The sequence below is a fragment of the Ruminococcus intestinalis genome (assembly GCF_014288065.1).
GTDB classification, from domain to species: Bacteria; Bacillota; Clostridia; order Oscillospirales; family Acutalibacteraceae; genus Ruminococcoides; species Ruminococcoides intestinale_A.
Window position 1 is genome coordinate 57,672 of the sequence record NZ_JACOPS010000001.1, and the last position, 230,686, is coordinate 288,357.

Here is a 230,686-nt window from a genome sequence, read left to right on the forward strand (position 1 = left end):
CCATGCTCATAAATCAGCTTCACCGTATCGGCGGGCAGCTCCTTTTCCTTGACGCGCTCATAATGTTTAGAGTAGTCCAGTTCGTACAGATTGCCCTTGATTTTCCCGCGCTCCTTTCCCGTCAGCTCGATTGCATAGGCAAGAACGCGGTCGCTTGTCTGCTCCATGTAGAAACGCCATGTGTTGTGGGGCGCGGTGTCTTTGAGGAAAACGTCGCGCTCCCGGAAACAGTGCGTCCCGGACGGGCGGCAGAACCACAAAAGTGTTTTGTCCTCCCTGTGGGGGCTTGCCGCCGCCTTTGCGATAATCTCTTTGTCAATGTCTAAGTCGCTCTGGTAAAAGCCTGTGTTCTGCTTCATAATCGCTTCAAGGGAAGCAAACAAATCCATGTTTTCAAATTTGCTCTGTTCCGGCATGGGTCAGCTCCTTTCCAAGTCCTGTGACTTCTGCTTTGCGTTTTTCTTCTGTGCCTTTTCCTTGTCGGCTCTAAGCTGCGCCCGGATAGAGGGTTTCTTTTCCGGCTTCGCTCCCTTGCCGCGCTCCTTGTCGGCTTTGACAGCGTTAGCCAGGTCAACAAGGGAAATCTGCTCGCCCGCCTTTACCTTTGCTTCCAGTTCGTCAACGGTGGGGGTGTTGTTGATGATACCGTCAATCATGTTCCCGTTCTGCTCTGTGGTCTGCTCGGCGGTTTTCAAGGGATTGTCCCGCTGCGCCTGTTCTGCGGCAACGGCAAACGCCCGCGTCCCATTCCCCATAATCAGATACTTTCCGTCGTCCGACTGGTGGTGAAAGCCATATCCGGCGGCTTCTATCTGCTCCCGGCTCATGGCGGTCACATGGAAAGTCCCCCTCGGTGTCTTGACAGTTTCGCCCGTTTCCAAGTCGTCCGGGGTAAGCTGCTTTTGCTCCTGTAAAAACTCCGGCACTTCCCGAAAACCTACACTGTCAACGAAATGCGCCGCGTCCTGTCCGTCCTGATGAAGCACTACCACGTCGGAAACGGAAAGGCTGTGTCCCTTAAAATCTTTGGGGTGGTCGATATTGAAACAGGTGTAAATATCTTCAAGGGAAGTTTCCGGCGCAAGGGGCGCGGAATAGACAAGCTCATAGTTCGCCCTGTCAACCACATTTCCCGCCGCCTGCAGGCGGTCGTATGGCTCAAAGCGGAAATCCCTTGTTTCGTCCCCGCCCTTTATCTGGTAAATGGAAAAGGTGTCTTTGTCCTGTCCGGCGGTCTGCGCCGTTTCCTGTGCCTTTGCGTAAAGCTGCTTCACGTCGCCCTCGGTCAGCTCGCCGCTTTTGAGCTGCCCCATAAGCTCGCGGCATTTCTCCGGCGTTCCCGTATAAAGCACGTCGCCCATTTTCGCCCGCCCGTTCTCCTGTGTCACATAGGCTTGCAAGAGGTAGCTGTTTTCCCGGCTGTCGCTGTAAGGGTTCCGGCGCACTCTGTAAATCGTTTCCGGGGTAAAGGCTTCTTTCGGGGCTGCGCCCGCTTTTTCCTGTGCGCCGGATTTTCCCGGTGCGGCTGCTTCCGGATCCGGCTTCTCCGGCGCGGCTTCCTGTCCCTCTCTGGTGGGCTGCTCCTGTCCGGCGGTCTGCTCCTTGTCCTGTGCCTTTTGCAGCTCCGCTAAGTTCTCGTCTATGGAATTGATAATCTCGGCGGCTGCGCTGCGTATCGTTTCAAGGGAGCTTTTCAGCTCGGACAGCTCCCGCCCGCTGCTCCACCCGGCGACATAGCCGAAAGAGTAGTCCGACGTGTCAAGCCCGTAATGTTGGCAGACAGTATAGGCGACGCTTTCCGCTTCGACTTCGCGGGTGCGGCGGTCAACGTGGGGCTGCTGCTCGTCCTTTGGCGCGTTGAGGTCAATGTCGTGCAGCTTCGCATGGGCGATTTCGTGAATAGCGGTCTTTAAGGTCTGTAATTCGCTCATGCCCTCGTTGATAGCAATGCGCTTGTCCTCCAAGTGGTAGTAGCCATGAGAGCCGCCCTCGATATTCTCAAAGGCGATAGGAACGGGGGAAGTCTTTTCAAGGGCTGCGAAAAAATCCTTGTAGCGGTCAACGTCGCCTGTCAGCTCGTCAACCGCAATGTCCGGCAGCTCCTTTCCCTCGGTCTGGGAAACGTCAAAGACGGATACCACCTTGTAGGCGGGTATGGTGACTTCCTTTTCCTCGGTGACGGGCTTCCCGTCCTTGCCGATAACGGGCTTCTGCGTGTGCGGGTCGATTTTCTGCATTTCCTGTTTGATTTTATAGGGTGACGGAGCAATGATTTTAATTCCCTTTTGCCCTTTCATCACGTTTCGTTCAAAGTTGTTCTTCCAAGCGGAAAAGCCCGCCACAAGGGAAGCGTCCGGCTTCTGCATGGCGATAAGGACGGTGTTTCGGAAGCTGTAATTATGGAATTTTGACATGACTTTCAGATATTCCCGGTAACGCTCGCTGTCAAAGAGTTCCGCAATACCCTGTTCCAGACGGTCGGTAATCTCTTTGAGCTTTTCGGCGGGCTTCTCGCTCGTCAGCACGATAGGGATAACCGGGCGCGGCTCCTGTGGCTGCTCTGCGGTCTGCGCCGTTCTCTGCCCCGGCGCGGCTGCGTCCATTTCTACCTTTGACGGGTCGGGTCTTTCCGGCTGCGGGGGCTGCGGCGTTACCCGGTATTCCTCCGGCACGTCGCGCCCGTCGTACCATTCTGTAAAGGTGTTGCGGTTGTTGTAGATATAGCCCTTTTCGGTAAACATACCGTCGTCGTTAATGGAAGCGTCCCGCCCGTATTCCTCATACATGAAATACTTTTTCGCTTCTTCGGGAAGTTCCGGTTCTTCCAGTTCATCAACCAGATAACGCCCGTATTCTTCTTCATTGTGGACGGACGGATAAATCCAGTAGCAGTCAAGGTTCTGTGCAAGGTTGATAATGTCCTGTAAGCTGTCGGCATGGTCGCCGTATTCAATGGCTGCAATGAATTTCTCCCGGTCGTCGTCAAACTGCATTTCCAAGAGCTTCCCTAAATAGTTCAGCTCGTCGGGGTGGGAATACTCGCTTAAATGCTCCGTCAAGCCGGGGATAGTGGATTGAAATTCTGTGAAATGCCATTCCTCATAGTGCTTGAAGTCAATCCCGATACGGTCAAAGACTTCTTTCAGATGTTCGGCAGTCGTGGGGAATGTCACCCATTCGCCCGCGGGTCTGCCCTCGGTGTACTTCCCAAGATTGGAAAGATAGCCGCTTAAAATCGGTTCTGCCATTTGTTCGCTCCTTTCTTTTTCAATCATGCGGTGCATAAGCTCAAAATCCTCAATGCTCATGCTCCCGTCAAATACATAGGGGTTAAAATCCTCCCCGTCCCGGTAGGGCTTTTCGGAAAAGGGAAGCCCCGCTTCATGGGCGGCTGCCCTCGCTTCCTCGATAACCTCCGGGGGAAGCCTGTCGTCATGCGCTCCGATAAAACCGTCAATGTCGTTCATGCTGTTTTCGTAGTGGTAACGCACTCCGGCGGTCAGCTCGTCAAGGCTCATGTCCTCGCCTAAATGCCCGCAATAGTAGCCGTTTAAGATAACGGCGGCGGGGTCAATGCTTTTTATTTCCTCTAACCGGCTCCTGTCCTCCGGGTAGAGCGTATCGTCCATATCAAGATGAAAATATTCCGCGTTCCATGAACGCCCCTGTTTCCAGAACGCCACCCATGCGATACCGTCCCTAAGCTCGTCTTGATAGTCCTTTACGGTGTCCCGTAAACTTGCCATAGTGAAAAACCTCCTTTCTCTGCGGCAGCGTCATAAGCTGCATTTTTTGGCTGCATGGTCTACTACGGGTACGCCCGCATTTCTGCCAAATATTTTTGAAAATTTTTAGAGGGTGAAGCCCTCCGCAAAAGAGGGTTTGGGAAACTTCCCAACAAGCAAAATCCCCGTCCGGCGCGTCAGCGTCGCAACGGGGATTTACGGAAGTGGGTACCCGCTTCCTATGCTTGCTATTCAAGTTTTTAGTTCTTCTGCACTTCGATACGGTAGTTGACGTATTTCCCGCCAGTGTCAGCCAGAACGATAGTTCCGTCGTAGGTCTTGCCTGTTTTCGGGGAGTAGAGCTTCTTCACATTCGCCTTGCCGGATTTAAGGAGCGCGGCGGCAATCTTCGCGGAAAAAGCGGTCTTGCGTTCCTCGAAAAAGCGGTCATTCTTCCACATGACAAAGGCACATTCTTTGTTGCTGCAATAATAGTTTTTCTTCCCCTCATGGACGGGGGAACCGCAACGGGGGCATTTGCCGACAGAGGGCTTTTCCTCCCGGAACAAATCCTTTTTCCCGTCCAGTGCTGCGGCGTGTGTCTGCACAAGCTCCCGCGCCATAGCTTCAATGCCGGACAGAAATTCGCCGGGGTCTGCGGCTCCCTTTGCTATCTGCGTCAGATTGTTTTCCCATTCTGCGGTAAGCTGTGGGGAAGTGAGTATATCCGGCAGAATACAGATAAGGCTGTTCCCGTTTTTGGTAGGGATAAGCTGCTTCCCCTTGCGCTCCGCAAAGCCGCCCTTTACCAGTTTTTCAATGACGGCGGCGCGGGTGGCGGGAGTGCCAAGCCCCCGGCGTTCCGCGTCCGGGTCGGTGTCCCCGTTCCCGGCGCGTTCCATAGCCGACAAAAGGCTTGCTTCGCTGTGGGGCTTCGGCGGCGTTGTGGTATGCTCCGTTACTTTTGCGGCGGGGTTAGGAAAGCCCTGTCCCTCGGAAAGCTTCGGCAGCGTCACGTCTGCATTTTCCCCGTCCTCCGCTTCGGGCTTATCTTTCAGCGTCGCCCGGTATCTGCGTTGAAGCTCTTTCCAACCCTCCGCAAGTACGGTCTTTCCCCTTGCGGTGAAGTCTGTCCCGGCGCATGAGAAAACCGCCGTAACCGCTTCATAAATATGCGGCTCGGCGGTGGCAAAAAGCAGACGCGCCCCCGCAAGGGTAAGGATATTCTTCTCGCTTTCCGGCAGCGCGTCCGGGTCAGCCTTTGCAAGCTCCATAGTGGGAATGATTGCGTGGTGGTCTGATACTTTTTTACTGTCTAATACCTTTACAACCTCCGGCGTGAAGTCCGCGCCCGCCATAAAGGGGAGTTTTTCGCAAAGCAGCGCGATAATGCCCGCTGCGGTGCCGCCCATGTCGTCAGTAAGAAAGCTGCTGTCCGTCCTCGGATAAGTAAGGAGCCGCTTTTCATAAAGGGATTGTGCAAGGTCAAGGGTCTGCTTCGCGGTGTAGCCGAAAATGCGGTTCGCTTCCCGCTGCAAAGAGGTAAGGTCAAAGAGCTTCGGCGGGGCTGCGGTTTTCTTCTCTCTGGTGAGGGAAACGCATACCGCCGTTTCCGCTTCGCAAGCCCCTTTCAGCGCGTCGGCTTCTGCCTTGTCGGAAATCCTCCCGCTTGCCGCTTCCGCGCCGGATAAATCAAGGCGCACATGATAATATTTTTCTTTCTGGAAATGGGAGATAGCCGCGTCCCGGTCGGTGAGCATTTTTAAGGTCGGGGTCTGGACGCGCCCCACGTTCAAGGTCTTTCCATACAGGCAGGAGAAAAGCCGGGTGGCGTTAATGCCGATAAGCCAGTCAGCCTTTGCGCGGCAGAGGGCAGACGCAAAGAGCGCGTCGTATTCCTGCCCGTCTTTGAGGGAAGCAAAGCCCGCCTTGATTGCCCCGTCCTCCATTGAGGAAATCCACAAGCGGCGCATGGGCTTCTTGCAGCCCGCCGCTTCGTAGACAAAGCGGAAAATCAATTCTCCCTCGCGCCCCGCGTCACACGCATTTACCACTTCGGAAACGTCGGCGCGGTGCATAAGCTCTTTTAGGGTTTTGAATTGCTTCCCCTTGTCCGGGTCAACGGCGTACTGCCATTCCTCCGGCAGAATGGGTAAGCTCTCAAAACTCCATTTTTTATATTGCTCCCCGTAGGCGGCAGCTTCCGCAAGCTGTACCAAATGCCCGACGCACCATGAAATGAGGCAGCCGCCGCCCTCGATATATCCGTCTTTCTTTTCCTTAACGCCAAGCGCGGCGGCGATAGTCTGCGCCACGCTCGGCTTTTCTGCAATAATCAGTTTCATTTTCTGTTCTCCTTTCGGTTGTTTTAGGTTTGAAATTGGTTTATACTTTAAGCATTACTATAAGAAACAGGTGACAATATGAAATCAATACATACTTTCGATGTTTTTGCTCCTACTGATGAACAGGAAGAAGCAATGAATAAAAAACGTGGCGGGCATTACAGGCGCGGTAAAAACAAAGAAATGGATTACTTTATTGAGTGTGCTACTTCGCTATTTCCCAACAACCATTATTCAAGGTTCACACCTATATATGATACGACAAAAGAGTTTTATCAACTGATTACTTCTTCCGATACAACAGAAAGAGCTATACTAAATTGGATAGCTTCTAATCGTGCATGGAATTATTTGTTTGGCTTATTACGGCATTATTACAGAACAGGACACCATGACGATAATTATATCTTTCCAGAGTTCAAAATCGGGTCGGCTTATGTGGCTGATTATCTGCTCATAGGTAATAGTTCAGACGGTTATCAATTTGTCTTTGTGGAATTAGAAGCTCCCAACGGGCGGATAACAAAAGAAAAAGGTACTCGTTTCGGGGAAGTAATCAATAAAGGGATTGAACAGGTTAGGGATTGGCAAATGTATATTGCTGCAAATTGGAATGTAATTGTAGCAGAATTGGAAAAGCACTCATTCTCCAATACAAAGTTACCCAGACAATTATACAAATATTGCCCTTATCAAATCTACTATGCTGTGATAGCCGGACTCCGTAAAGATTTTGAGAATATTCGTGATAGAAAGCTCCAACTGCAAAATGAAAATAACATAACACTTTTGCATTACGAAAATCTCATAGATGTTGCAAACGAAAATTAAAAGTCCATTTTCAGCGTTCCGGCTCACTTGCCTTTTTCTCCTGTACCTGTTTCAGACAGTAGCCCACACAAGGGAGCTGCCCTTTGTACGGACAGGAAGCGCAAGCCGGGGAATGGGGAACGGGCGGCGCATTGTCACGCCGCCCGCCCGGTCTTTGTATCATCATCTTTTCAAAGGGATTGTCGGTAAACAGGGTCATGCTTCCTCGTCCTCCTGTTCTTCATCAGAAAGCCCGTCCCCCTCGTCCGGCTCGTCCTCGTCGTAGTCGTCAAAATCGAAATCTTCAAGGTCGGTGCCGCCCTTGACGTTTTGCTTCGGCTTCATAAACTTAAAATAATAGAACGCGCCCCCGCCGCCAAGAAGTGCCACGACAAGGAAAAGCACAAGCCCGCCCGCATTGCCTTTCTCTTTGGGCAGCTCCGGCGGTTCCTCGGTTTCCGGCTCTGCTTCCTTGCCGCTGCAAGCGGTCATGTTGTCCTTGCAGACGGGGCAGCTCACATTTACCTTTCCGGCTTCGCATTTTTCGGTGCAACTGCAAACGGCGGGCGGGGCTGCTTCGGTGCTTCCGTCCTCCATAAGTGCTAAGAGGTCGGCTTCGTCCACTTGATTAAGGAAATGTACGGTGTTCTCGCCCTCGTCGTCCCGGTCAATGAGGATATAAAAGTAATTGCCGTTTTTGGTCGTTACGGTGATAAGCTGCTTGTTGCCGCCGAAATCGTCTACAAGGGTCGCGTTCCCGTCCGGGGTAAGGGGTTCTTCCTTTTGGGGTTCCTCGTAGACAACGCCGCTGTCGTTGGTGTCGTCCTCTCCCTCCGGGGTCTGTGCAAAAGCGGTGACGGAAAAGCCGCCCGAAAGCATAAGGGCGGCGCAAAGTGCGGTCAGTGTTCTAAGGATTTTCTTATTCATTCTCGGTGTCCTCCATTTCTTCGGTGTCGTGGTCTGCGGGTTCTGCGGGGTAGCCCGGCGCGGCTTCCATGCCCGGAATACCGCCCCCGGAAAGCATAGCGGAAAGCTCATGCGGGGAAAGGCGCATGGAGCGCACAAGCTGTACGATTTGCAGGTTTTCCGCTTCGGTTTTCTGCGCTTCAAGCCCCCTTAATTTATTCTGGTACTCGGTGATTTTCTCGCGGGTCTTTGCAATCTCCTTGTCGATACGTTCAATTTTGTTCATAGCCATCAATAAATTTCTCCTTTCAGATTTTCATTTTTTTGTTGTCAGTTCCAATTCATTAAGCCGTAGCCCTTGATACAGGAGTAATTGACGGGGTAGCTCTTTATCTTGCAGGCGTCGCCGGAATTGCCCTCGACGGTATAGACGCGCTCCCCGTCCGTCCCGATAACAAGCCCTACATGGTCTGCGCTCCCGTCCCCGTCCCAGTCGAAAAAGATAGCGTCGCCGGGGGCGATATTCTCATAGCCCCTCGCGCCCCATTGCCCGCGTGACTGGAACCAGGGTACGCCCTGTGACTGGCACCCGGCAAAGCGCGGCTCGCTTTTCCCGGCTTGATTGTAGCACCATGAAACAAAACAGGCGCACCATTCCACGCGGCTGTTAAATCCGTACCAGCTCCAAAAGGGTCGCCCGCCTACGTTGCCGACTTGCCGCTTCGCAAGGTCTACAACGGCGGTGTTGCCGGGGCGTGTGCCGTTTACAAGCTGTACGCCGCTTAAATCCTCGGACGCGCCCATATCGGGGGAGCCGCCGCCGAAAATCAGCGGCTTGTTTCCGCTTGTTTCCAGATAGACGCGGTACATTTCAAGCTGCTGTGGCGTTAGAAGTTCCTCCGCAATCTCGGAAATGGGCTTGTTCGTCAGCTTCACGTTGAGGATATGGTACTCGTAGGGTACTTCCTCGCTGGTCGTTTCCCCTGTTTCCGGGTCTGTGCTTGTTTCTGTGCGGTAGCGGATTTCCGTTTCTTCCGTCAGCGTCAAAGTGTACTGCATGGCAAAGACGCGGTTTAGTTCTGCCTGTGCGCTCTGCGGGGTGTAGGTCTGTAAAAGGGCGGTGAGGTAGGACGCTAACTCATGGGGGTTATGCCCGATACTGTCAAGGTCATAGCGGTATTCGTCATAGCCGGGGTGGGTGCTTTCGATATTGTCAATCTGCTGCTGAAGCTCGTTTTCCTTTGCGGCGTAATTATTTTCCGTCGCCACAAGGTCGCTGTCCTCCGACGTGTAGGAAGTCCCAAGTATGCCGTTCATCAAGCCGGAGAACATGGAGCCGCAAGAGGAAAGCCCCGCCGATACCATGATGAATAAGAGCAGCGCGGCAACGGCGATACATACGCCCGCCGGGTGCCGCCCTACAAAAGCGATTGCCTTTTTTGTTTCCTCGGCGGTCTTTTTTGCCGCCTTGCGGGTGTTCTCTGCGGCTTTCTGCGCCGTTTTTGCGCCGCCTTTCCTTGCCGACTTTGCATACTGCCGCTTGATTTGCTGCTTCTGCATGAAGCGGGAAAGGGGATTGCCCGCAATCTGCGGATTGTCATGTAGGGATTTATGGTACTGGAAATCCACATTCGCCTTGAACGCCGCTTTCTCTGCCTTTGCCGCCGCCCGGTAGGGTTTGAGCTTGTGGCTGCGGTAGCCCTCCTTGACTTTCCGCGTCCCGTACTTTGCGCCGCGCTCTGCCAGTTCTTCGGATTTGTGCGCCCCCTCAACGCCGGAATTGTCCTTTTCAACGGAATGTATCTTGTTGTGGACGAAAATACCCGCTTCCTGTGCGGGGCGGGATAGCGGGTTATTGTGGGGCTTATTCCTTCCTATGGGCTTTTCCTGTTCCTCAAAATGTAGGCGGGTCTTGCCTTTCCCGGTGGCTTCATCAAAGGTGCGCTCCCGTACAAGTTTCTTTTCTTTGGGGATAGCCGCCTTTGCCGTGTCCAGACGGTCGGCTGCTTTGTCCGATTTTCGGATATACCTTTCAAGCTCCGGCGTTGCCCGTTCCTCGTCGGTAAACTGCAAGCGGGAAGATTTTTCTTTTGCTGTGGCTTCTGCCTGTGCTTTCCTCGCCGCCTTTTTGCTCGCCTTTCTGGTACGCGCCCCGTCGATACGCTCCAAGACGCGCTCGGCTGCGGCGGTGTCCTGTTCCCGTTCTGCCCCCGGCGCATGGGGAAGCGGCGGCGCGGCGGCTGTGGGCGCGGGAGCTGCGCCGCCCGGTATGGTCTGCGCTGCCTGTTCCGGCGGCTGCGGTGCTTCGGTCTTTGCAAAGTCCGCGTCCCTTATCCGCTTGCTGATACGTTTCTTTTTCCCGGTGGCGGCGTTTACCTCGACAGCCCCCTCGCGGGTCATTTTCTGCGTGACTTTCTCACGCGCTCGATACTGTTTTATTTTTCTGTCCCTCCAATCCGCGCCCTTGCAAGGGCGCAATACTCGGCGTTTATCTCAATGCCTATATAATGCCTGTCAAGCTGCCTTGCGGCTGCTCCCGTCGTGCCGCTGCCGAAAAAGGGGTCAAGCACAACGCCGCCTTTCGGACAGCCCGCCTTGATACAGGTTTCGGCAAGTTTTGGCGGGAACGCGGCGAAATGCCCGCCCTTGTAGGGTACGGTATTGATAAGCCACACGTCCCGCCTGTTCCGCATGGTCGGCATGAGGGCTTCGTCGTAGTAGCTGCCGCTTCTCGCCCGGTTAAGCCCCTGTACTTTCCCCTGTCCGGGTACTTCGTCCGCATATTTCTGTCCCGCGCTGCGCCCGGTGCGGTACCGCGCCGCCGTTGTGGGGGCTAACGGCTCGGCTATGGCGGCTGCGTCATAGAAATATTTCTTTGACTTCGTAAGCAGAAAGATATGTTCATAGCAGCGGGTAGGGCGGTCTTTCACGCTCTCCGGCATGGGGTTTTCTTTCTGCCAGATAATGTCGCTCCGTAAATACCACCCGTCAGCGCGTAGGGCAAAAGCTAAAAGCCAAGGGATACCGATTAAGTCCTTTTGTTTGCAGCCGGAAACGCGGTTGTTTTTTGCAATCTGCTGTCCGTTTCTGCCTTTCGGGTTCTTCGGGTCTGCATGGTAGCCCTTGTTCCCTGTGCCGCAGTAGGTGTCCGCGATATTCAGCCAGAGCGTACCGTCAGAACGCAGTACCCGGCGCAGCTCGCGGAAAACCTCGGTCAGCCTGTCAATGTACTGCTCCGGCGTGTCCTCCCGCCCAATCTGCATATCAAGCCCATAATCCCTAAGCGCATAGTAGGGCGGGCTTGTGACGCAACAGTGTACGCTTTCCTCTGGAAGCTCCCGCAAGGCATAGAGCGCGTCCCGGTTGATGATGGTGTCAGTTTTCAGCCCGTTCATGCTTCGCCCACTTCCTCCGGCTTCGTCGTCATTACCCGGTAAAGCTCGGTGTCTTTCGGGAAGCGGTCTACAAAGGGCAGCACCACGTTCCCGTAGAAGATAAGCCCCTCGCCCGCTTCGGTGTGGGTGACATATTTCATCTGCTGCGGGGAGATGTTGAGCTGCTTCGCAAGGATAGCCCGGTCGCCCGCCGCCTGATTGAGCATGAGGACAAAATCAGAGTTTTCAAAGATATTCTCCACTTCGCGGGAAGCAAGCAAATCCTTGACATTCTGCGTAATGGCTGTGGGTATGCCGCCCCATTTTCTGAAACGCTTCCAGATTTCAACGGAATAGGCGGCGGTCTGTTCCTCTTTCAAGAGAAGATGAAATTCGTCCATAAAATACCGGGTGGATTTCCTTTCTGCCCGGTTGACGGTGACGCGGTTCCATACCTGGTCCTGCACAATGAGCATACCTAACTTTTTGAGCTGCTTCCCAAGCTGCTTGATGTCAAAGCAGACAAGGCGGTTGTTCAGCTCCACGTTGGTACGGTGGTTGAATACGTTAAGGCTCCCGGAAACATACAGCTCCAACGCCGCCGCAATACGCGCCGCTTCCGGCTCCGGCTGCTTCAAAAGCTCGTTGTAGAGGTCGCCCAAGATAGGCATTTTCTCCGGGTCGGGGTCTGCAAGGAAAGGGCGGTACACGTTCCTAACGGCGCGGTCAATGACGGTCTTATCGACGGGCTGCAAGCCCTCCTTGCCGCCTATGACAAGCTCGCAGAGGGAGAGGATAAAGTCGGATTTCAGCGCAAGGGGGCTGTCGTCCTCGCTGTAATTGAGGTTAATATCCATAGGGTTCACATACTGGGGCTTCCCGTCAATGCCCTTGCCCGTAGGGGATAAGCGTATCACTTGCCCGTCAAGCCGCTGCACAAGGGAAAAATACTCTGCTTCCGGGTCGCAGATAATTATGTCGTCGTCGGTAATGAGGAAAGCGTTTGTCATTTCCCGTTTGGCGGCAAAGGATTTCCCGCTTCCCGGCGTACCCAAGATTAAGCCGTTGGGGTTCTTTAGCTGCTTGCGGTCGCAGAGTATCATGTTGTTACTAAGGGCGTTTAAGCCGTAGTACAAAGCCGCGCCCGTCTGGAAAAGCTCCTGTGTGATAAAGGGGATAAAGATAGCGGTGCTTGACGTGGTAAGCCCTCTTTGAATGGGGATAAGGTTCTCCCCAAGCGGTACAGAGGACATAAGCCCCGCTTCCTGTTGGTAGTCAAGGCGGGTTAAGGCGCAGTTGTTCTTCTGTGCAATGCCCGCCGCCGCGAATACGTCATTTTCCAGTTTCCGCTTCGTGTCCGCCATGTTCACCACAAGGAACGTCAAGAGGAACATTCTTTCATTCCGGCTCTGCAAGTCCTGTAAGAGATTCTTCGCTTCGCTGCCGAAAGTGGCAAGGTCGGACGGTATAATATCCATGTCATAGCCGCTGCGTACCGCTTTCTTCTGTTCCTCGATTTTCATTTTGTCAAGGTCGGTAATCTTGCGCTTGATTGTCTTTATGGCTTCGGTCTGGTCGATACTGTGGATATGCAGATTGACGATAACGCCCGTTTCCAAGTCCAGAATGTCAGATAAGATACGGTCGTTTAATTCCGGCGCAAGGATTTCAAGGAATGAAACCGCGCCGATTTTGCGCCCCATGCGGAAATAACGCCCCTCGCCAAAACGGAAAGAGGACGGGGCGATAAAGTCCTTTGTGGAAAGCCCGGACGGGGCAAGCCATGAAAAATCAAAGGCAAACTGCCCGCCCTCCGGGTGGAAAATGCCATGCAGCATTTTAAGGCGTTCATAGCCTGTCATGGGGCGGGCAGACACGCCCAAGAGCTTAAAGTTGTTGAGTACGTCCGTTTCGATACGGGCAAGGCGGGATTTCGCCGCGCCCAGACTGTCGGCTTCAATGGCAAAGGTGATATATTTTGCTTTGACAAGCCCGTTGTTGCCCTTTGCAAGCTGGTTTTTCAGCATATCCCGGTATTCTGTGCGGATAGAATTGAAAGCGTCCTCCTGTGCCGGGATATTGACCGCCTTTTCCGCTTCGCCGCGCTGCGTCCCTTGATTGATGAAAGAAAGCTGCACCGAAACGGAAGCGTCAAAGTAGTTGAGGAAGTCGCACCAGTTCTCAAAAATGGCGGTCTTGTCGTCTGCCTGTGCAAGCTGATAGTTAATATCTTCAAAGGCGACGGTCTTTGAGTATTTCCGTCCCGTAACCTTGCAGATACCGTCCGGGTACATCTGGATATAGGGGATTGTCTGCTGCGCGGTGTGGGCTTTCCCGTCGCCCTTTGCCTGTCTGATGATTTCCGCAATCTGCTTTTTCTCGGCGCGGGTGAGCTTGCGGGGCGGGTTAGGCTTTGTGCTTCCCGCCGCGCTGTTTCTTCGTGTTTCCTTTTGCAATCGCTGATACCTCCTTTTCAAGTTTTCTCTGCCGTTCTAAGACGGAATAAAAGTTGTCTGTCCTGTATGGTCGTTCTTTGGGGGCTATGAATTTTGTCCGTATGATGTTCTTCACCACCACTTCAAGGGGCTGTCCATGCTTCTCATACATGGCAAAGAGGAAACAGGGCAGCATGACGGCAATCATAGCCATAGACGCAAGGCTTGTGCCTGTGCTGTCTTTGAGCAGAAAGAAAAGCGGCAAGCCGAACAGGAGAGCCGCCGCAAAACATACAATCTGCCGTTTGGTAAGGTTGAAAGCTACTTTTGTCTTGACTTTGGATAAGTCTTTGGGTACGGGTACATACGCCAAGTGAAAACCTCCTTTCTCTGGGTTTGGTGTTGCTGTAATTTTCCATAAGGGTAATCAAGGCAAAGGTCAATCTATGCCCTTTGCCCGCCCGTATTATATGGGGGTTATCCGCGTCAAGGTCGGGTCGTATTTTCGCCGCTTCGCTCTGAAAATCTCCACCCTGCCCTTGACACGCCGCTAATGCGCGGAGAATATCGACTTCGCCAGTGCGCCGGATTTGAACAGGGAGAAACAGAGGATAACGGTATAGGCTGCAAGGGAGAATATCGCGCTGTGCAGATTGTCCGCTATTATCATGTTGTTTACCAGAACCGCGTAAATGCCGACGCATATCATAATGAGGAAGCCTTGAAAACCGATAGCGAACAGGGATTTTAGGTAGTTGTTTCCTATCTGCCCCCATTCCCGGTTCGTCATAGTTGCAAACGGGATAGGCGATACCGAACAGTAAAGGTAAATTTCTATCATGCGCCCGTAGAGGATAACGGTTATCAGTACGGACATGATTTTCATGCACAAGCTCACAAGGCTTGTTTCCATGACAAGTAAGAGCAGTTCGGGGATTTCCATAGCGTCAAGCCCGCTCTGCATGGAAGCAAGGGCGGCGGCAACATCAATCTCTGTGCTGCCGCCGATTACCCCCGCCGCGCCGGAAACAACGTGCTGCGCCATATCGAACACCGCCATAGTAATGTCAAAGGTGTGCGTCACAAGGTAGACTGCCACAAACGCCTTGAACACCCACTTGAAGAACATGGAAGTGTCAACGTCGTGCATATTGTTCTTTTCCGTTACCATGCTGATAAGCTCATAGCATAGGACGTAGGTAATGACAAGCCCCGCAATGGGTACGATTACATTTTCACTAAGGGTCTGTATCATGGAGAATATATTTGCGTTCCACCCTTGCGGGGTCTGCCCTACCTCTGCGGCGATAGTGCCGACTTTTTCGTTTACGTCCCCGAACATAGTTGACAGATTACCGTTTATGGCTCCTATGAGGATTTCCTTTATCCATTCGTTAATCGCGTCAAGTATGCTCTGCATAAGCCTTTACCCGCGCTTCTTAACCGAACAAGCCGGAAAGCAGCGGTACAAGGGTCATGCCGATAAGGGCAACGCCGCCGCCCGCCATAAGCTGCTTCATGCCCTGGCTCTTTGCGCCCGGATTGTCATTGCCGTAGCCCTCCATCAGATTGATTACGCCCCAGATACCAAGCCCGGCTCCAAGTGCTACAACAAGGGTCTGCAAAACGTCTACTGCGCTATTGAAAAATGCCATAAATATATCCTTTCTGCCGCGTCTGCGGCTGTCCGGCAAGCGGACAAAAGGCGGTCAGCGTATGGTCGCCGCCGCACAAAAAAACCGCCCTCTGGTAAAGGCGGCTGTCCCCGCGCTGCGTAAGTTCTGCGGCGCGGCGGTATTCAGTTGTAAGGGGTGCGGCTCCTGCCGCTGTGTACTGCGCCGGAAAGTGGGGGCGCGTATCATGTAGCCGGTATGGATAGATGTGATTGCTTCAATCGCTCCTTTCTGTGTTCCGCTGTGCTGCCGGACGTTTTTTTCAGACTTGCGGGAAGTGAATAGCTTGCGTAGCAAGGTGTTCGCTTCCCGCAAGTTCACAAAGGGGTAGCTGCCGCAAGGCAGCGTAGGGGAAGTGTAGCTTCCCCTGTCCCCCGGCGGTCTGCCATGCTGTCACTGTTGCGGGATAAGCCCCCGGCGCGTGACATACTCCGTTGCAAAACGGCGGTGTTCCGCTTCCTTTTCCCGCCAATACTCCCATAATGCAGCGTCGGCGGCTTCCGCAACATTCATTAAAAACCGTTCAAGCTGCTTTTGTTTTTCCTCTGCGCTACGTTTCCTCATGGTCTGCGTCCTCCTGTAAGTCTGCCGCGTCAAGCTCGTAATAGTCAAAAACCTCGTCGGGCTTGACAATGGCGGGGCGGCGTTTAAGGTGCTTTTCCATGTCAAAGGCGTTCTTCGGGTCTGCGTCGGACAGGTACTTGTATTTCGGGTGCTTCGTTATGTCGAATTTGTCCGAAAAGAACGGGCGCACCCCGCGTAGCTGCAAGATACATTTCCCTCCGTCCATGACTGCAATTTCATCTTCCGTCATAAGCTGCTTTCCCAATTTCTGATAGTTCAGCCCATGCGAAAGCTCCCGCCCCCTTGTTTCGGACGTGTTAAAGCTGTCTATCGTTTCTTTTCCTAAAATTTCCGATATTTCTTTAAGGGTGGTTTTCTCCTTGCCGCCCAAGAAAAGCGTGGTGTCGCAGTTGCCGACTATGGTATCGGCGTTGTCTTTGTAAATGGCTTTTAGCTGTGACTGGCTCTGCAAGATGATTGACGCGGATATTTCCCGGCTCCGTATCGTTGCAATGAGCTTTTCAAACTTTGGTATCTGCCCGATATTCGCAAATTCATCAAGTAAGCACCTAACATGGACGGGAAGCCGCCCGCCGTATTCATCATCTGCCTTGTCACAAAGCAAGTTGAATAGCTGTGTGTAAAGGATTGAAACGACAAAGTTAAAAGTGTCGTCGGTGTCGCTGATGATGACGAAAAGGGCGGTCTTTCTGTCGCCTATGGTGTCAAGCTCCATTTCGTCGGTTTCCATAAGCTCCCGCAGCTCCTTAATGTCGAATGGGGCTAACCTCGCGCCGCATGAGATAAGTATGCTTTTTGCGGTCTTGCCCGCCGCAAGTTTGTATTTTTTGTACTGCTTGACTGCAAAATGTTCCGGGTCTTTTTCTTCCAGACGTTCAAACATGAGGTCAACCGGGTTCTGGAAATCCTCGTCGTCCTCGCGGGCTTCCGACGCATTTATCATCTCAAGCAGCGTCGTGAAGTTCTTCTCGTCCTCCGGGGCTTCATACCAGATGTAGCCGATTAGCGCGGTGTAGTAGAGCTTTTCCGCTTTCACCCAGAAATCCTCGCCGGATTTTTCCCCGTCGCCTTTGGTGTTGGCGATAATGGTATTGACTAACTTCAAAATGTCCTTTTCGCTCCGCAGATAGGCAAAGGGATTGTATTTCATGGATTTTTTGAAGTTAATCGTATTTAGCACTTTGATACGGTATTTGTACCGCTGTAACATTTTCCCGGTTTCCAAAATCAGTGTTCCTTTCGGGTCAGTGACGATATACGACGTTGGAAAATCCTTTGACGTACATTGCATGAGCGACGGTTTCACAAAGAACCGGGTCTTGCCGCTGCCGGAACCGCCGATTACAAGGATATTTTTGTTTCTTGCGTATTTCGGCTGCTTCGGGCGGCTGTTCATGGTGAGCCGTTCCGTCTGCGTTAAGGGGATATTGTTCTCAAATACCGGGTCGGTGTACGGCTTTATGTCGTCAGCCCCGCCCCAACGCGCCGAACCGTATTCTGTCCCGCGGCGGTATTTCTTCGCGTTCTTGCCTTTGGTGTAGATAATCAGCCGGACAATGACCGCCCCCGCAATGCCTAAAGCTAAGTCTGCCGGGTGGAAGCTCGGCGCGATACTGGAAAAGGCGGCGGTAAAACCGTCCCCAAGATGTAGCAGCTTTGCGCTTGCGTCCGCGCCGGGGGAGAGCCGGACAGCCGCGCCCACTTTATCAAAGAGCCAGACAAAGAGCAGATACGGGAGATTTAGGATAAGCAGCTTCTTGATTTCCGGCTTCATAGCGATACCTCCCTGTCCTTGTTCTTGACCTTTGCCCGTTCCGCGTTTCTGCCCTGTGCAGCTTCTTTGAGGGTAGAGAGCAGCTTTCGGATTGAGGGCTTTTTCTCCTGTGTCAGCTTTTTTGCGGAAAATTCCTTAAAGGCTGCGGTCAGTACGTCCGCGTCCCGCCCCTTGAAGAAAACCAGATAGCGGGGCGGGCTTTCCGTCGCGTCCTTTTTCAGCGCAAAGTCGATACCGTACTTTTTCGCCGTACTCTCAAAGGCTTTGATATTGCCCTCGGTAATCTCAATGTTGGAAACGCCCGCGTTCTGCTTCATAAGCTGCTTTAAGCTCTGCTTGCCCTGTGGCGGTTTTGCAAGCTGCTTTTTGCCCTTTGACAGTATGGCTTTCATTGCCTTTTGGAGCGTCTGCGCGGTCAGCTTCCCGGTCTTGATGTAAAGGGCTATGGTCTTTTCGTTTACTTCGTCCTGCAATTTGTCGCGTCCTCCTTTCGCGTTTCTTTATGGGGCGGCGGTCAGATACGCACCCGCAGCCCGTTCAAGTCCTCGGCTCTGATACCCACAAGATACCAGTTGTCGCCGTACTCAATCCGGGTCGGCTTCCACTTGCCCCGCACGAATACGTCAAAGCACTCGCCGCAATGCAAGCCCCCGTAGTAGCTGTTTAAGTCAAAGCGGATGTCGTAACGGTCGGTGCGCTCGTCAAATACCAATGCTCCTGTCATTTTCTGTGCCATAATAAAATCCTCCTTTTGTGGTTGTGGGTGGTTACAGGCTTTCGCCCTCATTGCATGAATAATAGTCCGGGTCGCCGTACTGCGGCTTTTTCGGTGACAGTGCGCCGCTTGCCATGTCATGGGCGACAAGGGAAGTGTAGTAGTTGCCGATTGTGGACGGGGCGTTGAAAAGGGCGGCTTTCAGATATTGCTTGATGTTGCGGATTTTGGTTGTGTTCTCCCGCATACAGTCAAGCACAAAGCGGATATGCTCGCCGTCTAGTTTCATAAACTTTGACTTCACAAGCTCTGCCGGGTAGTCGTCCCCCGCAATCCGTACCCGCTTTCTGGCGGTGCATACGGTTTCAAGCATGAGGTCTACAATCTCGTCCAGCCTGTCACTGTCAAACTTCATGTCCTGTTTGAGAATGTGGTAGTCGATATTGTCCTTGATGATTTCCCGGTATATATCAACTGCGCTCTGTGCTGCCGCTTCCGTTCCTTTCCGTTCCGGCGGCGCAGCCGCTTCTCTGCAAGGAGAGGGGTTAGGGGAAAGGATAGGAATGGAATGGGTACTTGATAAATCTGTATTTGATTTTTCTTTTTTTGGTAAGTCAGTTCTTTGTATATCTTTATTTAATTGCGTTGGATTTTCCAACGTAGGTTTTTCCAATGTTGGTTTTTCCTGCATTGGATTATCCAATGTTGGATTTTCCAATGTAGGTAAATCCGGCGTAGGCGGCTGCGGCTGCTCGAATATCACATAGTCCGCGCCCCGCAAGCGTCCTTTCTCGTCGCGCTCCCTTGAACGGACGATATACCCGGCGCGTTCAAGTTCCTTAATGGCTTCGCGGATAGCGTCTATCTTCTCCCGGTTGATAAGGGATAAGCCTTTCAAGGTGTAGTCCCAATCTTCGGGGAGTGACAGCATTTGCGACAACAGCCCCTTTGCCTTTAGGGAAAGCTCCTTGTTGCGTAGGTGGTGGTTGCTCATTACGGTATAGCCCTTGTTTCGTTCCACTCTGAAAACTGCCATAGTTCATAGCTCCTTTGCTTTGGATTTGTTACGCAGTAGAAGCGCGGTTTCGGGGGATAAGGTATAAATCCCTTTCCGCGCCAGATACGCGCCCGGAAAACCGCTTGTAGCAAGGCTTTTTCTGCCCCTACTGCGTAACAAAGGGCATGAAAAAAGCGGCGTTCCTGTTCTCCCATGTAGAGAGTAAGAAACGCCGCTTCTGCGTCGTATTCAGTTTTTAGTACAATACCCTGCTTGTCCGTCGCTCGAAAAACCTTGATTTTCCAGTGTTTTCAAAAGTATCGTTATCTAACGTCAGCTTTCAATAGACCTGACTTCAACAGAATGATTGATGATATGAACAACGGCTTGATAGGTACAATAATAACAAAGGATTTGTCAAGACTTGGCAGAGATTATCTTAAAACAGGTACATATCTTGAAATCATATTTCCGCAGAATAATGTCAGATATATAGCGATTAATGACGGAGTCGATTCTGAAACAGACAGTAATGAGTTTATTGGAATAAGAAACTATTTCAATGATTACTATGCGCAAGACATCAGCAAGAAAATACGCTCGGTAAAAACTGCCGCAATGAACAGAGGTGAGCGAACCAACGGAAGCGTGCCTTACGGATATATGTTAAATCCCGACAATCCAAAGCAGTATCTGGTTAATCCGGAAACCGCACCGATAGTCAAAAGAATTTATGAGCTGTCAGCAGCAGGCTACGGAGTTGCAAAAATCCAAAAAATTCTTGAAGATGACAAGGCTATATCTCCTGCTATTTACCTGTTTCAGAAGTATGGAAGCTTAAGAGGTAAGCCTGATCCAAGCCGTCCGTATAACTGGCCGAAGCGTACAATCCGCAGAATGCTTAGCAATCCCGAATATCTGGGAGCAACCGTTTGCGGCAAGACTTATTCAAAATCAAATAAGCTGAAAAAACGAATATCTGTTCCAAGATCGGAATGGAAAATATTTGAGAATACACAGGAGCCTATAGTTGACAGAAAGCTCTGGGACATGGTTCAGAAAAAGTTTGACGGCAGAAAGAAAGCAAATAAAACAGGACTTACCGATAAGTATGCAGGATATCTGTACTGCGCTGAATGTGGTGCGAGGATGTATATCAACCGAGCAAAAAGCTTAAAGGAAACACAAGAATGTTATACTTGCGGAACTTATCAGACAAAGGGAAGTCATCATTGTTCATATCATTATATTCGTGCTGTAGTGCTTGATGAATTGGTACTCAACAGGCTGAGAGAAATTACTGCGTTCGCAAGAGAAAACCCTGCTGAGTTTTATGAAATAGCAAAATCAAAAGCAGAAAAAGAATCCAAAAAGCTTATAAAGATTTCAAAAGGCGAGATTACTGCCGTACAGAAACGCATAACAGAGCTTGACGGAATTATAAGATGTCTGTATGAGGACAGAGTTGCAGGACGAATCACGCCGGAACGATTCGAACTTCTTGTATCGGGTTATGAGCAAGAGCAGGCAGAGCAAAAACAAAAGCTTGAAAATCTGAACAATGAGATCTCAATACAAGGTACTCGTGATAAGAAAATATCAGAATTTATAGAAAGTGCAAAAAAATATATTGATATCACGGAAGTAACACCTGAAATTTTGCATGCATTCATCAAGCGAATAAACATACATGAAAGAGCAATTCCTCGGTCTCAGAAGTGCGGTAATCAGATTGATATTTACTATACCTTTGAAGCTGATGAGATGCTTTCAGTATAGTCAGAACCTCAATTAATAAGCGAACACCCGAGAGGAAAAATCTCGGGTGTTCAATAAGAATTTTTTATCCGATAAGCAACACTGCTTCATTGCTCCGTGTTTATCGAACTAAAGGCAAAAAGCAAACAGAAATTAAAAGAGTTGCAAACCGATATTGCAATGGAGCTGACACGCTCCAAGATTGAAGTGGATAGATTAACGCTAAGGCAGAAAGAAGGCTTCTTGTCGGTGAACCCCATAGGTTCAAATCAATTCGGACTTTTGTATGAAAGAGTGTTGCCTGCTTCATCTGTTGCAAATCTGTTTCCGTTTAATTTCAGTGGTAAGACAGACCCTAACGGCTTGTATATCGGTCGAGATAAGTACGGCACGAATATTCTCGTTGATTTTGACCGCAGAACTGAGGACAAGACAACGAGTAACATTCTTATTCTCGGAAACTCAGGTCAGGGTAAATCGTATTTATTGAAACTTATCCTTACAAATATTCGTGAAAGCGGAAAGAAAATCTTATGCCTTGATCCCGAAGCGGAGTATGAGGATTTGACAAATGCCCTCGGCGGTTGTTACATTGATTTTATGTCGGGCAAATACAAAATCAATCCGTTAGAACCAAAGGATTGGGGTGAAGCAAATGAAGAAGTTGACTCCAAAACACCCGAACCGTTCAAGCGTGTTACCCGATTATCACAGCACATTGCGTTCTTGAAAGATTTTTTCAGAACCTACAAGGATTTCACGGACGCACAGCTTGATACAATTGAAATTCTGCTTATGAAGCTGTATGCAAGGTTTGGAATTACCGATGCAACCGATTACAGCATAAAAAAGCCTACTGATTTTCCTGTGATGAGCGATTTCTATGACTTGTGCGAAGAAGAATATATGACCTACGACCACAAGCGGAAATATCTCTACACCGAAGAAATCCTGCAGGAGGTTTGTCTGGGTATTCATTCAATGTGTGTCGGTTCTGAAAGTAAATACTTCAACGGTCACACGAACATTACTGATGACAAATTCTTGTGCTTCGGGGTTAAGGGTTTGCTTGATACTAACAAAAGGCTCAAAGATGTTAAATATAATTATTGTTCGAAACCGAATAGGATGTAATTAAACGAGATGACCTTTATTGTTTATCTCGTTTTTATTTAGTGAAAAATATGTTTATATTTCAAAAACTATTTTAATTAACTAGTTTGCAAAAAAGTATTATTGATTTTCTTGACAACTTTGAATTTATACGCTAAAATTATATATAGAACATATGTTCTATATGATCGATCAAAAATATTAATTATTTATATTAGGAGGAAAAAATTATTGAGTAAGCAAGCAATTTCTCTTTCATATTTATACGGTGGAAAGTGGATAGGTTTTAGTGATCAGACAAAATCTACTATGGACTGCTTAAAGATTAAAACAAGTTCAAATGAATCTTTTTATTTACAATATAGAACTTGGAATAAGGGAATGAATGGATATTATCCATATGTAAAAAGTACTGAAAACGATTATGCAGGTTCTTCAGGTAAGCCAATTCAACAACTTCAGATTCAAGCATACAGGAATGATGGTACGAAGTTAGTATCAGGTGTTGTTGTTATGTATAGAGCCTTTGTAGAAAATAAATGGCTACCATGGGTAAGTAATGCTGACCCTGAATGGATGGATAGTGTACAGAGTAAATATAATCTGGGTGGCACTTTAGATACCAGCAGCTCGTATGCCGGTATCTCCGGAAAGAATATTAGCGGAATAGAAATTCGTGTTTATAAAGAATCATCGTTAGGAAACTACTCTGGTGGTGAATCAAATCCTTCGCTAAGCTATATGGTTGGAAATGAATCTAATTGGAAGTCTTTTTCAAAAAGCACTTTGTCATCCAGAATAGATGGAATAAAAATACAGACAGGCAGTAACAAGGATTATTATTTAACTTATCGAACATGGAATGAAGGACAGTCATCTTATTATCCTGCCGTAAATAGTACAGAAAATGATTATGCAGGCTCCCCTGGAAAAGCTATTCAGAGGTTAAGTATCAATGTATATAGAAATAATGGCACAGAACTTACTTCCGGAATTATTGTTATGTATAGAGTATATACTGATTCAAGGTGGCTGCCATGGGTAAGTAACGCTGATCCTGAATGGATGAGAAATGTAAAAACTAAATATAGTTTGAATGGTACTTTAGATACAGGTTCATCTTATGCCGGCATAGACGGTAAAAATATTGGTGGCGTTGAAATTCGTATTTTTGAAGAAGATTCGTTAAATGCGGGTTCAGGTAGTTTCGTTGGTTCTGAAGAATTAATAACAACCCAGTATATGGCAAATAGTACATCTAATTGGAAAAGTTTCAATCATAAAGTAATGGCTTCTCCTATTGACGGTATTAAAATTCAGACCAATTCAAATTCGGATTTTTATTTGCGTTACAAAACATGGAACGAAGGACAATCATACTATTATCCTGAAGTAACAAGTTTAGAAAATGATTACGCAGGTTATCCAAATAAACCAATTCAGGGACTGAGTATAAGTGCATATAGTAAGGATGGAACAAAGCTAACTGCCAGTGTTGTTGTAATGTATCGTGCTTATGTTGATGGAAGATGGTTGCCATGGGTTAGTAATGCTGATCCGGAGTGGATGCAGGATGTTCAAGAAAACTATAATTTAGGTGGAACATTGGATGTCAGTTCATCATATGCCGGAATTATCGGCAGAAATATAAGCGGCATCGAAATCTATGTATTTAAGGGCAAATCCATTTCATCATCAATTGGTAATTTATCCGGAGGCAAAGTAAATTCAACGCTTAGCTATATTGACGAAGATTCAAATTGGCATAGTTTTACTTCAATGGCAAGCTCTGTTCATATTAATGGTATAAAAATTAAAACCGACAAGTCTAAGCCATATTACCTTTTATACAGGACTTGGAATGAAGGAAAATCATACTATTATCCATTTGTTAAAAGTACTGAAAATGATTATGCAGGATATCCGGGTGGCATTGTGCAGTTATTGAATATTCAAGTATATAGTAAGGATGATGTAAAACTAACATCAGGTGTAGTTGTTATGTACAGAGTGCATGTAGACGGTAATTGGTTACCATGGGTAAGTAATGCTGATCCAAAGTGGATGCGCAGTGTACAGTCAAAGTATAATTTAGATGGTACTTTGGACACAGGTTGTTCCTATGCAGGTATTGACGGTAAAAATATTAACGGTGTGGAAATCCATATCTACGAGGAAAATGAAATTTATACTAAGCCGCAAACACCTATAGGTAATAGTAAAATAATTCAAGCTCCGTTTATTTCCCAGTTAGGCAAATATCCGACAGGATGCGAAAGTGTTACTACAGTTATGGCATTAAATCATGCAGGAATCAATATCTCAGTAGATACATTTATTGATAATTATCTTAACAGATCAGGCACACCTTTTGATCCCAATATTTCATTCGGAGGAAATCCCAGATCTACGAGTGGTTATGGATGTTATGCTCCGGTAATAAAAAAGGCTTTGGATAAAGTTTTATCCGGACAAAAATATACTGCAAAACAATTATATGGTGTTTCTCTGAAAAATTTATGCTCTAACTACATAGACAAAGGTATACCGGTAATTCTGTGGGCAACTATGTATATGAACACTCCATACATCAGCTCTACATGGACCTACAACGGAAAAACAATTAATTGGATTGCACCGGAACATTGTTTACTGTTGATTGGATATGATAGTACTCATTATATTTTTAATGACCCTCTAACTTCTCAATCACAAACGTACTATAGCAAATCTTCTGTTGAAACGGCGTATAAAGGATTAAATTTACAGGCAATTGTTCTTGAAAAAAAGGATACTGTTACGCCTACACCTACTCCAGCACCGGTTTATAAATATGGTGCAGTTAAAAATCCTGAAACTAAAGAAATATATCCAATTATGCTGTATGAAAATGGAAAAACCTATATTCAACCTGCTTATCAGTATGAAAATAAACCGGATGAGAAAAAACCAACAAGACTGCAAAAAAATACCTTTGATGTTGCAAAGTTTATTTCTGGATTAGAATTTGACGATAGTATGGTTGAAGCACAAAACCATCCAGCAATAGGCAATTTTTCAGCAATACTTATAGGTGGAATTACCTCTTTTGCAAATAGCTGGGAGACACTCTATATGGATGTTGAATATTATAAAGTTTCTTCTACGGGTCAAAAGCAAGCGGTAATTCGTTGTGGCGAATCTAAATATTGCAATTTCTTTAATAATTTAATATCACTTAAAAATCAATCTATGAGAGCTCTTTATGGCCGCTGGTCAGGAGCTAATATGTATTCTGCACAAGTATGGGAAAGTACTGTTAATGATTTTGCAAAAGGGCAGTATGCGAAATTTAAGGGAATAATACCAAATGATTCATATAAATATGATATTGAGTTTACATTTGATGAAAGACGAAAAGAGGATAAATATGTATCTCAAATTTTCTGTGGCAAAGATGGAAAAATGTATGAATATGCGACTATATATGATAGTGAAAAAATTGAAATTGTTGTTAAAGATTTTTGGGGTACAGAAATTGATCGTATAAATATTTTGCCTCAAATTAATCCTGTAAGTGAATTACCTCAAGATAAAGCAGCATTTTTTGAATTTGTAAAAGCATAAATATATTCACAACAGCCGAAGTAGAAAATACTTCGGCTGTAATTACAATATATAGATTTTAAAAACATAAAATTTAATAATCTACTCCCTCTTGCTTTATCATATTATCTTCAATTTTATAGTGTTTGGTAATTTCCATATTATCGGCAACCCATAGTGCTAAATCGCCCGAAGAAAGATCTGCATCGTCATCAAAAGCTCCGCATACGGAAAAGTCGTCATCACGGTAGCAATTAATAGCTTTGTAGGTTTTATCTATAATTACATAGGAATATTCTACCGCAATAATCTTTCCGTTCTTACCGTTATATTCACTGAAAGTAAAATCAGTTGCCCATTTTTTATCATTCCATGACTCTGGCATTGTAACATCCGGTGTACTTATACCGTCAACAAGTATATTAAAGTAATCCATAATGCTTTCAGGAGTTTCAAAAGTAACGTCCGGGAAACTGTCTATTACCTTCCCTATATTTATATATTCAATGTTATCGCAAATTAAATCTTTAATACCATCATATTTGCCACTAAATAAATCTTTATAAGCTTGTTTATATTTGTCATCTATTGGCATTAGTGATGGAATGATATAGTTATCTATACTTAATTTGTAGGGAGAAATATTTTCGCTGGCATTTGTTTTGTTTGCATCAGGACTAAAACAAGCAATAGATGTATAATTCTGAGCGTATAATTTCCAGTTTGAAGGAATATCAAGTGAAAAAGTTATATAATCACCTTCGCTGTTTTCCGTCACAGTTTTTGTTTCTATATCAGGCTTAATAATTGTATTGTTCTGCTGACAGCCTACAAGCAAAATCATAAGTACGATGGATATTATTGCTGATAAGATTTTGTATTTCATTTGTATGCTCCTATTCCTATTATATATTTTAACTGGAAATTATTTGAGATTTTTTGATTTTATGCATTTAATATTACTAAATTGTGATATTTATTATACTTCTTGTATTGCTTTTTGTAAAGTAATAATAAAAATAAATTTCAAACTTAATTAAAGTAATAAATGTAAGTATATCAGGACTTATGCAAAGTTATGTGGGATATGTTTGTTCTACGAAAGGTGGCATAAGATATGGATATACTTGAAGATTTATATTACGGAAACTTATTCCCTCACGAAAAATGTGCAAAGCTTGATGATGAGGTCAAAGAACTATTGAAACTGCTCAACAGGAATGAAGAAAAGTTTGTGGCAACCCTGACTGAGGTACAGAAAGAAACCTTCGAAAAATACAAGGACTGCAATCGTGAGATTTCTGAAATCAGTGAGCGAGAAATATTCCTGAACGGATTTCGACTGGGTGCAAGGATTATCATTGATGTAGTAAATAATTAAGAAAACGGATAGGCAGTTAATTTTTCCCATTGATTGCCTATCCGATTACTTTTTACAAATTTTACTCAATACAAATTATGTTCAATGCTTCCTCCTTGGGAATTTTATCCTCAAGATAATTGTCCCTTGCTGTTCTCGATTTTTCAAGCCAATCATAATATTCCTCAAAACTCAAAGGCTTTTCCACAGTATCAGGTGTGTTCAGTGTTCTTTCATAACGCTTATACATTTTGCCTCGCTGTGTGTCAAAAGTTTTCAGCACCTCATTTCTGTTTGCCAAGATTCGGTGCTTTAATTTCGGCGCAAATTCCTTGCAAGTTTTACCATTATTCAGAACTCTGTCGCAGTACAGGGTTTTCTTTTTTGTCTTTGGCACAAAGTATCTGCCACAAAGCTGACAGCGGCAGAGGCGGTATCCGTTCTCAACAAATAAATGTAACAGCAGAAAATAATACTCTGTCAGGTTACGGATATGGTACATCTGTCTGGATTTGTTATCCTCAAAATAAAATACGGTGGAAATCTGTACGCTGTTGTAATTGAAATCTTCGTTAACATCAATTTCTATTTGATTTGATAAATCGCTGAAAAAGTGCAAAACAAAAAACTGCACGGTTTTTATCTGGTCAAGATAGCTTGCATATTCACGCAGATAATGTTCAGTTCCGTCGTTCTCTCCTAAAAAATCCTCAATCATAAGTCTGTTCAAAAGACCGTAAAAAGTTCTATATTCCGCCAATGCCTTTTCTGCTTTTGCAGTTAACTTTTTAATCAGTGCAAATCTTTCTTCACTTTCATCAGGATATGTTCTGTAAACTTTTCTTATTTCATTTTGCAGTTCAGAATACTCTTCAAAATCTTCTTCTGAGAAACTAATCAACTCATTTTTGATAGTAGTATTTTCAATTGGAATCTTATTGTTATTTTCCTGCATATAGCCGGAAATATTTCCTTTGGAATCAATTTTTAATAATAAACCTTCGTGCTTTGCCATATACACCTCTGTCCTGAAGTGAAAATTATAAAAATCACTTCAATTCATTTTGTCATATATTTTTCTTGAAAAGTATGAGATTATTGTATCACACTGGTGAAAAAATTCCAACAGCTTTTGGATTACAACTGAATAACCATACCAAAGCTAAAATATTTTGAAATCATATGAGGTATGAGTAACAGGGAAAGGAGAAAAATGATTAAGAATTTAAATTTGGAGTTGAGCAGTAAGGCAAGATTTGATTCAATCGACGGTGCAAGTCTTGTTGAAAAAGATTTGCCGAGAAAGAAGTTTATAATCAATTCACTTCTTGCAAGCGGTCTTTCGATTATAGCCGGCTCACCAAAGGTAGGTAAGTCGTGGCTTGTTCTTGACTGGTGCGTTCGGATTGCAAAAGGCAAAGATGTATGGAATCTGCATACCGACAGCGGTACAACTCTGTATCTGTCACTTGAAGATGATGAAAGCAGATTGCAGGACAGGCTGACAGCGATAACCGATGAAGTGCCGAGTGATGTTCATTTTGTTACGGATTGTTCAAAACTTGATGAAAGGTTGGAAGAACAGATTCAAACTTTTGTTGATGAGCATATGGATACTGTCTTGATAATCATTGACACGTTTCAACTTATCCGTTCTGCAAAAAATGACTCGAGCTATTCAAATGATTATCTTGAGGTACAGAAACTCAAAAAACTTGCTGATGAGTTGAAAATTGCTATTCTTCTGGTTCATCATTTAAGAAAGCAAGGCGACTCTGACCCAATCAATGAGATTTCAGGTACAAATGGTATAGCTGGCTGTGCCGATGCTCTATTTGTTTTGAAAAAAAGCAATCGCACGCAGGGCAACGCAACTTTATTTTGCACGGGAAGAGATATTGAGGACAGAGAAATTGAGCTTGCATTTTCAAAAGAGGATTGCACTTGGAAAATGACTGCAGACAGCGCAGAGAATCCGAATATGCTTTTGCCTGATGAAATGAACTTGCTCATTGAGATGATGAAAGCAGAAAAATATTTCAACGGAAGCAATGCGGAATTTCTTGAACGATATAATGCTTATTCAGGCAAAAATCTTTCTGCTCGTATTCTGAAAAGGATGATGAACAAGTGGAAGTATGACTTGAATGATAATCACGTTTATTTCAAATCGTATAAGGAAAATAACATCAGAAAGGTTGAAATCAAATATGATTTTGAGATTGATAATTCAGATAGCGAGTACGTTAGGTACGATAAGTACGATGAAAATATAGCCGTTTGATTTATCGTTTTTATCGTCCTTATCGTCCTTAATGCAGATGTTGAGCAGAATTTGGCGGTTTGTCCGACTTTCAAGAGAAAACGGATAAAGTACCCGACTTCAAGCAAAAATCAAAATTTGGGCGGTTTGTGAGCGAAAGTAATTCTATATAACGGATTATGAATTCAGCGTAAAGTTGGGGTTCACATTTTCACAGCTTTTAAGCTGTGGCAAGCAACGCATTCGGCTGGTCGCTGACCTGCCGAATGCAATATACGGGCAGAAGCCCGAACCCACTTTATTGGCAAAGGAGGAAACCTAAATGAAAGACAGAAAAATGAGCATAAGAATATCGGAATCCGATTTACAGAAGATTCACAATAAAGCAGACAAGGCAAATTTAACTTTAACCGAATATATAACGAAGGCTTGCCTCGGAAAACAAATCTTTGTTGTTGACGGACTTGATGAAATTATCCGTCAGCAAAAGGCTATCGGCAGAAACTTAAATCAAATTGCAACACTTTGCAATATGGGTAAAGTCATTTGCTTTAATCTTGCTGAACTTACAAATCAGTATGCAGAGATGAATAAACTACTTACCGATTTGCTTGACAGAAAGAGGTGGTCATAATAGCAACAGTAAAATTTATCGCAAGCAAACAAATGCAGTCACGGCAAGGGTTAGCTTCAATCCTTGCCTACTGCAAACAGGATAAGAAAACCTTGTACAATGGTAGAAAACTTGTAAGCGGAGTTAATTGTGTTCCTAATTCAGCATTCAATGAAATGATGAATACTAAAATTCAATACAGAAAAACAGATGGCAGAATGTACTATCATCTGTTCCAGTCATTCCATCCTGATGAACCTATAACACCCGAAACTGCTCACGAGATTGCTTTGAAGTTTGCACAAGAGCAATTCAAAGGTTATGAAGTTTTAGTTGCTACTCATATTGACAGAGAGCATATACATTCACACTTCATTTTAAATTCTGTCAGTGCTGAAACAGGATTGAAATATCATCCCGACAAAAATGAAATACAACGGTTGAGAGATTACTCGGACAAGCTATGCAGAGCATACGGCTTATCAGTTGTAATGCCTAAGCCACAAAAAGTTAAACAGATGTCGGCAAGAGAATATCGTTCAGCAGACAAAGGTCAAAGCTGGAAACTTCAGCTTGCAATAGCTATTGATGAAACTATGAAATATGCAGCCTCAAAGGAACACTTCATAAGCCTGATGGAGAATGAAGGCTACGAAGTTAAGTGGACGGCAGAAAGAAAAAGCATTACCTACACTACACCAAATGGAATGAAGTGCAGGGATAATAAATTACACGAAGAAAAATATCTTAAGGAGAGTATGGAAAATGAATTCAGAATACGGGAAGAAATCACCGCAGGAATTAAAGGAACAAGCCAGGAAGCAAATGCAAATCGCATCAAAAGCAGAACCTTGCGTAGCGGTTACGGAGCAGAATTGGAAAGCGTTAATTTCAACTCAGACTGCACAGATAGATATGCTGAAATCAATACTGGACGGAGTTTCAGAACTAACTACGAAAGAGGAAATACGAATATACCTCAACCGCCAGATGAATTCCTTGCAGAAGTCTATCGACAATTCCAATGCGATGACACAGACCTTCAAGGCGGAGTTTCAGGATATGACGAACAATTATGTCAGTCAGATAAACGATGCAGCAAAGAATGCATCACAACAGGTTGGGAGTACGAGCGAGAAGTATTCATACAGTATCAGTCAGGCGGAGGAGAAACTGAATCATCATGTGAGGATACTGTTTTTCCTGGCTTTGATACCGACAGCTATTACAGCAATAACGGAAATGATATTGCATATCTGGTCGCAAATCTCACAAATATTTTAGACAGCAACCACCCTGTAGAGGACTGCACTACAATGAAAAAACCTCGTAAAGAGAGAAAGAACATACAAGAAAATCCACAAGGCGGATTTGGTATGAAGATGTAAAGAAAGGATTGCCATGAACAAAACTGAAAATAGAATAACACCAATCACAAGAAACGATATTGCGTTTAACCGCCGTCATCTGTACGAAAGCGATAAGGTTAAAATCGGCAAAAAGACATTTTTAGTCACATCGGTATTTCCTATCGGAACCGAGAACGGTGACAACCCAAGTGCCGATGAAAAAATTAAAAATTTACTTGAACGAAAAACGGGATAAATATTTTACTGGACATTCAAACCGAGTAGGAGTATTGTTGACTTGCAATCCTATTCGGTTTGATTCAACAGAGCCTGAACGGCTCGGAAAGGATGAAAAAATTATGAAATCAAACCAACAAAAGATTACCGCACTCTACTGCCGTCTTTCTCAGGAGGACGAGTTAGAGGGTGAATCAAACAGCATTAAAAATCAAAAAAGTATGCTCGAAAAATATGCCGCCGATAACGGCTTTGGCAACTGTCGGTTCTATATTGATGACGGTTACAGCGGAGTATCCTTTGAACGCCCTGACTTCAAGCGTATGATTGCCGATATGGAAAAAGGAGAAATTGGAACTGTTATCACAAAAGACCTTTCCCGACTCGGCAGAGATTACCTTAAAACCGGTACATATATTGAAATTATATTCCCTCAGAACGATGTGAGATATATTGCCGTAAATGACGGTGTTGATTCCGAAAAAGGCTGTAATGAATTTATCGGAATCCGTAATTACTTCAATGATTTCTTTGCTGCTGACACATCCAAAAAAATCAGGGCAGTCCAAAGAGCAAAGGCAGAGCGTGGTGAAAGGATAGGCTCTAAGCTTCCTTACGGATATATGAAATCCGAAGATAACAGGTTAGTACCCGATCCCGACACTGCTCCCGTGGTAAAACGAATCTTTGATATGTATGTCAACGGAGTGGGAACCCGTACGATTGCAATGACTCTTGAAAGAGATAAAATTATGTCGCCAAGCGCATATGCCTACTACAAATACGGCAGAAAAGAAAATGGCTTGAAGCTGAATAATCCCTATCTGTGGAGTGATGTTACACTCAGAGGAATGCTTGTAAACGAGGTATATATCGGCACAACGGCGAACTACAAAACCACCACCAAATCAAATAAGCTGAAAAAGCAAATTCACAACGACCGCAAGGATTGGCTGGTGTTTGAAAATACCCACGAGCCTATCGTTGATAAATCAACCTTTGAAATGGTGCAGAAGTGGTTTGCAGGAAGAAGAAAACCGAACAAATCAGGCAAGACAGATGTGTTTGCCGGGTTAGTTTATTGTGCTGATTGCAAAAGCAGAATGTATCTTCGCCGAGTGCTTAAGTACCCTAAAGAAAACAACTACCTTTGCAAAACCTATCAGCGATACGGCAATAATCACTGTACGGCACACAGAATCAGCGAACAGGATTTACACGCTGTGATACTTCAAAAACTGAGAGAGGTAACGGCATATGTACGTGAGAATCCCGAAGAATTTTATGAAATAGCAAGCCGTAATGCAAGAGCCGAAGCCGAGCGTGAAATGAAAACTTATCTGAGGGAAAAAGAAGCGGCAGAACAAAGAATAGCAGAGCTTGAAAGTATCATCCGTTGTCTGTACGAAGACCGAGTGCTCGGACGAATTTCTGTTGAACGCTACGAATCATTGTCATCAGGATATGAAACCGAGCAGTCAGAACTGAAAACTAAGCTTAATGAGATGAACGCCTTTCTTGATGAGAACGAAAAGCGAGAGCAGTTGATTCAGGACTTTATTGAAAATGCAAAGAAGTACATTGACATTCAGGAACTGACGCCTGAAATTTTAAGAGCATTTATCAGCAGGATTGAGGTACACGAAAAGGCAAAATGGCATTCAACAGAATGCGGAAATGATATTGTGATTTACTTCACCGTTGAGCGCAAGGAACAGCTTAATATCCAGCATAAAGACATTAAAACTGCATAAATCAAGATTCCGAGGGGCGAAATTTCCCCTCGGTTGTAAAAGAAATATTTTCTTATAATAATGATATTACGCAGACGCAATGCTTTTTAATATTCTTTCCTATATGTCAAACAAGCTTCTCGGCGAGGGGAACACCGTTGCATCAATAGACGAACTTTATTTATTTTTGTCTAACCTCACAGCTATTGAGTATATCCGCAACGCAATGAAGCGCGTCCGCAAAAAGGATTCAGCCGTGATTTTAGCCAGTCAGAACATAGACGATTTTTTGATTCCGAGCGTTAAGGAATACACAAAACCCTTATTCTCAATTCCAACTCATCACTTCTTATTCTTCCCCGGCAATATCAATCCGAAGGATTTTGAAGATGCACTAATGGTAGAACCAAACGAGTATGCTTTAATCAAATTCGGTGAGCGTGGCACTTGTCTGTATAGGTGCGGTAACGAAAGGTATCTTTTACTTGTTCAGGCTCCCGAATACAAAGCAGAGATTTTCGGCAGTGCAGGAGGAAGATAAAATTTTGAATAGACAGAATTTTAAAATTGTGGTATGATAATTACAAAATAACAGGTTAATAAATTGATATTTGACACATTCTCTGTTTGTGGGAAAGAATTCTCATAACCGTTGATGTACCATATTTTCGGAGGTGAACGTCATGGATCAAATAAAAATCGGTAAATTTATTGCTACGCTTCGTCGGCAGAGCGGACTAACTCAAGAGAAGCTCGGAGAGAAAATTGGTGTAACAAACAAAACAATATCTCGCTGGGAAAATGGTAACTATATGCCAGACATTGAAATGCTCCAACTACTTGCAAAGGAATTTAATGTTAGCATAAATGAATTGTTGGCTGGACAAAAGATGTCAGACGAAGAGTTTCGGAAAAATGCAGATGAAAACATAATTGCTGTTTCAAAAGAAAGTGCATTCTCGTTTGAGGAAAGAAAAGCATATTTCAAAAAGAAATGGCGTAAGGAGCATATATCACTTTTTGTTGTTTTATTGTTAATTATAATTGTCGCTTTTGTATTGCCATTTGTTGTCAGTAAACCATGGTTTGTTGGATTAGTGCCATTGATAGCATTTATTGAATATGGTTACCAGAATAACAGAATGATGATTTATGTAGAAAACTGTCTTTATAAGTGAGATAGTCAATATCCTGTTTAAGATTATTTTTACAATTAAAAAATATTATAATCCGATTGTTTTTCTTAAATGAAAGTCAATCGGATTTTTATTTGCGGAGGTGATTCAATGAGTGCAACCATAGGTGCGGCACTAAAGAAAATAGCAGTTGCACTGCTCACAGATAAAAAGGTAATAAAAATAATAGGCGGTATAATAATCGGCATAATCATAATTGTGGTTATGCCGATTGTTGCAGTTGTGTCAGTTTTCAACGGCAGTATGGATATTGACACTGACAAGCTCCAGTCCATACAGGAAAATATCTCAGCAGAGCAGATGGAAAATCTACAGCTTATCAACGATACGATGACTGAGGTTGAAAACCAACTGAAAAATAAAAAGTTGTCCGACTATAACACGCAGGCAGAGGTTATCTATCTGTTTTCTTTGTCCGATAAATCAGAAGATGAGAATTTTGTAAAAAACTTTGTATCCTGTTTCAAGAAGAATCAGTCCGATGAGGATTTGATAAAAGCCGTCAATCAGAAATTCGGAACGGAAATAAAGTATTACGAGTTTCAGAAGATGATGCAGTCAATCAAGGGTGCGGAAATCAGCACCGTAGGCTTCACCGATAAGACAACGAAAAATAATCTCGACCTTGTCAAGTGGTGCGAAAACGCACACAAAAACGGCTGGGGTTATGTGTACGGCGGTTACGGTCAGATTTGCACAAAGCAATACCTTGACCAACAGGCAAGTCTGTTTCCCGGCAACAACGAGGCAGGCGGTGAAATGCGACAGGTCGGAGAAAAGTGGCTCGGAAAGAGAGTATGCGACTGCATAGGCTTGATAAAATCCTACGCTTGGTACAACGCTGACAGCGGAGAAATTGTTGCAGGCTCAAACGGTTTTACCGACTGCGGTGCAAATTCCATTTGGAGCAATGTCACCGAAAGCGGCCCGATTTCTAATATGCCCGACACGCCCGGACTTGCTGTCTGGATGGACGGACACATCGGAGTGTATATCGGCAACGGCGAAGTTATTGAAGCACAAGGCACAGCCTACGGAGTTGTCAAAACAGAGCTTAACGGTCGAGGGTGGACAAAGTGGCTGAAGATACCGAATATCAAATATGTAAACCAAAGCAATAAGAAATGACGAGGTGATTTTTTATGAAGAAAACAAGCGTAAGCATAATGTACGATGATGAAAAGCTGAATGCAATCAGGCTGTATATGTCACAGCGTGATTTGGATTTCAAGGTAGAACTTGAAAAATCTGTGGACGCTCTGTACGCAAAATATGTCCCTGCAAATGTCAGGGAGTTCATTGATATGAAAGATTCACAGGTAAAAACACCCAAGCCTAAAAAGCCAAAGCCACAGGAAGAAAATACCAAGGTGGTGACTTGAAAAATCAAAACTTCGGAATAAAAATAGAAATGACCGGCATCACTCGCAGTACGGCGGCGAAAGTGGTTGCCGGTTATTTTCATACAGACTCCACTCATGTCGGCGGCTGTTATGACGCTTATTCTGTCCGTGATAATGACGGCAGGATGTGGAAGATTATGCGTGACGCAAGCGTTAGATGTGAAAACCGTTCGGGACAGAACGCAAGTTCTCTTTACTCGGTAGAGTTTGTCACTCCCATTTGTAACTATGATGATATAGAAACTATACAGGAGCTTGTCAGAAAGCTTCGTGGCGCAGGAGCGAGAGTCAACTCAAGCTGTGGTTTGCATTGCCATATTAATGCGGCTCCGCATACCCCGAAAACACTTCGCAATATCGTAAACATTATGGCGGCGAAAGAGGATTTGCTCTACAAGGCATTAAAAGTGAATGTATCAAGAGAACATTACTGTCAAAAGATGGACACACGCTTCCTTGATGAAATCAATAACCGTCCGCCGATGTCAATGGAGCAGATAAAATCAATGTGGTATGACGGAGAGGACTACAGCTACCGACACTATGATGACACACGCTACCATGCTTTGAATCTTCACAGCGTGTTCTACAAGGGTACGATTGAATTTCGTCTATTCAATTCCACTTTACACGCAGGAGAAGTAAAGTCAGCGATTCAGCTGTGTCTTGCAATCAGCCATCAGGCATTGATACAGAAGTCTGCAAGACACGCTAAAACTCAGTCGGATAATGAAAAGTACACTTTCAGAACTTGGCTTTTAAGATTGGGTTTGATAGGTGACGAATTCAAAACAGCTCGTCATCATCTGCTGAAAAATCTTGAGGGCAACATTGCGTGGAAGGATCCTGCACAGGCTGAAAAGCAAAAGGAAAAACTTGCTCAAAAACGAGCCGCACAGTTGAACGATACAGTTCAGAATACAAACGAAAATATAAATATCAACGAACCCGAATCTGAAACTGCAACTGAGCAGAATGAGGATTCGGGTTTTGTTATGAGTATGTAGAAAGGGTTTTAAAATGAAAAAGAAATTATACATTGCTTATGGCAGTAACCTCAATCTTAAACAGATGAAATACCGTTGCCCCACAGCAAAGCTTTTAGACATTGGAGTGGTCGAAAATTACGAATTGCAGTTCAAAGGTATGCCTCACTGTTCCTATGCGACAATCGCACCTTGCGTCGGTAAGTCCGTTCCCGTTGCACTGTGGGAGCTTCAGCCGAGAGATGAAAAACTGCTTGACCGCTACGAGGGCTATCCCTCTCACTACTTCAAGCAGGACTTGCCTGTGAAATTGAATAGCGGTTCGGAATTGACTGCAATGGTTTACATTATGAATCTTAAGCAGCAGTTCGGATTGCCCGGTGCAAGCTATTACGATACAGTATCGCAAGGCTATAAGGACTGCGGTTTTGACTTGAAAATTCTAAATGATGCGGTGACTGACAGTGCAAAGAAATACTACGAAAACCTTGAACAGAATAATCTGTTTGATTCACCCGATGAAGATGAAAATATGGGAATGGGCGGTATGGCTTTATGAATGAGAGAAAGAAATTGAAAAAGCAACTCGCCGAAAAATATATTTTCAAAATGTATCTGTCGGTAAACGAAGTTAAGAAATTACTTTCCGAAAATCCAAAGGACAAGCACGACACTCTGTTTGCTTCACTCACAGTCGGCTGTGTAAAAATCAACGCCGTAGTATTTCCTACTCCCGATAAAATGCTCCTCGGATTTGATATTCTTGTAAAGGACACACCCGAGAGCGAAGAATGGATTTGCTATGACACATTAAGTGATGAAATCAAGTTATCCCCTCGCAGTATAGAACAATCAATGTTTGATATTCTGAATCGTGAAGTCAAAGCGTACGGACTGTCATATACAGAGTGTAATTTTGAAGTAATAAACTGCAAATCAATGAAAGCAGAATAACGGCGGTATTCTCGCCACATTCGCCTCGTGTCGGCTTTTAAAGGAAAAGTCGGAAAAGTATCCGAAATCGAATAAAAGCCGAAATCGGGCGGTTTGTGGCAAGGTGTGAAAAATCGAAGTTACGGCAATTTGGGCAGTTTTTCAAGGGTGGAATTTTAAGCAGGAGAAAGACACGGGGTTGCAGTCGCTCCCTCGTGTCGGTTTACGGCAGACGGCAACGCCGACTGCCATGCAGTTTTTCGCACTTTTCAGCCTCAAAAATCCATAGGGGTTAATTTTCAGCCTTGGGGTTGTACTTGTGGGTTTAACTGCCCAATTTGCCGAATAAAATGCCAAAAATAAAGGAGTTGCAACTGTGGGTTGTGACAAAACAGGAGGTTTTGCACTTGAATGAAACGGATAACAGAAAAGAAGTTAAGCGGAAATTTGCACTGTGGATAAAGCAGTCAACAATTGATATGGTTGAGGGTATTTACAAGGAAGATAATTGCTCCAGTCGAAGTGAATTTATTGAAAAGGCAATAATTTTCTATGTGGGTTACCTGTCCTCAAACGACAACAGTCAGTATCTTCCTAATGTGGTTACCTCTACATTGAAGTCTATAGTCGCTGAGAGCGACAACCGAATGAGCAGACTGATTTTTAAATTAGCTGTAGAGCTGGCTATGACAATGAATATTATTGCCTCGTCACAGGATATTGACAAGATGACTCTTACAAAACTTCGTGGTGAGTGCGTCAAGGAAGTCAAACGGCTCAACGGTTCGTTCTCATTTGATGACGCATACGATTGGCAGAAAGGATAATTATTTGTGGCAAGATTAGTTACAAAATTCAAATATCTCAAGCCAAACAGAAAGGTCAGTGCAGGCGGTTATGCAAAATATATTTCCACTCGTGAGGGAGTGGAAAAGATAGACGACACTAAAAAGTTTGCTCCTGCAACAGCAAAGCAGAAAAATTTAATTGAGAAAATCCTGAAAGATTTTCCCGACAGCAAGGATATGTTTGAATATGTCGATTACCTTGAAAAGCAAAATCAAGGCTCGGCTTCTGATTTCATTTCAAGAGTTATGGAAGATTACGCTTATGAAATTTCAGGAAGAAAAACCTACGCAAACTACATCGCTACCCGACCTCGTGCCGAGAGATTCGGGTCACACGGATTGTTTACCGACGACGGTGTGCAGGTACAGTTGAGTAAGGTTACCGAAGAACTCGACCGTCATAAGGGAAATATCTGGACTGCGATAATTTCTATTCGCAGAGAGGATGCGGAACGGCTTGGCTTTAATACCGGAGCTCGGTGGAGAGATATGCTCCGAACGCAGACAGAAGCACTTGCGAAAAATCTGAAAATACCAATGGAAAATCTTCGTTGGTATGCAGCATTTCATAATGAATCGTACCACCCTCATGTACATTTGATTGCATATTCAACTGTGGAGAACGAAGGCTATCTCACGCAAAAGGGAGTTGAAAATCTGCGTTCATCATTTGCAAGAGATATTTTTCAGCAAGATTTATTGTGCATCTATGAAAAGCAAACCGAACACAGGGATAAGCTCCGTGCTGAGGCTCGTGACATTGTAGAGGATTTGGTTTCGAAAATAAACTCGGAAATATATATCAGCGCATCAATTCAGCATAAGCTGTTGGAACTTGCCGACAGACTTTCACAAACGAAAGGTAAAAAGGTTTACGGCTATCCGAAACCTGATGTAAAAGCACTTGTGGATTCTATTGTTGATGAGCTTGCCAATGACAGCAGAATCAAAAAGTTGTATGACCTGTGGTACGAGCAAAAAGAAAACACAATACGAACCTATACGGATGAGATGCCGCAAAGAATTCCGCTCGTGGACAACAAGGAATTTAAATCAATCAAGAATGCAATAATCAAGGAAGCGTTGAAATTAATTCCTAACGAAGATAAGATTGAGGAAAGTGAGAATGCAGACGAAGAACCTGTTTTAAATCCCTTTGAATATGAAGAAAACACCTCTGCCGAATCAGTCTTTGATTCAGACAGAGGTGTTCTGTATCCTCGTTATTCAATTAAAACCAACAGCAACAGCGTTGCAGTTTCCTCTCTTTATCTCCTGCGTTACCTCTGCAATATGCTTCAAAGTAGGCTTCGCTTTGAAGAAAAGCAGAAAGCACAAAGGACAGATAAAAAGTTACAGCAGAAGATAAATGATAAAAAGCAGGCTCAGGGGTTGAAAATGTAAGTTTGATAAATTGGAGTCTGTATTATTTATTTAAAAAGTCTGTCATCTCACTAATCATATTTTAAATTGATTTCACTCTATCACTAATCCCAGATTGCATCCTCGGATGCTTATCTTTAATAACTTCTTTTTCTTTAGCTTTTCTCATTTTTTTATCAGATTCTGAGATTAACAGTTTAAAAGCAAGCGTAATGTTATAGTTTTCAATCATTTCTTTCGTAAATCCAAGATATCCATTCCCTTTGATTATTTCATACAAGTGGGTAGCACATCTTACTAAAACAAATACTGATTCTCCCACATAAAGCAATTCTTCCTTGCTATTTATTTGAACATATATCTCATAAATGCCAGCTCCAATTGCTTCCACAAATTTGTCTTCAAAGAATTTTACTTTGATATTCATTTATTCCTCCGCTACAACTTCCGATTTATCAATCAGTAATTTTGATATTATCATACCACATATAAAGGTGTTTGTCTATCAAAAAGCAACCCACCGCCAAGGAACAACTGCGCCTAAATGCTGACAGGTGCCACCTGTCACAGTGATAAGAGAAAAACTACCCACTATAAGATATTACAGCAGAAAAGAAAAATATATTATACTCAAGGAAGTGATTAAAATATCAACCTACATTCATTTTACAAAAGAACAAAGAGAACAGGCAAGGCGAACAGACCTTGCAAATTTTTTAATCAGTCAGGGCGAGAAAGTTAAGAAATCAGGTTCTGAATACGAATGGCTTGACGGTTCGCAAAAGGTCACAATCAGAGGTCATCTCTGGTATCATCAGTACGAACAAAAAGGCGGTGATGCGGTTGATTTTGTTCGCAGATTTTATAACAAGGACTATGCCGAAGCGGTGGAAATGCTTTTGAATAACGGTGGCGGTCAAATAGTAAATTTGCAGACCACAGAACGAGAGCAAAAGCCATTTATACTACCACCAAGGAATGACAGGATGAGCAGAGTTTTTTCTTATCTGCTGTTGACTCGTGGCATTGATAAAGATGTGCTCTTTGAATTTGTCAGAAACCGAATGATATATGAATCTGCGGATTTTCACAACGCTGTCTTTGTAGGCTACGATTCAAGCGGCAAACCTTGCCACGCACACAAAAGGGGAACGGTGACGAGTAATTCGTATAAGGGAAATGTTACAGGCAGTCAGCCCGAGTACAGCTTTCACTTTAACGGCACAAGCGAGAAGATATTCTTGTTCGAAGCTCCGATTGATATGTTATCGTTCATAAGTATGCATAAAGAAAATTGGCAAGAAAATAGCTATGCGGCATCCTGCTCCGTTTCGGACAGGGTGCTTTTTCAATGTCTGAAAGATAATCCGAACATCAAAAATGTTTTTCTTTGCTTTGACAATGACGAAGCAGGACAGACCGCCAACAAACGCATAGCCGACAAACTGAACAAACTGAATATTCAAAATGAAATCCTCATTCCAACTCATAAAGACTGGAATGAGGATTTAACTTTATCAGAAAAAGGAGATGAACGAATATGCCATCAGGTATTGTAACTTTGATAATTGTAACAGGTTCAATGTTAGCTTTGTTTGTGATTATTACAACAGTTGGTAATAACTATTCTCTTAACCAAATAAAAAACAAAACTGTCGGACAAGGTCAGCACGGAACTGCTCGTTGGGCGACCAAAAAGGAAGTCAAAAAAACATACAAACGAATTGATTTTCAGCCTAACGAGTGGAGAAATAATCCTGAAAGCAGACCAACTGAACAAGGTATAGTTGTCGGTTGCAAGAACAGAAAAAAGGGAACAACAGCAATGGTTGACACAGGCGATGTCCACGCTCTGATGATTGGTGCGGCCGGTGTCGGCAAGACCGCCTATTGGTTATATCCCTGCATTGAATATGCCTGTGCATCGGGTATGTCATTTTTATCAACCGACACTAAGGGCGATATTGTTCGCAACTATGGAACAATCGCAGAAAAGTATTACGGCTACAAAATTTCTGTCATAGATTTGCGTAATCCCACACGCTCACACGGCAACAATCTCCTGCATCTTGTGAATAAGTATATGGACTTATACAAAGCCGAGCCCGAACAGCTTGTTTACAAAGCAAGAGCAGAAAAGTATGCAAAAATCATTTCAAAGACGATTATTCTTTCCGGTATGGACTCGGCATCATTCGGACAAAACGCATATTTTTATGATGCCGCAGAGGGACTGCTTACTGCCACGATATTACTTGTTGCAGAGTTTTGTGAACCCGAAGAACGGCATATTGTTTCGGTATTCAAAATCATTCAGGAATTACTTGCTCCGACCAACAAGAAAGGCAAAAATCAGTTTCAACTTTTAATGGACTATCTTCCCGATGACCACAAAGCAAAATGGTTTGCAGGGGCGGCACTGAACACAGCCGAGCAGAGTATGTCGAGCGTTATGAGTACGGCACTTTCAAGGCTAAATGCTTTTCTAGACAGTGAGCTTGAACAGCTTTTGTGTTTTGATACGGAGATTGACGCTGAAAAATTCTGTAATGAAAAGTGTGCGATATTCATTGTAATGCCTGAGGAAAACCCTAACACATTCTTTATGGTTTCGCTTATTATCCAACAGCTTTACCGTGAAATACTGTCAGTCGCAGATGAAAACGGCGGTGTACTGAAAAACCGCTGTGTGTTCTTCTGCGATGAATTTGGAACCTTGCCAAAGATTGATTCAGCCGAGATGATGTTCTCTGCCTCCCGTTCAAGGCGTTTGCAGATAGTACCGATAATTCAATCCTTTGCACAACTTGAGAAAAATTACGGCAAAGAGGGTGCTGATGTTATCATAGACAACACACAGCTGACAATCTTCGGCGGTTTTGCTCCGAACAGCACAAGTGCAGAGATGCTATCAAAAGCACTCGGTTCAAGAACTGTTATGTCAGGCTCCGTCAGCAAAAGTAAAAATGACCCCTCACAATCCTTGCAGATGATAGAAAGACCTTTGATGACTCCCGATGAGTTGAAGTCACTTCCAAAAGGCACATTTGTTGTTATGAAAACAGGCTTTTATCCTATGAAAGTAAAGCTAAAGCTTTTCTTTAAATGGGGCATCGAATTTGAAGAAAAGTATGAAGTAGCGGAAAACGGCAACCGTGAAGTTCACTATGCCAACCGTTCGGAGTTGTTCAATAACATAATTCAGAAATACTATCCTCACTATCTTGAAGAGACTGCAACTGATTCGGATTTTGATGAGGCAAGCAGTGAGAAAAAGAAGAAAAATGAAAATCTTAAAACCTCGCCAAATGCAGAACAGACTGAGTGTGAAGATATTGTTGATGCGGATGAACCAACATCAGCACAGCAAGATGAGCCAACAAAAGAACCCGAAAATTTAATCGGTGAACAGGATGCAAACAAGCAGGGAAAAGTAGTCGTCAGAACCGAACGACCACCACAGGGGGATAACAGCAATGAGTAGATTAACTTTTCTGTATCAAATGGACTTACCTCACAGAGCCGTAGCCGTATATACCTACCTCCACGACCGAGCAAACAAAAATGGCGAATGCTGGCCCTCAGTAAACAAAATAGCAGGCGACATAAAGCTGTCGCCTGCTACAGTTCGCAGAGCTGTTAAAGATTTGCGTAAAGCCGGTTTGCTCACCACTGCCCAACGCTACCGTGAAAAAGGTGGTAAGAGCAGTTTGCTATATAGAATAAAAAATAAAACATTATAAAAGTATGATGGTAAGAACATATAATACATATTATTTTTTAGCCAAATACACATTAAAGGTATTAAAATCACATTTGAATGAATCAACCAACTCTAAATCAAAATTACTTTGTATATATTCGGGTGTTTTAGTTAATTCATTCTTTACAAACCAAACGGTATCGTTGGGCGGAATTTTATTGGAAAGTTCGTTTTTATTTATGCATTCTATATTATCAAATGCCACAAACCAAGGCTCACTGTAGGTGCAGATATGCGTGTTTTCGGGATAATAATATGACAAAATTCCGAATGAGCTGTCGCAATATATAAAAGTATTTGACGGAGAAATAATTTTGTCAAATCGGTCAAAGAATTTGTTCATTGATGAATTGTATTCGAACATTCCTGTGGCGATAGCACAAATAATGTTTATCACACAAAGTAATATGCAAAGTGATTTTTTGAATTTTACTTTTATGTTCTTTGTTCCAAAAGCAATTAACAATGCAAAAATACCTGAAACTACAACGCTGTACCGTGCTATGTATAACGGACAAATAAAAGCTGTAACAATCAAACCGATTATTTGAATACTTAAAATACTGATTATTGCAAATATTATCGGCAATTTGCGATTTCCTTTTTTAGTGAGAATTACTGCTGAAATTACAACTCCCGATATAAACACAATAATCGAAAGTGGTTCAACGCTTTTAAGCCAAAAGCTGCCGGAAGCTGACTCGGTTTGATATAGAAGCGGAAAAATCCAAGGGAAATACCCTATTATAATAGAAATATCGGAGAGGATTATTGCTTTTATCAGCTTTCCGTCTTTTACAAAAGCATAGATATTCACGAAAATGAAAATCACGCCGACCGCAAGCAAAGCGTAAATGTGGTTATACGCGGCAAACAAAGCGGTGATAACAAATATAACGCAATGCCGCGTCCCGTGATTTTCAAGAAACAGCAAAGCTTCCGTAAAGCAAAGTGTAACAAAAAATATGGACCATTGATACGATCTCTGCTGAACGCTGAAATAAAGCGACATGGGAATCGCGCCGACGGTAAGCATATAGACTGTTGATGTTTTTCTGCCGAAATGTTTTTTGATTACCGTTAAGCCAAGTGAAAGCGTCGCAATATAGCCAAGTACCGAAAAAGCTTTGGTAATCGGTATTGAATAACCGAAAATCTCACAGAAGAATTTCAGAGATATAAAGTATAGAGGAGGATGCATATCCGATTTTAATATTTCAATTACTTCGGAATAATTGTGCTGAATTAGCGACAGTGTATAAGCTTCATCAAACCATACATTATTGTTAAAAATCAGACTTATTGAAAACAAAGATAGTATTGTGAAAATTATATATGATAAATTGTTATAGCGATTTTTAAAACATTTCATTAGATATTCCTTTTCCTGATACTATAATTTGATTTTTAACATCAAAATTACATAAATAATTGTTGAAACAGACAATAGTATCAATGCAGATAGATTATATAAGTCTAAGAAAATATAATTTATTTCTAAAGAGCGATACTTAAGCACTTACATGATTATTATAAAACTCGAAAAAGCCTAGATAAATCGTAACTGAACAGTGTTACCGTGAACAAGGGCGGTAACACTGTTTCAATAAGTAAATAACGAATAATAATATATGTAAATATAAGAGATTATGTTTGATTGCTATTTTGTATATTAGAGTTTATTCCAATAGTAGAAGTAAATGTATTTGTATTGCTATCAAATTTCATTTCTAAATTTCCATTGTATTTTTCAACTACTCGTTTAATACTTCTAGTGCCAATTCCGTGCATACCGGATGTGCTTTTAGAAGATACAAGAGTTCCATTGATGTATTTAGGTTTTTTATTGCAAGAATTTGAAATCTTAATTATTACAAAATTGGAATTTCTTGTACTAATAGAGAAATCAATAAATTTTTCATTTGTCATTAACGCTGACTCAACTGCATTTTCTAAAAGGTTGTCAAGTAAGGCAGTTATATCATGTTCTTTAATAAAATCAATATTTGCGTTTTTTATACTGATTGTAAAGTTGATATTATTTTTCTTGCATATCTCATAATACCTATGAGTAATTAAATTGACTGTAGGGTTATTACAGTAGTCAATTGGATTCATAATACTAAAATCATTAACAATTTCAGAAATATATTGAGCTATATTTGAATCTTTGTTTTCTGATAATTGCTGAATTGTCTTTAAATGTTTTGTTATATCATGAATTAATATCTTTGAGTTTTCGTTTTGTTCTCGTAACAAATCATAGTAATCTATTGTATTTTTTTCCTGCTGATAATCTAAAAGTATTTGAGTGTATTTCCTATTTATTTTTATCGTTGTTTCATGGAGGTAAAAAACTATTATGTTTGACAATAGTATGAGAATGTTACCTATAATTATAGCAATTTTAAAGTTGTTGTTTACGGAGTAGAATGTACAAAGATATACATTTGTACACATCAAGATTATTGAGGCAATGGGCAAAAAACAAAGTAATATTGAAAATTTAGAATCCGTACTTTTAGACTCTTTTTCAGAAAATTTTAGAACACCCCATATAAAAATAAAATAAAGCAATTTACTCATAATTGCCTGAATAATGAGGATAAATGCGTCAGACCGGCTTTCAAAAAGACTAAAACGAGATACAACAGAAAATGGTAAAATAACAATTAATTCTGTGATAATCATTAAAAACAACAAGACAAAATTAGCAAATATACCGGATTTTATGCTTGAATTATAGCAAATTCTCAAGATAATAAAATTGCAAACATAAAAACAAACAGCATTTATCAGCGGAATTTCGATAAGGTTTATAATATATAGGACTAAACCGGATAAAAGTATTGATATAGGAATAAATTTTTTTGATATTCTTCGTTTAAATTTAAAATCAAAATAATAAAAAGATATGAGTGACTCAATCAGAAAGACTATAGCGTAACAGATATTAGAAATCATGTTGTACCTCCCATATATTCATAAAAAGCTTTTTTGAATGATACATAGAAACTACGGGATATAGGTACTGTTGCTTTTTTAGAATTAAATGATAATGTGATTTCATTTTTATTAAAGTCTGTTACATTCTTTAAATTAACTATGTAACTATAGTGTGATTGGGCAAAATACTCGTATTTGGATAACTGCTTTTTCCAATAATCAAACTTTTTATTTGAAATGAACTCTTGCGTTTTTGTAAATAGTTTAGTTTTGCGATTTTCTATAGTTAAATACAAGATGTCAATTGTAAATATATTGTGACATTCATCAAAATAGTCTAAGACAATTTTTTCTGTGCTTTGTTTATACAGATTTAAAGCAATCTCCATGCTCCTAAAAAATCTATTTTCGTCAATGGGTTTAGATAAAAATCTAAAAACCTTTAAATCCATTGCATCATCAAGATATCCTTGAAAAGATGTAACTATAAAGACAATAATATTCGGATTTAGTGTTTGAAGATGTTTTGTAACAGAAAGTCCATTAACACCGGGCATTTCTATATCAATAAACGCAAAATCAGTTTTAATTTGTTTATCCAATATAGAATCCCCATTTGAAAAGCAGGTAATATCAAAATTATAGGTTGACTGTTTTGATAATTTAAGGAGAAATTTTTTGATTTGCTGAACGATTTTCAAATCATCATCACATATCAGTACATTCATAGAGCTATACCTCCTTAATTAGGATTATAACTCAAAAAAAAGAATTTGTCATCTGTTTTATTCCTGTTCAGTTAAAACTCTATATATTATTTTTGATATTAGATTCAATGATTTAATTTGTTAACAATATTTTGAGGAATGTTATTACTTTTTAAAGTACTTAATAAGAGATAGTCAGGTGTGATATTTAATGCATTGCAGATTTTAGCAAATGTTTCAATACCTAGTACAGAGTAACCGTTTTCAATATTTGATATGTGATAATTTGAAAAACATGTTTTTTTGGCTAAAGCATTTTTCTCCATTTTTATTTCTTTTCTATGTTGTGCTATACGAATTCCTATTTTTGTAGTCTACATACATTAATATCAACCAATAAAATGTTATCAATCATCGGCAATATTGTTAATAAATTTAAAAAAGATAATATTCTTATATGATTATAATATTTAAAAGTTTTTATATAGTTGTAAGATGAAGGGCTATAATAGATTAAAAGTGCATTTTTTGTCGAATTTATTACCATTTTTGTAAAATTCAACATTTACAAGCATTTTTTTGATAAATTTATAATAAGGAGGTTGATTACAATGAAAAACGAAAAATTATTATCAACTAAAATTAAAGACGGAGTCAAAAAAGGATTGTTTGCTACATTAAAAGCTAATGCAAATTCTTCCGGTTGTTTTATAATATATCAGCCTAAAACGCCTAAGGGTTTTGAAAAGTTTAAAAACATCAAATGATCAAATTAATTTCAAGCAAAGTCGCCCGTATCTTATGCGAAGATGAAAAGCATACAGATAATTATGAGTTATATGAATATGCCATATACATACTTTTGTCTTCAGCATTTCATATAGCGACAGTCATAGTCTTAGGATTGGTTTTCAATCTATTGACTGAAAGTTTAGTGTTCTATTTATCTTTTATAGCTATCCGTAAGTTTGCAGGCGGTTACCATGCTAAAACACCAACAAGATGCTATGTGTTTTCTGTTATTTCAAGTATAATAATGTTGTGCTTAATTAAATATGCAAATAGTGTTGGTAATATATTTACTTATTTACTCATAATATTTGAATTGCTTTGTGTGGTGTTGATAATATTAATGTCCCCTCTTGACACAGAAAACAATCCATTGAATAGTTACGAGAAAAAGTGGTACAAAACATTAGCTGTTTTAATTTCAGTCTGTATATTTATCATATCATTATTTTGTGTTTTAACAGAACTCAGAAACATAGGGTACTCTTTGATATGCGGAGTTATAATGAGCACCTTGGTGTTATTAATGAGAAAAGTCCAAATTACAAATTAAACTAGGATTAAACTAAGCATTTACGATTTCAGGTTACTGTAGACAAACTCAACAAATATAAATGAAGAACATAAATACAAAAGAAATTATTTATTGTATTCTCAGGAAGGAGGAGTTTCCGATGTTTTAATAATTTGCGAAAAATTATAAATATATTAAAAAGAAAGAGGTTTTACAATGAAAAAGAAAATGTTCTTATTAGGATTTTGTATCTTAATGGTTTCAACGATAATGTTAGGTTGTTTTAGTGCATCAGCTGCAACCGCAACCAGTTCGGGTTCGTACGTACTCAGTAAGACCGATCAAACTGAGAAAAAGCATACAAAATCGCTTTCGGTTTCTGGTGGAGGTAGTGCAACAGTCACCGCACAACATTGGAAAGGCAGTACTTTCCCTACATATTCTGATACAGCTTATTCCAAAATTAATAGCAGTAGCAGTTTAAAATCAACAAGTGTCGCCGTTTATATTTATAAAACAAACGGTGACTTGGCCGCAAGCGGTTCTTCTTCAAATTATGTAAACAAAGAGGCAGGCTACGGTACTACTGTTGGTAGCACTAAACACATTTTCACGTTGAGCAATAACAGAAATACATTAATATACAATGTTGTGGGAACTCAATCATAAGTAGATATTCAAGTTGAGGGTGTCCTTATACTATAAGGGCACCCTTTTGAGGATAAAGCTAATGTTAAATTTATCAATTAAAATCTTTTGGCATTTTTTAAAAAATAATAAGTTATTGGTTGGATTTCTTTGCTTAATACAGATAATATCTATATTTGCATCTCTTTTTGTGTTTTCGTATTTTGCAAGCTATACAAATGCAAATAAAAAATATGATAATTCTAAGACCTATACTGTATCGTTTAATGGTGCATTCATCGACGATAATATGATGCTAAAAGAGATAGAGCATTTTAATAATAAGTGTGATTTAGAATTAAATGCAGTCTCAATAAAAGCTAATATTGATGATACAAGAATAATGTTTGACTATCTTTACTATCCCAATCACATTAAGCATGGTAGATATTTCAACCAAGACGAATTTGTGACAAACAAACATGTAATAATATCAGGTGATGAAGGTGTGATAGAAGAGGATAAAATATCAATATGCAATGATAAATATACTGTAATTGGTACATATTCAGTTGGCGGTTATAATATATTGCCTATATCATCTATAAATGATGTGAAGCATAATAATGAATCTGTATCAATTGTTTTAGATAAATATCCTGATGACGATGAAAATAATAAAATTATTTCTCAATTGACGGAATGTTTTGAAAATGCAGAAATAATCTATCCGGAAAGAATAAAAAATATTGACAGCTTATGGAATGATTCTACTACTATTATATATATAGGAATATTTTTGTTATCAATGATAAATGTAGCATTTGTCTATTTATATATATTAGAAAAGAATAACAAAATTATTTATATTTATAGATTGAACGGTGCGACAAAAACAACTTGCATTTTTCTCTTAGCTAATGTAATTTTCATTATTGCTTTAATATCATTTGTATGTGGATGTATTTTTTCAAGATGTGTCTTGCCAAGCATAATTGAATATGTACAATATGAGGATTTTACATACAGCTTAGGAATATATGATTACATTAGTATGATTATAGTGTACTTTATAGTTATTATTATTACTAGTGCTCCTGTAATTTCAAAATATGTAAAAAATATATCTATTTCCGAAAAAAGATTGGGGTGACAAAATAATGAAGTTAATTAAATTTTCATACCATCTTTTCTGTAAGAATATATTAATGAGCATAATTATAATAATACAATTAGTTGCTTCCACTTTATTATTAAGCGATATTTTAGTTACTGCAAATAGTTACTTCGTTACAGTTGATGAGTACATTAGCAGTGGACTTTCAAATATAAACGGAATAATAGTTGATAATGGCGGTAATCCTGTACCAGACAGATTATTAAATAAATTGCCCGAAAATTCAATAGATTATTGTGAATTGGGTGGTGTAGCTTACTTAGGAGAATATAGTCTTTATGGATATAGTGATGAATTTGTAAATGATTATACTCCCGAATTATTAGAAGGAACATGGCTAAACGAGTGTACAGATGATTTAAAAAACATTCCTGTAGTAATACCTTATTCCTTAAATAAACATTTTAATATTGGTGACATAATTGATATTGATTCAGAAAATGGTTTTACGGGAAAGATTGTTGGTATATTAAAAACTTCTTACTACTGTACTTTTAATAATGGCGGTACAGAATTGAATACAAAAGATATGTTAGGCAAAGCAGATGAATCATTTGAAATTCCGTTATTAACATTATATAATTATTTGCCAAAAGAAATTATTAGTACCGGAATGACTGAAGCTATAGTTTTAAAAAATTCAAACGATTTAAATGAAGCTTATAAACTGTTTAGTAATTATTATTATGTCAGAACTTTTTTTGATGTGTTAGAAAACGGAAAAGAAGATGCTTATGCAAGAGTTAGAGCATTAGGTCCGATTCTTTTAACTTTATCTTTAGTTTCGTTGTTTGGAATGATAGGTTGCATTGCTATTTCTACTTATAAGAATCTTTATTTTTATTCCATTTTATATCTATGCGGTGCTTCAACCAAAAAATGTTTTTTGATAAGTTTATTATATACTGTTATCTATATTGTTCTGACATTGGTTGTATTCTTTGTAATATTTATTTTTGTTATGCAAAAAAGTATGTGTTGGCTTAATTATATTGCTATAATAGCTATAATTATGATACTGTTATCATTATCGTTAATTCCTTATAGAATATTAAAGAAAAACCCACCTATAGAAGTTTTTAAATATAAAAGATAATCGGAGGCAACTATGATTGAAATTAAAAATTTGAACAAGATATATTTAAAAGGGAAAAAAAATATGGTTCATGCGTTAAACAACATAAACCTAAAAATTGACGATAGAGAAACGGTTGCAATTATAGGAGAAAGCGGTGCGGGTAAATCCACATTATTACATATTATGTCATGCATTGATAATTTTGACGGAGAATATTATCTTGATAATATTGATATCAATAAACTTAGCGAAAGTAAAAAATCAAAGCTTAGAAGTTCTAAGATTGGAATAGTATTGCAGGATTTTGCATTGATTGATGATTTTACTGTTTTTGAAAATGTAATGACACCCTTATATTTTAATAAGAAAATAAAGGATAAAAAAGGTTCAGTAATGAGAGCTTTAAAAAAAACAGGAATTGCATCATTGAAATCTAAAAAAGTATCACAGCTTTCCGGTGGTCAAAAACAGAGGGTAGCTATATCGCGTGCTTTGGTTACAAGCCCAGAATACATATTTGCCGACGAACCTACGGGTTCTTTAGATAGTAAAACATCGGATGAAATAATTAAAATGCTCTTTGAATTAAACAGTAATGGAATTACAATAGTTATAGTAACACACAATTTAGAAATAGCCAATCAATGCCACCATATTATAGAAATAAAGGACGGTAATATTATTAAGGACATTTGTTCGTAAAAAAATATTAAAATGCCGACAAGTTATAGCTTTTAATGCTATTACCTGTCGGCATTATTTTTTGCCTTTTTTGCATTGAAAGCAGAAAGGGCAAGATGATCTATAGGAATAGAAGTCCTCCGATCGACCTGAATAAAAAAATTCAGATTGATTGGAGGATAATTGAATGGACAAACGTCCAAAGAGAAGAAAATTACTGAAAGAAGGTGTTAAAGTGTTAGGCTTTATTATTGGTCTTTTTGTCGGTGCTTTTATCGGCGTTTGCGTTATGTGCCTGTGCAATGCAGCGGCAAAAGCTGATGAGCAGATGAAAGATAATATAGATGACAAAAAATAAGGAACAGGTGATAATTTGAACGAAAACTATATAAATGAAAATAACATTGATTCTGAACACAAAATAGAATCTGTTATTAATGACTGCAAGGTCACAATTTACTTTTCCAAAAGCAGAAATTTACAGGTTGAGAGAAATGTTCTTGAAAACCTTTTGGATACATTTGAGAACAGAATGAAATCACAGATAGGATGCTAATTTTCTTTATTTATTTTTAAGATTTCGCTGGATATTATATGAATTATGTAGTATTGTTGGTTTGCAAAAATCGTATGAATGGGTGATAAAATGAAAAGAGTATATTGCTTGTACAGAGTATCAACCAAAGGTCAGGTTGATAAAGATGATATTCCAATGCAGAAAACCTCGTGCAGAGAATTTGCTGAACGTAACGGTTGGACCATTCTGAAAGAGTTTCAGGAGAAAGGCGTGTCGGGATTCAAGGTTTCGGCAAGCGACCGAGATGCTATTCAGGATTTGAAAACCGCCGCAGAAAAGAAAGAATTCGATGTACTTCTTGTCTTTATGTTTGACAGAATAGGCAGAATTGATGACGAAACTCCGTTCGTCGTCGAATGGTTTATAAAGCACGGCATAGAGGTATGGAGCGTCAATGAGGGCGAACAGCGTATGGATAATCATGTGGATAAGCTTATGAATTACATACGATTTTGGCAAGCCAACGGTGAGAGTCAGAAAACGTCAGCACGTGTTAAAACTCGCCTTAACCAAATGACGTTAGACGGCAAATTTACCGGAGGTGTTGCACCATTCGGTTACAAACTTATAAAAAGCGGTGAAATCAACAAAAAGGGAAAAGAGCTTATGGACATAGTCGTTGACGATGATGAAGCTCCGATAGTCAAGAAGATATTTGAGATGACAGTTAAAGAGGGTTACGGCTCATATCGAATGGCTGACTATCTGAACAGTCACGGAATCAGAACCCATAATAACAGCAAGTTTCAATGTAATACGGTTAATCGTATTCTAAAGAACAGGCTGTACTGCGGTTATCTTGTATCAGGCGGTGTTGAATCCCCATACATAGAAAGACTTCACATCATTGATGAAAATGTATATGAACAAGCACAATTTATATTAAGTCAGCGTTCTAACAAAAATGAAGAGAAGAAACAAATTGCAAGAACTACGAAAGGCAGTACATTACTTTCCGGAAATATCTATTGCGCTCATTGCGGTCAGAAGATGGTATCAACAAGCTATATCGACCGATACGACAGGGCAGACGGCAGTCAGTACAGAGTTCGCAGACAGAGGTATATATGTACCAATAAAGCGATGAAAAGAGGTGCATGTGACGGGCAGTCGGCTTATGTAGCACACAGAATTGACGGTGCTGTACTTGCAACATTGAGAGATTATCTCGCCAAAATCAAATCAACGCCAAAAGATATAGCACTGGAAAAACGCTACAAATCCGAAATATCGGAGTATAGGAGAAAGCAGACAAAGCTTGAAAAAGAGATTGAAAAGCTGAAAAGACAGGTGGTTGAATTGTCTGCCGAAATAGGACGCTCTTTACTCGGCAAAAGCCGCTTTACTCCAGACATACTGTCAGCTTCTATTGACAATACAAACGATTTACTCCATAAAAAAGAATTTGAATTAAGTGATATAAAGTTCAAGCTTGCCAATCAGCAAAATGCGATGGGCAAGCTTGATTTTTATTATTCACAGTTCAGAACATGGGCAGACGAATTTGACAACTCAACAATGGAGCAGAAGAAAATGATAGCCTGTCAGCTCATAAGAGAAGTGAAAGTAGCCAGAGGTTATGAATTAGAGATTATATTCGACCTTAATTATGAACAATTCTTATCTCTATAAAGACTTATAGATTGAATTTACAAATTTATTCTGCTATAATATTTTCAGCTTAGAAGTGGGTGAATATATATGAGCGAAGAAAATAAGATACAAATTTTTGAAGATAAAAAGATTCGTACTGCGTGGAATGAGTCGGAAGAAGAATGGTATTTTTCTATAGTTGATGTAATTTCAGTTCTGACTGACAGTAACGAACCTCGTCGTTACTGGAGCGATCTTAAGCGAAAGCTTAAAGCTGAAGGAGCAAACCAGTTGTACGAAAATATCGTACAACTGAAAATGCAATCTCCTAAGGATGGTAAAAATTACAAAACAGATGTTGCAAATACAGAACAGCTTTTAAGATTAATACAGTCAATCCCGTCGCCAAAAGCAGAACCTTTCAAAATGTGGCTTGCAGAAGTAGGTAGAGAGAGAATTGATGAAACCATAGACCCTGAACTTACCATAGAGAGAGCCCTTGAAACTTATCTGAAAAAAGGGTATAGCAGGGAGTGGATAAATCAAAGACTTCAAGCTATACAGGTAAGAAAAGAGCTTACTGATGAATGGGATTCTCGTGGTGTAAAGCAGGGTGTAGAATATGCAATTCTGACTGATGAAATCACAAAAGCGTGGTCAGGAATGACAACCCGCCAGTATAAAAATCTCAAAGGATTGAAAAAGGAAAACCTGAGAGATAATATGAGTACGCTTGAGTTGGTACTAAATATGTTGGCAGAAGCTACTACAACTGAGATTTCCAAAGAGAAAAATCCTCAGTCTTTTTCTGAAAACAGAAGTGTTGCAAAAGAGGGCGGAGAAGTCGCCGGAAATGCTCGAAAGGATATTGAGGAAAGAACAGGAAAACCTGTAATTTCTCTCCAAAATGCAGTTGATTACTCAAATCTCATTTCTGATGTTATAGAAAATGATTTCGATAAAAATGAATAAAGTATTCTGATTGCCTTGTGAGTTAAAAAACTCGCAGGGCTTTTATTATATCCCAATTTCAAGTTTGTTTCTTGGGTGTTTGGCTGAAAGAATATTTTTCTGTTTGTTGATGCTCGTGTGTGTGTAAATCTGTGTTGTTGTAATAGAACTGTGACCGAGCATTTGCTGAATATATCTGATGTCAACGTCCTCTTCCAGCAGGAGAGTTGCAAAAGAATGACGAAACATATGCGGAGTAATGTGCAGCGGCACTTCTGCACCGATTGCATAGTTGGTAATCATATTACGAACAGATTGTTCAGATAGACGGTTGCCGAGTCTATTTATAAAGAAAAATTTGTTGTTTGCTATTTCAAATTTAAATGATTGATTATACTTTTTGAGCAACTCCTGAACATTTTGATTGCAGATTTGAATCAGGCGTTCTTTTGAGCCCTTTCCGTAAATTTTGATTATGTAATCATTAAAATCAATTTGTTCAGTCGTGAGTGTGCATAATTCTGAAATCCTCATTCCGGTGGCAAACAGTAACTCAAGTATGAGTGCATTCCGCAGAGCAACTTTCTTAGTATAGTCAGTTTTAGCTTTGGTAAGTTGTAGATAAGCAAACCTAATAATTTGCTCAATATTATTTATGGGAATAGTTTTTGGGAGAATAAAGGGTTCTTTATACTTGATTTGTATCTTATGAAAAGGATTAATATCAATAAGTTCCTCAATTTCAAGATAGTGAAAAAATGCTTTTAGCGAAGCGATTTTTCGTTTAACACTCTTAGGTTTGTACTTGCAATGCAGTAAATCAATGTATTGCTCAATGGATTTTTTGTTTGTCCATTCAATAGCAGATTCCATAGTGAATTCAAAATACTGCCTTAAATCAATAGTGTATGATTTTATCGTTTTCTGATCAAGATTTTTTCTTGAAAGGCAAAAGTTTAGATAATCAGTTGTTAGATTATTTGCTTGTACATTTTTTATTTCCATCGCATATAGCTCCTTATCTTTAATAAAATTATTATGCAACGGAAAATAAAGAAAGTCTATTCAAATATCTATATTTATTTTGCCTAAAAATTTTATTTATTGAGCAATAAACAAAATTGTATTATACAAAATGCATAAAAACACTATGTGAAATTTTATAACTGATTTACGCAAAAGTTATTTTAATGTTTGTCGAATTATGTTATAATTGACACCATAAAGTGTAATTATAAATGCTTTTATATTACATACCCGAAATATAGATTTAGTTAAGGCTTAATACTACATTTTCTCATGATGTGATTTACTTGCATAAGTGTTACTCAGATATGCATTCGTTGAATGTAAGATGTGTAGTTCTTTCTCATTGGCAAAAATGTATTTTGACTTTGGCTAAAGATAATGAATAGAGGATAACTATTAATTATGGCTGAAAGGGGAAAAGATAATTGTGAAGTATAAAGTATTGATTATCTCAAATAATGCTAAAATTGAAATGGATAATACCGTAGATATTGAATATATAGTTTTGAATTCACCAAGTAAAAGAATATTAGAGGAAACAATTCTAAAAACAGATTTTGACTGTATTATCCCATTACAAGCAATTAATAAAGGCAATAATACTTATAATATATTAAAAGTATTAGATTCCTATGGTCTGAAGTATTTTGGTAATAATTATCTTAAGTATTTGCTTGTAAATGAAAAACCTGCTTTCATTATGCAAACGGAACTTCGTTTGCCGAGTGAGATTTGGACAAAATATAATTACTATAAAAACATCCAATCCCTTTCTAAAACAGATTTTCCGATTTTTATAGAAAGTGATTCTGAAGTGAATTATTTATTAAACTCAATCAATGAATTAAATAAAATTATTGATACTCTTTTCTCTGACAAAATTGATGAATTAATAGTATATAAAAATTATTCATTTGTTAAATTATTTGATACTGTATTAATCGGAAATATTCCTAATTTTATTTTTGCATCATCTGATTCAACTGCTGATGAATTAGCATATCTTAAAGAAATATCCATAAAATTATTTAGTAAATATAAATTTAAAGATTTTGCAGGCTTTAAGTTTGCAAAAAGAGGGGATCAATATTTTCTGTTAAGTATCAATTCTGATAAATTAACAAACAAAGAAATAACAAATGTAATGCATTTAAACTATAGATTAGACACTAAAGACATTATTAATTTATATATTCTAGTTTCTTCTTTCAAAAATTGTATTGACTCAAATATCATATGTGAATTGTCTAAAAAACTGTCACACAACATAGTTTTGTTAATTTTACCACTAAAAATCAAACAAAAGTGTGGGATTGATTTTGATTATAATGATATTTGTAATGACTTAAAATATAGCTTTTTAAATTCAGATGACAGCAATAAGTATGAATTCATAAAAATGATTGAAGAGCATATTGAAAACACACCAAAATGTAAAATTAATTCATATTGTTTAGGCGATATTGATTTTGATTATGATATGTATCTGTCTTCTTATGAGGAAATCCCTCAGGCACCAAGAAACCCAAACGATGTATTAAGGGAATCATTGCAAATACTTAACGGGCAAATAAGATGGAATTCACCGCTTTCTTTTTATAATATATGCCCACCAACAATGATGAATACAGTAGCTGCATCAACAATAACAAATATTTATAATCCTAACGGCATGATAGACAGGACATCAGCTGGATATCTTAAAATGGAAAAACAAATTATTAGGCAGTTATCCAACTTACTTGATATTGATTCGTCAAAATCAGCAGGTGTTTTTACATCAGGTGGAAAAATATGTATTACATATGCTGTGAAATGTGGATTAAACCGATGCCAAAGAGAATTTAAGTCTAAAAAATCTCCTATAGTTATAACCTCATGTGCCAATCATTTTTCCATTGAAGATGTTTGCTATCAATTAGGTATAGAAGATTGTATTCGCATTCCATTGACAGCTTCTCAGGAAATGGATTATGGCGAATTTGAGAAATGTATATCAACATGCATTGAAAATAATATCCCAATCGCATGTGTTATTGTTTCGGGAGGAAACACAATGCACTCAGCAGTTGAAAACATTAATACTGTGAATAGTATAATCACTTCTTATGTTAAAAAATATAACTTATCAGATTCCCCATATATCTATTATGATATGGTTGTATGCTGGCCTTGGCTTTTCTTTAAGTCATATAATTTTCATATAAATCCGTTAAAGTTAGAGAGTTCTTTAAAAAATAGAATAAAACACATTTCAGATATCTTAATAAATGCAAAACTTGCTGACGGTTTTGGATTTGATTTTCATAAAGGAGGGTTTTCACCTTATGCCACGAGCTTGTTTATAGCCAAAAACGGAAATGAATTGTTTAGTATAAATAGTAAGAATGGCGAAATCAGAAAAGATTCATGTTATCATACATTTACAAATTCTCGTTGTACAACCGGCATAATCTCTGCTTGGAATGTTTTGCAAAGTGTTGGTATATCAGGTTTTCAAGCCTACATTGCTAATATGTTGAAGGTAGCAGAAACGTTGTCTGACACTTTCGAAAAAGAAAAAATAATTGTTTTGAGAAAATATGATACATACGGTTTTGCAACTTTGATATGGTTACAATCGCCTGAATTAAGATGCTATAAATTCTCCGATATAATAAATTCAGAAGATTTGCTAAACGAAAATAATGAATATATATATCAATTTACTGAATATTTAAAAAGAAATGGCGCTGTTAATATTTGCGTTCGTTATTTACCTAAATATAACTTTGAAGGTAATATAATTACTATTATTTCGCTTTTACCTATGACAATGAATATTAACGGAAAAGTTGCCGGGAAAATAGCAAAAGAGATTTTAAAGATAAAAGAGGAATTTGATAAAGAATATATTAAGGGAAGCAATTTTAATTTTAAATCTGCCCCGGATAATGTTCCAAGATAAGTCAAATCAAATCATTAAATAGTGCTGTCAAATTATTGCAAAGCCTTATATTATAATTATCGTTATTAATGGTGTAATGCATATAATACCTTAAAGCTTTATCAATACACTCTAATCCCAATGACTTCCACTTTGCCATTTCATTTTTATCTTGCTGCAATTTTAATATTCTCCTATACGCAAATTGTGCATAAAACAGATTGCTTTTTGCCTCTTTGTTCTGATTTTTTAGATCTAGCGAGTTTTCAAGAGCACACTCCATACATTCTATGGCTTTATCAATATTTCCCAAATACTCATAATAATAAGCTTTGGCTAAATTAAAATCTGTTTTGTATGGTGTTGTAATGTCTTCAAAAAGTTTATCAACTTTTTTTATCAGAGTTTTACACTCATCCATACCTGTTTCGTTAACAGACATAGAGTAACTTACATAAGTATTAATCTTTTCGGGTACAACTCCACTATAACAAAACACCTCATTTTCCTTAATAAGTAAATTCATTGCGTCTTCATAAAGATTTATTGCCTCACTGAATAACTTTTTCACGTCAATCAAGCAGTCTTTCTCAATATTGCTGATTGAAACAAACCCATAATGCAATTTTTCAAACATTATTTTATTGAGGCTGTTTCCTTTTTGTTCACAAATTCTTGCAAGTATATATGGTTCGGTTATTTGTTCTTTATACGTTAGAAGTTCATCATAAAGTTCTAACGGTTCCTTAATCTTTCCATTGTGATTAAGCACCCTTCCCAATTCAATTCCAATTCTTATTTTATTTCTTATATCATAGTCATTATTATATTTATCAAATTCGGATTGCAAAATAGTTATGCTATCACTACTATGTCCTATTTCCATTAGAATAACAGCTTTATTCATATTAAGATTTGTGGAAAACGAAAGATTATTAGGATTAATTGTTCTTATTGATTTATCTGTATATTCAAGTGCCCCATCATAATCATTATTAAAATAAAGTAATCTTGACTTAAAATAATACATATATGATTTAACATCGTTATCAATTACTTTGCTTCGAATGCATAATATTATATCGATAATGTTTATCAAATCATATGTATATAAAGAATATGATATTAAGATTTCTTCCATGCCGGAAATAATTATATTGATTAAAGCTTTGCTATCATTATAATCTCTATCATGTAAAAGGTATTTTAAATCAGATTCCAAGCTGTTAAAGTGCGAAACCGCTTCGATAGTCAGCTTGGGCAAAATGTCCATATTACCGGAATAATTATCAGTTAAAATTTTTTTGAACACTCCAAGATTCTCGTTTGCTTCGTTTATCAGGAATTGTACGAATCCTTCTTTGTAAATAAGATTTATTTTACATAAATGTAATACTTTTTCAAGTGTTTCGTTATTAATAACAATGTATTCTTCAAGGTATTTTTCAAAAAAGAATTCTTCAATCTTATCATGACTAAATTTAATATTATTATGTTTGGAAAAATCTGTTGCAAGTATATTTACATCAACAAGAGCATTAAACACATCAATATAATAAGCGGATTCATTCATATTACCGTCTGATAATAATGCGTTTTCTATCATATATTTTGTTACATACAATAAATTGCAATTAATAATCAAATCAAAATATGTAAAAATAATTTTTTTGGCAAATAATTGATTTGTTTTTGTTAATCTTCCAAACATTGTTTTTGAAAGAACCTCAAAAAGCAAATTGTTGTTATTGAAATCTAAACTTTCGATACTATAAGTTTGTAAATACTCGTCAATTATTGCAAAATAAAAAGGAGTCATATTTTGTATTTTGATATTCTTAATAGCATCTATTATTTTGTCATCTGAAAAATAACATTTTAGTAATGCGCTAAATTCATTATCATTAAACGGTTTTACTTTATAGTTTGCATCTTGATTCTGAACTATTCCGAATTCCGATTTATCATTCCTATAGAAATATAAGTAATTTAAATTTACTCCTGTTGTATCTTTATACTGTAAATATGCATGTTCTCTACAGGTAACAATTATTTTTATATTATTACATTTGAGGTTATATATTTTTCTGGCAAGATCATTGATTTTTAAATAATACTGTTTTTGGGATTCAAAATTCAGTTCATTTATTCCATCAATTATTAAAATGATTCTTGAGTTATTTATTTTTAATGCTTTATTTAAGGTATTAATTACTGATTCTTCCTCACTTGCGTCAATTTCAATTCCCAAAAAAGCAGATAAATCCAAATAATCGGTTTGGTTGACTTTTGAAGAAACTATTGAAAAATGTAATTCTTTATTTTTAAGCATAAAGTTTCTGACAGCTGATGTTTTTCCTGAGCCGCTTGACCCGGTAATAAATATAGCCGTTTTATCAGAGAATATAAAATCATTAATATCGTTGTCTAGTCTCAGCTCTATATACTTTTGGTTACATATATTATTTAGATTTAAAAACTCTTTTGTCGTTTTATCACATTGCTTCAAACAGAAAATATATATTGAATCTTTGCTAATAAAATCATCATCCTTCACGCTGAATTTTATATCAAGCCATTTTGAAATTATATTTACTTGATTATCAACTATACAAGTTTGGTAAAATGGCAGTCCCTTGACTAAAGAATCATTAATGAAGCTTTTTTCATCTGTTTCGATTTCGCCAAGGTCTATATGTATTTTATTATTAAAGCATCTCAATGATTCTTCTTTTCCATAAAATACTTTATATTTCACATTTTTTGTGTAAGGAAAAGTAACAGCAGATAAGATTTTAATTATCCGCATTACATTACTTAAATCAGTAAATGGTATATTTATTGATTCAATTTTTAAATGTTCATTTTTAAAATTTAACTTTATTTGATTTATCACACTCGATTCTTTTAACGAAATTATGTCTTTTATTATATCCCAAAAGGTTGAATCAAATAGTATGTTGCTATCTATTTCTTTAATAAAGGTATCATTTAACTTATTTGCATAATCCGAAGTTGTTATGTTTAAGCAAAAAGCTCTTATAACTATTTCAAACGCAACTCCAAGTATCAGTGCGTCAACTTCATTATTAGGTATATTAACCAACTTTGAAGGCAATAACTTCTTCTTGAAAACATATAAATATGCTTGTAAACAAGAAGAATATAACTGAACATCACATTGATGTGAATCACTAATTATTTTTGAGCAATATAAAATACCTAAAAATAAATCATAAAACCTTGAATTAATTGATAACACATCTAATATTGATGTATCTTGCCACCCGCTGATTAAGTGTTTCTTTTGTGCATTAATAATGCTTTTATGATTTTCTAAAACCAAGATAGAATTTAATTCCGGTAATATGTTGTTAAAATCTCCAAACTTTTTACCGCTGAGAACATTTTCTAAAGATTCTCGTGCTGATAATAAATTAATAATTTTTTGTGCTTCATAAGAATTCTGATTATATGGTCCTGAAATATCAATCCAAAACATTGATGATGAGGAATTACAATTTATCGAATTCATTAAGCCTACATCTTGTCCTCTATATCCTATAAATATAGTTAATCCCTGAGTTTTTTTATTTATATCATTTGACAAATCCGGAGATAACTTCATTAATTCGGCAGGAGAAAACCTTAATATTCCTGAATCTAAATCTCCATGTACTTTTAATAAATTAAATTTTGGTTCAGCGTTACCATGTTTAGAATAACCCATATCTCCAGTACGCTTTAAATAAGACATATCTTCACAGACTGTTTCAATTAACAAATCAAAGTTTGTGGTTATAATGTTATTTATATACCCTGCTTCAATAAGATTCTTAAGGCATTTATGAGCATTAGTTGGTGTCATACCTTCAAATCTTTTGTTTAATAATTCTCTTTGTTCCCTTTCAGTTTTACCACTCCACACAACATTAATAAAATTACTATATATATCTTCCCAATTCTTTTCATCATCAATTGCAATATTATGTTCGTACAATGATTCTTTCATTATACCTATTGTTGAAACATCCTTTATTGTAGAGGAAAGAGAACAACCTGCTCCTAAAATTAATGTTGTTTCTCCTTTCCTTTTGTATTCTGTAAGTGCATAATATAATCTATGAAATACCCCATTCATTTTGTTTATTTCCAAATAATATCCCCCCTACAAATCAATGACATATAATTAATAGTTATCCTTCATTTGTCGGAGATGTGTAGGGAGAGAGGAAAAATTATTGTATTAAATTAAAAAAACACAATCATAGCGATTATGGTGAAGATTAACAAAAATCTCATAATCATGTAAAGTGTGATATGAGATTCGTTATAAATATGTTTTTATTTTTTAAAGGAGATTGTTTTATGGCGTTTTTCTTTTCTAACAATTTTGCAGAAAACCAAATTATTAAAAAAGCATTTGAAACTGTATGTATTAATAAGCTGAAAAAGGATTACTATTGTGATATGTCTGAATACATATTTGCAAGAATCAATAAAAGTGAGATGTATGCTTCTTTGTCTGCAATGGAATCACCTTTTGCTTATCTTTATAAGAATTCCTATCCGAAATTAGATGTAGCCAATGAATATTGGAGAAACTTTTTAGAAAACAATTCTGTTTATTACAATGAAAAAACAGAATTGAGTGTTATTGAATCTAAAGCAATAGTTTATTGGATTTATAGAATTTATAGTAATTCTGAGGAACGTAAAAATGCTACCAGAAAAATGTTGAGTGAACTTAGCAATTATTTTGAATTAGGCACATTATCATTTGCTCAGGCTATTATATACATAATATCTAAAGTAGAGATTAATCTAATAACTTCATTTGATAAAGCAAATAAAATAATACAAACAATTGGAAAATCTGGAAACAGTATATATTATAGAGGTCACTCTGATGCAAATTATGTTTTATTGCCTTCTGTAATGCGTTTGAATAGTTGGTATAAGCATGAATGTGACCTATACAATGAAACCGTAATAGAGTGTCCAAATTCATTTAAAAATTGCTTTACCCATCTTGATTATTTAGTGGAAATGCAGCACTATGGACTGCCCACAAGACTTTTAGATGTTACAAAAAATCCTTTGGTAGCACTTTATTTTGCATGTTGTGATAATTTTAATAGTCAAGGTGAATTGATTGTTTTTGATGTAAAAACGGATGAAATTAAATACCCCAAAAGCGATACGGTTTCGATATTAGCTAGTTTACCACTATTTAAATCTGATATGAAGAAGGAATTGCTCATGTGGGCACAGGATAAAACTCTTGATATAAATGATTTTAATCGTAAAGCAATTAGACTTCTTCATGAAGTAAAACTGGAAAAGCCTGCATTTAGAGATGAGATAGCAAAAAATGATATTTTAAGCTGTTTTTTTGTTCTTGCCGAGAAAAAGAACGATAGAATTGTTAAGCAAGACGGTGCTTTTATAATCTGTGGATTGTTTGATTTAACAGATAATATAATCAATAAGTACAGATACAAAAAACATACGAAAATTCAGATTTATATAATAGATCAAAAAGCTAAAATGGGAATTTTAAAACAGCTGGACAAGTTTTCAATTAATAGAGCTCAACTGTTTCCTGAAATTTCAGATGTGACAGAACATATAAAAGAAAAATATAAATAGATTATCTAATATCTATTGCTTATTTTGCTTCAGATGTTAATTATGAATAATATAGTTTTTCTTACTGATTTTTAGAAAGTTTTATAGAAAGAGGGAGTGCTAAATGTATTTACATTCACTGAGAATTCAAGGCTTTAGAAAGCATTATGATACTACAATTGTTTTTTCTGATTCTACATTTTTAATTGGTGAAAACAATGTGGGAAAAAGTAGTATTTTGTATGCTCTTGATTATTTGTTAAATAATAAACCAAAAGTAAATCCAAATGAGTATTTTTCATGCACCACCGCCGAGGGATAGAATAAACGAATTGCTGACGAGATTATCTTGACAGCAGAATTCTGTGATTTACCTACTGAAGCAAAGTTATGGAGGGGATTTAAGGGTAGAGTAATACCATCTACTGATAATGTTGTTGGTCAAACTGGGCTGAGTTTTATATACAGAAAAACTTTTAAATTTGGATCATCTGCAGCGAAAATTGAAACCAAAGAATTTAAAAAGGAGATTAAAACTAATTTTAAAGAATGTAAAACTGTACAAGATTATTTAGATAATGGTTTAAATTAAGATAGTTTAACAGATGAAATAAAACAATTAGATAAGAATAAAAAGTTGGCAACTAAAGAAAAAAGGTTATTTGATTCAGTAGATGAAATATATGAATTTGATGAATCGGAAGAAGTATGGGTAGAAAATCCTGGTGGTATTCCTCAGAATGTACTGAGTAAATTGCCAAAATATTTGCTTATACCGGCACAAGATAAGGAGGATGAGATAACAGGATCATCAGGAACACTTCAAAAGACCTTAAATGAATTATTTTCTGAAATAAGAGAATCTTCGGAGAATTATAAAGAGGCTCAAAAATATCTGGATAAACTTAGCCGAGAATTGGATCCTGAAGATGCTAGTACCGAAATTTCTAAAATGATTGTGGAACTTAATGATATTGTGTCGGAAATTTTTCCTGGTACAGGAATTACAACATCAGCCAATTTGAGCGATGCAGATAGCGTAATAAAGCCAACTTTCCGTATAGAAATGAATAGTAATATTGCGACACCTGCCAATTTACAGGGAACAGGACTTATCAGATCTACAGTATTTGCATTATTAAGATATAAAAGTTTAAGAGATAATCGAAAAAATAAATCTGAAACAAGACCTTTAATTATTGGCTTTGAGGAACCTGAAATTTATTTGCACCCAAATGCTATTAATAAAATGAGAGACACTATATATAATTTGGCTGAAAATGCTAATAATCAAATTGTTTGTACAACACATTCGCCGTATATGATTGACATTAGCAAAAAGCCATCTCAAGTACTCAACAGTTTATGGACTACTATAAAGGATGATATGTCGGAAGATGGAAAAGCTGAAGTAGTTGAATCTATGCCATTTAATGTTACGGATGAATTTATAAAACTCCAAGAAGATTCAAAAGAGAATATAAAAATTATTTTAAAAATTGATGAGTCAATTGCCAGATGTTTTTTTGTCAAAAAGGTTTTGGTCGTAGAGGGTGACACTGAACAAGTGGTCTTGACTGAAACAATAAGCAGAATGCCAGATGAACTAAAGAATCAAATATTGTCGGATTGGCATATAGTAAGGGCTCGTGGTAAAGCTGCAATTATTTCTTTAGTTAAATATTTAAAAGCTATGACAATAGATATTTATGTTATACATGATGGTGACTTTGAAACCGATGGTGCAGAGCGTTTTAATGAACCTATAAGAAATGCCTTAAATGATGATGATAAATTAGTTGTGTTACAAAATTGTATTGAGGATGTTTTAGGATATAGTGCTCCAAAATCTGATAAACCATTTGCAGCATATAAACATATACAAGAAAATTGGACAGACTGGAGTAGTATACCTGAATTATGGAGAAAATCTGTTGAAAAAATATTTATTTGTGGCAAAACAATAAAATGTCAAACACACACAGACGATACTTGAGACCTATACAATCGTTTTTATGTGGTTATTCCTCTACACTTGCCAGAGCGCATGACTGTTAATCATGATGTCACTGGTTCGAGCCCAGTTGGGGGAGCCAAAAGAGGCTCATAGTTTTTCTATGAGCCTCGATTACTTATATACAAAATTTATTTCCGGTAGAAGTGATAATTGTTTTATCGGAAAGGAAAAGATATGGAGTTCGAAAATATGACAGACAAACAATTTGATGTTCTTATGAACTCAATTATCCAAATAGTAAAGGATTCTGAAACTAAAGATGAAGCTGTTGAAAAGCTACAAAATTTAGTTAAAGGTAAAGAAAACTGATTACTTTCGCTAATCTGCTTAATTTAATAGGTTCTTTGTCAATAGTTGGGGTAATCCGAAAAATGAAAGGTTCTATGTCAATAGTTGGGGTAAATCCGAAAAAAAAGAATTGAAATGAACAAGCGATAGTAAATCAAGCTATCGCTTGTTCTTGCATTTGGTGAGAAAACATATGTAAAATACAATTACGAAACCGCTTGCCACAGGAGCAACGATATCGACGCTTATAAAGATGAATAAAGATGTGCTTGCCAAAGGCAGGAATATCCTTTATAGGCTGTTCACGATAATCGTGAACCTTATCAGTGAATTTACCGCAACAGGGGCATTTGTGAGGTTTTCTTTTTAATCGGCAGTTAATATGGATTGAATTATCAATTTCTTCAACTTTTTCTATATCAACATCTTGCAATCCTAAGAGCTTTTCGGTAAAATATTTGTAAAGCATATTTGTTCCTCCGTTTCTGGTTTCTAGTCAATTCTATTTTAACGGATTTTAGACAAATATGCTCTACTTTTTTTAAAATTATTTTTGTAGGATCTATTTGTTACCCCAACATTTATTATAGAGCCTATTTTAGTTCATCACGATTTTTTGTGGGATGGTGAACGGACAGAAGGAATAGAAAGATAGCAAATCAGGGTAAAGAAGAAGTCATCATCACGGTAACCGTAGCCGAGTCGTTTAGCAATCTTGATCTTGTTGTTGAAGCCTGCGAGCTTCATCCAGACGAACAACACCGAGAACATCTCTGCCAAATTGTGACTGCATATGAAACCGATCATATACAATCCGTGCTTTGGACAAATGCTTTGTTACAAGCTTGTTGTAAGATGCGTTCATGTCCATCGCTACCACGATGACTGCCGATAAGGAGTCGGAGGGCACATCTTCAAAGAACTTTTCAAAATCCTTTATCGCTCTGCCCTTTCTGCCCCATAAGATATCTCCCTGCTCCAGATCCATCACGCAGGTTGCGTAACTATATCCTTTATGGATTGCAAATTCATCAACAGCAAGTATCCTCGGCTTGTAGCCTTCCTCTCTTAACATTTTTCCGTGATGAGGGAATTATTTAAAATTTATTCTAAAATTTCAAAAACTCGAAATTCGATCAATCTGAATTTCGAGTTTTTCTACAGGCTGAACTGCATTCCTACCTTTAGGTTAGAATGCAGTCGTTTTTTATTTGGGCTGTTTTTTTACAGCTCACTTTTGATTATTTTTATTCTTCACCGTTCCAGCAATAAGTACAGAGTTTACATTTATCTATACCGCAGGAATCAAGCATATCGTCAAGGCGGTTAAAGCGAAGTGAAGTAAACTTGAGTTCCTTACAAATCTCGTCAACCATCTTTTCATATTTTTCGGAATCCGGATTTGTGTATTCCTTTAAAACTTCATCGGTAACATTGCCGTTTTCAAGTCTTTCGATAACTCGTCTTGTAATAAGATCCATCTCAGAAGATGAGCGTGAGAAATTGAGATACTTACATCCGTAAACAAGAGGAGGACAAGCAGGTCTGATATGAACTTCCTTTGCACCGCTTTCAAAGAGATACTCTGTGGTTTCTCTAAGCTGAGTACCACGCACGATTGAATCGTCAATTAAAAGCAAGCTCTTATCTCTGATTAAATCTTCAACTGCAAGCAATTTCATCTTGGCAATAAGATTACGCTGGCTCTGAATTGTCGGCATAAATGATCGTGGCCATGTAGGAGTGTATTTAATAAACGGTCTTGAGAACGGAATACCGGAAGCATTTGCATAACCTACTGCGTGTGCAATACCCGAATCCGGCACACCTGCAACAACATCAGGCTTAACATTATCTCGCTTTGCCATTTTTGCACCGCAGAGGTAACGCATCTGCTCAACGCTCATTCCCTCGTATGAGCTTGCAGGGTAGCCGTAGTAAACCCAAAGGAATGTGCATATCTTCATTTCATTACCCGGTTGTTTAAGTGTAACGCAGTTCTGATCTGTAATAACTGCGATTTCACCGGGTCCGAGTTCTTTATAGTTGCTGTAACCGAGATTTTTATAAGAAAAACTTTCAAACGCAGCGCAAAATGCATCTTCTTTTTTACCTATTGCAATCGGAGTTCTGCCGTACTTATCTCTTGCACAATAAATTCCGTTTGGATTCATAAGTAAAAGTGAAAGTGAACCGTCTACCTTTTCGAGTGCGTAATTAATACCGTCAATAAGATTTTCTTTCTGATTTATAAGTGTTGCAACAAGTTCTGTAGGGTTGATTTCACCGCCGCTCATTTCAAGAAAATGAGAATTGCCGTTTGAGAAAATCTCCTGAACGAGCTCGTCTGTATTGTTAATTTTACTTACGGTTGTGATAGCGTATGTACCGTGATGTGAACGCACCATAAGCGGCTGCGGCTCATAATCGGAAATACAACCGATGCCAAGTCTGCCTTTCATACTCTGCATATCTTTATCAAACTTAGTTCTGAAAGGTGCATTTTCAATATTATGAATAGATCTGTCAAACCCCTTTTCGTCATCGTAAACTACCATACCGCCTCTTCTTGTGCCGAGGTGTGAGTGATAGTCAATACCAAAATACAAATCAAAAACGCAGTCCTCTTTGGCTGCTACTCCCATATATCCGCCCATATCTTTTCTCCTTTTTAATTCTGTCTGCCATATGCAAACTAATATAACAGTAATATTAATTATATTATTATTTCTTGCTGTTGTCTATACAAAAATAAAATTAAATGTCATAATTAAGGTAATGTTATCATAACTGATTTTTAACATATATACTTTTTTGCTTATTTGTTTATTATATATAATATTTCACGCAAAGAATCACAATTATTTTTGAATAAGAGATTTACACAATTTATATTTTATGTTATAATATAGTAAATTCTTATCAAAACAGTAAACATTAATTTTAAATAAAGGAATATTAATATGACTCTGCAACAACTGAGATATGTTATCACGGTTGCTCAAAAAGGTACAATAAGCGAGGCGGCAAAGGAACTTTTTATTTCACAGCCGAGCCTGACCAATGCAATCCGTGAACTTGAAAAAGAAATGAACATTACAATATTTAACAGAACCAACAAAGGCGTTGCTGTTTCTACCGAGGGTGAACAATTTTTAGGCTATGCAAGACAGGTGCTTGAACAGGCTAACCTGCTTGAAAGTGCATATAAAACATCGGTAAGGGATAAGCAGCGCTTTTCTGTTTCTACTCAACATTATGCATTCGTTGTAAATGCGTTTGTAGATTTAATTAAAGAGTTGCCTCAAAACGAGTATGACTTCTCAATCAGAGAAACTCAAACTTACGAGATAATTGACGATGTAGCTACAATGAAAAGCGAAATCGGAATTATTTATTTAAACGCTTTTAACGAAGCGGCTCTTACGAAAATCATTAAATCAAAAGGTTTGTGCTTTAATGAGCTTTTTATAGCAAAGCCTCATATTTTTGTAACGGCGGATCATCCTCTTGCAAATAAAGAATCCGTTACTATGGAAGAGCTTGCAGAATACCCTTATCTTTCTTTTGAACAGGGCAATCATAACTCTTTTTATTATTCGGAAGAAATTTTCAGCACTGTAGAACGCAAAAAAAATATTCGTGTAACAGACCGAGCCACACTTTTCAATTTATTGATAGGTCTTAACGGTTATACGGTTTGCAGCGGAGTAATTGACAGCGGTCTTAACGGTTCGAATATTATTTCAATCCCATTAATCAAGGAAGGAGATATGCGTATAGGATATATCAGTCATAAAAAATTAGTTTTAAGTCCGCTTTGCAAAAAATTCTTAAATCACTTGAACAAATACATTAAGTGATATTTAATACAAGGAGGCATAAATGAAAAATTTTATCAGTACATTTAAAGAATTAAAAATAGTAAATTTCCTGTTCTTAACGCTTGCAGGCATTATAAATGCTTTTGGCGTAGTTGTGTTTCTTGCTCCGGTAAAACTTTACGACAGCGGAATTTCAGGTACATCAATGCTTATTTCGCAAGAAACTCCTGAATGGTGCAGTTTATCACTTATACTTATTTTACTTAACATTCCTCTGTTTCTGCTCGGTCTTAAACGGGAGGGACTAAAGTTTACCGTATATGCAATTTACACGGTATTCATTTACTCTTTGGTTGCATGGATAATAACTGATATTTTACCGATAGATGTCAGCTTTATATCTCCCCTTGCGGGCAATGACCTGTTCTTATGCGCAATATTCGGCGGTGTAATTTCAGGTTGCGGCAGCGGTCTTGCAATGCGCTTTGGCGGCGCTATGGACGGAATAGATATTCTCGCCGTAATGTTTGCAAAAAGACTTCACTTAAGCATAGGCACATTCATTATGATTTACAATGTAATTCTCTATATCATTTGCGGCATAGTAATAGGCAGTTGGATATTGCCGCTCTATTCCATAGTAACTTATGCCGTGGCTGTTAAAATGATAGATTTCTTTGTAGAGGGTTTTGACCGTGCAAAAGGCGCTTTTATTATTACAACCAAGTCAGATGCTGTTTGTGAGAAACTTTCGCAAACATTTGAAAACGGTATTACTATGATAGACGCCAAGGGTTACTATTCAGGTTCAAAAAAGACAATGATTTACTTTGTAATAAACCGTTTTCAAGTTGATAAAATGAAAAGACTTGTACACGATATTGACCCGAAAGCCTATATCTCCATAAATGAAATAGCCGATGTTTATTCGGCAAATTCCGACGATAAAGACTAATATTTTTATTAACGACAGGTGCAGTCGGTTATAGCTAAAAGCTATAGCTAACTGCACTTTTTATGTATTTTACAAATATTGATTTTTACCTTATACTTTTACCAAATGAACAAGGAGGCAATATTTATGAGTAAAAATAATGTACCATTCAGATTTGACTATGTAGGAAGTTTTTTAAGACCGGACTATCTAAAAAAAGCCAGAGCAGATTTTGAAAAAAGAAATATAACAAAAGAAGAACTTACAGAAATTGAAAACAAAGCCATTACAGACCTTGTAAAAAAGCAGAAAGAATTAGGATACAAGGTTATAACAGACGGTGAATTTCGCAGAGCAACATGGCATCTCGACTTTATGTGGGGATTTAACGGTGTTGCACACAAAAAGACAGAAAAGGGCGTAGCATTCCACGGCGAACCTGCGTTGATTGACGATACATGGCTTACAGGTAAAATCTCGGCTGACAACCACCCGTTTGTTGAGCACTACAAATTTATAAAAACTTTTGAAGACGAAAACACTGTTGCCAAGCAGACAATTCCTGCACCTGCTCAGTTTTTCCAGCAGATGATTATTCCTGCAAATATTGAAACAACAAGAAAATTCTATGCAACCGATGACGAGCTTATTACTGACATTGCAAACGGTTATAAAAAGGTTATTAACGATTTATATAACGCAGGTTGCAGAAACATTCAGTTTGACGATTGCACCTGGGGTGTACTCGTTGCCGAGGGCAGTGTAATTCGTTACGGCAAAGAAAACAACCTTGAAGATATTAAAGAAAAGCTCTTAAAAGTAAATAATCTTGCAATTGAGGGCAAGCCTGAAGATTTGGTTATTACAACACACATTTGCAGAGGTAACTATCATTCCGCATATTTCTCAAGCGGTGCATATGACTCAGTTGCAGAGCCACTGTTCGGCAGAGAAAATGTTGACGCTTATTACCTTGAATTTGACGATGAGCGTTCAGGCGGCTTTGAGCCTTTAAAATATGTAAGCGGCAACAAAAAAGTTGTTCTCGGTCTTATCACTACAAAATCACCGAAACTTGAGGACAAGCAGACAGTAATCGAAAGAATTAAAGAAGCAAGCAAATACATTCCGCTTGACAGACTTTACCTAAGTCCGCAGTGTGGCTTTGCATCATGCGAAATCGGCAACAAACTCACCGAAGAACAGCAGTGGGCTAAACTCGCACTTGTAAAGGAAATTGCAGAAGAAGTTTGGAAGTAAATTCTTTATCAAAAGTTGAGATAAATTATGGCTTAGCGGAGTGTCGGTCGGGCATTGAAATTTAGCTAACGCTAAATTATCCTCCCAAAAAGCAAAAAAGTTTACTCAATTTTTTCAAAAATTGCAGGTTTGGGCAGCGCCCATAAAATCTTCCGATACAACAATTTATCGGGCGCAAACAGCCACGCTGTTTGCGTGCTAAAACTAAGTTTGTTAAAACAGGCGACAGCCTTTTATAAAAGAAATGATTAACTTTTTATTATATATCGAAAGGCTTTCTTGTTGCTATCGCATTTAAGGGGCTTCAAGCCGCCAAACAGCGTAGCTGTTTGGCTATCGTTAGATTGCGTAAGCGGAAAGTATTTGTGGGCTTTGCCCACACCCACGACCTTTGAAAAGGTCGACCAAACTTTTATAATTGATTGGCAAATCAATTTGCTAAACCATAATTTAAAATACTTCTTCGGCATTAAACATAACAAAACATTCTTGCCATATAATCCTCACAAACAGAGAGAGCAGACAGCTGCATGCTACCTGCTCTCTCTTAATTACTATTAATGCAAGATAAAAATTTTACTTTTTAACATTAAAAGCTTTCATCTGTGGATAAACTGCGCTGTCGCCAAGCTCTTCCTCAATTCTTAAAAGCTGATTGTACTTTGCAACACGCTCTGAACGGCTTGGAGCACCTGTTTTAATCTGGCAAGTGTTAAGTGCTACCGCAAGGTCAGCGATTGTTGTATCTGCTGTTTCACCGCTGCGGTGTGAAGAAATTGCAGTATAGCCTGCCTTGTGAGCCATCTTGATTGCCTCAAGTGTTTCTGAAACCGAACCGATCTGGTTAAGTTTAATAAGAATTGAGTTACCGCAACCAAGCTCAATGCCCTTTGCAAGTCTTTCTGTATTTGTAACAAAGAGGTCGTCACCAACGAGCTGAACTTTGTCGCCGAGCTCCTTAGTAAGCTGTTGCCAGCCTTCCCAGTCCTCTTCGTCAAGAGCATCTTCAATAGAGATAATCGGATACTTTTCAACAAGCTTTTTCCAATGCTCAATAAGCTCTGCAGAAGTAAACTTTGTGCCTGCCTTTGGAAGAACATACTCGCCCTTCTTGCTGCCCTTCCACTCGGAAGATGCTGCGTCCATAGCAATCATAAAGTCCTTACCCGGCTCATAGCCTGCATTCTTAACAGCCTCAAGAATATACTGAATTGCCTCTTCGTCGCTTGCAAGGTCAGGTGCAAAACCGCCCTCGTCACCTACAGAGGTAGCAAGACCCTTAGACTTAAGTAAAGCTGCAAGTGCATGGAATACTTCCGCACACCAACGCAAACATTCCTTAAAGCTTGGAGCGCCTACAGGCATAATCATAAACTCCTGAACATCTACAGTGTTTGCAGCGTGTGCGCCACCGTTAAGAATATTCATCATAGGAACAGGAAGTCTGTTGCCTGAAATACCGCCGAGGAATCTGTAAAGCGGAATGTCAAGAGCAGTAGCTGCTGCTCTTGCAGTTGCAATAGAAACGGCAAGAATAGCATTTGCACCAAGATTTGACTTGTCTTTTGTACCGTCAGCTTCAATCATCGCTTTGTCAACAGCATAAATGTCAGAAGCGTCCATACCTGTAATAGTATCGTTAATTACTGTATTAATATTTTCAACTGCCTTAGAAACACCCTTACCGAGATATCTGCTCTTGTCACCGTCACGAAGCTCAAGAGCCTCGAACTCACCTGTTGACGCACCGCTTGGAGCAGTACCTCTTGAAACAGTACCGTCAATAAGAGTAACCTCTGCTTCTACAGTAGGGTTTCCGCGAGAATCAAGAATTTCTCTGCCAACAACTTTTTCAATTTCTAAATAAGCCATTTTTACAATCTCCTTATCTTCTTATTCGCAGACTTCCTTCCGGAAGGTCAGCAGTGCCCTCCGGCGAATAGAAGTAGAGGATTCATAGGAAGTCCACATGATTTATTCAATAGGTTAGTTTTAACTAACCGAATACATTATATACTACACTCAAAATAAAATCAAGTATTTTTTTACAATTTTATAAAATTTTAATAAATGACAGTTTAATTTAATTCTTGTATATGTTATAATAATCAGTGCTGTTTATTATAACAAAAGTAAAAAACAGTCTTTTATGTGACAGATTGTTTTTGTATTAAAAGTTACGGAGTAAAAAAATGGGTAGGAAAAATATAATAAAATCTAACCGAAAGGTTATAGCTGAGGGATTGCGTGACGGTGTTCCTATTGGACTCGGTTATCTTGCGGTGTCGTTTTCGTTAGGTATTGCGGCAAAAAATGCAGGACTTAACTTTTTTCAAAGTTTTCTTGCAAGTTTGTTATGTAATGCGTCTGCGGGTGAATATTCGGGTTTTACGGTTATTGCTGCGGATGCAACATATTTTGAAATGGCGGTAGTAACGCTTATTGCAAATGCACGATATTTGCTGATGAGTTGTGCGCTAAGTCAGAGAATAAAAAGCGGCACTTCACTGATTCACAGATTGTTGCTCGGCTTTTTTATAACCGATGAATTTTTCGGAATTACAATATCAAGAAAAGGCAGTGTAAATCCGTATTACACATACGGAGCAATAATCTTTGCAGGACCTTGTTGGGCGTTAGGTACGGCGCTCGGTACAATAGCGGGTAATGTTTTGCCGCTTAGAGTTGTAAGTGCGTTAAGCGTAGCGCTGTTCGGAATGTTTCTTGCGATTATCGTGCCGCCGACAAAGGGCAATAAACCTCTTATGGGAATAGTTATTTTCAGCTTTATTGCAAGCCTTGCATTTGCTTATCTGCCTGTGATAAGCGAGATTTCAGAGGGTACAAGAACAATAATTTTAACTGTTATTATATCCGCAGCAGCAGCTTTGCTGTTCCCTGTAAAAGATGAGGAGGGCAGTGAAAATGTCGCATAATCCTTATATCTACATATTTATAATGGCAGGTGTTACATTTTTAATCAGAGTGTTGCCTCTGACCGTTGTAAAAAAACAATTCACAAATAAATTTGTAAAATCATTTCTCTACTATGTGCCGTATGTAACGCTTTCGGTTATGACTTTTCCCGCAATTATCAATGCTACGCAAAGTCCGATAGCGGGAGCAATAGCCTTTGCGGCAGGTCTTGTGGCGGCTTGGTTTGATGCAGGACTGTTTAAGGTATCGGTAATCTGTTGCTTACTTGTATTTGTTTGTGAATTTATAATTTGCTGAATTTAAAATGAAGGTTTGAAGTTTGTAAATTGCATTTTGGTAAAAAATGTAAATAGATTTCAAACCTTTTCGTTTTGCATAAATTAATGAAAACGGAAGTTGTTTTATAAAATTTTACTGCTTTAATTCGATAAAGGAATTGTAATTTTATGATTTTAAAAAATTGGTACAAAATATACTTTTATACGCTAATAATCCGACTTTAATTGTTGACAAATTACGATAATAAGTATAATATATACTTATAACAGAATTTGCCTACTATGAAAGGAAGTAATATATCATGGAAAAGCAGAATATTGATTGGGCAAATATCGGTTTTGGTTATATGCCTACCGGTGAAAGATTTGTAGCTAATTATAAAGACGGCAAGTGGGACGAAGGTGCAATGACAACCGATGCAACAGTCACAATGAGTGAATGTGCCGGTGTTTTGCAGTATGCTCAAACTTGCTTTGAAGGCTTAAAAGCCTATACAACACAGGACGGAAAAATCGTAGTTTTCAGACCTGACCTTAATGCAGCAAGAATGCAGGATTCATGCAAAAGACTTGAAATGCCTGTTCTCCCGGAGAATATGTTTGTAGACGCAGTTTGCAAGGTAGTAAAGGCTAATGCAGACTATGTACCTCCTTACGGTTCGGGTGCAACACTTTATCTCCGTCCGTATATGTTCGGTATCGGACCTGTTATCGGTGTTAAGCCTTCAACAGAATATCAGTTCAGACTTTTCGCAACCCCTGTAGGTCCATACTTTAAGGGCGGCGCAAAGCCTATCACAATTAAGGTTTCTGACTTTGACAGAGCCGCACCGCACGGTACAGGTCACATCAAAGCAGGTCTTAACTATGCAATGAGCTTGCACGCAATTGTTACAGCTCATGAAGAAGGTTTTGCCGAGAATATGTATCTTGATGCTGCTACCCGTACAAAGGTAGAGGAAACAGGCGGTGCAAACTTTATCTTCGTTACAAAGGACGGCAAAGTTGTTACTCCTAAGTCAAACAGTATTCTTCCTTCTATTACCCGTCGTTCCCTTATGTATGTTGCAAAAGAGTATCTCGGTCTTGAGGTAGAGGAGAGAGAAGTTTACTTTGACGAGGTTAAAGATTTTGCAGAGTGTGGTCTTTGCGGTACAGCGGCTGTTATCTCACCTGTTGGCAAAATCAACGACCACGGCAAAGAAATTTGTTTTCCAAGCGGTATGGAAGAAATGGGCCCTGTTACAAAGAAGCTCTATGAAACACTCACAGGTATTCAGATGGGCAGAATTGAAGCTCCTAAGGGTTGGATAAAGGTAATCGAATAATTACATATTATCGAAAATATAATTATAAAAATTTGTGCCCGAGCATTCTGCTTGGGCACTTTTTGCGTATGTGAGGTTTTATCAAAGGTTGAGATAATTATGGCTTGGCTGTTTGCGCCCGAAAAATTGTTATATCGGAAGATATTATGGGCGCTGCCCAAACCCGCAATTTTTGAAAAAATTGAGTAAACTTTTTTGCTTTTGGGAGGATAATTTAGCGTTAGCTAATTTTCAATGCCCGACCGACACTCCGCTAAACCATAATTTAAAATAATAGACTTATAATAAAAGCAGTTGTAATCTTATTTGGATTGCAACTGCTTTTCTGTTATTTAAATTATAAAAAATGAAAAATAGCCGTAAAGAAGTGAGATTGCCATACCTGCTATGACATCGCTTATAAAATGCACCCCGGCAAGGACTCTTGAAATCATAATCAAAGTGCTGATTATAAGATAAGCAATTCCGAGCGGAATACTTACATACATAAATGCCATTGCAATTATAAAGGCACAGGCGGTGTGACGGCTCGGCATACTTTCGCCTTTCTTGTTTTTACCGAATACAGATGTAGTAGCAAATTTTTCGTACGGCCGAGGTCTGTTAAATATTTTTCTGAAAAAAGTAACTATTGCAAATACTGTAAGCGGTGACAGCGTAATTCTTGCAAAAATTTTAATATCGGAAAAAAACATAAAAACAATAAGAATGCCATACGATACAAACATTATAAGCGGGAGAAAGTTATAGCATAATTTTAATACGGTATTGCAAGGCTTATTTCTTTTAAATAAACCGACAATGCTTTTATATGTTTCCGTACTTATAACAATCACCCCGTTTGAACATTCTTACGCTATTTTAACACAAGATTTAAACTATTTCAACATTATATTTTTCAAACCAATAATCAAGTTCAATAATATACGCAAGTATTTGCGGTGCTTGCATAAGCTGACCGTACCAAGGTGTTGTTATACTGTCGGGATTTTCGATTATATTCATTATACCTTCTTTGCTTAGCATTTCGGTAAGTGGATTTTTCTTTTTCAGAATATTTATAACTCGCTCTTTACAGATGTCAAAATATATCGGGTTGTGGGTTTTAGGGTAAGGACTTTTCTTTCGCCAACAAATTTCTTCGGGCAAAATATCCTCAAAGGCTTTTCGCACAATTCCTTTTTCACGGTTATTATATGCTTTGATTTTCCAAGGCATATTGTATGCATATTCCGCAAGTCTGTAGTCGCAGAACGGTACACGCACCTCAAGTCCGTTATACATTGAACAGCGGTCTTTTCGTTCAAGTAAACATTGCATAAACCAGTAAAAATTAAGATAAAACATCTCTCTCATTCGTGCGTCTGTTTTTGAATCTGTTTTCAGTTTTGGGGCAAGGTTAATTGTATCAAGATATTTTTGCCGCACATATTCTGCACCCTTTGGCAAAACTCCGTCTTTTAATATTGAGGAGCGGACATCCTGACTTTTTGACCATGGAAAATTATCTTCAAATAAAATTTCTTTATTGTGGTACCACGGATAACCGCCGAAAAGTTCATCCGCACATTCACCCGACAACGCAACGGTATAATCTTTTTTGATTTCGCCGCAGAACAAAAGTAACGAGGAGTCAACATCTACATAACCGGGCAAATCTCTTGCTATTACACTGTCATAAAGTGCGTCGGCAACCGCCTTGTTATCAAGTATAATTTCCCTGTGCCGACTGTCAGCATTGCGTGACATAAGTGAAATATATTCAAAATCGGCATTTGGCTGAAACAGACTTTTCTTAAAATATTTTTCATTGTCACGATATTCAACCGAATAAGTGTTAATTTTGCCGAGCTTATTTTCCTTATAATATTGAGAGGCGGTTTTTACAATTATACTGCTGTCAAGTCCGCCCGACAGGAAAAAGCAGAGCGGCATATCGCTGACAAGCTGCCGGTTTATAGCGTCGGTAAGCAAAAAGCGTGTTTTTTCAACAGTTTCTTCAACGCTGTCCGTGTGTTCTTTCGCCTGAATTGTAAAGTAACTTTTTTTAGTCAGTTTTTGATTTTTATAAAGTGCCGATTCACCCGGTTTTAATTCTTTAATTCCCTTAAAAACGCCGCATGACGGAGTACGGGCAGGACCTAAGAAGAAAATTTCATATAGACCTGTTTCGTCAATCTGCGGTTTTACAATCTTACTTGCAAGCAGAGCCTTTATTTCTGACGCAAACAAAATTCCACCGTCGTATTCATAATAAAACAACGGTTTTACTCCGATTTTATCTCGGCAAAGGAAAATACTGTTTTCGCTTACATCATATATCGCAAAAGCAAAAATGCCGTTGAGCATATCGGCGCATTTCTCTTTGTATTTCATATATGATTTAAGCACAACTTCGGTATCGCTGTGCCCTCTGAAATGATAGCCGCTTGCTTTTAAATCTTCTCTTAATTCATCGGTGTTGTAAAGCTCTCCGTTATAGACGATTATATATGTTTTTCCTCTGTGTCGTGCCGCCATAGGCTGTTTGCCGTTTTCTTTGTCAATAACAATAAGCCGTCTGTGCAGCAGAGCACAACCTTTATTAATGTAAAGCCCGTTTTCGTCAGGACCTCTCTTGCTAAGGGTTTGTGACATTTTATATAGAACAGGAATCTGTTTACTCATATCAATTTCGTTGTCAAACCAACCTGCAATACCACACATAAGTAACCTCCGTTAATTGTTTCTGTAATTTTTAAGTAAAAATAAAAAGCAAATCATCAGCGCCGTAAGTGCAATTCCCGAAAATGCCGTGCCTCCGTAAACGGAACTGCCTGGAACCGTACCTACGGAAAATACGCTTTTGGTATCGTAAAATATCAGCATACCGATATAGGTGAAAAGTGCGGTTAATATTCCTTGAATAATTCTGTAACAGAAAAATATTAATTTATTAATCTTAAGATTGCCAAGTACTGAAAAAATTTGAAAGTGTACGCATATTCCGCCAAATCCCGCCACAAACGCAACTGCCCATACAGGTAATTCGGAAGAAGCCGTTTTTACACCCGTGCACACTTCAAATATTGACAGCACGGCGGTTTTTACAAAGCCGTCATCAAGCACTGTCGAAAGAATACCTGCGACGGCGGAAAAAGCTATAACAAACGAGCATATTGAAAACATACCTTTTGATGCATCGTACACCGCTTCCACAAGAGATTTTGTAAGACTTAGCCTGCTATTATTGCCTACTTTGGCTGTTACGGAATTTTTCCCTCTGTTTATTATTCTATTCGCAATGCCTGTAATGAGTACCGACAAAATTTGTGAGCAGAGCATTATTATGCCGATTTTTTTATCGTTGTAAATTGACATTCCTATAAAACTTACTAAAAAACCCGGACCCGCACACACCATAAACATACTTGCTCTTTTACATTCTTCTGTTCCCGCATTTCCGTTTTTGTAAAGTTCGTTACAGCTTTTTGCACCGATAGGATAACCTCCCGTAACCGAAAGCAGTAATATGGGTGCAAAGCATGGACTTAGTCCGAATACCGATTTCATAATTTTGCCGAAAGGTTTGCCTAAAAAATCGGAAATACCGCTTTTTACCGTAAACGATGACACTGCCATAAACGGAAACAGAGAGGGGATAAGTACATTTATGCACATTTCAATTCCCGAAAACGCTCCGTCTGCACATTCTTTTGAAAAAATTAAAAGCATTATGCATACAATAACTATTGCAAGCGAAAGCAGTGCGGCTGTGAATTTGTGAAAATTTGCCTTAATAAACATAGCAATCACCATTAATATATATGTAACACTCTGCATAAAAATAATAATAAAGCTATGAAACGGGAGAGATATATTTTGCAGAGAAAAAACGATAAGCCGAAAAACGAATCGGCAAGTTCGCTTACGCTTGATTTAAATTCAGGTTTGCCGACACTTGATATGCTTGGCAACAGGCGAATAACAATTGAGGGTTCGACAGGCGTGTTGAGGTATGAAAGCGAAAATATAAAGATTAACACAAACAAAATGGTTGTTTCCGTATGTGGCAGAGGACTTACGGTAAAGTGCATTTCTGCAGTTGATGTTGTAATTGAGGGATTTATAACGGGAATTGATTTTATTACATAAAGCGGGGCGTTAATATGCTGTTAAAGCTTATAAGATGGAGCAAGGGCTATGTCGATTTTTCTGCAAGCGGAAAATTTCCCGAACGATTTATTAATCTTACCACCCGTAACGGAATTAATGTATGGAATTTAAAGCCCACAGAAAAAGGCTTGACCGCTACAATGCAGGTGTATGATTACAAAAATATACGCAGTATAGCTTATAAATCAAAACTGAAAATGCGTGTTACGGGCAGACACGGACTTCCTTTTTATGTACAACGCTATAGGCAGAGAGTGGGACTTTTGATTGGAGCAATAATCGGAATTGTTTTGATTGCGGTCTTGTCAAAATTTATATGGTATATTGACGCACCGCCTACAAAGAGTTTGAGTACCTCACAAATTCTTTCCGCTCTTGAGGAGGATAATGTAAAAGTAGGTTCGTATATAAATTCTATAGATACCGAAAATACCGAGCGCAGACTGATTTTGAAAAACGAGCAGATTGGCTGGATAAGTCTTAATATTACGGGCAGTACGATGAGTGTTAATATTGAAGAAAAAGCTCCGAAACCCGATACTCCGGACTTTAAAACTCCTTGTAACATAAAAGCAAATAATGACGGAGTAATAACAAGTATAAAGACATCAAGAGGGGAAACAAAGGTAATGAAAGGCAGCGGAGTTGTAAAAGGAGATCTGCTTGTAAGCGGTATAGTGGAAACAAAGCAGGAAACAATAGAATATGTGCACGCAAGTGCCGAGATAATGGCAGATGTAATATATAAAAAAGAATATACATTGCCCAAAAGCTATGATTATTATTCGATAACCGATAACCGAACCGACAGATATATGTGCGGCTTTTTAAATTTTAAATTTCCCTGTTCAGTAAGTTTTTTGTCTTATGATGACAGTGTGTTCGTAAAAAATAAAGAGAAATTGTGTTTTAACAATACAAATATACCGATAGAGCTTACGACGCAGAGTGAAATTGAAGTTAGTAAAAGCAGTGTAAATATGGATAAAGCTGTTCTTGATAAAAAATTACTTGCACAGTCAATGCTTTATGAAGTGTTTGAAAAGCAAGATAGTACGCTTGTAAGCAGGAAAATTAATATAAAAAAGAGCAATAATAATTTTAATGCTGAAATCAGCTATATTTTTAACGAAAATATAGCACAAACATCAGAATTAAGTGTGACAGATTAAAATATATGTGGTATAATTAAACTTATCAGATTATTATAGGGTGATATTATGCGGATTTTATGTATAGGTGATGTCGTAGGCAGTATAGGCTGTCGCTTTTTGCGTGATAAGTTGCCGACTTTGAAGAAAGTAAAAGGAATAGACTTTGTGCTTTGCAACGGAGAAAACTCGGCAGACGGCAACGGAATTACACCGTCATCTGCAAATTATCTTCTCGACAGCGGTGTAAATGTTATTACTCTCGGCAACCATTCTTTCAGGCGTAAAGAGGCTTATGACTTTATTGACGAAAATCCGTTTATAGTTCGTCCCGCAAATTTTCCTGACGGAACTACTCCGGGTATGGGAATTGTAAATGTTGATACAGGCAGAAAGATAATTACCGTAATCAATATTATGGGCAATACCTTTATGGACAACAACCTTGATTGTGCGTTTGATTGTGCCGAAAATATGCTTAAGAAAGCGGAGAGCAATATTATTATAGTTGACTTTCATGCTGAGGCTACGGGCGAAAAAAGAGCTATGGGATATTTCCTTGACGGTAAGGTATCTGCAATGTTTGGTACACATACTCATGTGCAGACTTCTGACGCACAGGTTTTGCCTAACGGCAGCGGATATATAACCGATGTAGGTATGACAGGAACAATTCATTCGGTTTTGGGTGTAAAAAGCGAAATAATTATCAATAAATTCAAAACCAAGCTGCCTGCAAGATTTGACCTTGCGGACGGTGAATGTAAAATGGAATGTGTGCTTTTCGATATTGATGACAAAACAGGCAAAACATTGACCGCAGAGTCATTCAGAATTGAATAAGGTAACCAAAATTTTAAATTTGCTATATTTTTGCGAATTTTACTTGCAAAATTTCGTTCTAAAATATATAATAACTATGTCTATGAATTTAATTGTATGATAAAGGATGTGTTCGCAATGTTTAACGGCGAAATCTTAAAGAATGCGATAATTTCTGGTGCAAACAATATAAGCTCACAGAAAAATCAGATTAATGATCTTAATATTTTCCCTGTTCCCGACGGTGATACAGGTACAAATATGTCTATGACTATAATGGCTGCCGCAAAAGCTCTTGCCGATTATGACGGTGACGATGCGGGCGAGGTAGCACAGATTACAGCTTCCGCTATGTTAAGAGGAGCAAGAGGTAACTCGGGTGTTATTACATCTCTTATTTTCCGTGGCTTTGCACAGGGACTTAAGGGTATGAAAGAAGTAAACGGCAAAAGCCTTGCCGCAGCTCTCGGTATCGGTGTTGACGCAGCGTATAAGGCTGTAATGAAACCTACAGAGGGCACAATCCTTACAGTAGCCCGTATGGCTTATGAAGAGGGTGTTGAGGCTTCAAGAATAAACTCCGACAGCCTTTATGTATGGCAGTGCATTTGCAATAAGGCAAACGAGGCACTTGCAATTACTCCGGAACTCTTACCTGTTCTTAAAAAGGCAGGAGTTGTTGACGCAGGCGGTAAGGGTCTTTGTGTAATCTTTGAGGGTATGCTTTCCTACCTTAAGGACGGTGTAATGATTGAGTACACCGAGGCAAAAAAAGAGGCTACTGTTGATAATTTTGAAAGTGCGGCTGCTGAATTTGACGATGATATTCAGTTCACTTACTGCACAGAGTTTATTATAGGCAGAAATATAGAGGACGCTCCCGACCCGGACGAGCTTAGATCTTATCTTCAGACTATCGGCGACTGCGTTGTAGTAGTTAATGACGAAGAGATTATTAAAGTTCATGTTCATACCGAACAGCCGGGTAAGGCTCTTACAAAAGCTCTTTTGTTCGGCCAGCTTTTGACAGTAAAAGTTGAAAATATGAAAGAACAGCATAAAAATGTCAAGGCTGTCGCTAAACCTAAGAAAGAAACTTTTGAGCCGGCAGAACCTGTTGAAGACTTTGGCTTTGTTGCGGTTGCGGCAGGCGAGGGACTTAAAAACCTCTTCAAGGATTTAGGTTGTGCCAATGTTGTTTCGGGCGGTCAGAGTATGAACCCGAGCACAGACGATATTTACGCAGCGGTAATGGCTACACCGGCTAAAAATGTATTGGTGTTCCCGAATAATAAAAATATCATTCTTGCTGCCGAGCAGACTATACCTATGGTTAAGGACAGAAATGTTGTTATTGTTCCTACAAGAACAATTCCGCAGGGTATGACAGCACTTCTTAATTTCGATTCGGAGATTTCCCCTGAAAGCAACGCTCAGCTTATGATGGACGCCGCAACAGGTGTAGGCACAGGTCTTGTTACATTTGCAGCAAGAAACAGTGAGTTTGGCGGTAAGAAGATTAAAGAGGGCGACATAATTGCTCTTGAAAACGGTAAGCTTACCATTACAGAGAAAAATCCTGTAAAGGCAGTTGTAAAGCTTGCCAAGAATATGGTAACCCGTGATACTTCGTTTATCACACTTATTTACGGTAATGACATCAGCGAAGAAGATGCAAAGACAGCATTCAACGAGCTTTCGGATAAGTTTGGTTCACGCACAGATGTTACTCTCGTAAAGGGTGATCAGCCGGTTTATTACTTTATCCTCAGTGTAGAATAATTTTGTAAGCATTGCCTTGCTTGCCCTGTGGCTGAGTATAAAAGTAGAAAGTTATTTGATTGAAAGGGGCGTGCATTCACGCCCTTTTGTTTTTCGGTGGAATTATGGCTTCTCTGTATAAAATTTCAATTGATAAATTAAACGGAATAGGCAAAAAAAGAGCCGAGCTTTTTAATAAGCTGGGCATTTACAGCATAGGAGATTTGCTTAGTTTTTATCCGAAAGGATACGAGGATTGGAGTTCAACCGTTAAAATCGAAAGCCTGCAAGACGGTATGAATGTATGTATTAAAGCGGTGCTCGGAGCACAGATAAAAGACGGAGTCTTGCCCGGAGGACGAATTATATCCAAAGGTATGGTGTATGATGACACGGGTACACTGCAGCTTGTCTTTTTTAATAACCGATACATAAGCGCTATGATTCACGCAGGTGAAGAATATTATTTTTACGGCAGAGTTACAGGCGGAATAGGCGGTTGGCAAATGATTTCTCCGACTTTTTCACCTGTCGGCGAGGGCTCAAAAATTCACCCGATATATAAGCAGACAGCAGGTCTTAATTCAAAGATAATTGCAAATGCGGTAAAGCAGGCTCTGTCGTATTTGCCTGAAAAGGTAAACGACCCGTTGCCCGAAAGCGTACGAAGCACATTTGCTCTGTGTGATTTGAAATATGCAATACATAATATACATTTCCCCAATAATTCAGAGTCGCTTGCGTCGGCAAGAAAAAGGCTTGTCACAGAGGAACTCCTTGTGCTTAATCTCGGTATGCGTTCACTCAAAGAACACAGTCGAGGTGAAAGCGGAGTTGATATTACTAAAAGTTATTTTGATGAATTTAAAGAACTTTTACCTTTTACAATGACGAATGCACAAAGTCGGGTTGTAGGCGAATGTATATCTGACCTGACAAAAGGTACAAAACCGATGAACAGACTTGTTCAGGGTGATGTAGGTTCCGGAAAAACGGCTGTTGCAGCCGCCGTTTGTCATACTGTAATACGCAACGGATTTCAGGCGGCTTTTATGGCTCCCACCGATATTCTTGCAAGACAGCATTATAAAACCTTTACCGAACTTTTTAAAGGTACCGATATAAAAACAGCTTTGCTTACGGGTTCAATGAAAGAGTCCGAGAAAAAAGCTGTAAGAGCGGAACTTGAAAACGGCGACATCTCTTTTGTAGTCGGCACTCATGCACTGATAACCGAAAAAACCAATTTTTACAATCTCGGAATAGCTGTAACTGATGAACAGCACCGTTTCGGAGTATCGCAGAGGGCAAAACTTTTATCAAAAGGCAGTAATCCGCATTTGCTTGTTATGAGCGCAACCCCTATTCCGAGAACTCTCGGACTTGTTATTTTCGGCGATCTTGACATTTCGATAATAGACGAACTTCCGCCGTCAAGAAAACCTGTTAAAACCTATGCAATAAGCACGCTTAAGCGTAAAAACTGCTATGGATTTATAAAAAATGAAATAGCACAGGGCAGGCAGGCGTACATAGTTTGCCCGCTTGTCGAAGAGGGTGAACTTGAAAATGTAGCCTCGGCGGAGGAATATGCGGCGGAGCTTATGCTGAATGATTTTTCTGATATTTCAGTCGGAATTGTTCACGGACATATGAAACCTGCCGAAAAGGACGAGGTTATGAAAAAATTTGCGGATAACGAAATTTCTTTGCTTGTTGCAACGACTGTAATTGAGGTAGGCGTAGATGTTCCGAACGCTACCGTTATGACAATAGAAAATGCGGAGAGATTCGGCCTTTCTCAACTTCACCAGCTAAGGGGAAGAGTAGGTCGAGGTAAGTATGATTCTTATTGCTTTTTAATAAGCAATAACAGAAATCCCGAAACTATGCAAAGACTGAAAGTTATGTGCAGTACAAATGACGGCTTTAAAATTGCCGACGAAGATTTAAAATTGAGAGGTCCAGGCGACTTTTTCGGAGAGCGACAGCACGGTCTGCCGCAAATGGCGATTGCCGATTTTGCAGATACCAAAAGTTTGGAGCTTTCGCAAAAAATGGCTGATTTTATTATATTTAATTATAAAAATCTTTATCATGATGATTTAAGATTGTTGAGGGCAGAGGTTGACCGACTTTTCTCTTCAAACGGTCATAATTGTCTGAATTAATATATTATTAGGAGTAATCAAGTTTATGAAAAGGAAATTTATCAGGGTATTGTCGGTGCTTTGCACGCTTGTTGTGCTTGCCTGTGTATTTGCACCAACAGCAGGAGCTGCTTCGTTTACAAACAGCGTTGCAACAAAATCGGAGTCAATCTTACTTGTAAATACGGATACAGGTCAGACTGTTTATGAAAAAGAGGCTGATACCAAGCGCTATCCGGCATCTACCACAAAGATTATGACTTACATAGTTGTTATTGAAAATGTGGACGATATTGAAAATACAAGGGTAACTATCAAAAAAGATGTTCTTGACAAGCTAAAGGGTACGGGAAGTTCTGTTGCCAACCTTGAGGCTCACATCGGAAAAACAATGTCTGTTAAAGATTTACTTTACAGTATGATGGTTCCGTCCGGCAACGACGCCGCAATGACTCTTGCCGATTATGTAGGCGGCGGAAGTATTGACAAATTTGTTGATATGATGAACGATAAGGCAAAAGAGCTTGGCTTAAAGAATACACACTTTAAAAACCCCGACGGCTTGCACGATGAAGACCACTACACAACAGCAAGAGATATGTATACTATGGCTTCATATGCATTAAAACTCCCTTATTTTGAAGAAATTACAAATACAACCGAGTATTATTGTGAGGGCGATGACGAACCGCTTACCACAACAAACTACCTTATCGACCAGTGGCGTGGCGGAGATTATTACTATATGTACGCAAAGGGTATAAAGACAGGTACTACAGACCAGGCGGGCAGATGTCTTGTTACATCCGCATCGGCAGACGGATATTCGTACTTGCTTGTACTTTTAAAAGCTCCTTATAAAGAGGGTGTTGAGGAAGAGTATTATACCTTTACAGATGCCGCCGACCTTTTTCGCTGGGCGCTTACAAGTCTTGAACTTAATACGGTAGCATCAACAAAAACTCCTATTTGTGAGCAAAAAGTTAAACTTTCGTGGGGTAAAGATTCTGTTCTCCTCGTTCCCGAAAAGAACTTCAGTGCTATTGTTCCATCGGACTATGAGGAAAAATGGATTACCATAGAAACCAATGTTCCGGACGAAGTTGACGCACCGCTTGATACAAATACGGTTGTAGGCACAGCTACTATTTATTACCAGGACGATAAAATGACTGAAAAACAGGAACTTGCTACAGTTAATCTTGTGCCGAGTGAAAAGGTAGAACTCAGCGGATTCCTTTATGTAATGAATGTAATCGGCACAATTATGAAATCTTATTGGTTCTTGGTAGCAGTCGGAGTTATTGTAATAATTCTTGTAATTTACTATATTACCTCTAAAATCAACCGCAAAAAAGCCAAAGCAGCCAAAAAGGTAAAGCATTACCGCAATCTTTAATTTTTAAACTAAGCCACCGCAAAGCTAAGCGGTGGCTTTTGTAATGCCTATAAATAAGATTTAAGCTCTCCTATGTTTTCTTCTTCGGTATCCAGCATCTTTTTGGCGAGCATCGTTATATGCGGGTCACTGCCGTCGTATTCACGCATATGTCTTGCCATTTTGTTTACGCCCATTGTGTTGCCTTTAATCATCATTTCCGCAATGTGCGAGGCTGATGAATCACGCTTTAAATCACGGTTTGCGGCATAGTTTGTCATCGCCTTTGTCATCGGACTGACATGGTGTACATCCGCACCTCGCCTTTTAAGCATTGTATTTGCACAATGGTATAACTTGCTGTATTTTATAAGCTGTTCGCAAAGTACACCGTCAACTTTGTTGTCCTTTAATTGCTTGCGAACAGCAGAAATACCGTTGCAGCCCATCTCGGCATTTTGCAGGACATAATTGAGCATTTCGTTATCGTTAATCACAAAAATCACCTCTGAAAATATTATTATTCAACATTTGGAAAATATACATCTTGCAAGAGGCTTTGATTTGTGGTTTAATATAAATGGTGATATTAATGGTTAATTCAGAATTAAAAACTTTTACACTTCCATTTCCGAACGAAAGAGGAGAGCGTAAAATTTGGGTATATATTCCAAGTCATAGCGAAGATGAAAAATTACCTGTAATTTATATGACTGACGGACAAAATCTGTTTGACGAAGAAAGTACGGAATACGGAAGTTGGAATGTTATTTCTGCTGTTGAAAATGAGCAGAATAACACAGGACTTTCAGCCGTTATAGTCGGAATTGACAACGGCAATATATATCGTGACAGTGAGCTTACTCCGAAATGCATAGGTGAAATTCAGCACAGAGATTATTTTAATGATATTTTCTCTCCCGAGGGCGAGGTGTTTGACAGCTTTCTTACGGATACTGTTATCCCTTATATCGAAAATAATTTTCCTGTAAAGAAAAATAAAGAAAGCGTTTCGGTATGCGGAAGTTCATCGGGTGGTTTGCAGGCTTTCTTTGAGGGAATGGAGCACAGCGACAAGTTTGGATTTGTAGGAGCATTGTCGCCTGCATTTGCAGTTTATACGGAAGACGATTGGAGAGCATATTTGCTTTCAAAAGTGAACGGTAATATGCCGTATATTTATATGTATTGCGGAAATGCAGATCCACTTGAAGAAATCTTGATGCAGAGCACGGAGATGATGTACGACCTTTTACCGGAGGTCGGTTATCCGTACGATATGTTCAACGAAGTTTTGCTTTTTGAAAATGCACATAACGAAAAAGCATGGAGAGAAATTTTCCCTGATTTTCTGCACACATTTCTTGATAAAGCAAGGTAAAAAAGCTGTGAAAATATTGAAAATTTATATCGGTAAGTTTAAATAAGCGATAAAAGCAACAAAAAACGCTCTGCCTTTAAGACAGAGCGTAAATGCCGATATGTAACTATTAAAGAATAACCTCGCCGTCAACAGTACCGCTAAGACCTGCTGCGTTTGATTCATCGGTATCAATGTGCATTGCAGGAGCATAGCTTGGGCTTACTCTTACAACAACATCACCGAATGTTGTTGCTCTGCCTGTGTTTTCGCCAACCTTAACAGAAACAATCTGCTTATCGGTTACGCCAAATTCAGCGGCAGCTTCCGGAGTAAGGTGAATATGTCTTTTAGCAGCGATTACACCGCACTCAATTTCACACTCACCGACAGGACCTACAAGTTTGCAGCCCGGTGTACCTGCAATATCGCCTGATTCACGAACAGGAGCAACAATACCGAGCTTTCTTGCGTCTGTAAGTGCAACCTCAACCTGAGTAGCACTTCTCTCAGGGCCGAGAATTGACATCATCATTTCACCCTTAGGGCCAACAACCTTAACCTTTTCCGCACAGGCAAACTGACCGGGCTGAGAAAGATCTTTCTTTTTAGTGAGAGTTGCGTCTGCACCGAAAAGTGTTGCGAAAACTTCCTTTGTCACATGGATGTGACGAGCAGAGGTTTCTACCATAATTTTCATATTTTTTACCACCAATCATAAATAAATACAGCCAATGGCTTTGAATATATTTTACTACTAAATTATTTAAATTTCAACACATTTACGCTAATGTATTTAATTTTCGGACATATTTTAGTTTGGATATTTTAATTTCTAAAAATAAGGAATGATAAGAAAATGTATAGAACATGGGAAGAATTATACAGCGAGTGCAAAGCGTGCCAAAAGTGTGAACTTTGCAAAACACGCACAAATGTAGTTGTGGGCGTGGGAAATCCGAATGCCGATATTATGTTTATAGGCGAGGGCCCGGGAGAGAACGAGGACTTACAAGGTGAACCTTTTGTGGGCAGAGCAGGCAAACTGCTTGACAAGATGCTTGCTGCGGTTGACCTCGACAGAAACGAGAATATTTACATTGCAAATATTGTAAAATGCAGACCGCCGCAAAATCGTGATCCTAAACCCGAGGAACAGGAAATGTGCATTGGTTGGCTACGCTCACAGGTAAAACTGATTAACCCTAAAATAATAGTTTGTCTTGGAAGAATTGCAGCGGCAAAACTTATTAAGCCTGACATAAAGATTACCAAAGAACACGGAATGTGGTTTAAAAAAGGTAATTTTGAAATGATGGCTATGCTGCATCCTGCCGCTGTTTTAAGAGATCCACGCAAAAAGCCCGAGGCTTTTGACGATTTTTTAAAATTGCGTGACAGACTTGAAGAATTAAATAAAGGAGAAGTTTAAAATGAATGAAACAGTAAACCTGATGATTACAAGAAGAAGCGTAAGAAAATTTAAATCGGATATGATTCCAAAAGAAATTATAGATGAAATCATTACAGCCGGTACATATGCGGCATCAGGCAGAAACAGTCAGTCACCTATCATTATTGCCGTTACAAATAAAGAATTAAGAGATAAAATTTCAAAAATTAATGCGGAGATTATGGGTAAACCCGACGGTTTTGACCCGTTCTACAATGCGCCCGTAATGCTCATAGTTCTTGCGGATAAAAGTGTACCTACTTATCTTTATGACGGTTCGCTTGTAATGGGCAATCTTATGCTTGCCGCTCACGGACTCGGTATAGGCAGTTGTTGGATTCACCGTGCCAAAGAATTTTTTGAAAGGGAAGAGGGCAAAGATTTGCTCAAATCGCTTGGCATAGAGGGCGATTATGAGGGTATCGGCAACTGTGCGCTCGGTTATGTTGACGGTAATTATCCCACAGAGCATCCACGCAAAGAAAACAGAGTTTTTTATGTAGATTAAGAGGTAAGTTCTATGATTATTCTTGCATCGGCATCTCCACGCAGACAGGAGCTTTTAAAGCTGATTGCCGAAAATTTTATTGTGATACCGTCCGATATAGACGAAGGTGTGCCAAATAATATTGAAACCGAAAAAAGTCCCGAATACCTTGCTGTGAAAAAGGCAAAGCATATATATGAAAACGGACATAGAAATGATGTTGTAATCGGTTGTGATACAGGAGTTTTTATTGACGGTAAAATGCTTGGCAAGCCTAAAAACAAAGAGGATGCAAAGCAAATGCTGACTGAACTTTCGGGCAGAAAGCACAAGGTAATTACAGGCTGTTGTATTTGCGGCAACAGTAAAGTAAACAGCTTTTCACAAGTTACGGAGGTTGAGTTTTACGAACTTACCGAAGAAGAAATCGAAAGCTATATTGCCACAGGAGAGCCGATGGACAAGGCAGGCTCATACGGAATACAGGGCAAAGGCTCATTGCTTGTGAAAGGCATTGTCGGCGATTATTTTAATGTGGTAGGTTTGCCTGTTGCAAGGCTCAATAAAGAATTAAACGGATAGGATAAAATGAATATTGAATTTAAAAGAGTAACAAAAAAACTTCCTGAATATAAGCAAATCAAACAGTTGTATTTTTCGGCTTTTCCGTCTGAAGAAAGAGCACCGTTTTATTTGATGATAAAACGAACCAAAAGAGAAGATGTCGATTTTCTTGCAATTTATTGTGAGAAAAAATGGGTCGGAATGATTTATATAATTAATTATCTTGACCTTTCGTATGTTTTCTACTTTGCTCTTGATGACAGTCAAAGAGGGCAAGGAATAGGCTCTGCCGTGCTCCGAGAGATTCATAAACTTTACAGTGGCAGAAGATTTTTTCTTGCACTTGAACAGCTTGACAAAAATGCGGAAAATTACGCTCAACGCCTTAGCAGAAGCAGATTTTATCTGAAAAACGGACTTAAAAAGCTAAGTATTTCTATCAAAGAGGGAAATGTGCTTTATGACGCTATGGGATTCGGCGGAGAAGTAAAGCCTGAAGAATACAGAGAAATGATGAAAAATTATACAGGCTTTTTCTTCTCAAAGCTGTATAAGATAGAAATGTATGAAAACTGATATAAATTACGGTTTAGCGGAGTGTCGGTAGGGGATTGAAATTTAGCTAACGCTGAATTATCCTCCCAAAAACAAAAAAGTTTACTCAATTTTTTCAAAAATTGCGGGTTTGGGCAGCGCCCATAAAAATCTTCCGATATAACAATTTATCAGGCGCAAACAGCGTAGCTGTTTGCGTGCTTGCACATAGTTTGAAAAACAGGCGACAGCCTTTTATAAAAGAAATAATTAACTTTTCATTATATAACGAATGGCTTTTCTTGTTGCTGTCGCATTTATAGGTTAAGCCGTTGAACTCAAGCCGCCAAACAGCAAGCTGTTTGGCTATCGTTAGTTTGTATAAACGGAAAATATTTGTGGGCTTTGCCCACACCCACGACCTTTGAAAAGGTCGGCCAAACTTTTATAATTGCTTGATAAAGCAATCAGCTAAACCATAAATTACTCCAACTTTTGATAAAGATTTCTTACAAAAAGCAAAAAAGCTATCACAAATTAATGTGATAGCTTTTTCAGCGTTAATATTCAGTTGTTGGCAAGTGCTCTTTCGAGCCAGATGTCAGCAATATCCATTGCAACAAAAAGTCCGTGCTTTTCGCTTGATTTTACAAGCTTCTTTCTTGGTGAAAGGTCAGGGTCAGTGGCAAGTAACTGAACAGTAACTTTATCCGCAACCTGAAGTCCTTTTACCTCGTTTTTGCTTTTTACCTGAAGTCTGATAACATATGGTTCAGACATATTGCCGTAATAAATCTCATCGCCACACCTTACGAGCGGTCTGCCCTTATAGGTGGAAAATTCCTGAGCTGTTTTTTTAGCTTCTGCCACGAAGCATCAGTCCTTTCTAAACATTAAGGTAAGATTTTACGAGTGCTTCAAGTAAGTCGTCACGGTCAATTTTACTGATAATGTTGCGTGCGTTGTTGTAAGTTGTTATATATGTGGGATCCTCACTAAGAATATAGCCTACTATTTGGTTTATTGGGTTATAGCCCTTTTGTCTGAGAGCATCATAAACGATGGTAAGACTTCTTTTAATAGCATCGTCCCGTTCCTCACCAAGTGAGAAAATCATAGTCTTATCCAACATACCGAAACACCTCCTGTAAATTATTCTTTTTATATTATATACTAAATCAGTTAATTTTTCAAGCCCATTTTCGTGAATTTTATGTGAATTGTTTAAATTTGCTATTTTATTGGTTTTTATAAATCAAAAAGCCTCCCAATTCAGGAAGGCTGTAGATTGTGCCACAAATATGTAGCACCTAATCAGACATTAAGTCCGAAAGAAATAGAAATTGCGTCATTTATTTCGCTCATATAGTTTTGGTCAACCGAGCCCATTTTTTCTTTGAGTCGTTTTTTATCTATGGTGCGGACTTGTTCAAGCAAAACAACGCTGTCTTTGGCAAGTCCCGAAGAATCTGCATTGAGCGGAATGTGTGTGGGCAGATTTGCCTTTGACTGCTGACTTGTGATGGCCGCCGCTATAACGGTAGGACTGAATCGGTTTCCCACATCGTTTTGAACTATAAGTACGGGTCTTATTCCGCCTTGTTCAGAGCCTATCACCGGACTTAAATCTGCATAAAAAATATCCCCTCGTTTGATATTCAAGACTTTCACGCTCCAAATAATTAGATTACTGATATTTTTCCCTTTCCAAAAGTTTTTATACAGCTACTATATAATATTTTTGGGCGTAAAAATTGTGAAGGCTTTTAGTTTTCATTTTATTAACCAAGCTCGTATTGATTGCTGAAATCAATACGAAAATTTTTAGAATTTATTTGCGCAGATAATATATATCCGTTTTTATCTACGGAATATGTGCATTTGCCCTTTGAAGTTTCCAGTATATATGTATCGGATTCATTATTTTTTTGATAAAGAATTTCTCTCCCGTCACAAATCTCTGTTGCAACACAATGTATAAGTTGCAAAAGATTGTCATTTGGCAAATATGCCTCGTCTGCAGTACTTGTTAAGTCATCTATTTCAATGGATATTTCACCTCCGTCGTTGCCGATTTTTAACCCGTCAACAGTTTGCGGTTTGTTAAAAACAAGTTCGGTTTGACCGTCATTTGCCGTTATACTTCCTCCTGCCGAAAAATCTCCTTTGCTTGCCGTAAAATCGGCATTAAAATTTGTAATTATACTTTTTTTAACTTCATTACTTTGGCAAGCAGAAAAAATTATTGCCATTAAGAAGAATAATACAAAAAGCCTTAGTTTTTTCATATTACGCCACACTCCTGTCTTTGCTTAATTATATGTAAAAAGCAAGGCAAAAATTATTTATACAAAAAATAAATGGCAACATAAATAACTTTAATTATCTATGCTGCCAATCTTCAATTTGTTTTTGAATTGTCAATTAAAACAATCCATTTACCGTTTCTTTTTCCGCTTTCACGCTTTATAAAGCCTTTTTCCTGTAAAAGTACGGTTTTCCTTTTTATAGAGCGTTCTGATTTTCCTACCTTAACGGCTAAATCCTTTTGAGTGATTTGCGGATTTTCTTTTAACGCTTTTATGATTACTAAATCTTCAAGAGATAATTCCAAAGTGCCATTTTCTTTTTCAAAAGTGTCATTTTGGCACTTTGAAATTTCATATGTGGCACTTTGAATTTACATTAGTTTCAAATAAGCTGTTGGAATCATATCTATCATATCGGTTGGCAGCATTGATATTTTACCGAGTTTTTCTGCGGCAAGGTCGCCGATTGTGCCGTGAAGAAATACTCCTGCCGCTGCTGCATTGATAGGGGATGCACCTTGAGCAAGCAGTGAGCCGATTATTCCTGACAAGACATCACCGCTGCCTCCGGTTGCCATTCCCGAATTGCCTGTGTGATTAATATAAACTTCACCGTCAGGTGATGCTATTATTGTTCCCGCACCTTTTAAAACAGTTACTACACCGAATTTTTTTGCAAAATCAATCGCAGTATTTTCTCTGTTTGAATTAACCGTCTTTGGAGTTGAATGTAAAAGTCTTGCCATTTCGCCGGGATGAGGTGTAATAATGGCAGGCGCTTTTAAATTTTTAAGAATTTCCGGTTTATTGCAAATGCAGTTCAATGCGTCGGCATCAATCACAAGCGGCTTTTCGCAATTTGTAATTACAGATTGTACTAAATTTTTTGTGTCATCACAAACCGAAAGTCCGCAGCCGATTAATACGGCAGAAGATTTTTCGCACATTTCAAGCAAAAAATCGGTGTTTTTACTTGAAATTACACCGTTTGAAGTTTCTTCAAGCGGATAATATACGCTTTCAAGAATATTTGTTGCACAGACAGGATAAATGCTTTTCGGTACGGCAATTTTTAATAAACCGATTCCGCATCTTAAGGCTGCCTTACCTGCCATAATTGCAGCGCCTGCCATTCCGTAACTGCCGCAAATGCACAGTAAACTGCCGAGAGTACCTTTATTGGAGTCATCGGGACGGTTAAAAACAGCCTTATTAAAAAGCAATCTATCTGTTTCTTTCATAATTTAGCCTCTTTTGTAAAAAATCTTGAGTACAATGTCTTTCTTAAGATGACCTTTCATTGCATTGAGAATTTTCTCGTTAGGCGCAAATACAAGCAAAGTTTTGCCGTATGCCGCAGAATTAAAAACAGCATAATAGTTGTTTTCGTCATTAATATCGGCACAAGCCTCAATGCGCTTAGCAAATCGCATTGTATCAATTACTTTTTCATCTTTGTCAAGAATTTCAATGTCGCTTATCTGCAGTTTGCACATTGTTTTTCTTTTTCTTAGAGCAATAATCTTTGAAACCTCAATAATTCCGCCTGAAACCGAATATTCATATTCTACACGCTGAATACTGAAAACATACCAAACTATGTATATTCCTATAAGGAAAATAAAAAACGCCACATAGATAAGGTAAGCAAGTTGGAGCGGATATGCAAGCGCAATGCAAAGGGCGGGAATTGTTATAAGCAATGCTACCGATAAAATTTTAATGATAAGCTGTTTTGGCTTTTTAACTCTTTTTACAAGCTGTTCGTTAAATATTTCCAATTTTTTTACTCCTTTTTTAAGTAGATTAATAGTATAATAACATAATAAGCGTTTTTTTTCAATAAAACTATTGCAAAATCAAAAAGAAAATGATATTATACTAATGATAACACGCTGACGAAGAGAGTAGCGTTTTTTATGCCGAAAAGAGAGCAATGTCAAGGCTGAAAGCATTGTGCGGCGGAAATTGCGTGAAGTTCACTTCCGAGTGGTGAGGCTGAAATAACAGTAGGTTTCAACGGCTGACTCCGTTACAGGTCGGGAAGTGTTTGCTTCTTTAAGCAAAAATCAGGGTGGTACCACGGATATTATTCGTCCCTGCGTAAGTGATTACGCAGGGATTTTTATTTTTACGGAGGTATGTATGAACGAGAAAATCATAAGCCTTATGGGCGAAATCAACGCCAAGGTTTCAGAAATTTCCGATCTTGTCGAGCTTGACAAGATCAGAGTTGCTTATCTTGGTAAAAAGGGCAGTATTACTGCACTTTTAAAGGGTATGAAAGATCTTTCTCCGGATGAGAAAAAGGCTTTTGGCTCTGAAGTAAACCAGCTTAAGGCTATGGCGAGCGAAAAGATTGAGCAGAAAATCGAAGAACTTAAGAAGAAAGAGGTAGAAAGAGAAATTGCCTCTATGCGTCCTTTTGATATTACCGCTCCGTCAAATATTGTAAAAGGCTCATATCATCCAATCACACTTGTACAAAGACAGTGTGAGGCTATTTTTAAATCAATGGGCTTTACTGTAGAAGATTATTCTGAAATTGTAACCGATTACGAATGTTTTGAGTCACTTAACATTCCTAAGCATCACCCTGCAAGAGATATGCAGGATACTTATTATCTTGATAACGGTCAGCTTTTGAAGTCACAGACTTCTGCCGCACAGAACGCCATTCTTAAAAAATACGGTAAAAACCTTATTGAAAACGGTGTGCCGATTAAGGCAATTTTCCCGGGCAGATGTTTCAGAAATGAGGCAACCGACGCTTGTCACGAAAACACATTCTTCCAGATGGAGGGTGTAATGGTTGACAAAAATATTTCAATTTCAAACCTTATCTTCTTTATGAAAACTATGCTTTCGGAAGTTTTCCAAAAAGATATTAATGTACGATTAAGACCCGGATTTTTCCCATTCGTTGAACCGGGATTTGAGCTTGATATCAGTTGTCTTATCTGCGGCGGCGAGGGTTGTCCTTCATGTAAGCACAGCGGTTGGCTTGAGCTTTGCCCATGCGGTATGATTCATCCGAATGTACTTCGTGAGGGCGGTATTGACCCGGACGAATACACAGGCTTTGCATTTGGTCTTGGTCTTACAAGACTTGCAATGATGAAGTACGGCATTAAAGACATCAGAGATTTGAACAGTGGCAGCTTAAAGGCATTGTCACAGTTTACAGATGATAAGTAAGGGGGAGAATAGTAATGTTTTTATCAATGAACTGGATTTCAGACTTTGTTGATTTATCGGGACTTGACAAGGTTGAGCTTATACATCAGTTTTCTCTCTCTACAGCCGAGGTGGAAAACGAAATTTTCTTCAAGGGTTCAGAATTAAGCGGTGTTGTTGTAGCTGAAATTAAATCAATTGAAAATCACCCTGATTCTAAGAAACTGCACTTACTCAAGGTTGACGCAGGTGAAAGCGAACTTGTTGATGTAGTTTGCGGTGCACCGAATGTAAGAGTAGGTATGAAAACCGCTTTTGCAAAGGTTGGCGCTAAACTCGGTGAAATTACCATCGCACCTCGTCCGCTCGCAGGTTATACTTCATACGGTATGTGCTGCAGTGAAGCGGAAATCGGAATCAGTGACGATAATTCGGGTATTATGGACATCACAGATGATGTTGCAAACGGTACAGATATTAAAGAAGTTTACCAGATTGACGATATAGTTTTTGAAGTTGACAATAAGTCACTTACAAACCGTCCTGACCTTTGGGGACATTACGGTATTGCAAGAGAGTTTGCCGCACTTTCGGGCAGAGCATTAAAGCCGCTTGAGGTTGAAGATCTTACTCCGTACAATGAGCTTGCAAAGGTTGATATGAAGATTGAAGATCCGCTTTGTCAGCGTTACAGCTGTTTGCAGGTTGAGAACATCAAGAGAAATGTAAGCCCTGTAAATATGAGAATCAGACTTTATTACTGCGGCCTTCGTGGTATTAATTTCCTCGCTGACCTTACAAACTATCTTATGCTCGAAATGGGTCAGCCAATGCACGCTTTTGACTCAAGAAAAGTAGAGAAAATTCGTATTAAGCGTTTTGACAAGCCTTTTGTATTCCGTACACTTGACGGTGTGGACAGAAACATTGACGAAAATACACTTATGATTTGTAACGATAATACTCCTGTTGCAATCGCAGGTATTATGGGAGGTCTTGATTCGGAAATTGTTGACGATACAACAACTCTTACTCTTGAGTCTGCTACATTTAATGCAGTATCGGTTCGTAAGTCAACAGTAAGACTTGCTCACAGAACAGACGCATCTATTCGCTACGAAAAGTGTCTTGACCCTGAAATGACAACTGTTGCAATCGCAAGATTTGTTAAACTTTTAAAGACATATGACAGCGATATTAAGGTGGTTTCAAGCCTTACAGACGAGTATGCTTTCCACTATGAAAAGATTACTCTTGAATTTGACAAGGCATTTGTTGACCGCTATACAGGTATTGAAATCAGCAACGAAAGAATCGTAAAAACTCTTGAAAGCCTCGGATTCGGTGTGCAGCTTGCAGGTGATGATTTCACAGTAACCGTTCCGTCATGGAGAGCTACAAAGGATGTTACAATCAAGGCTGACATCATTGAGGAAATCACAAGAATTTACGGTTATGATAACTTTGCCGTCCATACAACCCGTTCACCTCTTTATCCTGTAAGAACAGGCGAGTTAAAGAGTAATGAAGATAAAATCAAGGATATTCTTGTTCAGAGATATAATCTTCATGAAGTCCATTCATATGTATGGGCATATAACGACGAGCTTAAAGCACTTGGCATTGAAGTTGAAAACAATGTTAAGCTTGCAAACGCTACTAACCCTAACATTGAAACAATCAGAAATTCAATTATTCCTACACAGCTTTGTCAGGTTAAGTCAAATACTTCGTATTCAAATGATTTCGGTATTTTTGAAATTGGCAGAGTTGTAAAAGGCCTTGACGAAAACAACCTTTGCATTGAGCAGAAAAAACTTGCAATCACACTTTTCAGCAAAGTTAAGGATATTAAAACACTTTACTTTGAGCTTAGAGATATGCTTGTTGTACTTTCAGAGGACATTAAGCACAAATCGCTTGGCTTTAAGAAAGCAGAGCCGACACACAGCTATGAACACCCTGTGAACCTCTACACAATTATGATTGACAATGAGGAAATCGGTACAATCGGTATTGTTCACCCGACTGTGGGCAAAAAGCTTGACAAGAAAGCAAGCGTGGTATTTGCTGAGGTTGATATGAATGCATTTACCGATGCACAGACCGCTCCGATAGTTTACGATGAGCCGTCAAAATTCCCGCCGATTGATTACGATATTAGTGTGGTTGTTCCTGAAAAACTTTTCTTTGAGGATCTAAGCAAGTGCTGGATCGGAAAGGGCGAGGGTATCTTAAAGGGTACAAAAATTGTTGATACCTACGATACAGACACAGTACACAGTATCACAATCAGATTTGAATTTTCATCAGCCGAGAGAACTCTCTCATCAGCAGAGGTTCAGACTGTAATGGACGAAATCATTGCAGAACTTGCAAAAATCGGTGCAAATTTAAGATAATAAATTAAAACAACCGACCGTAATTAAATTTTACGGTCGGTTTTGCTGTGTTGTTATATTGACAGTAAAAGAAATAATTTTAAAATAAAATATATGAAAAATTTACATATTATAAAAAGAAAACTACCGCAAACAATACTATTGCGGAAGGAAATCAAGAGGTTGAACCTGACGCTTAAAATATAAAATTAACTAAAAAATAATTAACAAAGGAGAAAACCAATATGTCAAGCAATAACAATCAGCTTAATGTACCACAGGCAAAGGAAGCAATGGAACGCTTTAAGATGGAATGTGCTAACGAAGTAGGCGTAAACCTCAAGCAGGGTTATAACGGCGATTTAACCTCAAGAGAAGCCGGTTCGGTAGGCGGACAGATGGTTAAAAAGATGATTGAATCATACGAAAACAGTATGAAATAATTTGATTTAATAAATAAATCATAAAAATATATCGGGGCATATGGCAACAGCTGTATGCTCCGATGTTTATTATGCAATATTATTCTTAAAATATCAGTTGATTTTCAAATTATGCTCTTTTATGTACTCCAAAAGTGCTCTGCAACCATTGTCAATGTCGGTGTAAGTAACATCAAAATTGCCTGTGTACCATGGATCTGCCACATCTCGTGAATAATTGGTAAACTCAAGCAGGCGGTGAATTTTCTTTTCATTGTCAAAACCGACTATCCGCTGTAAATTGCGCAAATTCATAGAATCCATAGCAATTATGTAATCATAATTTTTGTAATCGTCTTTGGTAATCTGCACAGCATGGTGTGAGGTGAACGGAATGTTCATTTCTGTTAATTTTGCCTTTGTTCCACGATGAATACCGTTGCCGATTTCCTCCGTACTTGTCGCAGATGAATTAATTAAAAATTTATCGGCAAGCTTGTTATCCGCAACAATTTTTTTCATTACAAATTCCGCCATAGGTGATCGGCAAATATTCCCATGGCACACAAACATTATCCTTATCATAACAAAATTCCTCCCGATTTGCCTTAATATGCCGTGATTTGCAAGGGTGAATTGAGTATAACAGGAATGAGTATCACTTTTAAAATTTTCTCAAAACACGCAAATCAAGGCAAAATGTGGCATATTGAATTTTTCAAAAGTAGTCAAACAGTAGTCAGTTAAGGGGGTGCAGACTACTTTCAAAATCAACCGTATAACGATAGCTTTTAAGCAAGGGGGTGCAAAATGGATTTTTGCTTGTTATAATTCACCAATTCAAGCTATCGTTAATGGGTTTAAAAGATGATTTTATTATAGCATAAAAACCTTTTAGTCACAACTTTGGAACTTGAATTTTAGACTTTTTTTATTGAATAATATTGTTTTTTATTTTCTCCATTGCAATATCTCCTCTAATGAACGCGGTTCATACTTCATCCACGGTTTCATGCATCCAACATTAATAGCCTTAACCTCTGTTTTATAAACATGTCTGCAATCATTATAAATCATTTCATACAGACACTTCTGATAATATTTATCCTCAGCACTATTGTGCGTATGTCCGTATAGAAGAATAGATCCTTTCCCCATCTTTTTCCAACTGAAAATAGGGTAATGGCATAATACAAGATTGTAGTTTTTATCTTTCACAGAATCATGGATTTCCTTATAATCACACATGTCTGCAAATAGCTGATGATATCTATAATCTGATACATCATCATGGTTTCCTTTAATAAGTATTTTCTGCCCTTTTAATGTGGATATGTACGAAATAAGATTTTCATTTTTCCCTCGACAACTTATATCTCCAAGAATGAATACTTTGTCTCCATTATTTACCTTGCAATTCCATTTTTTTTTGATTATTTCATGCATCTCTTCCAGATTTTTAAACGGTCGTTCATCAAATCTAATTGAAGTTTCTTGAAATAAGTGTAAATCGCTAATATAATAATTCATTTTCGTTTCTAAGTTCCTTTATTTTTCTAGGGTGTCATTTAAAATCACTATGTTTTTATTTAAAAGCTATACGGTTATGAATTTGCTGAAACACATATACCATTATTATTTTCGCCTTCAACATAGAATTCTTCTTCGGTGTCCAAACAAACAGCTGCTAATCGACCGTTTTTTAAGTTGCATCCACAATCAATCGCAATATGATTATTTTTTCTGTAAACATATCCAGGTCTTGGATTCCCTTTAATTTTCTGCGTTGGAGTGTGTCCTGTTACAAGATTCACATCGTCATAATACTGAACATCATATTTTGCTCTGCTCCAAACAAGTTCCTCTATTTCATAATCTTCTAAAGTTTTTTCCAGACTAAAATTGCCAAGACCACCGTGAACCAACAGATAATTTTTACCGTTTACGGTCAATTTTTTATATAATTGCAAATCGTTTAAGAAATCTATAACCTCATATTTCATATCAAGATCCAGAGCACGAAATTCATCGAGTGTTGTCTTGCTTCCGTTGCATTGCCATATCACCAAATTGTTTAGCATTTTTTCATTTAACTGATCTATTGACATCTCAGTAATTTCTTTCATAAGAAAAGGCAAGCACTGTAAAGCCATATATTCATGGTTACCTGCCAGGCATATAGTATTTGGCATTTCCATGATTTTCATAAGTGCCTTAATGGGATGAGGTCCTCTGTCAAGTATATCCCCTAAAATATAAAGCGTATCAGTATCCTTTAATTTGATCTTATCAAGCAAGTCCAAGAACATATTATATTGCCCGTGAATGTCTGAAATAACATATGTAGCCATAAAATTACCTCCAAAATATTAATTTCACTCGCATAGTTTAAAATTCATACTCATACATCTCAATTTCTTTCAACTGTAGTTGCTCAGTTTGTTTTTAGCAATCTATTTACACATTCTATTATAAAATTTCTAATCTTCTTTGCATATAAATCAACATAGTGATATTTTTGTTTCAAAAATTATAAACATATGCCTATGGACTAATATTGTCAGCATTTTAAATTATATTGCCTTGTTTTTCTGTAATTCTTTTTTTAGAAAATCAACAATCTTATTCGAGCGATATTTAATCACATTTGTGGCTTTTAGCAGATAATCCCTCAGAATGTTTAAATATTCCTGATCTTGATAATAGCTTTCGCCTTTACGATCTTGACTCTCTGCTGTTATTAACAATCTCCTTTTTAAAGGCGTACAAAAAAGCAATTTGGGCTGTCCATTTTCAAAATAATCCTCCAAGAAAAATCGTTTTTCCCATTTATTGATCTCTAAAAAAGCTGGGTCATATTCTTGATTACGGTTTAATTGCATCTCAAATTTTGTAAAATGATTATCATCAGCTTTTATTTTATCTTGATATTTCTTGATGGCTAACAAGAACCAATCAAAGTAATCTCTCATTCCCTCGCAATCGTTGCTGTTATAGTAACATGCTCTTGCACCGTTTATTCCGTATTTTATTGTACTTCGGTTAGGGATTATAATGAAATTTCCTACCCAATGGTAAGTTTTCTCAAATTCCTTTATTTTTGACCACAGTTCAAGATCTTTGTCTGCGCCAAACAGTTTTGCTCGGTATGCGAAATCATTTTCTATGCTTTTTTTACCTATCAAGGAGCCGAACGAATTCATTGTATCCCCGCGAAAAGCATAAGTTCCTTCCATGTTCCAAGGTCCCATATTTTCAAAGCTCAAGTCATAAATATCACCCCACAAAATGATATAGATTGCCTTCATTATTAGTGTCATATCAGGATCAATATCTCCAATAAACTTTGAGAGTTCATCAAGACAATACGTCCTCAGACCTTCGACATCTCCAGCTAAAATTTCCTCCACAAAATTGCTTAAAAGCTCCAATGCGTTTGTGTAATCTTTCGTTTGTTCATACTGTTCTCTTTTCATTATTTCTTATCCTTTCTTTCCCATTAGTTCTTGATCTATGGCAACCTTAGTTGCTCGATGGTAATCCCAGGCTCTGTGGACATAATAAAAAATGGGTTTATATACATCAAGAATTTGCTGCACACTATAATTAAGAATGTGGTTCATAGATTCCTGAAAATGCTGAGAGAAAATCTCATAACGCATCATACAGCCATTAAAAACATCACCATCTGTTTCATCCATGATGAATGTATGCTCATAAAGGGAATTGCAATCGTACGATAGATGCATATTAAGGTAATTAATAATCCTCGCTGCTCGTATTGCTTCCTCTTTATTATGTACAACTGGCTGGCCATAGTAAGACTGGCAGTACAAATATTCATCTTTAAAGCGAACACAAGTTTCAACACATCCACTAAATATTTCTGGAATTTCTGTGAATAGATACAATGTGTCTAACGATTCTATTTTTATAGGTCTGTTTTCTTCATTCAGATATCTGAATGGAATATTCTTTTCTTTTAAATATTGCAGGATTACTTTTTTAATTTCTTTTTTTAACATTGGTACCACCTCTACCTTTTTATACTTAATTATAATAATTTTAAATCATTTTTTGATTTAAATTATAGAAGCGATACTCGTTAACTAAAAAAGTTACAAATACTTCTTTTTCCTTTAAAGTCCAAGTTGTTTTTCTAAACAGACCACTGCAATAAAAAAGCTGTTGTGCAAAATAGATTCCTTTTATCTATACCACAACAGCCTTATATCATTATTCTGATTTATCTTTTTTGAGTTTTTTCAATGCTGTTTCTATTCTTTCTATTACTATCTTTTTTAACTGAGCCCCTTCTAAAATTTCTATACATTCGATGTATTGCATTACCCAAAATGAAAATGCATTCACATTTATATTGGGAAATTTTATTTTCAGCATTTTTACATTTTCTGACTTGTATTCGCCTTGAATTTCATATAAACCGTTTTGATTTAAATCATCATCTTTTGTCGCTCCGAACCAGTCAAAAATCTGTGTAAGTTGATCTGCTTTAAATCCTAACACGATAGTTTCTTTTTTACCAGAATAAAAATACGGATTTGAATAAATAAATTTTAGGGGGTTATTACTTTCCTCTACAACAGGTTTTACACTGCCTTCGTTATCCATAACTGTAATTTCTGACATTAAATCAATTCGGAAATAATAAAATTTCTTTACATTTTTTCCTATAAATGCCATCAAATAATATCTACCATTATTCATCATAATCCGAAATGGAGATACACATCTTTCTTGATTACCAATATTAAGTTTTACTTTCTTATTAATATAATCATAGAATGCTAATTTGAATTTAATTTTCTTATGCTTATTAATAGCTTGTTGTATTTTCGATACATTTTCCATAACATCAATTTCGTCAATTTTTCCATCAATATCTGAATTATTTAGTTCGAAAAGTTCTTCTTCAAAATCTCTTGCCTCATTCACAGCACCTTGTCCAAAAGTTTTGCTCAGTGCAACATAATATTCCCGTTTGATTGCCGGACCCAATATTTTTGAATATGTAACAGAATCTGCTAAATACTTTGCAAAAGTTGGAATATCTACAGTTTCAGCTATTTCTCCCAACTCTTTTTCATACCAGTATCCAATGATTTTCTTTCCTCGCTTTGTTCTCTTGAATCCTATCTTACTATCGCTTATAATTTTGTAACCATATTCATAATTCTTGTCCTCTTTTACTATATCCTTATCTATGTACTTATCTATTTCTTCTGTATTCTCGCCAATCAGTCTGCGTAGATTTCTTACTAATGTACCTTTAGTAGGTAGTGGGCTTCCTTCTGAAATGAATTTTTTTTCCATTATGGCATAGATTTCATTTATTTCGGAGGGCTCAAATTTAGTTCCATTTGTGGATTTTATAAAATCTATGCATTCTTGTTCTGTCAACTTCATTTCTTTGTATCCTTTCTGCCTGTTGAACTGTTCTATTAGATAATTTTCGCTTTATTTATATTATAATATACCTATTTACTAAAATTTTCAAATTGATTTTAGACGCAAATTGCAATAGCAAGTTGAAACAATTTTTTAAGAATATCATGTTCATTAAAGTAGATATTTGTAAGTCACCGCAGTAAGGAATGTTGTATCAAATATTTAAGTAGCGTATATTCTATCTAACTGAATTTCAAACAGCTCCTCAGGCGTGTGATAGTTAAGAATTTTTCTTGGCAGTCCATTGATTACATCTGAAAAGAATAGTATGTCTTCCGTCTTATAATCACTCATGCTCTTTCCTTTGTTTCGGGGCGTTCTTCAATACTTTTGCCCAGTATTTTTCTGCTTTTTCGAGTGCTGAGGATTTGGTGTTTCGCTTAAGCTTTTCAGGCAACTCTATGTTTTTGATTGGCAGTATACCTAAATCCACATAGTTGTAAAGAGTTTTAGTGCATACCATTTCATCAGAAGAAAACAGATTGTTTTCTTTGACATATCCGACACTGGCATCTAACGACCAACCTTTTTTGGTAAACATTTCGACTACATAATTGAGAAATTCAACACATTAAAGGCAACGGTAATTCTTTTTACTGTTTATTCTCTTGTCTTTGTATTTCTGTTCAGCAATATCAGGTTTATACCTTTTGACTTTGCCGTTATACAAATACACCGTTACGCTCTTTAATTCTTTATTGATTGTATTGTATGGGCGATGAAGTTCTTTGGCTATTTTGTAAACCGACCAGTGGTCTATATTAAGCCTGATTGATATATAGTAGCGTTCTTCTCTTGTTAAGTGTTGACCTTTCTTGTGCTTTGGTGTAAAATTAAGCATATCCATAGTGACGATTTTCTTTCGGATTTTTGTGTGGTAACTTAATTCTACTACGAAATCGTTTCTATGGATATTCTTTTTTATTGTTTCATCTTCATTTTACAATCTGCGATAAAATATTAGGGAAAAGTGATTATTTTTTAAAAAGTTTAGGTAATGAAAATTTTGAATTTGATGCGGAGGGTAAAGAAATCTATCCTAAGCGTATTTTAATATAAAAGCAAAAACAGCGCTAAGAAATATACGGCAATGAAAAATGTAGTTTGTAAAAACAGCCGTACAAGGGGAATATCCCGGCTTTACGGTGCAAACAGAACAGATTGATTTTCAGGCAGAATTGTACAGTTACAAAATTTACCGCAAAACCACATGAGTGATTTGGCGGTGCACGAAGTCTTGTAAAATGCGGAAATTATGACGCACTCAGTATTCTTTATGATAATATTTCTGACACACTTTCACAGCTTATCCGCACTGCTTTTATTCCACAGCTCGGCACATAACCGCTAAAACAGAATATGTTTAAGACAGTGTAATACTGTAAAACTTGAAACATCCTCATAGATTAAAAATTAAGGACCACCCAAGAAAAATAGGTGGTCCTTGATTTTAGAGAGATTTTATTTTTAAAGGAGTTAGAAATCAGCTCATTTTATTTGTTTATACCAAAAATATATTTTGTAGTTTGTGTATAGTTTTCGTTTGCTTTTAATATTGTCGTAGGAAAATTCTTGTGATTTACAGCATCGGGAAAGCCCTGGGTTTCAAGACAAAACGCTGGATTTTCTCCGTATGTTGCTGAATCCTTTCCCATATTGGACAAAACATCGACATAATTTGCTGTATATACATGAACACCTTTTTGAGAAGTATAGCATTTTAATGTGATTCCGCTATCAATACCCTCAGCTTCGGCTGCAAGCACAAATTCTTCATCAGAATGATTCAGCACAAACATATGATCAATACCGTTTGCAAAACCAATCTGCTTGTTTTTTCTGTCAATACCATTTCCAATTAACTTGGGTTCGGTAAAATCAAACGATGTATTCTTAACGGGAGTTATCTCTCCTGTGGGATTGAGGTTTGAATTTATCGGTATGAAGGAATTTGCATTTATTTTCAGCTTGTGATTTTCTGTAACTTTACCGCTTTTATGTCCGTTAAGATTAAAATATGAATGATTGGTTAGATTACATATTGTGTCTTTGTCAGAAACTGCCGACCATTTTATCGTAAGTGCATTTTCATCATCAAAGGTGTAGCGTACAAAGACCTTCATATTTCCGGGATAGCCCTCATCACCGTCGGGACTATCAAGCATAAATAGAACTGTATTTGGAACTTTATCATCAACTACCGCAAGCCACACTTTGCGGCTAAAGTTGTTAAATCCGCCGTGTAGATGGTTACTCCCATTGTTTACAGAGAGCTGATAATCTTCTCCGTTAAGAGTAAACTTGCCGTAAGCAATTCTTCCGCAACATCTTCCGACAGTAGCACCGAAGTATGTTCCGTCAAATTCATAACCGTCAATGTGCTCATAGCCGAGAACTACATCTCTAATACTACCGTTTTTGTCGGGAACTTTTATCGAAACGACACTTGCGCCTAAATCACATAATGTCACGCTTGCTCCGCTGTTATTTTCTATTGTATAAAGATGAGTGTTTTCACCTTTGGATGTAGGTTCAAAATTCACTACCCTTACCTTTGACATTTTAGCACTTCCTTTACTACAGAGTCTTTATAAATTTATCAAACGCCTTTTGTCCTTCAGGAGTTCTTTTGAATACACCTGCATCCAAAAGAACATTAAGGAACACCTTTCCTATCTCATTTTGAATTATTGAATCAACATTATTTTCATTGATTTCATCATACTGCGAAACAAATTCATTTACCCACTCGGAATGTTTGCTGATTTTCGGAATTTCACTTACATCCTTGTGATTAAGAATAGCATCCTTTAAAATAGCCATTTCATCTTTAAGCCTTGAGGGCAATACTGCAAGTCCCATAACTTCAATAAGGCCGATATTTTCTTTTTTAATATGATGCAAATTCGCATGAGGATGAAATACTCCCAGAGGATGCTCTTCACTTGTAATATTATTTCTGAGAACGAGGTCAATAACAAATTTTCCATCCTTTGTAAAAGCAATCGGAGTGATAGTGTTGTGAATTTCACCATCTGTTTCGGCAAAAATGCCAACATCTGCGTCCGTGTACGCTCTCCAACTCTTTAGAATATAAGAAGATAATGAAATAATGCTGTCCTTGTTTTTACCTGTCAATCTTACAACTGACATAGGCCACTTTACAATTCCGCACTCCACATCATCAAAGCCGTTAACAATAAACTTTCTTTCAACCTCTGCCCTATTAAGTGCAAAGCTGTATCTGCCACCCTGAAAATGTTCATGTGTAAGTATTGAACCGCCTACAATCGGTAAATCAGCATTCGAACCGATTATATAATGCGGAAACTGTGAAATAAAATCAAACAGTTTTCTGAATGTAGAATCATTGATTACCATTGGTGTATGCTCACCGTTAAACACAATACAATGTTCATTGTAATAAACATACGGAGAATATTGCATAAACCAGTTATCTCCGTCAATGGTGAGCGGAATAATTCTGTGATTATCTCTTGCAGGATGATTTACTCTTCCGGCATATCCTTCATTTTCCTTACAAAGCAAACATTTCGGATAGCCCGACTGTTTTTGAAGTTTTGCCGCTGCAATAGCTTTCGGATCTTTTTCAGGCTTTGAAAGATTTACAGTGATATCAATATCACCGTATTCGGTTGATGTTTTCCACTTTAAGTCTTTCTTAATACGATATCTTCTTATATAATCGGTATCGCAGCTGAATTTATAGTAGCTATCGGTTGCAAGTTTAGGAGAAACGCTATAATTCTGCCAAAATTCTCTTATTACTTCTGACGGTCGCTTAACAAGTGAAGCCATAAGTTTCACATCAAATAAGTCGCGATATGTTACTGTATTTTCGGGAATGATTCCTTTTTCGTATGCATAATCAAGAAGTCCCGACAAAATTTCTTCAAGAGTATCCTCGTTATCTGCTGTAAGGCAAGTACAATTGTCATCGGGTTCATCCATATGGAACAACGACAAAAGCCTATTTTGCGTGTAGATTATATCCTCTTTTTCAATAAGCCCTGTATTGATTCCGTATGAAACAAGTCTTAATATTAAGCCGTAAACGCTGTTCTTCATAAATACCGCCTCACTTACTATAGCCGTTTGGATGTGTTGAATGCCATTCCCACGCTGTTTTAATAATTGTTCCCAGATCATCATACTCAGGTTTCCAGCCAAGTACAGTTTTCGCCTTATCGCTTGACGCAATCAATACAGCAGGATCGCCGCTTCTTCTGCTTTCTTCAACAACCTTAATATCTTTCTGTGTAACTTCCTTTGCTTTTTCAATTACCTCACGGACAGAAAAACCTACACCGTTGCCAAGATTGAATATATCACTTTTACCGCCCTTCATAAGATATTCAACTGCAAGAATATGAGCCTGTGCAAGGTCAGTGACATGGATATAATCACGAATACAAGTTCCGTCAGATGTGGGATAATCAGTACCAAAAATACTTATGTGGTCACGGGTACCTTGTGCCGCTTGAAGAATAATCGGAATAAGGTGGGTTTCAGGATTATGTGCCTCACCGATTTTTCCGCTGATATGTGCTCCGCATGCATTGAAATATCTGAGAGAAACATATCTTAAACCATGTGCTTTTTCAACCCAATAGAACATTCTCTCCATGGATTTTTTTGTTTCTCCGTAGCAGTTTGTCGGATTTGTCGGATCGGTTTCAAGAATAGGAGTTCTCTCAGGCTCACCGTATGTTGCCGCTGTTGATGAAAATACAATCTTATCAATTCCGTGAGCAACCATTGACTGAAGCAAAACCTTTGTGCCGTTGAGGTTATTATCATAATATTTGAGAGGGTTGGTCATACTTTCACCGACAAGTGAATTGGCTGCAAAATGAATTACAGCATCAATACCTTTTTCTTTATCAAAAACGCTGTCAATTTCACTTCTGTTTCTGAGATCACCTTTATAAAATTTTGCTTTGGGATGAACCGCCTCGATATGACCTGTTTCAAGGTTATCGAATACAACAACCTCATTACCGCTTTCAATAAGTCTGTAAACTGTATGCGAACCGATATATCCGGCACCGCCTAAAACAAGAATTTTCATTTTGTCCTCCTTAATAAAAACAAAACCTACAAAATTACATTACTTTTATTCCGCCGTATTTTCTCACTTTGAGAACATGGCATGAGTTTTCTCCGAAAATTTTATTTATAAATTCTTTGTAATTACTTACAAATTCATTTTTGACAAACGCCTGAATTGTACCTGCAAATCCACCGCCGTGAACACGGCACACGCCGTAATTGCGAAGAAGGCTTTCGCTGAGTGCAAGGGCTACCGAGATGTTCTGATGTTGAATATCTCTTGTTGTATATACATTCTGAAGATACTTAAACGATGAATTACCGGATTTTCTGATTGCGTCAAGGAATTCAACAAACTTACCGTTTTCAAGTGACGAAACGGCATTTTTAACGTTATGCTCCTCATTAAAGAAATGAATTGCACGAAGTACCGGTCTGTCGCCAACAGCCTCACGAATTTCGTCAAGGTGAATATAAAATTCGTTTGAATCACAATCTCTCAGATAATCTTCTCCAAGAAAATTTGCAACCTTTTTCATTTCCGATGGAATCATAGCATAATCATCTGTAAGATCAACATGATCACCCTTTGTGTCAACAATACAAAGACTGTAATCATATTTTTCAAATTCGGTAGGTACTTTCTTAACAATTGGCTTTGTCGGATCTTTAAAGTCAATGTTAACCATTCCTCCGACTGAACAAGCCATTTGATCCATAAGTCCGCACGGCTTTTTGAAAAATACATTTTCAGCATACTGAGAAATCTGAGCAATCTCAACTGAATTTATTTTCATATCATTATATAAACCGGAAATAATAGTTCCGACAACTACCTCAAAAGCTGCTGACGATGAAAGTCCTGCACCAACAAGTACATCACTTGTTGCATAAGCATTGAATCCACCAATTTTGTATCCATGATCCTTAAGTCCACGAAGAACACCTCTGATGAGGCTGACCGTTGTGCCTGCCTCATCATTATTAACTTCGAGGTCATTTATATCGAGAGTAATCATATCATAACCGTCAGAAACAAATCTTACAACATCATTGTTATTCTTGGCCGACACAGCAATAGTATCAAGATTAATGGATGTTGCAAGCACCATTCCATGCTGGTGATCTGTATGATTACCGCAAACCTCACTTCTGCCGGGAGCACTGAATATTGCTACTTTATCAGGGCAATAAATTGTTTCATACTGCTCAATTGCATGAACATATCTTTTTTTCTGATAATCAATCATTGATGAATCTATATATATATCAGTGAAAAGATTATCAAATTCGCCGTTTGTAATTTTTTCAATTGCTGTTTTAGTATCAATCATTTTATTTACCTGCCTTTTCCGCAACTGTAGGAAGGAACATAGAAGGCTCTGTGTTACCGCTTTCATCAAGCTGTTGTGTCATATCAATCTTGCCTTCTCTTCTTGCACTGATTGTGTTTATAACCTTCTTCATCATACCGTCATTGAGTTTATATTTCTTTCTGTAAACAACATAAGCAATAAGCATACAAACCGCAGGAACAATGCACATAAGTGTACTGATTGATGCTACTGTTGCAAATGACTGTTCCTGTCCCGGAATATACTGTGTGCTTCCAAGTGCCGCGCCAATACCGAGTGCTGTAAGAGCTGCTGTGAATTTTACGATAAGCGTCTGGAGTGAGAATACAACGCCTTCATTTCTTGTTCCAAGCTTAAATTCACCGTAATCAACAACATCTGCAAGGAATACTGTTGCACAACCAAGTTCAAGACCTGTACCAAGTTTTACAATAACACCTGAGATTGATGTGAGCACAACATTGTGCGGAGCAAAAATACCTACGAGCAAAAGCATTACAAGACCAAATGCAGGTAAAAGACATGCAAGAAGGAACGAAGTTTTTCTTGAAAGAAATTTTGCAACCTTAGGGAATACGATAAGACCTACAACCTCTGCGATTGATGCGCTGATCATAAATGATGACATCATTCCTGCGTTGCCGCAAACATATTTGAAATAATATGTAGCAACACCCATAATGCACTGAATGCCGATGTTGTAAAGGAAGATAAGAGTTACTGCCCAACGAAGTTGATCATTCTTGCCGATGATTGAGAAAATATCTTTAAACTTAACTTTCTTTTCCGGAACAGAATCATCTCTCTTTTTCGGAAGATTGATTACTGTAATACCGATTGTAAGAATAAATACAATTGCAATTATGATTGCAAATCTGTGATAACCTGCCTGATTTGTTGTGCCGCCGCCGAGAGCCTCAATAATTTGAACACCAAAGCCTGCAATAACAAGTGACTGACCGATACTTGCAAAGATTCTCGGAAGTACCGAAACTTTTTCTCTCTCCTCAGGATTTGAAGTGAGGTTAGGAATAATTGACCAATAAGGAATATCCATAATTGTGTAAGTCATACCCCAGAGTATGTAAGCTGCTGTTGCAAATACGCAAAGTCCAACGCCATTGAGGTGGAAGTCTGTGAATAAAACAACAAATATAATTGAATTAACCAGCGTACCTATTACAAGCCATGGAATAAATTTACCCCATCTGCTGCGTGTGTTATCAACAATCATACCCATAAACAAATCATTAAAGGCATCCCATAACTTTGCAACAAAGAACATTACGCCGATAAATACCGGGTTGACCTTGATGATGTCTGTGAAATAAATCATTGAAAATGTGGCAATCATACCATAAATCATATCTTTGCCGAGGGCACCAAAAGCAAAGGTGTATTTGATTCTACCTGGGATTTTGCCATCAAGTCTTGGTTGTGATGATGTCTGTTTCATAATTTTTCCTCCTTTTAATTTTAAATGAAACGCCGTGACAACCTGCACAAAAGATTTCGCTATTATTTAATAATAATGTTTCTTTTGTTTTTATGTTAACTAAATTATACTTTTTGTTTCGTAAACTGTCAATAGTTTTTGGTAAACATTTTTGCTTCTCCGTTTTTTACTAAACACGACTTGATTTTTTGGTAATATTTCACTATAATGGTAGTGAGGTGATTCAATTGGCTACAATCAGAGATGTTGCCAAAAAGGCAAATGTATCAGTTGCTACTGTTTCAAGAGTGCTTAATAACGACGCTACCCTCAGCACCTCGCTTGAAACAAAGCAAAAAATATTTGCAGCAGCTAAAGAACTTAATTATGTAAAGAAAAAAAGGGTTACATCAGCACCTTCATGTCGCATTGGAATTCTACAATGGTTCTCTTTCAAACAGGAAATTGAAGATAATTATTACTTTTTGATGAGACAGGGTATCGAGGACTACTGTTCAAAAAATAATATAAGTATTGTACGAACATTTAAAACAGACAATGACTATCAGAATGTACTCTGCGATGTTGATGGCATAATCTGCCTCGGGAAGTTTAGTAAACAAGAAATAAAATTACTGCATTCATTGAATAATAAAATTGTTTTTCTTGATATGACCGTTGAGAATATTGAAATCACATCCGTATCGCTCGACTTTCGTCAGGCAGTGTCCGATGCAATTAAATATCTATATGATTTAGGACATAGAACAGTTGGCTTTATCGGAGGCATTGAACAGCTTGAGGACGGAACGATATTTCCTGATAAACGACTCAACACTTTCACAGACATTTGCGATGCACTAAACATTAAATATGATGGGTTTATTATGCAGGACAAATTTTCAACATCATCCGGTTATAAAATGATGTCAGAAATGATCAGCAAAGGAAATCTCCCCACAGCTATTTTTGCGGCAAGCGATCCTATTGCAATCGGTGCAATGAGAGCTCTGCAAGAAAACGGTTACAAAATTCCTGAGGATATTTCTGTTATGGGATTTGATAACACGGAGCTTTCGGGATATACAAACCCTCCGCTCACTACGGTAAACGCACCTGTATATGCAATGGGTATTTACGGCATTAGGCATTAGATTTATTTTGAATATGATGAAATCTAAAAGCACCGATTATCTTTCTCCTATGCGTGTCTATCTGCCTTGTCCAATAAAAGTTCGCAACTCATGTGCAAAACCTAAAAAATTATAATTATCGTCGTTATTAAACGATTATATGCTATAATAAATTATAATCGCAAATTGCAATAGCAAGTTGAAACAATAAAAATATCATATTCACTGAAGCAGAAATTTTGGAGTTATCGCAATAAGAAATGTTATCACAAACATTTAAGTAGCATATATTCTGTCCAATCGATTATCAAACAGTTCCTCGGTGTGTGATAGTTAAGAATTTTTCTTGGCAGTTCATTGATTACATCAGAAAAGAAGAGTATATCTTCTGCACTATAGTCATCTATGCTTTTCCCTTTAGGAATGAACCGTCTTAACATTTTGTTGTGACATTCATTAGTTCCTTTTTCACAAGATGTGTATGGATGAGTAAAATACACGGATATTCCGTTATTTTCTATGTTCGATAGATTGGCAAACTCAGAACCGTTGTCACCTGTGATACTTTTAAACACTTCGGATTTCTTAGTTCCAAAGCGATTAATCAGACTTTGTAGGGCTTCATCAATAGCCATTGATGAATGATCTTTTATTTTTATCCACAAAGACATTCGTGTTTTTCTTTCGACTATTGTCATTATGGCCGGCTCTGTATCTTTCTTTTTACCAAGCACACTGTCTATTTCCCAGTGACCGAATTCTTCCCTTAAATTCACTGTTTCGGGGCGTTCTTCAATACTTTTGCCCAGTTTTTTTCTGCTTTTTCGAGTGCTTGAGGATTAGATATTTCTTTTCAGCTTTTCCGGTAAATCTATGTTTTCGATTGGCAGTAATCCTAAATCCGCATAGTTGTAAAGTGTTTTGGTACATACCATTTCATCAGAAGAATAGAAACAGATATTGTATTCAATTAAAGACAAAACTGACTCCGCTTAAAAAAACGAAATCAGTTTGTTGCTTAAAATTTAATTATCTATTTTAGATAGTCTTTTTTTGTACTGTCCATACAAATTTAGAAAGTGTATTTTTTCTTACATATTTTTCCTAAGCAAAACCTTTATCACATAAAATACATCAGACAGAAACAGCACTCACACCGTAATGATGTGAGTGCTGTTTTTATTGTACTCGAGCTTCTTCCTGTAATTTGATGAGAAACAGCTTTGCATTGGAAGTTTTGAATTCACCGATTTTGCGACTGCTTTCAACTAACTACTCGAATTAATATTTTTTCTTTGTATTTGCTATAGGTTGGTGAGATTTGAAATCTGTTCATATCCGTAATCATTATTGTGATAGATTTCGATTTGCTTTCTTGTATTTATAATCCAGCACCACTTGAAATTACAATCTGAATTTGAGTCATATCGTTTACATTAATCTGACCGTCGCAATTTATATCCGCCGCTTGTTTCTGAGTTTCTGAAAGTACCACATCACCGGTAAGGTATCTTTGACCTAATGTAACATCAAGAATAGAAAGCGTTCCGTTACCGTCAATGTCACCAAGGAGAACATCGCTTGGTTTATCAAATGTATAGCTAATATAATATTTCTTATTTTTTCCGCCGCCTTCTTTTATGAATTTAGCATTATTGCCGTTTACCTTTGCCGTAACTGTTTCAATATCGCCCCATCCATAAATAGGAGTAACCTCAATTTTTACTGTATAGGATTTATTGCTTATAAATTTACTGTCAGTCGGTGACCATTCAATTTTGTTGATATTTACATTGCCGGCAACGCAACTTGCCGTTTTGGCAGGTGCAGCACCAACTGTTGGAGCTTTAATATTAACCTCAATGTTCTGGGTTTTGTATTTGTCCGGCACGCTAACATTGATGTCAAATATCATATACCTTTTTCCGTTTGCTCTTTTTAATGTGCCTACGCTGTCTATGCCATTTACTCTTCCGTAAATGTTGTTGTTCAGTTCATAACCGCTTTTTGGAATAATCTCAAGTGCAAGACTCAGTTTTTCGCCTATAGAAATTTTGTAGCTGTCATCAAGACGCTTTCCGTACTTTGCCCACTCTACTTCGCCAATCGTGTATAGTGCATTTTCGGAGGTTTTAGGCTTTTTGTAATCACCGATTGTTTTGTTATTACACATATCATCAAAATTGTCAAAGTAAATATCGTTCATATATTTGAGCTTTTTGTCGATTTTGATATTTACTATATTTGAATGTACGGTATTATTGCCACTTATAGCATCGCAGTATATCTGTTTGCCGTTAAGCCAGTCGCTGACTTTGGTAATAAATAATTTTTTGCCTCCGGATGATGTGAAAAGCTCACCGTATCCGTTGGTTAATATATAGAGCCAGTCAATTTCTCTGCCATTTTCATCAATAATATGCCATTTATATGTGTCTGCATTTGTTGCATTAATATAAAAGGTAACAGTGTCACCAAGGTTTGGAGAATACCCGTCTGTGGGCTGAGTTGTAATAACCGGATTTGGAGCTATTATTTGAAGATATTTTTTACCTAATGAGTTTGATACAATATTTATGTCAACTTTTTTTTCGTCATCATATACTTTGCACTTTGAAGATATTACATTTGAAAAATCAACCCTTCTTGCTAACCATTGGTCAGTTATTTTGGGCTTTTGCAAGAAAGTAATTCCGTAAGAGCCTACATATGTGCCACCTGAGATAACGGGGAGATAATCATAATCTAATGTTGTTTTTATGCACACAGCACCTTCAAAATTATAATTATTTTCATCAAATAGTTTGAAATATCCGCCGTTAATGTTAAATGATTGCATATCTGTTGCTTCAACAGCAGCTTTTTTGGCATAGTAGTTTCCGCCGTTGATTGTGAGTTTACCGCCGTTTGCTACAACGCCAAATGCCTGTTTACGTTCATAATAGTCATCATATTCAAAGTTACCTTGGTTAATTGTAGCGGTTGTATATTCATCAAATACAAACGCATTATACAGTCCGCCAAAATGACCGTTATTAATAGTTATATTTTTATAGTCATTCTCGTAAGCGCTTTTAACTAAAGTACCGATTACAGGGCCTTTTGATGTTGCTTCAAATTTACCGCCGTTAATGGTGACATTGCCTCCCGTAATGTTTATAGCCGGCTTTTCAGTATATGTTGTATATATGCCACCGTCTATTTGCAGATTTCCTTTTGAAATAACGCAAGGAAAATCATAGTAAAACTCTGTGCTTCTTGCTACACCCGATATATTGCTCAATCTTAGGCTTGCACCCTTTGCAACATTAAATATACATCTGTTATTGTTTCCTGAGAAAAAACTGAATGTAGTGTTGTTATCGTTTAAACTTGAAGTATCAAACTGAAGTATTCTAAGACTACCACGTTTTATGTTAAAAAGACAATCATCATAAAGGGTTTCCCTTGAAATTTTAAATTTATTCATATTAATAGTAATTTCAGCTTTTGGATCATCTAAGCATAACTCATTATTTTGTTTTGAGTCTTCTATAACTTCATAGCCATTGTAACTATTGGTAAAATTTATAGTAATCCATTGCTTTCCACCTTTTGCAAGTGCGGCTTTAAGCTCGTCATAGCTTTTAACAATAATCTGATTGCTTCTTTTTGGAATTGTAAGTGAATCAAATTCATAATTGCAGTTGCTGCATTTTTTATACCATCTGCCATCTGTTGTATTGGTAGGCTGCTTGTCAACATACCAATGCTCTCTTCCTTTATAAGATGATTCGCTATGAGTATAAACCGTATCAAGCATTTTTTTACCGCAGGTTTTGCATAACTCATAATGCTCAAAAATGTCATATGCCTTTGCTCCGCTTGTGTGGATATGGTCTTTAGGAGAACAAATAATTCTTTTTGTCGCACATAATAAAACAGTATCGTTATCGGAAAGATAATTGGGATCAATATAAGTATCATCCGGAAGCTGACTTTTCAATGTGGATACAGGCATAAACATTCTTTCTTCCGATCCTTCAAGCAAATTGTTATCTGTATCATAAAATTCAACATCTGCTTGCATTCCATATGGTATTGTTTGATTTCTTACAACAAACATAGAATAAAAATAATAACTTTCTGTATCAACAAACTTTGGAAGGTCATTCGTTTCTTCACTCAGTTGATCACTCATTGAACCGAAAAGAGTTTTATAGAAATTTTCAAATTCTTTTGGTTCAATTGAAGCACTAATACTGTCGTTGTCTGAACTCCAAACTGTACCAAGTAATTCGTACTTTAAATTACCGCTGTATTTAATATTATGATCAGGTTTTGCGTCAGGTCGTGGGTAGGTAATATTGCTGATTTTTATGTTACAGGTTACTGCATTTGTTGATATAAGCGACAATGGCAATACAGAAACAGCCATAAGTACCGAAAGCCCAATGCTGAGCAGTTTTTTTGAGAGTTTTGCTTTCATATTTTTTCCTCCTTTATTTTGAATTGCAATATTTTTTTGCTAATAAATATAAATAGTTTTGAATATCAGTATCAAAGCTATAATCCGATACTGTAAGTTCTTGCTGATTTTCCCACTTTGTCGTGATTGAGTATGTAGTTATGTCGCAAGCATCGTATGGTATATTTTTATGATTGCTATATAAATTATAAAGATTATTTTTTTTTGCGAAATTTTGAATTTTTAAAAACTCATTATAAGCTATTTTTTTATTTTCAAATTCTATATGCTTACCGCTTAATTCAAAATTCTCAATGGTACAATCTGCTGAAAAGTAAGCCTTACTGTCTTTTGTGTATGCTGTAAAGCTATAACAATAATTATAGTTTGAATGGTTACAACTTATGCTTATATATTCAAGCTGAGGTGAAAAAGTTGATTTGTTTTTATCTTTGCAACTGTTAAATAAAAATATATTGAGTATACACAATAAAATCACAACCGATTTTTTCATTTTCAAAATAATAATATTCTATAAAACAAATAAAGGCAGATGAGTAAAAACACATCTGCCTTGTGATTTTCTATCAGTTAGACTTCTTATTCATTACCGCACCAACAATAAAGAGTACAGGTAATACAAGGCCTATTATGAGTGACACGAAATTAAAGCCACTACCGCCAACCGCACCAATAATAATGCCGAGTAAATTAAATATTGCAACAATAATACCGAACACTAAGCACGAGGTTGCTTTTTCGGGCTTTGCACAATTTTTTACACCAATGATACCTGCAATAAGCTCAGCAACCGAACCCAGAATCATAACAACACATGAAGTATAAATTATTGTCGGATTAAGTTGAACAGAGGAAAGGTCGCCGTCTGCTAAGTAAGTTAAAGTACCTACACTTGCAATGGCAATAATGCTCATGATAATAGAAAGTGCACCGCCGATAATCATTAAAATACCAACGACTTTAAGTAATCCTTTTCCTTTCATTAAAAAAACCACCTTTTCAATATATTTGTACAGGAGATATATCCTTGATACAATTATATTGTACAGTAACTTATAATATTTTGCCCTACCCATTTGGGTAGTTTTGGCAAAATTACTGTAAATAAAAGGTGGCAAAGTTATATTTTGTTATATTTTAATATAGAGGGTTGATGTAACCGCTTGAAATCATAATAATTGCAAGCTGAGCAACACTTGAGCATCCGGTTTTTGAAAGCAGATTACCAATGTGATATTTTACTGTGTTTTCCGAGATATAAAGCTCCGAGGCAATCTCTCCTCTTGATTTATGCTTGCAAATTAATCTGAGAATTTGCATTTCTCTTTCAGTAAAAGGAGTTTCACCCTTTGGCAAAGGAATTGTTTTGGGTTCAGGAAAATATTTTTCTCCATTGAGCACTTTTCGTATTGTATCAATAAAAAATGTCATACTTTTGCTTTTATATACAAATGCGTCTGCACCTGCCTCTTTAGCACGAGGAGAATAAGATATTTCATCAAAGCCGCTCATAACCACTACCTTAATATCTTTAAAATTCTGTTTGATATTTTCCGTAGCAACAAGTCCGGAGGAGTAGCCCTCTGTGCATACATCTAACAGTACAATATCCGGATTTAGTCTTTCACATAAAAGCACACAATCGTTCGCATTTGCACTTTCACCAACAACGCAAAAATCATCTTTTTTCTCAAACATTGCTTTAAAAGCTTCTCTGACAGAAGTGTGGTCGTCAACAATCAATACTTTAATCATAGTTTTCACCCTCCTTTACGGTTAACTCAATTGAGAAATGCGGATATGGTGTAACACTGAGGGTTCCACCGAGCATTTCTGCTTTATTTTTAAGTCCGGAAAGTCCTGTGCCAAGTTGGATTGTAGTACAGGTATTTGTTCCGTTATCTGTGATTTTAAGAGAATTAATGCCATCCTTGCTCTTAATTTCTGCACGCACTTTTGTGGCAAGTGAATGTCTGACCGCATTTGTACTGCATTCTCGTATTGTTTCTACAAAAAGTGCGGCTATATCATTATCATACGGCATTTCTCCGATTATTGCAAGCTCAACACCTATTGATGACATTACTTCTTGCAGGAGAATCAGACTTTTATCAGATACATTTTTTTCATCCGATAATATATCTTTCATTATACTGTTACAGAATTTTTCAATAGCGTCAGCGTCTATATTATCATCTTTATTCTGTAATTTTCGCAAAAGTACAGAAAGCTTTTGTCCCAGTAAATCGTGTACTCTTGTGCGTATCTGTAACAGAGCACCCTCTTTGCATGAGGTTTCAAGATTATTTAGCTGAAAATTCAGTTCATTACCTTTTTGAACAAGTCTTGCTTTCAGGCTCAATAGCTCCTGCATTGCATTCATCTGTTCTGTAACATTTGTGGAGGTAATCAGAAAGTATGGTTTTTTCTTTATATACATTTCGGTTTGTTTAATCATATAATAAGAATTTTTAACTTTGCAAACTGTTTGCTGATTTTGTATGTTGGAAATATTACGGATTTCGTTTATAAACTTTATTCCGCTTGTAAATTCTTTATTAAAAATGTCCATCATCAAATTACTTATGCAATGATTTGCAAGCAGAATCTGCCCGTCATTTCTGCAAAATAAAATTCCTGTATTGAGTGCGTCTATTGATTCCTTTACAGAAAGCGGAGTTATAGTGTTTCGTTTTAATTTACTTACTTTTAATATTAAATGTACACTTCTTATAATAAACATTATCAGTGCAGTAAAAAGAACAACTGTAAATGTACCGTATGTAAGATGATTTGCAAATGGCAGCAATGGCAGAGCAAAGCATATTGATAATGTTATGTGTGCTTGCTTTAAATAAACAGCAGTTGCAATAAACATAATTAAAAACAAAATGGATGCTATGTACCCAACAGCTAAATATTGTTCGGGATAATAAATTGATATATTAGTTTGGTAATAAATGCAGGAATATATATAACCATAAATAAATTGCAGCAGTATTACGGAAAATTCAAATGATAGTTCGCAAACATATTTAAAACCTTTTGTTCCACTGTTAAATTTGTATATAAATGCAAAGCATTGCATACAAATGCCTGCAATTATCAAGATACAAACTAAAATTCGCACAAATTCAGGATAAAAATAAATGTAATTCATTGCTTTTCACCACCCTTAAGCAAAAGCCAAATGCCAAGGTTATCGTCATCATTTTGCTCGATGATTTTACCACCCGATTTTTCAAGTGAAATCATAAATTTTTTGTCAAAAATATTACTGTTGATTTTCGTTGAGCTAATCACCTTTATAGAAATTTCCTTATCGGATATTTCTGTGTGAGCAAATATGTATTCGCATTTTGTTTGTGTTGCTTCGTCAAGAATGTTGTACATAAACTCATACATAAGATTTGCGTGTTCAATGTCAAGCTTTTTATTGCCGTTATTGGTGCAGAGCAGCTTTACTTTGGAATATTCTGCAAAGTTTCCGAGTTCGTCTATATACATACTTAGTTCATCAGAGGAAAAATATTTTTCCTCAAGAGCAATAAAAAACATATTACACCTGCGTTTTATGTAGCACAAAAGTAATGCGGCTTTGACAGTAAGCAGGGAATTATTGTTTTGATTTTTCATCTTTTCAGGTAAAAGGGAAAGCAACTTGAGTTTATCGGAAATTTCACTCTCAAGACTGTTGCAAATGTCTATTTTTTCCTCGTTTTGTAAGTATTTTCGCCTTGCTTTTTCTTCTTTTCTGATTAAGGCATTGGTTGCCCTTAGCTTTTCTACAGTAGTTTTAGTATTTGAATACATTTTGTTCAGCTGAGAAATATCGTCCTGCCAAACAACATATCCGCCGGAAATTTTCTTGCTGAAAAGCAGTGTGTTCTCATCAAGTTTTATTGGATTTTTACCGTTAATAATGCTGTCTTTTTGTTTATCGGTAAGGCAGTAGTCGAAATTTGCGGTAATTTCTTTTTCAAAATAATTGTTGAGAATTTCCATTTTAAGCGGTGAATTTTTAAAAAGATTTTTGTATTTTGTGTTGGTGGGAATAAGACTGCTGCGCAAGCATACTTCCATAAATGCGAGGATAATAAATGTGATAACTACCGTCATATCACTCTCAAAGGCAAACGGCAGACGCATTACATAGGCAACAGTATATAAAAAAATCAAAAGGAAAAAAGTAACTGGGTAAAAAATATTTAGCTTATTCGGACTTTTTATACTGCGTACTATAAGCCACAACAATACAATGAAAGTTTGTAATCCAATGCACAGCATAGATAAATAATATACAATGCCGTAGGTGTATTCAGAGGAACCGTTTTCAATTCCGTTATAAAACGAAAAAGCAAGCTGATGGTAGTCATTTGTGTATATCAGACATAGCAGAAATAGTTCAACCACTATAAAAGGCAGAATCCGCAGCGGTATGATTTTGTTGCTGCTTGGTTTGTCTGTTACGCTTGTTAAATATAACAGACCTGTTGCTATACCGAATTGAAAAAGATAGTAGCTGTACCAAAGCTGTCTTTCAATCATCGGAGAATTAATTTGCCACTTAATGCACCTCGCTGTAAGCCATAGAATAAGCATTGAACCGATAATAATAAAAGATAATTTAACCCTTTTGTTAATTACTCTCAAGCCAAGCACAGCTATCCACAGCACTGTTAATGTAATGAAAAATACTGCTGACAAAATATGCTCTTGTCCGTCTGCTGTTGAATATCTGCGTTGCTCAAAAACTGTTCTCCTCATCTTTTTAATAACATTTGTTGATTGCTCGTTAAAGTGCCGGTAATCGGTATAAATAACAGCGTTAGAATATTTTTCTTGGGTAGAATACAGGGGAGATGCGTTGTTATATGTTCGCAAGTCATTTTGATTTATATTATTGCAGAGATTGTTTTCAAAACATAGTGGGTATGGTGAAATTATTCCTTGCACAAAAGAAAGCGTACCATCATTTGGAATAATAATGTCTATATTTTTGTTACCTCGTTTTAGTTTAACAGCCTGTGTATCGGTGCAGATCCATATTGGAAGTTCAGTATTGCTGTTGCTGAGTCTGCCGTTTCTTTCCATTTCTTTCAGGTAATTAATGGCATCGTCAAGACGGTAATTTTCTTTTTTAAGCGAATAGCCGATTGATGCGGTAATGTAATTATAATAATCTGAATCTATATAGATTTTTTCTTCAACACCTGCAAGAGAATTAAAGCTGTTTATGTTTTCTTTTACTTTGCCTGTGTCAACTGCTATTACTATCGTTGTGATATAATGTGGATACCAATAATAATGCCTGCCACTATCCATAAGGCTTTTTGCAAGCAGTTCATCAGCTTGAGCAGCATAACCGTTATTGAGATTATCTACTGCCGACCTTTCGGATATAACTAAATTATATTCATCATTATCGCATTTTAATGCATTAAAGTAATCCTTGTTATTGACTGAAATAGTCTTTATATGGTTCATACAACCGTTAAAAAGAGTACAAAGCAAAATTAAGAGCATAACCAAAATTGAAATTTTAATCTTTTTGTGCATTACTTCACCGCCTTTTAGCTTTAAATTAATTTTATTGTATGCAAAATTTGAAAGTTACATTATTATGAATATTCTAAAATTGTAACATAAAATTTCGTATAAGACAAATCTTAAAAAATAAAAACCTTAGCAAGCGGTGGCAAAAAACCACCGCTTGTTTATTGTCTATATAAAAATAATTTATATTTTGCTTTGCAAGTGCATAATATTGATATGTAAAAGATTTGCTGTAAACAGATGCGAAAAAAGTATTAAAAAGAATATATCAATTTACCCAATTAAGTAATATAAAATTTGTCAATTTAACGAAATTAGTGTTGAATTATTTTAAATTTATTAAACTTATTGACTTTTTAATATAAAAGTAGTAAACTAATAATCAGTTAGCGAGCGCTAACTTTTTTGTACTGTCAAAGTTAGTTAGCACTAATGTCGTATAGCGAGGATGGTGAGCTTATGCCTTTAACATTTGCCGATCCGGGCGTTGAAAACATTATTAAAAAAATCGGAGGTAACTCTGAGGTTCGTGCACATCTTGAAAACTTGGGTTTTGTTGTTGGCGGCACAGTTACAGTTGTTTCTTCAATGGCGGGTAACCTTATTGTTAATGTAAAAGGAGCACGAGTTGCAATCAGCCGTGAAATGGCAAGCAAAATTATGATTTAATGGAGGTACAATATGAGAACTCTGAGAGAAGCAAAAATCGGAGAAACCGTAAAAGTTGCAAAACTTAACGGTGCGGGCGCTATTAAGCGCAGAATTATGGATATGGGTATTACAAAGGGCGTTGAAATTTATATCCGTAAAGTTGCGCCGCTCGGTGATCCTATTGAAGTTACAGTAAGAGGTTATGAACTTTCTTTGCGTAAAGCCGATGCTGAAATGATTGAACTTGTTTAAGTTAAATACGGGGTTTATCCCCGATATTTTTAAATTCTAAGTTAGTCTAAAATAACTAAATCTATGAGAGGAAGACACTAATGGGTATTAAAATTGCACTTGCAGGTAATCCTAACTGCGGTAAAACAACCCTTTTTAACGCTCTTACAGGTTCAAACCAGTTTGTTGGTAACTGGCCGGGCGTTACCGTTGAGAAGAAAGAGGGTAAGCTCAAAAAGCACAACGATGTTGTAATTATGGACTTGCCGGGTATTTACTCACTTTCTCCTTACACACTTGAAGAAGTAGTTGCTCGTAACTACCTTATCGAGCAAAGACCTGACGCAATCCTTAACATTGTTGACGGTACTAACCTTGAGCGTAACCTTTACCTTACAACACAACTTACAGAGCTCGGTATCCCAGTTGTTGTTGCCATTAATATGATGGATGTTGTAAAGAAGAGCGGAGATAAGATTGACACTTCGGCACTTGCTAAAGAGCTTGGCTGTAAGGTTGTTGAAATTTCTGCTTTGAAGGGCACAGGTATTATGGAAGCGGCAGAGGCTGCAATTGATGCTGCCGAGAACACAAAAACTGTTCCAATGCACACATTTAACGGTGTTGTTGAGCACGCTATTGCTCATATTGAAGAGGCAGTAGTTCACGAAATGCCCGAAGAACAGCAGAGATGGTACGCTATCAAGGTATTTGAGCGTGATGATAAGGTTATGGAAAAGCTTAACCTTAGCGATGAAATTAAAAAGCATGTTGAAACTGACATTGAAAATGCCGAAAAAGAGCTTGACGATGACAGCGAAAGCATTATTACAAACGAAAGATATATTTACATAGCTACTATTATTAAGACTTGCTATAAAAAGAAGAGCAAGGGCAACCTTTCAACATCAGATAAGATTGATAAGGTTGTTACAAACCGTTGGCTTGGCCTTCCGATTTTTGCCGTAATTATGTTCCTTGTTTACTTCATTTCAATGCAGACTGTAGGTTCAATGGCAACAGACTGGGCAAATGACGGATTGTTCGGTGACGGTTGGCATTTGTTCGGTATAGGTACTTCACAGGCAGAAGAGGCAGAAGAAACTTACGGCGATTCAGATGCAATCATTGAAGCTTTCAATGAAGAATACGGTAATGACGATATTGCAGCTGCAATTGATCTTGAAGATGAAAATTATTCTGAAGATGCTGCTAAAGCTGCTCTTTCAAAGCTCGTTACTTTAACTCCTGCAGACGCAAGCGTTACTTATTCTGTAGAAGACGAAGAAACACTTGAAGTAACAGAAACTCCTGATACAACTAAGGCTCAGTTACAGGAAGCTGTTGATAATTATCTTGATACAAATTATAAGGAAGGCTATGGCGCTCCTGATGCAAGCACATACGGTGTATGGGTTCCGGGTATTCCTGTTCTTATCGGTGACGGTCTTGACGCTATCAACTGTGCAGATTGGCTTAACGGACTTATTCTTGACGGTATCGTAGCCGGTGTTGGTGCGGTTCTTGGCTTCGTTCCACAGATGCTTGTACTTTTCTTACTCCTTGCTTTCCTTGAAAGCTGCGGTTATATGGCTCGTATCGCATTCGTACTTGACCGTGTATTCCGTAAGTTCGGTCTTTCAGGTAAATCATTTATTCCAATGCTTGTCGGTACAGGCTGCGGCGTTCCGGGTATCATGGCTTCTCGTACAATCGAAAACGAGCGTGACCGTCGTATGACAATTATGACAACAACATTTATTCCTTGCGGTGCTAAGATGCCATTTATCGCTATGATCGCAGGTGCTATTTTCAGTGGTTCACCGTGGATTGCTACATCAGCTTACTTCATCGGTATGGCTGCAATCGTAGTTTCGGGTATTATGCTTAAGAAGACAAAGATCTTCTCAGGCGATCCTGCTCCGTTCGTTATGGAACTTCCCGCTTACCATCTCCCGACAGTAAGCAACCTTCTCCGTTCAATGTGGGAGCGTGGCTGGTCATTTATCAAAAAGGCCGGTACAATCATTCTTCTTTCAACAATCATTGTTTGGTTTACAACATACTTCGGATTTGTTGACGGTCAGTTCCAGATGCTTTCAGAGGATCAGATCAGCAATTCAATTCTTGCCGCTATCGGTAACTGCATTGCTTGGATCTTTACTCCGCTTGGTTGGGGCAATTGGCAGGCAGCCGTTGCATCGGTTACAGGCCTTGTTGCTAAAGAGAATATCGTTGGTACAATGGGTATTCTTTATCCGGGCGGATGGTCAGAAATCGGCAGTGCTTTCACAGCAATCAGCGGTTTCTCATTCCTCGTATTCAACCTCCTTTGTGCTCCTTGCTTCGCAGCTATCGGTGCTATGAAGAGAGAAATGAATAATGCTAAGTGGACTTGTTTTGCAGTAGCTTACCAGTGTGTATTTGCTTATGCAATCGCTCTTATGATTAATCAGTTTGGCGGACTCTTTACAGGTAATGTAAATGTTATCGGTCTTATTTTCGCTGTATTGGTACTTGCATTTATGATTTATATGCTCGTAAGACCATACAAAGAGGCTAATACATTAAAAACTTCTGTAAAGGTAAAATAATTTAGATTTTGATAGAGGAGGATGTATATGCTTACTTTTTTACTTGATAATATTGGTACAATAGTTGTTTTGCTTATAGTTGTTGCTGTAGTTGCTGCAATTATTATCAGCCATTTCAGAGCAAAGAAAAAGGGCAAATCTTCTTGTGGCGGCTGTGGCTGCGGATGTGCATCCTGTGCAATGGCAGGTAAATGCCACTCTAACAACCATAAATGATTATTGCTGACAAAAGCGACCGAGCATTTTAAGTGTTCGGTCGCTTGTTTTGTTTTTTGATTATTTTTCAATAGTTGGGGGTAATTTATGGTTTAGCAAATTGCATTATCAAGCAATTTGCTGAATCATAATTAAATATTACAACAAATATTTGGATAACTCCTTATAAATAAAACAAGGCTATCGCATTTTAACCTTGCGATAGCCTTTCTTGTATCATTTGATTTTTAGTTGTTGTTTGAAATATAAATCTGCAATGCGGTTACATCGGAAACCGAAAGTTTACCGTCTTTGTTCATATCAACGCAGTCAAACAGTTGCTTGTTTGTTTCGTCAATAAGAGCCGAACCGTCGGTGTTTTTTTTGCCTGCAATGTGCATTTGCAAGTATGTAACATCATTTACATCTATAATACCGTCTTGGTTTGCATCGCCTGTGAGAATTGTTTTATCCTGTACCAATGCGTAAACGCTTAAGTGGTCTGTGGTAAATACATAACAGCCGTCTGTATATTTGGCGTTCATATCTTCGGCTGTACCGTCATCTTTAAGCCACATTACTTTACAATTTTCTGCATTGCTCGGAATTTTAACTGTAATTGTACCGTCAGGCTGAATAACAGCACCGTCCTTTTGCAAGGTTATGTCATATGTTGCAACTGAATTTTCAAAGGTGTTTTCAAGTTTTGCTACATTTAAAACAGTATCCTCTTGCATAACACCGCTGACGGTTATGTTAGTGTTTGTATCTGCGAGAGAATTTATGACGGCAAATTTAATATTATTTGTCTTTGCGTATTCTTCTGCATATGAGTTTTTATATCCGTAAATTGTTAAATTATTACAATCGGTAAAAGTGTAATCGCCAATACTTGTAACACTTTTTGGAATTGTTATGCTTGTTAAGTTTGTGCAGCCATAAAAAGCCTTATTGCCAATACTTGTAACACTATTAGGGATTGTTATGCTTGTTAAATTATTACAACTTTCAAAAGCCAAAATTCCAATGCTTGTAACACTTTTTGGGATTGTTATGCTTGTTAAGTTATCGCAATCATAAAAAGCCGCATTGCCAATACTTGTAACACTATCCGGAATTATTATACTAGTTAATGAAGAACAAGAAAAAAAGTTTCCCCACGTATGCTTGTAACACTATTTGAGATTGTTATATTTGCTAGCCTTTTGCAAGAACGAAAAGCACTAAAACCAATACTTGTAACACTATTAGGGATTGTTATGTTAGTTAAGTTAACACAAGCGTAAAAAGCCATATTCCCAATGCTTGTAACACTGTTTGGAATTATTATATCTGTTAATTTATAACATTTACTAAAAGTTTCGTCACTTATGCTTGTAACACTGTCTGGAATTGTTATGCTTGTTAATATAAAACAAGCACTAAAAGCACTTTCGCCAATACTTGTAACACTGTCTGGAATTGTTATGCTTGTAAAGTTAGCACATCCACTAAAAGCATAATTTTCAATGCTTGTAACACTATCTGGGATTATTATGTTTGTTAAGTTATAACAACCGTAAAAAGCACCATTTCCAATGCTTGTAACACTATCTGGGATTATTATGTTTGTTAAGTTATCACAACCGTAAAAAGCCATATCTCCAATGCTTGTAACACTATCCGGAATTTCATAACTATCAAATCTATTATCTGGAAAAAATATTATTTTATCTTGTTCTTTGTTAAATAAAACACCGTCAATACTTGAATAAATATTATTATTTACATCAACATTTATGCTTTCTAAATTTGTGCAAATGTGAAAGGCCATATTTTCAATATTTGTAATATTTTCGGGAATTGTTATACTTTCCAAACCTATGCAATGTTCAAAGACATAATTACCTATACTTGTAACTTTTTTCCCGTCAATCGTATCAGGAATAGTAATTTCCTTATCGCTACCTATGTACTTGGATATTTCAACTGTACCGTCATCAAGAAATGTATACTCATAGTCACCACTTGTCAAATAATCTGATGATAAAACCGAGTTATTACTTTCAATCACTGCCGCACTTACAGGCAGTGCTGAAAATGCACTTACTGCCATAAGTGCAGACAGTATTACGGCTGTTAATCTTTTAACTTTTTTCATTTTTTATCGCTCCTTGTGTTATTTAATTTATTATTCGCAATTGACACTCACTGAATGTCAATTACAGGTGTATTATAGCATAAAATATTCTTATTGACAAGCACTAAATGTCAAAGGAGTATAAAAAATGTTTAAAAATAAAAATGAAAATATGAATAATGTATGCGGAAAGAGGATTGCGGAATTAAGACTTGCATTAAATCCTAAATGCAGTCAAAGACAGCTTGCTGAAAAATTGCAGCTTTTTGGATTGGATTTAGACAAAAATGCAATTCAAAGAATAGAATGCGGAAAAAGATTTATAACCGATATAGAAATAGTGGCTTTTTGCAAGGTATTTGAAATTCAGCCTAATGATATTTTTGCTATGGTATAAAATTAAAAGTCTGATATAAATATTATGATACTTGTATTGGAGTGTTGATATGTTAAGCAAAAGAATTCGTGAATTAAGGTTTTAGCTCGGACTGAATCAGGTGCAATTCGGACAGGCTCTTAATGTAACAAAGCAGACTATCAGTAATTGGGAAAACGACAATATTCAGCCGTCTGTGGAAATGCTTATTAAAATAGTAAATACCTATTCAGTAAGTGCCGATTATTTGCTTGGTATTAACGAGAGGGAAACCGTTGATGTTTCGGGGTTATCTCAAGAGCAGATTGCTCATATACAAATGATAATTGACGATATTAGAAATAAATAATTATTCAAGCAAAAAATCAGCCTGATTTCGTATGAAGTCAGGCTGATTTTTGTCTGTATCTGTTAAATTTTAATTCCTTTAAATGAAATATGAAATTACTTATTCTCCTCATTATACTTGAGCTGATTGTAAATCATATTGGCACACATATAAACATTGCCGCCGCCCATTGTGAGAATGAGGTCGCCCTCTTTTGCGTTTTTGCATACATAGTCTGTAATTTCTTCAAAAGTGTCAAGGCAAACCGAGTTCGGTACTTTTGCACCGAGGTCGGTTGAGTAAATATTATATGTGTTTGTTTCTCTTACAGGGAGAATTTCCGAAATGATTGCAACATCCGGAATCTTAAGAGCCTCTGCAAAATCATCAAGAAGAAGTGCTGTTCTTGAGAAAGTATGCGGCTGGAAAATCGCCCATACTTTTTTAAAGCCCATATTCATTGCGGCATTGAGTGTTGCGGTAAGCTCTGTCGGGTGGTGAGCAAAATCGTCTGCCACTGTAATTCCCTCGGGTGTACCGAGAATTTCAAAACGGCGGTGAACACCTCCGAATTTGTGGAGATTTTCGGCGATTTCCTTAGGTGTTGCACCAAGGTAATGTGCGGTAGCCGCTGCGGCAAGTGCATTATAAATGTTATGCTTGCCCGGAACAATCAACTTAATATTTGTAAGGAGTTCGCCTTTGTAATAGATGTCAAATTGCTCGTGAACACCCTTGTCTGCAGAAATATTTTCTGCTCTGTAGTCGCAGTTTTCGCCAAAGCCGTAGGTGATTTTTTCAATGTCAACATCATTTACTGCATCAAGTGTGTTTTGGTCGTCGCCGTTGATTACAAGCAAACCTGTAGTCTGTTTTGCAAATTTATTAAATGACTTTTTAATGTTGTCAAGATTTTTAAAGTAGTCGAGGTGGTCGGCATCAATGTTAAGTATAATAGAAATAAACGGATTAAGCTGTAAGAATGTATCAACATACTCGCAAGCCTCGCAAACGATAATGTCGCTCTGACCTACATAGCTGTTGCCGCCGATAAACGGAAGTTTGCCGCCGATAATTGCCGATGGGTCAAAACCGCTGCCGATAAGTACCTGTGAAAGCATGGCTGTGGTTGTGGTCTTGCCGTGAGTACCGGAAACCGCAATACTTCTCTTGTATCTTCTTGTTACAACGCCGAGCATAACGCTTCTTTCAATGCAAGGAATACCCTGTTCAACAGCTGCTTTTCTTTCCGGGTTATCTTCTTTGATAGCGGCAGAATATACCACAAGCTCTGCACCGTCAATATTTTCTGCACGATGTCCCATATATACGGGAATGCCGTAGCCTTTGATTCTGTCGAGTGTCTCGCCCTCGTTCATATCCGAGCCCGAAAGCTGATAGCCCTCGCTGTTTAAAATCTCTGCAAGCGGACACATACCGCTGCCGCCGATGCCGATAAAATGTATCCTTTTTATATTATCAAGTAAAATGTCGTAATTCAAAACACTCATTCTCCATTCACAAAAATTCTATCTTATATTATAAAGCTATAGTCAAAAAAAATAAATACCTTTTTTCAATTTGTAATATATTTTTTCGTATTTTAGTTTTTATATTGCCAATTTATATTAAAAATGTTACAATATAATCGGTGATAATCAGTGAATTTAGTTAAGAATGATATTATAAAATTAAACATAACTTCGGCTACCGCAGAGGGCAGCGGCGTAGGAAAAACAGAGGACGGTATCGCCGTATTTGTTCCGCTTTCCGCAGTAGGCGATGAACTTGAAGTAAGAATATTAAAAACAAAGAAAACTTATGCTTTCGGTAAAATTGAAAATATAATTACTCCGTCTTCCGCAAGAATCGAGGCGGATTGCCCGCAGTTCTCAAAATGCGGGGGCTGTACTTGGAGGCATATTTCTTATGAAGAAGAATTAAAAATAAAATCAATGCGTGTTTACGATGCGGTAACACGAATAGGCGGAATTAAAGACTTTGAATTTAAAGATATTATCAGCTGCGAAAGACCTGACAGATACAGAAATAAGGCGCAATTTCCTATAGGTAGGGCAAAAGACGGAAGTGCGGTGTTCGGATTTTATTCATTTCATACGCACAGAATTATTCCGTGTGATGACTGTTTATTGCAGCCTGAAGCTTTTAATTCTGTAATAGAAATTACAAAAAGATTTATAGATAAAACAAATGCTGATATTTATGACGAAACAACAGGCAAAGGCAGATTAAGACATTTATATATGCGTCTTGGTGAAATTACTGACGAACTTATGGTTTGTTATGTTGTCAACGGCAACGGCTTAAAACAGGAAGACGAACTTGTCAGAATGTTAAAAGACGGCTTGCCTAACCTAAAAAGCGTAATTATTAATTCTAACAGAGAAAAAACAAATGTGGTTTTAGGCAAGAAAAATCGTGTTGCATACGGCAGTGATCACATTACCGATGTTTTATGCGGACTTAAATTTAAAATATCACCGTTTTCATTCTGGCAGGTAAACCGTGCTCAAGCAGAAAAACTGTACAGTAAAGCAAAAGAATACGCAAACCTGCAAAACGAAGAAATTCTGCTTGATTTATACTGCGGAACAGGAACAATAGGACTTACAATGGCTGAAAACTGCAAAACACTTGTCGGTGCGGAAATTGTCGAGGATGCTATAAAGAATGCAAACGAAAACGCAAAAGCAAACGGCATAGAGAATGCAAGATTTATTTGTGCCGACGCATCAAAGGCAGCGGCTCAACTTAAAGCAGAGGGACTTCAACCTGATGTCGTAGTGCTTGACCCGCCAAGAAAAGGCTGCGGCGAAGATGTAATTTTGACCGTAGCACAAATGTCACCGAAACGAGTTGTGTATGTGTCTTGTGATCCCGCAACCCTTGCAAGAGATTTAGAAATTTTCGAGTCAAACGGCTATAAAACCAAAGAAGTAACACCTTGCGATATGTTCCCAAGAACAGCGCATGTGGAGACGGTCTGCTTGCTGTCAAGAAAAGATAAATAAGAGCTGAAAAGTGGCGTATTTTCGGGCTTTTTGCGAGGTGAGCATCATCAGAGGAGCCTTGCGAAAAGCTCGGTTTTCTTGTATGGAAACATATCTGCTTTTTAGTCTGACCGAAGAAAAAGTGGATGAGCGAAAAAATGCGGTAGGGTTTAGGCTGTGGATTAGATGTCGTGGGTTGTGGCACGGGGATTGTTGTCAGCGCCGACCGCAGTTTAAGCCACTTGATACTAAGAGGCAGACTTGACAGTGGAATAGATATTGGGAAAGGAGAAATAGAATGTGGTAGATTCAAGGTGGATATGGCCATCAACAGATATGAATTTTTGGAAAATTGAAAATGCTGAAACTACTGTAAAAATACAATGGAGTCATAATTGTTTTGAGGACTATAAAAAATTAGCATTTCAGTTTTATGAGTGCGGTTATAAGACTTTCGAAGATGTGATTAGTAGTGGGCATAATAATGTGAAGTCTGACATGTGGTTCTTAACGGGAATCTTTTTAATTCGACAAAGTTTGGAATTAAGCCTTAAAGCCTTATTATGTAGAGTTTATTCAAGAAAGCGAGATGTACAGGATGCATTTGAGGAATGCTGTCACGACCTATCTATGCTGTTTCAAAAATATAATGATACAGATATTGAGAAATATTTGAACAACAACGAGGAAGAATGGTTAACAAAGTATTTTGCTTCACTGGAAGAGGTTGATAAGAAGTCAGATATGTTTAGGTTTCCTTTTGAAGATGACTTCCTATTAAAATATAGAGATAAATTTTTGGATAATGTTGATGTTGCAAATAATATGCTTCAAGCGTTCTCTTTAATTAAAAAGTGTATAGAAAAAGGAAATATAGAAAAAGATGTGGAATTTAACGGCGACCTTCAACCTGAATTTTTTGTATTTGCATCACATGGAATTGGAAATTGTTATTTGTGGCAAAGAGTATCAGACGAAGGCTTTCATGTTAAAGTTACGGGATATAGCGAAGTAATAGATTTTATTTATAACAATCAGCAAATATCTAATGAGGTAAAGCTATATCCGCTTATGTTTATGTTTAGAAATACTATTGAATTATGCCTAAAACGAATCTTCTATAGTAAGGTTGATAATGGGGTTCCATATAGAGTATTTAATTCTAAACGTAAAAGCCATTATATTAAAAAGGATTTATGGAAGAATGTAAAACCTGTAATACAAACTTATGCTAATGATTCAGGTGAAAATTTAGCAGTGATTGATGTTGTAGAAAAGTTATTGGATGAAATCAATACTTTGGATAAGAATGGAGATAATTTTCGATATCCAACATCATATAGTTTGGAATATCGTATAGATGATAAATATTTAGACTTGAGCAATGTTTATAGATATCTCCGAGCTATTATTAATTTTCTTGAAGGATGCGATTCTATGCTCGATGTAATTGCTGATTATGAAAGTGAAATAAAAGCTGAATATGAAGCTGAAATGAGGGCCAATATGGATTGGTGTTAACATTCGCAAAATTTACAAGGCCTATTAAGAATAATTAGGAAGGAGCGGTTGTACATGGATGATGTAATACATATTTTACCGGATGACATCGAAATCGTAGATGTCTCTGAATACAGTGAAGATTTAACAGAATACTTTAGTGATATGCCAGAAGTGGCACGTCTACTTTTGAAAGGCGCAAAAGAAGCTTTTTCTAAGATTGAGCAGATGCTTTATTCATCACCAGCATTCATTAATTTAGAGCGTATCTGAAAACAAAAAGTTGCACAAAAGGAAGATATATTTTATAATAGAAAAAAGCGACGGAGGCAGAAAAATGTCAGCAAGAAGATACGAAATCAGCGATGAGCAGTGGGAACAGATAAAAGATATGTTTCCAAAAGCAAAAACAGGCAGACCACCTTCCGTATGAAGAAATAGAAAAAGAACGGCTTTGTCGTTCTAAGGAGGAACATTGATGGGACAAGAAGTGTATAGATTAGGCGAACTCTTTTGCGGTCCAGGCGGTCTTGCGTGTGGTGCTTTACGGTCAACAAGCAACGATGGAAAACTTTCACTTTCGCACGCATGGGCAAATGATTATGATTCGGATACCTGTGAAACTTACAGAAAAAACATCTGCCCTGACCAACCAGAAACTGTTTACTGTGGTGATGTTCGTGAACTTGAGATTGATAAGCTTGGAGATATTGACGCATTTTGTTATGGCTTTCCGTGCAACAGCTTTTCTAATGTAGGGGAACATAAAGGATTGGCAAACGAGAAGTTTGGTCAATTATATTGGTATGGCATTGAAGTTTTAAAAATATATCAGCCGAAGTGGTTTGTCGCTGAAAATGTTTCAGGGATTCGTTCAGCGGGTTCAGGAGACTTCCAGATTATTCTTGATGATATGAGAGCGGCAGGATACAAGCTCAATGTGAATTTGTATAAAGCAGAACAGTATGGAGTACCACAAACTCGTCATAGAGTTATTATCGTTGGCATTCGTAATGATTTACCTGTTGAGTTTCATGTCCCAGACCCTAAAATGTATGCTTCTTGCGATATTACGGCAAGAAAAGCACTGGCAGAAATTCCTGATAATGCACCAAACAATGAAGTTAGAAAGCTGACTCAAAAGGTTATTAGAAGATTATCTCTTATAAATGCGGGCGAAAATGTTTGGCAAGCAGAAGAACGACTTGGAGAGTTATTCCCTGAGGAGCTTAAAATTAAAACAAAAACAAAAATAAGCCAAATATATAGAAAACTTGACCCAGATAAGCCAGCTTATACTGTTACAGCAGCTGGTGGTGGTGGCACATTTATGTATCACTGGACAGATAGAGAACTTACAAACAGAGAACGTGCGAGGATTCAAACCTTTCCAGATAATTATGAATTTGTGGGAAATTATAGTAGTGTCCGCAAACAAATAGGAATGGCTGTTCCGTGTCAATTATCTGAAGTTGTAATCACTGCAGTGCTTAATAGTTTTGCGGGAATTGATTATCCGTGGATACCAGCTAATATGGAGGAGTGATTATGATTCCAAGAATTGATGAAATAACCAAAGAAGAAACCTTTATATCAGAAAAATTCGATGAGCCAGTACTTTATGCACCAGCAAGAATTGAAAATCTCTCCCCGTGTAATTCATTGAAAATTGTAACTGCTTTTACGGATTGTGAAAGAATCTCAACACATATGATTGCATTGCAAGAGGGAATAAAAAACAAGAGATTTGTAAAAGGTTTAGATGTTGAGGTCATTTTGGGAATGACTAAATCAAGTCTTTCTCAGAAAAAGCATGAAGATATTTGTCGTTTGATTCACTTCCTTAATGAATCAAGGGGAATGCCCCAAATTAGCTGTAGATATATTTGTAATGGACCGGAGGTGCATTCTAAAATTTACATTTGGTCGCAATCAGATGAAAAGATTCAGATACTACCAACGATAGCATATTGTGGTTCGTTAAATTACACAATGAATGCTTTTTACAAACGTAGAGAAACTGTTAGCAGATGTAATCCGCTTAGTGCGTATTGGTACTATAAGAATTTGTTGCCTGATACGATAGACTGCTTTGACCCAATAGCTAAGGACAAACTTCGCAAGGTTGTTAATAATAGTCCTGATGCAGTTGAAGAACCAGATAATTCTGAAAAAGATTATCTTATGTATGATGCAATGCAACCTGTTGCTACACTTAATGTCTCATTGCTTCGTGCGGATGGCAGTGATACTGGCTATGGTTCAGGTATTAACTGGGGAATTAGAAAGAACGGAACAAAGCGAAATCGTAATCAAGCTTATATTCCATACAATCATCAAGATAAAGTTGAAGGTTTTTTCCCTGACAGAGTTAATCCAGATGATAAAAACTGTCCTATGTTCAAAGTTATAACAAAGGATTTTGGTTCTTTTCATATGCGAATGGCTCAGCAAAATAATAAAGCTATTCATAGTGTTGAAAGTAATTCGATTTTAGGCGAGTGGATTCGCAAGAAAATTGGAACGCCATCTGGTGGATATGTTACAAAACAAATGCTTGAACTTTATGGAAAAACTTATGTTACATTTAGGAAGTATTCAGATGGCACATATCTATTAGACTTCTAAATAGAGCAACCAAAATCACCGTACTTGATGTAACTTCAAAAAGTTAGACTTTATATAGCGTATCTTGACAAAGCCAAAAGTTGTAGCCGATATCTCGGATGGCACCGGCAAGCTCGAAGGCTTCAACAACAAGATCAAGGTCGCTAAACGAATCGGCTACGGTTACCATGACGACGACTTTTTCGTCACCTTGATTCGCTATCTTTCTATTCCTTCTGTCCGTTCACCATCCCACAAAAAATAGTGATGAACCATCTTATCTATTCACACTTTTTTCGGTAACCATAAATTATAAGTAAGTTGTACTGCAAAGACTGATTTATTTTAAGGAGATTATTGAATGAGTAAAAAAATATTGATAGGAGATATGGGACTGCTTTTGTATAATGCTGTTTTGCTCTTTATTTCAAGGATTTTATACGATAATAAAATTTTATATCCGTATAATTATCCGTTACATATACTCTTTGCCGTACTTTTGATTTGCGGTGCGGTTGGATTCCAGATTTTTTCTTATAATGCAGAATGTAAAAATGTTTCCCGTACAAATATAGCAATTTCTTTAGTAATGTGTTGTTTAATATTTCTTGCTGTTATAAATAAAAATATCAGTTATATCGGAAATAATGCTGTAAATACCATGACGGCTTTTGGAATGTTCGGATTTCAAGTTGCCCGATATTTAAAATCCATAGTCTGTTATTACGATGTTTATGGTGAATTTCCGCCATTGCTCGACAAAATAAAATATATTCGTAATATAGAACTAAGTTTTGCTCCTGCATTAGCAACAATTTTCTCTGTTTTAAGTATTGTTTTTTTGATATTTACTGCTTAGGAGTATTTTTTTGCATTTGTTTATATATTTTTTGCTTTTTGTAAAAGTAGCTAATTTGCTGCCTGACTCTATTGAAATATATGTCTAATTATGGTATAATCATATACGAATTATTATTTGATTTGTTATTATTTTAATTAAGGGGAGAATAAAAATGAATATAAATATTTCTGACGCTATTAAATATATCGGCGTTGATGATAAAGATATTGACCTTTTTGAAAGTCAGTACATTGTGCCAAACGGCATTTCTTATAACTCATATGTAATTCTTGATGAAAAAATCTGCGTACTTGACACGGTGGATAAGAGAAAAACTGATGAATGGGTTGCAAATCTTGAAAATGTACTTGACGGAAAAACTCCCGATTATCTTATTATTAATCATCTTGAGCCTGACCATGCGTCAAACATACAGCTGCTTGCAGATAAATATCCCGATATGAAGCTTGTCGGAAATGCAAAGACATTTAATATGCTGCCTCAATTTTTTGACATTGACCTTACCGACAGAACGGTTACTGTAAAAGAGGGCGACTCATTAAACCTCGGAGAACATACACTTTCTTTCTATATGGCGCCTATGGTACATTGGCCCGAGGTTATGGTTACATATGAAAGCAAGGAAAAAGTGCTTTTTTCTGCCGATGGATTCGGTAAATTCGGTGCACTTGATACAGACGAAGATTGGGCTTGCGAGGCAAGAAGATATTACTTTAATATTTGCGGAAAATACGGTGTGCAGGTTCAGGCTTTGCTTAAAAAAGCAGCTAAGCTTGATATTGAGAAAATCTGTCCGTTACACGGTCCTGTTCTTACTGAAAATCTCGGTTATTATATTAACCTTTATGACATCTGGAGCAAGTATGAGCCGGAGGTTGACGGTATATTTATCGCTTATTGTTCAATTCATGGCAATACCGAAAAAGCCGCTTTAAAACTTTATGATATTTTGAAAGAGAAAACAGATAAAAAGATTGCTATTTCTGACCTTTCAAGAAGTGATATGGCAGAAAATGTTGAGGACGCATTTAAGTATTCTACACTTGTTGTGGCCGCTCCTTCATATGACGGCGGAGTTTTCCCTGTTATGAATGACTTTTTACATCATTTGAAAATTAAGGGATACAAAAACCGTAAAGTCGCTATGATTGAAAACGGTTCATGGGCACCTTGTGCAATCAAGTCTATGCAGCCTTATTTTGACGAAATGAAGGGTATTGAGATTTCAGATGCCAAGGTTACAATCCGTTCAACTATGACAGCTGAAAATGAAGTTCAGCTTGCCGCTCTTGCAGATTCAATAATTTAATAAAATAGTTTTTGCTAAAAGTACGCAAACTATTTTGAATTTACGGATAAAATATCCGTATATTTTGGTGCGGATATTTTTAGTATTGCATATTTAATTTGTCGGAGGAAATATGGAACAACATTTTGAATTCCTAAGAAAGCACCCGATTTTTGAAAGTTTTACAGATGAAGAAATAGAACAGGCGCTTGTGGAATTTGATTATAAAATTCAGAGCTATAAAAATGATGATATTATTGTAAGTTCAGGCAAAATTCATAAATATTCCGCTTTTGTGCTTGAGGGTGCGGCTCAAATACAAAAATATAATTCAGACGGAGTTCGTGAAATTTTGGGAAGAGTTTACAGTGACAGCATAGGTTGGCTTATCACCGCCGCACCACGAACCACACATTGCGATATTGAAATAGTGTCGCATGGGGAGTCGACAATTCTTTTTCTTGATTTTGCGAAAATTAAAGAAAATGATTATAAAAAGATTATTATTCAGCAAAAATTACTTAAAAATCTTTTTGTATTGTTTGAGGAGATGGATTTGCGCTCTCTCGAATATAAAATTGTGCTTTCAGAGCGTTCCATACGCAAAAAAATAATGCGTTATTTTGAATTCAGAGAAAAGCGTGACGGAAGTTCTTCTTTTTGCATTGAAGGCTCAAGACAGGATTTTGCGGATTATCTAAGCGTTGATAAATCGGCGCTTTCCCGTGAGCTTAATAAAATGAAAAAAGACGGATTAATAGATTTTAACGGTGATAATTTCACCATATTGCAAAAATTATGAATTGTAGGGATATTATAAAACAGTAATGAATATTGCTTGTGTTAGTCTTGATATTAATTAAATCTTGGCATATTAGTGCGTATTCAATAAAATTTATTACTGTATTTTTATACAGTTTCTTGAAAATCGTTGCAAATGCAATTTCCAAAATAGTATTATTCTGTTATAATTTTAAAAGAAACAGCGAATGAGCTGTTAAAAATATGCTATCAACTACATAACATAAATTTCTTCTATAACCCTATTACCCCTAAAAAAGCAACAGACGAGTTTATTCTCAACTGTTGCTTTTTTCATTTGTAAAAATCAGCATAGAGCAAAAATGTAATAAATTTGTAAATAAATATTTATTGCCTTGAATTTTTCGGTATGTTATAATATTTTTAGAATATTTGTGATTTAGGGGAGCTTTTTATGAAATGCCCATATTGTTCATTTGAAGAAAGTAAGGTTGTGGATTCCCGTTCGGCAGATGACGGGGAAAGAATACGCAGAAGAAGAGAATGTCTTAAGTGCGGAAAGCGTTTTACAACTTATGAAATTATTGAGAATATTCCTCTCTATGTTGTCAAGCGTGACAAATCAAGAGAAGTTTTTGACCGCAATAAGCTGACTGCAGGTATTCTTCGTGCTTGTGAAAAGCGCCCTGTTTCTGTTGAACAGGTAGAAGAAATGGTCACTGACATTGAGCTTACTGCACAGAACGGCTTTGAACGAGAAATTACTGCCGAGCAGATCGGTGAACTTGTAATGGAGCGCCTTAAAAAGGTTGATGAAGTTTCATATGTTCGTTTTGCCTCGGTTTATCGCCAATTCAAGGATATTAATACATTTATGGAGGAGTTAAACAAACTCCTTACCGAAAAAAAGTAATATTTTAAGAGCCTGATTATCCAAAAAATCAGGCTCTTTTTGTTTATTAGGTAGGAATTTTTAAAATAATTGTAAAAAATCTCAAAATACTATTTATTTTGCTAAGAAATAATGTTATAATAATTTTATCCTTGTGGCTTATCGCACTCGGATTAATTGTGAAATGAAAGATGGTGATTATTTGTTCAAAAGAATATTATCAGGTCTGTTGGTTTCTGCTATGCTCACAGGTTCTGTCGTTTATTTGACAGGCTGTTCAAATTCGCAGAACGGTTCAGATGATAATACTTCTACCAATACTTCTACCGAGTATGCTCACGCAGATAAGATTGATAACGGTACAATTTTGCAGTGTTTTTCGTGGGATTTCAATACTATAAAGGAATCTATGGCTGACATTGCGGCTTCAGGATATACGGCGCTGCAGACTTCGCCTATTAATGCTTGCCTTGAGGGCGAGAACGGCGGAATGCAGCTTTACGGTGATGGCAAATGGTACTATCATTATCAGCCCACCGATTTTAAAATCGGTAACTATCAGCTCGGAACTCGTGACGAGTTTAAAGCTATGTGTGACGAGGCGGAAAAGTACGGTATTAAGGTTATTGTTGATGTTATTGCTAACCACACAACACCGACCACAAGCGCAGTAAGTCAGGATCTTATTGATGCAGGCGGCGGAAGTTTGGACACGCTTTATCATAAAAACAATGCGTATGACCTCAATGACTTTTCAAACAGACTTGCTTGCACTACTTACAAAATGGGTGGTTTGCCTGATATTAATACAGAGCGCACATCTTTTCAGGATTATTTTATTGAGTATCTCAATGACTGTGTCGCTTGCGGTGCTGACGGTTTCCGTTATGATACTGCAAAGCACATCGGCTTACCTGACGATCCTAAGGAAGATGACGGCTTTACAAATAACTTCTGGCAGAGAGTAATCACCGAAGTAAACAATGCTGACAATCTGTTTATATACGGAGAGGTGCTTCAGGGCAACAATGAAAGAATTGCCGACTATATTGAGGCAATAGGTCATACTACAGCAAGTACATACGGCAGTAAAATCAGAGGCGCAATTACAAACAATACTTTGTCAAAAGGTACTGTAAGTGATTATTGGCTCGGTGACGCACCGCTTAATATGGTTACATGGGTTGAATCTCACGATAACTATATCAATGACGGCAACTGGTACAATATGACTAAGGAACAGGTTATCCTCGGTTGGGCAGTAATTACTGCAAGAAAAGACGGCACACCGCTGTTCTTCGATCGTCCTTACTATTCAAGTGTTGAAAACGAATGGGGAATGAACCGTATCGGCACAGAGGGTGACGATATGTACAAGGATAAGAGTGTAAAAGCCGTAAATTTCTTCCGTACAGCTATGATTGGCGAAGACGAAAATATTGTAAATCCGAACTCCGATTCAACCGCTGTTATGATTGAAAGGGGCACAAAAGGAGCGGTAATTGTAAATACAAAAGACGCTCTTAAGACAGGATTTGAAACAAATCTTGCCGACGGTACATATGTAAACAGAGTTGACGGCAAGACAGAATACACCGTTAAAAACGGTAAACTTACTTCTGATGCCGATATTCCGGCAAACAGTGTGGTAGTTCTTTATAACGACGGTTATAAGAAATATGAAGCTGCCGCCGAAGTAGGCGTTGCCGAGGACACCGTATTTAATATTCAAAGCGGTAAAACCGCAACAGTCACACTTACTTGTGCAAATACGGATAATGCGGAATATGCTCTTAACGGAGCAGCGGCTGTTTCATATAAGAACGGAGAAACCGTAACCGTTTCTGTACCGAGCGGAAGTGATATAGCAACACTTGAACTTACAGCTAAAAATTCCAAGGGTGTAAAAACCTACGAAAGAGTTGTATTTGCTACAGAAGTAAAATATTCAATTTCAAGCGGCACAAAGGTATATTTTGAAAAGCCCGACAGCTGGGGCGATCAGATTTTTGCATATGTTTACAACGATGAACTGTATGAAAACGAAACCTGGCCGGGAATTGAAATGACAAAGGAAAGCGACGGAAAGTACAGCTATACCTTTACAGAAGATTGGGAAACACCGTATATTATTTTTAATGACGGTGACTTTGCCGACAGTCAGCAGTACCCGGCCGATAATGGACTTACTGTTGAGGACGGCAAAACATATACTATAGAATAACAGTTGGAGGATATATTATTATGAGCGAAATGAAAATGGAAAACAGCAGAGTACCTGCTGAAAAGATTTTTAACCCTGATTTAAAAGAAGCAATTGTAACTATGCAGGAAGACAACTCAAAAGAGAACGTCGATAAGATGATTACAGAAGTTGTAAAGGCTAAGTTTATTTTACCTGCAAAGGTTGTTCCTACAACACAGGCTGTTACGGAAAACGGTCAGACTGTTATGAAGCAGGCAACACAGGTTCAGTTCAGACTTCTTGAAAATCAGAAAAAAGAAAAATTCTTTGGACTTTTTACAGATACAGAAGAATTATTTAAGTGGCAGGATACCCAGAATGCTCAAAAAGTAGTTACTGATTTTGACAGCATTTCACAAATGGTTATGGATCCACATTCGGGTGTTGTCGGTTTTGTTATCAATCCGTTTGGCAAGAGCGTTACTTTCCCTAAGCCAATGATTATTTCAATCAAGCAGCAGAAAGACTTTAACGCACTTAATAAAGATTTGTTCAAACCGGGTGAGCAGATTAAAATCGGCGAACCAAAGGATTATCCTATTGACCTTATGGCTACACTTATCAATCATTTCAGCGCAGAGCCAAATGTAAATGTTGCTTTCTTAAGAATGATGGAGCACAGCGACAAAAAGAGCTTCCTTGTTGTAGTTGACTTTATCGGCGATATGAAAAAGATTTTTGACGCTATAAAAGAAACCGCACAGCCATACCTTACTGAAGATGTAGACATTGTTGTAATGCCTGTTACTATGGACCTTGCAAGAAATGCAATAAACGGTGTAGAACCATTCTACAGAAAAGAACAATAATAATTTTTATTTTAAATAAAGCTTCCGATAAACTCGGAAGCTTTATTCTTTTAAAAACAGAAATAATTAGCATTTTTTACAACATATTTTATAACATTGTTAGCTATATTGCCTATGTCATAATTTATCAAAATATGGTATAATATTAGATATTAGAAATATAATAAGCATAAACTGTTTTCCGCTTTGTCAGACATTGTTTTAAACAATTACTAACGAATGAGAATTAAGAATAGGAGAGAAGTATGTTTTATCGAAATAACGCTTACAAATCTGCGCATGGAGGTGCCGAAAATGTTTGAGGTATCTGATATAGTCGCATATGGTGTTAACGGTGTTTGCACTGTTACCGAGATTACAACAAAAAGAATAGACAAGGTAAATGTAGAGTATTATGTTCTTAGTCCTAATGCGACAAAAACTGCAAAGGTTTTCGTTCCCGTACAAAATGAAAAACTTGTCGGAAAAATGAGAGCCGTACTTACTAAAGATGAGATTATCGACCTCTTGGATAATATGCCGAAAGAAGAAGAGTGGATTTCCAATAAGAATATAAGATTTGAAACATTTAAAAACATCATTTCAGAGGGCAAGTCATCTGAATTGCTTAGATTAATCAGAACTTTAAAACTTCACGAAAAGCAGCAGTTAAAAAGAGGCAAAAGATTACATATGGCTGATGAACGCTTTTTGAAAGAGGCAGAGAAAATGGTACTCGGCGAGTTTGCTTATGTGCTTAACGAGTCTACAGATGATATACTTAACAGAATAGTAAATTGTGCATAAATATTACACCTTTCACTTTAATTGTGAAAGGTGTTTTTTCGGTTCTTTTTAAATAGTTGGGGTAAATTATGGTTTAGCGGAGTGTTGGTCGGGGATTGAAATTTAGCTAACGCTAAATTATCCTCCCAAAAACAAAAAAGTTTACTCAATTTTTTCAAAAATTGCGGGTTTGGGCAGCGCCCATAAAATCTTCCGATACAACAATTTATCAGGCGCAAACAGCCACGCTGTTTGCGTGCTAAAACTAAGTTTGTTAAAACAGGCGACAGCTTTTTATAAAAGAAATGATTAACTTTTCATTATATATCGAATGGCTTTTCTTTTTGCTTTCGCATTTAAAGGCATTCGCCGTTGTGTTCAAGCCGCCAAACAGCAAGCTGTTTGGCTATCGTTAGATTGCGTAAACGGAAAGTATTTGTGGGCTTTGCCCACACCCACGACCTTTGAAAAGGTCGACCAAACTTTTATAATTGCTTTGCTGATTTGTTACGCTAAACCATAATTTATCACAATTCTTAACAAATAACTTAGCAAAGCCAACAAAAACTCCCCTGCCGAAAAACAGGGGAGTTTTTATATCAAATTTTCTTTTTTCTTATAACTGAACCGTCAGGAATTTTTACATCACTCTTCATTGTAAGCTTTTGCATTGGATGCGGTGCGGCATCAACGGAATTTCCGTATTCGTCAGTAAGTGAAACACACTTTACATTGAACGGAATACCGCTTGGCGGCAGTACATCGAGTGTATCGCCCACAAGAAATTTGTTTCTCTGTGTAATTTCTGTTGTGGTGTCGTCAATCGACTTTTCGCAAACAGCAACCACATCATAATGTCTGATGTAACCGCCGTTTCCCGTAACCTGTCCCGGTTCTTTGCCAAAGTAAAAGCCTGTATTGTATTCACGGTGGCTTATCTTGTCAAGTTCCTCTTTAATCCAAGGTTCAAGCACATAATTTTCACCGTTAGTCATAAATCCGTCAACAGCATGGCGATAGGCATTTGTTGTAACAGCGGTGTAATAAGCTGATTTTGCTCTGCCCTCAATTTTAAGACTGGAAACCCCTGCTTTTACAAGCTCGGGAATATGCTCAATCATACAAAGATCTCTGGAATTGTAAAGGTATGTGCCGTCCGAATGTTCCTCGACAGGGAAGTACTGACCCTCTCTGTTTTCTTCAAAAAGGTGATATTTCCAACGGCAAGGCTGTGCGCAGTCGCCGTGGTTTGCATCTCTGCCTGTCATATAACTTGAAATAAGACATCTGCCTGAGAACGACACACACATTGCGCCGTGTACAAAGCACTCGATTTCAAGGTCTTTCGGAATTTTTGCTCGCATCTGTGCGATTTCATCAAGCGGAATCTCTCTTGCAAGCACAACTCTTGATGCACCCATATTATAAAGTACATTTGCGGTTGCATAGTTTGTTACGCCTGCCTGTGTTGAAATATGTCTTGCAACCTTTGGAGCGTATTTTTTAGCGGCTTCAAAAACACCTAAATCCGCAATAATAAAAGCGTCAACACCACATTCTTGAGCATAGCTTAAATAGTCGGGTAAAAAGTCAAGTTCATTATTTCGTGGTAAAGTGTTGCAGGTTACATATAATTTTGCACCCTTTGCGTGGGCAAGTTCGCAAGCCTGTTTTAACTGTGTATTGTCAAAATTCTTTGATGCAGAGCGCATACCAAACATTTTGCCTGCGAGGAATACTGCGTCTGCGCCAAATGAAAGCGCAGAATTAAGACATTCCATATCGCCTGCAGGTGCAAGCACTTCCGGTCTTGTAATCATATTATAATCTCCTAATTATTCAATATTTGCAAGATTTTCGTTATGCTCATAAATTGTTGAAGCATAATAAGCGTTACCGTCTTTATCGTGACAGAAGAAGTAGTAATTTGTATCCTTAGGATTGAGCGCAGCGATAATTGCATTCATACCCGGGTTACAGATTTCACCTGCCGGTAAGCCTTCTTTAGAATATGTGTCATATGAACTTTCAAAAGTATCTCTTGCGTCTTCAGGAATATCAGCTTGTGTTCTGTACGGGTAGAATTTAGTAGAGTCAAGACCGAGATACTTAACACCCATATCTTCATCGGCATTAAGACGGTTGTAGATAATAGAAGAAATGTAATACATATCGTCTGTATCGGCAGCCTCTGACTGAATGATTGACGCAACTATCATAACCTGGTCAAGAGTATAGTCGCTTCTGTTCTTCTTAAGCATATCTTCAATGGTTGTTACCTTATCATAACCCGGAACATCTTGTTTTTCGGTAAGTTTTGATTCGTAGTTATTAAGGAAACGATAAATAACATTCTCTGCATCTTCGTTTTCATAGAATGTATAAGTATCAGGATACAGGTAACCCTCAAGTTTGTAGTAACGGTCATCTGCATTTGTAATATCCTTTAAGAATGAATATTCATCGTCAAAATGGTTTGAATTACAAAGCTCAAGGAACTTGTCTTCATCGGCGAGAGCACCTTTTTCTTTAAGTAACTTAGCAATCTCAAGGACATTTCTGCCTTCCGGAATTGTTACTTCAACTGTATCTGTACGGTTTACACTGCTAAGCAAGAAGTTGATAATTGCCTCGTAGTCCAAATTTGTTTTGATGTCATATGTACCCTGTGTAAAATCGTCATCCGCTTTTGTAAATTTTGCAAACAGTTTGAAATAGTTTTTATCATCAATGATATTATTCTTTTCAAGAACGGTTGCAACTGTGTCAAGATTCGGATTTGCAGGGATTTCTATTCTTACATTTTTTTCTTCGGTACGGTTGATAGCGAGCATATCGTCAATGCCTGCCACAAAGAACATACCTGCCATAGCACCGACAATTATAACGGAAACCAACCAGATAACTCTGAAAACTCTGCGGTTACGCTTATTTTTGGCTTTTGAAAGTTTTTTGTCTATTTTCTTTTTCTTTTTTAAAGCCTGCTTAGAATTTTTTTCCATCTGTTCCTTAACATCTTCGCCGCTGTAAGAGTTAAGTTCTTCGGGTTCGTTGTTTTCTGTTTTTGCGGATTCGTCATAGATGTCGTCCTGAATATTTAAAGTAAAGCTTTTTGCTTTTTGGCGACGCTTTTCTTCAAGGTTCTGAATATTATTTTCTTCGTTCACTTACACCATTCCTTTTTCAAACACATTTCGTGTATCGTTTGTGAATTTTTCAGTTATTATTATGTCAACAGCCTTGTCATATATTCCGTGCGGTAGTTTTTGCTCAATGCATCTTGAGTAGCAAAGACCTGCCGTTGTACCGCCAAACTGTTCTAAAAATCTGTCATAATAGCCTTTTCCGAAACCGAGCCGATAGCCGTATAAGTCAAAACTTAATCCGGGTACAAGACAAAGACCGTTTGAATAATCGGTAATTTTGCCGCAGACTTCTGTATCAGGCTCCATAATGGAATATTTGCCCTCTATAAGCTGACTTAGTGATGTTACTTTATAAAAGTCCATAACAGGCTCGCTTTGTCTGCATTTTGGCAGAGCAAGTATTTTTTCGTCTGCAATCGCCTTTTCAAGAATAGGGTAGGTGTTAATTTCTATCGGCATAGATACAAACGCAAACAGAATACTGCACTCTTTATATTCTTTCAAATCAACAAATTTTTCAAACAATGTTTTGTCAAGAGCGGCTCTGATTTCTTTTGGACAGGCTGTTCTGATTTTCTTATGCTTTGCTCTTAGTGAATTTTTTTGCTCTTTTATATTTATTATGGGCATTGCATATCACCGCAGACTTTGTTTGCAGCTTCGGCAGACACTGCTTTTTCTACAATAGCTTTGCCGAAGAGAATTGCACAGCCTGCGCCTTTGCCTGTAATTACATTGCCGTCAATTTCAACAGGAGCAGCGGTGTATGTTGCTCCCTCAAGTTCTTTTTCAAATCCCGGGAAACAGGTTGCTTTTTTACCTTTAAGTATTCCGAGGTTACCCAAAACAGACGGAGCGGCGCAGATGGCAGCGGTAATTTTGCCGTTTTCTGCACAGTAAACAGCCGCTTTAGTCACAGTTTCCGATTTACCGAGATTAACGGTTCCCGGCATACCGCCCGGAAGAACCACGCCGTCAATGTTATTAAATGATATTTCTTCGGGTTTTAAATCGGCTTTAACGGTAACACCGTGTGAGCCTGTTACAAATTCGCCTGTAACTCCTACTGTTTTAACTTCAATTTTTGCTCTGCGCATCATATCAAGCGGTGCAAGAGCCTCGGTTTCTTCAAATCCGTCTGCTAAAAATAAATAAAACATAGCAATACCCTTTCTATACTTAATTTAATGTTATTCCTATATAAATATCCTTTGGCACGGTGATTTTGCTGTCAAGCGATTTTACCATTCCGTATCGGATTTTTTGTGCGTTTTCAAATATTTTGTTATGTGTAAATCTGAAATATTCGGCATCGGTATTTTGCAGAATATCATTTATCATATTTTTTAAATTGTTTTTTTCAAATTCAAAGTAAAATACTTCTGCCGTATTTTCATTTTCTTCAAACAAAGCAAAATAATTTTTGCTTTTAACATTTTTCATATTATATGTTGAATAATATTCGACAGCAAAATTCTTAAAGTCATTACCCTGCTTGAGAATATTATTTTCGCTGAAATTTAATTCCTGCAAAGAAAGTAAATCATTTCTTGAAAAATCGGAAATATAAGCAATGCAGTTTTCACGATAACCGAAATTTTGATAATAGTTATAAAGATTATCGTTTGCAGGGAAAAGAAAGGAATACTTATCTCCGCTTTTTGCCGAATCTTCAAGAGCGTATTTAATTAATTTGCTCATAATGCCTTGCTTGCGAAAATCTTTATGGGTTGACGCACCGCAAAGATAATGAGCTTTTTGACCGTTAAAACTTGCACTTATAAGATAAAGTGCGGAAATGATTTTTTCGCCGTACTTTGCAATATAAGTTTGTTTTGCGTTAAAACATTTGTCAAAAAATAAATCAACAGCTTTCGGTTCTTCATCAAAAGAGGAAAGCCAAAGCTTTTTAAGTGATTTAATATCGGAATTGTCGGGTTTACAAAAATTAATTTCCATCATTTTTTAATGTTGCGTTATACCTCGCAATCAGAATTATGGGATTATATGAGAGTTTGGACTTTTTAAGTCCCTCTATACCCATATCTTCTTCACGGTTTATATATTTATAAGAAGACAGCGTTTTGGCAAATTCATTGTTAATTACTGCATAAATGCCGTCGTATTCACGCAAAGCTTTTTCAAAACATATATCAAATGCAATAGGTGAGATTTCGCATCCGAGAGTCATGGCAACAGCTTTGTCTTTTACATAAACAATTCCGCCATGCATTTTAAATTCTTCTATATTGTCAAGAGCCTCTCTGATTGCATTTTTTTCTTCGTAGTGCTCAATATCAATTTCATTCTCGGCACACCAATCAAGCATTACTTTATAAGCGTCCTCTTTATTTGAATTTGTTATTTCTTCAAATCTGTAATCGGGATAACAGTTCTTAAACTTTGAAATATGGTTGCGCTTTGCGTGGAATTTTCTGCCCGAAAGATTTATTAAATCTTCTGACAAATAGACATATTCCTGATTTTCGGGTGAAAATTCATAGTTGAATTCTGACGGGAAGAGGGTTTCGAGTTTAACCCTCTGTGCGTCTGTCAGCATTACGATAAAAGGTTTTTGTCCACGCTCGTGAGCGTCCTTTATGATTTCTTCGACAGCGGGTTTTATATCTTCGCCGTGCGGCAGGCAATATCCCCACACGCTGTCATCGTCATTAAAATATGCTTTTATTAAACAGTTGTTATACAAAGCAAATTTTATATTATATTCATTTCTCCAGAGGTATGCGCTCAAAATATTGGTAGTAAGTGAAATTCCCTCCGGATTGTCGTAGTATTTCTGAAATTTATTTATATCGGATTTTTCTATCAGCTTAAAGTTTAGCATAAAGTATTAATTTCAGCCGCCTTTTCTATTTCCTCTGCTATTGATTCTATCGGCTCGATTTCACCGTTTTCACAACAGTCAATAATTGTCCAACCGCATTTTTCAGCGGCATATAAAGCAGATTTTCTGCATTCAAGCAAAAACGCGAAATTCTTTTCGTGTAAATCTTTTTTGCCTTCGTCACCCTCGTAACGCTTGCTCATAAGTTTTTGCGATACTTCGGGTTTAACATCAAGATAAATAACTTTATCGGGCTTAGGAACAGAAAGTTTATTGTATTCAAAATCCTCCTGCCATTCAATAAAGTTGTCCCACTCCGATTTGTCAAGTTTAGACATCTGATAAATTATATTGGATGTAGCGTATCTGTCGCTTAAAATCACATCACTGTTTTCGTAATCTTTTTTCCAAAATTTAAGAAAACTTGCTACTCTGTCTACTGCATAAAAGGACGAAGCGGCATAAGCATTTACATCATTCGGATTACTGCCGAATTCTCCGCCGAGATACATTTTTACAAGTGCCGAGCTTTCGCTTGCGTAATCGGGAAATTCAAGTTTTTTAATGCTTTTTCCCATTGCTGAAATTTTATCAAAGAGGATTTTTGTTTGGGTAGCCTTTCCGCTTCCGTCAAGACCCTCTATTACAATGAATTTTGCACTCATTTTTGTTCCTATCCATTTCTATTATTCTAAAATATAATTAAAATATTACTCTCTGCCGTATTTTTTGCGTACTTCTTTCATTTTGCCGCAGCTCATTTTGCCCTCGGGACAAGCACCGAACAAACACGCAGGGCCGCAGTTTTTGAATAAATGCGGAGCAACTTCAAGACATTGTTTAAGCATTTGCTCGGCAACATCTCTGATTTCCCACTGTGCACGGTTACAGCAGCGGTGTGCAAAGAAATTCTCAAGACTTCTTGCATTAAAAGTGCAGACAATTTTTGTGGTTGATGCGTTAGGAAGAATAAATCTTGCGTCTTCATTTGCTTTTTTTACAAAAGCATTGAATTTTGCTTTGTTTTCGTTTCTGTAGTTTTCTATGACTTCTTCATCGGTATCGTCACAGTTTCCTGTTGCCTCTCTGATATATCCTGCAACAAGTGCGTCACGAACCTCGCTGTAAGCCTTTGACTGCATTTCTATTACTTTGTTATAAGCGGCAAGCGCCTTTTCGTTTTTTGCAATTTCAGGCGGTGTTACAAAATCAAACTTTGTGCCGTCAACATAACGCTGCGACTGCTGACTGTAAGATGCGATTCTGTGTCTTACGAGCTGATGTGAGCAGGCTCTTGAAATGCCCTCAATGCCAAAGGTAAAAGAAGCGTGTTCAAACGGACTGCCGTGCCCGATGTTTGCAAGCATATCTATAAAATCAGCGGCCTTTTCCTCAGTAAGACCATCTCTTATATTTGATATTTCGGACGGTGAGTAGCAGAGCTTTGCAGCCATTGCAACCGTCATTTCGGGATTTGGCGTATAAGTAAGTAAAGTGACTTTTGCACTCAAAATAATCTCCTCCAAAGTGATATAAAAACATATATAAATGTATTATATCATTTTGTGTCGCAATATGCAACAAAATTAATGCGATTGTTGCGGTACGAAAAAAGAAAAATATCAGAAAATTTCCGATATTCACTTGACATTGTGAATAATTAGTTTTATAATGCTACTGAATAAAAAGTATATGTAATTGGCGTTGACGGGATTAGCTGTATCTCGTTCTTTCAGAGAGAAGTCGGTCGGTGCAAGACTTTATGAATGTTTACAGCACGCTGCCCCTGAGCTCTGTGTGACTAAGCACAGCGTATATCTGCGTTAAGGATTGTAATCGTAAGATTACTCAAAGAGGGTGTTTAAGCACCAATTTGGGTGGTACCGCAGGAATTATTCTCCTGTCCCATTTTTATGGGGCAGGATTTTATTTTGCAAATTTTTTAAGGAGAGATTTTTAATGGAATGGACAGGACTTAACGAACTTCGTGAAAAGTTTCTTTCATTTTTTGAGAGTAAGGGTCATTTAAGACTTCCGAGCTTTTCACTTGTTCCGAAGGACGACAACAGCCTTCTGCTTATTAACAGCGGTATGGCTCCTATGAAAAAGTATTTTACAGGTGAGGTTACACCGCCGAGAAAGCGTGTAACAACCTGTCAGAAGTGTATCCGTACTCCAGATATTGAGAGAGTAGGCATTACTGCTCGCCACGGCACATATTTTGAAATGCTCGGTAACTTCTCTTTCGGTGATTATTTCAAGCATGAGGCTACTGCATGGGCATGGGAGTTCTTTACAAAAGTTCTCGAAATGCCTGTTGATAAGCTCTATGTGTCTATTTATGAAAACGATGACGAGGCTTACAAGATTTGGACCGAAGAAATCGGTGTTGAGCCATCTCATATGGTAAGACTCGGCAAAGAAGACAACTTCTGGGAGCACGGTTCAGGTCCTTGCGGTCCTTGTTCGGAGATTTACTTTGACCGTGGTGATGAAAAGGGCTGCGGTAAGCCTGACTGTCATGTCGGCTGCGAGTGTGACCGTTTCGTTGAGGTATGGAACATTGTATTCTCACAGTTTGAAAACGATGGCAACGGCAACTACACTCCGCTTGCTCATCCTAACATTGATACAGGTATGGGTCTTGAAAGACTTGCTTGCGTAATGCAGGGTGTTGATAACCTTTTCTTGGTTGATACTGTTCAGAATATTATGAAGAAGATTTCTGAAATTACAGGTGTAAATTACGGTGAAGACGATAAAAAGGATATTTCACTCCGAGTTATCACCGACCATATCCGCAGCACAACATTTATGATTGGCGACGGTGTTCTTCCGTCAAATGAGGGTAAGGGTTATGTTCTCCGCCGTTTGCTCAGAAGAGCAGCCCGTCATGGCAGACTTTTAGGATACAAAGACGCATTCTTGTATAAGGTATGCGAAACTGTAATAAAAGAAAATGAATCGGCATATCCTGAATTAAGAGAAAAGCAGGACTTTATTACAAAGATTATCAGAGTCGAGGAAGAAAGCTTCCAAAAGACAATTGACCAGGGCTTTAAACTCTTGCAGGGTATTGTTGACGACCAGGATATTAAGGTTCTCAGCGGTGAGGACGCATTTAAGCTCAACGATACTTACGGTTTCCCAATCGACCTTACAAGAGAAATTCTCTCCGAGCAGGGTATTGATGTTGATGTTGACCGTTTCCACGAGCTTTTGAAAGAGCAGAAACAGCGTTCAAGAGATGCAAGAAAGAAAGAAGACACAGACGCTTGGATTTCGGATTCAACAGACCTTTCAGATATTGCTAAAACAGAATTTTGCGGTTATACAGATCTTAATACAGGCAGCAAGGTTCTTGCCATCATTAAAGACGGTATCAGAGTTGACAGCGTCGGCGAAAACGAAACAGCTCTTGTTGTTCTCGACAAAACTCCGTTCTATGCAGAGAGTGGCGGACAGGTAGGCGACACAGGTGTAATGGAGGCAGGCACACTTGAGGTTGATGTTGACGATACAACTAAGGATGCTTCGGGTGTTTATCTCCATTCTTGTACAATTAAGAGCGGTACACTTGAGGTCGGCACAGAACTTCGTGCAATCGTTGACTTTGACAGAAGAGCAAATATTATGCGTAACCACACAGCAGCTCACCTTTTACAGGCCGCACTTCGTGAAGTTCTCGGCAATCATGTTCATCAGGCAGGTCAGCTTGTAACAGACCATTCGGTTCGTTTTGACTTTACTCACTTTGAGGCTCTCACAGATGAAGAACTTAAGAAAGTCGAAGACCTTGTAAACAAGAAGATTCTTGCATCTATCCCTGTTGTTACAAAGGAAATGCCAATCGAAGAGGCAAAGAAACTCGGCGCTATGGCATTGTTTGGCGAGAAGTACGGCGATGTTGTACGAGTTGTAAGCATCGGTAAGTTCTCAGTTGAGTTCTGCGGCGGTACACATGCTACAAATACATCAAGCCTCGGCTTGTTCAGAATCCGTCAGGAGGGTTCTGTTGCATCAGGTGTAAGAAGAATTGAGGCTATTACAGGTATCGGAGTTCTTAAGTATATGAACGATGTCCGTGAAACTGTACTCAACGTTTGCGAAACACTTAAGATTTCAAATACAAAAGCACTCACAGAGGGCGCACAGAAGATTGCAACCTTACTTCATGATCAGCAGAAAGAAATTGCAGAGCTTAACACAAAGCTTGCTGCTATGCAGGTTGACAACCTCTTTATTAATTCTGAAATTGAAAACGGCGTAAGAATTATTGCTAAAAAAATTGACAATGCAAACGCTGACGCACTTCGTGCAATGTGCGAGAGAACAAAAGATGTTGCTCCGCTTTCTGTAGTTGTACTTGCTTGTGAAAATGACGGCAAGGTTACATTTGCCGCATCTTGCGGTAAAGATGCTAAGGCACTCGGCGTAAATGCAGGCAAACTCGTTAAGGCTGTTGCACAGGCAGCGGGCGGCAACGGCGGCGGTAAGCCGGATATGGCTATGGCAGGTGCAAAAAATCCTGAAAAGATTGATGAAGCACTTGCTATCGTTAAAGAAACTGTATATGGTATGATTAAGGCATAAATGTTGCGAAATCCACATAATTTGATTTTTGTTGTCTAAAAGTTTGCAATTTATTGCTATTATTGTTTAGAACTACTAAAAACAGTCTAGCAAGATTGTATATTAAAACAACGATAAAAAGAAATTAAAGTATTGAAGTTTTGTAATGTTTGATGTATAATAATTCCAATGGAATAGTGTATTCCTAAAAGTTAATGAACAATGGAGGAGATTTAAAATGTTCAAAAAAGTAATGAGTCTTGCTCTTGCTTCAACATTAGTGCTTTCAGCAGGCGCATTTGCAGCAAGTGCAGCTGAAGCAGAGGACGCAGTAGCAGCAAATGACGAGTCTGCAGTAGCAGCTGACGATTCTTCAGCAGTAGCAGCAGGTGACGAGTCACAGGTAGGTGCCGGCACAAAGATTTACTTTGATGTAAAGAGTGCAGGTTGGAAAAACTTTAGCAAGATCTATTGCCACATCTGGAGAGCTGACGGTACAGGTAAATGGCCAAGCTGGCAGACAAAGAAAGAAGTGTGCAAAAAGGAAAGCGACGATCTTTATTCTTATGATATAACAAAGGCAGGCAAAGAAAACGCTGAAGAAATTCAGAATGCCGGCAGCAAGAACTTATATTGCGTAATCTTCAGTGCTGATACAGGTTCTCAGATTTACAACACAATCATGAACGGTAACTGCATTGGCGATACTGTGTATGTAACAGGTAACCAGATCGAGAACCCTAAGGACAGCCAAAAGACAGATACTGAGGCTGCATGGAAGAACCATCCGGAATGTGGTCCGCAGAAGGTTATTACTTCAACATCAAAAGTAGTCGGTACAGCTCTTGCAGACGGTACAACAGATGTAACACTTTTAGCTGACTACCTTCTCGATTATGTTTCTGACGACGGTACTGCTGATACAAGTAAGACAGATAAGACACAGGATCTTATCAACCAACTCAAGGTCAGCCCACTCGCTGTAATGTCTAATGTAAATTTCAAACTTGAGGGTTTTGTTAAGGAAGAAACAATGACTCAGGATGTTGCTAACAAGAAGAAGGCAACAATTGAGGGTATCCTTGGTAACTGCACAGACCCAACAAAGGGTGGCGAAAAAGTTAACAAAGATGAGATTAAGAATGCAGAGGCTAAGAATGATGCTGCTGATACAAGCGGTTCATCAAACGGCGGTTCATCATCAAACGGCTCTTCATCAAATGGTTCATCAAATGGTTCATCATCAGGCTCTAACTCAGTACAGTCAGGTCAGGAGACAACAATCTTCTTCGTATTTGCCGGCGTAATGGTTGCAGCTGCAGGTGTATTCTTCCTCGTTAGAAGAAGAGAGAACTAATTTATCTTAACAGATAATTAATACTTAATCACTTAGCTCCGCAGAGTTTTCTGCGGAGCTTTTTGTATGCTCGAAACTCCCTCATTACTTGCTTTTTTATGCTTTATGTATTACAATATTATTATCAAAACAATTAAAAAAATATTATATTCATATATGAGGAGAAATGAGTATGAAAATTAAAGATGATTTTGTTTTAAGAAAAGTAGCCGATTCATATGTAGTGGTACCGGTAAACAGTCTTACACTTGATTTTAACGGTGTTATAAATCTTAATGAAACGGGTGCTTTCTTATTTGAACAGTTGCAAAAAGGAATTGAGAAAGACGAACTTATTGCTAAAATGATTAGTGAGTATGATGTAACAAAAGAAAAAGCAAGTGCGGATATAGATATATTTATTAATAAGTTAAAGGATGCAAATGTCTTTGAATAATAAAGAAATTCAGCTTGAAGATGTAATACAAATTATTAAAGAAAAACTTAACAGCGGAGGCACGGTTACATTTACTCCGCACGGAACAAGTATGTATCCTATGCTAAGAAACGGCGAAGATGTGGTTGTCCTGAAAAAGCCGGAGGGCAGGCTAAAATATCTTGATGTTGCTTTATACCGAAGAAGTAACGGCGATTTTGTTTTGCACAGAGTTATCGGTTTTGATAAGGACAGCAAATATATTTTTTGCGGTGATAATCAGTTTCATAAAGAACGGGGAATTACTGACGAAAATATTATAGGTGTGGTTACCGCATTTTATCGAAAAGGTAAACACTATACCGATAATTCGCTTTCATACAGATTTTATAAGTCAGCGTGGGAGTATATCAAAGCGCCAATGCGTATGCTTTATTCAGCGCACAGAATGAATAAGTCGATAAATATAAAAAAGAAAAGGTAGTTTTTGTATAATGAAAAAACATCTTAATGCCGCTCAAAAAAAAGAATATGCATATTATTTGACGCTTGTATCAAGTGTTTTAAACGGAACAGAACCGCAGCTGCCGTATGAAAATTGTAATCTTGACCACATACGGCAGATTTCTAATGATACCAGAATGGATGCAATTTTTGATGAGGCTGTTTTAATGCTGTCAAAAAAATATTCGGTTTCAGATAAATTGTTATCTTATGTAAAAAATAATCTTAATCATTGGATTTATATTGATACGATGATGAAATATGAAATTGAAAGTTTGCTTAAATGTTTCGATGAAGGGAAAATATATAATCTCCCTATGAAAGGCTATTTTCTTAAGGAAGACTATCCCAACTCATTTGAACGCTCAATTTCAGATTATGATATTTTGTTTGATATAAACGATATTGACAGAATAAAAAATATATTTAAACAAAACGGGTACAAATTTTTACAAAATGACGATCAACAATATCATTTTGTAAAAGCGCCGTTTATGTATATTGAAATGCACCGTTCGCTTTTAAAAAAGAATGATAAAAATTATTCTTTATTGGAAAATCAACTTGAAAAAGCTAAGGTGCGTGACGGGTATTCTTATTCAAAAGAAATGACGCTTGAGGATTATTATATTTATATGTTGCTTCACAGTGCAAAACATTTTTCCGAAGGCGGAATCGGCATAAGAATGATTGCCGACGAATATGTATTTTATAAAAAATATTCGGATCTACTTAATCAAAAATATTTGAGTGAACAGTTTGAAAAATTAGGAATAACCTTGTTTGAGAAAAAACTGCGTGATATTTCACTGAAATGGTTTTCAAAAGGCAGTGAAGTTAAAGATTTTGACGATGTTGAAGAATATATTTTATTAAGTATGACTCTCGGCAGAGTAGATGTTGCGGTTATGTCCGAAATGGAAAGACAAAGAGTTAATACTAAAACAGGCAGAAAAAAATCAAGATTTGCTAATTTTATTTCATCGCTTTTTCCGAATAAAACAAATATGGCAAATAAATATCCGTTTGTGGAGAAAATGCCGATTTTATTGCCGTATTCATGGGCATGTATGTGGTGCAGAAGAATTTTTATTGACAGAAATATTGATATAAAAAAAGGTTTTAACAACAGAACTTCTTATACCGATGATGATGTAAGTTATTTTAATTATATTCAAACAGAAGTGGGTTTTGATGTTAAATAAAATTTTATTTATGTTTTAATTGACAAATAATGTATTTATTGATATAATATCAAATAAGTTAGCGAGCACTAACGGCACTTGGTGTTCGCTGATTTAAAGAGGAATAGTTAGTCCGTCCTAACTATTTCTCTCTTTTTTTGTTTTTTAAATTTTAGGTAAATTTTAAGTAAAATTTAAATTTCATTTAAAGTTACAACGGTACAATATACTCATCAAAACAAAAGGGGAGTTAAATGTGAGTTACCAAAGCGTATTTAAACGCTATGAAATAAAGTACCTTGTGACTGACGAACAAAAGAAAATGATTATGCGGGAAATGCAAAAATATATGTATGCCGACAAATACGGCAAAAGCACAATTTGCAACATATATTTTGACACACCTGATTTTTTACTGATAAGACGCTCGCTTGAACATCCCGTTTATAAGGAAAAGTTAAGATTGAGAAGTTACGGAGTTGCAAAACACGACAGCACAACTTTTATAGAAATCAAAAAGAAATATAAGCGTGTTGTCTATAAACGCAGAACCGAAATGAGTGAGAACGAGAGTATGCGTTATCTTTGCAACGGTGAACATATTGCCGACAGTCAGATTTTAAGAGAAGTCAATTATTTTCTTGAACATTACAAAGGCATTGCACCGCAGGTTGTAATTTCATACAACCGAGAGGCCTTTTATTCAAAAAATGATTATGATTTCAGAGTAACATTTGATGATAATATTCTTTGGCGTAACTATGATTTATCACTTTGTAAAGGTATTTACGGAACACCGATATTAAGAAATAATTATTCTCTTATGGAAATAAAGACAGGTACGGCAATTCCGCTGTGGATGACAAACATTTTAAGCGAAAACAAAATTTATAAAACATCTTTTTCAAAATACGGCAATGCTTATGTTGCAATTATGAGCGAAAGAGCAAACGGAGGTAAAAAATATGCTTAATACATTATTTTCAGAAATTTTCAGTTCAACAACCGAAACAATCGCAGTGCCGCAATTTCTGCTTGGCATAGCAGTTGCTCTTGTAATCGGCATTTTTCTTGCGGCGGTCTATTCATACAAAACCAAATACACAAAGAGCTTTGTTGTTACTCTTGCACTTTTACCTGCCGTAGTTTGTGTGGTAATTATGATGGTAAACGGTAATGTCGGTGCAGGCGTTGCTGTGGCAGGTGCTTTCAGTCTTGTAAGATTTCGTTCCGTGCCAGGCACCGCTAAAGAAATCGGCACAATCTTCCTTGCAATGGGTGCAGGTTTGATTTGCGGAATGGGTTATCTCGGATACGCAGTGCTGTTCTCATTAATTTTAGGAATTGCAATGTTTATCCTCAATAAAGTAAATATCGGTGCAGACAAAAGACTTGAGCAGGACAGAATATTAAAAATCACAATCCCCGAGGATTTAAATTATACAGGTGCTTTTGACGACCTTTTTGAAAAATATACCGTAAAATATGAAACGGTATCGGTAAGAACTGCTAATATGGGCAGTTTGTTCAAACTTACATATAATGTAACTCTCAAAAACCCGAACGATGAAAAAGATTTTATTGATGATTTGAGATGCAGAAACGGCAATCTTGAAATCAGTATGGCAAGACAGGAGATAACTAATAATGAGCTTTAATTTAAAAAGCAAAGGGAAATTTGCAGCATTGCTTGCGGCACTTATTATATCCGTAAGTGTAACAGGCTGCGCAAATACAGATGAAAAAACATCCTCGACAAATTCTTCAACTGTTACAAAAGACAGTGTTTCTACTGCTTCAATCGCTTCGGATAAATCTCTTGACAGCGATATGTTCACCGACCGTGACAAAGAGGTAGGCTATGATGAAAGTTCGGCGGTAATGGTTGCTTTTTCATCATCAGGTGCAACCGCAAGCTCTGACAGCGTTTCTGTCAGCGGAAGTAAGGTTACTATTAAAAGTGAGGGCACATATATAGTTACGGGTACAACATCCGACGGTCAGATTATTGTAGATGCCGACAATAAAACAAAAGTGCAGATTGTACTTAAAAACGCCTCTGTAACCTGTAAATCAAGTGCCGCTTTATATGTAAAACAGGCAGATAAGGTATTTGTAACAACTGCAAAAGACACAGAAAATACACTTGCGTCAACAGGTGACTATGTTCAGACAGATGACAACAATGTAGATGCGGCGGTATTTGCAAAAGATGATATTACCTTTAACGGAGAGGGAAAATTGACTGTAACTTCCGAAAAAGGTCACGGCATTGTTTCTAAAGATGATTTAAAACTTACAAGCGGAGAATACAATATTACAGCCGCAAGCCATGCATTAAGCGGTAAAAACAGTATCAGAATAGCGGTACTTATACTTTAACTTCGGGTAAAGACGGTTTGCACGCAGAAAATACAGACGATACTTCAAAAGGATTTGTGTATATAGCAGACGGTAAATTTACCGTTAATTGCAAAGGTGACGGCATTGATGCCGGTACAACGGCTCAAATTGAAAACGGCACATTTAATATTACTTCAAACAGAGGTTCATCATCTTCAAGTTCAACAGATTCTGCAAGTGTAAAAGGAATAAAAGCAGGAGGAGATATTACACTCAGCGGAGGTACTTTTAATCTTACTTGCGAAGATGACGGTTTACATTCAAATTCAAATGTAACCGTATCAGGAGGTACTTTTACAATTTCAACAGGTGATGACGGTATCCACGCCGACAGCAAAACAAGCATCAGCGGAGGAACAATTAATATTACCGAAAGCTATGAGGGAATAGAGGGAACGGAAGTTGAAATTTCAGGCGGTACAATTAATCTGAAATCGAGCAATGACGGATTTAATGCCGCAGGCGGAAAAGACGAAAGCGGATTCGGTGGCGGATTTGACCGTGACAATTTCGGTTCATCAGATGCTTCCATTACAATATCGGGCGGCAAAATAACAATTGACGCTGACGGTGACGGAGTTGATTCAAACGGTTCGCTTACCGTTACAGGCGGGGAAACCTATGTCTTTGGCCCGACAAGCGGAGATAACGGAGCGGTTGATTATGACGGCGAGGCAACAATTACAGGCGGTATATTCGTTGCGGCAGGTTCAACTCAAATGGCACAGAACTTTGGAGAAAATTCAACTCAAGGTTCAATGCTTGTAAATACAAATTCGAGCGGTGAAATCACAGTCAAAAACAGTGACGGCGATGTTCTTGTATCGTTCACACCTACCAAGACATACGCTTGTGTGGTTATCAGTTGCCCGGGTATTACAACAGGTCAGACATATACTGTAACGACAGGCGACAGTACAACAGAAGTTGAAATGACTTCTATCATATACGGTTCAGGCGGTATGGGTGGCCCCGGAAGTATGGGCGGCAGAAATATGGGCAACGGCGATATGAACGGAAACGAAATGGGCGGCCCGGGCGGAGATATGCGGGGCGGTCCTCAAATGAGATAAAATGAAAAACACAACTGTTCCGATGAGCAGTTGTGTTTTCCTTTTAGTCTAAAGTTGAATGTTTGTGATTTGTCGATTTGCAGGTAAAGAGGCAGTTGTCCAAAAATTCTGTTTGCATCTGTATTCAGTTATTATTTGCAATCATAAATTGTAACTGTGTAACATCGTTTACATTAATTTCGCCGTTTTCGTCAGTATCGGCATTTAAATTTTGAACAGCCGAAAGTTTTGAATCGCCTGAAATAGCTATCTGCAAATCGGTTGCATCTTTAATGTCAATTTTGTTGTTTAAGTCAATGTCGCCGAGCAGTGTGACTGCAAGCTCGGTTTTATTTGTAACAGCTTTTATAACGAATGTGCCGCCAAGATTATCGTCACGCTCCGTTTTGTACCAATCGAGAAGGTCTGTCATAGTTCCGTTTTGATAAATAAAACTTTCGCCTTTTTGGCTTTCGTTTATAAATGCAAACTGGCCGTTTGATTTGTTAAGCCATTCACCGACGCCTATAGTATTTTTTCCGCTTTCATTATTTTTTTTAATTTTAACGGCGATTGCACCGTAAGTTACAGGTAAGTCAAAATCGTTTGTATCAATATTTAAATATCCGCTGTACGGAACTTTTCCGCTGTTTAATTTAGTCCATTTGGTTTCATCTGACACAGGAATTTTATTTTCGGCAGGTACATAGTAGATTTCATAGTCGGAATTTTTTGCGGCGGTTTCAAACATTACCGAATCAAGTTTGTTGTAACCCTCGGAAAAATTAAAAAGATTAAGATATGTGACGCTGTCATCATTTATGTAGTTAAATTCATATGTTGCACCGTAAATTTCATTTTGCATAAGTTTAACATCATCGGTGATTTCTGTGACATCTTCAACAGCAAAATTGTATTTAAAGGTACTGCTAAACAAATAAGAATCTTCGTATGAAAGCCAAAAGTAACCGTTTAAAGTGTTGTAATCGCCCCAACTGTTTTTTACAAGCCATGCTCCGTCATTTTCGGGTAAAACACCGTTTATTGCTTTGAAATTTTCTTTTGAATAATTATCATCCCATCCGACAATAGCTATTGCATGACCTGTGGATTTTGGAGAACCTTGCGGACAGAAATACGCTGTTCTGTCATTATTTTCGTAATAAGGACTGTGAGAATATGCCGCATAGATTGAACCGTTATCCATAATCTCTTGCTTAATTTCTTCTTGTGTACAATCGTCGAGGTATTTTATAGAGGTCACCCCGTAATTTACAAAAGCGGAAAGGTCTTTGTCGGGAGTATATTTTTCTGCAAGAGTGTCGTAGTCGCTTTGTTCGATTCCGCCTTGCCAGGAACTTAAATATCCGAGTGCGGTAAATGCATAGCCGTCGGAAGTGACATTGCGCTGCCAGCCTTTACCGTTGCTTTTTGTTGTTGCCCAAAGGTTCATATGCTCGGCAGAAAAATTATTAGCCGTAAAATCTTTTTTTAAAAGTTTTGTTTCAAGCACCGAGAGCGAGGAATATATCCAGCAATCGTTGTATTTTTGGCTTTTCGGAGAATTTACAATGCCAAGCTCCACTGAACTGTATGCAGACGGAATATCATTTTTTGTATTGTCTGAAGTTTTAATTTGAAATTTACTTAAAATTTTTGAATTGTTATCAATGCTTGCGGCATTAGCCGATACGCTTACAGCAGAAAATATCATAAGTGCAGATACTGTTGCCGTTATCGCCTTAATAACAGGTGATTTTATCATTTTACATTCACACCTTTTTGTTTATATATATCAAATTTTATTATATCAAAAATTTTCTTTCTTGTAAAGAATATAAACGCTGTTTATACACAAGATAATAGCAATATTTACAGATAAAAGGGGCGACTTTATGGAACTTAGAACTGACCTAGCGGTAGAAGCTCGTGAAATAGCAGGAGAAGATGTCGGAGGTGTGGATTTTGTTCAGTACAGTGAAAACGGACTTGATATTTCAAGACTTGAAGTAAAAACAAGAAAAGCCAGGCAGCAGCTCGGAAAAGAAGAGGGTACTTATATAACAGTAGAACTTCCGTCACTTACCGATAATTTTACCGAAACCGACGAAAGACTTATTACTATAGGAAAGGAAATTCGCAGGCTTTTGCCGGTCAACGGCCTTGTACTTGTAGTAGGACTCGGAAATCCTGAAATCACTCCCGATTCTCTCGGCCCGAAAACGAGCTCCAGAGTGCTTGCGACAAGGCATATTTCGGGTGAGATTGCAAGAAGTACCGGTCTTGACCGCTTAAGACCGGTTGCGGTTATGGCAACGGGAGTAACAGGGCAGACGGGTATTGAAACAGGCGAATATATATTGAGTATTGTAAAAAGAATAAAACCGAATGCAGTTGTTGTAATAGACGCACTTGCATCACGCAGACTTGAAAGACTCGGCTGTACTTTGCAAATAAGCGATACAGGAATTTCACCCGGGGCGGGCGTTGGAAATCACCGTACAAAGATTAACAAAGAAACTATAGGAGTACCCGTAATAGCAATAGGAGTGCCCACGGTTGTAGATGCAGCCACATTTGCATCTGACCTTTTAAGCGTCAATGACCCGCACAGGGCAAGGCAGAAAATCACACCGCAGGGCAGGCAGATGGTAGTAATACCGAGGGAAATAGATTTGCTTACCGAGAGAGCCTCAAGACTGATTTCATTTGCGCTTAACGGCGCACTTCAAAATGAATTTAATATTTCCGAGCTTGTTTCGCTTATGTAGAAATTCGGTCATACATTAAAATCATCGGCATATATTTTTATGAGGCGGTGATTTTGTGAAAAAGTTAGGAGCATTAAAAATAACGGCGTCGATTATCCTTGTATCGACTGCCGTTTTCTGCGTTTGTCGGAGAATGCCGGAGTGCTTTGCAAGCGACAAACCTGCGGCGCTTGCGGTTGCGGCGCTTACTCTGTCCGACGGTACATATAAATTATCCAATACTGAAACTACAACCCTTGCCAATACCGATACCACACAAAAGAAACAGGAGGAAACACAGCCGATTACTAAACCTGTTACGATTACAAGAAATCTAAACGGAGAAAAAGACAAAAGCGGATATTATGATTCTTTCGGAAACCATGACGGAGAGGCGGTTTACGATATTCTTGCCGAACAGATTGGTGCGAACGGTGTAAAATGCGGTACGGCTTATGTGAAAAACAATACGGGACTTGATTACGATTTTGATTCCGCTTTAAACAGTGAATTGCCTTTTGGTGTCGATTCAAACGGAACGGCACAGGTGCTTATTTATCATACGCACACAAGTGAAAGCTATATGGACGAAGATGTTGATTATTTTTACGAAAGCTATTATTCACGCACGCAGAATAATGATTATAATGTAACGGCTGTGGGAGATGCTATTACCGATGTGCTTAATAAGCGGGGAATAAAAACTATGCACGATACCACGGTGCACGACTCAACATACAGCGGTTCTTATGACAGAAGTGCGCAGACCGTTGAAAGTATTATGGAAACCAACACGGATATTAAGGTAATAATTGATATTCACCGTGACGCAATCGGTACTGAAACTCAAAAGGTAAAACCTGTTTTTACATATGACGGTAAGCAGGGAGCACAGATAATGATTCTTTCGGGTTGCGATACCGACGGCGAGATGAATTTTTTAAGCTGGGAGAATAATCTTAATTTTGCGCTTAAAATTCAAAATAAAGCGGAAGAAATGTATCCGGGTATGACAAGACCGCTGAATTTCGGATATTTTGCGTACAACGAGTATATTTGCGACGGTTCTTTGCTTATAGAAATAGGAACAGACGCAAATACAATAGAAGAGGCGGAATACAGCGGAGAATTGCTCGGAAATGTGCTTTATGAGGTGCTTAAACACGGGTTATAATTAAATGTAAAAATAGCTTGCAATATATTGCGACTTTTGGTATAATTTTAATATATGTATCCGCAAGGAGTAATGTAATGAAAAAATACAGAATTTCAAAATCTGCTGTCTGTGTGCTGTTTGCGGTATTGTTTATGTTTGTTGTTGCAATCAGTGCCTATGCTGTAGACATTGACGGTGACGGAATTGATGACGGAGATATAGTTGAAACAGAGGTATATACAGACCCTGAATATACAGAGCCGTATACCGAACCTGAAACTTATCCCGAAACCGAACCTGAATATACAGAGCAACCGACTGAATATTATACCGAAGAAGTTACAGAAGAATATACGGAACCTGTATATACAGAAGAACCTACAGAGCCGTATTACGAAGAAACAACAGAATATGATTTTAATAATAATGTAGTCAATGAAACGGTGTCGCCTACACAGCTTTCAACTTCAAAAGTAAGTACAAAGCGTTACGAAACCAATGATGCCGCAGGTGTTGTATATTGGGTTTGCGTAATTGTAGGTATAATTGTTTTGATTTTCGTATTGCTCAGTACAAAAATATCTTATGCGCTTGAACGCAGAAGAGAGCAGAGAGATATTTATTCTTCATAAGGAGAGCAGTATGGAAAAAATTAAAATTGGAAATGTAGAATTTAAGTCCCGAGCCGTACTCGCTCCTATGGCAGGCATTACAGACAGGGCGTACCGTGAGCTTTGCGTGGAATTTGGCGCCGCCTATTGCGTAAGTGAAATGGTCAGTTCAAAGGCGCTTTCTTTCAACAGTAAGAAAAGTGAGGAGCTTATGGAAATTTCCGACTATGAACGCCCCTGCGGTATTCAGATTTTCGGAGATGACCCTAAATGTATGGCTGATGCGGCTGTTCATTCTATGGAAAACAAGCCCGATATTATTGATATAAATATGGGTTGTCCCGCACCTAAAATCAGTTCAAACGGCAGCGGCAGTGCTTTGATGAAAAATCCACTGCTTTGCGGTGAAATTGTAAAGGCAGTTACAAGTGCCGTTGATGTACCTGTTACGGTCAAAATTCGTAAAGGCTGGAACAATTCTGCCGTAAATGCGGTTGAAGTTGCAAAAATCTGTGAACAGGCAGGCGCAGCGGCAATTACAATTCATGGAAGAACAAGAGAACAGTATTATAAACCTCCTGTCGATTATGATATTATAAAAGAGGTTAATAATGCGGTGTCAATCCCCGTAATTGCAAACGGCGACATAACCTCTGCAAAAATAGCAAAGGAAGTTATGGATTACACAGGCTGTCAGCTTGTTATGGTTGGACGGGCCTCTTTGGGAAATCCGTGGATTTTTTCGGAAATAAATGCTTATCTTGAGAATCCCGACTGTATTATAAAAGCACCGACTCTTGAAGAAAAACTCAATGTAATGTGCCGACATATTGAAAAAATGGTTGAATACAAAGGCGAGCATATGGCTATGCTGCAGGCAAGAAAACTTATAGCAGGTTATTTTAAGGGAATGCGCGGTGCGGCAGAACTCAGAAATCAATCAGGAAAAGTGTGTACTCTTAATGATTTGTACGCACTGAAAAATAAGGCTTTATCATCTGTTTATGATGCTTAAACTTATATATTTTTAGATTAAGGAGAATAATTATGAGTGAAAAAACAAATATTGCAGCTCTTGATTATCTCAACAGCTATGACACTGCTGTTGGCGAGGCAATGACTGCGGAACTTAAAAGACAGAGAAGAAATCTTGAGCTTATTGCAAGCGAAAATATCGTTTCTCCTGCTGTAATGGCAGCAATGGGCAGCTTACTTACAAACAAGTATGCAGAAGGTTATCCGGGAAAGCGTTACTACGGCGGTTGCCAGTGCGTTGATGTTGTTGAGGAAATCGCACGCAAGAGAGCTTGCGAGCTTTTCGGCGCAGAACACGCAAATGTTCAGCCACATTCGGGTGCACAGGCTAACACAGCAGTTTACTTTGCTATGCTCAACCCGGGCGATACAGTTATGGGTATGAACCTTAACGAGGGCGGTCATCTTACACACGGTTCACCTGTAAACATTTCAGGTAAGTATTTTAACTTTGTTCCTTACGGTGTTGACAGCGTAACACACAGAATTGACTATGATAAGGTTCTTGAGATTGCCAAGGAATGTAAGCCAAAACTTATTGTAGCCGGTGCGTCTGCATATCCAAGAATTATTGATTTTGCAAAACTCCGTGAAATTGCCGATGAAGTAGGCGCATATCTTATGGTAGATATGGCTCACATCGCAGGCCTTGTTGCGGCAGGCGTTCATCCAAACCCTGTTCCGTACTGTGAATTTGTTACATCCACAACTCATAAAACACTCCGTGGTCCGAGAGGCGGTCTTATCCTTTGCCGTGAAGAGTTTGCTAAGCAGATTGACAAGGCAATTTTCCCTGGTACACAGGGCGGTCCTCTTATGCACACAATTGCGGCTAAGGCAGTTTGCTTTGGTGAGGCATTAAAGCCTGAATTTAAAGAGTACGGTGCAAAGATTGTTTCTAACTGTAAGGCTCTTGCGGAGGGACTCCTTAAGAGAGGCAATAAGCTTGTTTCGGGCGGTACAGACAACCATGTACTTCTTATGGATCTTCGTGATACAGGTGTTACAGGTAAAGAGCTTGAGGCTCGTCTTGATGAGTGCTATATTACAGTAAATAAAAACACTATTCCGGGTGAACCACTTTCTCCGTTCGTAACAAGCGGTGTTCGTATAGGTACTGCCGCTGTTACAACAAGAGGTCTTAACGAGGAAGATATGGACAAGATTGCCGAGTATATTACACTTGTTCTCAATGATTTTGAAAACAGTGCCGACAAGGTAAGAGCAGGCGTTGAAGAAATCTGCAAAAAGTATCCGCTTTACGAATAATAAAATTCGGTTTATTTTCCGTTCCGTCAAATTTAAGGCGGAACGGATTTTTTTGCTAAAAATCTTGACAAATTCTACGAACAAATGTACTATGAAATATATACTAAATTTGAAATGAGGCTGATTATATGAATACTCCTCTTGCAGACAGAATAAGACCGCAATCTCTTGATGATATTGTGGGGCAAAAGCATTTGCTCGGAGCGAATAAGCCACTGCGAAAAATAATTGAAAGCGGAGAAATTCCGAATCTGATTTTTTACGGTCCGTCAGGAGTGGGAAAAACAACTCTTGCTACATATATAGCTAAAAGAACGAACAGAACTCTGAAAAAACTCAACGGCACGACCGCATCAACATCCGACATAAAAGAGGTAGTTTCGGAGTTGAACACTTTTTCGGGAATGAACGGCATTTTACTGTATCTTGACGAAATTCAGTATTTTAATAAAAAGCAGCAACAGGTTTTGCTTGAATATATAGAAAACGGTTCGATTACGCTTATTGCATCAACTACCGAAAATCCGTATTTTTATGTATATAATGCTATTTTAAGCCGTTCGACTGTTTTTGAATTTAAACCGGTACCACCCGAAGAAATAGAAAGAGCTGTGCAGAGAGCGGCGGAAATTATTTCCGAGGAACAGGAGGTAGAGGTGGATTTCCCCGCAAGTTGTCGTAAAAAAATTGCTCATGGCTGCGGCGGTGATGTAAGAAAAGCTATGAATGCGGTTGAACTTGCTATTCTTGTGGCTGACGAAGTTGACGGAGTAAAAAAAGTCAGCGAAGAAAGTGTTGCGGAACTTGTACAAAAAAGCGCCGTGCGTTATGACAAGGAAGGTGACGAGCATTACGATATAATTTCCGCATATCAAAAAAGTATGCGTGGCAGTGACAGTAATGCGGCTTTGCATTATCTTGCAAGGCTGCTTGAGGCAGGGGATTTGCCGAGTGCGTGCAGAAGACTTATGGTGTGTGCCTGCGAAGATGTAGGACTTGCGTATCCACAGCTTATTCCTATTGTAAAATCATGTGTGGATATTGCACAGGCTGTCGGCTTGCCGGAGGCGAGAATACCGCTTGCAGACGCAGTTATAATGGTATGCAATGCGCCGAAATCCAATTCCGCATATATGGGGATTAATCGTGCAGCACAGGATTTAAAAGCAGGCAATTACGGTCCTGTACCAAGACAGCTTCAAAATATGCACTATGATGGGGAAGATAATAATAACAAAGGACAGTTTTATAACTATCCGCACGATTATCCGAACCATTATGTAAATCAGCAATATTTGCCGGACATTATCCGTGACAGAGTTTATTACGAATACGGTGACAACAAAAACGAACAGGCATATAAGAACTATTGGGATAAAATTAAGAACAGATAGTATTATAGATAGTCACAAAAACAACATCTTGTATTTGTGCATATTGATATTAATAAATGCTTTTTCTCACCTTTTTGTTGAATATATACAAATATAGACTAATAAATTTGGCTGTAAGAAAATCAAAATAATTCTCAAAAAGAAAAAAGTATTAGCAAACATTGTTGTATAATATAATTGTCAGAACGTGGGATTATATTATCCACAAAAACCATAACAAAAAATTTGGAGGAAATTCTTATGGTAACAACAAAGCACAAGGTACTCAGCTTAATACTTTGTATTATGCTCGCAGTATCAGCAGTTTGTGCAGGCAGTATGGCAGTATCAGCAGCAACAGGCGATACTGTATACGTTCGTGCAAACAACGGCTGGGCCAATCTGTACTGCTATATGTGGACAGATGGTGCAGGCAACAACGCAGCATGGCCTGGTGAGGCTATGACTAAGGTTGAAGATGACGTTTATGCTTACACACTTTCGGGTGATTTTAAGAATGTTATTTTCAACAACGGCAGCGGCAATCAGACAACAGACCTTACTTATGCAGGCAACGGTCAGATTTATGACCTCAGCACAGGCAAGTGGTCAGCTTACTCTGATGTAACTAACCCAACACAGGCAACATCATCAACTAAGCCGACACAGGCTACACAGCCGGCAACTTCTTCGGGCAATGCAAAACCAATTTACTGCCAGAATGATGCAGGTTGGTCAAATGTATATTGCTATATGTGGAACAGCACCACAGAGAGCAACGCTGCATGGCCGGGCAAACCAATGACTGAAATCGGCGATAATGTATGGTCTTATACTCCTAATAAGGCTTATAAGAATGTTATCTTCAGTTCAGGCAGCAATAAGTCAAATGACCTTACAGTAGGTTCAGGCGACCTTTACAACAACAAGACAAATACTTGGTCTGTATATGATACAAGTGATATTCAGGTAACTTCTTATAAAGCAGACCCATCGAGCACAATTTATACAGGTACAGCTGTTACACTTTCAACAACAGCAAATAGCCTTGTAAATGCTACTATCAGCTATCAGATTTCTGTAAACGGCAAGGTAGTATCTCCTATGAGCTCGGCAAACTCGTATGTATGGACACCATCAGCAGTTGGTGAATATACAATCAAGTTTGAGTATTCTGACACAAAGGGCAATACAAACGAGCGTTCACTCACACTTACTGTTGCAGATGACTCAACACTCGTTAAGCCTGTTATTAAAAATGTAACACCACTTAATCTTAACTTTATCAAGCTCAACACAAAAGCTACAGTTAAAGTTCTTGCAGGCGGCGGTAATACAGGTACAAACCTTCTTTTCTATAAGTATGTAGTTACAGATCCAAACGGTAATAAGAATATTCCTTATTACACACTTAACGATTCATACTCATTTGTACCAACAGTAAAGGGAACATACACAGTTGAAGTATATGTTGAAGGTTCTGACAACTCAAAGGTTTCAAAGACTTATACTTATACAGCTGATTCGAATGTACCGACTACAACACAGCCGACTACATCTGTTATTCCTACAACAACATCACCAAAACCAACCACACCAAAACCAACAACACCAAAACCAACAACACAGCCTACAACTTCAGTACAGCCTACAACAACTCCGTTTATGCTTGGCGACTGTGACGGTGACGGCAAAGTTGATGTAAACGATGCTACATATCTCCAGATGATCATTGCTGAATACAGCGGTATGAAATATGATTTCAAGACATGTGATGTTGACGGTAACGGTGTTCTTGATGTTATAGACGCTACAATGCTTCAGAAGATGGTTGCAGAAAAGTAATTTTTAAAACATACGACGATTAACTAAAATAAATTGAGGTACTATTATGACAAAGATTAAAAAATGGTGTGCATTAGTACTTTCTGTAATGCTTGTTATTACAGCAGGCATAGTATCTGTAAACGCTGCTGACGCTGACGCTACAACTGAAGAGGTTGGTGCTGCGTCAGCTGAAACAGGCATTACTATACATTATCAGAACAGTGAACTTGCACAGCCATATGTTTACCTTTGGAATTCACTTCCAACAAACAGCGCAATGTCAGATTCATATCCGGGTGAAAAAATGACTGCCTCTTCAAACGGTTGGTTTACTTATGTAATCAACGATGTTACAGCTGTAAATATGATTTTTACAGATAAAGACGGCAAACAGTATTCACCTGAATTAAGAAGAACTACCGGTGAGTGGTGGTACAAAAACAAGAGATGGACAAAGTACAATCCTGATGAAATTGACCCTGTTGATTCAGTGGATATGCGTGAAGAGTCTATCTACTTTGTTATGACAACCCGTTTCTATGACGGAGATACAGGCAATAATGTTCATTGCTGGGATGACACACAGGCAAATAACCCTGATTCAGACCCTGCATGGCGTGGTGACTTCAGAGGTCTTGCAGACAAGCTTGACTATATAAAGGCACTTGGCTTTACAGCTATCTGGATTACTCCTGTAGTTACAAACGGTTCGGGCTATGATTATCACGGTTATCATGCTATGGACTTCTCAACCGTTGATGTACGTTATGAGAGTGATGATTTTACATACCAGGATCTTATTGATGAGGTTCACGCAAAAGGTATGAAGATTATTCAGGATGTAGTTTTCCAGCATACCGGTAACTTCGGTGAGGCTTATTTCTGCAATCTTTTTGAAAAAGATACAACAAAAGACCTTTCAAATCTTGAAGAGTCAATGATTCCTACAGACTTACTTCTTAACACATACGGACTTAGTTCACCAGAGGAATACTGGGCACAGAAGCCTGGAATTCAGTATTCTCAAAGACTTAACCTTATGAAGAATACAACATACTCTTCGGATGTAGGTAACTCAACAGGCAGCTTGCCGGACGCAAAAGATTATGATTCTGCAAAGATTTCAAATTCTGACACATTTAATGCAAACAACTATTATCATACAGGTTATTTCCAGAGCCTTAACTGGGACGACTGGACCTGTAAATTTGCTCAAATCGCAGGTGACTGTGTTGACCTCAACACAGAAAATCCGGCAGTAGCAGAACACATCGTAGATGTATACTCAGACTATATCAATATGGGTGTTGACGGTTTCCGTGTTGATACAGTAAGACATATTCCAAGACTTGCACTTAACCTTATGTACAATGACCAGCTTTACGCTGCTGCAAAGGCATCGGGTAACAACAACTTCCTTATGTTTGGCGAAATCTGTACTCGTTACACACAGATTTGGTATCGTGGCCACGCAGAGGAATCTACACCTTACTACACTTGGAAAGAGTCAAACAATAAGTGGGCTGATTTATGGAGTTACGGCACTTCTGCTGAAGATATCAACAACAATATGAATGTTGTATTTGATCATTATCTCGCAGAAGATGATCCTACAGATCAACCTACTTCAGAAAATGCTTTCTTAAACGGTATTACATACCACACACCTGACAGATCTATGGCATCGGGTATGGAGGGTATTGACTTCCAGATGCACAGAATGTTTGGTAACGCAAGCAGTGCTTATAACTTTGCTAAGAGCACAGACCAGTATTATAATGATGCAACATACAATGTAATGTATGTTGATTCTCATGACTATGCTCCTGAACAGCCTGATGAAAAGAGCCGTTTTGCTGGCGGTACACAGACTTGGGCTGAGAACCTTGACCTTATGTTTACATTCCGTGGTATTCCATGTGTTTACTATGGTTCAGAGGTTGAGTTCCAGAAGGGCGCAGTTATTGATGTTGGTCCTAACGCTCCTCTTTCAACAACAGGTCGTGCTTACTACGGCGATTATCTTGAGGGTAATGTAACAGCTACAGACTTTAGCGAGTACACAGCTTCTGGTACAGTTGCTGAAACACTTGCAAGCCCGCTTAGCGTTCATCTTTCAAAGCTTAATTCTATCAGAAGAGCTATCCCTGCTCTTCAGAAAGGTCAGTACACAGCTTCTGAATCTTATGTAACAGGTGGCGATATGTCTTATATCCGCCGTTATACAAGTGCAGAAGACGGTATTGATAGCCTTGCACTTGTAACAGTTTCAAGTGGTGCTACATTTAAGAATATTCCTAACGGCAGATATGTTGACGCTGTTACAGGTGATGTTCAGAATGTAACAAACGGAACACTTACTGTTTCAGATATCGGTAAGGCAAATATGAGAGTTTATGTATGTTGTGCAAACGGCTTTACAGGCATTGACGGTCAGATCGGTGGCACATCATCTTTCCTTAAATAATAAATAATTTTTATTGCATTGCGGCACTCGTTTGAGTGCCGCTTTTGCGTTGTAATTCGTGTATATTTATTAATTTTTGGGTAAATTATGGTTTTGTGGAATAAATTGGAAAAGCAATTATAAAAATTTGGTCAACCTTTTCAAAGGTTGTGGGTGTGGGCAAAGCCCACAAATACTTTCCGTTTATGCAATCTAATGATAGCCAAACAGCTCGCTGTTCGGCGGCTTGAACACAACGGCGTTAGCCTTTAAAAATGCGATAGCAACTAAAAAGCCATTCATTAAACAATAAATAAGCAAATTCTTTTCTAAAAGGCTCCGCCTGTTTTTTCAAACTCGGTTTTAGCACGCAAACAGCGTGGCTGTTTGCGCCTGATAAATTGTAATATAGGAAAATATTATGGGCGCTGCCCAAACCCGCAATTTTTGAAAAAATTGAGTAAACTTTTTTATTTTTGGGAGGATGATTTAGCGTTAGCTAAATTTCAATGCCCGACCGACACTCCGCTAAACCATAATTTAACTGAAATTATCTGTTAATCAAAACATTTTGAACAGCTAATATTCAAAATATTTGAAACATTATAAGATAACCATATAACAAGAAATTCATATTATATAGCAGGGAGATATTAAAAAATAAGATTTATAAAGTGGTGAATAATATGAAAAAAGCAGTATTTGTTTTTGGTACTTTAACTTATACTCAAAGGGGAAGAGAGGCATTGCGACGGCGTGGAATTCTTACAAAAATTATTCGTACTCCCGTGCAATATCGCAATGGTTCATGCGGTTACAGTTTGTTGGTTATAAACAGAGTCGATGAAAGCGTAGAAATACTAAGGGCAATGAATATACCTGTGCAGGGAGTTTATCCTGCTGATTTAGAATGATTTATTTCGATAACGGTGCAACAACTTTTCCAAAACCAAAATCCGTGGTAAATGCAGTTAATTATGCGATTACAAAAATCGGAGCTAACCCGGGACGAGGCGGCCATAATATGGCTATAAAAGCCTCAGATGTGCTTTTTGAATGCAGAAACAATGCGGCAAAACTCTTTGATATTGAAAATCCCGAAAATGTTATTATCACAAACAATTGCACAACAGCACTTAATACTGTTATAAAAGGAATTTTAAAACCCGGCGATCATGCGGTAATATCATCATACGAGCATAATGCTGTTGTGCGACCTTTGGAGTATTTAAAAAGTAACGGAGTAGAATACTCTGTTGCCGATGTTGATTATAATGACACAGAAAAGACAATTGGTAATTTCAGAAAAGCTTTTAAAGAGAACACTAAACTTGTAGTGTGCACCCATGCATCAAATGTATTTGGTATAAGATTACCTATTCAACGAATAGCGGCGCTGTGCAAATTAAACGGAATACTTTTTTGCACAGACGCAGCTCAAACTGCAGGTATAATTCCGATTTCGCTAAAAAATTCCGATATAGATTATTTATGTACAGCAGGGCACAAAGGTTTGTACGGCCCTATGGGTACAGGTTTGCTTGTTATTAACAGCGATACTATTCCCGAAAGTCTTATTCAAGGCGGAACAGGCAGCCTTTCTGCACAAGTAAATCAACCCGAAATTTTACCTGACAAATTTGAAAGCGGAACTCATAATTTACTTGGAATAGCTGGACTTAACGAAGGCATAAAATATGTTATGAATAAATCACCGCAAAAAATATTTGACTATGAAATTAGTCTTGCAAAAAATCTTTATGACGGTTTGTCTAAAATTAAAGATATTGAATTATATACACCAAAACCCGATGATGAAGGATTTGTACCGGTAGTTTCGTTTAATATAAAAAATACGGACAGCGAAAAAACGGCGCAAATTCTTAATGATAAATTTAATATTGCAGTGCGTGCCGGACTACATTGCGCACCGCTCGCTCATAAATGCTTTGGTACGCTTGAAAAAGGTACTGTTCGTGCAGTTATTTCCTCGTTTTCGACACGGTTTGAAGTTAACTATCTTATTAAATCAGTCAGTCAAATTAATTATTACAAAAGAATGTAAAAAAGGTTGCAATTCAATGCTGTTGTGTGTTAAAATAAAGTAATGAAAAACAGAGGAGGTTAAAATGATGGAATGGATACAAAACGTATTTGCTGTATTAAAAACCATTGAAATTCGAGATATTATTGATATTCTTGCTATTGCATTCATTATTTTCAGCCTTTTCAAGCTTGTAAAAGAAACCCGTGCGGCTCAGCTTTTAAAAGGTGTTGTTGCACTTCTTATTATATATTTAATATCATCACTTTGCGGATTGATGATGCTTACGACACTTCTCAGAACATTTTTTGAGGCATCAGTTATACTTGTTGCTATTATTTTTCAGCCTGAAATCCGAAAATATTTGGAACAAATGGGTAGAAATAATACTTATAAAAAGTATATAAAACTTATTACTCATCGAGAAAAAAGTGATGAGTGGAAAATGGCTGTTAAAAAATCAATAATAGATGCCGCCGATACAGCTTTGCTGTTTTCACATTCAAAAACAGGTGCATTGCTTGTTTTTGAAAGAGAAACAAAACTTTCCGATATAGCCGCAACAGGCACAATAGTTAATGCAGATACTTCAGTTGCACTTTTCGGAAACATATTTTTTAACAAAGCTCCGCTACACGACGGCGCAAGTATTGTGCGTGATGGTAAACTTTTTGCGGCAGGATGTATATTACCGCTTACAGATAACAAAAATGTTGATATAAATCTTGGAACAAGACACAGAGCAGGACTTGGCATCAGTGAGCAAAGCGATGCTGTGGTTTTGATTGTCAGTGAAGAAACAGGTGTTATTTTGCTTGCGATTAACGGCGTACTTTACCGCAATTTTACACGCGACAGACTTATCGATAAGCTTGAGGCATTGTTACTTGAAAATACTGACGACGATTCGGCAGCTGCCGGTTTACTCCAAAAGATAAGGAGGAAGTCGGATGAAGGAAAATAAAAGCAAAAGATCAAGATTCAGGGCTTTTGTACAGAGTACAAACTTTTTATTTATCGTATCAATTGTAATTTCGCTTGTGATTTGGATTTATATGAGTATAAGTACAGGCAACGATACAAGTTTGACTATTTCGGATATACCTGTTCAGGTTGAATTGTCCGAAGATGCTGTTAATAACGGTCTGCAAGTTTTTTCGGGCAGTGATTATAAAGCCTCACTTACGGTTACAGGTAACAGAGCTGTTGTGGGCTCGTTGCAGGCGTCTGATATTACCGTCAAAGCAGCTGCCAACTATGTTGATTCTGCGGGCAATTATACATTGTATCTTAATGCCTCAAAGAATGACCCTTACAGCGATTTTCAGATTTCATCTGCGATAAAACCGTCTACGATTGATGTTTTTATTGATTATCTGCGAGAAGCTACATTTGATATTCAAGAAAATGTTGTTTATAAAGTTGACGACGGTTATTATGCGTCAACCACACTGTCGTCAAAAACCATATATATTACAGGTCCGCAGTCTGAAGTATCTAAGATTTCTAAGGTTGTGGCTGCTGCGAATATAGACGGTACGCTTAATTCGTCACGCAAAGTTAATGCAGATATTATTTTGTACGATGCTGACGGTAAAGAAATTAATACGGATTTACTTTCTCTTGATTTTAAAACTGTGGAGGCTGCGATTTCTGTACTTCCCGAAAAAGAAGTTTCTTTAAAGCCGACATTTACAAACTTACCGTCAGGTTTACAAATTACCGACGATATGATTTCTGTTGAGCCTTCGTCAATACTGCTTGCAGGTACTGACGATGTATTGAATAAGACCGATTCGGTAAATCTTGCACCGATTGATTTTACATCACTTACAAATACAAAATCAATATTTGACCTTGCTGTTGAAATTCCAACCGATTGCAAGAATATCAGTAATACTTCAACTGCTAAGGTAACTCTTGATTTGTCGTCATTGTCAAGCAAAAAGCTGACAGTTGAAAAATTTATGGTACAGGGCCTTGCATCGGGATATTCTGCGGAGGTAACGCAAAAGAATCTTGAGGTTACAGTTTATGGCACAAGCAGTCAGATTGACTCCCTTAGTGCTTCGGATATAACCGCTGTTATTGATGTATCGTCTTCCGACGGTATGAAAGGCTCGGTTTCAATGCCGGTAACATTTAACATTGAGAACGGTTCTTCGTGTTGGGTTTCTGGTTCTTATAAAGCAAATCTTACAATTTCAGAATCATAAAAATACCCGTGGCTGTTGCCACGGGTTTATTTTTGCTCCTTGTCAAAGGTTTCGGTGAATATGGTTTAGCAAAATGATTTACCAACAATTATAAATGTTTGGTCGACCTTTTCAAAGGTCGTGGGTGTGGGCAAAGCCCGTAAATACTTTCAATTTACGCAATCTAATGATAGCCAAACAGCTTGCTGTTTGGCGGCTTGAACAAATAGGCGCAAGCCTTTGCGAAAGCAATAAAAGAAAATACAATTTATTTTCATAGTCAACGCATTGCGTTGACTATGGTTTTAGCGTTTCTGATTACAATGACTGTCGCCTGCTTTAACAAACTTAGTCTTAGCACGCAAACAGCGTAGCTGTTTGCGGCCGACAAATTGTATCATTGGAAGATATTATGGGCTCTGCCCAAACCCGCAAGCCTTTAAAAAGGCTTGACCTAAATTTTTAAATTATTCAGTTTAAGCTGTGAGCTAAACCAGAATTTACTACGACTTTTAATAAACAACAAAAAATAAAACCTCCGACAAAAGCCGAAGGTTTTAAAGTTTTAGTTATCAGTCGATTTCAACCATAATCTTTTCTTCGTAACGGATAGCTGCGCTGCGAGCAATTGTGCGGATAGCTTTGGCAATTCTGCCCTGCTTACCGATAATTCTGCCCATATCAGCCTCTGCTACAGAGATGTGATATACGATTGTGCCGTCCTCATTTGGTTCATCGGCAGTAACCTTTACAGCAGACGGATCATCAACAAGACCCTGTGCTATTACAGTAAGTAATTCCTGCATTTTGGTTTCCCTTTCGTGACTGATTATTCAATAATGCCGTTCTTCTTAAGAAGAGCCTTAACTGTATCAGTTGGCTGAGCACCGTTAGCAATCCACTTCTTAACAGCTTCTGCGTCAACATTGAACTCTGATGGCTTCTTAAGAATATCGTATGTGCCGATTTCTTCAATGAAACGACCGTTTCTTGGATATCTTGAATCTGCTACTACTACTCTGTAAAAAGGTGCTTTCTTTGAACCCATTCTTCTAAGTCTGATTTTAACTGCCATTTTCTTTACCTCCGTAAATGTTATAAATCTATATTCACCAAATTTTATTTGGTTGAATGTGTGTTAGTTTTTTGGAAGATTGCTCATAGGCATTCCGCCAAGACCCGGGAGCTTTTTCATTTTTCTTTTTTTGCCGCCCTTAGTGCCTTTTGTTTTGTTTTTAAGTTGTTTCATCATCTTTTGCATTTGCTCAAGCTGTTTGATAAGTCTGTTGACTTCTTCAACACTTCTGCCTGAACCGGCTGCAATTCTTCTTTTTCTTGAAGGATTGAGCAGGGAAGGATTTGATCTTTCTTCAGGTGTCATCGAAAGTATGATAGCCTGTGTCCAGTCAATCTGTCTGTCATCAATATTTATGTTGTCAAGCTGATTTGCAATGCCGGGGATTTTTGCCAAAATACCTTTTAAAGGGCCCATCTTTTTGATTTGAGCAAACTGATCGTTAAGATCATTAAAGTCGAACTTATTGCTCATCATCTTTTTAGCCATTTCTTCGGCTTTGTCCTGATCAATCTTGTTTTGAGCGTCTTCAATAAGGGTAAGAACATCACCCATACCGAGAATACGGCTTGCCATACGATCAGGATGGAATACTTCAATATCTTCAAGTTTTTCGCCCGTACCTGCAAATTTAATAGGCTTGCCTGTTACGGCCTTTACAGAAAGTGCTGCACCGCCACGGGTATCACCGTCGAGTTTTGTAAGAATTACACCTGAAATCTCAAGCTTTTCGTTAAATGATTTTGCAACATTAACCGCATCCTGACCTGTCATTGAGTCGATAACGAGTAAAATCTCGTTAGGCTCAACTTCAGCCTTTACATTCTTAAGCTCATCCATAAGCTCTTCGTCAATGTGCAAACGACCTGCGGTATCAAGAATAACAACATCATTGCCGTAGTCTTTGGCGTTTCTGATTGCCTCTTTGGCTGTTTTTACAGGATTTTGAGTACCTTTTTCAAATACAGGCACACCTGCTTTTGCACCTACTACCTTTAACTGGTCAATAGCTGCAGGTCTGTATATATCGCAGGCAACGAGCAAAGGTCTGTGATTTTGATTTTTAAGCATAAGAGCAAGTTTGGCTGCGTGGGTAGTTTTACCTGAACCCTGCAAACCGCAGAGCATAATAACTGTAGGTGGTTTTGACGCAAATTCAATTCTTGCATTGTCGCCTCCCATAAGTTCGGTAAGTTCTTCATTTACGATTTTTACAACCATCTGTCCAGGAGTAAGGCTTTCCATTACATCCTGACCAACGGCTCTTTCTGTGATTTTTGCGGTAAGTTCTTTAGCTACTTTGTAGTTTACATCAGCCTCGAGCAAAGCAAGTCTGACTTCTCGCATAGCTTCCTTAACATCGTTCTCTGAAAGCTTACCTTTATTCTTTAATTTTTTGAAAGCATTACTTAGCTTTTCTGAAAGTCCTTCAAAAGCCATAAATACACTCCTTTATTCTTTGAGTGTGCCTGCCGTTCGATTGATTTCGAGTGCAAGCTTTTTTGTTATGTCATCAGCAGAGCTTTTATAAATCTGTTCCGAAAGAGATGCAATTTTGTCAAGTCCGTTCTCAAGCTGAACAAATCTTTTAAAAAGCCCGAGCTTTTCTTCGAGTTCAAAAAGCTTTTCTTCACTGCGTTTTATACTGTCACGCACACCCTGACGGGTAATGCCTGTCTGCGCAGCAATCTCTGCAAGCGACAAATCTTCGTTGTAATACAGGTCAATTGCCTGTCTGCATGACGGTTTAAGCAATTCACCGTAGAAATCAAAAAGTAAGGATACTTCTACATTTTTTTCCATAATAAATGCTCCCGCCGATTCAAACTGTGTTCAGGTGTAAAGCTGTTTTCTTTACACTTGTGTTATTATATACTATAAAATACTTTTTGTCAAGTAATTATCAAATATAACTAATTGTAAAAAGTGAAAAAATACAAATAATGCATAAATACCGACTTGTATATTCGTCAAATCTAACAAAATTTAATTTTTTAGTAAAAAAAGCTATATTTAATAAGTTTTTTTATAAATATTGTGTTATAATTTAAATATAAATTTTGTTTATCGAGGGTTTGATTTTACGGAACAAATAATAAGCATTGACAGAATGGAAAATGCCGTTGCACTTTTTGGCAGTTTTGACGAAAATATTAAACTGATTGAAAAAGAATTTACGGTAAAGGTTGTCAGTCGTGACAGCGAGCTTAAAATAGACGGAGAAGCTGAAAATGTATCTAAAGCCGGTAAGGTAATAGACAGCCTTTTACAGCTTATCAACAGAGGAGAAGCGCTTTCCGAGCAGAATGTACGCTATTGTATTTCGCTCGTCAACGAAGGCAGCGAAGATAAGATTGAACAGCTTGCGGGCGACTGTATTTGTATTACTTCAAAAGGTAAACCGATTAAACCTAAAACCATAGGTCAGAAAAAATATTGTACAACTATTGCGAATAACACAATAACTATAGGTGTAGGACCTGCCGGTACAGGTAAGACTTACCTTGCAGTTGCTATGGCAGTAACGGCTTTTCGCAGTAAGATTGTAAACAGAATTATTCTTACAAGACCTGCGGTTGAGGCGGGTGAGAAGTTGGGATTTTTGCCCGGCGATTTGCAAAGCAAAGTTGACCCGTACTTAAGACCTTTATATGACGCTTTGTTTGATATGCTCGGTGCCGAAACCTATCAAAAGTATGTCGAGCGTGGCAATATTGAGGTTGCGCCTCTTGCTTATATGCGAGGCAGAACTCTTGATGACAGCTTTATAATTCTTGATGAGGCGCAGAACACCACTTGCGAGCAGATGAAGATGTTTTTAACAAGACTCGGCTTTAACTCAAAAATGGTAATCACAGGTGATATTACCCAGATCGACTTACCGAGGGGTGCTAAAAGCGGTCTTAAGGATTGTATAAAAATCCTTAAAAATATTGACGGCATAGGTTGCTGCCGCTTTGACGAAAAAGATGTTGTGCGTCATAAACTTGTTCAGGATATTATTAAAGCCTATGCAAAGTATGAGAACACGAGAGATCGTGACTGATAAACAAATTTAATTTATTTTAATAAATTGAAAAATAATACGGAAGGATTTGAGCAAAATGCCAGATAACAAAATCAGAGTAGTAATCACAAACAAACAAAAAGCTGTTAAAATTCCAACAGGTATCCGAATGCTTGTAAGACGCTGCTGTAACGCCGTATTAAAACTTGAAAAATTTGAAGGACCGGCTGAAATCAGCGTAACATTTGTTGATAATGCACAGATTAAGGAGCTTAACAAGCAGTACAGAGATAAGGATATTGAAACAGATGTGCTTTCTTTCCCAATGGGTGAAAACGGTGTGTATGACAAAGATATTGAAACAGGCGCACAGATTCTCGGCGATGTTGTAATTTCTATGGAAAAAGCAAGAGATCAGGCAGAGCTTTACGGCCACAGTTTCCAGCGTGAGGTTGGTTATCTTACAGCACACAGCGTACTTCATCTTCTCGGTTATGACCATATTGATAATATGGAGAGAGTTCGTATGCGCGAGAAAGAGGAGCTTATTATGGAACAGCTCGGACTTCCCGCATCTTCAAGCTACATAGTTGATGACGATATGGCTTGATTAAACTATGAAGAAACAGATTTTCGGTTTTAAATGTGCGTTTAAAGGAATTATAAGAACAATAAACAGCGAGTCGCATATGAGATTTCATATTGTGGCAGGAATTTATGTTATGCTGTTTTCAATGTTTTATTCCTTTTCGCCTACGCAATACGCTGTACTTGTTTTGCTGATAACTTCGGTTATGGCGCTTGAAACGGTCAATACCTGCGTAGAGGATTTGTGCGGTCTTGTTGCCGACAGATACGAACCTCTTGTTAAGTTTGCCAAGGATGCGGCTGCCGGAGCAGTGCTTACAGTTGCGTTGGGTGCGGCAGTGATTGCGTGTATATTTTTTCTTGATTTTAATGTAATTAACACTATATTTACCTTTTTTGCCGAAAATTTGCTTTACCTTATATTTCTTTTGATTTCTGCGGTGATTTCAGCGTTTTTTGTTGTGCTTGGTCCTGTGGGAATTAAAGAAAAATTTATAAAATTAAAAAACAGACATTTAACAAAGGGGTAATGCATTTTGCTTGCCCCTGATTTTTTAAAACGGAGAAATTTATGAATACAAATGATAAATCAGCTTTTATTGCCATAGTCGGCAGACCGAATGTCGGTAAAAGTTCAATACTAAACAGACTTCTCGGCACGAAAATTGCAATTGTGTCAAGCAAACCACAGACTACAAGAAACAGAATTACAGGTGTTCTTACAGAGGGCGAGTATCAGCTTGTTTTCTTTGATACACCGGGTATGCACAAGCCGAAAAATTCACTTGGCAAGTATATGGTTCGTTCCGTAAACGAGTCTGTCGGAGGCGTTGACTGCTGTATGCTCGTTGTTGAGGCGGATAAAAGCCCCGTACAGACCGAACTTGACTTTATTGATAAATTTAAGGCTCTCGGTATGCCCGCAATCCTTGTTATCAATAAAATTGATATGATTAAGGATAAAGAAATATTGATGAAACAAATTCTTGAGTACAGCAAACTCTATGATTTTGAGGCTATTGTACCTGTCAGCGCAAGTGACGGCAACGGTATGAACGAATTGCTTGAAGAGCTTAAAAAGCAGGCAAGCGAGGGAGGCCATTTCTTTGAAGACGATACCCTTACAGACCAACCTGAAAGAGTTATTGCCTCTGAAATTATCAGAGAGAAAATCTTAAGACTTTGCAATGCCGAAATTCCGCACGGTACAGCCGTTGTTATTGAAAAGATGAAAACAAGGGAGAACGGCATACTCGACATTGACGCTACAATTTTCTGCGAAAAAGAGTCGCATAAGCGTATTCTTATCGGTAAAAACGGTGCAATGCTCAAAAAAATCAGCACCTTTGCAAGACAGGATATGGAAAGATTTTTTGATTGCAAAGTATTTTTGCAGGTGTGGATAAAAGTAAAAGAAGATTGGCGTAACCGTGCCCAGCTTTTGCAGAACTTTGGCTTTGACGAAAGTAATTTTGACTGATGAGCATATATATAAAATTAGCGGATTTTGCAGATTGCCAAAAAATTTGTGATATGCAAAGAATAGCTTTTTATGATATTTTAACAAGGTATCGTGATTATGATACAAATCCTGCTTGTGAAACGGTGGAAGTAATACAGAACAAATTTCGGCAACCTTTTACAAAATATTATTTTATTATGAAAGATGAAGAAATAATAGGTGCTGTAAGGATTGTTGAAATTGATAAAAGCACAAGGCGAATTTCACCTTTGTTTATACTTCCGCAATTTCAAAATTACGGTTATGCACAGCTTGCTATGAAGTGCATTGAGAAAGCTTATAAAAATATCAGTTGCTTTACACTTGATACCATAAAGCAAGAGAAAAAATTGTGCTATTTATATGAAAAGCTCGGATATTTGAGAACAGGCAAAGAAGAACAGCTGCATGATAATATGACTATTGTTTTTTATGAGAAAAAATTCCAAAAAACACAGTTGTAATAATTTTCATAATATAAATTCGTTCATTTGTGAAACACTACAATCGGAGGTGTTTTTTATGGATGAATGGTATATGTGGAATGCATTTTTTACAACGGGCAATGTGCTCGATTATTTAAGGTATAAAAGTATTCAGGATACCAAAGATTTGGGCGCAGATACAATTCTCAGGGAGGAAACCGATGAAATTCCAGACGATGGGGCTGATAGTGAAAGAGCAAAATATAGGTGAACAGGATAAACTCGTTCACGCTCTGACCGCAACCAACGGCATTATCAAGGCTTTTGTCCGTGGCGCTAAAAATATTAAAAATCAAAAGTGTGCGGCGACCTCCTTACTCACATACTCCCGACTTACCGTGTATAAAGGTCGGGAGAGCTACATAATCGGTGATGCGATTCCCGAAAGGATTTTTTCAAAACTTAGGGGAGATGTTGTAAAAACTTGCCTTGCGCAGTATTTTTGCGAGCTTGCAATTACAATTTGTCCCCGTGAGCAAAATTCGGAGGAATTTTTGAAATTAATTTTAAATTCCTTATATCTTTTGTCGGAAAATAAGCGTTCGCCACAGCTTATTAAGCCGTGCCTTGAAATGCGCCTTGCAAGTCTTGCGGGATATATGCCTGACCTTAGAATGTGCAGAGTTTGCGGCGAATATTTGTGTGACAATATGCTTTTTCTTCCCAAAAGCGGTACTATTGAATGTGCGGATTGTCACCGTGAAAACGGAGATATGAAGATTTTGCTAAACCGTTCATCTCTTACGGCTTTAAGGCATACTGTTTATGCCGATGACAATAAACTTTTTTCTTTTGCATTACCTGAAAGCGACCTTGATGTACTTAACGAGGCGAGCGAAAATTATTTAAAATATATGTTTGAAAAGGATTTTTCAACGCTTAATTTTTATAAAACTATAAGTTAATTTAGGTATGATTATATGAACAGACATTATAAAACTCTTGAACTTGACAAGATTTTAAAATTACTTGCGGATCAGACAAGTATTGATGACGCTAAAGAAATGGCGTTGTCGCTTGAACCGCAGTTTGAACTTGAAAAAGTTAAAAAATTGTTAAAACAAACCGATGATGCGGTTGTTTTAAGCGGAAAATACGGAACACCGTCATTCGGCGGTGCAAAAAATTGTGCAAATGCATTACGCAGAGCAGAGGCGGGCGGCTGTCTTTCTACAGGCGAGCTTTTACAGATTGCCGAAACGCTTAGAATTATCCGTTCCGTAAAGGAATGGCATTCAAAATTTGCATCTACGGAAACTACACTGGACGGATATTTCAGCGGTCTTGTGTCGAATAAATTTCTTGAAGAGAAAATTACAAACGCTATTATAAGCGAGGACGAAATTTCCGATAAAGCAAGTTCAACGCTTGCGGATATACGCAGAAAAATTCGTACAGCATCCTCAAAGGCAAGAGAAGTGCTTGATAAAATTATTCACAGCACACAATATCTTAAGTATTTGCAGGACGCTATCGTAACTCAGCGTGACGGCAGATATGTTGTGCCTGTAAGAAGTGAATGCAGGGGCAATGTTCCGGGACTTGTGCACGATACTTCAGCAAGCGGTGCTACGGTATTTATTGAACCGATGGGCGTTGTGCAGGCAAATAATGATATTAAACTTTTGCGTTCAAAAGAAGAGGACGAAATCGAGAGAATTTTGTTTGAACTTTCGGCGAATGCAGGAGATTTTGCAGATGCAATTATAGCAAGTTATAAAAATCTCGCTATTCTTAATTTTGTATTTGCAAAGGCAAACCTCGCATATAATATGAGAGCTTCAATGCCGATTATGAATGACAGGGGCATTGTGGATTTAAAACAGGCAAGACACCCGATTATAGACAAAGACAAGGTTGTACCTGTTGATATTGTTCTCGGAAAGAATTTTGATACGCTTGTAATCACAGGCCCTAATACAGGCGGTAAGACCGTTACATTAAAAACTCTCGGTTTGCTCACACTTATGGCTATGTGCGGACTTCTTGTGCCGTGCGCAGACAACAGCGAGCTTTCGGTATTCCGCAGGGTGCTTGTAGATATAGGCGATGAGCAGAGTATTGAGCAGTCGCTGTCAACATTCTCGGCGCATATGACTAATATTATTCAGATTATCAAACTTGCAAATTCAGGCTCGCTTGTGCTGATAGATGAACTCGGTGCAGGTACCGACCCTGTCGAGGGTGCGGCGCTTGCAATTTCAATTCTTGAAAAATTAAGGGATAAGCATGCAAAAATTGCAAGTACAACCCATTATGCGGAATTAAAGGAATTTGCTTTGCGTACCGAGGGCGTAGAAAATGCTTGCTGTGAATTTGATGTTACAACTTTAAGACCAACATACAGACTTTTGATTGGCGTGCCCGGTAAGAGTAACGCTTTTGCAATCACCAAAAGGCTCGGTATGGATGATGAAATTGTTGAGAGAGCAAAAGAGCTTGTTTCAAGCGAAAGCCGACAGTTTGAAGATGTTGTCGGTACTCTTGAAAAACGCAGACAAAGCCTTGAAAAGCAGATTGAAAACGCAAACCGCCTTACCGCAAAAGCAAACACAGAAAAGCAAAAGGCGGAAAATGAAATTCGCAGAGCAAAAGAGAATGCCGAGCGAGAAATTGAGAGAGCAAAGCAGGAGGCTCAGCGTATTATTTCAAGAACGAGGGCGCAGGCTGACGCTTTGGTGGAAGAACTTGATAAGGCGAGAAAAGCAAAGGATATGTCTGCCGAGGCTCGAGCAAAGCTCAAGAAAAACCTCAATACAATGGAAACAAATGCCGACCCAGTTGTTAAGAAACAGGCGGAGGGCGAAAAATACAAATTGCCAAGACCGCTCAAGGTGGGCGACAGTGTGCTTATTTTTGACATTGACAAAAACGCGACCGTACTTGCGCCGCCGACAAAGGACGGAATGGTACTTGTGCAGGCAGGCATTATAAAAACAAGAGTTAAGATTGATAATCTCAGACTTATAAAAGAGAAAAAGCAACAGCCGCCGCAGTATTCGGCAAAGAGAAATGTGCATAGTACGCTTGATGTTCGCCCGACTACGGAAGTGGATGTTCGTGGCGAAACCGCCTTTGACGCAATTATGATTGTTGATAAGGCAATCGACAATGCGGTGCTTATGAATATTAACCAACTTACTATTATTCACGGCAAGGGTACAGGCGTATTAAGAAGAGAAATTCAATCATTCCTTAGAACTCATAAAGCCGTCAAAAGTTTTAGACTCGGCGTTTTCGGCGAGGGCGAAAGCGGCGTAACTATTGTTGAGTTGAAATAAATTTTTAATTTGATTTGGAGTCAACTATACAATGAGTGATGTCAATATAAAGAAAAACGCTGGCAGAATATTATATGAATTTGGATTATTAAAAAAGCTCGAAGAACTTGGTACTGTACACATTATAGGAAGCTATCGTATGGATATGATGGCTTGGAATGATTTGGATGTAGATATTGAAAATGATTCTATGTCCCTTGAAAAATTATATAACCTTTCTGCTTTTGTTATGAATACTTTTACACCTTCGTGGTATGAGGCTAAAGAGGAGATAACAGATGAGGGCAAAAAGGTTTGGTTTCAAGGTTTTGAAACAAGTGTAACAGGCGAACTTTGGAATGTTGATTTATGGTTTTTTGACAAAGAAACCATAAATTCAGCTGAATTATATTGTGACAGCGTTGTTAAAAAAACAACTCAAATTCAAAGAAAAATTATTATTGATATAAAAAAGAAATTAATCAACAGAGGGTTATATTCTTTTGAAAAATATAACAGTATGGATGTATATAAAGCTGTAATTGAAAACAATGTGAAAAATATAACCGAATTTTTGAATTTGAAATAGCTATAAAGATTAGCTTTTATTAAAATTAAATCGGCAGATAAGCATATTTATTAGCTTATCTGCCGTTTGTTTCTTTATAATATTAATCAATCGGAGTGAATCTCTGAATTTTCTTGCCGTCTTTTTCAATGATTTCTTTGAACATATCGTAAGGCCTTACCCAAAGTCCGCCGTCATTGTAAAGCGCTTTGTAAACTACGAGTTTTTCTCCTGTTTCGCTGTGCAGAGCAGTACCGATAACTTCATATTCATTTCCCTTGAAATGTCTGTATTTACCCGGTTTTACTTCTGTGTAAAAATGCTGTTCCTCAACCTGTGCATCTGTTGATTCTGTATTTTCGACAGGTTTTGTAATTTCTTCTGTAGAATTATCAGAAAAATCAACTTTAAAGCTGCCGTCGTTTACAACCAAAATTCTTGCAGAATACGGTTTCATATAAAGATTGTAGTAACCGTTTACATCAATAACCTCGTTATCGTTTAAAACATCTGTAAGTTTTGCGTTGCAGCCTGTGTCAAAATCTATCCATTCATCATGGTCTGTAAGGTTGAATGCAACAAATACAGTCTGATTATTTGTCCATCTTTTATAAACGAGCTTTTCGTTCATAATTTTTACATTTGCAAAGTCGCCGTACTTCAAAGCCTCAAGTGCAAGTCTGATTTTGCCGAGTTTTACAATATGGTCAAACAGCTGATAGTTTGGATTCGGAATACTGTCAAGGTCAAGACAAGGACGAAGTTCGTAATCGCTGTGGTTTGTTCTCATACCCTCAATGCCGTATTCACTGCCATAGTAAATTGACGGTACACCCGGCATTGTGTACATAAGGGTATAAACATTATTAAGGTGATTTTTATCCTTTAATGAGCTTGCAATTCTGTTTACATCGTGGTTATCTACAAAGTTGTAGGTGTAAATGTTTCTGTAAATACCGCCGTTTGCAAACTGACGGTTAAGCGAATGTGCAATTTCAAAATAATTATGGTCGTTGTGGCTTGAATAAATACCCTTGTAACACTCGTAGTTTGTTGCGGAATCAAGGGTTTCACTGTTTGCCCAACGATTGTAGTCGCCGTGTGTAAGTTCGCCGTAAAGCCAAAAATCAGGCTTTTTAGATTTGCAGGTATTTCTTAATTTTTTGAAAAATTCTATGTCAATTACATCGGCAGCGTCAAGACGAAGTCCGTCAATGTCAAATTCGTCAATCCAAAATTCAGCCGCACCGAGAAGGTAGTTTACTACATCCTGATTCTGTAAATTGAGTTTAACAAGGTCATAGTGACCTGCCCAACCTTCATATGTGAACGGATCTCCTTTTGGACTTGAACCCCAAAATCCGAGATTTTGGAACCAACCGCAATACTGTGAATTTTGTAAATTCTGCTGTACATCTTTAAAAGCAAAGAAATCTCTGCCAACATGGTTAAATACACCGTCAAGAATGATTTTGATGCCGTTTTCGTGCAATGTTTTACAAATCTTTTTAAAGGATTCATTATCACCCAAACGACAGTCAACCTTTTTGTAGTCGATTGTATCGTATCCGTGAAAACTGCTTTCAAAAAGCGGATTAAAAACAATGCAGTTAATGCTCATTTTTTTAAAATGAGGAATCCAATCATAAATCTTGTCAAGTCGGTAAACAAGCTGACCGTCATTTTGTTTTGGTGCTCCGCACCAGCCGAGTGGATATATATTGTAAATTACTGATTCGTTAATATAGCTCATAAATAGGCTCCTTTCAGTTCTGTTTTGCAGGACTTTGTACAAAACTGTATTAAGTATATCACAAAATTGTCTATTGTGCAACTGAAAATTATGTGTTATAATTAATTTTACAACAATAAATTGAGGTATTCGGCACTGTGTGTTTGAATACTCGTATTTCGGAGGATATAAATGCTTAAAATTCCTGAAAATAAAACAAGAAAAAGATTCAGAATTGCACAATGTATTTTTTATGCATTATTAGTTATGTTATGTTCTATGCCGTATATTCAGGGTGCAACTACAGACGGCAAATTTTTCTCTTACTCGGTGCTTGACCTTATGTCATTTATCGGCGGTACTGCAGACGGTACTCTCGGAGATGCATTTTTGAATTATGTAATGTACACTCCTATTTTAATTATTATACCGATAATCGGATTTTTCTTTTGCCTTTTTGACAGAGAGAGAAACATAAAAAATATAGTATCTTTATTTTGTTGTGCGGCAGGCATTGTGGCCATACTTGCTATTGCAGGTGTTGCAATGAGCCTTGGTGCCATACTTTCAATTCTCATTTATCTTCTTATCTCATTTTTGACAACCATTGCTATAGTTGCACGATTTACAAAAGATTCTTCTGATGACAACAAAAAGCAGAACATAAGAAAATAATTTAAAAAAAATTACAGCCTTGATTGTATGTGAAAATACGGTCAAGGCTGTTTTTGTTATTAAAATTCATTAAATACCATATGTGCGGGAATATTGTCAAGTACAAGCGGTGCGTCATAATCGTAACGCTTAAGTTTTCCGAACAATACGCCGAATGTGACGGAAGTGTTGTCCATTTGTGCAACCATAGCTTTATCGCCGATTTTGTTAGGTTTAAATGTTATGTCGACTGCTTCAATTCCGCCTTTAAAGTACCACGGACGGTCAATTCTGCCGTCATTATTTTTTACTTCGATTTTATATAACTTGTGCAATTCTCCGTTAAGGAAAAAACTGTTCTCACTGCCGTTGCGGTTGTCGCCGACTCTGCTTGCGAGATTAAGCGAAAAACGGTTTTCGCCTCTCATATAATCTGCTGTAAGTCGCTGGTAGCTGTGAAGTCTTGGCTTTGAATAATATGTGCTGTCAATATAAACAGAGGTGTTTTCTTCTTTTAGCGTATATTGTGATTTGCCGACTTTTATTGTGCCGCTTGCGCTGAATACAGGCATAAAGCGTTTGAAATAAAAGTACTTTCTGTCACGCTCAAACGGTGCAACCTGGTCTAAAATATCACCGCTTTTGTCATCTATATTAAATTCAAAACTTAAATCTGCCTTTCCGCCGAAGTCGTAGAAGTTACATTTTACGGTGCGTTCGTTTTTAACCTTTACTACGGCAAATTCAATGCGCTTGTCTGAAAAAACAAGCTGTCCGCTCTCTTTGCTTTCGGGAAGTTCTGTTCTGCCGAGAAGTTGTTTTTTGTAGGCAAAATCGGAAATTACATTGCCGTTTTTTAAATTTGCAAGTGCTATTTTTATGTAAAAATCAAGACCTGAGTTTTCTGTGGAAATATAAAGCGAAACTTCTCCCGTACTTAAAAAATAACTTACGCTCTCTTTTATGTGTTTATTCTGTTTACTTAGTTCTTTGTTAAAATTAAAATAAGGTTTTTTGGCCCAACCGGCACACATTACCTCTCCGTTTTCTTCAAAAATATTTTGTGGCATGGTATATTCATACTGCAAAATTATCCCTCCAAGTTTTTATGTGCATACAAATATACTATATCATAAACAGATAATGCTTTTCAAGAAAAATAACAAATTTGTAAGACGGTTATATAAAATATTTTTTGTAATATATTTTGTAAGAGAAGGGAGAGGTGTTTGTGAAAAAGTTTTTTGCTGTTTTTGTCTGTATAATTTGTTTTATTTTTTGCTCGTGTACTGCCGATACCTCCGGAGAAAGCTACGAGCTTACAAGTGAAAATTGGCACGGCGTGCTTAAAGGCGGTGCGGAGGTGAGTTTGAGCTTTTCTGATAATACCGCCAAACTTACTCTGAAATCGGGTGAGGACAAAATCACAATTGACGGTTTATATGTAATTGATGAAAACAGATTTATTATATTTAATCAGGAGTTTAAGCAGAGCTACAATTTTGATTATACGGTAAGCGGAGATAAACTTACTCTCAGTTATTGCGGAAATCAAATTGAAATTGAAAAACAGGTCGAAAATTAATTTATATTTTTCAAATTAAAGAGCATTTTTATTGATAATTAGATTGTTTTGTGATATAATGCTAATTATTATGCGGTAGTATAGGCTAAAATGACGATACTGCGATTTTGGGAGGTAGTGCCTTGGTAATTTTCGGGATTGACCCCGGCTATGCAATAGTCGGTTGGGGTGCAATCGGTTTTAAATCAAATACCTATAAGGCACTCGGCTTTGGTGCGGTTGAAACGCAGGCAGGTATGGATTTTAATTACAGACTTGAGTATATTTATGATGAAATCTTTAATGTGCTTAATCGTTGCCGCCCCGATGCGCTTGCAATAGAAAAACTGTATTTTCAAAACAATCAGAAAACGGCAATTATGGTTGCGGAGGCAAGAGGAGTTATTCTGCTTGCCGCACAAAAACTGAAAATACCGATTTACGAATACACGCCGTTGCAGGTAAAAACTGCCGTTACAGGTTACGGCAAGGCAAAAAAGCCGCAGGTTATGGAAATGACACGCAAACTTTTGCATTTGTCGGAAGTGCCGAAACCCGATGATACGGCGGATGCACTTGCGATAGCTATTTGCCACGCTCAGGCGGCAGGTTCGGCACTTAGAAGAACGATGTTTGAAAGGAGAATAGGGGAATGATTTATTCGGTAAGAGGAAAACTTATACATACGGAAAATTCTGCGGCAGTAGTTGAGTGCGGCGGAGTAGGTTACCTTTGTCAGACTACAATGAATACCCTAAAAACGCTCAAACTTAATTCCGAGGTAACTCTTTATACCTACCTTAATGTGCGTGAAGATGCAGTCGATTTGTTCGGATTTGCAACTCAAAACGAACTTGCAACCTTTAAAACACTTATAAGCGTAAGCGGAGTCGGTCCTAAAGCGGGACTTTCTGTTTTGTCCGAACTTACCGCAGAACAGGTAGCTATGGCTATAGCGACCGATGATATAAAAACAATTACAAGAGCGCAGGGCATAGGCAAAAAAATTGCCCAGCGCATTATACTTGAACTTAAGGACAAGCTTGCAAAATCAGAACAGACTCAATCGGGCAATGTACAAATGCCGCAGACTGCCGGCGGAAATGTTCCGAAGGCAATCGAGGCACTCGGTGTGCTTGGCTATACACCTGCTGATGTTTCGCCTGTTCTTGCAAATTTTGACGCAGGTTTGCCTGTTGAACAGCTTATAGCAATGACATTAAAACAGATGGGAAGAAATTGATAAATGAGTAAACCGGAGTTTTCGGATGAATTTGACTTTGAAAACAGAATACTTGATACATCAGAAATCCCTGAAGACAATATAGAGGGAGATAATCCTTTGCGTCCGAAAACCCTTTCGGAGTATATCGGACAGGAAACCGCAAAGGAAAATCTTAAGGTTTTTATTGAGGCTGCAAAAATCAGAGGAGAGTCGCTTGACCATGTACTTTTATACGGCCCTCCCGGACTCGGTAAAACAACACTTGCGGGAATTATTGCAAACGAACTCGGAGTTTCTTTAAGAATCACCTCCGGTCCTGCAATAGAAAAACCGGGTGACCTTGCCGCCTTACTTACAAACCTCAATCAGGGCGATGTGCTTTTTATAGATGAAATTCATCGTTTGAGCCGTTCGGTAGAGGAAATACTCTATCCGTCAATGGAAGATTTTTCAATAGATATTATTACGGGTAAGGGTCAGATGGCAGCTTCGTATCACTTGCCTTTGCCTAAATTTACGCTTGTAGGCGCTACAACAAGAGCAGGACAGCTTACAGCGCCCTTGCGTGACCGTTTTGGCGTAATTTTAAGACTTGAATTATACACGCCGCAGGAACTTGCGGAGATTGTAACACGAAGCGCAGGTATTCTTGATATAGAAATCAAACCTGACGGTGCGCTTGAAATTGCGTCACGCTCAAGAGGTACACCACGAATTGCAAACAGACTTTTAAAGCGTGTGCGTGACTTTGCACAGGTTATGTCTGACGGAATTATTACCTGCGATACGGCCCGTCTTGCTCTTGAAAGACTTGAAATTGACGAACTTGGTCTTGACAGAAACGACAGACGCCTGCTTGAGGCTATACTCAATTTCTACAACGGCGGCCCTGTCGGAGTTGAAACCCTCGCAGCGGCAATCGGTGAAGAGGCGGTAACCATTGAAGATGTTTACGAGCCGTATTTACTTCAAATCGGTTTTTTAAGCAGAACACCGAGAGGCAGATGTATTACGGCGGCGGCTTGCCGTCATTTGGGGTACGATTTTCCAAAGGGTGCGGTAAACGCAATGCCGACACAACCTAATCTTTTTGATAAAAACTCACAAAATTAATAAATACAACTTTAAATACAAAACTTGGAGGAAAAACTATTATGGGAAGACTTTTTGGTACAGACGGCGCAAGAGGCGTGGCTAATACAGAGCTTACAGCCGAGCTTGCAATGAATATAGGCAGAGCAGCCGCAATGGTGCTTGTAAACGATGAAGTTAAGCATCCGACAATTCTTATCGGTAAAGACACAAGACTTTCGGGCGATATGCTTGAGGGTGCGCTTATTGCAGGTCTTTGCTCGGTAGGTGCAAATGTTAAACTTTTAGGTGTAGTTCCTACTCCGGCAGTTGCTTATCTTGTAAAGAAATACAATGCAGATGCAGGTGTAATGATTTCTGCATCTCACAACCCGTTTGAATTTAACGGAATCAAAATTTTCAGTTCAGAGGGATACAAACTCCCGGATGACCTCGAAAACAGAATCGAAGAAATCGTACTTGACCACGCAGTTCCGTATGCGACAGCAAATGACGGCGAAATCGGCAGAGTAGATACTCTTGAGTCTGCAGTTGATGATTATATTAATCATGTTGCAGAGGCTGTCGGCGAAGATTTAAGCGGTATGGAAGTTGCTCTTGACTGCTCAAACGGTTCATCTTCAAGAACCGCCGAAAAGCTTTTTACAAAACTCGGCGTTAAGGTTCATATGCTTTTTGACGAGCCTGACGGTATTAATATCAACAAAGACTGCGGTTCAACCCATACAAAGAAATTACAGGAATATGTACGCAAAAATAAGCTTAGTGCAGGTCTTGCTTTTGACGGTGATGCAGACAGATGTCTTGCGGTTGACGAAAACGGTAATCTTGTTGACGGTGACTTCCTCATTGCTATTTGTGCAAACGATATGATGAAGAACGGCAAACTTAAAAAGAATACAGCCGTAGGTACTGTTATGACCAATATGGGCTTTTCAAAATTCTGCGAGGCTAACGGCATTGATTTTGTTTCCACAAAGGTCGGCGACCGTTATGTACTTGAGTCAATGCTCCAGAACGGCTATAATATCGGCGGCGAGCAGAGCGGACATATTATTTTCCTCGACCACTCAACAACAGGTGACGGTGAACTTTCGGGTGCTATGCTGCTTTCAATTATGAAACGCACAGGCGAAAAACTAAGCGACCTTGCAAAGATTATGGAGCGTTATCCGCAGGTACTTATCAATGTTAAGGTAAGCAACGAAGGCAAACTTTCTTTCTATACGGATAAGGAAGTTAAAGCGGAAATTGATCGTGTAACGGAAATTCTTGGCGACACGGGCAGAATTTTAGTTCGTGTATCAGGTACGGAACCACTCGTAAGAGTTATGCTTGAGGGCGAAAATCTTGAGCAGATTCAGACTCTTGCAGAAGAGGCAGCACAGGTAGTAAGGGAAAGATTGGCATAATGCGTTTATCTGAAAATTGGAAGGATTATGAGCTTATTGACGCTTCTGACGGAGAGCGACTTGAGCGTTGGGGCAATATTATTTTAATTCGTCCCGATCCGCAGATTATCTGGTCAACAGAAAAGGAAAATCCGCTTTGGTATTCGGCTCACGCACGCTATCACCGCAGCAACAAAGGTGGAGGCAGCTGGGAGCAATACAAAAAAATCCCCGCACAATGGAGTATAAATTACGGTAGTCTTACATTTAACATAAAGCCTATGGGATTTAAACACACGGGTGTTTTTCCCGAGCAGGCTGTGAATTGGGACTTTGCCGCAGAAAAAATAAAAAAAGAGGGCAGACCTCTTAAAATATTAAACCTTTTCGGCTACACCGGCTGTGCAACGCTTGCGTGTATGAAAGCAGGTGCAAGCGTATGTCATGTAGACGCTTCAAAAGGTATGGTACAGTGGGCAAAAGAAAACGCTGTATCAAGTAATATTGCCGACAAACCCGTAAGATGGCTTGTTGACGATTGTGCAAAATTCGTTCAGCGTGAAATCAGAAGAGGCAACCGATATGACGGTATCATTATGGATCCGCCGTCATACGGAAGAGGTCCGGGCGGTGAAGTTTGGAAACTTGAGGAACAGCTCTATCCGTTGGTTGAACTTTGCAGACAGGTTATGTCAGATGACCCTGCTTTCTTTATTCTTAATTCCTACACAACAGGTCTTTCGCCTGCGGTTATGGAGTATTTGCTCGGCGTTTTGCTGAAAACAAAATTTGGCGGTAAGGTTTCAAGCAGCGAAATCGGATTGCCTGTAACTGACACAGGACTTGTTCTGCCGTGCGGCTCAACAGCTATCTGGGAGAAGTAATTAATGAAGTTTATCTCTATTCAAAATATATTTTTTTCTTATATGTCCGAAGACGAGGGCCAGCCTATAGTAAATGCAGTTGACGGTGTGTCTTTGGAAATAGAAAAGGGCGAGTTTGTAGCCTTGCTTGGCCATAACGGATGCGGAAAATCAACTGTCGCCAAACATCTGAATGCAATGCTTGTTCCCGACAAAGGAAAAGTATTTGTTGACGGCGACGATACGGCAGATGAAGAAAAAACTCTTGATATTCGTAAAAAGGTAGGTCTTGTACTGCAAAATCCCGACAATCAGCTTGTAGCAAGCGTTGTTGAAGAAGATGTTGCTTTCGGCCCGGAAAACCTCGGAGTTGAACCGTCTGAAATAAGGCGTAGGGTTGATGACGCACTGAAAGCCGTTGATATGTACGATTTCAGAAAAGACGCACCTTACAAACTTTCGGGCGGTCAGAAACAAAGAGTTGCTATTGCGGGCATACTTGCAATGCAGCCTGACTGCATCGTACTTGACGAACCTACCGCAATGCTTGACCCGAACGGCAGAGAAGAGGTTATGTCAACCCTTTTAAAATTGAATAAAGAAAAAGGTATTACCGTTGTGCTTATTACACATTATATGGATGAGGCGGTACTTGCCGACAGAGTAATTGTAATGGACAGCGGTAAGGTGCTCACAGAGGGAACACCCGACAATGTTTTTTCACAGGTTGAACTTTTGAAAAAGCACAGACTTGATGTTCCGCAGGCAACAGAACTTGTCTACCGACTTATCGGCTGCGGTGCGAAGATTGACAAAATGCCGCTTGACAGTGACGAATGCGTCGATTTGCTTATGGAGGTGTTGAAATGAGTATCCTTGAACTAAAGAATATTTGCTACACCTACGGAGTAGGAACACCTTTTGAAAAAAAGGCGGTTAATGATGTCAGTTTTTCCGTAAATAAGGGAGAACTTATCGGAATTATCGGTCATACCGGTTCGGGTAAGTCAACGCTTGTGCAAATGCTTAACGGACTTATGAAACCGACAAGCGGTCAGGTTTTGCTTGACGGAGTTGATATATGGGACAAGCCAAAGGAAATTCGTAAAATACGCTTTAAAGTGGGTATGGTTTTTCAGTATCCCGAATATCAGCTTTTTGAAGAAACCGTATACAAAGATATTTCTTTCGGCCCTTTCAACAAAGGACTTTCACAAGAAGAAATTGATAAAGAAGTTCGCAGAGCCGCAAAATTTACGGGCATAAAGGACGAACTTTTGTATAAATCACCTTTTGACTTGTCGGGCGGAGAAAAGCGCAGAGCGGCTATTGCCGGTGTAATAGCAATGGACCCTGATGTACTCGTGCTTGACGAACCGACGGCAGGACTTGACCCGATGGGCAGAGATGTACTTTTAAGTCAGATAGTACGCTATCACAAAGAAAGACAGAACACGGTTCTGCTTGTTTCTCACAGTATGGAGGACATTGCCCGTGTGGCAGACAGAATTGTGGTTATGAATAAATCAAAGCTCGTTATGTTTGACGAAACTCAAAAGGTTTTTGCGAGAGGTGACGAGCTTGAAAAAATAGGTCTGCGTATTCCGCAGATAACAAAAATAATGTCACAGCTCAGAAAAAGGGGAGTAGATGTGCCTGAGGGCATACTGACTGTTGATTCAGCGGTTGATTACCTTCTTCCTTTTATAAAAAAGGAGGCAAGGTAATGGTAAGAGATGTAGCTTTCGGCCAGTATTTCCCCGCAAAGAGCCTTATACACAAACTTGACCCACGAGCAAAAATTATTATGCTTATTGCTTTTCTGGCGCTTGTGTTCTGCACATTTAACTATGCGGCTCTTGCCGTTGTGGCAGTATGCACAGCCGCTATAGTTCTTATGAGCGGAGTGCCTGTAAAGTTTTATTTTAAAAGTTTAAAAATTATTATTTTCATAGTAATAGTAACTTCAATATTAAATCTGTTTTACGGTACGGGAGATCCGATATGGCAGTGGGGAATAATTAAAATTACGGTCAACGGAATTAACCGTTCCGTGTTTGTAACGGTTAGAATTATTTGTCTTATTCTTGCAAGCTCTGCTCTTACTTTTACAACATCTCCGACAGAGCTTACGGACGCAATCGAAAGATTGATGAAGCCTTTAAATAAAGTACATTTTCCTGTACACGAAATTGCTATGATGATGTCGCTTGCACTGCGATTTGTGCCTACTTTGCTTGAAGAAACCGATAAAATTATGCAGGCACAGAAAGCAAGAGGAGCAGACCTTGAGGGCGGTAATGTTATTGCACGAATAAAAGCATTGATTCCTATTCTTGTTCCGTTGTTTGTTTCATCGTTCAGAAGAGCGTATGACCTTGCAACAGCTATGGAATGTCGTTGCTATCACGGCGGCGAGGGCAGAACAAGAATGAAGAGTATTCATATGGCAAAACGAGATGTTATCGGTTTGATAACAGTTGGACTTGTAATTTGCGGAGTGGTTTTATGCAACATATTGATTCCGGCAGCACTTTAAGGAATTTTAAACTTACAATTTCATATGACGGCAGGCAGTTCCACGGTTGGCAGATTCAGAACAACGCAATGACTGTGCAGGAGGCTTTTCAGACTGCATTGTCTAAAATTATCGGTGATGATTTTGATTTAAAAGGGTGCAGCCGTACGGACAGCGGAGTTCACGCAAATATGTACTGTATAAGCCTTAAAACTTCACATCCGATTGCCGATGTAAGGTTAAAAGCGGCATTAAACCGATGGTTGCCGCTTAGTATTGCGGTGCTTGACTGTGAAGAGGCAGACATTGATTTTCACGCAAGATACAGTTGCACAAGCAAGGAATATATTTATAAAATATGGAACACTGAAGTGCGAAATCCGTTTCTTGACGGTTATGCTCTTCATTACAGATATAAGCTTGACGAAGATATGCTTAACGGTGCGGCGCAGGCTTATGTGGGTACTCACGATTTTACTTCTTTTTGCACTCTCGACAGCAGAGAAAAAGGAGATATGACACGAACAGTAAAAGCTTTTTCGGTTACAAGAGAGGGTAATCTTGTAACTATGAAAGTAGAGGCTGACGGATTCCTTTATAATATGGTAAGAATTATGGTCGGTACTCTTTTAAGGATTCAGCAGGGAAAGATACCTGTTGACGGAATTGCGGGTATAATCGAAAAAAAAGACAGAAAATTTGCAGGCCCTACAGCACAGCCCTGTGGTCTGTATCTTAACAGGGTTAATTACGATTAAGGGGTTATTTACCTGAAGGAGTGAACAGAAATGTTTTCCGGTAAATTTGAGAAATCTAAAGATAATTCAAAAACAAAATCAAAACCAAAGTCAAAAGGTCATCGCTTTGCCGAAACAAAAGCAAAAAAGACTGACCGTGATGTTATAAGTTACGAAGATGTACCGCTTGAGGACTATGAACTTGAAAAAACAGAAATGTCGCCTGCGGCAGTTAAGAAAATAATTATTTCCGTATGTGTGGTACTTGCGGCAGGACTTGTAGTATTTGCTTTTGCCAACAGAGACAGACTTTCGCCCGAAAGTATTGCAAACTGGTGGACATACGATGTACTCGGCAATGCGGGTAACGGGTATCCCGTATCTATTACGGGAACAGAGGTTAATACAAATAACTTTGTGCTTTCTGACGGACACATAGCTTATGCATCTGATACTTCCTTTGTCACTTTAAATTCATCGGGAAGTGATATATTCAGTACACAGCTTAAGTATTCAAAGCCGATTCTCGTAAGCAACAAAAATATGTTCCTTACATATGACCTCGGCGGTAAAGGATACGAAGTAAACTCGCTTGATAAGCAGCTTTTTGCATCAAATACGGATGATGATATTTACACTGCAGATATTGCATCTAACGGTGTATATGCAATTGTTACCGAGGGCAACGGTTATCTTTCTACACTTTTGGCTTTTAATAAAGATAATAACAGAATTTTTAAATATTCTTTTTCGGAATATTATATTACTTCGGTTACATTAAACAGTAACGGTACAGGTTGTGCCGCAACGGGTATAACTACTGAAAACGGTAAAGTCATTTCCGCAGTATATATGCTCGATTTTTCAAAGCAAGAGCCTGAACAGGTTATAAAAATTGACGGTGATGTAATTATCGCATCAAAATATTTGACCGACAACAGAGTTGCACTTGTGGGCAATACAGCGTCTTATGTTGTAAAAAAAGGCGATGAGAATTTTGTAACAAATTCTTATGAGTCAATGACACTTTCAAATTATTATTTTAATATGGATACATTGACATATGCGGTTGCACTCTCAAGAAGCGGCGACGGCAGAAGTTGCTCGGTTTATACATATGATTCAAACGGCTCTCAAAAATCTAAAATCGATACAGACAGCAAAGCTGACGCCATTTCGGTTTACAAGGACAAAATCGCTTTGCTTGACGGAAATACCGCAAATGTTTACAATACAAGGGGCGATAAAGTATTCGCAACCGAAACGGGCGCAGGTTCTAAAAATATAATTCTTTCTTCCGATACTACAGCTTATGTGCTGAGTGTAAATCAGATAAGATTTATTGAACTTAACAATAATCAGAAAGCAACCGAGAAAGTTGCGACTGATGATAAAGCCTAAAGAGGGGAATTTATGATACTTGACATAATTTTTCTTGCTGTTATAATTATCTTTATTATCAGCGGAGCAATCAGAGGCTTTGCAAGAGCAATTATGAATATAGCTGCGGTTGTAGCTTCGGCTATACTCTCAAATTTGCTTTCGGGTGTAATATCGGACTGGATTTTTAATTCTTTTGTCAGAAATGATTTAATAGCAAACCTCAACAATGCGGTAACAAATACAGAAATTTCCGTAAACAGTGCACTCGGCGATTTGCCGGGATGGGTGTCTTCTATAGTTTCTTTTTTCTGCAACCTGTTTAATTTTGATGAACAAAGACTTGTAGATTGCTTTGTGGGAACGGCATCAACAGCTAAACTTACAGCCGTTCAGGTTACCGATAATTTTGTAAAACCTATTGTAACGGGTATATTCTCATTTTTTATTGCAATAATATTATTTATACTTTTGATAATTATTTTTAAATTGATTATTAAACTTGTAAATAAATTATTTGAATTACCTGTAATAAGTCCGATTAACAGAGTGCTCGGCGGTGTTTTCGGTGCTGCCGAGGGTATAGTTGTTGCTTTAATATGCCTTGCAGTGCTTGCGGTAATAATGGACTTTACAAATTCAACCGCTGTGCTCAATGAGGGAATAAGCGGAGTTGCTTTTTCAATTTTCAAACGCTGAATATAATAAAGGGGAATGAAAATGGACAACGAAAATAAAAAGATAATTAAGCAAAAATCAGATTTATGGACAGTACCGAACATACTTACATATTTGAGATTTGCACTTGTCGTACCGTTTGTTATTTTGTTTTTAAATGAAAAATATTTGGAGTCAGCAATATGTATTGGTTTGTCGGGTATTTCGGATTGTCTTGACGGATTTTTTGCAAGAAAATTAAATCAGGTAACTCAACTCGGAAAGTTGCTTGATCCTATTGCGGATAAAATTACTTTAATTTCAGTTATGTTTTGTATGGCTTTTTATGCGCCTAATGTAATACCGATTCTTGTAGTCTTAATAGCAAAAGATGTGGCAATGCTGATTGGCGGTGTTTCTCTTTTAAAAAGGAAAATAACTCCTCCTGCCGCCGAATGGTTTGGTAAACTTGCAACAATAGTTTTTTATTTTGCTGTATGTATAATAGTCTTTTTAAAGGCGGTTATTAATTACGAAAATTTGTTAATAGACGATATTTTACTTTCGATTACAGCTGTTGTTATGCTTTACGCTCTTTACAGATATGCTAAGATTTATATGGCACTTATAAAAGAGGACAAGGCAAAAAAGAAAGAAAAAAGCAAACAATAATCTCATTTTACTAAAAAATTTAGAAAAAACGACAAAAAAGAATTGCAAAATTTTCTGTTATGATATATTATATATGGTAATAGATTTAAATAGTGTTTAATTTTAACGATGTTTAAACTTGCGGTATTGTTTATCGCTTAAATAATTTATGTATAAAGGAGCAGACTATGCTTTGTAGCAGATGCGGAAAACGACCTGCTGTCGTTTTTGTTTCAACAAACAATCCACAGGATGAAGCCACAAAGGGTTATTGCCTTACTTGTGCAAAAGAGCTTGGCATAAAGCCTGTTGAGGACTTAATAAATAAGATGGGAATTTCAGATGATGATCTTGAAAATGTGCAGGATCAGATGGATTCCCTTATGGAGAATATGGGTGAAAACGGCGACCTTTCTCAACTTATGCAGCAGCTTGGTGCAGACAACCTTGCTGAAAGTATGGGCGAGTTAGGCGAAGACGGAGGCAGTGAGGACGATGATTTCTCACACGGCGCACCGACATTCCCGGCTTTCTTCAATAATATTTTCGGTGCTAAAAACGGTGAAAACAATACCGACGGTTCCGCTAAGAGCGGCGGCAAAAAGAAAGAGAAAAAAGATAAAAACAGAAAACACCTCAACCTTTATTGTGAGGATCTTACCAGAAAGGCAAGAGAGGGCAAAATTGACAATATTGTCGGCAGAGATAAAGAAATTGAGCGTGTTATTCAGATTCTTTCACGCCGTACAAAGAATAACCCTTGTCTTATCGGTGAGCCGGGTGTAGGTAAAACAGCGATTGCAGAGGGGCTTGCTTTAAGAATTGCAGACGGCAATGTTCCGCAGCGCCTTAAGAATAAAGAAATTCATCTTCTTGACCTTGCTTCACTCGTTGCGGGAACACAGTTCAGAGGACAGTTTGAAAGCCGTATTAAAGGACTTGTTGCCGAAGTTAAGGAAAACGGAAATATTATTCTTTTCATTGATGAAGTACATACACTTGTCGGTACAGGTGATAATGAGGGAACAATGAATGCTGCCAATATTCTTAAACCCGCACTTTCAAGAGGCGAGGTTCAGGTTATCGGCGCAACCACATTTAACGAATACAGAAAATATATTGAAAAAGACTCTGCGCTTGAGAGGCGTTTCCAGCCTGTAAAGGTAGGCGAACCTACTATTGCGCAGACTGTTGACATTATTGCAGGCGTAAAAGGATATTATGAACAGCATCACCATGTTACTGTTGATAATGAAATTGTACGCAAGACTGTTGTGCTTTCAGAGAGATACATTACAGACAGATTCTTACCTGATAAAGCAATCGACCTTCTTGACGAAAGCTGTGCGTGTGCCGCTCTCCGTAATAAAAATATGGAAAAACACGACAAACTTATTGACGAACAGCAAAAACTTAATTTGCAGAAAGAGGCAATCTCCACTGCTGATGAAATCGACTACGAAAAACTTGCAAATGTAAATACCGCTCTTGCAAGAGTTGATTCTGAACTTTCAAAAATTGACCCTGAAACCCTTGTTTCTAAGGTTACAGAAGAAGATATTGCTACAGTAATCGAATTATGGACAGGTATCCCTGCATCAAGAATCAGAGAAAACGAACTTGCTAAACTTGCAGGTATTGAAGATGCTCTTAAAAAGAAAATTATCGGTCAGGACGAGGCGGTGGAAGTTCTCGCATCTGCAATTAAACGCAGCAGAGTGCAGATTTCTCCAAGACGCAGACCTGCATCGTTTATTTTCGTAGGTCCTACAGGCGTCGGTAAAACCGAACTTGTAAAGGTACTCAGTCAGGAACTTTTCGATACTCCTGAAACTCTCATACGACTTGATATGTCGGAATTTATGGAGAAACACTCCGTGTCTAAGATTATCGGTTCACCTCCGGGATATGTAGGTTATGACGAGGCAGGACAGGTTACGGAAAAAGTAAGACGCAGACCGTACTCCGTACTTCTTTTCGATGAAATCGAAAAAGCACATCCTGATGTACTCAACATTCTTCTTCAGATTCTCGATGAAGGTAAAGTTACAGACGCGCACGGCAGAGCAGTAAACTTTGAGAATACTGTAATTGTAATGACTTCTAATGCAGGTTCGGCAAATAAAGAGAATGCTCTCGGCTTCGGTAAGTCATCGGAAGAGGCATCTAAAGAAAAGGTAATGAAGGCTCTTTCAGAGTTTCTTCGCCCAGAGTTTATTGCCCGTGTTGATGAAATCATTGTATTTAACAGCCTTAAGGAAGATGATTTTGTAAAGATAGCCAACCTTATGCTTTCAGAGTATGTTCCTACAATGGAAGAAAAGCACATCAAGTTTAGCTTTGATGAAAAGGCTTGCGAGTACCTTGCAAAAAAATCTTGCAACGGCAGCAGTGGTGCAAGAGATCTTAGAAATACTATCAGAAGAGAAGTAGAAGAAAAGATTGCCAACGCAATGATTGAGGCAGGCTCGGCATCGCTTTCAGCAATTAATATTACATCTGACGGCGAAAGCATTAAACTTGAGTCGGTTTAATAAATTTATTTATAGTTAATAATTAAAGGAGCTGTAAAAAACAGCCTAAATAAAAAAAGACTGCATTTCTACCTTTCGGTTATAATGCAGTCGTTTTTTTATTTGATCTTATTTGCTAAGAAAATCAGAATTTGATTTTTTCTGCAATGTACTCGTTAAGTTTGTCGATAGCAACTCTTTCTTGAGCCATTGTGTCACGATCACGGACTGTCACGCAGCCGTCATCAACTGATTCAAAGTCATATGTGATGCAGAACGGTGTACCGATTTCGTCCTGTCTTCTGTAACGCTTACCGATTGAACCTGCATCATCGTAATCAACCATAAAGTCTTTGGCAAGCATATCATAAACTTCCTGTGCTTTATCGTTGAGCTTTTTAGAAAGAGGAAGAACAGTTGCCTTGAACGGTGCAAGTGCAGGGTGGAGGTGGAGAACAACTCTTGTGTCTTTCTCGTCGATAACTTCTTCATCGTAAGCCTCAACCACAATTGCAAGGAACAGACGCTCAACACCGAGTGACGGTTCAATTACATATGGAATGTACTTTTCATTTGTCTGTGGGTCAAAGTATTCAAGTGACTTGCCACTTGTCTTCATATGCTGTGTAAGGTCATAGTCGGTTCTGTCAGCAACGCCCCAAAGTTCGCCCCAACCGAATGGGAAGAGGTATTCAAAGTCTGTAGTAGCTTTTGAATAGAAGCAAAGCTCTTCTTTTGCATGGTCACGAAGTCTTAAGTTTTCGGCTTTCATACCAAGCGAGTAGAGCCAGTCACGGCAGAAACCTCTCCAGTATTCAAACCACTCAAGGTCTGTACCCGGCTTGCAGAAGAACTCAAGTTCCATCTGCTCAAATTCACGAACACGGAAAATAAAGTTGCCCGGTGTAATCTCGTTTCTGAAAGACTTACCGATCTGCGCAACGCCGAAAGGTACTTTCTTACGGCTTGTTCTCTGAATGTTTGCAAAGTTTACGAAAATACCCTGTGCAGTTTCCGGACGAAGATAAATTTCGTTTTTGCTGTCCTCTGTAACACCCTGGAATGTTTTAAACATAAGGTTGAACTGACGGATATCTGTAAAGTTGTGCTTACCGCACTGTGGGCAAGGAATTTGCTTTTCTTTAATATATTCAGTCATTTTCTCGTTTGACCAGCCGCTTACATTTGTACCGTCAAAATCTTCGATAAGGTTGTCTGCACGGTGACGGGTTTTACATTCCTTACAATCCATAAGCGGGTCAGAGAAACCGCCGAGGTGACCCGAAGCTACCCATGTCTGCGGATTCATAAGAATTGCAGAGTCAAGCCCTACATTATACTTGTTTTCCTGAACAAACTTTTTAAGCCAAGCCTGCTTGATATTATTCTTGAGAGCCATACCGAGTGGGCCGTAGTCCCATGTGTTTGCAAGTCCGCCGTATATTTCCGAACCCGGATATACAAAGCCTCTGCCTTTACAAAGAGCAACAATTTTGTCCATAGTCTTTTTTGAATTGTCCATATCTGTAACCTCATTTCAAATATTTACAAAATCATATACATAAAATTATACTATTAAATAATACTACAAACTGCCGCTTATGTCAATTAAAATGTGGTAATATACTTTTATTTAGTTGTTAAAATAGTTGTTAAAATTTTGATAAAAAATTTATTAATTTATATAAAATGCCTTGCATTTCTTTAAAAAATAGTGTATAATAATTATACTCACAAATTTGAGTAAATAAAAGGAGGATTTTCCAATGAGAAAAACAAATAAGGTTCTCAGTCTTACAGTTGCAGGACTTATGGCATTTTCTACATCTGCCGTAACCGCTTTTTCAGTATCAGCAGCTGAAGATGTAACCGACACAAAAATTTATTTTGAAGTTCCGACCGAGATTTGGGCAGACGCTTTAGTAAAAACAGATGTAAGTGCACTTAAGGTTTACGCTCATACATATGCAGTTGCCGGAGACCCTGATTATAAGGAAACGTCATGGCAGACAAAGGGTGAGGTTTGTAAATATGTCAGTGGCAACATCTATTCGTACGATATTGATGCAAAATATAAAAGAACGCTTAAAGATGGTGCGGATTATGTAGCTATTTTCTCAATTGTAGGCGACAAGGGCTATCAGACATGTAATGTAACCATGGGCAAGTCATGCTACGGCGATACAATCGTTGTTACAGGCGAAACATACGAAAACTCTCAAGACTCACAGAAAAAGGACTATAGATCAGTTTGGAAGAGCAAAGCTAATGCCGCTGTTTACGGTCCTAAGCTCGAAATCACATCAACAGGTCGTGTAGTAGGCGAGAGCATTCCTACAAGTATCACAGCTGAAGAAATGGTAGCTCAGTTCCTCCATGACTATGGTGTAAAGAATGCTTCTATCCTTACTCCTGAAAAGGTACAGGAAACTTGTGCAAACGAGTTCATCAAAGCAGCTCCTAAGGATGTTTACGATTTATATGTATCTAAGTATGCCGACGAGCTTGCTGATCCTGAAGCATATCCTAACACAGCATCTGCTGAAAAAATTGCTGAATACCTCGGCGTTACACCTGAAGCTGAATCTACATATGTAGTAGCAGGTTCAGAAGAACTTTGCGGTGTTTTATGGAAGGGTAGTCCTGCTGAAGCACCTGAAAATGTAATGACAAAGAATGCTGACGGTACATATACAAAGGTATTTAGCGGAGTTGCTCCTGCTGAAAAGCTCCAGATTAAAGTTGTAGAAAATACAGCTGACGGCGAGCAGAACTGGATTGGCGATGCTACAGGCAATAATATAACATTTGATGTAACAGATACATGTGATGTTACTGTTACATACAACCCATCAACAAGCGAAATTACAGTAACAGGCGATGCAGTAAAGCTTGTTACAGATATTGTAATCACAAGTATGCATGCTGTTGGTAACGGTGATCCTGATGATGAATCATGGTTAAACGGTGCAGCTTGGGATGAGACAGCTAATGAGATGGAGCAGGTTGCAGATAAGGTTTATGAGATTACATATCACAATGTAACTGCGTTTGACAACTACCAGGTTAAGTTCGCAGCTAACGGCACATGGGCTGACAGCTGGGGCGGTGCAGAAGAGAAATTCACACCTGAATCCGGCGTTGCATTTGACGCTGTATACAATGGTGAGAACCTCACTGTAAATGTACCATATGAGCTTGCTGATGTAACACTCAGAATTGACCTTTCAAACTTCAACTATGCTACAAAGGCAGGTGCAGTTGCAACTGTTACTGTTACAGATGCTGTACCTAAGACATATATTGGCGATGTAAACGGCGACGGCAAGATTGATGCTAACGACGTCACAACTCTCCAGATGTATATTGCTAAATATGCTGATGTAACTGTTAATGAGGCAGTTGCTGATGTTGACGGCAATGGCAAAATCAATGTTCTTGATGTAACTGCTATCCAGAAGTATGTTGCAGGCGGTTTTGACGGAACAGGCAATGCAGGCAAGGTTCTTGAGAATATTGCTTAATCTGCTGATTAAATAAAATAATTTATTAAATTTCAGGCGATGGCTCAGGCTGTCGCCTGTTTTTATAAAAAAATACATTAAAAATAATCTCTTGATTTAAAGTTGACTTTAAGTTGTAATATAATATTGTAAAAATAAAGTATATTATATCTATCATATTGGTGGTACTTATGTCAAAGCTTTTAACTGTATATTATTCGCAAATTGTAAAATGAAGATGAAAGAATAAAAAAGAATATCCATAGAAACGATTTCGTAGTAGAATTAACTTACCACACCCAAATTCGAAAGGAATCGTCACTATGGATACACTTAATTTTACACCAACATAAGAAAGGTCACCATTTAATAAGAGAAGAACGATACTATATATCAATCAGGCTTAATATAGACCACCGGTCGTTTTACAAAATAGCAAAAGAACTTCATCGTCCATACAATACAATCAAACAAGAAGTACAGTGTGGAACGGAGTATTTGTATACAGGAACGGATTTTATGTGTGACGGCGGAGCAACCGCAAGTTATTACTAAGGCCCTTTAAAACCGAATAATTGATAAAAACACAGCTGTCAAAAAGATAGCTGTGTTTTTTATATTTTACTTGATTTTATCGGCATTTTAGGCTATACTTTTATTAAATGAAAAAAGACAGGGTGATATTTTTGGCTGATAAGAATAAATCTGTTCAGAACGAATTTAACGAAGACGGTGCTTTGATTGCTTTGACAGACGAAAACGGCAAAGAAGTTGTTTTTGAAATTCTCGGCGTTGTTGATTATGACAATGATGAATTTGCTGTTTTGATTGAGAACAGCGCAAATGCTGATGAGGTTGTTATTTTCAAGATTCAATCTCTTGATGATGAAAACGAAGAATTTGTCAGCATTGAGGACGAAGAGCTTTTGAATAAGGTTTTTGAGCTTTTTAAAGCTCAGTATGACGGCTATATGAAATTTGAATAATGCCAATTATTAAACGGATTTTTAATAATTGAAAATGTATTGATTCTGACTTGCCAAAAGCCGATTTTTATCTGACTGTTGGCAAGTTTTTTGTATGGAGGTCATTGTGGATTTATTAAATGACAGTGTAAAAAATTTATATTTCAGGTATCTTTTTCCGTCAATGGGCAGTGCTGTTGTAGCGTCTGTATATTTGATGACTGACGCTGTTGTAATAGGCAAAGGAATTGGCGATAACGCACTTGCGGCGCTCAATATGACAACCCCGATAATCAGCTTTATGCTGTCAATCGGTATATTGTTTGGTATTGGCGGCTCGGTGTTATTCAGTGTACATAAGGGTACGGGTGATGACGAAAAAGCAAATAAATGCTTTACCACAGCTTTGCTCGGTGTTTTGACGGCTGCGATAATTATTTGCGTGTTATTTAATATTTTTGACAAGCAAATACTTTCGCTTATGGGTGCAAAAGACGAACTTTTTGATTTGGCTTTTGATTATGTACGGTTTTATTACTATTTTGCAATTCCGAGTGTGTTGGTTAATTTTTGTTCCGCTTTTGTACGAAGTGACAAAGACCCTAACCGTGCCATGATTGCTGTTACAGCCGGCGGAATTGTCAATGTAGTGTTCGACATTGTTCTTGTTTATCCTGCGCAGATGGGAATGGCAGGTGCGGCTATTGCGTCGGTATCGGGTATTACGGTTCAGTGGTTGGTTTGTCTTACTCATTTTCTTTCAAAGAAAAATACAATCAGAATATCTAAACCGATTAAGGTATTAAAAAATACTTTTCAAATTCTAAAAGGCGGTTTGTCTGGATTTATTACCGAACTTTCAAATGCGATTATTATATTTGTATTTAATTTACAATTGTTAAATTATTGCTCAAATGCGGAGCTTGCCGTGTATGGTGTTCTTGCAAACTGTGCAATACTTTTCAATGCTTTGTTTGTGGGTGTAGGTCAGGCTGTACAACCTGTTTCGGCATTCAACTTTGGTGCAGGGCAGAACGGCAGAATAGCAAAATTGCGTAAATATGCCTACTCAACAGTGCTTATAATGGGCGTTGTTTTTGCATTATCGGGAATACTTTTCCCTGAATTAGTTGCATCGTGCTTTATCGACCTTACAGATGCAACACGAGAGGTAACTAAAACCGCTATGCCGATTTACTTTATTGCGTTCTTTGCAATGGGTGTAAATGTGCTTTCAACCTACTATTTCCAGTCATTGATGAAAGGCGGTTATTCGCTTGCGGTGTCAATGCTTAGAAATATTATTATAAGTTCGGTTTTGCTTATTACATTGCCTATGCTTTTCGGCGGTTTTGCAATATGGTTTGCAATTCCGATTACCGAGGCAGTTGTTGCGGTTATAAGTTTTATATTACTAATTAAGAACAATAAACAAATGAAATCAAAAGTATAATGGAGAAAATATGGACTATTCAAAAGTATTATCACAACAGTTTCAAATTAAAGAAGAGTATGCAAAGAACATAATTTCTTTGCTCGATGACGGCAATACAATTCCGTTCATTGCCCGCTATCGTAAAGAAATGCACGGCTCAATGGACGACCAGCTTATTCGTGAATTCAGCGAAAAACTTGAGTATCTGCGTTCCCTTGATAAAAGGAGAGAGGAAATTCGCAACCTTATTGACGGTCAGGAAAAACTTACCGACGAAATAAGTCTTGCGCTTGACAAGGCGGAAACTCTAAGCGAGCTTGAAGATATTTACAGACCTTATCGACCAAAGAGAAAGACAAGAGCCTCTGTGGCTAAGGAAAAAGGACTTGAGCCGCTTGCCGAAATTATCCTTAAGCAGGAGAGCAAATGTGACCCTGTTGCTGTGGCAGAGGAGTATGTTGATGAGGAAAAAGGCGTTGCAAATGTTGAAGACGCATTGCAAGGCGCAATGGATATTATTGCGGAAACGGTTTCGGATAATGCGGAAATCAGAAAGCGCATAAGAAACCTTGCAAATGTGAACGGTGTAATTTCTTCCGTTGCCGTAGATGCAGAAAAGGACAGCGTTTACAGACAGTATTACGACTACAAAGAGCCTGTTAAAAAGATTGCCGACCACCGTTTGCTTGCTGTAAACAGGGGCGAGAAAGAGGGCTTTTTAAAAGTCAGCGTTGAAATGGATACCGAAAGACCGCTTAATTCCATTGCAAAGGTTATGATTACCAATCCTGCCTGTGCGTGTGCAGACATTGTAAAAACCGCTTGCGAGGATGCATACACAAGACTTATTTTCCCGTCTATTGAGCGAGAAATCAGAAATGATTTAACGGAAAATGCCTGCGAAAATTCAATGAAAGTTTTTGGTGTAAATCTTCGTCAACTGCTTATGCAGCCGCCTGTTAAGAGCAAAACCGTGCTCGGACTTGACCCGGGTTACCGTACAGGCTGTAAAGTAGCGGTTGTTGACGGCACGGGAAAGGTACTCGACACAGCGGTAATTTATCCTACACATTCAGAGGCAAAGGTCAAAGAATCAAAGCAAAAACTTTTGCAGCTTATTAAAAAGCACAATGTAGATATTATTTCAATCGGCAACGGCACAGCAAGTAAGGAAACCGAAATGTTTGCGGCAGATGCAATCAAAGAGGCTGACCACCCCGTTTATTATATGGTAGTCAGCGAGGCAGGCGCTTCGGTTTATTCGGCATCAAAACTTGCGGCAAAGGAATTACCGCAGCTTGACCTTACACTCAGAAGTGCGGTTTCCATTGCAAGAAGATTACAAGACCCGCTTGCAGAGCTTGTAAAAATTGAACCAAAGGCAATCGGAGTCGGACAGTATCAGCACGATATGCCGCAGAAAAGACTTGGCGAAACACTTGACGGTGTGGTTGAGGGTTGCGTAAACTCTGTAGGCGCCGACCTTAACACAGCATCTCCTGCATTGCTTTCAAGAATTTCAGGTCTTAACAGTACGGTTTGCAATAATATTGTTGCTTATCGTGAGGAAAACGGTGCGTTTACTTCTCGTGCCGAATTAAAGAAAGTTCCAAAGCTCGGACCAAAGGCTTTTGAGCAGTGCGCAGGCTTTTTAAGAGTGCCTGAAAGCAAAAATCCACTCGATAACACAGGTGTTCACCCTGAAAGTTATAAGAGTGCGAAAGAGTTGCTTGCACTTCTTGATTATTCGGATAAAGAAATTAAAGACGGTAAATTTACCGATTTGGCAAACAGAGTTGCGGCAAAGGGAACAAAAAGCCTTGCCGATACACTTAAAATCGGTTTGCCCACTCTTGACGATATTGTAAAGGAGCTTTCAAAGCCAGGCAGAGATCCCCGTGACGAACTGCCTGCACCAATGCTCCGTTCCGACATTCTCGACATCAAAGACTTAAAGCCTGATATGGTACTCAAGGGAACTGTCAGAAATGTAATTGACTTCGGTGCATTTATCGACATCGGTGTTCATCAGGACGGACTTGTTCATATCTCACAGATTTGCGATAAGTACATTAAGCACCCGTCGGAGGTTCTCAAGGTTGGCGATGTGGTAGATGTAAAAATCATAAGCGTTGACCCCGAAAAGAACAGAATCAGCCTTACAATGCGCTTCTAAGCATAACAAATAAGCCACTTTATCGTATATGATAAGGTGGCTTTAATAATTTGCAAACGGCTGTCAAAGTAAGTGACAGCCGTTTAAGTTTGGTTATTTAGTTGTTTTGTGTAAGGTAGGTTTGCAGTGCTGTAACATCATTAACAGTCAGCTTACCGTCATTGTTCATATCAATACTGTCAAACAATTGCTTGTTTGTTTCGTCAATAAGCGGTGAACCGTCAGTATTCTTGTTGCCTGCAATATGCATTTGCAGATATGTAACATCTTTAATATTTACGGTACCGTCTTGGTTAGCGTCACCTGTGAGAATTTGCTCGCCCAACGAAATAAATTCAAAACCGTTTTCTTTTGCATATGTTTCGGCGGCGGTGTTTGAATATCCTGTTATTTTAAAATCTCGTATTGCATTCTCTTCTCCGTATTTATAATCTTCTTCATCAAAAATGTTTCCTTGGTAGCCGAATGCATTTTTACCAATTTCTTTAACTTTTGCTGGTATAGCAACCGTATTTAATTTAGGACAATTATAAAAAGCTCTGTTGTCAATTTTAATCTCTTTGTTAGGGATAGTTACTTCCTGCAAATTTTGACAGTTGTTAAAAGCATATTCTCCTATACTTTCAAGACTTGCAGGCAATTTGATTTTCTGAATAATTGTTGATTGAAAAGCACCTTTACCTATTGATGTTACATTATTTGAAATATTAATGTCTGAAAGATTATAACACGCAGAAAAAGCGTAATCTCCGATATGTTTTATATGATTGTCTATGGATACACTTTTTAGTTGCATACAACGGTAAAAAGTACCTTCTTCAATAGTTGTTATTCCTTTTGGAATATTTATTGTTTCGATACCGGATAAATCAAATGCATATCTACCAATATATTCAACACTTTCAGGAATTGATAAGGTTTTTAATGAAGTTTCTGTAAATGCGCTTTCATCTATATATTTTAAATTGTTAGGAAGATTTAGTTTATTTAATTTACAACCGCTGAATGATACTGTTGCTAATTTTGTTACAGTATTTGGAACCGTATATGTAGTTTCTTTTTTGCCACAAGGATAGCACAGCAACTCTGTTTTGTTTTTATTAAATAATACTCCGTTCTCTGAACTAAAATATTTATTTTCATTAGCGACAGTTATGTTTTTTAAGCTTTCTGAAGAAAAGTTTAAAGCGCAGTCGCCTATTATCTCTACACTTGCAGGAACTGTTATACTTTCCAAATTTTCATTTCCTTTAATAGAGCTGTCAGCGACAAGTCTTGTACCGTCTTTTATAGTAAAATTACCATTTATTTCATTATCGGCGCCAATTAAGCAATTACCGATATAGTATCCGTTATTTACTTTTGAACAAACAGAGAAATCAAAAGCATCTCTGCCGATACTTTTTACACTTGTTGGTATTGAAACATTTTTTAAGTTACTACATAAATAAAACGCATTTTCTTTTATGGTCGTTACACCGTCAGGTATAACAATACTATTTAAATTGCTTGTACCCATAAAAGCAGTAGATTCAATAATTTTAACACCGTCAGGTATTATATAAGATGTAGCGGAGTTTTCTTTTGGATAAGCTAAAAGTACAGTTTTATCTTTACTGAATAAAACTCCGTTTATAGAGGTATAGTTTAAATTGTTTTTGTCAACCTCTATCTTATTAAAGCCTGAAAATTTAAAAGCATTTGGTTTTATATCAGTTATGCTTGCAGGAATATTTAAACTTCCCATACCTGTTTGAACAAACGCACCTTTACCAATAGTTGTAACAGTCAGACCGTTAATTTTTGCCGGAATTGTAATATTTTCTTCTTCACCGATATATCTTGAAATGCAGATTGTATTATCATCAAGCACCTTATATTGATAATTGCCACTTGTTAAAGTTGAATTTACCGACACAACAGCCGTATCATTTCCGACTGTAGCCGCACTTACAGGCAAAACGGAAAATGAACTTGACAATATAAGTGCCGACAGCAGAATTGCTGCAAATTTCTTTGTTTTTCTCATTAATTATACCACTCCTTATGGAAAAAATAATTGTAACAACTGTCAATTGTTTATTTATATTTTAAGACTATTTGTCCTAAATGTCAATAGGTTATAATGTCCTATTTTATAATTGAATCGGTGATAAAAGTGAAACTAAGAATTAAGGACTTGCGTGAAGATCATGACCTAACGCAAAAGCAGATTGCAAATGTACTTATGTGCGACCAATCGTTATATTCAAAATACGAAAGGGGAGAGCGTGAAATTCCGTTGTCCCTGCTTATTGTGCTTGCCGATTTCTATAAAACAAGTCTTGATTATCTTACCTGTCGCACCAATAATCCCAAAATCTTAAAATGAACAGCAAAAGCGGTATCGAAAAACGATACCGCTGAATTTTTATGCTATATTATTACTCAATACCAAGTAGCTTTTTAGATGCGTCTACAAGACTGTCTTTAATGCTTTCTGCATCGTTGAAGTCTTTGCCGACCGCTGTGATGTAAGCCTTAATCTTTGGCTCTGTACCGCTCGGACGAATAATTACACCGTTGTCACCCTCAAGACCAAATGAAATTACATTTGAAGTCGGGAGATCAATAGCAGTCTTTTCGCCTGTTACTGTGTCAAGCTCATACTTAAGGAGATAGTCGGAAACCTTAACAACCTTTTTGCCGTCAATTTCAGTAGGAATATTCTCTCTGATTTCAGCCATAATGTTGTTCATCTTCTCCATACCTGCCGCACCGTCAAATTCAAATGCAGATGTATGGTTGAGGTAGTAGCCATATTCCTCGTAAAGTGAGTCAATAACCTGTGCAAGTGACTTGCCATGTTTTTTATAGAAAGCAGCCATTTCGCAAACAAGCATTGATGCAACTACTGCGTCCTTATCACGAACATAAGTACCTGCAAGGTAGCCGTAGCTCTCTTCAAAGCCGAATACATATCTGTCCTCTTCGCCTTTCTTTTCAAGGTTGAGGATAACTTCACCGATGTATTTAAAACCTGTAAGAACATTTTTAAGTTCACAGCCGTACTTTTCACAAAGCTTGTTGATAAGTTTTGTTGTAACAATTGTCTTAACCAAAACAGGCTTTTCGGGAAGTGTGCCGTTTGCCTTGCGTGAAGAAAGAATATAGTCTGTAAGCATAATGCCGTCTTCATTACCTGAAATAAGGCGGTAGCTGCCGTCGTAATCTTTAACTGCAATACCTACACGGTCTGCGTCAGGGTCTGTTGCAAGAAGAAGGTCAGGCTGTACTTTTTCGCAAAGTTCAATACCTTTTTGGAGAGCCTCTTTAATTTCAGGGTTCGGGTACGGGCAAGTGGTAAAGTTGCCGTCAGGAAGCTCCTGCTCAGGTACAACTGTAATTTCTTCAACACCGATTTTCTTAAGAACTTTTCTTACAAGTTTGTTGCCTGTACCGTTGAGTGGGGTATAAACTACCTTTAAGCCTGCACCCTCGCAAACGCCAGGGTTTACCTGCTGTTCCATAACTTTTTCAAGGTAGCTGTCATAAACATCATCGGAAACATATTCAATAAGACCGCTCTTAACTGCCTCGTCAAGGTCAGCAATCTTTACATCTTTAAACATATCAAGTTTGCAGATTTCGTCATATACAATACCTGCGGCAACATCTGTCATCTGACAACCGTCTTCGCCGTATGCCTTGTAACCGTTGTACTTAGCAGGGTTGTGGCTTGCTGTAACCATAATACCTGCCTGACATTTGAAGTAACGAACAAGGTATGAAAGTACAGGTGTAGGCTGTAATTCAGATGTGATGTAAACCTTAATGCCGTTGCCTGCAAGAACTCTTGCAGCCTCAAGCATAAAGAGGTCGGCTTTAATTCTGCTGTCGTGAGAAATAGCAACAGAGCCTTTGCCGTACTTCTGAATGATGTAATTTGCAAGTCCCTGTGTAGCCTGACGAACAACATAGATGTTCATTCTGTTAGTACCTGCACCGATTACACCTCTAAGGCCTGCTGTGCCGAATGTGAGTGCTTTGTAGAAACGCTCGTGAATTTCTTCCTCGTTGCCCTTTATGCTCTCAAGCTCGGCAATAAGGTCAGCGTCTTCGGTAGCGTTTTCTAACCATTCATTGTAAAGTTTTATAAAATCCATAAATAACCCCCGAGATATACTTTCACCGCAAAAAAATGCGTGTGAAAATGGTATTGATTTATTTATTTAAAAAAATTTCACTAATTAGTATAACATAATTGCAATGGAAATTCAAGTATATTATTAATGCCCGACCATTTTTTGAAAAGTCGGGCATTAATTGTTAAAAATTTATTTGCTGATAAAAATTAATTGAGAAAATCTGCAAAAATTTGTCGATTAATGTTTAAACTGCTTTGGCTCGTCAATATGCTTTTTGCTAAATTTTTCCTTGCATAAATTGCATATTTTTTTGTAACAGAATTCTATGCCTGCGGCTATCAGATTTATTATGCCTGAGCTTATCAAAGCGCTGACAAACACGCATAAAATCATAAGCGGCATAAACGGAAATCTCGCATAAAAATCGGTTGTGTTTTTATTTAAAAATTCATAGTAGTAAATTGCATCGAAAATAAACGACAGCAGGTAAGTGCCGAGCACCAAATCCGAAATTTTCCAAAGTGCAAATTTTGCTTTTACATTAATATTTTCGAGTTTGATCTTGCTTATTATCAAGAAAATCAGAACAGACATTACATACGGTTCAATACCGTACCAATACACATAATTTGCTGTGGTGAATGTACTGCCGTAGCATCTGTAAAAATTGAAAGTGCCAAATCCGAAAACGGCAACCACAAGAGCAATTATAAGGTAAATGTTTTTAATTTTTGTGCCGTACTCACGAATGTAGCATCCTGTAAAATAGTAGGTGATAGGATAAATGCCAACCCACCAGCTCGGTATCAGCTTTTGTGTTTCTGTATTTGATGCAGGATTTGCCCACCACTCCAAGGAGTCAAATCTAAACTCATTGAAAAGTGACGGCAAAATGGTAATAGCAATTAATGTGATAAGCAAAATATTCTTTTGCTTGCGGCTGTCAAGATTTTTGTAAATAATATTAAGAAACGGAACAAGCAAAAACAAGCCTATATACATTTCTATGTACCACGAGTAGTTAGCGCCTGTAAAATCTAAAATACCTGTAAAAAAGGTAAGCGGAGTAAGTGTGTAACTTCCGACAATGGATTTATAAATCATACAGGCAATCGCCACAAGAATGTAGACTATTATGGTTTTTCTTATGCCCGAATAGTAACCCTTTTTCAGCGTTTTGTTGCACAAAAGGAAACCCGACAAAATCATAAACAGCGGTACGCAAACAGAACACAATGTGCGCAGAACAGTTGCAAAATACATTACCGCATTATCGTTTGTTGTGTAATAGTAGCCCGAATGGTAAAAGAAATGAATACCGATTACACAAAGCACTGCTATAATTCTAAGAATATCCATATTAGGATTTCTTACTTTTAATTTTTCAAGATTCATTGCTACCCTCTCATTAAATGCCTTTCGCAAATTACGAAAGACATTGACTGTAAATTTAATATAAGTTTTAGTTTAGTCCTCAAGAAATTCCTCAACGATAAATCTCGGACGCCTTTTGACTTCTAAATAAATTTTTCCAATGTATTCACCTATAACGCCTATTGCAAGAATCTGAAGTCCGCCGATTGCCCAGATAGAACACAAAATACTTGCCCAGCCGCTAACCGCAAAGCCCATAAAGTAGCTTACAAGGCTGTAAATAATCATAATAATGCTTATGGCAAATACAATTGTGCCAAGACCCGTTATCATTCTTATTGGCTGAATACTTAGAGAAGTAATGCCCTCCCAAGCAAGAGCAAGCATTTTTTTAAGCGGATATTTGCTTTCACCCGCAAGTCTTTCAAAACGCTCGTATGTAACTATATCCGACTTATAGCCGATAAGCGGTACCATACCTCTTAAAAAGATGTTTGTTTCTTTATATTCTGCAAAAGCGTTCAGTGCTCTTTTGCTCATAAGTCTGAAATCGGCATGGTTAAAAATAACTTTTGCACCCATTTTATTAAGAATTTTGTAAAACGCCTCGGCTGTAAATCTCTTGAAAAATGTGTCGGTTTCACGCTTTGAACGCACACCGTAAACAACATCGCAGCCGTTTTCGTATTTTTCAACCATTTCGTCAAATGTGTTGATGTCATCCTGTAAATCTGCGTCAATTGAAATAACAGCGTCTGCCTTGTCTTTTAATGTAATAAGACCGCAGAGCAGAGCATTTTGATGTCCTCTGTTGCGTGTGAGTTTGATTCCCTGAAATACAGGATTTTCTTTGTGAAGGTCGCTGATAATACTCCAGGTTTTGTCTTTTGAGCCGTCATCTATAAATACAATTTTACTGTCATCGGTAATTTTGCCTTCAAGCATCATTTTACTGAACTTGTCAGAGAGCTTTTGCGCCGAATCTCTTAGTACTTCTTCTTCGTTGTAGCAGGGAATGGCAAGATATAATTTTGTCATATATGATATGCCTCCAAAAATAAATAATATGAAGAATTATCCATCAAATTAATAATACTATTATATAACTTATATAATTTAAAGTCAATAACGCACAAAACCAAGAAAATGTATCTTTGCTGATGTAAAAATGCCGCCAAAAAAGAAAATTTTAATAAAATAGTAAATTTAGTCTTGTAAAGGGTGAAATATTGTATTATAATTAAGAAGTAAAAAACCTTATGGAGGTATAATCAAATGGCTCAGAAATCAATAGCAGTATTAACAAGTGGCGGTGACGCTCCCGGTATGAATGCCGCTGTAAGAGCAGTAGTTCGTGCAGGTATAAATAAAGGAATGAGAGTTTACGGTGTTTACCGTGGATACAACGGATTACTTAACGGCGATGTTCAGGAAATGAATCTTCGCAGTGTATCTGATATAATCGGTTTTGGCGGTACAATGCTTTACACAGCAAGAAGTGAAGAGTTTGCTACTCCTGCAGGTATTAAGAAAGCAGCGGATTTTTGCAGAAGCATTGATGTATCGGGCGTTGTTGTAATCGGCGGTGACGGTTCTTTCAAGGGTGCTCGTGCTCTTACCAATGCAGGTATTAACTGTATCGGTATTCCTGGTACTATTGATAATGATATTGCTTGTTCGGAATATACAGTAGGCTTTGACACAGCAATGAATACAGCACTTCAGATGGTAGACCGTATTCGTGATACAGCACAGTCACATGACCGTTGTTCAATCGTAGAGGTTATGGGCAGACGCTGCGGTGATATTGCTTTGCAGACAGGTATCGCAACAGGTGCTACGGCTATTCTTGTTCCTGAAATTCCTTACAACATTGAAAGAGATGTTATTCAGAGAATTGTCAACACTCAGAAAACAGGTAAGAAACACTTTATCATTGTTGTTGCCGAGGGTGTAGGTAAGGTTGCTGAGCTTGCTAATTATATAGAAAACAGACTCGGTATTGAAACTCGTGCCACAATTCTCGGTCATGTTCAGCGTGGCGGTTCACCTACACTTCGTGACAGAGTTGTTGCAAGTGAGATGGGATTCAGAGCAGTAGAGTTGCTTGAGAAGAATCTCGGTAACCGTGTAGTAGCAATGAAAGACGGCAAAATCATTGATCTCGACATCAATGAGGCTCTTGATATGCAGCGTGTATTTGATGAAGATCTTTACAAGATTGCTATGACAATTTCTATCTGATAATTTATTCGGATTAATTTAATCGGTATTTAAAATGTCGGGGCGGACTATGTTCGCCCTGACTTTGTATTCTTATTTATTTGAAAGGATTTTCGCCTTATGATAACCTCTCAACAGGAATTGACAAGGGATTTGATTTTTTATTCTGTTTGTGTGTCGGATTTTGAAAAACTTGACTTTAAAAATGACGCACTTGCAGGAGTTCGTGCAAATTATTTTAATTCAAATCATCGTCCGCAAGCAGATGATACGGATATTTCCTTGGATGATGTTTCGTACAAGCTCTCTTACAAAATGAGTAAAAATCAGCCTTTATCGTGGAAAGTAACAAAAAACCTCCGCCCATATCAATCTGTAAAGCGTGAAACAGGCGGAATTTACTGTGTGAGATATTATACAGAAAATGCAACAGTCTATAAAAAGCAATTTTTTGACAGTTCGCATTTATGGATAAGGACGGAATATTTTGACAAAAGCATAGAGGGAGAAAGACTTTGTACTGTTTCTCCTAAAAAAATTGACGGTGTTATCGCAATTGAAAAAATACTTTTCAGCAATAACCGTATGGTCGCCGGTGTTACTCTTTTTCCGTCAGACAAAAATCCCGAGAATAACAGCGCCGCACTTGTGTATTCAAATAACGGAATGATTTGGTATGACAGTGCGTTTGCTCCCGCTTCTTTGAATAAAGTCAATGCAAATTATAAGACGAAACACGCTAAACTTATGCTTGATGCAGATAAATTTTTGCCTGATTACAAACCTGAAAATCCTATAGATTTATCATTGCTTGAATATCTTGACGATACATTTACAGAACCAAAGCCACAGGTTACGGCTTATGACAGAATTGAGAAAATTCTTGAGGAGGCACATAAGACAAATAAAAATCTGTTCGGTCAGGTTATTGAACATTCGGGTGTCGAAGTAGCAGATGAAGAAACCGATGTTCTCGCACAAACCGATGAAAGCGTTGAAGAAAAAGTTACCGAAAATCACGATGATGAGGTTATCGAACAGGCTGAAAAGTTTGAAAAATCCGACGAAACGGAAAGTAAAGACGATAATAATTTACAAAATACCGTTGTTGAGGAAGGTGATGTTACAATTGCAGAAGAAGAAAGAAAATCTGACGCAGTGGTAAGCACTACTTCGGGCAATTATGAGTATTTTGGTACGGTAGATGAAAACGGTTTGCGTACAGGCAGAGGAAGAACCGTATCTCCAAGCGGAATTACAGCGTATGACGGTGAATATGCACAAGGCAAGCGTGACGGCTTTGGTGTATTTTACTATAAAAACGGTGATATTAACTATGTCGGCGATTGGAAAGAGAATCAACGCAGCGGCGCAGGTGTAGGATACAGAACTTCTGACGGAACAATGCATATAGGTAAATGGGAGAATAATTCTCCGACAAACTACGGCGCAAGGTTTAATAAAGACGGTACATTTATTGATGTTGCCGATTATGCAAACGGAGTTAAAAACGGAAAATGCATTTCTTTAGACGAGAACGGCAATTTCTATATTTCAATATGGGAAAACGGAAAGAAAATTTCAGAACATATTATTGAATGGTGATAAAATGAATGATTTTGATTTTATTTCTGCACTAAATGCTTTTAATGAAAAATATTTGCCGAAAATTCTTATTTTTCTGCTTGTATTTGTTGTAGGCAGTTTAATTGTAAAATTACTGTTAAAGCTAATCAGAAAAATTATTGATAAAAGTAAGATTGAGCGTACTGTTATTACATTTTTCTTTTCTATATTAAAAATAGTTTTATATTTGATTGTTGTTATGACAGCGCTCTCTACAATCGGAGTTAATGTTTCTTCAATCATAACTACATTTGCCGCTGCGGCAATTACTGCCGGTCTTGCATTGCAGGAATCACTGGGAAATGTGGCGAGTGGCGTGGTAATTCTTATAAGTAAACCTTTTGTTGCAGGAGATATTCTTGAATTTGAGGGCATAAAAGGATATGTTAGAAGTATTCGTGTTTTTTCAACTCAAATTCATACTTTTGACAATAAAATTGTAAATATTCCAAATTCAAGACTTACTGCAAACAATGTAACAAACTGTACAGGTCAGACAAACCGCAGAATTAATTTGTCATATACTGTAGGCTATGATGATGACATTGACCTTGTTCGCAAGATAATTCTTGACCTTGCAAAGTCAGATGAAAGGGTTTTAAAAGATCCCGAACCAAAGGTATATGTTGATAAATATCTTGACAGCGGTATTCAAATTGTTGCTTGGGTGTGGGTAGAACCTGATGATTATTACGGTGTTTATTATATGATGCAGGAAAATGTACTAAAAGAATTTAAAAAGAACGGAGTAACAATTCCGTATCCGCATATTCAGCTTGTTAAAGAATAAAAATTCATAAAATTAAAACTATTGCTAAAAATAATAGTGCCTTCATTTGAGGGCACTATTTTTGTTTATTAAGGATGGTTTTATGAAAAAAATAATTGCTGCATTGCTTGCAACCATTGCATTTGCTACGGCACTTACAGGTTGCGGCGGTAATAAGAATAATTCTAAAAACGAAACTTCTGCACATAGTTCCGCAACTTCCGAGAATTCCAAAAACGAAGACTCTAAATCAGACGATAAAAACAAAGTCGAGAGTAAAGCCGATTCTATGACAGATGATGCCGAGCGTAACGGCAGAGTTAGTGACGGTGACGGAATTATCGGAAATGAAGAATACGAAAATCGTGACGACGGTTTAACAGACGGCGTTGAAGATTATGTAGAGGGCAGAATGGAAAACGGCTCTACACTTGCTGATGATGCGATTTTTTAATGAAAAACGGGCGTTTTTAAGCGCCCGTTTCATCTTATGGATTATTTATTGAAAAATGAAGAATTATAGTTTAGTGTATAGCTTTAATTAAGAATTAAAAATTTAGGTTAAGCTATATAGTCATTATACAGCTTTTTCAAGTTCATGCTTAAGCCTGCGAATAATCTTTTTTTCTAATCGAGAAATATAGGATTGCGATATACCGAGTTTGTCGGCAACCTGCTTTTGTGTATGTTCTTTTCTGCCGTTAAGACCGAATCGCAATTCCATAATCAAACATTCTCTTTGATTAAGTTTTGATACCGCTTGCAGTACAAGCCTTTTTTCAAGTTCATTTTCAATATCTTTATTTACAAGGTCAGGGTCACTTCCTAAAATATCACATAATAACAATTCGTTGCCGTCCCAATCTGTATTTAACGGTTCATCAATAGATACTTCGTTTTTCAATTGAGAGGATTTTCGCAGAAACATCAGTATTTCATTTTCAATACAGCGTGAAGCATATGTAGCAAGTTTTATGTTTTTTTCGGGTGAAAATGTTTTTACCGCTTTTATAAGCCCTATAGTTCCTATTGAAATTAAATCCTCTGCGCTTGCGCTCGGCGAATCGTATTTCTTGGCAATATATACAACAAGTCTTAAGTTATGGGTAATCAATTCTTCTCTGGCACTGTTGTCACCGTCTGTTATTCTTTGCATTATTTCGGCTTCTTCTGATTTTGTAAGAGGCGGAGGCAGAGTTTCACTTCCGTTAATATAAAATACTTCATCGTCAAAATTAAAAAATAATCTTATTTTTCTTAGAATCTGCATAATGTTCATTGCAATTTCTCCTGTCAGTTATTGATAAGTTCACTTGGTATTATTGCCTTTATATCATCTTTAAAGATGTTTTCGCAAATTCCTATATAAACCGAATTATCCGCTTCCTTTCCGTCAATAATAATGTTGTCGGCGCAAAAGCCTTGCAGTATTCCGCCGCCGCCAAGGCTTGTGAACGGAATTAATCTGACCTTTGTTTTGTCGGGAACAAAATCATTAAACACCTCTTTTTCGGCTACTATCACGCTCTTGCCCGAAAACGGCTCTTTTACATTGCAGCCTGTATCAAGCTTTGCGTTAAATATATAGCACTTGTCATTTATTTTTATTTCTATATTATGAATATCTGACTTGTAAACGCTTTTCGTCAGTTTTTTTATAAGTAAAAGAATATAATAGCATACGAGGGTAAGAATTATCAGCAAAACAGGGGAGATGTCAAAGTAAATTACATCATTGTATATTCCCATACCTTTTGGTTTAAAAGCGAGGTATATAAAAATCATAAGTCCGCCAAAAGAAAATGAAAGTGCAAAGAAAATAAGTACCCGCTTTATGTATGTTTTAATTTTGCATTTTCCAAAGGTAATAAAAATTATTAACATAGCGACCGCCAAATCGGTGAGAATATTTAATCCGAACGGCAGTACAGGGAGCAGAGCGGTGAGGCTGAAAAGTCCGCCGACAATACTTCCTATTATTACTCTGAAATATTTTATATTTGAACCGATGATTTTCTTTGTCAGCATCAGTAAAAAATAATCTATAAATATGTTTACCGTGATTAGAACATCAATGTAAATATTATTCATAAAAAGCCCCTTTACTATTATTACATACATTCAAAATAATAAATGTCAAATTGTGTATAGGAGGTAAAATATGATTGTCGGTATAATTATAGGTGTATTTATAGGAGGCATTATCGGAGTAAGCGTAATGTGTCTGCTGTATTATCATAATTGAAGAAAATAAAAACGGCTGAGTCTTCGCTTTGAAAACTCAGCCGTATATTTTGCCTGAATATTAAGATTTTAAATTTCTTGTGCCGAGGAAAAGAATAGCAAGCATGCCTGAACCTACATGAGAACCAATAACCGGACCTATATCGCAGATAATTGATTTTTTGCACATACCCTTGATTCTTTTTTGAAGTTCAAGAGCACCTTCTTTGTTGTCTGCATGACCTATAAATACAGTCTGCTCTTTCGGGTTTTCAGCGTCACGCTCAAAATGCGAAACAAGAGAATTATACACATTGCTTGTGCCTCTTACTTTACCTACATTAATAAGATGCCCTCCTTCATCTACACTTATAAGAGGTTTAATCTGCAAAGCCTTACCGAATGTAGCCGCAACGGCGGAAATTCTGCCGCCTCTCTTAAGATGGTCGAGGTCTTCAACAATGAACCAGTGACAAACCTTGAGTTTAATATCATTAATATACTGCTCAAGCTCTTCGATTGAAACACCTTCTTTGTACTTCTGACCTGCAAGGTAAATAAGCAGGCCAAGTCCGACGGAGTCGCACATAGAATCAATAATAACAATTTTTCTGTCAGAATATTTTTCCTGCAAATCTTTTACAGCCATAAGACAAGTGTTATAAGTTCCGCTAAGACCTGTACAGATACCTGTATAAAGTATATCCTTTCCGGCTTTTAAATATGGTTCAAAATAATTTATAAAATTATTGTAGTTAATTTGGGTGGTCTTTGAGTCAATACCGCTTTTGAGCTTAGAATAAAAGTCATCAAGACTCATCATTCTTGCATCTGCATA

The 230,686-nt window shown here is 38.2% G+C and carries 214 protein-coding genes, 6 pseudogenes and 2 other annotated features (2 of these 222 only partly in view); of the genes and pseudogenes, 132 read left to right on the top strand and 88 right to left on the bottom strand.

The window, feature by feature from the left end; translation table 11 throughout:
- The 3 genes from H8R91_RS00285 to H8R91_RS00295 form a co-directional block, all read right to left on the bottom strand.
- Nucleotides 1–416, bottom strand: partial view of a hypothetical protein gene (locus H8R91_RS00285; protein WP_002585090.1) — the start only. The gene continues 538 nt to the left of window position 1, outside the view; 416 of the gene's 954 nt are visible here — the first part of the coding sequence; it begins with the start codon at nt 414–416; the stop codon falls past the left edge of the window.
- A gap of 3 nt (nt 417–419) precedes the next feature.
- The gene (locus tag H8R91_RS00290; protein ID WP_006859298.1) at nt 420–3,746 is read right to left on the bottom strand and encodes an antirestriction protein ArdA; all 3,327 of its coding nucleotides are present in this window, start codon (nt 3,744–3,746) and stop codon (nt 420–422) included.
- A gap of 239 nt (nt 3,747–3,985) precedes the next feature.
- Nucleotides 3,986–6,070 (bottom strand): DNA topoisomerase 3, encoded by a 2,085-nt coding sequence (locus H8R91_RS00295; RefSeq protein WP_007037046.1) that lies wholly within the window; start codon nt 6,068–6,070, stop codon nt 3,986–3,988.
- A gap of 78 nt (nt 6,071–6,148) precedes the next feature.
- Here H8R91_RS00295 and H8R91_RS00300 point away from each other — a divergent pair, with 78 nt between their 5' ends.
- Nucleotides 6,149–6,901 carry a Shedu anti-phage system protein SduA domain-containing protein gene (locus H8R91_RS00300; protein WP_004607960.1) on the top strand — a complete coding sequence of 251 codons (753 nt, stop codon included), beginning with the start codon at nt 6,149–6,151 and terminating at the stop codon, nt 6,899–6,901.
- Between the two features lie 195 nt (nt 6,902–7,096).
- Here the strand turns inward: H8R91_RS00300 and H8R91_RS00310 are convergent, their stop codons facing one another.
- The 13 genes from H8R91_RS00310 to H8R91_RS00370 form a co-directional block, all read right to left on the bottom strand.
- Entirely contained in the window at nt 7,097–7,807 is a 711-nt protein-coding gene (locus H8R91_RS00310) for a DUF4366 domain-containing protein (protein ID WP_004607958.1), read from the bottom strand.
- The gene (locus tag H8R91_RS00315) at nt 7,800–8,078 is read right to left on the bottom strand and encodes a DUF4315 family protein (protein WP_004607957.1); all 279 of its coding nucleotides are present in this window, start codon (nt 8,076–8,078) and stop codon (nt 7,800–7,802) included. The genes H8R91_RS00310 and H8R91_RS00315 overlap by 8 nt, the downstream gene beginning before the upstream one ends.
- A 38-nt stretch (nt 8,079–8,116) precedes the next feature.
- The gene (locus H8R91_RS00320) at nt 8,117–10,186 is read right to left on the bottom strand and encodes a C40 family peptidase (protein WP_186934433.1); all 2,070 of its coding nucleotides are present in this window, start codon (nt 10,184–10,186) and stop codon (nt 8,117–8,119) included.
- A gap of 35 nt (nt 10,187–10,221) precedes the next feature.
- Entirely contained in the window at nt 10,222–11,181 is a 960-nt protein-coding gene (locus H8R91_RS00325) for a DNA-methyltransferase (RefSeq protein ID WP_006876012.1), read from the bottom strand.
- Nucleotides 11,178–13,529: a VirB4-like conjugal transfer ATPase, CD1110 family gene (locus tag H8R91_RS00330; protein WP_431733266.1), complete on the bottom strand. Its 2,352-nt coding sequence runs from the start codon at nt 13,527–13,529 to the stop codon at nt 11,178–11,180. Before H8R91_RS00330 ends, H8R91_RS00325 begins: the two co-directional genes overlap by 4 nt.
- 37 nt (nt 13,530–13,566) lie before the next feature.
- The gene (locus H8R91_RS00335; RefSeq protein WP_007037042.1) at nt 13,567–13,968 is read right to left on the bottom strand and encodes a PrgI family protein; all 402 of its coding nucleotides are present in this window, start codon (nt 13,966–13,968) and stop codon (nt 13,567–13,569) included.
- Between the two features lie 177 nt (nt 13,969–14,145).
- Entirely contained in the window at nt 14,146–15,015 is an 870-nt protein-coding gene (locus H8R91_RS00340) for a VirB6/TrbL-like conjugal transfer protein, CD1112 family (protein ID WP_002584320.1), read from the bottom strand.
- A gap of 19 nt (nt 15,016–15,034) precedes the next feature.
- Nucleotides 15,035–15,250: a Maff2 family mobile element protein gene (locus H8R91_RS00345; RefSeq protein WP_002569168.1), complete on the bottom strand. Its 216-nt coding sequence runs from the start codon at nt 15,248–15,250 to the stop codon at nt 15,035–15,037.
- A gap of 411 nt (nt 15,251–15,661) precedes the next feature.
- Nucleotides 15,662–15,832: a hypothetical protein gene (locus H8R91_RS00350; RefSeq protein ID WP_002569167.1), complete on the bottom strand. Its 171-nt coding sequence runs from the start codon at nt 15,830–15,832 to the stop codon at nt 15,662–15,664.
- On the bottom strand, nt 15,819–17,627 hold the full coding sequence (locus tag H8R91_RS00355; RefSeq protein ID WP_007037036.1) for a VirD4-like conjugal transfer protein, CD1115 family: 1,809 nt from the start codon (nt 17,625–17,627) through the stop codon (nt 15,819–15,821). The genes H8R91_RS00350 and H8R91_RS00355 overlap by 14 nt, the downstream gene beginning before the upstream one ends.
- Nucleotides 17,624–18,100, bottom strand: a complete 477-nt coding sequence (locus H8R91_RS00360) for a PcfB family protein (protein WP_007037035.1) — start codon at nt 18,098–18,100, stop codon at nt 17,624–17,626. The genes H8R91_RS00355 and H8R91_RS00360 overlap by 4 nt, the downstream gene beginning before the upstream one ends.
- A gap of 41 nt (nt 18,101–18,141) precedes the next feature.
- Nucleotides 18,142–18,363: a DUF5348 domain-containing protein gene (locus H8R91_RS00365; protein WP_002569164.1), complete on the bottom strand. Its 222-nt coding sequence runs from the start codon at nt 18,361–18,363 to the stop codon at nt 18,142–18,144.
- A gap of 31 nt (nt 18,364–18,394) precedes the next feature.
- Entirely contained in the window at nt 18,395–19,378 is a 984-nt protein-coding gene (locus tag H8R91_RS00370; protein ID WP_007037034.1) for a DUF6017 domain-containing protein, read from the bottom strand.
- 255 nt (nt 19,379–19,633) lie between these two features.
- Here H8R91_RS00370 and H8R91_RS00375 point away from each other — a divergent pair, with 255 nt between their 5' ends.
- The 3 genes and pseudogenes from H8R91_RS00375 to H8R91_RS00385 all read left to right on the top strand — a co-directional run bounded on the left by H8R91_RS00375 (nt 19,634) and on the right by H8R91_RS00385 (nt 25,816).
- On the top strand, nt 19,634–21,118 hold the full coding sequence (locus H8R91_RS00375; protein WP_279287536.1) for a recombinase family protein: 1,485 nt from the start codon (nt 19,634–19,636) through the stop codon (nt 21,116–21,118).
- 81 nt (nt 21,119–21,199) lie between these two features.
- Nucleotides 21,200–22,192, top strand: a pseudogene (locus H8R91_RS00380) (VirB4 family type IV secretion system protein); the annotation flags it as partial.
- Between the two features lie 249 nt (nt 22,193–22,441).
- Complete coding sequence (locus tag H8R91_RS00385; protein ID WP_186934435.1) at nt 22,442–25,816, top strand: C39 family peptidase; 3,375 nt, start codon at nt 22,442–22,444, stop codon at nt 25,814–25,816.
- Nucleotides 25,817–25,889: 73 nt separating this feature from the next.
- Here H8R91_RS00385 and H8R91_RS00390 read toward each other — a convergent pair whose 3' ends face one another.
- Nucleotides 25,890–26,681, bottom strand: coding sequence for a hypothetical protein (locus tag H8R91_RS00390; protein WP_117705836.1), 792 nt, complete (start codon nt 26,679–26,681; stop codon nt 25,890–25,892).
- Nucleotides 26,682–26,912: 231 nt separating this feature from the next.
- Between H8R91_RS00390 and H8R91_RS00395 the strand changes: the two genes are divergently transcribed.
- Nucleotides 26,913–27,176, top strand: coding sequence for a DUF6809 family protein (locus tag H8R91_RS00395; RefSeq protein ID WP_186934436.1), 264 nt, complete (start codon nt 26,913–26,915; stop codon nt 27,174–27,176).
- A gap of 61 nt (nt 27,177–27,237) precedes the next feature.
- Here H8R91_RS00395 and H8R91_RS00400 read toward each other — a convergent pair whose 3' ends face one another.
- Nucleotides 27,238–28,170, bottom strand: a complete 933-nt coding sequence (locus tag H8R91_RS00400) for a DUF6076 domain-containing protein (RefSeq protein WP_186934437.1) — start codon at nt 28,168–28,170, stop codon at nt 27,238–27,240.
- A 198-nt stretch (nt 28,171–28,368) separates the two neighbouring features.
- On the opposite strand from H8R91_RS00400, the gene H8R91_RS00405 reads away from it, so the two are divergent.
- The 14 genes and pseudogenes from H8R91_RS00405 to mobP3 all read left to right on the top strand — a co-directional run bounded on the left by H8R91_RS00405 (nt 28,369) and on the right by mobP3 (nt 40,120).
- On the top strand, nt 28,369–29,439 hold the full coding sequence (locus tag H8R91_RS00405) for an AAA family ATPase (RefSeq protein WP_117705871.1): 1,071 nt from the start codon (nt 28,369–28,371) through the stop codon (nt 29,437–29,439).
- Between the two features lie 301 nt (nt 29,440–29,740).
- On the top strand, nt 29,741–30,052 hold the full coding sequence (locus tag H8R91_RS00410; RefSeq protein WP_117705833.1) for a MobC family plasmid mobilization relaxosome protein: 312 nt from the start codon (nt 29,741–29,743) through the stop codon (nt 30,050–30,052).
- Nucleotides 30,053–30,084: 32 nt separating this feature from the next.
- The gene (locus H8R91_RS00415) at nt 30,085–31,419 is read left to right on the top strand and encodes a relaxase/mobilization nuclease domain-containing protein (protein ID WP_186934438.1); all 1,335 of its coding nucleotides are present in this window, start codon (nt 30,085–30,087) and stop codon (nt 31,417–31,419) included.
- A gap of 13 nt (nt 31,420–31,432) precedes the next feature.
- Nucleotides 31,433–31,636, top strand: a complete 204-nt coding sequence (locus tag H8R91_RS00420; protein WP_186934439.1) for a hypothetical protein — start codon at nt 31,433–31,435, stop codon at nt 31,634–31,636.
- A gap of 103 nt (nt 31,637–31,739) precedes the next feature.
- Complete coding sequence (locus H8R91_RS00425; RefSeq protein WP_207722711.1) at nt 31,740–33,371, top strand: recombinase family protein; 1,632 nt, start codon at nt 31,740–31,742, stop codon at nt 33,369–33,371.
- Nucleotides 33,372–33,444: 73 nt separating this feature from the next.
- Nucleotides 33,445–33,891, top strand: a pseudogene (locus H8R91_RS00430) (type VI secretion protein); the annotation flags it as partial.
- Between the two features lie 142 nt (nt 33,892–34,033).
- Nucleotides 34,034–34,528: a helix-turn-helix domain-containing protein gene (locus H8R91_RS00435; RefSeq protein WP_186934440.1), complete on the top strand. Its 495-nt coding sequence runs from the start codon at nt 34,034–34,036 to the stop codon at nt 34,526–34,528.
- 108 nt (nt 34,529–34,636) lie between these two features.
- Entirely contained in the window at nt 34,637–35,674 is a 1,038-nt protein-coding gene (locus tag H8R91_RS00440) for a hypothetical protein (protein ID WP_186934441.1), read from the top strand.
- Between the two features lie 14 nt (nt 35,675–35,688).
- The gene (locus H8R91_RS00445) at nt 35,689–35,928 is read left to right on the top strand and encodes a DUF6103 family protein (RefSeq protein WP_186934442.1); all 240 of its coding nucleotides are present in this window, start codon (nt 35,689–35,691) and stop codon (nt 35,926–35,928) included.
- On the top strand, nt 35,925–36,956 hold the full coding sequence (locus tag H8R91_RS00450; protein WP_279287537.1) for an amidoligase family protein: 1,032 nt from the start codon (nt 35,925–35,927) through the stop codon (nt 36,954–36,956). Before H8R91_RS00445 ends, H8R91_RS00450 begins: the two co-directional genes overlap by 4 nt.
- A gap of 13 nt (nt 36,957–36,969) precedes the next feature.
- Nucleotides 36,970–37,494, top strand: coding sequence for a gamma-glutamylcyclotransferase family protein (locus H8R91_RS00455; protein WP_186934443.1), 525 nt, complete (start codon nt 36,970–36,972; stop codon nt 37,492–37,494).
- Entirely contained in the window at nt 37,491–37,889 is a 399-nt protein-coding gene (locus H8R91_RS00460; RefSeq protein WP_186934444.1) for a hypothetical protein, read from the top strand. The genes H8R91_RS00455 and H8R91_RS00460 overlap by 4 nt, the downstream gene beginning before the upstream one ends.
- 386 nt (nt 37,890–38,275) lie before the next feature.
- A complete protein-coding gene (locus H8R91_RS00465) occupies nt 38,276–38,695 on the top strand; it encodes a hypothetical protein (protein ID WP_242987288.1) in 420 nt (139 codons plus the stop codon).
- Between the two features lie 6 nt (nt 38,696–38,701).
- A complete protein-coding gene (mobP3, locus tag H8R91_RS00470; protein ID WP_186934445.1) occupies nt 38,702–40,120 on the top strand; it encodes a MobP3 family relaxase in 1,419 nt (472 codons plus the stop codon).
- Between the two features lie 61 nt (nt 40,121–40,181).
- Here mobP3 and H8R91_RS00475 read toward each other — a convergent pair whose 3' ends face one another.
- Nucleotides 40,182–40,526 (bottom strand): hypothetical protein, encoded by a 345-nt coding sequence (locus tag H8R91_RS00475; protein ID WP_186934446.1) that lies wholly within the window; start codon nt 40,524–40,526, stop codon nt 40,182–40,184.
- A 142-nt stretch (nt 40,527–40,668) separates the two neighbouring features.
- Between H8R91_RS00475 and H8R91_RS12340 the strand changes: the two genes are divergently transcribed.
- Genes H8R91_RS12340 through H8R91_RS00490 form a run of 3 tightly spaced genes read left to right on the top strand, consistent with a single transcriptional unit; the run spans nt 40,669 to nt 43,842 of the window.
- Nucleotides 40,669–41,658, top strand: a complete 990-nt coding sequence (locus H8R91_RS12340; RefSeq protein WP_186934447.1) for a DUF3991 and toprim domain-containing protein — start codon at nt 40,669–40,671, stop codon at nt 41,656–41,658.
- Nucleotides 41,640–43,583: a type IV secretory system conjugative DNA transfer family protein gene (locus H8R91_RS00485; RefSeq protein WP_186934448.1), complete on the top strand. Its 1,944-nt coding sequence runs from the start codon at nt 41,640–41,642 to the stop codon at nt 43,581–43,583. The genes H8R91_RS12340 and H8R91_RS00485 overlap by 19 nt, the downstream gene beginning before the upstream one ends.
- Nucleotides 43,576–43,842 carry a helix-turn-helix domain-containing protein gene (locus tag H8R91_RS00490; RefSeq protein WP_186934449.1) on the top strand — a complete coding sequence of 89 codons (267 nt, stop codon included), beginning with the start codon at nt 43,576–43,578 and terminating at the stop codon, nt 43,840–43,842. Before H8R91_RS00485 ends, H8R91_RS00490 begins: the two co-directional genes overlap by 8 nt.
- 30 nt (nt 43,843–43,872) lie before the next feature.
- Here the strand turns inward: H8R91_RS00490 and H8R91_RS00495 are convergent, their stop codons facing one another.
- The 4 genes from H8R91_RS00495 to H8R91_RS12345 all read right to left on the bottom strand — a co-directional run bounded on the left by H8R91_RS00495 (nt 43,873) and on the right by H8R91_RS12345 (nt 47,880).
- Nucleotides 43,873–45,234: a hypothetical protein gene (locus H8R91_RS00495; protein WP_186934450.1), complete on the bottom strand. Its 1,362-nt coding sequence runs from the start codon at nt 45,232–45,234 to the stop codon at nt 43,873–43,875.
- A 275-nt stretch (nt 45,235–45,509) separates the two neighbouring features.
- Nucleotides 45,510–46,826, bottom strand: a complete 1,317-nt coding sequence (locus H8R91_RS00500) for a sensor histidine kinase (protein ID WP_186934451.1) — start codon at nt 46,824–46,826, stop codon at nt 45,510–45,512.
- Entirely contained in the window at nt 46,823–47,536 is a 714-nt protein-coding gene (locus H8R91_RS00505; protein ID WP_186934452.1) for a LytR/AlgR family response regulator transcription factor, read from the bottom strand. The genes H8R91_RS00500 and H8R91_RS00505 overlap by 4 nt, the downstream gene beginning before the upstream one ends.
- 104 nt (nt 47,537–47,640) lie before the next feature.
- The gene (locus H8R91_RS12345) at nt 47,641–47,880 is read right to left on the bottom strand and encodes a helix-turn-helix domain-containing protein (RefSeq protein WP_366477110.1); all 240 of its coding nucleotides are present in this window, start codon (nt 47,878–47,880) and stop codon (nt 47,641–47,643) included.
- A 246-nt stretch (nt 47,881–48,126) separates the two neighbouring features.
- On the opposite strand from H8R91_RS12345, the gene H8R91_RS00515 reads away from it, so the two are divergent.
- From H8R91_RS00515 to H8R91_RS00560, 10 genes are all read left to right on the top strand, one after another.
- A complete protein-coding gene (locus H8R91_RS00515; protein WP_186934454.1) occupies nt 48,127–48,282 on the top strand; it encodes an AgrD family cyclic lactone autoinducer peptide in 156 nt (51 codons plus the stop codon).
- Entirely contained in the window at nt 48,279–48,857 is a 579-nt protein-coding gene (locus tag H8R91_RS12350; protein ID WP_186934455.1) for an accessory gene regulator ArgB-like protein, read from the top strand. The genes H8R91_RS00515 and H8R91_RS12350 overlap by 4 nt, the downstream gene beginning before the upstream one ends.
- A gap of 177 nt (nt 48,858–49,034) precedes the next feature.
- Complete coding sequence (locus H8R91_RS00525; RefSeq protein ID WP_186934456.1) at nt 49,035–49,487, top strand: hypothetical protein; 453 nt, start codon at nt 49,035–49,037, stop codon at nt 49,485–49,487.
- 61 nt (nt 49,488–49,548) lie between these two features.
- Nucleotides 49,549–50,598 (top strand): FtsX-like permease family protein, encoded by a 1,050-nt coding sequence (locus tag H8R91_RS00530; RefSeq protein ID WP_186934457.1) that lies wholly within the window; start codon nt 49,549–49,551, stop codon nt 50,596–50,598.
- Nucleotides 50,599–50,605: 7 nt separating this feature from the next.
- A complete protein-coding gene (locus H8R91_RS00535; protein ID WP_186934458.1) occupies nt 50,606–51,718 on the top strand; it encodes a hypothetical protein in 1,113 nt (370 codons plus the stop codon).
- 12 nt (nt 51,719–51,730) lie between these two features.
- Nucleotides 51,731–52,402 (top strand): ABC transporter ATP-binding protein, encoded by a 672-nt coding sequence (locus H8R91_RS00540; protein WP_186934459.1) that lies wholly within the window; start codon nt 51,731–51,733, stop codon nt 52,400–52,402.
- Between the two features lie 166 nt (nt 52,403–52,568).
- A complete protein-coding gene (locus tag H8R91_RS00545; RefSeq protein ID WP_207722712.1) occupies nt 52,569–52,739 on the top strand; it encodes a DUF3789 domain-containing protein in 171 nt (56 codons plus the stop codon).
- A gap of 15 nt (nt 52,740–52,754) precedes the next feature.
- Nucleotides 52,755–52,937: a hypothetical protein gene (locus H8R91_RS00550; protein WP_186934460.1), complete on the top strand. Its 183-nt coding sequence runs from the start codon at nt 52,755–52,757 to the stop codon at nt 52,935–52,937.
- 90 nt (nt 52,938–53,027) lie between these two features.
- A complete protein-coding gene (locus H8R91_RS00555) occupies nt 53,028–54,590 on the top strand; it encodes a recombinase family protein (RefSeq protein WP_186934461.1) in 1,563 nt (520 codons plus the stop codon).
- Between the two features lie 69 nt (nt 54,591–54,659).
- Nucleotides 54,660–55,523 carry a BRO family protein gene (locus H8R91_RS00560; RefSeq protein WP_186934462.1) on the top strand — a complete coding sequence of 288 codons (864 nt, stop codon included), beginning with the start codon at nt 54,660–54,662 and terminating at the stop codon, nt 55,521–55,523.
- 45 nt (nt 55,524–55,568) lie between these two features.
- Here H8R91_RS00560 and H8R91_RS00565 read toward each other — a convergent pair whose 3' ends face one another.
- A complete protein-coding gene (locus H8R91_RS00565; protein ID WP_186934463.1) occupies nt 55,569–56,507 on the bottom strand; it encodes a tyrosine-type recombinase/integrase in 939 nt (312 codons plus the stop codon).
- A 451-nt stretch (nt 56,508–56,958) separates the two neighbouring features.
- On the opposite strand from H8R91_RS00565, the gene H8R91_RS12355 reads away from it, so the two are divergent.
- Nucleotides 56,959–59,478, top strand: a complete 2,520-nt coding sequence (locus H8R91_RS12355) for a pyridoxal-dependent decarboxylase (protein WP_186934464.1) — start codon at nt 56,959–56,961, stop codon at nt 59,476–59,478.
- Between the two features lies 1 nt (nt 59,479).
- Here H8R91_RS12355 and H8R91_RS00575 read toward each other — a convergent pair whose 3' ends face one another.
- Nucleotides 59,480–63,613 (bottom strand): AAA family ATPase, encoded by a 4,134-nt coding sequence (locus H8R91_RS00575; RefSeq protein ID WP_186934465.1) that lies wholly within the window; start codon nt 63,611–63,613, stop codon nt 59,480–59,482.
- Between the two features lie 212 nt (nt 63,614–63,825).
- Between H8R91_RS00575 and H8R91_RS00580 the strand changes: the two genes are divergently transcribed.
- From H8R91_RS00580 to H8R91_RS00595, 4 genes are all read left to right on the top strand, one after another.
- Nucleotides 63,826–65,109: an FRG domain-containing protein gene (locus H8R91_RS00580; protein ID WP_186934466.1), complete on the top strand. Its 1,284-nt coding sequence runs from the start codon at nt 63,826–63,828 to the stop codon at nt 65,107–65,109.
- A 103-nt stretch (nt 65,110–65,212) separates the two neighbouring features.
- The gene (locus tag H8R91_RS12360; protein ID WP_186934467.1) at nt 65,213–65,410 is read left to right on the top strand and encodes an AAA family ATPase; all 198 of its coding nucleotides are present in this window, start codon (nt 65,213–65,215) and stop codon (nt 65,408–65,410) included.
- Nucleotides 65,411–65,437: 27 nt separating this feature from the next.
- On the top strand, nt 65,438–65,680 hold the full coding sequence (locus H8R91_RS00590) for a hypothetical protein (protein WP_186934468.1): 243 nt from the start codon (nt 65,438–65,440) through the stop codon (nt 65,678–65,680).
- Nucleotides 65,681–65,698: 18 nt separating this feature from the next.
- Nucleotides 65,699–67,084 carry an ATP-dependent nuclease gene (locus H8R91_RS00595; RefSeq protein ID WP_302187198.1) on the top strand — a complete coding sequence of 462 codons (1,386 nt, stop codon included), beginning with the start codon at nt 65,699–65,701 and terminating at the stop codon, nt 67,082–67,084.
- 463 nt (nt 67,085–67,547) lie between these two features.
- Here H8R91_RS00595 and H8R91_RS00600 read toward each other — a convergent pair whose 3' ends face one another.
- The 3 genes from H8R91_RS00600 to H8R91_RS00610 all read right to left on the bottom strand — a co-directional run bounded on the left by H8R91_RS00600 (nt 67,548) and on the right by H8R91_RS00610 (nt 70,050).
- Nucleotides 67,548–67,862 (bottom strand): transposase family protein, encoded by a 315-nt coding sequence (locus tag H8R91_RS00600; protein WP_186934470.1) that lies wholly within the window; start codon nt 67,860–67,862, stop codon nt 67,548–67,550.
- A gap of 237 nt (nt 67,863–68,099) precedes the next feature.
- Nucleotides 68,100–68,468 carry a transposase gene (locus H8R91_RS00605; RefSeq protein ID WP_186934471.1) on the bottom strand — a complete coding sequence of 123 codons (369 nt, stop codon included), beginning with the start codon at nt 68,466–68,468 and terminating at the stop codon, nt 68,100–68,102.
- Nucleotides 68,469–68,640: 172 nt separating this feature from the next.
- On the bottom strand, nt 68,641–70,050 hold the full coding sequence (locus H8R91_RS00610; protein ID WP_186934472.1) for an amidophosphoribosyltransferase: 1,410 nt from the start codon (nt 70,048–70,050) through the stop codon (nt 68,641–68,643).
- A 306-nt stretch (nt 70,051–70,356) separates the two neighbouring features.
- On the opposite strand from H8R91_RS00610, the gene H8R91_RS00615 reads away from it, so the two are divergent.
- The 3 genes from H8R91_RS00615 to H8R91_RS00625 all read left to right on the top strand — a co-directional run bounded on the left by H8R91_RS00615 (nt 70,357) and on the right by H8R91_RS00625 (nt 73,411).
- Nucleotides 70,357–71,256 (top strand): LysR family transcriptional regulator, encoded by a 900-nt coding sequence (locus tag H8R91_RS00615; protein WP_186934473.1) that lies wholly within the window; start codon nt 70,357–70,359, stop codon nt 71,254–71,256.
- 22 nt (nt 71,257–71,278) lie between these two features.
- The gene (locus tag H8R91_RS00620) at nt 71,279–72,172 is read left to right on the top strand and encodes a YitT family protein (protein ID WP_186934474.1); all 894 of its coding nucleotides are present in this window, start codon (nt 71,279–71,281) and stop codon (nt 72,170–72,172) included.
- Between the two features lie 126 nt (nt 72,173–72,298).
- Complete coding sequence (locus H8R91_RS00625) at nt 72,299–73,411, top strand: 5-methyltetrahydropteroyltriglutamate--homocysteine S-methyltransferase (RefSeq protein ID WP_186934475.1); 1,113 nt, start codon at nt 72,299–72,301, stop codon at nt 73,409–73,411.
- Between the two features lie 576 nt (nt 73,412–73,987).
- On the opposite strand, the gene eno is transcribed toward H8R91_RS00625, so the two are convergent.
- Entirely contained in the window at nt 73,988–75,283 is a 1,296-nt protein-coding gene (gene eno, locus H8R91_RS00630) for a phosphopyruvate hydratase (RefSeq protein WP_022235198.1), read from the bottom strand.
- A 320-nt stretch (nt 75,284–75,603) separates the two neighbouring features.
- Between eno and H8R91_RS00635 the strand changes: the two genes are divergently transcribed.
- The 3 genes from H8R91_RS00635 to H8R91_RS00645 all read left to right on the top strand — a co-directional run bounded on the left by H8R91_RS00635 (nt 75,604) and on the right by H8R91_RS00645 (nt 77,954).
- Complete coding sequence (locus H8R91_RS00635; RefSeq protein ID WP_186934476.1) at nt 75,604–76,347, top strand: AzlC family ABC transporter permease; 744 nt, start codon at nt 75,604–75,606, stop codon at nt 76,345–76,347.
- On the top strand, nt 76,337–76,645 hold the full coding sequence (locus tag H8R91_RS00640) for an AzlD domain-containing protein (protein WP_022235200.1): 309 nt from the start codon (nt 76,337–76,339) through the stop codon (nt 76,643–76,645). Before H8R91_RS00635 ends, H8R91_RS00640 begins: the two co-directional genes overlap by 11 nt.
- Before the next feature lie 283 nt (nt 76,646–76,928).
- Complete coding sequence (locus tag H8R91_RS00645) at nt 76,929–77,954, top strand: branched-chain amino acid aminotransferase (protein ID WP_022235201.1); 1,026 nt, start codon at nt 76,929–76,931, stop codon at nt 77,952–77,954.
- Between the two features lie 332 nt (nt 77,955–78,286).
- Here H8R91_RS00645 and H8R91_RS00650 read toward each other — a convergent pair whose 3' ends face one another.
- The 3 genes from H8R91_RS00650 to H8R91_RS00660 form a co-directional block, all read right to left on the bottom strand.
- Nucleotides 78,287–78,649 (bottom strand): phosphatase PAP2 family protein, encoded by a 363-nt coding sequence (locus H8R91_RS00650; protein WP_480934887.1) that lies wholly within the window; start codon nt 78,647–78,649, stop codon nt 78,287–78,289.
- Nucleotides 78,650–78,827: 178 nt separating this feature from the next.
- A complete protein-coding gene (gene asnB, locus H8R91_RS00655) occupies nt 78,828–80,660 on the bottom strand; it encodes an asparagine synthase (glutamine-hydrolyzing) (RefSeq protein WP_186934478.1) in 1,833 nt (610 codons plus the stop codon).
- 12 nt (nt 80,661–80,672) lie between these two features.
- Nucleotides 80,673–81,740: a hypothetical protein gene (locus H8R91_RS00660; RefSeq protein ID WP_186934479.1), complete on the bottom strand. Its 1,068-nt coding sequence runs from the start codon at nt 81,738–81,740 to the stop codon at nt 80,673–80,675.
- Nucleotides 81,741–81,815: 75 nt separating this feature from the next.
- Between H8R91_RS00660 and H8R91_RS00665 the strand changes: the two genes are divergently transcribed.
- From H8R91_RS00665 to H8R91_RS00690, 6 genes are all read left to right on the top strand, one after another.
- Nucleotides 81,816–82,088: a YabP/YqfC family sporulation protein gene (locus H8R91_RS00665; RefSeq protein ID WP_022233991.1), complete on the top strand. Its 273-nt coding sequence runs from the start codon at nt 81,816–81,818 to the stop codon at nt 82,086–82,088.
- A gap of 14 nt (nt 82,089–82,102) precedes the next feature.
- Nucleotides 82,103–83,281, top strand: a complete 1,179-nt coding sequence (locus H8R91_RS00670; RefSeq protein WP_186934480.1) for a sporulation protein YqfD — start codon at nt 82,103–82,105, stop codon at nt 83,279–83,281.
- A 48-nt stretch (nt 83,282–83,329) separates the two neighbouring features.
- The gene (locus H8R91_RS00675) at nt 83,330–84,103 is read left to right on the top strand and encodes a TIGR00282 family metallophosphoesterase (RefSeq protein ID WP_022233989.1); all 774 of its coding nucleotides are present in this window, start codon (nt 83,330–83,332) and stop codon (nt 84,101–84,103) included.
- Between the two features lie 117 nt (nt 84,104–84,220).
- The gene (locus H8R91_RS00680; protein ID WP_186934481.1) at nt 84,221–85,864 is read left to right on the top strand and encodes a DAK2 domain-containing protein; all 1,644 of its coding nucleotides are present in this window, start codon (nt 84,221–84,223) and stop codon (nt 85,862–85,864) included.
- 104 nt (nt 85,865–85,968) lie between these two features.
- Nucleotides 85,969–88,014, top strand: coding sequence for an ATP-dependent DNA helicase RecG (gene recG, locus H8R91_RS00685; RefSeq protein ID WP_186934482.1), 2,046 nt, complete (start codon nt 85,969–85,971; stop codon nt 88,012–88,014).
- A 25-nt stretch (nt 88,015–88,039) separates the two neighbouring features.
- Nucleotides 88,040–89,392: a D-alanyl-D-alanine carboxypeptidase family protein gene (locus H8R91_RS00690; RefSeq protein ID WP_186934483.1), complete on the top strand. Its 1,353-nt coding sequence runs from the start codon at nt 88,040–88,042 to the stop codon at nt 89,390–89,392.
- Nucleotides 89,393–89,439: 47 nt separating this feature from the next.
- On the opposite strand, the gene H8R91_RS00695 is transcribed toward H8R91_RS00690, so the two are convergent.
- Nucleotides 89,440–89,868, bottom strand: a complete 429-nt coding sequence (locus H8R91_RS00695; protein WP_022233985.1) for a hypothetical protein — start codon at nt 89,866–89,868, stop codon at nt 89,440–89,442.
- A gap of 95 nt (nt 89,869–89,963) precedes the next feature.
- On the opposite strand from H8R91_RS00695, the gene H8R91_RS00700 reads away from it, so the two are divergent.
- Nucleotides 89,964–90,752, top strand: coding sequence for an alpha/beta hydrolase (locus H8R91_RS00700; protein ID WP_186934484.1), 789 nt, complete (start codon nt 89,964–89,966; stop codon nt 90,750–90,752).
- Nucleotides 90,753–90,861: 109 nt separating this feature from the next.
- On the opposite strand, the gene H8R91_RS00705 is transcribed toward H8R91_RS00700, so the two are convergent.
- A complete protein-coding gene (locus H8R91_RS00705; protein WP_186934485.1) occupies nt 90,862–91,431 on the bottom strand; it encodes a PduL/EutD family phosphate acyltransferase in 570 nt (189 codons plus the stop codon).
- 159 nt (nt 91,432–91,590) lie between these two features.
- Between H8R91_RS00705 and H8R91_RS00710 the strand changes: the two genes are divergently transcribed.
- From H8R91_RS00710 to H8R91_RS00725, 4 genes are read left to right on the top strand one after another with little or no spacing between them, the layout of a single operon-like run.
- Nucleotides 91,591–92,163, top strand: a complete 573-nt coding sequence (locus H8R91_RS00710; RefSeq protein WP_186934486.1) for a uracil-DNA glycosylase — start codon at nt 91,591–91,593, stop codon at nt 92,161–92,163.
- A 1-nt stretch (nt 92,164) separates the two neighbouring features.
- Complete coding sequence (locus H8R91_RS00715; RefSeq protein WP_186934487.1) at nt 92,165–92,692, top strand: nitroreductase; 528 nt, start codon at nt 92,165–92,167, stop codon at nt 92,690–92,692.
- Between the two features lie 12 nt (nt 92,693–92,704).
- Nucleotides 92,705–93,253 carry a Maf family protein gene (locus tag H8R91_RS00720; RefSeq protein ID WP_186934488.1) on the top strand — a complete coding sequence of 183 codons (549 nt, stop codon included), beginning with the start codon at nt 92,705–92,707 and terminating at the stop codon, nt 93,251–93,253.
- 6 nt (nt 93,254–93,259) lie between these two features.
- A complete protein-coding gene (locus tag H8R91_RS00725) occupies nt 93,260–93,811 on the top strand; it encodes a GNAT family N-acetyltransferase (RefSeq protein ID WP_186934489.1) in 552 nt (183 codons plus the stop codon).
- A 525-nt stretch (nt 93,812–94,336) separates the two neighbouring features.
- Here the strand turns inward: H8R91_RS00725 and H8R91_RS00730 are convergent.
- From H8R91_RS00730 to H8R91_RS00760, 7 genes are all read right to left on the bottom strand, one after another.
- Nucleotides 94,337–94,639, bottom strand: coding sequence for a hypothetical protein (locus tag H8R91_RS00730; RefSeq protein ID WP_186934490.1), 303 nt, complete (start codon nt 94,637–94,639; stop codon nt 94,337–94,339).
- Between the two features lie 16 nt (nt 94,640–94,655).
- Nucleotides 94,656–94,901: an IreB family regulatory phosphoprotein gene (locus H8R91_RS00735; RefSeq protein WP_022233976.1), complete on the bottom strand. Its 246-nt coding sequence runs from the start codon at nt 94,899–94,901 to the stop codon at nt 94,656–94,658.
- 182 nt (nt 94,902–95,083) lie between these two features.
- Entirely contained in the window at nt 95,084–95,431 is a 348-nt protein-coding gene (locus H8R91_RS00740) for a type II toxin-antitoxin system PemK/MazF family toxin (protein WP_022233975.1), read from the bottom strand.
- A 119-nt stretch (nt 95,432–95,550) separates the two neighbouring features.
- Nucleotides 95,551–96,057 (bottom strand): hypothetical protein, encoded by a 507-nt coding sequence (locus tag H8R91_RS00745; protein WP_022233974.1) that lies wholly within the window; start codon nt 96,055–96,057, stop codon nt 95,551–95,553.
- 113 nt (nt 96,058–96,170) lie between these two features.
- Nucleotides 96,171–96,383, bottom strand: a complete 213-nt coding sequence (locus H8R91_RS00750) for an Lrp/AsnC family transcriptional regulator (RefSeq protein WP_207722713.1) — start codon at nt 96,381–96,383, stop codon at nt 96,171–96,173.
- 66 nt (nt 96,384–96,449) lie between these two features.
- Nucleotides 96,450–97,319 carry an NAD(P)H-hydrate dehydratase gene (locus H8R91_RS00755; protein ID WP_186934491.1) on the bottom strand — a complete coding sequence of 290 codons (870 nt, stop codon included), beginning with the start codon at nt 97,317–97,319 and terminating at the stop codon, nt 96,450–96,452.
- Nucleotides 97,320–97,322: 3 nt separating this feature from the next.
- Nucleotides 97,323–97,859: a DUF6106 family protein gene (locus H8R91_RS00760; protein ID WP_186934492.1), complete on the bottom strand. Its 537-nt coding sequence runs from the start codon at nt 97,857–97,859 to the stop codon at nt 97,323–97,325.
- Between the two features lie 105 nt (nt 97,860–97,964).
- Nucleotides 97,965–98,182, top strand: a binding site (T-box leader).
- Nucleotides 98,183–98,223: 41 nt separating this feature from the next.
- On the opposite strand from H8R91_RS00760, the gene pheS reads away from it, so the two are divergent.
- The 3 genes from pheS (at nt 98,224) to H8R91_RS00775 (ending at nt 102,079) form a co-directional block, all read left to right on the top strand.
- Nucleotides 98,224–99,276: a phenylalanine--tRNA ligase subunit alpha gene (gene pheS, locus H8R91_RS00765; protein ID WP_022233971.1), complete on the top strand. Its 1,053-nt coding sequence runs from the start codon at nt 98,224–98,226 to the stop codon at nt 99,274–99,276.
- A 14-nt stretch (nt 99,277–99,290) separates the two neighbouring features.
- A complete protein-coding gene (pheT, locus tag H8R91_RS00770) occupies nt 99,291–101,657 on the top strand; it encodes a phenylalanine--tRNA ligase subunit beta (protein ID WP_186934493.1) in 2,367 nt (788 codons plus the stop codon).
- A 224-nt stretch (nt 101,658–101,881) separates the two neighbouring features.
- Complete coding sequence (locus H8R91_RS00775) at nt 101,882–102,079, top strand: alpha/beta-type small acid-soluble spore protein (RefSeq protein WP_022233969.1); 198 nt, start codon at nt 101,882–101,884, stop codon at nt 102,077–102,079.
- Between the two features lie 93 nt (nt 102,080–102,172).
- Here the strand turns inward: H8R91_RS00775 and H8R91_RS00780 are convergent, their stop codons facing one another.
- From H8R91_RS00780 to H8R91_RS00815, 8 genes are all read right to left on the bottom strand, one after another.
- Complete coding sequence (locus H8R91_RS00780) at nt 102,173–102,643, bottom strand: low molecular weight protein-tyrosine-phosphatase (RefSeq protein ID WP_186934494.1); 471 nt, start codon at nt 102,641–102,643, stop codon at nt 102,173–102,175.
- Between the two features lie 366 nt (nt 102,644–103,009).
- Nucleotides 103,010–103,588 (bottom strand): metallophosphoesterase, encoded by a 579-nt coding sequence (locus tag H8R91_RS00785; RefSeq protein WP_186934495.1) that lies wholly within the window; start codon nt 103,586–103,588, stop codon nt 103,010–103,012.
- Nucleotides 103,589–103,662: 74 nt separating this feature from the next.
- Nucleotides 103,663–104,409 (bottom strand): metallophosphoesterase, encoded by a 747-nt coding sequence (locus H8R91_RS00790; protein WP_186934496.1) that lies wholly within the window; start codon nt 104,407–104,409, stop codon nt 103,663–103,665.
- Between the two features lie 222 nt (nt 104,410–104,631).
- Nucleotides 104,632–105,534: a hypothetical protein gene (locus H8R91_RS00795; protein WP_186934497.1), complete on the bottom strand. Its 903-nt coding sequence runs from the start codon at nt 105,532–105,534 to the stop codon at nt 104,632–104,634.
- A 6-nt stretch (nt 105,535–105,540) separates the two neighbouring features.
- Nucleotides 105,541–106,083 (bottom strand): hypothetical protein, encoded by a 543-nt coding sequence (locus H8R91_RS00800; RefSeq protein ID WP_186934498.1) that lies wholly within the window; start codon nt 106,081–106,083, stop codon nt 105,541–105,543.
- A 211-nt stretch (nt 106,084–106,294) separates the two neighbouring features.
- Nucleotides 106,295–107,485 (bottom strand): WYL domain-containing protein, encoded by a 1,191-nt coding sequence (locus tag H8R91_RS00805; protein ID WP_186934499.1) that lies wholly within the window; start codon nt 107,483–107,485, stop codon nt 106,295–106,297.
- Between the two features lie 328 nt (nt 107,486–107,813).
- Nucleotides 107,814–108,068: a hypothetical protein gene (locus H8R91_RS00810; RefSeq protein ID WP_186934500.1), complete on the bottom strand. Its 255-nt coding sequence runs from the start codon at nt 108,066–108,068 to the stop codon at nt 107,814–107,816.
- Between the two features lie 30 nt (nt 108,069–108,098).
- Nucleotides 108,099–108,374, bottom strand: coding sequence for a helix-turn-helix domain-containing protein (locus tag H8R91_RS00815; protein WP_186934501.1), 276 nt, complete (start codon nt 108,372–108,374; stop codon nt 108,099–108,101).
- A gap of 213 nt (nt 108,375–108,587) precedes the next feature.
- On the opposite strand from H8R91_RS00815, the pseudogene H8R91_RS12005 reads away from it, so the two are divergent.
- A pseudogene (locus tag H8R91_RS12005) lies at nt 108,588–108,865 on the top strand (hypothetical protein); the annotation flags it as partial.
- Nucleotides 108,866–109,020: 155 nt separating this feature from the next.
- Here H8R91_RS12005 and H8R91_RS00820 read toward each other — a convergent pair.
- From H8R91_RS00820 to melB, 5 genes are read right to left on the bottom strand one after another with little or no spacing between them, the layout of a single operon-like run.
- Nucleotides 109,021–110,088, bottom strand: coding sequence for an aldose epimerase family protein (locus tag H8R91_RS00820; protein ID WP_186934502.1), 1,068 nt, complete (start codon nt 110,086–110,088; stop codon nt 109,021–109,023).
- 16 nt (nt 110,089–110,104) lie between these two features.
- Nucleotides 110,105–111,616 carry a UDP-glucose--hexose-1-phosphate uridylyltransferase gene (galT, locus tag H8R91_RS00825; RefSeq protein ID WP_186934503.1) on the bottom strand — a complete coding sequence of 504 codons (1,512 nt, stop codon included), beginning with the start codon at nt 111,614–111,616 and terminating at the stop codon, nt 110,105–110,107.
- A 10-nt stretch (nt 111,617–111,626) separates the two neighbouring features.
- Nucleotides 111,627–112,619, bottom strand: coding sequence for a UDP-glucose 4-epimerase GalE (gene galE / locus H8R91_RS00830; RefSeq protein WP_178586092.1), 993 nt, complete (start codon nt 112,617–112,619; stop codon nt 111,627–111,629).
- Between the two features lie 34 nt (nt 112,620–112,653).
- Entirely contained in the window at nt 112,654–113,934 is a 1,281-nt protein-coding gene (locus H8R91_RS00835) for a galactokinase (protein WP_186934504.1), read from the bottom strand.
- Between the two features lies 1 nt (nt 113,935).
- Entirely contained in the window at nt 113,936–115,411 is a 1,476-nt protein-coding gene (gene melB, locus H8R91_RS00840) for a melibiose:sodium transporter MelB (RefSeq protein ID WP_186934505.1), read from the bottom strand.
- A 227-nt stretch (nt 115,412–115,638) separates the two neighbouring features.
- Between melB and H8R91_RS00845 the strand changes: the two genes are divergently transcribed.
- A complete protein-coding gene (locus tag H8R91_RS00845; protein WP_186934506.1) occupies nt 115,639–116,544 on the top strand; it encodes a LacI family DNA-binding transcriptional regulator in 906 nt (301 codons plus the stop codon).
- A gap of 245 nt (nt 116,545–116,789) precedes the next feature.
- Here the strand turns inward: H8R91_RS00845 and H8R91_RS00850 are convergent.
- From H8R91_RS00850 to H8R91_RS00885, 8 genes and pseudogenes are all read right to left on the bottom strand, one after another.
- Nucleotides 116,790–117,335, bottom strand: a pseudogene (locus H8R91_RS00850) (IS30 family transposase); the annotation flags it as partial.
- A gap of 27 nt (nt 117,336–117,362) precedes the next feature.
- Nucleotides 117,363–117,503, bottom strand: a complete 141-nt coding sequence (locus H8R91_RS00855; protein ID WP_186934507.1) for a hypothetical protein — start codon at nt 117,501–117,503, stop codon at nt 117,363–117,365.
- Between the two features lie 401 nt (nt 117,504–117,904).
- Nucleotides 117,905–120,991: a dockerin type I repeat-containing protein gene (locus H8R91_RS00860; RefSeq protein ID WP_186934508.1), complete on the bottom strand. Its 3,087-nt coding sequence runs from the start codon at nt 120,989–120,991 to the stop codon at nt 117,905–117,907.
- Nucleotides 120,992–121,004: 13 nt separating this feature from the next.
- Nucleotides 121,005–121,490, bottom strand: coding sequence for a hypothetical protein (locus tag H8R91_RS00865; RefSeq protein WP_186934509.1), 486 nt, complete (start codon nt 121,488–121,490; stop codon nt 121,005–121,007).
- Nucleotides 121,491–121,557: 67 nt separating this feature from the next.
- Complete coding sequence (locus H8R91_RS00870; RefSeq protein ID WP_186934510.1) at nt 121,558–121,974, bottom strand: hypothetical protein; 417 nt, start codon at nt 121,972–121,974, stop codon at nt 121,558–121,560.
- A gap of 154 nt (nt 121,975–122,128) precedes the next feature.
- Nucleotides 122,129–122,746 (bottom strand): response regulator transcription factor, encoded by a 618-nt coding sequence (locus H8R91_RS00875; protein ID WP_186934511.1) that lies wholly within the window; start codon nt 122,744–122,746, stop codon nt 122,129–122,131.
- Nucleotides 122,739–123,869, bottom strand: a complete 1,131-nt coding sequence (locus tag H8R91_RS00880; RefSeq protein ID WP_186934512.1) for a sensor histidine kinase — start codon at nt 123,867–123,869, stop codon at nt 122,739–122,741. Before H8R91_RS00880 ends, H8R91_RS00875 begins: the two co-directional genes overlap by 8 nt.
- A gap of 278 nt (nt 123,870–124,147) precedes the next feature.
- The gene (locus tag H8R91_RS00885) at nt 124,148–126,550 is read right to left on the bottom strand and encodes a hypothetical protein (RefSeq protein WP_186934513.1); all 2,403 of its coding nucleotides are present in this window, start codon (nt 126,548–126,550) and stop codon (nt 124,148–124,150) included.
- A gap of 456 nt (nt 126,551–127,006) precedes the next feature.
- Between H8R91_RS00885 and H8R91_RS00890 the strand changes: the two genes are divergently transcribed.
- From H8R91_RS00890 to H8R91_RS00905, 4 genes are all read left to right on the top strand, one after another.
- On the top strand, nt 127,007–127,216 hold the full coding sequence (locus H8R91_RS00890; RefSeq protein ID WP_022234514.1) for a FeoA family protein: 210 nt from the start codon (nt 127,007–127,009) through the stop codon (nt 127,214–127,216).
- Nucleotides 127,217–127,228: 12 nt separating this feature from the next.
- Nucleotides 127,229–127,450, top strand: coding sequence for a FeoA family protein (locus H8R91_RS00895; protein WP_022234513.1), 222 nt, complete (start codon nt 127,229–127,231; stop codon nt 127,448–127,450).
- Nucleotides 127,451–127,530: 80 nt separating this feature from the next.
- Nucleotides 127,531–130,023: a ferrous iron transporter B gene (feoB, locus tag H8R91_RS00900; RefSeq protein WP_186934515.1), complete on the top strand. Its 2,493-nt coding sequence runs from the start codon at nt 127,531–127,533 to the stop codon at nt 130,021–130,023.
- A gap of 27 nt (nt 130,024–130,050) precedes the next feature.
- Nucleotides 130,051–130,239, top strand: coding sequence for a FeoB-associated Cys-rich membrane protein (locus H8R91_RS00905; RefSeq protein WP_186934516.1), 189 nt, complete (start codon nt 130,051–130,053; stop codon nt 130,237–130,239).
- A gap of 227 nt (nt 130,240–130,466) precedes the next feature.
- On the opposite strand, the gene H8R91_RS00910 is transcribed toward H8R91_RS00905, so the two are convergent.
- Together H8R91_RS00910 and H8R91_RS00915 are read right to left on the bottom strand one after the other, a co-directional pair.
- Nucleotides 130,467–131,342 (bottom strand): leucine-rich repeat protein, encoded by an 876-nt coding sequence (locus tag H8R91_RS00910; protein WP_186934987.1) that lies wholly within the window; start codon nt 131,340–131,342, stop codon nt 130,467–130,469.
- A gap of 5 nt (nt 131,343–131,347) precedes the next feature.
- Nucleotides 131,348–132,358, bottom strand: coding sequence for a leucine-rich repeat domain-containing protein (locus H8R91_RS00915; RefSeq protein WP_243237667.1), 1,011 nt, complete (start codon nt 132,356–132,358; stop codon nt 131,348–131,350).
- Nucleotides 132,359–132,485: 127 nt separating this feature from the next.
- On the opposite strand from H8R91_RS00915, the gene H8R91_RS00920 reads away from it, so the two are divergent.
- Both H8R91_RS00920 and H8R91_RS00925 read left to right on the top strand, forming a co-directional pair.
- Nucleotides 132,486–132,734, top strand: a complete 249-nt coding sequence (locus H8R91_RS00920; protein ID WP_022234254.1) for a helix-turn-helix domain-containing protein — start codon at nt 132,486–132,488, stop codon at nt 132,732–132,734.
- A gap of 91 nt (nt 132,735–132,825) precedes the next feature.
- The gene (locus H8R91_RS00925) at nt 132,826–133,062 is read left to right on the top strand and encodes a helix-turn-helix domain-containing protein (RefSeq protein WP_207722723.1); all 237 of its coding nucleotides are present in this window, start codon (nt 132,826–132,828) and stop codon (nt 133,060–133,062) included.
- A gap of 95 nt (nt 133,063–133,157) precedes the next feature.
- On the opposite strand, the gene murC is transcribed toward H8R91_RS00925, so the two are convergent.
- Nucleotides 133,158–134,543 (bottom strand): UDP-N-acetylmuramate--L-alanine ligase, encoded by a 1,386-nt coding sequence (gene murC / locus H8R91_RS00930; protein WP_186934517.1) that lies wholly within the window; start codon nt 134,541–134,543, stop codon nt 133,158–133,160.
- A 159-nt stretch (nt 134,544–134,702) separates the two neighbouring features.
- On the opposite strand from murC, the gene rlmD reads away from it, so the two are divergent.
- The 13 genes and pseudogenes from rlmD (at nt 134,703) to H8R91_RS01000 (ending at nt 147,803) form a co-directional block, all read left to right on the top strand.
- Nucleotides 134,703–136,073 carry a 23S rRNA (uracil(1939)-C(5))-methyltransferase RlmD gene (gene rlmD / locus H8R91_RS00935; RefSeq protein WP_186934518.1) on the top strand — a complete coding sequence of 457 codons (1,371 nt, stop codon included), beginning with the start codon at nt 134,703–134,705 and terminating at the stop codon, nt 136,071–136,073.
- A gap of 279 nt (nt 136,074–136,352) precedes the next feature.
- Entirely contained in the window at nt 136,353–137,573 is a 1,221-nt protein-coding gene (locus H8R91_RS00940; RefSeq protein ID WP_366476918.1) for a hypothetical protein, read from the top strand.
- Nucleotides 137,574–137,627: 54 nt separating this feature from the next.
- A complete protein-coding gene (locus H8R91_RS00945) occupies nt 137,628–137,825 on the top strand; it encodes a hypothetical protein (RefSeq protein WP_186934519.1) in 198 nt (65 codons plus the stop codon).
- A gap of 205 nt (nt 137,826–138,030) precedes the next feature.
- A complete protein-coding gene (locus tag H8R91_RS00955; protein WP_186934520.1) occupies nt 138,031–139,098 on the top strand; it encodes a DNA cytosine methyltransferase in 1,068 nt (355 codons plus the stop codon).
- Between the two features lie 2 nt (nt 139,099–139,100).
- A complete protein-coding gene (locus H8R91_RS00960; protein ID WP_186934521.1) occupies nt 139,101–140,180 on the top strand; it encodes a restriction endonuclease PLD domain-containing protein in 1,080 nt (359 codons plus the stop codon).
- Nucleotides 140,181–140,283: 103 nt separating this feature from the next.
- Nucleotides 140,284–140,424: pseudogene (locus H8R91_RS12365) on the top strand (transposase); the annotation flags it as partial.
- Nucleotides 140,425–140,520: 96 nt separating this feature from the next.
- Nucleotides 140,521–141,018 carry a hypothetical protein gene (locus tag H8R91_RS00970; RefSeq protein WP_186934523.1) on the top strand — a complete coding sequence of 166 codons (498 nt, stop codon included), beginning with the start codon at nt 140,521–140,523 and terminating at the stop codon, nt 141,016–141,018.
- A gap of 154 nt (nt 141,019–141,172) precedes the next feature.
- Nucleotides 141,173–142,330, top strand: coding sequence for an FprA family A-type flavoprotein (locus H8R91_RS00975; protein WP_022235242.1), 1,158 nt, complete (start codon nt 141,173–141,175; stop codon nt 142,328–142,330).
- 112 nt (nt 142,331–142,442) lie between these two features.
- Nucleotides 142,443–143,111: a Crp/Fnr family transcriptional regulator gene (locus tag H8R91_RS00980; protein ID WP_022235243.1), complete on the top strand. Its 669-nt coding sequence runs from the start codon at nt 142,443–142,445 to the stop codon at nt 143,109–143,111.
- 414 nt (nt 143,112–143,525) lie between these two features.
- The gene (gene nrdR, locus H8R91_RS00985) at nt 143,526–143,984 is read left to right on the top strand and encodes a transcriptional regulator NrdR (RefSeq protein ID WP_022235244.1); all 459 of its coding nucleotides are present in this window, start codon (nt 143,526–143,528) and stop codon (nt 143,982–143,984) included.
- A 163-nt stretch (nt 143,985–144,147) separates the two neighbouring features.
- Nucleotides 144,148–146,187 (top strand): alpha-amylase family glycosyl hydrolase, encoded by a 2,040-nt coding sequence (locus H8R91_RS00990; RefSeq protein WP_186934524.1) that lies wholly within the window; start codon nt 144,148–144,150, stop codon nt 146,185–146,187.
- Between the two features lie 20 nt (nt 146,188–146,207).
- Complete coding sequence (locus tag H8R91_RS00995; protein WP_186934525.1) at nt 146,208–147,017, top strand: enhanced serine sensitivity protein SseB; 810 nt, start codon at nt 146,208–146,210, stop codon at nt 147,015–147,017.
- A gap of 294 nt (nt 147,018–147,311) precedes the next feature.
- On the top strand, nt 147,312–147,803 hold the full coding sequence (locus H8R91_RS01000; protein WP_022235247.1) for a CarD family transcriptional regulator: 492 nt from the start codon (nt 147,312–147,314) through the stop codon (nt 147,801–147,803).
- Between the two features lie 578 nt (nt 147,804–148,381).
- On the opposite strand, the gene H8R91_RS01005 is transcribed toward H8R91_RS01000, so the two are convergent.
- Genes H8R91_RS01005 through thyX form a run of 8 tightly spaced genes read right to left on the bottom strand, consistent with a single transcriptional unit; the run spans nt 148,382 to nt 155,239 of the window.
- Nucleotides 148,382–149,602 (bottom strand): peptidase U32 family protein, encoded by a 1,221-nt coding sequence (locus tag H8R91_RS01005; RefSeq protein ID WP_186934526.1) that lies wholly within the window; start codon nt 149,600–149,602, stop codon nt 148,382–148,384.
- 15 nt (nt 149,603–149,617) lie between these two features.
- Nucleotides 149,618–150,949 carry an endolytic transglycosylase MltG gene (mltG, locus tag H8R91_RS01010; RefSeq protein WP_186934527.1) on the bottom strand — a complete coding sequence of 444 codons (1,332 nt, stop codon included), beginning with the start codon at nt 150,947–150,949 and terminating at the stop codon, nt 149,618–149,620.
- Nucleotides 150,950–151,558, bottom strand: a complete 609-nt coding sequence (locus H8R91_RS01015; protein WP_186934528.1) for a 5-formyltetrahydrofolate cyclo-ligase — start codon at nt 151,556–151,558, stop codon at nt 150,950–150,952. It abuts the gene before it with no gap.
- Nucleotides 151,549–152,088 carry a DJ-1 family glyoxalase III gene (locus H8R91_RS01020; protein ID WP_207722715.1) on the bottom strand — a complete coding sequence of 180 codons (540 nt, stop codon included), beginning with the start codon at nt 152,086–152,088 and terminating at the stop codon, nt 151,549–151,551. The genes H8R91_RS01015 and H8R91_RS01020 overlap by 10 nt, the downstream gene beginning before the upstream one ends.
- A gap of 19 nt (nt 152,089–152,107) precedes the next feature.
- Nucleotides 152,108–152,890: a GNAT family N-acetyltransferase gene (locus H8R91_RS01025; RefSeq protein ID WP_186934529.1), complete on the bottom strand. Its 783-nt coding sequence runs from the start codon at nt 152,888–152,890 to the stop codon at nt 152,108–152,110.
- A complete protein-coding gene (locus H8R91_RS01030) occupies nt 152,877–153,773 on the bottom strand; it encodes a DUF2156 domain-containing protein (RefSeq protein ID WP_186934530.1) in 897 nt (298 codons plus the stop codon). The genes H8R91_RS01025 and H8R91_RS01030 overlap by 14 nt, the downstream gene beginning before the upstream one ends.
- Nucleotides 153,767–154,438 (bottom strand): dTMP kinase, encoded by a 672-nt coding sequence (locus H8R91_RS01035; protein WP_186934531.1) that lies wholly within the window; start codon nt 154,436–154,438, stop codon nt 153,767–153,769. Before H8R91_RS01035 ends, H8R91_RS01030 begins: the two co-directional genes overlap by 7 nt.
- Nucleotides 154,439–154,483: 45 nt before the next feature.
- Nucleotides 154,484–155,239 carry an FAD-dependent thymidylate synthase gene (gene thyX, locus H8R91_RS01040; RefSeq protein ID WP_243237705.1) on the bottom strand — a complete coding sequence of 252 codons (756 nt, stop codon included), beginning with the start codon at nt 155,237–155,239 and terminating at the stop codon, nt 154,484–154,486.
- Nucleotides 155,240–155,468: 229 nt separating this feature from the next.
- Nucleotides 155,469–155,684 (top strand) — a binding site (T-box leader).
- A 48-nt stretch (nt 155,685–155,732) separates the two neighbouring features.
- On the opposite strand from thyX, the gene alaS reads away from it, so the two are divergent.
- The 8 genes and pseudogenes from alaS to H8R91_RS01085 all read left to right on the top strand — a co-directional run bounded on the left by alaS (nt 155,733) and on the right by H8R91_RS01085 (nt 165,281).
- A complete protein-coding gene (gene alaS, locus H8R91_RS01045; RefSeq protein ID WP_186934533.1) occupies nt 155,733–158,366 on the top strand; it encodes an alanine--tRNA ligase in 2,634 nt (877 codons plus the stop codon).
- Between the two features lie 217 nt (nt 158,367–158,583).
- The gene (locus H8R91_RS01050; RefSeq protein WP_186934534.1) at nt 158,584–159,702 is read left to right on the top strand and encodes an LPXTG cell wall anchor domain-containing protein; all 1,119 of its coding nucleotides are present in this window, start codon (nt 158,584–158,586) and stop codon (nt 159,700–159,702) included.
- A 172-nt stretch (nt 159,703–159,874) separates the two neighbouring features.
- Complete coding sequence (locus tag H8R91_RS01055; RefSeq protein ID WP_022234538.1) at nt 159,875–160,138, top strand: PqqD family protein; 264 nt, start codon at nt 159,875–159,877, stop codon at nt 160,136–160,138.
- Nucleotides 160,131–160,601 carry a S24/S26 family peptidase gene (locus tag H8R91_RS01060; protein ID WP_186934535.1) on the top strand — a complete coding sequence of 157 codons (471 nt, stop codon included), beginning with the start codon at nt 160,131–160,133 and terminating at the stop codon, nt 160,599–160,601. Before H8R91_RS01055 ends, H8R91_RS01060 begins: the two co-directional genes overlap by 8 nt.
- A gap of 10 nt (nt 160,602–160,611) precedes the next feature.
- Nucleotides 160,612–161,826, top strand: coding sequence for a nucleotidyltransferase family protein (locus H8R91_RS01065; RefSeq protein ID WP_186934536.1), 1,215 nt, complete (start codon nt 160,612–160,614; stop codon nt 161,824–161,826).
- Nucleotides 161,827–162,061: 235 nt separating this feature from the next.
- Complete coding sequence (locus H8R91_RS01070) at nt 162,062–162,778, top strand: VTC domain-containing protein (protein ID WP_186934537.1); 717 nt, start codon at nt 162,062–162,064, stop codon at nt 162,776–162,778.
- Nucleotides 162,771–163,463: a DUF4956 domain-containing protein gene (locus H8R91_RS01075; RefSeq protein WP_186934538.1), complete on the top strand. Its 693-nt coding sequence runs from the start codon at nt 162,771–162,773 to the stop codon at nt 163,461–163,463. Before H8R91_RS01070 ends, H8R91_RS01075 begins: the two co-directional genes overlap by 8 nt.
- Nucleotides 163,464–163,686: 223 nt before the next feature.
- Nucleotides 163,687–165,281: pseudogene (locus H8R91_RS01085) on the top strand (carbohydrate-binding domain-containing protein).
- Between the two features lie 124 nt (nt 165,282–165,405).
- Here the strand turns inward: H8R91_RS01085 and H8R91_RS01090 are convergent.
- Complete coding sequence (locus H8R91_RS01090; RefSeq protein WP_186934541.1) at nt 165,406–167,025, bottom strand: lectin like domain-containing protein; 1,620 nt, start codon at nt 167,023–167,025, stop codon at nt 165,406–165,408.
- A 130-nt stretch (nt 167,026–167,155) separates the two neighbouring features.
- On the opposite strand from H8R91_RS01090, the gene gpr reads away from it, so the two are divergent.
- The 12 genes from gpr to H8R91_RS01150 all read left to right on the top strand — a co-directional run bounded on the left by gpr (nt 167,156) and on the right by H8R91_RS01150 (nt 181,987).
- Nucleotides 167,156–168,031, top strand: coding sequence for a GPR endopeptidase (gene gpr / locus H8R91_RS01095; RefSeq protein ID WP_022234531.1), 876 nt, complete (start codon nt 167,156–167,158; stop codon nt 168,029–168,031).
- 55 nt (nt 168,032–168,086) lie between these two features.
- Entirely contained in the window at nt 168,087–169,184 is a 1,098-nt protein-coding gene (spoIIP, locus tag H8R91_RS01100; RefSeq protein WP_022234530.1) for a stage II sporulation protein P, read from the top strand.
- A 77-nt stretch (nt 169,185–169,261) separates the two neighbouring features.
- On the top strand, nt 169,262–169,798 hold the full coding sequence (locus H8R91_RS01105) for a hypothetical protein (protein ID WP_186934542.1): 537 nt from the start codon (nt 169,262–169,264) through the stop codon (nt 169,796–169,798).
- A gap of 10 nt (nt 169,799–169,808) precedes the next feature.
- Entirely contained in the window at nt 169,809–170,792 is a 984-nt protein-coding gene (gene dusB, locus H8R91_RS01110; RefSeq protein ID WP_186934543.1) for a tRNA dihydrouridine synthase DusB, read from the top strand.
- 32 nt (nt 170,793–170,824) lie between these two features.
- The gene (gene glyA, locus H8R91_RS01115) at nt 170,825–172,081 is read left to right on the top strand and encodes a serine hydroxymethyltransferase (protein ID WP_186934544.1); all 1,257 of its coding nucleotides are present in this window, start codon (nt 170,825–170,827) and stop codon (nt 172,079–172,081) included.
- Between the two features lie 128 nt (nt 172,082–172,209).
- A complete protein-coding gene (locus H8R91_RS01120; RefSeq protein ID WP_186934545.1) occupies nt 172,210–173,475 on the top strand; it encodes a replication-associated recombination protein A in 1,266 nt (421 codons plus the stop codon).
- Between the two features lie 240 nt (nt 173,476–173,715).
- Nucleotides 173,716–175,299 (top strand): starch-binding protein, encoded by a 1,584-nt coding sequence (locus tag H8R91_RS01125; RefSeq protein WP_186934546.1) that lies wholly within the window; start codon nt 173,716–173,718, stop codon nt 175,297–175,299.
- Between the two features lie 46 nt (nt 175,300–175,345).
- Entirely contained in the window at nt 175,346–177,748 is a 2,403-nt protein-coding gene (locus tag H8R91_RS01130) for an alpha-amylase family glycosyl hydrolase (protein ID WP_186934547.1), read from the top strand.
- Between the two features lie 665 nt (nt 177,749–178,413).
- Nucleotides 178,414–178,641 (top strand): putative Se/S carrier protein, encoded by a 228-nt coding sequence (locus H8R91_RS01135; protein ID WP_186934548.1) that lies wholly within the window; start codon nt 178,414–178,416, stop codon nt 178,639–178,641.
- Nucleotides 178,638–179,792 carry an aminotransferase class V-fold PLP-dependent enzyme gene (locus tag H8R91_RS01140; protein ID WP_186934549.1) on the top strand — a complete coding sequence of 385 codons (1,155 nt, stop codon included), beginning with the start codon at nt 178,638–178,640 and terminating at the stop codon, nt 179,790–179,792. The genes H8R91_RS01135 and H8R91_RS01140 overlap by 4 nt, the downstream gene beginning before the upstream one ends.
- Before the next feature lie 64 nt (nt 179,793–179,856).
- Nucleotides 179,857–180,735, top strand: coding sequence for a diadenylate cyclase CdaA (gene cdaA / locus H8R91_RS01145; protein WP_186934550.1), 879 nt, complete (start codon nt 179,857–179,859; stop codon nt 180,733–180,735).
- Complete coding sequence (locus H8R91_RS01150; protein WP_022235345.1) at nt 180,722–181,987, top strand: CdaR family protein; 1,266 nt, start codon at nt 180,722–180,724, stop codon at nt 181,985–181,987. The genes cdaA and H8R91_RS01150 overlap by 14 nt, the downstream gene beginning before the upstream one ends.
- A gap of 551 nt (nt 181,988–182,538) precedes the next feature.
- On the opposite strand, the gene H8R91_RS01155 is transcribed toward H8R91_RS01150, so the two are convergent.
- The 4 genes from H8R91_RS01155 to ylxM all read right to left on the bottom strand — a co-directional run bounded on the left by H8R91_RS01155 (nt 182,539) and on the right by ylxM (nt 184,844).
- A complete protein-coding gene (locus H8R91_RS01155) occupies nt 182,539–182,772 on the bottom strand; it encodes a KH domain-containing protein (RefSeq protein ID WP_022235346.1) in 234 nt (77 codons plus the stop codon).
- 23 nt (nt 182,773–182,795) lie between these two features.
- Nucleotides 182,796–183,041, bottom strand: a complete 246-nt coding sequence (rpsP, locus tag H8R91_RS01160; RefSeq protein WP_022235347.1) for a 30S ribosomal protein S16 — start codon at nt 183,039–183,041, stop codon at nt 182,796–182,798.
- A 63-nt stretch (nt 183,042–183,104) separates the two neighbouring features.
- Nucleotides 183,105–184,481, bottom strand: a complete 1,377-nt coding sequence (gene ffh / locus H8R91_RS01165) for a signal recognition particle protein (protein ID WP_186934551.1) — start codon at nt 184,479–184,481, stop codon at nt 183,105–183,107.
- 12 nt (nt 184,482–184,493) lie between these two features.
- Entirely contained in the window at nt 184,494–184,844 is a 351-nt protein-coding gene (gene ylxM, locus H8R91_RS01170) for a YlxM family DNA-binding protein (protein WP_186934552.1), read from the bottom strand.
- A gap of 307 nt (nt 184,845–185,151) precedes the next feature.
- Here ylxM and H8R91_RS01175 point away from each other — a divergent pair, with 307 nt between their 5' ends.
- From H8R91_RS01175 to H8R91_RS01215, 9 genes are read left to right on the top strand one after another with little or no spacing between them, the layout of a single operon-like run.
- Nucleotides 185,152–186,087 carry a PhoH family protein gene (locus H8R91_RS01175; RefSeq protein WP_022235350.1) on the top strand — a complete coding sequence of 312 codons (936 nt, stop codon included), beginning with the start codon at nt 185,152–185,154 and terminating at the stop codon, nt 186,085–186,087.
- A 58-nt stretch (nt 186,088–186,145) separates the two neighbouring features.
- The gene (gene ybeY, locus H8R91_RS01180) at nt 186,146–186,658 is read left to right on the top strand and encodes an rRNA maturation RNase YbeY (protein WP_022235351.1); all 513 of its coding nucleotides are present in this window, start codon (nt 186,146–186,148) and stop codon (nt 186,656–186,658) included.
- A gap of 7 nt (nt 186,659–186,665) precedes the next feature.
- Nucleotides 186,666–187,166: a diacylglycerol kinase family protein gene (locus tag H8R91_RS01185; protein WP_022235352.1), complete on the top strand. Its 501-nt coding sequence runs from the start codon at nt 186,666–186,668 to the stop codon at nt 187,164–187,166.
- A gap of 41 nt (nt 187,167–187,207) precedes the next feature.
- Complete coding sequence (gene era / locus H8R91_RS01190) at nt 187,208–188,116, top strand: GTPase Era (protein WP_022235353.1); 909 nt, start codon at nt 187,208–187,210, stop codon at nt 188,114–188,116.
- Nucleotides 188,117–188,169: 53 nt separating this feature from the next.
- Nucleotides 188,170–188,601, top strand: a complete 432-nt coding sequence (locus H8R91_RS01195; RefSeq protein WP_243237712.1) for a GNAT family N-acetyltransferase — start codon at nt 188,170–188,172, stop codon at nt 188,599–188,601.
- 58 nt (nt 188,602–188,659) lie between these two features.
- Nucleotides 188,660–188,833 (top strand): hypothetical protein, encoded by a 174-nt coding sequence (locus H8R91_RS01200; protein WP_022235354.1) that lies wholly within the window; start codon nt 188,660–188,662, stop codon nt 188,831–188,833.
- The gene (gene recO, locus H8R91_RS01205; RefSeq protein WP_186934554.1) at nt 188,784–189,527 is read left to right on the top strand and encodes a DNA repair protein RecO; all 744 of its coding nucleotides are present in this window, start codon (nt 188,784–188,786) and stop codon (nt 189,525–189,527) included. Before H8R91_RS01200 ends, recO begins: the two co-directional genes overlap by 50 nt.
- 15 nt (nt 189,528–189,542) lie before the next feature.
- Nucleotides 189,543–191,903: an endonuclease MutS2 gene (locus H8R91_RS01210; protein WP_186934555.1), complete on the top strand. Its 2,361-nt coding sequence runs from the start codon at nt 189,543–189,545 to the stop codon at nt 191,901–191,903.
- Between the two features lie 31 nt (nt 191,904–191,934).
- Nucleotides 191,935–192,471, top strand: coding sequence for a hypothetical protein (locus tag H8R91_RS01215; RefSeq protein WP_186934556.1), 537 nt, complete (start codon nt 191,935–191,937; stop codon nt 192,469–192,471).
- 82 nt (nt 192,472–192,553) lie between these two features.
- Here the strand turns inward: H8R91_RS01215 and H8R91_RS01220 are convergent, their stop codons facing one another.
- Nucleotides 192,554–194,203 (bottom strand): DUF1653 domain-containing protein, encoded by a 1,650-nt coding sequence (locus H8R91_RS01220; protein ID WP_186934557.1) that lies wholly within the window; start codon nt 194,201–194,203, stop codon nt 192,554–192,556.
- A 171-nt stretch (nt 194,204–194,374) separates the two neighbouring features.
- On the opposite strand from H8R91_RS01220, the gene H8R91_RS01225 reads away from it, so the two are divergent.
- Entirely contained in the window at nt 194,375–194,857 is a 483-nt protein-coding gene (locus tag H8R91_RS01225) for a hypothetical protein (RefSeq protein ID WP_186934558.1), read from the top strand.
- A 59-nt stretch (nt 194,858–194,916) separates the two neighbouring features.
- On the opposite strand, the gene H8R91_RS01230 is transcribed toward H8R91_RS01225, so the two are convergent.
- On the bottom strand, nt 194,917–195,924 hold the full coding sequence (locus tag H8R91_RS01230; protein WP_022235361.1) for a DUF2804 family protein: 1,008 nt from the start codon (nt 195,922–195,924) through the stop codon (nt 194,917–194,919).
- A 143-nt stretch (nt 195,925–196,067) separates the two neighbouring features.
- On the opposite strand from H8R91_RS01230, the gene H8R91_RS01235 reads away from it, so the two are divergent.
- The 14 genes from H8R91_RS01235 (at nt 196,068) to H8R91_RS01300 (ending at nt 209,448) form a co-directional block, all read left to right on the top strand.
- Nucleotides 196,068–196,421, top strand: coding sequence for a hypothetical protein (locus H8R91_RS01235; RefSeq protein ID WP_186934559.1), 354 nt, complete (start codon nt 196,068–196,070; stop codon nt 196,419–196,421).
- A gap of 122 nt (nt 196,422–196,543) precedes the next feature.
- The gene (ruvC, locus tag H8R91_RS01240) at nt 196,544–197,056 is read left to right on the top strand and encodes a crossover junction endodeoxyribonuclease RuvC (protein ID WP_022235363.1); all 513 of its coding nucleotides are present in this window, start codon (nt 196,544–196,546) and stop codon (nt 197,054–197,056) included.
- Nucleotides 197,053–197,643, top strand: coding sequence for a Holliday junction branch migration protein RuvA (gene ruvA, locus H8R91_RS01245; RefSeq protein WP_186934560.1), 591 nt, complete (start codon nt 197,053–197,055; stop codon nt 197,641–197,643). Before ruvC ends, ruvA begins: the two co-directional genes overlap by 4 nt.
- Before the next feature lie 3 nt (nt 197,644–197,646).
- Complete coding sequence (gene ruvB, locus H8R91_RS01250; protein WP_186934561.1) at nt 197,647–198,738, top strand: Holliday junction branch migration DNA helicase RuvB; 1,092 nt, start codon at nt 197,647–197,649, stop codon at nt 198,736–198,738.
- A gap of 41 nt (nt 198,739–198,779) precedes the next feature.
- A complete protein-coding gene (gene glmM, locus H8R91_RS01255) occupies nt 198,780–200,129 on the top strand; it encodes a phosphoglucosamine mutase (protein WP_186934562.1) in 1,350 nt (449 codons plus the stop codon).
- Nucleotides 200,129–200,992, top strand: a complete 864-nt coding sequence (locus H8R91_RS01260; protein ID WP_178586389.1) for a class I SAM-dependent rRNA methyltransferase — start codon at nt 200,129–200,131, stop codon at nt 200,990–200,992. The genes glmM and H8R91_RS01260 overlap by 1 nt, the downstream gene beginning before the upstream one ends.
- 3 nt (nt 200,993–200,995) lie before the next feature.
- Nucleotides 200,996–201,841 carry an energy-coupling factor transporter ATPase gene (locus tag H8R91_RS01265; protein WP_022235367.1) on the top strand — a complete coding sequence of 282 codons (846 nt, stop codon included), beginning with the start codon at nt 200,996–200,998 and terminating at the stop codon, nt 201,839–201,841.
- Nucleotides 201,838–202,698, top strand: coding sequence for an energy-coupling factor transporter ATPase (locus H8R91_RS01270; RefSeq protein ID WP_022235368.1), 861 nt, complete (start codon nt 201,838–201,840; stop codon nt 202,696–202,698). The genes H8R91_RS01265 and H8R91_RS01270 overlap by 4 nt, the downstream gene beginning before the upstream one ends.
- Nucleotides 202,698–203,510, top strand: coding sequence for an energy-coupling factor transporter transmembrane component T family protein (locus tag H8R91_RS01275; protein WP_186934563.1), 813 nt, complete (start codon nt 202,698–202,700; stop codon nt 203,508–203,510). Before H8R91_RS01270 ends, H8R91_RS01275 begins: the two co-directional genes overlap by 1 nt.
- On the top strand, nt 203,480–204,247 hold the full coding sequence (gene truA, locus H8R91_RS01280; protein ID WP_186934564.1) for a tRNA pseudouridine(38-40) synthase TruA: 768 nt from the start codon (nt 203,480–203,482) through the stop codon (nt 204,245–204,247). The genes H8R91_RS01275 and truA overlap by 31 nt, the downstream gene beginning before the upstream one ends.
- A gap of 30 nt (nt 204,248–204,277) precedes the next feature.
- On the top strand, nt 204,278–205,627 hold the full coding sequence (locus H8R91_RS01285; protein ID WP_186934565.1) for a DUF5711 family protein: 1,350 nt from the start codon (nt 204,278–204,280) through the stop codon (nt 205,625–205,627).
- Between the two features lie 12 nt (nt 205,628–205,639).
- A complete protein-coding gene (locus H8R91_RS01290; protein ID WP_186934566.1) occupies nt 205,640–206,305 on the top strand; it encodes a CvpA family protein in 666 nt (221 codons plus the stop codon).
- A gap of 21 nt (nt 206,306–206,326) precedes the next feature.
- Nucleotides 206,327–206,935 carry a CDP-alcohol phosphatidyltransferase family protein gene (locus tag H8R91_RS01295; RefSeq protein ID WP_186934567.1) on the top strand — a complete coding sequence of 203 codons (609 nt, stop codon included), beginning with the start codon at nt 206,327–206,329 and terminating at the stop codon, nt 206,933–206,935.
- Between the two features lie 167 nt (nt 206,936–207,102).
- Entirely contained in the window at nt 207,103–209,448 is a 2,346-nt protein-coding gene (locus H8R91_RS01300; protein WP_186934568.1) for an ATP-dependent Clp protease ATP-binding subunit, read from the top strand.
- Nucleotides 209,449–209,572: 124 nt separating this feature from the next.
- Here H8R91_RS01300 and H8R91_RS01305 read toward each other — a convergent pair whose 3' ends face one another.
- Nucleotides 209,573–210,949 (bottom strand): glycine--tRNA ligase, encoded by a 1,377-nt coding sequence (locus H8R91_RS01305; protein ID WP_022235375.1) that lies wholly within the window; start codon nt 210,947–210,949, stop codon nt 209,573–209,575.
- Nucleotides 210,950–211,193: 244 nt separating this feature from the next.
- On the opposite strand from H8R91_RS01305, the gene H8R91_RS01310 reads away from it, so the two are divergent.
- From H8R91_RS01310 to H8R91_RS01325, 5 genes are all read left to right on the top strand, one after another.
- The gene (locus H8R91_RS01310) at nt 211,194–212,951 is read left to right on the top strand and encodes a dockerin type I domain-containing protein (protein ID WP_186934569.1); all 1,758 of its coding nucleotides are present in this window, start codon (nt 211,194–211,196) and stop codon (nt 212,949–212,951) included.
- A 315-nt stretch (nt 212,952–213,266) separates the two neighbouring features.
- Nucleotides 213,267–213,485: a helix-turn-helix domain-containing protein gene (locus H8R91_RS12370; protein ID WP_366477113.1), complete on the top strand. Its 219-nt coding sequence runs from the start codon at nt 213,267–213,269 to the stop codon at nt 213,483–213,485.
- A gap of 122 nt (nt 213,486–213,607) precedes the next feature.
- Entirely contained in the window at nt 213,608–213,916 is a 309-nt protein-coding gene (locus H8R91_RS01315; protein ID WP_375792794.1) for a DUF1292 domain-containing protein, read from the top strand.
- Between the two features lie 106 nt (nt 213,917–214,022).
- Complete coding sequence (locus H8R91_RS01320) at nt 214,023–215,348, top strand: MATE family efflux transporter (RefSeq protein WP_186934571.1); 1,326 nt, start codon at nt 214,023–214,025, stop codon at nt 215,346–215,348.
- A gap of 10 nt (nt 215,349–215,358) precedes the next feature.
- On the top strand, nt 215,359–217,506 hold the full coding sequence (locus H8R91_RS01325; RefSeq protein WP_186934572.1) for a Tex family protein: 2,148 nt from the start codon (nt 215,359–215,361) through the stop codon (nt 217,504–217,506).
- A 97-nt stretch (nt 217,507–217,603) separates the two neighbouring features.
- On the opposite strand, the gene H8R91_RS01330 is transcribed toward H8R91_RS01325, so the two are convergent.
- Nucleotides 217,604–219,535: a leucine-rich repeat protein gene (locus H8R91_RS01330; protein ID WP_186934573.1), complete on the bottom strand. Its 1,932-nt coding sequence runs from the start codon at nt 219,533–219,535 to the stop codon at nt 217,604–217,606.
- Nucleotides 219,536–219,664: 129 nt separating this feature from the next.
- Here H8R91_RS01330 and H8R91_RS01335 point away from each other — a divergent pair, with 129 nt between their 5' ends.
- The gene (locus H8R91_RS01335; RefSeq protein ID WP_186934574.1) at nt 219,665–219,877 is read left to right on the top strand and encodes a helix-turn-helix domain-containing protein; all 213 of its coding nucleotides are present in this window, start codon (nt 219,665–219,667) and stop codon (nt 219,875–219,877) included.
- 52 nt (nt 219,878–219,929) lie between these two features.
- Here the strand turns inward: H8R91_RS01335 and H8R91_RS01340 are convergent, their stop codons facing one another.
- The 3 genes from H8R91_RS01340 to H8R91_RS01350 form a co-directional block, all read right to left on the bottom strand.
- On the bottom strand, nt 219,930–221,651 hold the full coding sequence (locus H8R91_RS01340; protein ID WP_186934575.1) for a phospho-sugar mutase: 1,722 nt from the start codon (nt 221,649–221,651) through the stop codon (nt 219,930–219,932).
- 219 nt (nt 221,652–221,870) lie between these two features.
- A complete protein-coding gene (locus tag H8R91_RS01345) occupies nt 221,871–223,028 on the bottom strand; it encodes an acyltransferase (RefSeq protein WP_186934576.1) in 1,158 nt (385 codons plus the stop codon).
- A gap of 72 nt (nt 223,029–223,100) precedes the next feature.
- Nucleotides 223,101–224,045, bottom strand: coding sequence for a glycosyltransferase family 2 protein (locus tag H8R91_RS01350; protein WP_186934577.1), 945 nt, complete (start codon nt 224,043–224,045; stop codon nt 223,101–223,103).
- Nucleotides 224,046–224,282: 237 nt separating this feature from the next.
- Between H8R91_RS01350 and pfkA the strand changes: the two genes are divergently transcribed.
- The 4 genes from pfkA to H8R91_RS01370 all read left to right on the top strand — a co-directional run bounded on the left by pfkA (nt 224,283) and on the right by H8R91_RS01370 (nt 228,079).
- A complete protein-coding gene (gene pfkA / locus H8R91_RS01355; RefSeq protein WP_022235384.1) occupies nt 224,283–225,251 on the top strand; it encodes a 6-phosphofructokinase in 969 nt (322 codons plus the stop codon).
- 99 nt (nt 225,252–225,350) lie between these two features.
- Nucleotides 225,351–226,835: an MORN repeat-containing protein gene (locus tag H8R91_RS01360; protein ID WP_186934578.1), complete on the top strand. Its 1,485-nt coding sequence runs from the start codon at nt 225,351–225,353 to the stop codon at nt 226,833–226,835.
- Between the two features lie 4 nt (nt 226,836–226,839).
- Nucleotides 226,840–227,646 carry a mechanosensitive ion channel family protein gene (locus H8R91_RS01365; RefSeq protein ID WP_186934579.1) on the top strand — a complete coding sequence of 269 codons (807 nt, stop codon included), beginning with the start codon at nt 226,840–226,842 and terminating at the stop codon, nt 227,644–227,646.
- A gap of 82 nt (nt 227,647–227,728) precedes the next feature.
- Complete coding sequence (locus H8R91_RS01370; protein WP_186934580.1) at nt 227,729–228,079, top strand: hypothetical protein; 351 nt, start codon at nt 227,729–227,731, stop codon at nt 228,077–228,079.
- A 123-nt stretch (nt 228,080–228,202) separates the two neighbouring features.
- Here the strand turns inward: H8R91_RS01370 and sigE are convergent, their stop codons facing one another.
- The 3 genes from sigE to H8R91_RS01385 all read right to left on the bottom strand — a co-directional run.
- Entirely contained in the window at nt 228,203–228,904 is a 702-nt protein-coding gene (gene sigE / locus H8R91_RS01375; protein ID WP_022235388.1) for an RNA polymerase sporulation sigma factor SigE, read from the bottom strand.
- Nucleotides 228,905–228,918: 14 nt separating this feature from the next.
- Entirely contained in the window at nt 228,919–229,716 is a 798-nt protein-coding gene (locus H8R91_RS01380) for a sigma-E processing peptidase SpoIIGA (RefSeq protein WP_186934581.1), read from the bottom strand.
- Nucleotides 229,717–229,930: 214 nt separating this feature from the next.
- On the bottom strand, nt 229,931–230,686 hold the 3' portion of the coding sequence (locus H8R91_RS01385) for a DegV family protein (RefSeq protein ID WP_186934582.1). Its footprint extends 117 nt past the window's final position; the window shows 756 of its 873 coding nt (coding positions 118–873); its start codon lies beyond the right edge, outside the window; the stop codon is at nt 229,931–229,933.

Coding starts and splice junctions, on each gene's coding strand:
- H8R91_RS00780 (WP_186934494.1), bottom strand. CDS start 102,643: ATGATAAGGATAATGTTTGTGTGCCATGGGAATATTTGCCGATCACCT.
- cdaA (WP_186934550.1), top strand. CDS start 179,857: ATGATGGAATGGATACAAAACGTATTTGCTGTATTAAAAACCATTGAA.
- H8R91_RS01220 (WP_186934557.1), bottom strand. CDS start 194,203: ATGAGCTATATTAACGAATCAGTAATTTACAATATATATCCACTCGGC.
- H8R91_RS00680 (WP_186934481.1), top strand. CDS start 84,221: ATGTTTAACGGCGAAATCTTAAAGAATGCGATAATTTCTGGTGCAAAC.
- H8R91_RS01015 (WP_186934528.1), bottom strand. CDS start 151,558: ATGCCCATAATAAATATAAAAGAGCAAAAAAATTCACTAAGAGCAAAG.
- H8R91_RS01260 (WP_178586389.1), top strand. CDS start 200,129: ATGCGTTTATCTGAAAATTGGAAGGATTATGAGCTTATTGACGCTTCT.
- ffh (WP_186934551.1), bottom strand. CDS start 184,481: ATGGCTTTTGAAGGACTTTCAGAAAAGCTAAGTAATGCTTTCAAAAAA.
- H8R91_RS00975 (WP_022235242.1), top strand. CDS start 141,173: ATGAATATAAATATTTCTGACGCTATTAAATATATCGGCGTTGATGAT.
- H8R91_RS00870 (WP_186934510.1), bottom strand. CDS start 121,974: ATGAAAGGAAAAGGATTACTTAAAGTCGTTGGTATTTTAATGATTATC.
- H8R91_RS00410 (WP_117705833.1), top strand. CDS start 29,741: ATGAAAGACAGAAAAATGAGCATAAGAATATCGGAATCCGATTTACAG.
- H8R91_RS00640 (WP_022235200.1), top strand. CDS start 76,337: ATGTCGCATAATCCTTATATCTACATATTTATAATGGCAGGTGTTACA.
- H8R91_RS00370 (WP_007037034.1), bottom strand. CDS start 19,378: ATGGCAGTTTTCAGAGTGGAACGAAACAAGGGCTATACCGTAATGAGC.
- H8R91_RS01120 (WP_186934545.1), top strand. CDS start 172,210: ATGAATACTCCTCTTGCAGACAGAATAAGACCGCAATCTCTTGATGAT.
- H8R91_RS00295 (WP_007037046.1), bottom strand. CDS start 6,070: ATGAAACTGATTATTGCAGAAAAGCCGAGCGTGGCGCAGACTATCGCC.
- H8R91_RS00340 (WP_002584320.1), bottom strand. CDS start 15,015: ATGCAGAGCATACTTGACGCGATTAACGAATGGATAAAGGAAATCCTC.
- H8R91_RS00500 (WP_186934451.1), bottom strand. CDS start 46,826: ATGATTTCTAATATCTGTTACGCTATAGTCTTTCTGATTGAGTCACTC.
- H8R91_RS01370 (WP_186934580.1), top strand. CDS start 227,729: ATGAAAAAAATAATTGCTGCATTGCTTGCAACCATTGCATTTGCTACG.
- H8R91_RS00420 (WP_186934439.1), top strand. CDS start 31,433: ATGAACAAAACTGAAAATAGAATAACACCAATCACAAGAAACGATATT.
- sigE (WP_022235388.1), bottom strand. CDS start 228,904: ATGAACATTATGCAGATTCTAAGAAAAATAAGATTATTTTTTAATTTT.
- H8R91_RS00660 (WP_186934479.1), bottom strand. CDS start 81,740: ATGTTTATTAAGGCAAATTTTCACAAATTCACAGCCGCACTGCTTTCG.
- H8R91_RS00525 (WP_186934456.1), top strand. CDS start 49,035: ATGAAAAAGAAAATGTTCTTATTAGGATTTTGTATCTTAATGGTTTCA.
- H8R91_RS00345 (WP_002569168.1), bottom strand. CDS start 15,250: ATGGCATTTTTCAATAGCGCAGTAGACGTTTTGCAGACCCTTGTTGTA.
- H8R91_RS00310 (WP_004607958.1), bottom strand. CDS start 7,807: ATGAATAAGAAAATCCTTAGAACACTGACCGCACTTTGCGCCGCCCTT.
- alaS (WP_186934533.1), top strand. CDS start 155,733: ATGGAATGGACAGGACTTAACGAACTTCGTGAAAAGTTTCTTTCATTT.
- H8R91_RS00710 (WP_186934486.1), top strand. CDS start 91,591: ATGTATAGAACATGGGAAGAATTATACAGCGAGTGCAAAGCGTGCCAA.
- H8R91_RS01310 (WP_186934569.1), top strand. CDS start 211,194: ATGAGAAAAACAAATAAGGTTCTCAGTCTTACAGTTGCAGGACTTATG.
- rpsP (WP_022235347.1), bottom strand. CDS start 183,041: ATGGCAGTTAAAATCAGACTTAGAAGAATGGGTTCAAAGAAAGCACCT.
- thyX (WP_243237705.1), bottom strand. CDS start 155,239: ATGACGGTTGCAATGGCTGCAAAGCTCTGCTACTCACCGTCCGAAATA.
- H8R91_RS00775 (WP_022233969.1), top strand. CDS start 101,882: ATGTCAAGCAATAACAATCAGCTTAATGTACCACAGGCAAAGGAAGCA.
- H8R91_RS01345 (WP_186934576.1), bottom strand. CDS start 223,028: ATGAATCTTGAAAAATTAAAAGTAAGAAATCCTAATATGGATATTCTT.
- H8R91_RS01300 (WP_186934568.1), top strand. CDS start 207,103: ATGCTTTGTAGCAGATGCGGAAAACGACCTGCTGTCGTTTTTGTTTCA.
- H8R91_RS00445 (WP_186934442.1), top strand. CDS start 35,689: ATGAAGAAAACAAGCGTAAGCATAATGTACGATGATGAAAAGCTGAAT.
- glmM (WP_186934562.1), top strand. CDS start 198,780: ATGGGAAGACTTTTTGGTACAGACGGCGCAAGAGGCGTGGCTAATACA.
- H8R91_RS00785 (WP_186934495.1), bottom strand. CDS start 103,588: ATGAATTATTATATTAGCGATTTACACTTATTTCAAGAAACTTCAATT.
- H8R91_RS01135 (WP_186934548.1), top strand. CDS start 178,414: ATGAAAAAAGCAGTATTTGTTTTTGGTACTTTAACTTATACTCAAAGG.
- H8R91_RS00690 (WP_186934483.1), top strand. CDS start 88,040: ATGAAAAGGAAATTTATCAGGGTATTGTCGGTGCTTTGCACGCTTGTT.
- H8R91_RS00970 (WP_186934523.1), top strand. CDS start 140,521: ATGAGTAAAAAAATATTGATAGGAGATATGGGACTGCTTTTGTATAAT.
- H8R91_RS00650 (WP_480934887.1), bottom strand. CDS start 78,649: ATGTTTTTTTCCGATATTAAAATTTTTGCAAGAATTACGCTGTCACCG.
- H8R91_RS01065 (WP_186934536.1), top strand. CDS start 160,612: ATGAAAAAACATCTTAATGCCGCTCAAAAAAAAGAATATGCATATTAT.
- H8R91_RS00560 (WP_186934462.1), top strand. CDS start 54,660: ATGAGCGAAGAAAATAAGATACAAATTTTTGAAGATAAAAAGATTCGT.
- H8R91_RS01105 (WP_186934542.1), top strand. CDS start 169,262: ATGAAAAAATACAGAATTTCAAAATCTGCTGTCTGTGTGCTGTTTGCG.
- H8R91_RS00615 (WP_186934473.1), top strand. CDS start 70,357: ATGACTCTGCAACAACTGAGATATGTTATCACGGTTGCTCAAAAAGGT.
- H8R91_RS01025 (WP_186934529.1), bottom strand. CDS start 152,890: ATGATGGAAATTAATTTTTGTAAACCCGACAATTCCGATATTAAATCA.
- H8R91_RS00400 (WP_186934437.1), bottom strand. CDS start 28,170: ATGGCAAAGCACGAAGGTTTATTATTAAAAATTGATTCCAAAGGAAAT.
- H8R91_RS00455 (WP_186934443.1), top strand. CDS start 36,970: ATGAAAAAGAAATTATACATTGCTTATGGCAGTAACCTCAATCTTAAA.
- recO (WP_186934554.1), top strand. CDS start 188,784: ATGAAATTCCAGACGATGGGGCTGATAGTGAAAGAGCAAAATATAGGT.
- H8R91_RS00545 (WP_207722712.1), top strand. CDS start 52,569: ATGGACAAACGTCCAAAGAGAAGAAAATTACTGAAAGAAGGTGTTAAA.
- H8R91_RS00700 (WP_186934484.1), top strand. CDS start 89,964: ATGGTTAATTCAGAATTAAAAACTTTTACACTTCCATTTCCGAACGAA.
- H8R91_RS00670 (WP_186934480.1), top strand. CDS start 82,103: ATGCTGTTAAAGCTTATAAGATGGAGCAAGGGCTATGTCGATTTTTCT.
- H8R91_RS00805 (WP_186934499.1), bottom strand. CDS start 107,485: ATGAAGTTGACAGAACAAGAATGCATAGATTTTATAAAATCCACAAAT.
- H8R91_RS00890 (WP_022234514.1), top strand. CDS start 127,007: ATGCCTTTAACATTTGCCGATCCGGGCGTTGAAAACATTATTAAAAAA.
- H8R91_RS00555 (WP_186934461.1), top strand. CDS start 53,028: ATGAAAAGAGTATATTGCTTGTACAGAGTATCAACCAAAGGTCAGGTT.
- H8R91_RS00325 (WP_006876012.1), bottom strand. CDS start 11,181: ATGAACGGGCTGAAAACTGACACCATCATCAACCGGGACGCGCTCTAT.
- H8R91_RS00705 (WP_186934485.1), bottom strand. CDS start 91,431: ATGAAAATTATGGTAGAAACCTCTGCTCGTCACATCCATGTGACAAAG.
- H8R91_RS00610 (WP_186934472.1), bottom strand. CDS start 70,050: ATGGGCGGATATATGGGAGTAGCAGCCAAAGAGGACTGCGTTTTTGAT.
- H8R91_RS00915 (WP_243237667.1), bottom strand. CDS start 132,358: ATGAAAAAAGTTAAAAGATTAACAGCCGTAATACTGTCTGCACTTATG.
- H8R91_RS01225 (WP_186934558.1), top strand. CDS start 194,375: ATGCTTAAAATTCCTGAAAATAAAACAAGAAAAAGATTCAGAATTGCA.
- H8R91_RS01350 (WP_186934577.1), bottom strand. CDS start 224,045: ATGACAAAATTATATCTTGCCATTCCCTGCTACAACGAAGAAGAAGTA.
- H8R91_RS00955 (WP_186934520.1), top strand. CDS start 138,031: ATGGGACAAGAAGTGTATAGATTAGGCGAACTCTTTTGCGGTCCAGGC.
- H8R91_RS00435 (WP_186934440.1), top strand. CDS start 34,034: ATGGATCAAATAAAAATCGGTAAATTTATTGCTACGCTTCGTCGGCAG.
- H8R91_RS00835 (WP_186934504.1), bottom strand. CDS start 113,934: ATGATTGATACTAAAACAGCAATTGAAAAAATTACAAACGGCGAATTT.
- pfkA (WP_022235384.1), top strand. CDS start 224,283: ATGGCTCAGAAATCAATAGCAGTATTAACAAGTGGCGGTGACGCTCCC.
- H8R91_RS00885 (WP_186934513.1), bottom strand. CDS start 126,550: ATGCACAAAAAGATTAAAATTTCAATTTTGGTTATGCTCTTAATTTTG.
- ruvB (WP_186934561.1), top strand. CDS start 197,647: ATGAGTAAACCGGAGTTTTCGGATGAATTTGACTTTGAAAACAGAATA.
- H8R91_RS00995 (WP_186934525.1), top strand. CDS start 146,208: ATGAGCGAAATGAAAATGGAAAACAGCAGAGTACCTGCTGAAAAGATT.
- H8R91_RS01125 (WP_186934546.1), top strand. CDS start 173,716: ATGGTAACAACAAAGCACAAGGTACTCAGCTTAATACTTTGTATTATG.
- galE (WP_178586092.1), bottom strand. CDS start 112,619: ATGAAAATTCTTGTTTTAGGCGGTGCCGGATATATCGGTTCGCATACA.
- H8R91_RS00300 (WP_004607960.1), top strand. CDS start 6,149: ATGAAATCAATACATACTTTCGATGTTTTTGCTCCTACTGATGAACAG.
- H8R91_RS00990 (WP_186934524.1), top strand. CDS start 144,148: ATGAAAGATGGTGATTATTTGTTCAAAAGAATATTATCAGGTCTGTTG.
- H8R91_RS01000 (WP_022235247.1), top strand. CDS start 147,312: ATGTTTGAGGTATCTGATATAGTCGCATATGGTGTTAACGGTGTTTGC.
- H8R91_RS00790 (WP_186934496.1), bottom strand. CDS start 104,409: ATGGCTACATATGTTATTTCAGACATTCACGGGCAATATAATATGTTC.
- H8R91_RS00880 (WP_186934512.1), bottom strand. CDS start 123,869: ATGTTTATTGCAACTGCTGTTTATTTAAAGCAAGCACACATAACATTA.
- H8R91_RS00860 (WP_186934508.1), bottom strand. CDS start 120,991: ATGAAAGCAAAACTCTCAAAAAAACTGCTCAGCATTGGGCTTTCGGTA.
- H8R91_RS00365 (WP_002569164.1), bottom strand. CDS start 18,363: ATGGCACAGAAAATGACAGGAGCATTGGTATTTGACGAGCGCACCGAC.
- H8R91_RS01340 (WP_186934575.1), bottom strand. CDS start 221,651: ATGGATTTTATAAAACTTTACAATGAATGGTTAGAAAACGCTACCGAA.
- asnB (WP_186934478.1), bottom strand. CDS start 80,660: ATGTGTGGTATTGCAGGTTGGTTTGACAACGAAATTGATATGAGTAAA.
- H8R91_RS01050 (WP_186934534.1), top strand. CDS start 158,584: ATGTTCAAAAAAGTAATGAGTCTTGCTCTTGCTTCAACATTAGTGCTT.
- H8R91_RS00635 (WP_186934476.1), top strand. CDS start 75,604: ATGGGTAGGAAAAATATAATAAAATCTAACCGAAAGGTTATAGCTGAG.
- dusB (WP_186934543.1), top strand. CDS start 169,809: ATGGAAAAAATTAAAATTGGAAATGTAGAATTTAAGTCCCGAGCCGTA.
- H8R91_RS01295 (WP_186934567.1), top strand. CDS start 206,327: ATGGACAACGAAAATAAAAAGATAATTAAGCAAAAATCAGATTTATGG.
- H8R91_RS01380 (WP_186934581.1), bottom strand. CDS start 229,716: ATGAATAATATTTACATTGATGTTCTAATCACGGTAAACATATTTATA.
- H8R91_RS00625 (WP_186934475.1), top strand. CDS start 72,299: ATGAGTAAAAATAATGTACCATTCAGATTTGACTATGTAGGAAGTTTT.
- H8R91_RS01020 (WP_207722715.1), bottom strand. CDS start 152,088: ATGTTTTATTTATTTTTAGCAGACGGATTTGAAGAAACCGAGGCTCTT.
- H8R91_RS00485 (WP_186934448.1), top strand. CDS start 41,640: ATGCCATCAGGTATTGTAACTTTGATAATTGTAACAGGTTCAATGTTA.
- H8R91_RS01075 (WP_186934538.1), top strand. CDS start 162,771: ATGCTTAATACATTATTTTCAGAAATTTTCAGTTCAACAACCGAAACA.
- era (WP_022235353.1), top strand. CDS start 187,208: ATGAATACAAATGATAAATCAGCTTTTATTGCCATAGTCGGCAGACCG.
- H8R91_RS00960 (WP_186934521.1), top strand. CDS start 139,101: ATGATTCCAAGAATTGATGAAATAACCAAAGAAGAAACCTTTATATCA.
- H8R91_RS00490 (WP_186934449.1), top strand. CDS start 43,576: ATGAGTAGATTAACTTTTCTGTATCAAATGGACTTACCTCACAGAGCC.
- H8R91_RS00355 (WP_007037036.1), bottom strand. CDS start 17,627: ATGAAGCCGGAAATCAAGAAGCTGCTTATCCTAAATCTCCCGTATCTG.
- gpr (WP_022234531.1), top strand. CDS start 167,156: ATGGAACTTAGAACTGACCTAGCGGTAGAAGCTCGTGAAATAGCAGGA.
- H8R91_RS01215 (WP_186934556.1), top strand. CDS start 191,935: ATGAGTGATGTCAATATAAAGAAAAACGCTGGCAGAATATTATATGAA.
- pheT (WP_186934493.1), top strand. CDS start 99,291: ATGTTTTTATCAATGAACTGGATTTCAGACTTTGTTGATTTATCGGGA.
- H8R91_RS01290 (WP_186934566.1), top strand. CDS start 205,640: ATGATACTTGACATAATTTTTCTTGCTGTTATAATTATCTTTATTATC.
- H8R91_RS00800 (WP_186934498.1), bottom strand. CDS start 106,083: ATGTTAAAAAAAGAAATTAAAAAAGTAATCCTGCAATATTTAAAAGAA.
- H8R91_RS01155 (WP_022235346.1), bottom strand. CDS start 182,772: ATGCAGGAATTACTTACTGTAATAGCACAGGGTCTTGTTGATGATCCG.
- H8R91_RS00620 (WP_186934474.1), top strand. CDS start 71,279: ATGAAAAATTTTATCAGTACATTTAAAGAATTAAAAATAGTAAATTTC.
- H8R91_RS01035 (WP_186934531.1), bottom strand. CDS start 154,438: ATGAGTGCAAAATTCATTGTAATAGAGGGTCTTGACGGAAGCGGAAAG.
- H8R91_RS01210 (WP_186934555.1), top strand. CDS start 189,543: ATGAACAGACATTATAAAACTCTTGAACTTGACAAGATTTTAAAATTA.
- H8R91_RS00475 (WP_186934446.1), bottom strand. CDS start 40,526: ATGAATATCAAAGTAAAATTCTTTGAAGACAAATTTGTGGAAGCAATT.
- ruvA (WP_186934560.1), top strand. CDS start 197,053: ATGATTTATTCGGTAAGAGGAAAACTTATACATACGGAAAATTCTGCG.
- pheS (WP_022233971.1), top strand. CDS start 98,224: ATGAACGAGAAAATCATAAGCCTTATGGGCGAAATCAACGCCAAGGTT.
- ybeY (WP_022235351.1), top strand. CDS start 186,146: ATGCCAGATAACAAAATCAGAGTAGTAATCACAAACAAACAAAAAGCT.
- H8R91_RS01330 (WP_186934573.1), bottom strand. CDS start 219,535: ATGAGAAAAACAAAGAAATTTGCAGCAATTCTGCTGTCGGCACTTATA.
- H8R91_RS00495 (WP_186934450.1), bottom strand. CDS start 45,234: ATGAAATGTTTTAAAAATCGCTATAACAATTTATCATATATAATTTTC.
- H8R91_RS01055 (WP_022234538.1), top strand. CDS start 159,875: ATGAAAATTAAAGATGATTTTGTTTTAAGAAAAGTAGCCGATTCATAT.
- H8R91_RS00415 (WP_186934438.1), top strand. CDS start 30,085: ATGCAGTCACGGCAAGGGTTAGCTTCAATCCTTGCCTACTGCAAACAG.
- H8R91_RS00530 (WP_186934457.1), top strand. CDS start 49,549: ATGTTAAATTTATCAATTAAAATCTTTTGGCATTTTTTAAAAAATAAT.
- eno (WP_022235198.1), bottom strand. CDS start 75,283: ATGGCTTATTTAGAAATTGAAAAAGTTGTTGGCAGAGAAATTCTTGAT.
- H8R91_RS01305 (WP_022235375.1), bottom strand. CDS start 210,949: ATGGACAATTCAAAAAAGACTATGGACAAAATTGTTGCTCTTTGTAAA.
- H8R91_RS12350 (WP_186934455.1), top strand. CDS start 48,279: ATGATCAAATTAATTTCAAGCAAAGTCGCCCGTATCTTATGCGAAGAT.
- H8R91_RS00425 (WP_207722711.1), top strand. CDS start 31,740: ATGAAATCAAACCAACAAAAGATTACCGCACTCTACTGCCGTCTTTCT.
- H8R91_RS01360 (WP_186934578.1), top strand. CDS start 225,351: ATGATAACCTCTCAACAGGAATTGACAAGGGATTTGATTTTTTATTCT.
- H8R91_RS00645 (WP_022235201.1), top strand. CDS start 76,929: ATGGAAAAGCAGAATATTGATTGGGCAAATATCGGTTTTGGTTATATG.
- H8R91_RS01200 (WP_022235354.1), top strand. CDS start 188,660: ATGGATGAATGGTATATGTGGAATGCATTTTTTACAACGGGCAATGTG.
- H8R91_RS00920 (WP_022234254.1), top strand. CDS start 132,486: ATGTTTAAAAATAAAAATGAAAATATGAATAATGTATGCGGAAAGAGG.
- H8R91_RS01090 (WP_186934541.1), bottom strand. CDS start 167,025: ATGATAAAATCACCTGTTATTAAGGCGATAACGGCAACAGTATCTGCA.
- H8R91_RS00745 (WP_022233974.1), bottom strand. CDS start 96,057: ATGAAAAAACTAAGGCTTTTTGTATTATTCTTCTTAATGGCAATAATT.
- H8R91_RS01275 (WP_186934563.1), top strand. CDS start 202,698: ATGGTAAGAGATGTAGCTTTCGGCCAGTATTTCCCCGCAAAGAGCCTT.
- H8R91_RS00290 (WP_006859298.1), bottom strand. CDS start 3,746: ATGGCAAGTTTACGGGACACCGTAAAGGACTATCAAGACGAGCTTAGG.
- H8R91_RS00440 (WP_186934441.1), top strand. CDS start 34,637: ATGAGTGCAACCATAGGTGCGGCACTAAAGAAAATAGCAGTTGCACTG.
- H8R91_RS01140 (WP_186934549.1), top strand. CDS start 178,638: ATGATTTATTTCGATAACGGTGCAACAACTTTTCCAAAACCAAAATCC.
- H8R91_RS00755 (WP_186934491.1), bottom strand. CDS start 97,319: ATGAAAGAAACAGATAGATTGCTTTTTAATAAGGCTGTTTTTAACCGT.
- H8R91_RS00820 (WP_186934502.1), bottom strand. CDS start 110,088: ATGTCAAAGGTAAGGGTAGTGAATTTTGAACCTACATCCAAAGGTGAA.
- H8R91_RS00580 (WP_186934466.1), top strand. CDS start 63,826: ATGGCGTTTTTCTTTTCTAACAATTTTGCAGAAAACCAAATTATTAAA.
- H8R91_RS01185 (WP_022235352.1), top strand. CDS start 186,666: ATGAAGAAACAGATTTTCGGTTTTAAATGTGCGTTTAAAGGAATTATA.
- H8R91_RS01270 (WP_022235368.1), top strand. CDS start 201,838: ATGAGTATCCTTGAACTAAAGAATATTTGCTACACCTACGGAGTAGGA.
- H8R91_RS00565 (WP_186934463.1), bottom strand. CDS start 56,507: ATGGAAATAAAAAATGTACAAGCAAATAATCTAACAACTGATTATCTA.
- H8R91_RS01265 (WP_022235367.1), top strand. CDS start 200,996: ATGAAGTTTATCTCTATTCAAAATATATTTTTTTCTTATATGTCCGAA.
- H8R91_RS00735 (WP_022233976.1), bottom strand. CDS start 94,901: ATGTTGGATAAGACTATGATTTTCTCACTTGGTGAGGAACGGGACGAT.
- H8R91_RS00605 (WP_186934471.1), bottom strand. CDS start 68,468: ATGTTAAGAGAGGAAGGCTACAAGCCGAGGATACTTGCTGTTGATGAA.
- H8R91_RS00350 (WP_002569167.1), bottom strand. CDS start 15,832: ATGAGGAAACGTAGCGCAGAGGAAAAACAAAAGCAGCTTGAACGGTTT.
- H8R91_RS01030 (WP_186934530.1), bottom strand. CDS start 153,773: ATGCTAAACTTTAAGCTGATAGAAAAATCCGATATAAATAAATTTCAG.
- H8R91_RS00395 (WP_186934436.1), top strand. CDS start 26,913: ATGGATATACTTGAAGATTTATATTACGGAAACTTATTCCCTCACGAA.
- H8R91_RS00600 (WP_186934470.1), bottom strand. CDS start 67,862: ATGCTTTACAAATATTTTACCGAAAAGCTCTTAGGATTGCAAGATGTT.
- H8R91_RS00795 (WP_186934497.1), bottom strand. CDS start 105,534: ATGAAAAGAGAACAGTATGAACAAACGAAAGATTACACAAACGCATTG.
- H8R91_RS00460 (WP_186934444.1), top strand. CDS start 37,491: ATGAATGAGAGAAAGAAATTGAAAAAGCAACTCGCCGAAAAATATATT.
- recG (WP_186934482.1), top strand. CDS start 85,969: ATGGCTTCTCTGTATAAAATTTCAATTGATAAATTAAACGGAATAGGC.
- H8R91_RS01005 (WP_186934526.1), bottom strand. CDS start 149,602: ATGATTACAAGACCGGAAGTGCTTGCACCTGCAGGCGATATGGAATGT.
- H8R91_RS00535 (WP_186934458.1), top strand. CDS start 50,606: ATGAAGTTAATTAAATTTTCATACCATCTTTTCTGTAAGAATATATTA.
- H8R91_RS01130 (WP_186934547.1), top strand. CDS start 175,346: ATGACAAAGATTAAAAAATGGTGTGCATTAGTACTTTCTGTAATGCTT.
- truA (WP_186934564.1), top strand. CDS start 203,480: ATGCAACATATTGATTCCGGCAGCACTTTAAGGAATTTTAAACTTACA.
- H8R91_RS00725 (WP_186934489.1), top strand. CDS start 93,260: ATGAATATTGAATTTAAAAGAGTAACAAAAAAACTTCCTGAATATAAG.
- H8R91_RS00810 (WP_186934500.1), bottom strand. CDS start 108,068: ATGTTTACCAAAAAAGGTTGGTCGTTAGATGCCAGTGTCGGATATGTC.
- melB (WP_186934505.1), bottom strand. CDS start 115,411: ATGAAACAGACATCATCACAACCAAGACTTGATGGCAAAATCCCAGGT.
- H8R91_RS00715 (WP_186934487.1), top strand. CDS start 92,165: ATGAATGAAACAGTAAACCTGATGATTACAAGAAGAAGCGTAAGAAAA.
- galT (WP_186934503.1), bottom strand. CDS start 111,616: ATGAAGAACAGCGTTTACGGCTTAATATTAAGACTTGTTTCATACGGA.
- H8R91_RS01175 (WP_022235350.1), top strand. CDS start 185,152: ATGGAAAATGCCGTTGCACTTTTTGGCAGTTTTGACGAAAATATTAAA.
- H8R91_RS00980 (WP_022235243.1), top strand. CDS start 142,443: ATGGAACAACATTTTGAATTCCTAAGAAAGCACCCGATTTTTGAAAGT.
- H8R91_RS01195 (WP_243237712.1), top strand. CDS start 188,170: ATGCAAAGAATAGCTTTTTATGATATTTTAACAAGGTATCGTGATTAT.
- H8R91_RS01150 (WP_022235345.1), top strand. CDS start 180,722: ATGAAGGAAAATAAAAGCAAAAGATCAAGATTCAGGGCTTTTGTACAG.
- H8R91_RS00505 (WP_186934452.1), bottom strand. CDS start 47,536: ATGAATGTACTGATATGTGATGATGATTTGAAAATCGTTCAGCAAATC.
- H8R91_RS00405 (WP_117705871.1), top strand. CDS start 28,369: ATGATTAAGAATTTAAATTTGGAGTTGAGCAGTAAGGCAAGATTTGAT.
- H8R91_RS01325 (WP_186934572.1), top strand. CDS start 215,359: ATGGACTATTCAAAAGTATTATCACAACAGTTTCAAATTAAAGAAGAG.
- feoB (WP_186934515.1), top strand. CDS start 127,531: ATGGGTATTAAAATTGCACTTGCAGGTAATCCTAACTGCGGTAAAACA.
- H8R91_RS00320 (WP_186934433.1), bottom strand. CDS start 10,186: ATGACCCGCGAGGGGGCTGTCGAGGTAAACGCCGCCACCGGGAAAAAG.
- H8R91_RS00675 (WP_022233989.1), top strand. CDS start 83,330: ATGCGGATTTTATGTATAGGTGATGTCGTAGGCAGTATAGGCTGTCGC.
- H8R91_RS00815 (WP_186934501.1), bottom strand. CDS start 108,374: ATGGATATGCTTAATTTTACACCAAAGCACAAGAAAGGTCAACACTTA.
- H8R91_RS00895 (WP_022234513.1), top strand. CDS start 127,229: ATGAGAACTCTGAGAGAAGCAAAAATCGGAGAAACCGTAAAAGTTGCA.
- nrdR (WP_022235244.1), top strand. CDS start 143,526: ATGAAATGCCCATATTGTTCATTTGAAGAAAGTAAGGTTGTGGATTCC.
- H8R91_RS00315 (WP_004607957.1), bottom strand. CDS start 8,078: ATGGCTATGAACAAAATTGAACGTATCGACAAGGAGATTGCAAAGACC.
- ylxM (WP_186934552.1), bottom strand. CDS start 184,844: ATGGAAAAAAATGTAGAAGTATCCTTACTTTTTGATTTCTACGGTGAA.
- H8R91_RS00875 (WP_186934511.1), bottom strand. CDS start 122,746: ATGATTAAAGTATTGATTGTTGACGACCACACTTCTGTCAGAGAAGCT.
- H8R91_RS00515 (WP_186934454.1), top strand. CDS start 48,127: ATGAAAAACGAAAAATTATTATCAACTAAAATTAAAGACGGAGTCAAA.
- H8R91_RS00540 (WP_186934459.1), top strand. CDS start 51,731: ATGATTGAAATTAAAAATTTGAACAAGATATATTTAAAAGGGAAAAAA.
- glyA (WP_186934544.1), top strand. CDS start 170,825: ATGAGTGAAAAAACAAATATTGCAGCTCTTGATTATCTCAACAGCTAT.
- H8R91_RS00905 (WP_186934516.1), top strand. CDS start 130,051: ATGCTTACTTTTTTACTTGATAATATTGGTACAATAGTTGTTTTGCTT.
- H8R91_RS00720 (WP_186934488.1), top strand. CDS start 92,705: ATGATTATTCTTGCATCGGCATCTCCACGCAGACAGGAGCTTTTAAAG.
- H8R91_RS00945 (WP_186934519.1), top strand. CDS start 137,628: ATGGATGATGTAATACATATTTTACCGGATGACATCGAAATCGTAGAT.
- H8R91_RS12360 (WP_186934467.1), top strand. CDS start 65,213: ATGTATTTACATTCACTGAGAATTCAAGGCTTTAGAAAGCATTATGAT.
- H8R91_RS00390 (WP_117705836.1), bottom strand. CDS start 26,681: ATGAAATACAAAATCTTATCAGCAATAATATCCATCGTACTTATGATT.
- H8R91_RS01285 (WP_186934565.1), top strand. CDS start 204,278: ATGTTTTCCGGTAAATTTGAGAAATCTAAAGATAATTCAAAAACAAAA.
- H8R91_RS01365 (WP_186934579.1), top strand. CDS start 226,840: ATGAATGATTTTGATTTTATTTCTGCACTAAATGCTTTTAATGAAAAA.